Here is a 215379-nt window from a genome sequence, read left to right as displayed (position 1 = left end):
TCAAGTAGTCAAAGAGAAATGCCTCAAGGTCGCCATAGACTACGTGGTCAAAAACCTGATGGGCGAGCTGCAGTTCTCTGCTGGTTATCTTAATGCCCCCCATGCTGGCGGAGCCCATGAAAGCAGGCCCGCCGAGGATTTTCTCTCCTTTGAACTGAGTGAGAAACCTTGCTACCTCCTCCACGCTCCCGGGGACTGCGGACAGGTACTTTCCAGGAGTGTGGAGACCGCCGATGTAAACTATGATGTCGGCTTTTTCTAGGATTTCTCTCGTTTTGGGAAAGTTCGGCGTCTTGTTTCGTGTCGCTATTCCCCGCTCACCCAAGAATGTGGCACGCAGGTCGTCTATGGTGAGGTAGAAAATCGACGCATCTTTTCTAGCTTTTTTTATAGCGCCGTAGGCATACCTGGGATATATACCGAGGTAAGGGGGAACTCCCAAGCCAGCTGGTTCGTCGGTGTAGCCGTCTATAATAGCGACTATCATGTACTCGAGTCGGAGAGAGGTTTTAAAAAAGCTTGGGTGTTGTAAAGAGTGTGAGGGGGTATGGGCGAGCGAACTTATGACCACTTGAAGAAAGCAGTTGAAGACCTTCAGAGACTAAGCCCTCAAGAACTTCTGTCGTACTGGATACAGAATGAACTGAAACTGGCGGAGACCTGCAGGTCTCTCTCAAACTATGCGAAAGAAGTCAGATGGGGGAATGATGCTTCAAACCTCTGCGAGCGGCTCGCCGAGTTGAGCGTTGAGACGGCCGAGAAGCTGATGGCAGAATACCGGAAACGGTTTGGAACTTCTGAGCTTTCCCCCACCAATGTTGAGCCAATAGAACTCCTCTTATCCTTGAAAGATCTGAAGAGAACTCTGAAAACTGGCAGAATTGAGGACGTTATAAAAACGCTTCTTGAGACGCAAAGGGTGATGCACGAGATTTATTCATCCCTGACATCAAAAACTTCCGATGAGGATCTTTCAGAACTCTTCAGCGCCCTATCGGAGCTGTCCCGCAGGAGGTATTCAACGCTCAAGGAGATGCTGGAGAGGACTCAATGACCCCTTCCTTCTTCAAAAACTCCTCTATCTCAAGGACGTCTTCGGGGGACAGCTGAAAGACTCTTCTCTCTGAATGGGGAACCCTTGAGAGAACCTGCCTCAGCTCCCTGGCTTTATCCTTCGAGAGTCCAAGCATATGGGCAGACTTTTTCAGGGCCGCGGAAACAGTACTTCTTCTGTGCTGGAAGAGAGCTTTTACGAGGTTTTCATTGAGATCAATCCTCTCCTCTGGAGGCTTTGGCTCAAGCACAACGACAGCAGAATCAACCTTGGGTCTCGGCCAAAAGGCCCCTTTTCCAATACGCTCAACGAGTTCTGCCCTCGCCTTCGCCCTGACCATCAGGGAGAGGCGAGAATAGTTCTTATCCCCTGGCTTGGCGACCATTCTCTCGGCAAACTCAAGCTGGAATATCAAGACCGCACGCTCAAACTCGCGGCTCAGAAGTTTAAACGTCACCGGGGAGGATATCTGGTACGGAAGGTTTGAGACCATCTTGTTGAACTCCGGCCACTCTACCTTGAGTGCGTCCCCCTCTATTATCTCAACGTTTGGCCAGTCGTATTCCCTTCTCAGTATCTCCACAATCCTGCGGTCTTTTTCAATCGCGTACACTTTCCCGGCCCTTTTACTGAGCGGATCTGTGAGAACACCCAGGCCAGGTCCGATTTCCAGAACGATGTCTTTCTCTCCCACTTCTGCCCGTTCGATGTTGCGCTCTATTATGTCGGGAACTATCAGAAAGTTCTGCCCAAGGTCTCGGTTTGGGTGGAGGTTGTACTTATAAATAATTGAGAAGAGGCGGTCTCTCATACGCGGAATAGCCTCCTGTGGCCGACAAACAGCTTGTACCTGTCCTTGTCCTGGAGTTCATCAACGATCCTCTTTGCTATCATTTTCACGGGATCGGGAAGCCCCTTAACCCTCTGCTTCAGATCCTCAAAGCTCTTGAAGGGCTCTCTCTGCCTCTCCTCTATTATCTCCCACATGTGCTTTTTCCCGATTCCGGGCAGGAGTTCGAGGCTGTGGAGCCTGTTGGTTATCGGCGGTGCCATGTTGAAAAACTGGACAAACCTCTCTTCGTTGTTTTTCACGATTTCCTCAACAACGTACGGAAGCTCGGCCTTAGCAGTGTCGGTAAGCTCATCGTAGGAAATCCTCTTGTTTATAAGCAGGATTTTATCCCTGTTTCCCTTTCCAATAAAGACCCTCTCGTAGAGCATGAGGTCAGTCTTTGGAGTGACTTCAAGGAGCGTAAAGGCCTTCTCACCAATAACCTGGGCAACCGGCTTTCCGGTCCTTCTCCCGCTGGCAATGTCAATGTACCCGTCCGGAAGGTAGTCTAACACATAGGCGTATTCCTCATACTCATTGTGGTGCCTCTTTTTACCCACACTCTCCCTATAGGAGTGTCTCCTGTACCTATCCATAGTCTCTCCCCCAGAAGTTATTCACCTACCAGTTTTTATACTTTCCTCAAGGGAAAAGAAAAGAAGTCAGTCGAGGGGCCGGTATTCGTCAATAACCTTGATAATCTCCTCGGCCTCCTCGGGAGTCGGCATGTACTCCTCCTTCGCGAAGATGACGCGGATGTCGAGGTAGTCCTCTGGTAGGATGTCAACGAGCTTTGCGGCTATTCTCTCGTCTATCCAGTCAAAGAGGCCCATAAGCTTCTCCTTAAGTTCCCTCGCCTGCTCGGGCTTCAGCTTTGCGAAGCGCTCGGCGTGCTCAAGGCTAACCCTGGCCTCGTAGAACATCGGCTCCTCAGGGTTTTCGGCAAGGCCTTCGGCATGCCTTCTCTCGAGGAGCTCCTTAGCCTCTGCTATGGTAATGTAGTGCTCCTCGAGCTTCTTCCTGCCTATCATAGTCATCCCTTCTGGGGCCTGAGGTGGACGGGGTGTATGAAGAAGGTCTTGACCTTACCGCCGTCGGTTATCTGGACGATGTAGGCGTCTCCGCGCTTGCCGACGACGGTTCCAGTCCTTCCGTGGAACCTCGGGTCGGGCATGCCCTTGTGGTAGCTCGGCTCGATGACGATGTGAACCTTCTGCCCGACCTCGAACTCCTGGAGGAACCTGGTAAGTGGGGGAAGGCCCCTTCTCCTCGGGTGCTTGCTGAGCTTGCCCCTCGTCTTCCTCCTGAAGCTGTGCGCCTTCTTAACCATTTCAATCACCTCACAGGTGTCTTTAATCACTCAATCCAGCAACTCCCACAGGGAGAGTCCAGTCTTTTCACGAGTTTCCCGGGGTCGCTCTTTTCGCACCAGTTTACCAACTAACCTAACCCGGGAATCAGTATTGCCTCTGGTGAAGCGTTTATAAATTTTTCACCACTCAAGAAGGGTCTCCAGAACTGTCCTCATCAAGGACGTTTAGAACATCAAGCCTCTCACACCACGCTGGCTTGCCGAGAAGGTCGCTGACGCTCGGCTTCGTCCTTCCTTTGTCCCCGGAGATGAGCTCCTTGATGTAGAGGCCGCCGTCGGTGATGAGCCTCAGCTCGAAATGTTTCTCATCGATCCATCTTGCCTCAGCGTGGTGGACTTTCCTCACCCTAACCTTGTCGGCCCTCGCCTTCCTGACCCTCCAGGGCGTTCTCTGGTGAATCTCAAGCCCGGTGAGCTTTTTGGCTATTTCCTCCGCTTCTTCGGGAGTAACACCTTCCTCCACAAGCACAAGGGCAAGGTACTCCTTCCTGTGTGGTGTCGAGAGGACTCTCTCAGCTTCGTCTGGGGTGGTGAACCTTAGGTTCAGCACTTCAACCTTTCCGCTTGCGTTGATCTCCCTTGCTATCTCTTCAAGGTTAATCTTTCTCCTCTTAGGGCGCTTTATCTCCAGGATGAAGGGCCTTCCGTTGCCGAGCATCCTAACGTCAACGTCCTCTCTTCCGGCCCCTTTAAAGACGCACTTTCCTCCGGTTGCCTTGGAAAACGGGCGGCAGATTATTGATGCGACGCTCTCTTCGAAGTCCGGGTGCGGTGTCTGGGGTATTCCACGAAGGAGCTTTCTATAACGACCGTATATGTAGAGGGGGTTTATCTGGAGCTCAATTTTGCCGGAGTAAGGCTCGACTATGAAGACAACGTCAGGACTTTTTGACGTGTCCTTTCCGGTTGCCCTCCCAAAGGCCTTTCCGAGCTCGCGGTTGAACTCGCGGTTTATCGGCTCGGCGGTTTCTATTCCGAACTCATCCCACATTGCCTTCTCTTTCTCCTTGACCTCATCAGGAAACCTCGAGCCGACGAGAAAAGTATCAAATTCAACCCCTCTCGCTGCTTCCTTCATCTTTTCAACAAGCTCAGGAATCTTTTCAAAAACATTGTTGCACAGCTCACATTCCTTGGGCTCTTCCACCGGTGGGAGACCATCTTTAGCCCGCTCCATGTTGAGAACGAACCTTATAGCCTTTCCTCTCTTTTCGTTTGTTCCTTTTCCGAGCTTTGCGAAGAGCCTGCCGAGGCAGTGGTCGCAGAGCTGATGCCTCTCAAGCACTTCACTGGCCTTCTCGACTATCATGCTCCCACCCTAAAGCTTTTTATCTCCAGCTTCAAACTACCCCCATGCCGACTCGGAGGGAGAGGATAATAAGCCTTTTGGAGGAGCGGGATTACTCCCCCAGCGAGCTGGCAAGAGCGCTTGATCTCCGCGGGAAGGGATCAGTGAAGATAATCCTCGAAGATCTGAAGGTAATCCAGAAAATTCTCAAGAGAGATGGGAAAGTTCTTCTGATAAAGCCTGCAGAGTGCAGAAACTGCGGCTTCGTCTTCAAGCCCGAGATAAAAGTCCCCTCCAGGTGCCCACGCTGTAAGTCCGAGTGGATAGAAGAGCCGAGGTTTAAAATAGAGAGCAAGTAAGGCCTGTCTTCCAAGTTAGGCTTTTCTGTGGAATGCAGTCCACGATTATTACCGTATCTTTTCCTGCTTTTTCCTCCCAGTAAACTCGCGGGATATTATGGCGAGGAAAACTGAAATTCCTTCCACAACGAGCGCACCTGTTATTGCAACAAAAGTTATGCCAAATGCGTTCTCAGCTGTAATGAGACCCATTGCGCCAACAATGGCGAGTCCTGTTATTGCACCACCGAAGTACTCTGGACCCGAAATAAAAGCATCCAGAAGTGATAATGGTCGGAAAAAGTATGTCGGGAGTGATGAAACCGCCACAACCAGGAGAAGGGCGCTTCCGGGAATATCCTTATTCCAATAGCTCAAGGCCGCTACCAGAAACACCGCTCCAATGCCTGAGATGTAGGATATCGGAGCCGACAAGAAGTCCTTGGATACCTTAGTCTCAAAAAGAGTTCCAACGACGATCATCCCGATTAGTATGGTCGTAAGGGATATCCTGGGCGATACTGATTCTTGATACTGAGTGACAATGATAACGAACGAAACCAGAGTCCCCATTCCTGAGCCCGTTATGAACCTCTGAACCCTCTTAGTGTTCATCATTTACTCCCCCACTCCAGCTAGTATGGCCCCTTGAAAGCCTGTCCGCAATTCTCAGCGGTAGCGGATAGCCATTTTTGTTTAAAGTCTTAACTACTTCAACCGCCGAGGGCAGGTCAATGAGGTGTCCAACACTGACGTAGGCCTTACCCACCTTCACCCATGAACCCTCTGGAGTGCCCCTCAACAACCGCTTTGAAATTCCAATCGTCGGAATTCCCAGAACAAGGCCGATGTGCGAGGCCAACCCATATCCCCTTGGATGGGCCCTCCCGTGTCCTTCCACGAGGAGTACGTCTGGTCTCTCCTTCCCGAGGGCAATGAGAACCGGCCTTGTCTCCCGGAGGAAAAAGAAAGTTGGGATGTACGGAAAGCTCACATCAACTTCAACAACCCTTTGTTTCAGCAGTTCGCAGTCTGGAAAAGAGCAGAGGACGAAGGCAGCTCTTGCTCTTTCATCTCGATAAGAGACGTCAACTGCCCCTACGGTTTTAATCTTCGAGACTTCCAGCGGCCTTTCAACTATCCTTTCGGCCAACTTCCTCTGAACTTCCTCCAGCTTTTTGAAGAGTCCCTCACTCATCCCCAACCGCCGCTTTCAGCTTCTCTTCAAGCCTTTTGTTCAGCTTGGCCCTCGTGAGGTCCTCAAGGGTTCTCTCCAGAATGTGCCGCGCCTGATCCTGCTTCGTCCTGATGTTTACGAGGCCTTTGGGGTACTCAAGCGTCATAAGCTCGCCGTACAGCTCCTCCATGAAGCGGTAAACTTCTTCAGCTTCCTCAACCTTGCCATCGATGAGCAGGAGCAGGAAGTGCCTTCTCAGTTCGCCTACGAAATCTCCAAGGCCCAGGAGATAGTCAGCCTCTGGAACACCTAGATCCCAGGGGGATGGGAACTCCCTTCCTTCCCTGTAGGCCAGGAGAAGGGTCGCCTCGACGAATTCCTGGTGGGCGCTCTGGACGTAGCCGGAGTAGTACAGCATCGGGTAAGGCTTGAGACTCTCCCTGATCATCTCCACGAGCTGCTGGGCACTTTTGAGCCTCTGCCTTGCAGTCTCAAGGTCGTTTCTGTGGATGGCCTTCACGGCATCGCCGCTCAGCCTGACAACCTCTCGCGTTAGCCTTAGAGCCTCTTCCCTTGCGGAATCAGCCTCGTCTAAGGTTCTCCTTATGCCATCAATTATCTCTTTCAGCTCCATATGACCACCACTTTGTGTACGCGAAACTCCTTAAAAGTCAATTCACAAGCGTTTTATAGTGTTTGATAAACTTTGGCAGGGGATGGGAATGAAGAGAAAGGTCGATGAATTCATGGAAAGGCACGGCCTCGGTGTGGGGGACCTCGTCAGGGTCGTCAAGAGGGAAGGAGACGAGAGGATAACCTTCGAGGGCCTTGTTATGCCGCCCTACGAGCTTTCTCCAGGAGAGACACTCACAATTAAGCTCGACAACGGCTACAACATCGGCATCCTGATAGACGCGATAGAAAGCATCGAAATCCTTGAGAAGGCGAAGGAAGCCCCCAAGATGGAGTTCAGGGAAGTCCTGCCGAGGAAAGAGGGCCTCCCAAGCGTTACCATTTTAGGAACGGGTGGAACAATAGCAAGCAGGATAGACTACAAGACCGGCGCGGTTCACGCCGCCTTTACTGCCGAGGAGCTGGCGAAGGCAGTCCCGGAGATCTTCGATATAGCCAACATAACGCCAAAGCTCCTTTTCAATATAATGAGCGAGGACATGAAGCCCGAGTACTGGAAAAAGATCGCCCACGAGGCCGCGAAGGCTCTCAACTCCGATGAGGACGGAGTCGTCATTGCCCACGGAACGGACACTATGGGCTATACTGCAGCTGCACTCAGCTTCATGCTGAGGAACCTCACAAAGCCCGTAGTTCTCGTGGGCTCCCAGAGGAGTTCCGACAGGCCGAGCAGCGATGCGGCGATGAACCTCATCTGCGCCACGAGGATGGCAGTTAGTGACGCTGCTGAGGTTATGGTGGTCATGCATGGAGAGACCAGCGACACCTACTGCCTCGCCCACCGTGGAACCAAGGTCAGGAAGATGCACACGAGCAGGAGAGACACATTCAGGAGTATCAACGACGTTCCTATTGCCAAGGTCTGGCCAGACGGAAAGATCGAGTACCTAAGGGACGACTACAGGAAGAGGGGCGAGGGTGAGGTAGAGGTTGACGACAAATTCGAGGAGAAGGTTGCGATACTCAAGATCTATCCAGGTGTAACCAGCGAGCTCCTTGAGTTCCTTGTTGATAGGGGCTACAAGGGAATCGTCATCGAGGGAACAGGCCTCGGCCACACGCCAAACGACATGATACCCGCAATTGAGAGGGCCGTTGAGAACAGTGTGGCGGTATGCATGACGAGCCAGTGCCTCTACGGGAGGGTGAACCTCAACGTCTACTCAACTGGAAGGAGGCTCCTAAAGGCTGGCGTTATACCGTGTGAGGACATGCTTCCGGAAACTGCCTACGTCAAGCTTGGCTGGGTTCTCGGGCATACGGACGATCTCAAAGAAGTTAGGAGAATGATGCTGACCAACTACGCCGGCGAGATAACGCCCTACACGAGGTTTGACACATTCCTGAGGTGATGAGGTTGGGTATTAAGGCCGTTTACCGGAACGGGGTGTTCAAGCCTCTTGAAAAGGTGGAACTACCTGAGGGCATCGAGGTAGAGGTAGTGATAAGAAAAGCCGGCCCGATTTTGAAGAAGTACTCGGGAGTCCTGAAGAAGAGCGAGTACGACTGGGAGGCAGAGTACTATGAGTACATCGAAGAGAGAGCGCGTGGTGATTGACAGCAACATCTGGGTGGAAGTCCTGAGCGGGAACAGCGACGTCATTGAACTTCTTGACAGAGTCAGCGAGGATTTCACCCTATGCATAACGCCAACCATCTATTCAGAGGTCTCTTTCGTGATAATCGGTCACTACTTTACATCAAAAACTGGGAAGAAAGGTGTCTACGCCCTGAAAAAAGAGCTGAAAAAGAACCCAGAACTTTATGAGATCGTCGAAAAATTTGATGAACTTCTCTATGAGCTTTCAGAAGCTGGCCTACTTGAATTCCTGGGGGAGAATGAAGAAGTCATCAGAAGGAGCAGAAAGCTCAGAAGGGAGTACAGGCTCCTACCTAACGATGCTATGATTCTTGCTGTCTGTGATGTTTATGGAATATCCAAAATTGTGACCCTTGATGATGACTTTTTGAGAACTCACCTGGAGGTGTTGAGATGACAGACAAGTTCAACTACGAGGAGCTCGGCCTCAAGGTCGGTCTTGAGATACACAGACAGCTCGACACCAAGAAGCTGTTCTCACCCGTCCCGAGCGAGCTCAGCGACGAGGTTGACTTCACCTTTGAAAGAAGATTGAGGCCCACGATGAGCGAGCTGGGGGAGATTGACCCTGCTGCTCTGGAAGAGTTCAAGAAGGGCAGGAAGTACATCTACGAGGGCAATTATAAGCTTACCGACCTCGTTTACATGGACGAGGAGCCGCCGAGGGGGCCCGACAGGGAGGCCCTTGAGGTTGCACTCCAGATAGGCTACCTCCTCAACGCCAAGCCCGTTGATGAGGTTCACTTCATGAGGAAGATAGTCATAGATGGTTCCAACGTCTCCGGCTTCCAGAGGACGGCGATAGTTGCCGTGAACGGGAAGGTAGATACCCCCTGGGGAAGCGTTGGAATCCCTACAGTGTGCCTTGAGGAGGATGCCTGCCGTATCGTCGAGAGGAAGGAGAAAGAGGTAATCTACCGCATCGACCGCCTTGGAATCCCGCTGGTCGAGATAAGCACAACCCCGGACATACACCACCCAGAGCAGGCTAAGGTTGTTGCCAAGTATATAGGAGACGCCCTAAGGGCCACGAGAAAGGTCAAGCGCGGTCTCGGAACCATCAGGCAGGACCTCAACGTCTCGATCAGGGGTGGCGCAAGGGTCGAGATAAAGGGTGTCCAGGAGCTTGACATGATACCGCTCATCATAGAGAGGGAAGTCGAGAGGCAGCTGAACCTGATCAGGATAAGGGACGAGCTGAAGAGGAGGGGCGTTAAGCCTGAGGACATCAAGGAGGAGTTCTACGACGTGACGGAGATCTTCCAGAACACCGGCTCGAAGATAATCGCGCGGACGATAAAAAGCGGCGGGAAAGTCTTAGCTGTAAAGCTCCCCAAGTTCCGCGGGTTAATCGGGAAAGAGATTCAGCCTGGAAGAAGGCTCGGAACGGAGATGGCCGACAGGGCCAAGAAGTACGTGAGGGGCATCTTCCACATCGATGAATTACCTAATTATGGAATTACAGAATTAGAGGTTAATGCGGTTATTGAAAAACTTGGTCTCGGAGAGGAGGACGCGTTCGTTCTCGTCGCGGCCGAGGAAGAGACAGCCAAGAACGCGCTCCGCGAAGTCATCAAGAGGGCGAGGGAAGCCATCGAAGGCGTTCCTGAGGAGACGAGAAGGGCCTTACCAGACGGCAATACACAATATATGCGCCCGCTTCCAGGAAAGGCCAGAATGTACCCAGAAACTGACATACCCTCTATATTCCTGCCGCCGGAGGAGAAAGAGAGAATAAGGGCCAACCTGCCCGAGCTCCCGCAGGAGAGGGTAGAGCGCTACGTCAAGGAGTACAAGATAGACAGGAGCTTAGCCGAGACCCTTGTAAACGACGAAAGGGATGAGCTCTTCGAGGAGCTGGTGGAGAAGGGAGTTAAACCCTCCCTGGCGGCTTCAATACTCGTCGTCGTCCTTAAGGGCCTCAAGAAGGAAGTCCCGATCGAAAACATTACCGACGGGCACATCATGGAGGCCTTCCAGCTCTACCTCGAAGGGAAGATAGCCAAGGAGGCCTTTGAGGAGATATTCAAGGAGCTGGCACTTCACCCGGAGAAGACTGCAAAGCAGGTGGCTGAAGAGAAGGGGCTGACGCTCCTCAGCGAGGAAGAGGTCGAGAGGATAATCGACGAAGTTATCCAGCAGAACATCGAGGTGATCAAGGCCAAGGGCATGGGTGCTATGGGCATGATAATGGGAAGGGCAATGGCGAAGCTCCGCGGAAGGGCGGACGGAAAGCTCGTCAGCTCCCTCGTCAGAAAGAAGATCCAGGAAATATCGGGCTGAAGTTTTTAAGTCCTTTTTCTCCTATCATCTTTTGTGAGTGAAAATGAAAGCCAGGTTCACTGTCTTCTACTGCATAACGGACGACCAGCCACGAGGTCTCGACATAAAGGGCTACCTCAAACTTTTCGAACCTGACGCCCAGACTCTTACCGATGCTCTCCTTCAGGTCGCTCAGACTTCAGAGGTAATAACCGTTCTGAAGGCTAATTCAGGCGATTATTCAGTTGTTTACGTGGTTCCTGGTAAGATCGATGGACTCCCGTGCAGAGAAGCCTACGAGTTCCTGGTTCAGAGGGAGAAAGGTCTGGGAAAGGTCGCTGAAGATATAGTTGGTGGGGATTCAAGAAAATCTGTCCTGGGAGGTGCTTTGGTTCTGGTGGGAATAGCCGTTCTGTTCTACGTCGGCTACTACTATCACGCACTCTCCGAGATAAACAACCTGCTCCTCTTCATCGGCGTTTTCCTCAGCGTTTTTGGTAGTATCTTGAAGGGATACCAGAAGAAGAGGGTCAGAGCATCGGCTCCTCGTCACAGATCGGAGTGAGGGAAACTGCTCATCATCCCCGTTTAAGCCTCCACTGAGAAGTTTTTAGGTTTAGCTTTTTCGTTTGGGACACAATGCTTTTAAAATCCCGAGTAGTATTCAGCTTGATGGAGTCAGTGAAAAATCTCGTATAGGCCTTTCCCTGTGGAAGCCCAAAAAATACGTGATGTACGCGCAGATTATGTGTGATGTTCTTTCAACCTGTGCCTCAAAGCTTGAGGCGATTTTCAAAGCGGCTGGAGTTGAGTTCGTGGGGCTCCTTGAACCCGACCCCGAAACTCTCGCCTCTTATTCGGACAGGCTCTACTCGGGAAAAACAATTGAAATAATCGAACTAATCGATGGACTGAGCAGGATGTTTTACCTGGCCTCCCTCCAGACCCCGATTAAGCCCGGTGGGGAACTTGAACCTGAGTTTACCCTCTTCTTCAATGTGAATAGCAGGGAAGCCCTTCAAGTCCTTCTCAGGGTGATCGGGAAGAAGAGAATCCGCGGAAAGAGATACAGACATCGTTCTGGGATAAACTTCGCAATAAGCTTCCTGGGCAGTCTCCTTTTTTCATCCCTCCTTAACACTAAGAACTACTTTCTCCAGTCCATCCTCCTTCTTGCTCTCACTCTTCTGATATATCTTGCAATTGACTACCCCCTTCGCGCTCCTCTACTTCAGAGGCATTGAGGTACTCTCCCACGATCCCTTTGAAAAGAAGAGCGTTAAAATAGTTAAAATTGTGAGGACAAAGACAAACCAAGAAGAGAAAACCTAACGTCCAAGCTCCTTATGGGCCTTTGCCAGGTGCTTCGCCGCTATCGCCGCCAGCAGGGAAAGCTCGCCAGCGAGGACTGCTCCAGCGACTATCTCCGCGAACTTCTTGGCGTTCGTTCCCGGTGGGTCTCCACCTCCGGCAACGCCCATAATCGAGAGAGCCTCCCTCTGCGTGGGGACTCTTGTACCTCCGCCAACTGTCCCAATCTCAAGGCTCGGCATGGTGATGCTGATGTAGAGGTCGCCCTCTGGCGTTACTTCGGCGAGGGTTATCCCGTGTGAGCCTTCTGTTATCTGGGCCTCGTCTTGACCTGTGGCGAGGAATATCGCGCCGACGATGTTTCCGAAGTGGGCGTTGAAACCGTACGAGCCGGCCTGCGCTGAACCAACGAGGTTCTTGCGGTAGTTCACCTCGGCTATGAGTTCAGGCGTTGTCTTCAGCTTCTCCTCGACGATCTTCCGAGGAATCACGGCCTCGGCAATGACGGTCTTGCCCCTCCCGTTGATGAAGTTCATCGCGTTGGGCTTCTTGTCAACGCAGAGGTTGCCGGAGAGTGCAAGATACTTCACGTCGGGGAATTCCTCCTCGATGACCTTCATTATCTCCTCGCTCGCTATCGTGACCATGTTCATTCCCATTGCATCGCCGGTCTCGAACTCAAAGCGTAAATAGAGGTTGTTGCCCACGATGAATGGCCTAACACCCCTCAGCTTCCCGTGCCTGGTGACCTTTGAGACCGCCTTCTCCTGGAGGTAGTCAAGGTTGTTCTTCACCCACTCAGCAACTTCTCTAGCCCTCCTCGCGTCGGGACACTTGAGGAGTGGCGCGCGCGTCATCTTGTCGTCTATTAGGGTTGTCTTAACGCCTCCCGCAGCGGTCAAGGCAGAACAGCCGCGGTTCACGCTCGCAACGAGTGCGCCCTCAGTTGTGGCGAGAGGAATGTAAAACTCTCCTTTCGCGTACTCGCCGTTGATTTTAAGCGGCCCAGCAACGCCCATGGGTATCTGGACGACGCCGATCATGTTCTCAATGTTCTTTCCTATGACCTGGTTGGGATCTATTGAGTAGTGCCCGATGTTCTCAAGCTTTATTCCGAGCTTTTTCTCAAGGGCTTTTCTTCTTATTTCAGTCGCGAGCTTTTTATCGCCGTTCGTGTACTTCTCGACCTGGTGGAGCTTAATTTCACCGCTTGCTACCTTCTCAACAAGCTCTTCAAAGTTCATTTCAACACCCCCAAGTTATTCGCCAAAAATCCATTCCTCAAGAACATCACCAATCTCCCTAAAGGCTATTGCCGCATCACTGTTTGGCATGTATTTAACTATCGGAATACCAGCGTTTACAGATGCGGGAACATTGGGATCAAAAGGTACCCACCCCAACACGGGAACATCGAGGTCAGTTTCAATGGCGTTTATAATCTCATCAACCACATCCTCACTTTCACGGACTTTGTTGAGAACTACCCCAATGTTGAGGTTGTACCTCTCTCCCAACGCCTTGAGCTTTTCAATCTCATTTTTGACCATGACTTCGAAGGAGTATATCGGAGAACGCTCTATTTCCACCACTATGATCTGGTAATTGGCCAGCTGAAAAGTCGGGAGCGTATCAAAGGGCACCCCCGTTGGGGAGTCCACGAAGACCACTCCAAACTTGTAACGGACTTTGTCTATAACATCCACGAGCTTCCTTGGAGATATTCCCAAAACATCCTGAAGCTGGGTGCTTCCGGGCATTACATATACGCCGGTCTCTCTGTGCTTGTATATTGCCCATTCCGGGTCTATATCAGGATTCTTCATAAGGGTGTGCACGGAGTACTTCACAGCATCCAGGCCAAAATGGAAACCCAAGTTTGGTAAATAAAGGTCTCCGTCAATCGCCAGAACACGGTACTCTTTCATGGCGAGGTGTGAACTTAGGTTTGCCGTTGTCGTTGTTTTTCCAGCCCCACCTCGTCCTGTCACGACGATCACTGCCATCTCTATCCCTCTAGCCATTAGTGTGCAGTTTGGGGGATATAAGGTTTCCGATTTTCTCTCTGGATAATCCTCGGAATTTTACACACATATGTCCCCTGAAGAATAACCTTGAACGCATGAACACAAAAGGTTTATATCCCAAGCTGTTTAGACTGTGATTGTAAGGTTAAGGAGATGATCGCTATGGCCGAGAAAATGCAGGCTATTATGAAAACTAAGCCGGCGTACGGCGCCGAACTTGTGGAAGTTGACGTTCCAAAGCCCGGGCCGGGAGAAGTCCTCATCAAGGTTCTCGCAACGAGCATCTGCGGTACAGACCTCCATATCTACGAGTGGAACGAGTGGGCGCAGAGCAGGATAAAGCCGCCCCAGATAATGGGTCACGAGGTTGCCGGAGAGGTCGTCGAGGTCGGTCCCGGCGTTGAGGATCTCCAGGTTGGAGATTACATCAGCGTTGAAACTCATATCGTCTGTGGCAAGTGCTACGCGTGCAAGCACAACCGCTATCACGTCTGCCAGAACACCAAGATATTCGGAGTTGATATGGACGGTGTCTTCGCCCACTACGCGATAGTCCCGGCCAAGAACGCCTGGAAGAACCCGAAGGACATGCCGCCGGAGTACGCGGCCCTTCAGGAGCCGCTCGGAAACGCCGTCGATACCGTTCTCGCAGGCCCGATTGCTGGAAGGAGCACCCTCATAACAGGTGCTGGACCGCTCGGTCTTCTCGGCATAGCAGTTGCCAAGGCAAGCGGCGCTTATCCGGTCATCGTCAGCGAGCCGAGCGAGTACAGGAGGAAGCTCGCCAAGAAGGTCGGTGCTGACTACGTCGTTAACCCCTTCGAGGAAGACCCCGTTAAGTTCGTTATGGACATAACCGACGGAGCGGGCGTTGAAGTTTTCCTCGAGTTCAGTGGTGCACCGAAGGCCCTTGAGCAGGGTCTCAAGGCAGTAACACCCGGAGGACGCGTCTCACTCCTCGGCCTCTTCCCGAGGGAGGTCACGATAGACTTCAACAACCTCATGATCTTCAAGGCCCTTGAAGTCCACGGCATAACCGGAAGGCACCTCTGGGAAACCTGGTACACCGTCTCAAGCCTTATCCAGAGCGGCAAGCTGAACCTCGACCCGATAATCACCCACAAGTACAAGGGCTTCGAGGAGTTCGAGGAAGCCTTCGAGCTTATGCGCGCTGGAAAGACTGGAAAGGTCGTCTTCTTCCCGCACAAGGGATGAGTGGCTTGATATTCTTCTTTTCAATTTTTCAGAAAGGGTTTAAATACTGAGATGCTAACTTCCCACGGTGAGAGTATGGAGATAGTAATCCCTGACGACATAATCACTGCCATGAAGCTCCCGCGTGGAGAAGTTGAGAGGGAACTGAGAGTTGACCTTGCTGTTATTCTCTACCAAAGGGGCATTCTCCCGCTTGGAAAAGCCGCCAAGCTCGCTGGAATGACAAAGAGGGAGTTCCTTGAGGAACTGGCCAAGAGAAAGGTTCCAAGGCACTACACAGAGAGGGAACTAGAGGAGGACGTTGCCTTTGCCCGTGGTGAGTGACTCAACGCCCTTAATCCATCTGGCAAAGGTAGGCAGGCTTGAACTTCTTCGGGAGTTCTTTGGAGAAATAATTATCCCTGAGGCCGTCTATAGAGAGTGCGTCCTTGAAGGAGGAGACTCAGAAGACGCCCTGGCCATTAAAAACGCAAAGTGGATCAAAGTCGAGAAGATACCGGACGAGAAGCTGAAGCGTGCATTAATGCTTGAACTGGATGAGGGGGAGAGCGAGGCGATTGTTCTTGCCATCGAAAGGAACGCTGAGCTGATTCTGATCGACGACTACGATGGACGGGAAGTTGCGAGGGCTTTGGGGCTTAAGGTTGTTGGAACCATTGGTATTCTCCTTAGGGCGAAGCTCCAGGGAAAAATCGAGAGCCTGAGGAAAGAACTCGAAAGGCTGAAAGCCACCGGATTCTGGTTAAGTGAGGAGTTTTATGAAAGAATTTTGAAAGAGGCGGGAGAGCTTTAGAGTTTAACGGCTATCTCGGCGTTTCCCTTCTCTGTAACTTGGAGAAGGAGAAGGGCTTTCCTCAGCTCATTGTAGCGGCTGTGGGCGATGAATATCATTATGAAGTTGGCAAGGTTGCCGAGTCCGACAGCGGAGATCCCAAGAAACCCTCCAATGAAGAACGTTACTGCGAAACAGAACCCACCCAATAGTGCCCACGTTTCTATTGAGGTATTGCGTGCATCTTTTGCAAGTTCCATGGCTTCTTTGATTGCATCTTCACCAGAATAATGAGTAACTATGTACTCTGCGCCTTCTATTTTGTGGTAACTGTCTATCGCTATCCAGAGGAGCAGTCCTGCTAGCATCAATCCTATCCCGTCTGGGTTAACTTGGCCTCCGTGGCCAGTAAAGAACAAAACAAAAAGCCCAACACAAGAAAAGCTGCTCCCACGTAGTCTCCCGTTTTATTATCGAATCGATTTGGATAGTAGTAGGCCATTTCCCTCCTACTGGAGGGTATAATACTGGGGAATAGAATATGGACGAATTTGTCAGGTTTCTTCCAGCACTTCCCAACCGCAATTCTCTTAAGTTCTCCCTCTCACTCACACGGGGAGGTGGCAGTATGGAGTTAAGCTACCAAGAAAAGCTCACACTCATTAAGCTCGCGGAGCTCAAGAGGGCTAAGGTTGATGAGCTCGTTAAAGAGAGCGGTCTCGAACAGGTCGCTGTGATGCGCGCCCTTCTCGGCCTTCAGGCGAAGGGACTCGCGAAGCTCCATGAGAAGAGCGAAAGGGTTGTCAAACTCACCGAGACCGGAAAGAAGTACGCTCAAATCGGCCTTCCTGAGTGGAGGGCTTTGAAGGTTCTCCGAGAGGGGAGAAAGGCAACACTCGACGACCTCAAAGACGTTCTCAGCGAGGACGAGCTGAAGCCCATCGTTGGTCTTCTCAGGAGGGAAGGCTGGGCAAACGTGAGGAAGGAAGAAGGAAAGCTCGTCCTTGAGATAACCGAGAAGGGAAGAGAAGCTTCGGAAAGGCCTATTGATAAAGCCTTAAAGCTCCTCGCCGAGAGAGGCGAAGTTCCGGTTAAGGAAATCGAAAAGCTCGTACCGGTAAAAGAACTGAAGAGAAGAAAGATCGGCGAAGAAGACATCATCACCGAGAGAGTAGCCGAGATAACCGAGAAGGGAGGGGAGCTCGTTAAGAAGGGCCTTGAGCTCAAGAAAGAGGTCTCAGTTCTCACGCCAGAACTCATAAAGTCCGGCAAGTGGAGGGAAGTGGAGTTCAGGAAGTTCGACATAAAAGCCCCCGTGAGGAGGATTTATCCTGGCAAGAAGCAGCCCTACAGGGCCTTCCTCGACAAGATAAGGAGAAGGCTCATAGAGATGGGATTCATCGAGATGACCGTTGACAGCCTCATAGAGACCCAGTTCTGGAACTTCGACGCGCTCTTCCAGCCGCAGAACCACCCGGCGAGGGAGTGGACAGACACCTACCAGCTCAAGTACCCGAAGATCGGCTCCCTGCCGGACGAGGAGCTTGTCGCAAGGGTTAAAGCTGCTCACGAGCACGGCGGCGATACCGGCTCTAGAGGCTGGGGTTACGTCTGGTCGCCGGAGAGGGCGATGCTCCTGATGCCCCGCGCCCATGGAACCGCACTCGACGCCAGACAGCTCGCGAAGGGCGTTGAGATACCGGGCAAGTACTTCACAATACAGCGCGTTTTCAGGCCCGATGTCCTCGACAGAACTCACCTCATAGAGTTCAACCAGATAGACGGTTTCGTCGTCGGTGAAGACCTCAACTTCAGACATCTCCTCGGAATACTCAAGCGCTTCGCCGTTGAAATAGCCGGAGCGAAGAAAGTCAAGTTCCTTCCAGACTACTACCCGTTCACCGAGCCGAGCGTCCAGATGAGCGCCTACCACCCTGAGCTCGGCTGGGTAGAGTTTGGAGGCGCTGGAATATTCAGGGAGGAGATGACGAAGGCCCTAGGCATAGACGTTCCAGTTATAGCATGGGGAATAGGTATCGACAGGTTAGCTATGTTCAAGCTCGGAATAGACGACATCCGTTACCTCTTCAGCTACGACCTGCGCTGGTTGAGGGAAGCGAGGCTGGTGTGGTGAGGGATTGAGTTATGAGTGAGGAGATAATTGTGAAGTACGACCCAAACGTTGACATCCTGTACATCCAGCTCTCACCAAAGAAGCCCGTGGACGCTGACATGAAAGGAGACGTTGTTATGGACCTCGACGAGAACGGTGAGGTCGTGGGTATAGAGATATGGCGCGCGAGAGAGCTCGTTCTCCCAGAGTTCCTCAAGTTCATTGAAAGGGTTAAAGAAGAAGGAAAGGCCGTTGAAAGCCAGGGGTGATGGCCGTGCCCAAAATCGTTGTTCAGATTCCGGAAGGTGTGAGAAAGGAATTTGTGGAGCTCCAAGTTAAGCGGGCGATTGAAGCTGAGAGGGCGAGGATAGAGTTCATTGAAGACATCGCGCGGAGGCTTGGGATAGACGAGAAGGACATTGAGGCAATAGAGAAAGCGAGGGATGAGGCTTGGCAGGAGTTCAAGAAAGAATTAGGGCTGGAGTGATCGTGGATACCAACGTCATAATCTCAGCCCTCATTCCCAAAAACTCGAAGCTGAGAGAGTTCTTGCTCACGACTGAAATACCTCTACATGCCCCAGATTACATGCTAAAGGAGCTTGAGAAATACTGGGGTATCATCGAGAAAAAAGCTAAAAAGAGGGGAATAACTGAGCCCGAGCTAGCTCACTTCAGGGAAGAGCTCCTGGGAAGGATTATCTTTCACCCGCTTTCTGAGTACCGTGGTTTTATAAACGAGGCCTACAGAATATGCAGGGAGTTTGACGAAAAGGATACTCCTTTCGTTGCACTCGCACTCTCGCTAAGGCTTCCGATAATAACCAACGATAAGGATTTGCTCGCCCACGCTGGCGAATATGAGGCAATTCCTCTGAACGATGTGCTGAGGTGATGCTCATGCCGAAGTTCGACGTTTCAAAGCGCGACCTTGAGAGGCTCGTCGGGAAAGAGTTCAGCGTCGAGGAGTGGGAAGACCTCTTCCTCTATGCCAAATGTGAATTAGACGACGTCTGGGAGGAGAACGGTGAAATCTACTTTAAGGCCGACTCAAAGGACACCAACAGGCCCGACCTCTGGAGTGCCGAGGGCATAGCGAGGCAGGTGCGCTTCGCCCTGGGCTTCCAGAAGGGCCTGCCGAAGTACGAGGTCGAGAAGAGCGACGTCGTCGTTTACGTTGATGAGAAGCTGAAGGACATCAGGCCCTACGGTGTCTATGCAATCGTTGAGGGCCTGAACATCGATGAAGAGGCCCTGAGGCAGATGATCAACCTGCAGGAGAAGGTCGCGCTCACCTTCGGAAGGAGGAGAAGGGAGGTAGCGATAGGCATCTTCGACTTCGACAAGGTCAAGCCGCCGATATACTACCGCGCCGCTGAGAAGACCGAGAAGTTCGTTCCCCTCGGCTACGACGAGGAGATGACGCTTGAGGAAATCCTTGAGAAGCACGAGAAGGGAAGGGAATACGGACACCTGATAAAGGACAAGCCCTACTATCCTCTCCTCGTGGACAGTGAGGGCAAAGTCCTCTCGATGCCGCCGGTAATCAACTCCGAGACAACTGGAAGGGTGACAACCGAGACCAAAAACGTCTTCGTTGATATAACCGGCTGGGACTTGAATAAAGTCATGCTTGCCCTCAACGTCGTCGTCACAGCTCTCGCTGAGCGCGGCGGAAAGATAAAGAGCGTGAAAGTAGTTTATCCAGACTTCGAGATAGAGACTCCAGACCTAACGCCGAAGGAGTTCGAGGTCGAGCTCGACTACATCAGAAAATTAGCCGGCCTTGAGCTGAGCGATGAGGAAATCAAGGAGCTCCTTGAGAGGATGATGTACGAAGTGGAGCTTGAGGACGGGAAGGCAAAGCTCCGCTATCCGGCCTTCCGCGACGACATAATGCACGCGAGGGACGTTCTTGAGGATGTCCTTATCGCCTACGGCTACAATGAGATTGAACCCGAGGAGCCGAAGCTGGCAGTCCAGGGAAGGGGCGACAAGTTCATCGAGTTCGAGGACGCCGTTAGGGAGCTCATGGTCGGCTTTGGCTTACAGGAGGTCATGACGTTCAACCTGACGAACAGGGAGGCCCAGTACGACAGGATGAATCTCCCCTGCGGGGAGCACCAGGAGGAGTGCCGGGACTACTTCAACCACCCGCCCGCTGAGCTCGTGGAAATAGAGAACCCGATAAGCCCGAAGTGGTCAGCTTTGAGGAACTGGCTCATTCCGAGTTTGCTCGACTTCCTGAGCCAGAACACCCACGAGGAGTATCCTCAAAAGTTGTTCGAGGTCGGAAAGGCTACGCTCATAGACGAGAGCAGGGAGACTAAGACGGTCAGCGAGAGCAAGCTGGCAGTGGCTTTAGCTCATCCGCGCGTGACCTTCACAGAGGCAAAAGAAATCCTCGAGGGCGTTATGCGTCACCTCGGCTTCGAGTACGAGCTTGAAGAGGCAGAACACCCGAGCTTCATTCCGGGCAGAGTTGGTAAGATCATTGTTAACGGGGAGACGATAGGAGTTATAGGGGAGATACACCCGGCCGTCTTAGAGAACTGGGGAATTGAGATGCCCGTTGCGGCCTTCGAGCTGTTCCTTGCTCCGCTCTACACGGAGCCCTATCTATGATTTCTCCCTTTCCAAACTTTTCTCGAAGATGGCCTTCATTATCTCAAAGTTCTCAAGGTTTGTAATTATCTCGATATCCCTCACCATTTTCATCGCCGGTTCTACCTGTATGGCAGTATTTATCAACTTTTTCCAGATGTTTCTGTCATTCATTCCAGATTGAAGTTTACAAATATCAAGTTCTCTGCCAGGGTGTCAAGGAAAACCATTTTATACCGTTCCCGAAAAGTGGATGCCATGAAGCTCGCACTGAGGGTGGCCTACGACGGGAGCGCCTTCTACGGCTTCCAGCGCCAGCCAGGCGTAAGAACCGTTGAGGGAGAGATAATAAAAGTCCTTCAGAAGCTTGGGATAATTGAGAGTCCTGAAAAAAACGACTTCAAGGGGGCTTCGAGAACCGACAGAGGGGTATCCGCGTTCTTCAATGTGGTCTCCTTCGTTCCATCGGAGAGGCCAGACCTCGCCCGCCCGGAAGTCCTCAACCACCATTTAAGCGACGTCTGGGTTCTCGGGATTGCCGAGGTTCCCGACGATTTTCACCCGCGCTTCTGGGCAAAGTTCAAGACATATCGCTACTACCTAGTGAACGAGGGCTTCGACCTCAGTGCCATGAGAGAGTGTGCGAGCCTTTTCGTTGGGAGGCACGACTTTTCGGCCTTTGCAAAGCTCGAACCAGGCAGAGACCCAATAAGAGAAGTCGAGAGAGTTGAGGTCATCGAGAGGCAGGGCTACCTTGTGATTGAAGTCCAGGGAAAAAGCTTCCTGTGGGAGATGGTGCGGAGAATTGTAAATGCCCTCCGCTTCTGCGGGCTAGGCCTTCTCGAAGCTGAGGAAGTTGAAAGGATGCTTGCTGGAGAGTACAGGAAGAAGATACCGCCGGCGCCGCCTGAGGGGCTGGTACTGTGGCACATAGAGTACCCGGGGATCGGGTTCGAAGGTGATGAAAAGGGCATCAAAAAGGCCAGGAGAGACATTTTTGAGCGCTATTCAAGAGCCTTAACTAGAGCGGCGCTTTTTGGGGACTTTCTCCTCGAATATTGACTCCATTCCCTTGTCGTAGTACTTCCCATAGTACTGCTTGAGGGCCTTTTGGCGCTCTATGAAGTGCGTGTAGAGGAGTGGGTCGTCGTCCTCGATGTCAACTATAAGGGCTTTCATTCCCTTCTTCGGCCTCAGTGCACGCCCTATCGTCTGAATCGTCATTATGTCGCTCTTTCCGCCGCCGGCGAGTATTATGGCAGAGATCTCCGGTATGTCAACGCCTTCCTTTAGGAGGGTCGAGATTAATACTGGAATTTCGCCGCTCTTGAACGCTTCCAGTATCTCCCAGCGGTTCGGGCTTTGCGAGCTGAGGAATTCGGCTTTAATACCTTCTTTCTCCAGCATCTCCTTCAGAATCTTTCCGTGCTCAATTCTCCTGACGTCTATGAGAACTCTGTGCCCCTTCCTGGCAAGCTCGATGGCCTTCTTCACTATCGCCCTGTTCCTCTCGTCGTTGTTCATTATCATGTCCTCGTAAAGCTCCTTGTAGCGTTCGCTGAAGGAGGGCATCTTTGATTCGTAGGTTATTATCTCGAACTTCGGCTTTGCCAAAAAGCCCTCCCTTATGAGGTCTTCAGCCCTGACCTCGTAGATTATCGGCCCAACTACCGCCTCAATCTTGATCTCCTCCCCCCTAACGCGCCTCCATGGAGTTGCCGAGAGACCGAAGCGGTAGACCTGGGGAAGGCTTATGCCGAGCTGGTAGAACTTTTCAGCTGCTGAAGTCCTGTGGCATTCATCGAAGAGGACTATCGCATAGTCCCTCCGGAGTTTATCAACTCCCCTCGAAAGGAGGGTCTGTATCATGGCAACCGTAACGGGCCCCTCTTCCCACTTGTTGTCCCCCACGATGCCAGCCTTTATTCCGAGAACCTCCTCAATTCTCTCCGCCCACTGGTAGAGGAGCTCCTTGGTGTGGACGACTATAAGAGCGGAGAGGTCAAGCTCATGGATTATCCTGAGGCCGACTATCGTCTTTCCACTCCCAACCGGGAGGGCGAGAACGCCCATTTTCTCCTTTAGTGCCTTCTTGACTGCCCTCCCCTGGTAGCGCCTCATCTGGAACTTCTCGTTCCAGGTGGAGTTGAGCTTTTCGCCGCGTATCTGCCTCTCGTCCTTTACCCTAACGCGGTAGCCCTTGCTGTTGAGGAATTTCTTCACCCGGGGCAGAAGCCCGACGGGAAACGTCTTCTCGTAGGGGTCGTAGAGGCTCTCGGGCTTCTCCCACTTCCCGTAGTCCTTCTTGTAGGTGAGCAGGTCGTAGATTTTGAAGTAGACGCTCGGGTCGGCTTTCTCTATGTACACCAGTGCTGAGCCATCTGGGATTCTCAGGACAACCATGGGCATGGCCAATCGCCGAAAGTTTAGAAAAAGGATTTATAGACCTTTTGGAAGTTGGTATGGTGATAGCATGCTGAGGGAGATACTCTCACGGTTTGAAGACCTTGTTGTTATCAGAGAACCGGTAAAGAAAGAGCTGGAGATAACCCGCTACCTCCTAAAATACCCTGACAGGCCGGTTCTGTTTGAAGACGTGGAAGGCTGGAAGGTTGCCGGAAACATCTGGAGCACCCGCGAGAGGATAGCCACTTACCTCAACACCACGAGGGAGGAATTAATCCACCTGATAGCGGAGGCAATGGAAAACCCAAGGCAGTACAAAGAGGTTAAAGAGGCACCTTTTCTCAAGAACTCGACGAAGGACTTCTCCCTCAAGAAGCTCCCGATTCCAAAGTACTACCCAAGGGACGGCGGTCAGTACTTCACCTCGGCGATGGTCATAGCGAAGGATGACAACGGCTTTGTCAACGTGTCCTTCCACAGGATGATGGTGCGTGACGAGAAAACCGCCGCCATAAGGCTCGTTCCGAGGCACCTCTACTCGATGTGGAAGGAGAAGGCCGAGAGGGGAGAAGACCTCGACGTTAGGATAGTGGTTGGCAACCCAGTACACCTTCTTCTGGCAGGGTCCGTGAGCACCGCCTATGGGGTTAGCGAGCTGGAGATAGCATCGGCCATGAGTGAGATTGCCTTTGAAAAGCCGCTCGAAGTCATAGAACTTGGCGGGATTCCAGTCCCTGTAGAGAGCGAGTTCGTCTTTGAGGCCAGAATAACGCCAGAACTCGTCGATGAAGGGCCATTCGTTGATATAACAGGGACGTACGACATAGTCAGGAGGCAGCCGCTGGTAGTGTTTGAGAAGATGTACCACGTGGATGATCCCATCTTCCACGCCCTACTCTCCGGTGGGTATGAGCACTACATGCTGATGGGCCTTCCAAAAGAGCCGCAGATATACGCGAGCGTGAAGAGGGTCGTGCCGAAGGTTCACGGGGTCAGGCTGACCGAGGGCGGGGCAATGTGGCTCCACGCCGTCGTTTCGATAACCAAACAGCACGACGGTGACGGCAAGAACGCAATTTTAGCGGCCTTCGCCGGCCACCCGAGCCTGAAGAGGGTTATAGTGGTCGATGAAGACATAAACATCTACGACGACAGGGAAGTCGAGTGGGCGGTCGCTACCCGCTTCCAGCCGGACAGGGATCTGGTGATTGTCCCGAACGCGAGGGGAAGCTCACTCGACCCCTCAGCGGAGAAGGGACTTACGGCGAAGTGGGGAATTGACGCGACGAAGCCTCTGGGCAGAAAAGAAGAGTTTGAGAGGGCGAGGGTGTGATCACTCCCCCATTTCCCTAATCTTCCTGACTTTTCCACCCTTTATTTCGATGTAGCCGAGCTTCTTGAGGAGTTTCAGTGTCTCTTCTATGGCCTCCTTGGAGTAGTTTATCACAAGAGTCCCCTTGGGCGTTGGTATCGCCATTGGAGCGGCCCTCATGAAGCTCTTGATGAGCTCTTCCTCAGGGATCTTTCCGTCCTTTAGAACCCTCAGGATTTCTTCCGCGAGGATGCCCCTGCTTATGAGGGCAAAGTAAGCCTTGAGGAGAACATCCTCCGGGAAGTACCTGCCCGCTATCGAGCCGATTTTGTTGATCCTGGCTATGTCCAGCTCCAAGAACTCGAATTCATACTCGGGAAGGAGGTCTGTAAACACAAACTGCTTGGCTACCTTTTCAGCCTCTTCAGGATTGTGGACGATGTTGAAGGGGAACTTAAACTCGAACCTTATGGAAGATGGATCAGTGCCTTCCCTGAGCTTAACGATCCTTCCGTCATAGTTAAGCACTCCAGCCCTGTGGAGCTGGTCGAGGATATCTCCTACCCACGCTCCCTCCATTAGGAGCTTTTCGGCGTCTTCCCCAACTTTAAGGTGCTCAAGTATGTGGCTCACACTTTCCCTAAACGATATGAAGCCCTCTCGCAGAGCGTCTCTATCAACTCCCTCAATACTTTCAATTGCCTTTTCGATCTCGTCAAGGGTGCCCGTGAGCATGTAGCCGATAAAACCGTCGTAGCCGAGCCGCTCCCTGACCTCAAACTTTATCCCTTCCTTCCGCAGTTCGGCGGCGAGGGAATCCCTGATGTGCTTACCTCTAACGATCAGTCTCATGATACCACCCCTCAGCCTGGGGAAGGGGCACTTATAGGCTTTGTGGAGAACACGAAAGGTGAACTACCCCGTCCTTTCGGGCGGGGCTTCCTGCTTCATAAGGAAGACTTGCCCCGTGATGACGGCCTCATAAGGCACGACACGGGGTAGAGGTCTTCCCTCCACAGGCAATCCGGGTCGTCCCAACCCTTCATCCAAACCCCTCTTCAATATGTTGAGGGAAGCGTTCAAGTCCCTATCCATCACCAGCCCACACTTCGAACGGCGAAAAACCCTCTCCGGGAGAGGCAATTCCTCCACAACGAATCCACAACGGGAGCAAGTCCTTGAAGTGTAGGCTGGCTCGACGAAAACAACTCTCCGACCAGCTCTCTCAGCCTTGTCGGAGAGTATCCTAATGAAAGCACCGAGAGAAGAATCGAGCAAACGACGGTTGAGACTTTTATTACCGTTCCCAACCATATTCTTTGGTTTTAGGTTTTCCACGACAATAATGTCGTAATTCCTAACGTAGTAAAGAGCGAGTTTATGGAGAAAATCATTTCGCTGGTTCGTTAGCTTCTCGTAAGCCTTAGCTAATTTTATTCTCTCCCTCTCCCAGTTCTTCGAACCTTTTTGCTTCCTTGAGAGCCTTCTCTGTATCTTCTTAATCCTCTCGAGGGATTTCTCAAGGAACAGAGGGTTTTCAAAAGCGTTGCCGTCGCTATCAACGACGAAATGAGCGACTCCCAAATCAATTCCAACTGCCCTACCTGTTTTGGGTAGCGGTTCTGGTTCTTCCTCAGCCTGAAAAATAGCATACCACTTCCCAGTCTTCGTCCGTTTAATTATTACGCCCTTGATTTTACCTTTGATTCTCCTATGGAGCTTTATGGGGACTTCCCCAACCTTAGAGAGACGTAGTCTCTTCCTCTCCTCGTCAAGCTTGAAACCGCTTTGGTTGTAGTTCAGCGTCTTCCAGCTATTCGGTGAGGTCTTGTATCTAAGCCTCCCAACTTTATGTCCGTTCTTTTTTAGAGCCTTCAGAACGGTCAAGTTGTTCCAGAGCTGGTGGTTTACCATTTGGAGAACTTTGGAGTAAACCTCCTTGAGTTCGGGATTTTCCTTCTTTAATTCAACGATTAGCCTTTGGGTGTCGGTTCTCCTGAGAGAGGGGTTTTCCCGTATTGCCCTCAATAACTCATTGTAGAGCCAGCGACAGACTTCCATATGTTGGAGCATCTTTTCCTGCTGTGCCTTTGAGGGATAAATTCTGAATTTGTAGGAACGCATCAACTCTTCTCACCTTGGCTCTCAACGTAGGCTTTGAGAACGTCGAGGGTCACCTGCCCAGAGGTTGCGAGGAAGTATGAGGGTGACCAAAAGGTGTTTCTCCAGAGTTTTTCTTTCACTTCCGGGAAGTTCCTGCGTATTTCCCGTGAGGTAATTGTCTTTAGGGTGTTGATGTATTTTGGTATGTTGAGGGTGGGTTTTGCCTTGAAGAGGATGTGAACGTGGTCTTGGTCTGTCTCTATGGCGAGAACTTCTACCTCGTGGGTCTCTGATATTTCGTGGATTTTCTGTTTGAGGAAGTCTATTATCCTATCGTTGGTGAAGACTTTTCTGCGGTGTTTTACGACTAAAATGAGGTGGTAATAGAGTGAATAGACTGAATGTGCTCCTTTATCGAGTTTGTATTTCATAGTTATCACAAATTTTGTGTAACTATGAGAGTATTTGAGGGTTTCGGGCTTTCATCCCCTCCCTCTCGGAAGGGGACTTCTCGCCCGAATATGTTAAAAAGCCCAAGTCATGTGCAGGATTGGGGGAGAAACCATGAGTGAGAAACAGTACTTGCTTGACAAAACACTCGAGCGCTGGAAGGGACAGAGGGTTGCTGTAGGGATTGGAAGCGAGATCAGTTTTTCGGGAATTCTTGAGGACTTCGATGAGGAGGTGATACTGCTCAAGAACGTCACTGACTACGCAGGCAATAAAGCGAGGGAGCTTATCGTGAAGATAGACGATATGAACTGGATAACACTCCTGTGAGGTGCCTGCGATGAGAGTGGTGGCGTTCGTGGGCTACAAGAAGAGCGGGAAGACGACCACAGTAGAGGCCGTCGCCAGAGTCCTCAAAGAGAGAGGTTACAGAGTAGCGATAGCGAAGAGCATGCATGCGGAGTTCGATAGAGAGGGCACTGACACTTGGCGGTTTTCCCGAGTGGCCGACGCCGTTCTGGTGAGAGCGGAGGACACGGATGCCCTTCTCTTCAAAGCTAAGGACATAAACGCGCTCTTCTCAATGGTCAGCGCTGATTTTCTGCTCCTTGAGGGATTCAAGTCGGTGGAGCACGTTCCAAGGGTGGTTTGTGCAAGAACGCCGGAGGAAGTCGAAGAACTTGACGGGGGACTTGCCATAGCGGTTAGCGGAGTTGTTGCATCAAGGGGGATAACCGAAATCAACGGCCTCCCAGTTATCGATGCCACCAGAGAGCCAGAAAAACTCGCAGACCTAGTGGAAGAGAAGGCCTTCATACTCCCTAACATTGATTGCGGCCTCTGCGGCTTCCGCTGTGCTGAGATGGCGAGGATGATAGTGAAAGGCGAGAAGACCACAAAGGACTGCGTTGTTCTCAGCCAGAAGCCGAAAGTCGTCATTAAAATAGACGGGCAGGTTCTCCCCATGAAGGACTGGGTTCAGGAGCTCGTGGAGAAGACGATAAAGGGCATGCTCTCTGCGATGAAAGGGTACCGTGAAGGAAAGAAGATTGAAATAATAGTGCGGAGTGATTGATTGAGGGCCCTACCCTATTGTTAACACTTTTAATAGTTAGAGAAATGCATCCCCATGCACTCTTCTTTCCAAATGTAAAGATTACTCTCCTCTTTGATGCTTTTTTGTGTTCGTCTCTTGGCTAAATTAAACTATTTTTGGAAAAATTTTCAAGAAAAAACCGAAGAATCATGGAATTTTTGTGATTTACAGCCGCGTAAAAGTTTACAACCGTAAAGTATATAACCGTGCTCCAAGATAAAAATGTTCTGAGATGCACTTTAGCATATCTGGATGACCATAAATGGAGAATGAGGTGAAGAAAATGAAGATGAAAGCTCTCGGTCTCGTTGCCCTTTTGGTCTTTGCTCTTGTGGCCAGCGGTTGCATTGGTAGCGGTGGAAACGGAAGTAAGACTTCCGAGGAGATAACAATCTACACCGGAGGAACAAGCGGTGTCTACTTCCCGCTCGGCTCAAAGTACGCTGAAATACTCAACAAGAACGGCATAAAAGCCAAAGCAGTCACGAGCGGTGCCAGCGTTACCAACGCCAAGGCCATCGGCGAAGGGAAGGCCCAGGCCGCCATACTGCAGAACGATATAGCTTACTACGCCTACAACGGCCTCTACATGTTCGAGGGACAGCCCGTTAAGAACATACGCGGTGTCGCGGCCCTCTATCCTGAGACGGTTCAGTTCGTCGTCAGGGCCGACAGCGACATCAAGAGTCTCCAAGACCTCAAGGGCAAGAAGGTCGCCATAGGTGCTGCCGGAAGCGGCACTGCAGTTGCAGCCGAGCAGATACTCAAGGCCGCTGGCGTCTGGGACAGCATCCAGAAGGTCAACCAGAAGTTCAGCGAAGCCGCTCAGAGCCTTAAGGTCGGCCAGATCGATGCCGCTGTTATCGTTTCAGGTGCCCCAACCCCTGCCGTTAACCAGATAGCCGTCCAGACCCCAGTTAGAATCCTCCCGATTCCAGATGACATCCTCAACAAGCTCCACGACCAGGGATACATATTCTACGTCAGGCAGGTTCTCCCGAAGGATACCTACAACGGCATGACCGAGGACACTCCGACCGTTGCCGTTAAGGCTATCCTCGCGGTCAGTGCGGATCTGTCAGAGGACACTGTCTACCAAATGACCAAGATACTCTTCGACCCAGCCAACCTCGAGGAACTCCACAAGGTCCACGCCAAGACCAAGTACATAAGCCTTGACACTGCCCTTGACGGTATGAGCATCCCGCTCCACCCTGGAGCCATTAAGTTCTACGAGGAGAAGGGCATAACGGTCCCGGACAAGCTCAAGCCGTGATGGGTGAGGTATTTGAGGAAGTCCTTTCTTTTTCTGGCATTTTTCCTGATTTTACTGGTATCATCTGTTGCTGAAAGAGGTGTTCTCGTGATAACGGATGGGAAGGAGGAGATGGTGTATCCCCTCGGTGAACACGAAATAACGATTGAATACATCCACAGCGTGGAGCGGAGCGAGGTTGTGGAGACGCTGAAGGTAAACAGCAGCGGCATCTATGCAATAGGTATGAAGTGGAAGGACTTCGGTGCCGGCCTTCCAGAGGACTTCCAGGAGTGGAACGGAAGCTGGTACGAGAAGCGGATCAACATCTACCTCGGAAAGAGCCTTGACTACTGGTTCATCCCGCTCAACCGGGCAAACATAACGGTTGACGGTCTTCCGGCATTCGCTCCACGTTCCGATACACTGATTGAGTTTCGAGTCGAATCATGTCCCCTACTGCTGATCAAGATTGGGAGGTGCTGATAATGGGTGAAGAGCCACCACAGTTTGAGAAGGCCAAGGAGGTCGTTATTGAAAGGGTTAGAACCCTTCCCCCGATGCTTGATAACGTCGTTAAAGCGGCCGCAATCCTGATAGGTATCTACGAAATACTGTTCATCTTCAACTTCAACTACACTCTCTACGACATGTTCCAGAAGATGGGGATAAAGATCGGAATCCTGCAGGCGACATTCCAGACCAAGCAGGGCGAGGCCTTCGTCCTGGCCATGATACTGATAATCACCTATCTCCTCTATCCGATAAGACGGCAGGAAAAGTATCTTCAGAAAGTCCAGTGGTACGATTATATTTTGGCTATACTCGGGGCAATCTCCGCGTTGTATCTCTTTGCAGTCTATCAGAGGTACGCCGAGTTCGCCGAGGTCTACACCACCGACGTTATCTTTGGAATCCTCGCCATAATCCTCGTCCTTGAGGCAACGAGGAGGGTTCTTGGATGGGTTCTTCCCGCGGTCGTTGTCGTGTTCCTTATCTACGGCATCCAGAACATAGGCTTTGACTGGATACGCTTTACCCAGCAGCTCTACTTCGATGAGGGAATCTTCGGCATTCCATTCTTCGTCATGACGATATACGTCTTCGCCTTCGTCTTCTTCGGCGCGTTCCTGCTGAAGATCGGCATAAGCGACTACATAACGGAATTCATGATAACCCTCTTTGGTTCAAGACCTGGAGGACCGGCAAAGGCCGCCGTCATCTCCAGCGGCCTGATGGGAACAGTGAGCGGCTCAAGCGTCGCCAACGTCCTGACCACGGGAACCTTCACAATACCGCTGATGAAGAAGGCAGGCTATCCTCCGGAAATAGCCGGTGCCGTTGAGCCGGTAGCATCAACGGGCGGTCAGCTTATGCCGCCTATCATGGGTGCAGCAGCATTCATCATGGCGGAGTTCCTCGGCGTCCCCTACAACAAGCTCATCATAGCCGCAGTCATTCCAGCGCTCGTTTACTACGCGGGCGTTTACCTCTTCATTGACCTTGAGACAAAGAGGCTGGGCCTCAAGGGAATGCCGAGGGAAAGCTTCTCCGGCCTTGACTACTTCATAAGGAAGCTCTACATCCTCCTGCCAATAGTCGTCATCACCGTCGCCTTAGTCTGGGGTATTCCGCCGCACATCTCGGCAATTTCATCCCTCGGAGTAGCCATCTGGGTCGCGTGGATTTCCAAGGACAACATAAAGGGCCACGAGGGGCTCTACGTTGCTGTTGTCCTGCTTGCCACCGCTCTGATGTTCACAGGCAAGGCCATGGCCACTCCAGTCGCCGGAATCTCGCTCCTAATCCTCCTCGGACTTGCTGCAGTAGGCTTCATAAGCGACAAGGTCGAGTTCAACGAGAAGTTCTACATAACGGCCCTCTTCCTGCTCTTCATAGCCCTGACCAAGTACATCGGCATGACCAAGGAGCAGATACTCCTCCTCAGCGGTGTCTTTGGAATAATATTCTCCCTTATAATCGGCTGGTACTCGAAGAGCGAAGACGGAAGGGCCATGTACAGGGCAACCTACGAGTCCATGATAGACGCTGGAAAGACGAGCACGAGCGTCATGTTGGCGGCGGCGAGCGCAGGCCTTATACAGGGTGTCCTCACGATGACCGGCCTCGTCACGAGTCTCGGCTACCGTCTCGTTGACCTAACCGCTGGAAACCTCTGGCTCCTGCTGATGCTCACGATGGTCTTCAGCCTCATCCTCGGAATGGGCGTCCCGACGACGGCCAACTACATCATAACATCTTTAGTTGCGGCTCCTGCAATATTCAACGCCGTTCAGGGCCTCCACCCATATTCAGACCCGGTTCCGGGATTCGCAACCCCGATAGCCCTGCTGGCGGCACACTTCTTTGTCTTCTACTTTGGAATCCTCGCTGATGTTACGCCGCCGGTTGCCTTGGCAAGCTACGCCGGTTCGGCCTTAGCCGGCGGAGACTTCTGGAAGACGGCGATGAACGCGGTCAAGTACGCCCTCGCCGGATACATCGGGCCGTACATCTACTTCACGCACCCCGAGATGTTCATCATAACAGTCAAGCACTGGACCACGATGACCGCCCTTCAGGTGCTCTACGACCTCAGTGCAACGCTGCTCGTGATGTACCTGCTCGCAATAGCGCTGACCGGCTGGTTCGGAAAGCATCTGAGAAAAGAGATCAGGGGGCTTGCAGGGATACTCGGCATTATCTCGGCAACCCTCAACCCAGTGATAGTCGGGATTAGTTTTGTTTTCGTTATTGCCCTGAGACTGCTTGGAGAGAAATTGTCTTCTTGACCTTCTCTTTGTCTTTTCGACAGCTGTCGGTGGGTTAGATTTATAAACCTTTGACAGCCTGACAATAGATGCGGTGGTAGTATGAAGTGGGAGCTCACGCTCTACGGCGGGGAACATCACGGGAAAACCCTTGTCGTCGAGGCGGAAAATGTTGAGGAAGCCAGGAGGATCGCCCTCCAGGAAGCAAGGCGGAAGGAAGCACTCACCTACGAGCTTGCAAAGATTGAGTGACGTATTCTTGCGCTAACCTTCTCCCATTCTTATTCCCGTTATTTTCTCAAGCTTCACTAGGGTTAAAAGGGTATGTCTTCTTTGCTTCTATGGTGGTGAGAAAGTGATAGTGCGCACGCCTAGGAGGCTCCACCTCGGCCTCATAGACCCTACGGGCAGCCTCGGAAGACGGTTTGGGAGTATTGGGGTAGCAATCGATGGAGGCTACGAGGTAAGGGTTCTCCCCTCTGAAAAGATGGAAATCAAAGCTCAGGGAGAGGATATCGAGACGATCGAGAAAACTTTAGGGAGAATGAACGCCGCTTTTGGGACTGGGGTGAACTATCTCGTTGAAGTCAGGCGTGGAATTCCAAGGCACGTTGGTCTCGGTTCCACTACCCAGCTCAGCCTGGCCGTTGGAACTGCAGTGGCGAGGCTCAACGGAATTCATGTCTCGATAGGGGAACTTGCTAGAGCCCTTGGAAGGGGCAAGAACAGCGGCGCTGGAATATACACCTTCGCCTACGGCGGATTTGTGCTGGATGGCGGTGTCAGGAACTCCGTCCCGCCGCTGGTACTCCGCGAGGACTTTCCGGAAGAGTGGGCGTTTCTCCTGGTAATTCCGGAGCTTAAGCGCGGCCCAGACGAGGAGGAGGAAAAGCCCGCGATGGAGTCAAGCTTTGGCGACGTTGAAGCGGCCAGGGAGATAAGCCACAGGATTCTGCTCGGTCTTCTACCGACCCTCAAAGAGCGCAATATAAAGGCCTTTGGAGAGCATCTGAGTGCCATACAGAAGCTCGTGGGCAGGCACTTTGCAGGATTCCAGGGCGGAGAGTTCAGGGAGGACATCTCTCTGATAGTGAAGTTTCTCAACGAAAAGACGTATGGAGCGGGCCAGAGCAGCTGGGGACCTACTGTTTACGGCCTGATCCTGAAGTCGGAATTCCAGAGTGCCAGCAGCGAGGTTTTCGACTACCTGAAGGATCAGGGGATAAAGGCCAAGATTGAACTGGGAATTCCAAGGAACACTGGGGCAGAGATCGTTGAGGAGAACGCCTTCCTGATCAGGATTATAAAAAGCGTCGCCGGTGGTCAGTGATGAGCCTGGAGCGTTTTGTAAAAATAAAGTACCAGACGAACGAGGAAAAAGCCGACAAACTTGTAGAAGGTCTTAAAGAGCTGGGTATCGAGTGCGCGAGGATCATAGAGGAAAAGGTAGACCTCCAGTTCGACGCCCTCAGACACCTCCGCGAAAATCTGAACGACGATGAGACCTTCATCAAGCTGGTAATAGCCAACTCCATAGTCAGCTACCAGCTGAGCGGGAAGGGAGAGGACTGGTGGTGGGAGTTCTCAAAGTATTTCTCCCAAAATCCTCCAGAGAAGAGCATAGTTGAGGCATGCTCAAAGTTTCTACCCTCATCAAGAACCAACCGCCGGCTCGTCGCCGGAAAGATCAAGAGGTTGGAAAAGCTCGAGCCGTTTCTAAACTCGCTGACGCTCCAAGAACTTAGGAGGTACTACTTTGAGAATATGATGGGACTGCGGAACGACATTGCAGAAGCCCTGGGATCTCCAAAAACCGCAAAGACCGTGGTTTTCGCCGTCAAGATGTTTGGCTACGCGGGTAGAATAGCCTTCGGGGAGTTTGTCCCGTATCCAATGGAGATAGACATTCCCGAGGACGTCAGAATAAAAGCCTACACCGAAAGGATAACTAACGAGCCGCCGGTGAGCTTCTGGAGAAGGGTCGCCGAAGAAACGGGAATTCCACCGCTCCATATAGACTCAATCCTGTGGCCAGTGCTTGGGGGGAAGCGGGAAGTAATGGAACGGCTGAAGAAGGTCTGCGAGAAGTGGGAGTTAGTTCTTGAGCTCGGATCCCTCTGATTTTCCTTTTTAAACTGCCCTCTGTGGAATGTTGCGGAGACCGATAGTCTTTTATATTACTGCCTTTAGTTCTATTTGGTTAAAACTTCATGGGTGATAAGCGATGCACTGGGGGCTGAAGCTTGAATTTATCAAAAGCATGAGAACGAAGAAGGTCTGGGTTCTGCTCGGCATAATGATGCTTCTCTACGTGCCGGGGTTCTACCTAGAAAAAATGAACGGAAATACGCCTCAAACCGTTGGTGAGGCAGTAAACATGCTCGTCAGCAACATCGAGGATCTGGCAGGGTTCTTCCTTGGAATACTCGCGCTCCTCCTTGGTGCCACCGCAATAAACTCCGACCTTGAGAACGGGACGATAAGGGTAGCCCTCAGCAAACCAGTGAGGAGAATAGGCTACCTTGGGGGCAAGTTCCTAGCCCATGTTGTTGTGCTCCTCGCGGCGCTCCTCCTGATGACGGTGATAGGTATAATCGGCCTCGCCTGGATGGGGGCACCGTTCGGCCAAAAGCTCGTCACCGAGTCAATGCTCCTGAACTTTCTTCTTCTGCTCGCGATGATCCAGCTCGTTGCACTGGGCTACATCCTCTCCACGATGATAAAATCTTCAGGAACGGCCCTTGGAGCAGCTCTGGCGCTGTTCTTCATACTCTTCATGCTCATACCGAGCATCGTCTCGTTCATGGCAATCAAAGACTACGTCTTCGACGAGAACGTGAACTACGATGAGGTCGCGGAGAGGGTGGACGAGTACACTACAAAGTACCTGTTCTATTCACCGCTCTCCCAGATGGGGGTGATTCTCGGTGACGTGTACGAGGACGGCAATTACGTAGGCATTGCCCACGCCATAGGTAAGAACCCGGTAAACTTCGGTTTGATAGTCGGTATGACCATCGTGTACTTTGGAGGGGCCTTTCTGAGGTTTGCCAGGATGGATTTGAGGTGATGGTTTGTGATGAGGGTTGAGAATCTCGTCAAATTCTACAAGGACGTTAAGGCCCTCAACGGCCTCAACCTAGAAGTAAAACCAGGCCAAATCTACGGCTTCCTAGGCCCAAACGGAGCAGGAAAAAGCACGACAATCCTGAGCACCCTCGGCCTAATCTTCCCACAACAAGGCCGCATACAACTCTTCGACCTAGAAGTCTTCAGGGATGGAAAATTCGACGAGAACAAACTCGTCCAAGCAAAGAAGAGAATCGGCTACATGCCCGAACACGCAACCCTCTGGGACTTCCTCACACCAGTCCAAACCCTCGACATAATCGCGGATGCATTCAAAATACCAAAAACCGAGAAGGAGAAAAGAATCAAAGAACTCCTAGACTTAGTAGGCCTAAGCGAGGCTAAGAACAGGAAGGTGGGCAAATTCTCGAAGGGCATGAGACAGAGGCTCCTCCTAGCCCAGGCACTCATCAACGACCCAGACCTCTTAATCCTCGACGAGCCAATGAGCGGTCTAGATCCAAAGGGCATCGCCGAGTTCAAGGACATTATCAGGGAGCAGAGAAAAGCCGGAAAAACGGTCTTCTTCTCAAGCCACATCCTGGCCCACGTTGAGGAAATCTGCGATACCGTTGGAGTCATCGTGAAGGGAAAACTCATCAGGGAAGGAAGCTTGGAGGAGATTAAGCGCGAGTTCCTTGAGAAAGCGGGCTACACGATAATTCTGGAGACGAGCAAGCCCGTCGACTGGAGCAGTGCTCCCTGGCGCGCTTCACCCCTCGGCGAGAACAAGTACAGGATTGTGGCCGAGAGAGACATTAGAGAAGAACTCCACGACTACGTTGCAAAACAAGGAGCAAAAATACTCACCCTACAAATCAAAGAACCCACCCTCGAAGAAATATTCCTAAAAATGGTAAAAGAGTGAAGAGAGGATTCTCCTCACTCTTTCTTTTCTGGAGCTTTCGCTATTATCCTTGCGTCAACGACAACTGCTCCCTTGCCCTTCTCGTAGACGAAGACAGGGTTGAGGTCCATCTCCTTGATGTAGTCCCTGAGCTCATCAACGAGCTGAGACACTTTAAGGAGCATGTCCACGATGGCGTCTATGTCGGCTGGCTCTTCACCGCGCGCTCCGGCCAGAATCGGGTAGCCCTTGATCTCTGCTATCATCTTCCTTGCGTCCTTCTCGGTTATTGGGATTATCCTGAAGGTCACGTCCTTGAGTACCTCGACGAAGATGCCACCGAGGCCGAACATTATCGCGTGGCCGAACTGCGGGTCTTCTGTGACACCGATGATAATCTCCCTTCCTGGCCTGAGCATCGGCGCTATGAGGACACCGAGAATCTCGGCATCGGGGCGGTACTTCCTCGCGTTCTCGTGAATCTCCTCCCACTTCTGCTTCAGCTCTTCGGGAGACTTTATGTTGAGTATGACGACCTTGGCGTCGCTCTTGTGGAGTATCTGAGGCGACATGAGCTTCATGGCGACAGGATATCCAATCTCTTCGGCGTACTCCAGTGCTTCATCAAGGGTCTTGGCAAGCTTTTCGTTTGGGACGGGCAGACTATAGGCCTTTAAGACCTGCTTGGCCTCGTACTCAACGAGCGCAGTCCTTCCAGACTTCAAAACGCTCTCAATAACCTTAAGGGCCTCTTCTTTGGCGCTCATAACATCATTCCCCCTTAACCTTGCGGAGGTATTCAGCATACCTCACGAGACCTGCCATGGCACGGACTCCCCTCTCGGGGGTCGGGTAAACGGGGACGCCCTTCTCCTCAAGCATCCTTGCGTAGCGGTCGGTCTTCCTTCCGCCCATAGCAACTGCCACTATCGGCTTGTCCGTCTTCTTCTGGTAGTCAGCGAGTATCTCGATGATCTTCTCCTCCTCAAGGAGCGGCACCTGGAAGAGGACGATGATGACTATCGCATCGACGTTCGGATCCTTCGTGAAGGCTTCAATAGCTATTCTGTACCTCTCGGCATCGGTGTCGCCCACGACATCGGTCGGGTTGCCAGCTACCGCGTGCGGCGGGAAGTTCTCCTCGAGAAACTTTATCGTCTCCTCGCTCAGCTCCGCCATCTTGAGGCCGAACCTGGCAACTGCGTCGCTCGCCATAACTCCAGCTCCACCGCCGTCGGTGATTATGCCTATCCTGTCGCCCTTCGGGAGCTTGTGGAGTAGTGCGGCGAAGGCCTTAGCAAGGTCGAACATGTGTTCGAAGTCCTCGGCGCGGATTATTCCAGTCTGCTTGAAGACCGCGTCGTAGATGGTGTCGGCTCCAGCGAGCGAGCCTGTGTGAGAAGATGCAGCTTTAGCTCCGTACTCCGTTCTTCCGCTCTTCAAGGCGATTACGGGCTTAACCTTGGTGATCTTCTTTGCCGCCTCCATGAACTTCCTTCCGTCCTTGACGCCCTCGATGTAGAAGGTAACGACCTTTATCTCGTCGTCGTGGATGAAGTACTCCATGAGATCTGCATCGTCCACGTCGAGCTTGTTGCCGTAGCTGACCATCTTACCGATGCCTATGCCAGCCATAGCAGCCCAGTCGAGCATAGCAGCTGCGAATGCACCGCTCTGGCTAACGAAGGCTATTGGCCCGCTCTTCGGCCTGTCCATCTTCTCTTCCGGCAAGAAGACGGTATCAACGCCGGTATCTGGAACGTAAACGCCGACACAGTTGGGGCCGATGACCCTTATCCCGTTTGCCCTCGCTATCTCAAGTATCTCCTGCTCCATTCTCTTGCCTTCTTCTCCAAGCTCACCGAAGCCGCCGGTGATGATGACGACCGCCTTAATGCCCTTCTCAGCTACCTCCCTCATCGTTGCCGGCACGAACTTGGCCGGAATCGAGATAACGGCCAGATCAGTGTCATCGGGGAGCTCTTTAACGCTGTGGTAAACCTTGTAGCCCTCTATCTCGTCGAGCTTGGGGTTAACGGGGTAGATGTTGCCCTTGAAAATCCCGCGCTCCTTGTTCATTCTGAAGTTCTCAAAAATAACGTTTCCGACCTTTCCCTTCTTGTCGGTTGCACCGATGATTGCGACCGCCTTCGGGTCAAAGAAGGGCCTGAGTTCTTCGACGATTTTCTCTGACATGCCTATCCCTCCTGAGAAAGCAACTTTCGAGTAAAAATTCCACGAGAATGTATAAAAATGTTGCGCAGAGAAAAATTCGAGCGCTGATGGATTTAAAGGTTCACCAGTGGACCGATTTTATAAAATGGGGGCCGCTCTTTTTTCTTTTTAAGTAGGGGGTCTTTATGATTTAGCCACTCCAAGGTCCCAGGTGTGATCGGGGATACCCTAAGTCTAACATAAACAACGCGTACAACGACTTAGATATCCCCTCTTTCCCTCACCTTTCTCCTCACGTTGGGGTCGCGGTCGGCTATGATCTTCAGCGCCTCCTCGAAGCTCATCCAGTCGGGAACTTCTTCGTTGAGGTATATCCCGGTCCTACCAATGCTGTCCCTCCTCGTAAGGACGTGAACCCTCTCGGTAACGATATCCACGCTCACTCCAAGTATTTTGGCGACTTCTGGCTCTCTTCCCATGACTTCCCTCTCTATGTGTCCCTTCTCCGTTGGGAGTATTAGGATGAGCTTTTTGTTAACTCCTGGGACTCTCTCCTTCGTTTTGACACCCCAGATGTCGATTGCCCCGCCCCAGCGGTAGAACTCAAGCTCCCTGTCCGTTGGTTCAAGCAGAGGAAATGTAACGCTAGTCTCCTCATCTATCTCGATGACGCCCTTTATCAGGTGCCATGGTGTTGCCATAACGATTTTTCTCCTCCGTACAAGGCCTTCGAGGGCCAGCTCGATGAGGTAGCTCGGAACCCGAATTGGAATGAAGATGTCTATGTCGCTGTCCTTTCTGACGTCTCCCCTAGCGACGCTTCCATAGAGGACGGGATCAAAGTCCTTCAGCCTCTCCATAATCTTTAGGGCATTCTCACGCTTTTCCCACAGGTAGCGCCAGCGTTTTGGGGAGTACACAACTTCCCTCTCGTCCCAGATTTTCACAACCTTCTCCCTGGGCATCGATTCGTTCTCTGTCGTTTTCCTTTAATAAGATAACCGATACCGTTTTATAGTACAGAACTAAGCCCACCCTGGTGAACAAAGATGCCGGTGGTTGCACACAACCTCACGAAGGTTGAGGTAGAAAAACTCTCAGGAAGCATACCCACGGGTCAGATTCAGGTAAACTTGAGCCCAAAAATAGAAGATCTCAGGCTGGGAGAGGTAAGAACCCCAACTGGAAAGATAAACGGTGTTGAAGTGGTGTTCAGCTTTGAAGTGACTTATCAGCCCGAGATTGCGAGGGCTGTCATCAAGGGACTTCTGCTGTACCTTCCCCCGAAGAAGGAAATGATTGACGAAATCCTGAACCTCTGGGAAGAGGAGAAAAAGGTAAACTCAGTGCTCTTTGTGGAAGTTACCAACTTCCTTACCAGCGAACTTTCGCCGCTCCTGATGATCATCTCCAAGGAGATGAGACTCCCATACCACATTCCGCTTCCGAGGGCACAGCTGAGGACTCAGTAATAGCCCTCCGCCTCTAAAATCTTTTTGTTCACTTCCTCAAGCTGTGAGTTCTTTTCAAGGATCTTGACCAAGAGCTCATAAGCCTGGGCGGGCCTTTTCCTGGACACGTAGAACTCGGCAATCTCAACGATGTCGAGGAGGTCGTAGAGCCTCTGATTTGCGATGTAGGTCTTTAGCAGGGCCAGCCGTATCCTGATCTTCTGTTCAATGTTCGAGCTGATGTTGAGGGCCTCTTTATAGTGTTTAACTGCATCATCGAACTTGTTTATTCCGATTAATGCCTCGGCGAGCTCAATGAGCTTTTCCTGCGTCGCTTTATCGTCTCCTGCGGCGCGATAGGAACTCACTATTTGATAGAGCATCCTAACGGCGTTTATCCCAACGAGCTTTGCTCTGCCCGTGTTCTCACAGAGCATATATGCATACTGGGCCTTGACGAGGTTCGTTGCTGTCCCGTCAAGATCACCCTCGGAGTATGAAAGCTTGCTGGCCTTTTCATAGTTTTTAGCGGCCGTTTCCATAATCTCAAGGTAGTGAGAGTCGTGACCGAATATCGCCCTGACGTACTTAGCGAGCACGTAGAACGCGTCAGCGGCAGCCGAAAGGTTCTTACTTTCAACGAGATTCTCGGTGATTTCACCGTAGATATCGAGGAGTTTTCCAGCGATACGCTTTATGTCCGTCTCGCTACCCACTATCTTGTAGTAGTGAAACGCAGACTCGTAAACCCTGGCAGCAGTTTTGAGATCACCAGAGCTTTCAAAAGAATTCCCAAGCTCCTCGTAGATGTTCCCAAACCTAGTGCCGTACTTTGTCATGAACCTCGAGTCCCCCGTGACTGCAAAGACCTCAAGGACGTTCAGGGTGTATTGGTCAAGGGCATCCAGGTCAACATCGGGCTTTGATATCTCCTCCTCGACCAAGTTTATATAAAGTGACGCCGCTTTAAGAAGGTAAGGCCTGGCCTTCTCGGGGGAAGCCTTTCTAGTCAGATACCTCCCGATGTACCTGAACAGCCTCGCAGCATCCTCGTAGTTCTTTCTCTCTTCATACCTCTGGGCAGCTCTTAGTATTAACTTCAATCCCTCTTTAACCCTGCCGCTATCAACGTATTTAAACCCAATCTCCTCAATCTCCTCGGGGGATGTTGTTTCGGGCAAATCCAACTCTCTCACCCCATATCGTTACATTGGTGACCATACAGGTACTAAGGAAATGTTCACAGACCAATATTTAAGCGTTGCCTATGCTTTAACGATGTTATAGCCGGCCGCCTTCCTCAGGCGGTTCATTACTGCAAGCCCCACTCCTACCTCCTCAACCCCTTCGGCTATTATCACGTCCACGCCGCGCTTGTCAAGCTCTCTGAGGGCCTTGAAGAGATTTCTGGCGACTTCTTCTAAGGTTTTCCCGAGGAAGTAGAACTCGTCCGCCTCCACTTCAAAAGTCGCCATCACACCAACGCGGTGGCCCTTTTTCCTGTACTCATCCACCAGCTCCTGGATTTTTCTTCTCCTGTTCTCAGGAGTTCCCTCAACAACTATCACCATTGCGTTTGGGGCGTAGTGCTTGTACTTCATTCCGGGAGCCTTCGCGAGGTCTATCTTCTTTCCCTTGACCGCGGGGTGTATCCTGATGGGCCCGATAACTTTCTCCAGCTCCTCCAGCGGGATACCCCCTGGTCTCAGGAGAACTGGGGGCTCCTCGGTGAGGTCAACGACCGTCGATTCAACACCGACCCACGTCTCGCCGCCGTCTATTATCCCCTCGATCTTCCCATAGAAGTCGTCAATCACGTGCTCGGCCGAAGTTGGGCTGGGCTTCCCGCTTATGTTGGCCGAGGGGGCGGCCAGTGGGGTGCTCGCCCTTATAAGAGCGAGCGCTATCGGGTGGGAGGGCATCCTTACGGCGACAGTATCGAGGCCGCCGGTCGTGACCAGGGGCACTTCCTCACGCTTTGGAAGAACGAGTGTGAGCGGTCCAGGCCAGAACTTCTCCGCGAGGAGCTTTGCCTTCTCGGGCACTTCTCTGGCGACTTTCTCAAGGTCATCGAGGCTGGCTATGTGGATTATCAGAGGATTGTCCGCGGGTCTTCCTTTGGCCTCGAATATCCTCCTGACGGCCCCCTCGTTCAGGGCGTCGGCCCCAAGGCCGTAAACGGTCTCGGTCGGAAACGCCACGAGTTTCCCCTCAAGGATGAGCCTCGCGGCTACCTTTATCTTCTTCTCATCCAGGCCGTCTCGCATGTTGATAACTATCGTCACGTCCCTCACCCCATCGTATTTGAGAAAACCGAGAGTTCTGAGCGATAATTCTGAACGCCCTCTCGACTTCTGGTGAGAAAAGTGGTTAAAAAGCTATCCCACGAGGGACGAGTACACCCGTTCAACTTCCTCCGTAACTTTTTCCCAGGAGTACTTCACGGCAACGCGTTTTCCCGTTGAACCCATTTTTCTGGCGGTCTTCGGACTTTCCAGGAGCGCTCTAACTTCGTCCACGAGGTCATCAAAGCTGGTGAACGTCAGGCCGTTCTTCCCCTCTCTGATAAGCTCTGGAATTGCGCTGACCCGCCTTCCAATCGCAGGAACGCCGAGGGAGTTGGCCTCAAGGATGACAAGACCGAACCCTTCCCTCTTGGAAGGGAGAACCAGCAGAATGCTCCTGCTTAAAATCTCCTCAACATCCGTGCGATAGCCGAGGAAATGGACGTTCGGCGGAGCTTTCGCCTCAAGCTTTTTCCTGAGGGGGCCGTCACCAACCACGAGAAACTCTGTGTTGGGAAAGAACTTAGCGAGCTCTACAAACGTTTCGGGGGACTTGTAGTCTCGGAGGGCACCGATGAAGGTCACGTACTCCCGCTTTCCTCCCTCGGACCCTTCAAACTCGGGAAGTCCATTGGGTATGACCTTGACGTTTTCCGCGCCAAGGGTTTTAGCGAGTCTCGCCAGGTGGTGGCTGACCGCTATAACGACATCAGCTCTTTTCAGGCTTCTCGTGACGTAGAACCTGCCCAGGGGCGATTTGGGGGTGTTCTCAAGGTCGCTTCCGTGAGCTGTGATGACAAAGGGCAGGCCCATCTTCTCCTTGGCCAGCGCGCCGGAGAAGGAAGTCGTTCCTGCGAAGTGGCAGTGGACAACATCAAAACCGAACTCTCTGTGGAGTTGAGCTATCTTCCTAGCGCCCGCGAAGGCGAAGGTGCTTCCCCTCAGACCGTAAAACGGCGGAACCCTGAGCTGATGGACAAACTCCCTCTCGAACTCCCTGACCTTAACGGGGCCGTATGTGAGCACATGGACTTCATGGCGCTTTCTAAGTTCCCTTACGAGGTTGTCGAGATGCCTCGCAACACCGCCACCGTGGGGAGGGTAGTGTCCGACCATTAGGATTCTCATGGAGGAAAGTTAAAGGTGAAGTTAAAAAGCGTTTGGGAACGTCTCCCTGAAGAGTTTCTCCGCGAACTCTCTGAGCGTTAGGCCCTCTTCTCTGGCTATCTTCTCAAGGAGCTTCTGCGCCCTGCTGCCGTACTGCGCGGCCCTCTTCTCCCTCTCCGCTATCCACTCGGGGATTCCGAGACGCAGGGCGAGTTTCCTGAGGATGACTTTTCTGGTTCCATCCACTATCTTAGCTTCGAGCGGCAGTTTAAGGGCAAAGCTCACCACAGGAAGGGCGAGGAAGGGATACCTTCCCTCAACTCCGTTCAGCATTGCTATCTTGTCGTCCCTCGCGAGGTTCCTCTCGGAGATGAGGGCTATGTCCTCCTCCATAAGCTCGGGCCTTTCAAGGTACTTTGCGTAGCCTCCGAAGAGCTCGTCCGCTCCCTGCCCGCTGAGGAGGACGCGCGTACCGTCTGAAGAAGCTAGACCAGAGGCAAAGTAAAGCGGCAGTCCAATTGCGAGGTTCATCGGGTTGGGCTCTTCGATGGCGTACATTACTCTTTTCACGGCATCTCTGACATCCTCGACTTCAAAAGTTCTCTCCCTCAGCGCCCAGCCAAAGTGGTCGGCCACTTTCCTGGCCCACTCTATGTCGGGACTGTCCTCAGTTCCAGCCGTGTACAGGATCACGTCAGAGTACTGCGAAGCCAGGTAAGCGACCAGAGTGCTGTCCAGGCCGCCGGAAAACAGAACTCCCGTTTTTCCACTGACCCTGTTCTTCACTGCATATCTAAGAAGTTTTCCAACGCCGCCAACCGGGTCTTTCCTTTCGCATTTTGCTTTGGATTTTAGGTTCTCAAGGGAGAACAGCCTGGCCCGCCTCACCCCGTTCTTTTCAAGGACGACGAGCTCCCCCGGCTGGACGGGTTCAACTTCCCTCTCGCCCACCGCCCAGAGGACTTTCTTCTCGCTTGCAAACAGGCCGTTACGTGAGAAGTAAAGCGGCCTGATTCCCAGAGGATCTCTAAACAGGTAGATGCGCTCTCCATCTGAGAAGGCAACGGCGTAGTCCCCCTCAAGCATCCAGAAGAGTTTTTTAACTATCTCGGGATAGCTCAGATGTTCTTCCCTCAAAAACTCGATAAGCCTGAGTACAACCTCGCTGTCAACGTCGCTCTCAAAAGAAACGCCTCTCCTCTCCAGGTATTCTCTCAGCGCCGCATGGTTGTATATCTCACCGTTGTGGACAAGGGCTAGATCGTTTATGAATGGTTGAGTGAAGCTCTTTGAACCAGTCATGGCCAGCCTGCACTGGAGGAGACCGATTCTCCCGTCAGGAATCTCGGTCAGCTTTGAAAAGTCATCAGATTTGAGGACTCCCCCATCGGTCCAGACCCCAAAACTTTCAGGGCCCCTGTGCTTTCCTGCTATCGCCATTTTGATGAGCTTTTCTCTGAGATTCTCCCCCATTCCGCCAGCAATGAGGCACATGAGCATCACCCAGGGCATTTAAAAACCAGAAGAGATAAGCCTTCCCATTTTCCACGTGAAAAAGTGTTCTGGCTGGTTTCTTCCCCTTGAACAACCGTTCAGGTCAGATCGCCGCAGGTGCAGTAGTGCTCATAGGCAACAGTTTCAAGATCCTCGAATCCCTCACCGGTTTTTGCCGAGAGATAGAGAACCCTCGTGGGAGGGGCAAGCTCCGGAAGAGAGGAGCACAGCTTGTAAGCCAGAAGCCCCTGGGTGGAGGGTTCAAGCTTCAGCCTCACCGTGAGGTATTCTATGTCGTCGAGGTACTTCCGTATCCCTTCGATGTCTTCAACTGTATCCACCTTATTCAGGGCTGGCACCGTCGTTATCCCCAGCCTGAGGTCTATCATCAGGCCGAAGAACACCGCAAAGCAGAAGTCGGAGGGCTTCCTAAGCACTTCAGGTGAGAAAAGATAAATCCCCAGGGCATCTGGGAAGGCCTCCATAAGCTCAACCCCAAACTCGTGGAAGAGGAAAGTCTCCATCTGGCCTGGGGTGTCTATCAGAACGTAGTCGGACTCCTTGTCAAGTTCCCTGATCTTCTCGGCGTATTCCCCCGTGTATTCGGCAAGAATGTCGTAGCTCTTCACTATAGCCCCGTTCGGTCCGAGGCCTTCGTCCATAAGGCTCCACGCGGTTACCTTCTCTCTGACGTCAAGATCGGGGGTGTATGGAAGTTTTCTAACCCCCGTGTCCAGATTAACATAGGCTACCCTATACCCGTTTTCGGAGAGGTATTTTCCAAACTCCCCCGTTAAGGTCGTCTTTCCGCTCCCGGCTGTGCCTATGAAAGCCAGTATCATCCCATCACCCTTGCCTTGAAGCCAGCTATCCTGCTTACCTCCTCCGCCAGTGCCATAAACGCCTTGGCACCCTCCGAGTCGGGAGCGTATTCAACTACGGGAACTCCTTCCAGTGTGGCTTCCCTAACCTTAGGGTCTTCGGGGATAACCACAAGCAGGGGAACCTCCATAACTTCCTCGGCCGCATCGGGCGGTATGTCGTTTTCGCTCCTTCCATAGCGGTTGAGGACAAATCCGAGGACTGCTAACCCTGCCTTTCTGAGGACTATACCCACCTTCATCGTATCTGTTATACAGGATATCTCTGGGTTCGTAACAAGGATCACCTCTTCGCCGCTCATCATGGCGTTCATCGCGTCCATCTGAAGGCCCGCTGGACAGTCGATCAGCACGAAGTCATACTCCGATTTCAGCGGCTTTATCGTTGAGGGGAGCCTCCTCGGGTCTGCCTTAAGGACGTGCTCCCAGTCAACCGCCGCCGGAATCAGATCAACGTTCTCATAGCTGGTTGAGTAAATAGCATCTTTGATGTCTGCTTCGCCTGCGAGAACGTCGTGTATCGTGGTTTCAGCGTCGTCTATCCCCATGACGAGGCTGAGGTTTGCCATTGTAAGGTCAGCATCAACGGCGAGGACTTTGTAGCCCATCTTTCCGAGGGCCACCGAAAGGTTGGAGGTGGTGGTTGTCTTGCCAGTCCCACCCTTACCGCTGGCTATCGAGATTAAATGACCCATGAGCGTCACCCCAATGTTTTTGTTTTTCTCCCCTTATGAACTTTAGGGCACGCTAACCTTTATGAAGCCTACGCTTCACTCTGGGTAGGTGAGAAAAATGAGAGTGCTTGTTCCGGATACGAGCGTCATAGTTGACGGCAGGCTCACGCAGTTCCTGTCAACGCTGGGCGAGAAGGTCAAGGTCGTTGTTCCAGAGGCCGTCGTGGCTGAGATAGAGCACCAGGCCAACGAGGGAAAGGCGATAGGCCACGTTGGTCTTGAGGAGCTGAAGAAGCTCCGCGAAATGGCAGATAAGGGCGAGATACTCCTCGAGTTCTACGGCGAGAGGCCCGACCTCTGGCAGATAAGACGCGCCAAGGCGGGAGAGATAGACAACATGGTCAGGGAGGTAGCCCAGACCCTCAGCGCGACCCTCGTAACCGGCGACCAGGTTCAGAGGGACATAGCGATAGCCAAGGGCATAGACGTGATTTACCTTACCACCAAGAAGGAAGTCAGGCACCGCCTTGAGGATTTCTTTGATGACACAACCATGAGTGTCCACCTGAAGGCCGGGATAAGGCCGCTCGCGAAGAAGGGACGGCCCGGCGAGTGGAGGCTCGTCCCAGTTAGAGACGAACCGCTCACCGATGTGGAGCTTGAGGAGATAGCTGATGACATCGTCGAGAGGGCAAAGCGCGACCCGGAGAGCTTCATCGAGCTTGATGAACCCGGAGCAACTGTGGTTCAGCTGAGGAACTACCGTATAGTCATAGCCAAGCCGCCGTTCTCGGACAGGATAGAAATAACCGCGGTCAGACCGATAACCAAGCTCTCAATAGAGGACTACGAGCTGAGCGAGAGGCTTTTGGAGAGGCTCAGGGACAAGGCCGCCGGAATACTCATAGCCGGCGCCCCCGGTGAGGGTAAGACGACCTTCGCCCAGGCCCTCGCAGAGTGGTACGCGAGCATGGGCAAGATCGTCAAGACCATGGAGAAGCCCAGGGATCTGCAGGTCAGCGAGGAGATAACGCAGTACACGGCACTGAAGGGGAGCATGGAGCTTACTGGCGATATACTCCTCCTCGTGAGGCCGGACTACACGATATTCGACGAGATGAGGAAGACCAGCGACTTCAAGATATACTCCGACCTCAGACTCGCCGGAGTTGGAATGATAGGCGTCGTCCACGCCACGAAGCCGATCGATGCAATCCAGCGCTTCATCGGAAGGGTCGAGCTCGGAATGATACCGCAGATAGTCGATACGGTGATTTTCATCAAGGCCGGAAGGGTCGCCAAGGTTCTAACCTTAGAATACCTGGTCAAGGTGCCGAGCGGAATGAAGGAGGAGGACTTAGCCAGGCCGGTGATAGAGGTTCGCGACTTCGAGACTGGCGAGCTTGAGTACGAGATATACACCTACGGCGAGGAGGTAAGCGTCGTTCCCGTGAAGAAGGAGGAGAAGGCCCCTGCACTCAGGCTCGCAGAGAAGAGACTCAAGCAGGAGATAAAGAAGTTCCTGCCCGATGTCAACGCCGAGGTCGAGATAGTCAGCCCCCACAAGGCGGTGATCTACGCCGACGAGTTCGATATTCCAGCGATAATCGGCAAGAAGGGGAAGCGCATCACGGAACTTGAAAAGAGAATAGGCATAAGCATAGACGTCAAGAGCTTTGCCGAGAGGGAAGAACTCAAGCCGAAGGAGAGGATTCCCGTCGAAGTCGAGGAGAAAAAGAAGACGATAGTCCTCAGAGTATCGCCGGAGTATGCCAAAAAGCCGCTCAAGTTCTACGGCGGCGAGCAGTACGTCTTTACCGCGACTCCAAGCAGGAAGGGCCTCGTCAAGGTCAGCAAGAGCACGCCGATAGGAAAGGAGCTGAAGAGGCTCCTCGATGCGGGGATACCGATATGGGCATCCACTTAGGCTCGGTTGCGAGGGTAGTCATCACCGGTCAGCTAGCGAAATTGTCGTCATTGCCCTTTCAACTTTTTCTCTTCAGCTTAAAACGTTCCCGGTGGTGAAAATGCTAGTGCTTGCGTCGGCCTCACTGAGGAGGAGAGAGATACTTTCGAGGTTCATAAGGGAGTTCCAGATAATCCCAAGCAGTGCCACCGAGGAGTGCTCAATAGCAGATCCGAGAGAGCACGCCCTTGAGCTCGCTCGTAGAAAGGCGAGGGAAGTTTACGAGAGGCTTGGCAAGAAGGCGACTGTGATAGGGGCAGACACCGTCGTCAGCATAGGCGGGAAAATACTCGGAAAGCCTGGAAACGAGGAAGAGGCCTTCAGGATGCTCAGGACCCTGAGCGGGAGGATGCACCTGGTAACTACGGGCTACTGCATCATCCACCGCGGAGAGGAGCACTGCGGTGCGGTAGTTACGGAAGTGAAGTTCAGGGAGCTGGACGATGACCTTATCTGGGCCTATATCAGGACGGGGGAGCCGATGGACAAGGCAGGGGCCTATGGAATCCAGGGAAAGGGCGGACTATTCGTGGAGTGGATACGGGGGGACTACTACAACGTCGTGGGCTTTCCCATCGAGATAATCTGGAAGCTCAGAGAGCTGGGTTTTGACGTTCTATCACGCTAAAAGGGCTTTGATTTTGTGGAGCTCCATTTTTCTTATTTTGCTTTGGGATCAAACTCGCAATGAACCTTTTGAAATCTTTAGTAACGTTTGGTTATTATCGAACAAAAGGTTATAAATCATCTAGGTTTTTGTGACGAAATTTTTTCGGAATTCTGAATAAGGTCATTTTAGGGCTTTTTTCGTACTTCCTCCCAATGCAGATGCAATATTTTTGGCAAAAACTTCCTTAAAACTGGTCAATTTCTTCTTAAAGCTCTAAAAATGCCCGGGAAGTTCTCTGAACATTGTTGTGCATGCTCTTAGCGGAAGAGTGAGAAGCCGTTTCTGGTTGAAAAATCCGCTCACAATCCGTGAATCAGAGGCGTTTAAGGGCTTTTTAGAGCACCCTTTGCGGAAAAGCTTATAAGATTGGAGCGTTCTTAGTAGTCTATAGGGCAAAAGAGAGAAAAAACCGCCCTGTTGCAATAAGACTCTAGGAGAATTGAAATACTAAGATCAGTCCTGGTATCATGAGAAAGAAGATTGTTGCAATAAGACTCTAGGAGAATTGAAATAATATTCACCCACTTGCTCATTCCTCCTCCCTCCTTGTTGCAATAAGACTCTAGGAGAATTGAAATAACATCTTCATCGTTACCAACGTTCTCTGCGATGCCGAGGTTGCAATAAGACTCTAGGAGAATTGAAATAAGACTCATAGAACTCAAGAGCATCCTCACGAGAAAGAGTTGCAATAAGACTCTAGGAGAATTGAAATTTGAAGGAGCTAAGGGCGAGATATTCAGTGAGGTAGAAGTTGCAATAAGACTCTAGGAGAATTGAAATTGGAAACATCATTTCCGCGATAATAGGGGCATAACTAAGTTGCAATAAGACTCTAGGAGAATTGAAATTCTAATCTCGTTAGTCAACTCAGAACGCTTAACCCCTGTTGCAATAAGACTCTAGGAGAATTGAAATTAGGAGGTCGAGGTCAGCCAGATGAGCACGGCGTCCATGTTGCAATAAGACTCTAGGAGAATTGAAATGCTATGAGGTAACCGACGTACAGGGCGGCCGCACCGCCCACAGTTGCAATAAGACTCTAGGAGAATTGAAATAAGACTCATAGAACTCAAGAGCATCCTCACGAGAAAGAGTTGCAATAAGACTCTAGGAGAATTGAAATTTGAAGGAGCTAAGGGCGAGATATTCAGTGAGGTAGAAGTTGCAATAAGACTCTAGGAGAATTGAAATTGGAAACATCATTTCCGCGATAATAGGGGCATAACTAAGTTGCAATAAGACTCTAGGAGAATTGAAATTCTAATCTCGTTAGTCAACTCAGAACGCTTAACCCCTGTTGCAATAAGACTCTAGGAGAATTGAAATTAGGAGGTCGAGGTCAGCCAGATGAGCACGGCGTCCATGTTGCAATAAGACTCTAGGAGAATTGAAATGCTATGAGGTAACCGACGTACAGGGCGGCCGCACCGCCCACAGTTGCAATAAGACTCTAGGAGAATTGAAATATAATATGGGAAATCAGTATCAAAGAGTCCGAGCGTGCTGGTTGCAATAAGACTCTAGGAGAATTGAAATACGTCGAGGTTATGATAGAGTCTGGTGTATAATGGGGTTGCAATAAGACTCTAGGAGAATTGAAATATCGAACGCGCCAGCATCTTTTAGCTTTCGGGATTGGTCAATGGTTGCAATAAGACTCTAGGAGAATTGAAATCGAACTTGTCCTCAAGGTTGAAGTCGTCGAGGAGGTTTGTTGCAATAAGACTCTAGGAGAATTGAAATACAAAGAACAACAGGCCCCAAAGAGGAAACGGAAATACCCGTGTTGCAATAAGACTCTAGGAGAATTGAAAGGTTTTGTCTTCCTGATATCTCTTAAGCTTAAGGTACAAGTTGCAATAAGACTCTAGGAGAATTGAAAGTAAACTCGGCTTGAAGCTTCTCGTACTCGTCATGGAGCCACGTTGCAATAAGACTCTAGGAGAATTGAAAGCGTAACCCTCTCTTGATTGTGGTGGTTTGGAGCTGGAGGGTTGCAATAAGACTCTAGGAGAATTGAAAGCTTAAACTTATAAGTCGCGTGCGGCCCGACCAGGCGGTTGCAATAAGACTCTAGGAGAATTGAAAGTACATCATCACGGGAATGCTGGCGGGCATCGTGGGCACTGTTGCAATAAGACTCTAGGAGAATTGAAAGGTTGAGTTTGACCAGGACGACGTAAGGGCTGTGCTCAGGTTGCAATAAGACTCTAGGAGAATTGAAAGCCAACCTTGTAAATATACCACTCCACTTTGCCCGTTGCAATAAGACTCTAGGAGAATTGAAAGCCTGCCGAGGAAGCTCCACGAGGCGATGCTTGTCGCGGTTGCAATAAGACTCTAGGAGAATTGAAAGTCGCTGTCGTGCTGAGCAACGGTCACTTCCCCGGCTCGGTTGCAATAAGACTCTAGGAGAATTGAAAGAAGGGTGCAGTGGCCTTCTGGCTCAAATGGGACGGCACGTTGCAATAAGACTCTAGGAGAATTGAAAGAAGTTGGTGGTATAGTGTGGTTAGGTCTTCAGGTTTCAGTTGCAATAAGACTCTAGGAGAATTGAAAGTGAAGGAAGGCGAGGGTCTCAGTGTGCTCATTGAAGTTGCAATAAGACTCTAGGAGAATTGAAAGGGGAGGAAAGGCTCCAAATGAACTTATCAAGGTAATCGGCTATGGTTGCAATAAGACTCTAGGAGAATTGAAACGATACGCCCGAAGTAGGCGAGATTATTACCCGCGCGTGTTGCAATAAGACTCTAAGAGAATTGAAACGATACTGTAACGTTGAAAACAGCACCCTCAATTGTCGTGTTGCAATAAGACTCTAAGAGAATTGAAACTTCTCGGCTGAGAAAACGACAAAATCACGAATATTACACAAGTTGCAATAAGACTCTAGGAGAATTGAAAGAACTCCCTCTAGGGTTCATCCAGCCAGTCTGGAAGTCGTTGAAATAGGACTCCAAGAGAATCAAAAAATCCCAAAACAGAAGAAGAGGAAGGCCTCAGAACAGCCACTGGTTCTCGATACACTCGTCGCACGGCGGCTTCTCGCCGGCGATGGCCTTGAACTTCTTGTAGATACACTCCGGCAGGCCGAGCGGGCAGTGGTCAGGATACTGACCCGGCCTGACCTTCGTCGGATCGAGCTTGACCTTTATGTAGGCCTCGTACTCCTCGACCTTCTTCCAGGGAAGTACCTTAGCGCCGTAGATTACGAGGTCATCTGCTATCCTTGCGTAGTCGCCAACGACGGCGTTCTCTTTGATGATTACGTTCTTACCAACGACAACACCCTCGCCGAGGATGGTGTCCTTCAGCTCGGCGCGCTCCTTGATGATGTCGCTGCCAATGAGTATCGAGCGCTTAAGGTATGCCTTGTCCTCCACGATTGTGTTTGGGCCGATGTAGGTGTAGGCCTTTATCTTGACGCCGTGGCCGATCTTCGCTCCCTCATCGATGTAGACCGGTCCCTGAATCTCAACGTCGTCCGGAACTTCAGCGCCCTCCTTGATGGTAATGTAGCCGTTGTCCTTCGCTATCTCGTCCATGGCTATCTGGTGGGCGTAGAAGAGGTCGTCGGGTGTTCCGAGATCGACCCAGTAGGCATCTCTGGGCATCCTGTAGGCGTAAACTTCGCCCCTGGCCACGAACTTCGGCAGGACTTCCCTCTCGAAGTAGACCTCCTTGCCCTTCGGAATCTCCTCGAGGACTTTCTTGTTCACGACGTAGATTCCGGCATCCACGAGGTTCGTCTTCGGCCTGTGGGGCTTCTCCTCGAAGTGTGTGACCTTGCCGTTCTCGTCGGTTTCAACGACACCGAAGCGCTCCGGGTCGTAGACCTTGGTCACCGCGACCGTTATCAGCCCGTCGTTGTTCTTGTGGGCCTCTATCAGCTCCCTGAAGTTGAAGTTGGTGAACACGTCACCGTAGATGACCAGGAAGTCGTCGCTCACGTACTCTTCAACGTTCTTGAGCGCGCCACCGGTCTCAAGGGGCATCGGGTCGTTAACGAAGCGAATGTCCTTTGGATAGTCGGCCATCTTCTCGTCTATGAACTCCCTAATCTCGCCGCGCATGTAGTGGACTGAGAGGATGACCTCGTCGATCTCGGGTATCTTCTCAATGTTCTCGAGGAGGTACTGGAGGTTCGGCTTTCCAAGGACTGGAACCATCGGCTTCGGTCTCGTTGAGGAAATTGGCCTGAGGCGGGTTCCAAAACCACCCGCAAGAATAACCGCCTTCATGAGCATCACCAGTATAAACTTATGGAGGGAGCTTATATATTTTACGGCCGTAAAATATATCCCTCCCAGTGAACAATAGCCTCCTACCTCTCCAGAGAGAAGGCCTTCTCAGTCAGTTTGAACGCCTTTGCTCCAGTGGGTCTCAAACACGAACCGTAGCAGACCTTCTTCAAAGGACAGGTCTCGCAGGCCTTTGAACCGAACTCCACTTTTTCAACGTACCCGAGGCTTTCAAGAATTTTTATTATGTCCTCAACCTCTTTAGATGAGAGTCCAAGCTTTTCGGCGATTTCGCGCTCGTTGGTGACGCCAGCTTTTATCAGCTCCAGAACATCCTCAAGCTTTCCCATGTGATCACCTCACTAAACTACAACTCCAAAAACTGAAAATAAAGGTCAGGAGAGGCCCAGGGCAATGCCCACGTGCCATATCAGAATGCCCACGATGGAAGCAACCGCTATCATGTAGGCTGTTGTGAACAGCGCCCACTTCCAGTTGCTCTCGGCCCTTATGGCACCTATAGTGGCTATGCACGGTATATAGAGCGTCGTGACGACCGCAAGTACATAAGCCTGAAGCGGAGTCATGGCGTTCTTTATAGCCTCCGTAGTTCCATATATGACACCGTAGGTAGATATGACGTTTTCTTTGGCTATGATGCCGAAGAGCAGGCTCACAGCTGCTTTCCAGTCAAGGCCCATCAGCCTCATGTATGGCTCGAAGAGGTAGCCAAGCGTTTCAGCGTAGCTCTTCCCGCTTCCTATCGGAACCGGGTAGTTGCTGAGGTACCAGATGAAGATCGAACCTAGGAGTATCACTGTTCCTGCTTTCTTCACGAACTCCTTGCTCCTCTCCCAGGAGTGGATAACAACTAACCTCCAGCTTGGGATGAGGTACTCTGGAAGCTCGATGACGAAGGGGCTTTCCTCGCCTTTAACGACGAAGCGGCCTACGAGCCACGCCGAGAGCAGGGCAACGAGTATAGCTATCAGATAGACGCTCAGGGCAACTAGGGCATGGTTGGAGCTAAAGAAAGTCCCGGCTAGGAAGCTTATGACGCTAAGACGGGCCGAACAAGGGATGAACGGGTTCACGAACATTGCAACCAGCCTGTCCCTTTCATCCTCAAGGGTTCTGGTCGCCATCACCGCAGGAACGTTGCAGCCGAGGCCGAGGATGAGAGGAATAACGGCCTTTCCAGGGAGGCCGAACTTCCTCATGATGCTCTCCATCAGAACCGCTACCCTGGCCATGTATCCAACGTCTTCCAGTACAGACAGGGCGAAGAACAGGAGAAAGACCAGCGGGAAGAAGCTGAGTACCGACCCAACGCCGCCGATTACGCCGTCAACTACCAGGCCCCTGAGGGTCTCGTTCGCGATGTGGGGTGCAAGCCACTCGCCAAACGAGGCAAAGAGGCCGTCAAGCCACTCCTGGAGGGGCAAACCAAGGGCAAAGACGAACTTAAAGACCCCGTAGAAAACTATGGCAAGTGCTATGAAGCCGTAAACTGGGTGTATCAAAATCCTGTCGAGCTGGTCCGTCAGGCTCTCTCCTTCCCTGCCCGCGTAGCTCATGAACTCGTGGGTGAGCCTGTCTATGAACTCGTACTTCTGGCTGGCTATTATGAGATCCATCGCCCTGCCGTAGCGCGCCTCAGCTTCACCTATGTGGGTCATTATCTCCTTCAGCTTCTCCTCGCCGATGTGCCTGAGGACGAGCTTCATAACTTCATCATCACGCTGGAGGAGCTTTATTGCCAGCCAGCGAAGAGGATAGCGCTTTTCAAGTTCCGTTCCCTTCAGACAACCGATTATGTGCTCTATCTCCCTCTCCACTTCTGGATCGTATCTTGGAACAACAGGGTTAGTTTTTACCATCCCGTTGGCCATCTCGTATATTTTCTCCTTCAGTTCCTCGACGCCTATGCCTTCCTTGGCACTCATCGCTACGACAGGAACTCCGAGAGCTTTTGACATCTTTAAGGGGTCTATCCTTACCCCTTTTTTCTCCGCCAGGTCGATCTTGTTTAGCGCTATTACCACGTTCTTCAGGCCCATCTCAAAGATTTCCATGGTTAGAAGGAGATTCCTCAGGAGAGAGGTCGCATCAACAACGTTCACAACAACGTCGGGGTTCCCGTTGAGGAGGAAGTTCCTCGCAACCAGCTCGTCGATTGAGTGGGCAGTCAGGGAATACGTTCCTGGCAGGTCAACCACGAGAAACTTCTCACCCTTGTACTCGAAAACGCCCTCCTTCTTCTCGACCGTAACGCCGGGCCAGTTGCCAACGTGCTGCCTCATCCCCGTTAGGCTGTTAAAAACCGTTGTTTTGCCAACGTTGGGGTTTCCGGCGAGAGCAACGACCTTCATTGCCATTTTAACCACCCGAAGGATTCTAAAGCTTCCTCACAATGATTCGTGAGGCCATTCCTCTCCCAATAGCAAATCGAGTGCCGCTAACGCTTATGATTAGCGGGCCAGGGTTGTAGACTTCGATGACCTGAACGACCGCACCGGGGGTTATCCCCATTCCTAGCAGTCTGTTTCTGAATCCTGGACCCCCCTGGAGGTTAACGACAATCCCCCTCTCCCCAGGCTTTAGAGAATTCAATGGAACGATCATGAGCATCACCGTTAGGTTTTCCTAATCCAACTTCAAGTCTCTCGATGTCCTTAAAAGCCTTTGGTGAGCCTAACAAAACTCAGCGGTTCGAAGAGAAGCGGAAGGGGGTTCAAAAAGTGCACTATTCCATGTAAAGGACATACTTATGAAAAATATGAAATACAAAGTTTTATGTAGTTTGGGGTCGTAGCTAATCCGTAATAATCCGCATAGGGCGGAAAGGAGGTGTTGGTTATGGAAGAAGCCCCAACGGGAGCACCGCAAAAGAGGACTTCCCTCGGCCTCGATGAGAACATCGAGGGACTGCTCGCATACCTGCTTGGTTTTGTTACGGGAATAATACTCCTGCTCCTTGAGAAGGAAAGCGATTTCGTCCGTTTCCACGCTATGCAGTCAACGATAATCTTTCTCCCGCTGTGGATTGCCATAAAGATCTTCTCGTACATACCTCTCCTGGGCTGGATTATCGCAGATCTCCTAGGTTTAATAGGCCTTGTTGTTTGGATTGTTGGTATGGTCAAGGCCTACCAGGGAGAGCGCTACAAGTTCCCAATTGCGGGAGACCTCGCTGAGCAGTGGCTCGGCAAGGTGAACGTCTGAAGGTTTTTAATGCCCTTTTCAAACTTTCTTTATGCTCGCGGAAGTCATCGAGGAAACAAGAAAGTTCGCCGAGAAAAAAGGCCTTTTCGAAAAACGGATTCTTATGCTGTTCTCTGGGGGAAAGGACAGTTCTCTCGCTCTTTACATTCTAAAAGAAGCGGGCCTCGACGTCTCGGCCTTGACCTTCTTCCACCGCTGGAGCTGGAGAGAAACCCTCAACTGGGCGATGAGGTTCACCAAAAATCTCGGCGTCGAGCACTATCTTGTGGACATAACAGAGGGACTTCTCCGCGAGGCCGTTGGCAGGAAAGGGCCAGTCTGCATCAACTGTAAGAAGGTGATGCTCTGGAACGCCAAGTGGTTCGCCCTCAACAGCGGCTTCGACGTTTTAGCCAAAGGGGACAACGCGAACGACAAGATAATCGGTGCGCTCCTCGACCAGTGCGAAGGGGACATACGGCTCTGCGAGATTCCGAGGATGGGTATCCCCTTCTTCCGCCCCCTGATAAAGTACCCCGCCGAGATCGTTGAAGAGCTCGCCGAAGAGGCAGGAATAAGACCCTACCGCATGTACGAGCACGCGAGGAGGAGGCAGTGGAGGGAGGGCTGCCCTCTCCAGTACATAGACAAGGAGGAAATAGTAACCCCCCAACTCATGGACTTGGCCTACAGGGTGAACTACGAGGTGAGCAAGGTAGCGAGGAGAAGGAGGGTAAGGGTTAGCGTCCGCGTCCCGAGCTTTGAGATAATGTGCTGGGACTGCGACGAGGAGACGCTGGAAGAGGTTAAGTCGATAATCAGACGCTTTGGAGGGAAAGCCAATGCTCCCGCAGGGAAAGCTGAGAAATGACATCCTTCGCGAGGTCGTCTTTCCCAACCTCGGAGTGGAGGATAGTAAGGTAGTCTACGGGCCTAGGGAGGGCTTTGACTCTGCTGTTCTTGAATACGACGATGACCACTATCTCGTGATCGCCACCGACCCAACGCTCGGCGTTCCGGAGGAGACCTTCGGCTTCTTTACTTACCACTTTGCTTCAAGTGATGTGGCGGTTTTCGGGGCAAGGCCGAGGTGGCTCATCGTTGACCTCCTCTTTCCCGAAGGAACTTCGCGGGAATTTGTGGAAGCAACGATGAAAGACCTTAACGCCGAATGCCACAAGTACGGATCAGCGATAGTTGGTGGCCACACTGGTGTTTATCCGAGCATCTCAGAGCCAACGGCGACAACAACTGCCATGGGCATAGTCAGGAAGGGCGAACTGAAGCTCCCCCTCGCCAAGCCTGGAGATAGAATAGTCGTAACAGCTAAGGTCGGTCTCGAATTCGCTGTTTCAGCAGCCTATTTCAGGGCCGATGAACTCTCAAAAGTTCTGACAAAAAAAGAACTCATGAGGCTCAAGCGCTCATTCTACTTTGAAACGGCTGTTCCCGACGCCCTTATAGCTAAACCCTTCGTGAGGGGCATGCACGACGCCACAGAAGGCGGCCTAACGGCCCTCCACGAGATAGCGGACAACTCGGGAGTTGGCTTTAGGGTGTATTCCGAGAGACTCCCCATTGACCCGCTGGTGAGGAAGGTGCTCGACTTCTACGACCTCGAACCATGGAGCGTCTCCTCAACCGGGACGTTGATAGCGATAACACCTCCAGAAAACGTTAATTCCCTAATTACAGAATTATTTAAAAATGGAATTCTGGCATTCGAGCTGGGGGAGTTCACGGAAGAGATGGACAGGGTTCTGGTTGAAGAGGGCAAAGAGAGACCTTTCCCGGAGTTCACAGAGGATCCATACGTGGGGCTGTATGGAAAGGGCTAAAAATGATCGCATCAAAAGTTCCAATATGCGAGACATCATAAGGAAAGCCATCGTAGAAACTGCAGAGGAGCTTGGAGTCGAAGTCAAAGAAATAATCCTCTTCGGATCAAGGGCCAGAGGGGATTTCAGGAAAGACTCCGACTGGGATGTGCTGGTAGTAACTAAGGAAAGGATTCCAAGACACGTTGAACTTGAGCTGTATAAGTTGGTTCATAGGAAACTGCTGTTTAATGGCATAAAGGCTGACATTCTCATAATATCCAAGGATGAGCTTGAGAAAGTAAAGGATAATAAGGCTTACGTCTATTATTACGCCCTCAAGGAGGGAATCAAGGTTTGAGCTACAAGGAGTGGCTGAAGAAGGCTGAAAAGGATCTGATCCTCTCTCGCCTCAGCTTATCCGAAGGCATCTATGATTATGCCGCCTTCCACGCCCAACAATGTGCCGAAAAAGCGCTGAAAGCGTTTCTAGTGTGGAGTAGTAAGCCCATTAAGAAAACACATGACATTGGAGAGTTAATAATACTGTGTTCCCAAATTGACGGGGAGTTTATGGAACTATTCGAACTAGACGTTGATCTTTTAACAGCTTATGCGGTGGAAGCGAGGTATCCCACACTACACGAGCCAGATAGAGAAGAAGCCGAAAGGGCAATAGAACTAGCCGAGATTGCCCTCAGCTTCGTAAAATCAAAGATTACTTCACCCTGAACCTCAGTAGCGCCGCAAGTCCGCCGAGGGCCTTCAGCTTCTCTCCACCTTCGTGCTCCGAGCTGACTACAACGACCTCTCCGCGGGAGTACCTCACCGCGTCCATCAGCTCCTCGACCTTCTCCCTGAGTTCCCCCTTGAGGAGCTCGTCAAGGACTAACAGGGTCTCAACCGCGCCGTAGTTCACTGCCTCCTCGACCTCCTTAAGGCCGTAGGCAACCAGCCCGTTGTTCCTGGCGATGTTCTCAAGGACTTTCTCAACCAGCTGAACTTCCTTGGCGACGCGGTTTTCCTGATAGACCCTGTCAACAACCCCGCGCTTTATGACCTCGTAGATGCCCGTCCTTCCAGTGACGCTGGTGTCCTCGATTACGACTTTCTTGGCCAGCTCCGGATACTTCTCCTTCAGGAACTTGTAGAAGTCCTCCTTGACGAAGCCAGGGCCAGCAACTATTGCCTTCTCGACGTTCTCGCGCCTCATTACCTCTTCCATAGTCTTGGCTACATCATGGAAGAACTTCATCTCCTCGCTCTCCCTGTCGGTGTTGTATCTCTTCCCGCCAAGGTTGTGACGTATGCTGTTTAGTATCTCAACCCCGTACTCCCTGACAAGGGCCATATCCGCCTCGCCATCGTCAATAACCACTATCATCACGCGGGCCCTCTTGGAAGCCGCAACAGCCTCCTTAAGCCTCTCAATGTGGTGCTCCTTCCACCGCGGCTTCTGGATGGTCACGACGGTTCCCTGCTCTATCGCTATCGTGTGGTACTTGCCGAGCGGGACGTCTTCCCTGCTGGCGTAGACTATTGGCCCGGTAACGCGTACCTGGTTGGCAAACTTGTGGAAGTTTATCTTTTCCGCCTGGACTCCGAGGAAAACCGGTATGACCTCGACCTTCTCCGCCCTTAAGGAATCGGCTCTCTGGGCCTGCTTCCTGAGGGTTTTGGCGTAGACGATGTCGCCGGGATCTATTATGTGGTAAAGGTGCCAGAGGTCGTCAAGGGTCTCGGCCTTCACTTTCACCTTGCCTTCCTTGGGCTTCTCCTCGAGTATCTGCATTTTATCACCCCCGAAGAACATCTTCCAGTCTTATTCCATTCTTTTTGGCATCATCTAGAAGTTGATAGAGCTCTTTAAGCTCCTCTTCGCTCACCGTGAAATACCCTGAAAAGTTCATCTTCTTTAGTTCATTATTGTGTTCCCTCTTCATTTCTCACTCCCAGAGAGGATACTCCTCCCACATAAAAGGTTTTAGCAGAGAAAAGAAGAAATCAAATAAGCTCCCTCTCCGTCTTCGTGAGCCTCTCGGCGCCGTTTTCCGTGATGACGATGGTGTCTTCTATCCTGACGCCGCCGAACTTCGGGAGGTAGATGCCGGGCTCGACTGTTATCACCATTCCGGGCTTAAGAACGGTCTCGTCGTACTGGCTTACTCCAGGCCACTCGTGAATCTCAAGGCCGACGCCGTGGCCTGTCGAGTGAATGAATTTGTCGCCGTAGCCGTACTCCTCTATCACGTCCCTAACAATAGTGTCGAGCTCTTTAGCTGTTATCCCGGGCCTCGCCTCTTCGACGCCCTTCTTCTGTGCCTCGAGGACTATCTCGTAGATTTCCCTCTGCTTCTCGTTCGGCGAGCCGACTACAACGGTTCTCGTCATGTCGGAATGGTAGTGGTTGAAGAGCGCTCCCTCGTCAATGACGACGAGCTCTCCCCTCTCAATCCTCTTGTCGCTCGCTACTCCGTGCGGAAGCGCCGAGCGCCACCCGCTTGCTATTATCGTGTCGAATGCTGTCTTTTCAGCCCCCTCCATCTTCATAACGTACTCCATCTTGGCCGCGACTTCCCTCTCTCTCACTCCCTCACGCACCTCTTCTATGGCGACGAGCATGGCCTTGTCCGCTATCTGACAGGCCCGCTTTATGACCTCAATCTCCTCTGGAGTCTTAACCATTCTGAGCTCCTTGATGACGTCGTCAACGACGGCAAACTCCTCAACGCCAGCCTTTTCCTTAAGGCTCTGGACACTGGAGTAGCTCGTCCTCCCCTCGATGCCCAGTTTCTTGAGGTTGAAGGCCTTCAGTCTCTCGTAAAGCTCCGCTCCCCTCTTGAAGTACTCAACCGGAACTCTTGAGCTCTCCCTAGCCTCTTCATACTCGAGCTGTGGAACGAGGAAGAGCTCTTCATCGGCGGTAACCACGAGGTAGCCGCCGAGAACCGGGGCGGAACCGGTGAAGTAGAACAGGTTTGGCTTGTGGGTTATCAGAACGCCGTCCAGCTCCTTCTCCGCTATGAACTCCTTCAGCCTTTCGATCCTCATCTCAACCACCGGGGTTAGTCTTCATCGAAGGATAAAACGGTTTCGGAAGGGATATAAACTCCGGCGCTTATTACTGGTCAGGTGTCGGGAGTGACGGTTTACCTCTTTGACTTCGACGGAACCCTCGTGGACAGCACCGGTGCAGTCGAAAAGGCCCTTCGAATAGCCATTGAGAAGACGATACCAGCGGTCATAGAGAGCGACCTCTACGATGAGTACTACAAGGCCCTCTTCCTTTTCATAAAGGGCAAGCTGACATACCAGCACCTCGGCGTCATCCACGAGCTTGTAGCCCAGGGCACGATACACGAGTACTATCGTCAGATGCCCAAGTACATCAAGGATTTTCCCCACGCGAGGAGGGTCATCAGAACTCTAAGAAAGCGCGGGAGAACGGTTATCAGCTTCTCCGGCGAGCACACCTACCCAGGAGGTAAGGTGATATTCCTCAAGAGGACGAAGTGGTACGATGAGTTCGACGAGGTGATAACCTTCAAGAGCACGAAAGACATGCTGACGAAATTCGAGACTCTCAGAGAGCTCTATCCAGACGAGCCGTTTGTCTGGGTGGACGACAGCCCCAGCAGGTTTACGTACATCCTCGATGAAAACACCCTGTTAGTGCAGAAGGCCTCACCACACAAGAGCGACGTTGCCCTGCTCTTCGAGAGGCAGAACTTTCTGAAAATAAAGTCCCTCATCGAGGTCTTGGAGATAGACGATGGCCTCTCGGAGTTTCTGTGAGACTCGAAATTTTTAAAAACTGCCCGCTCAACCTATGAACGGCACCACACCCTGGCCAGAGGCTGAGGGGGTGGTGGTCGTGAGGAAGGCCGTTGTTCTGTCCTACGTCGGGTCCCACGAGCACAGGGATCCAAACAGGGTGATTCTCAAGCCGCTCGACGTCAACGACAGGGGCAGCGCGGCGAGGCTCATCGGCAGGAAGGTCGTCTGGAGAACTCCAACCGGAAGGAAGCTCATCGGAAAGATAGTCAGAACTCACGGCACCCGCGGCGAGGTTAAGGCGGTCTTCAAGCCCGGCCTTCCAGGTCAGGCCCTCGGAGACTACGTTGAAATCCTCTGACGCAACCCCTTTAAGGCCTCTACCTTTTCTTTATCCGGTGAGAGAATGGAGCTTGTAGAGGTAAAGGAAGGTCTCGCGAGGATCCTCGTACCGAAGGCCGAGAGGATATACGATGCGCCTGTCTTCTACAATCCCGTAATGTCCCTCAACAGGGACATCAGCGTTCTCGCGGTTAAAGTTCTCGGGCCGAAGAGGGTTTTGGATGCACTCTCCGCAACGGGGATCAGGGGCATACGCTACGCCCTCGAGACTTCAGCGGAAGAGGTGTGGCTCAACGACATCAGCGAGGAAGCTTACGGGCTTATGAAGAAGAACGCGAGCCTCAACATCGATGGGGAGCTCTACGAAGAGGGCGACCGCTCGTATCTCTGGGGGGAAAAGCTCGTCGTTATAAACAAGGGCGACGCCAACAGGCTGATGGCCGAGAACTTCAGGTACTTTGACTTCCTCGACCTAGATCCCTTCGGCTCTCCCGTCGAGTTCCTTGACACCGCCCTCAGGAGCGTAAGGCGGAACGGCGTTCTTGCGGTAACTGCTACAGACACGGGAGTGCTCTGCGGCGCCTACAGGAACGCCTGCCTCAGGAAGTACCTTGCAGAACCTATCCGCGGCCCGCTCTGCCACGAAGCCGGGCTTAGAATACTCATCGGGACAGTCGTCAGGTACGCGGCGAAGTACGACTTGGGGGTCGAAGTCCTGTTAGGTTATCACCGCGACCACTACTTCAGGGCCTTCCTAAAACTTAAGAGCGGGGCGAAGAAAGCCGACAAAAGCCTCTCCCAGCTTGGCTTCCTTTGGGCCAACAAAAGTGGAAGGTTTGAGTACAGAAGGGGCTTTTTACCGGACAAACCCGGAGCAAGCGGCCCCCTCTGGCTCGGCCCGCTGAAGGATGAAAGTTTCGTCGAGGAGCTTCTTGAATCTGCCAGAGACCACCCGCTCGCCCACAAGAAGACGCTGCCGTTCCTCCAGCTCATCTCGGAAGAGCTCGACGTTCCCTTCCACTACGACACGCACACCCTAGCTAGAGCCTGCTCCCTGACCCCACCGAAGCTTGATGTCATAATCCAGCGCCTTAGAGAACTTGGCCACAGCGCCACGAAGACCCACTTTTCCCCGACCTCTGTGAAAACGGACGCTCCTTTCGGAGTGGTTGTTGAGGTGATGAAGGATGTCCAGACTGATTGAGCTAGCTGAGAAGTTCTACAGGGACGAGTACACGGATTCAGTCCTCTACTCCAGGCTGGCCAAGGCCGAAAAGGACGAGAGGATCAAAGCGGAGTTCCAGAGGCTTGCCCAGATAGAGTCTGAGCATGCTAGTTTTTGGTACGAGTTCCTCAAGAGAAGGGGTGTAAAACCAGAAAAACCGAAGATAGGGCGCTTCCACTTCACATCGGTTTTCGTCCTCAGAAGAGTGCTCGGTGCTGGGGCTGTGACTTCTCTCCTTGAGATGGGAGAGAGGGACGCGGTAAAGAAGTACTACAGATTTCTAACAGAATACTCCTCAGAAATGAGCGAAGATGAAAGGGAGAGGCTCAAGAGTGTCATCCTGGACGAGCTTGAGCACGAGAAGTTCTTCAGGGAAGAGGAGAAGACCTTCCACACCGAGAACATCCGCGACCTGGTTTTGGGCATGAACGACGGCCTCGTCGAGATTCTGGGTGCCGTGACCGGGCTTTCGGCTGTCTATCCCAACAGGCCTGAACTCGTCGGCATAAGCGGCCTAATCGTTGGGGTCGCTGGAGCGCTCTCGATGGGAATAGGTGCCTTCATCTCCGTCCGCTCCCAGAGACAGGTCAACGAGGCCCTCAGGGAGAAGATGGAAGTCCTATTCAGGGTCTCCCCAGAGAGGGCCAGGGAAGAGATAATGGAAAGGCTAATGGAAGGGGGCCTGCCGAAGGAAATCGCAGAAAAAACCGCCGAGGAACTTGCCCAGAAGGGGGATGCTGTGATAAGCCTTCTTCTCGGGGAGAGCGATGAGAACGAAGTCCGCTCGGCCCTCTATACGGGTCTCTCTTATCTGCTCGGAGTGGCGTTTCCAGTAACGCCCTACTTCCTGGCGTCGAGCTCTTTAACCGCACTTCCGTTCTCAATTCTGCTCGCAGGCAGCGTCCTCGGCGTCGTTGGTACGATGGTGGCACTACTATCGGGAATCTCGGTCAGAAAGAAGGCCCTGGAGATGGTTTCAACCGGCCTCGGGGCGGCGTTCCTGAGCTACCTCTTCGGAAGGCTGATGGAAGCAGTCTTTCACGTCTCGGCCCTTTAGAGATAGGTGACCTCAACGCCGAGCTTTTCCGCCGTTTTTCCCTGTTTTTCATCGCTTGTAGCGAGCTTTCCGTATTTTAATGCCTGGGCTATGTAGAGGGCGTCGTACACCGTTATTCTTCCCTCACACGCTATCTCCCGTGCTTGAGGCAGGTATTCGAGAGGGTTTTCAAGAAATAAAACGCTTCTCATAAGGTCTAAGGCCTGGCTCCTTCTTTCAAACTCTTCCCGATCTATGCGGGAGTACAGCACATGGTGCTTCCACAGGGCGTTTGACACTTCAATCAACGCGTATTCCAGGGATGTAAGGTCGTTTCCTCTTATGAACTCCTCGATTCTCTCCCATCCAGGTTCCAAAAGGATGTACCTGGCGAGAGACGATGCGTCAATTACTATCACGGTCATCCCTCACGTACTTTCTTGCAGTCCCTTCATCCGCAGGGGTTCCACCAGAAAGGAGCCTGTGAATCTCGTCAAGTTTTTTCTGTTTTTCTGCCCTATGGACCCTCTCTTCAATGAACTTCCGTATCTCCTCGCTCCAGTTGATATCAAGCTCCTTCATCTTTGCCTTGAGCTCGTCGGGGATGCGCACGCTTATCACTGCCATACGACCACCGTTTACACTTTTGTAATACAGCAATATAAACATTTTGGGGAAGAGCCAGAAAAGAAAACAGTTCAGACCTTAACGTACTTCCACCTGCCCTTCTTGAATATCCACCAGTACATGGCCGCGCTCGTGAACGTCTCGAGGGTCATCGCGAGCCAGGCCGCTATGACGCCCATTCCCTCTATCACGAAAGGCCCTATCACAAGGCCAAACCCGAAGACATAGGAGGGAAGTATCCTGAACAGGAGCTTGCTGATTGCCGTGACGTACATCGGGCTCTTTGTGTCGCCGGCTCCCCTCAAAGCTCCGCTGAGGACAAAGACCCATCCAAGGGGGACTTCGCTTATCCCGACGATGAGGAGGTAGATGCTCGCCAGGTGAAGTACCTCATGATAGTGGGGGTCGCTTGAGGAAAGGAAGGGCATGACGAGGTAGCGCGGGAACGCTATGAGGATAATCGCCATCACGCCCATGAAGACGCTAACCATCTTCAGGGCCTCGTAAACCGTCCTTTCAGCCTCTTCCGGCTTTCCAGCACCGAGGTTCTGGCCGACGAGGGTTGAAGCCGCAACGTTGAAACCGAAAGCGGGCATATAGGCGATGCTTTCGACCCTGAGGCCTATCTGGTGGGCGGCGAGCGCTATGTCTCCAAACCGGGTGACTATGCTCATGTAGAGGAAGTTGTAGAAGCTGAAGAGGCCGCGCTCCACCAGCGTGGGGATGCCTATCCTGAGTATTCTGATGACCATCTCCGGGTGGAAGCTCCAGCTCGGCCTGAACTTGAGGACGAGCTTCCCACTCAGGAGAAGGTACAGACCAATCAGAAATGAAGACGTGATTCCAATCCCAGAGGCCCAAGCAGCTCCCACGGCACCCATCCTTGGAAAGCCGAGCTTACCATAGATCAGGAGGTAGTCAAAAGTGGCATTGACGACGTTCATGAAGATACCGAGCTTCATGGGAGTCTTCGTATCCCCCGCTCCCCTTAGAGCCGAAAAGAGAGTAAAACCGACGAACCTGATGGGATAGAACAAGAACACGACCTTAAGGTAAGCGTAGGCCGTTCTGAGGAGTTCTCCCTTGGCGCCCATAACCCAGAGAACCTCGTCTCCGAAAAACCACCCGAAGAGCATAACGGGGATTCCGAGGAGGAAAGCAAGGTAGAGACTCTGCTCCAGAACCAGCTCCGCTTGGGAATAGTCCTTAGCACCAACAAAGCGGGCTATCAAGGCAAGGGTTCCAACAGAAACTGCCATCATTATGGGGAACATGAACCAGCTTACCTGTCCGCCGAGGCCAACGGCCGCTATCGCCAGCGCGCTGACGTGGCCGACCATCAGAGTATCCACTAGGTTGAGGAGTGTCTGGGAGATGTTGCCCACTATAGCAGGCCACGCCAGTGCCCATATTTTTCGCTGGGTCTCGTTGCGGAACATTAAGACGCGCCTCTAAACGAACAGAGAAACGTTTAGTTAATAAGGGTTGCGGTAGTGTTGCAGAACTACGTAAGTAGGTCAGAGAAAAGAAAAAGGTTCAGTAAGAGAGGTTCCTCTTCTTCCTCCACTTGTGGGACCAGCTGTACTTCCTCATTCTCCTGCTCCTGCCGAATCCGCAGGCGGCACAGTAGCCCTTCTTGACGTTGAAGGCCCTCCTACCGCAGCGCCTGCACCTTATGTGGGTTGGAGTACGGTTCCTCTTGCCCTTTGGCTCAGTGCCCGCTCCCATGCTATCACCCCGCTAAGCTCTCACTCAAGCTCGACAGGGGAGATGGCCAGAACGTTGTCTCCCCTTATAACGATTTTACCGTACTTCTTAACGACCTCGCCGTCCTGGATGAGCTCGGCATCGGCGAGGACAACGTTAAGGTGGATGTCGTAACCGATGAGCTTACCCCTGAACTCGTTCCCCCTCTTCAGGAGCACGAGGACGTCCTTGTCAAGGGACTTGTGGATAACATCGAGTGGTCTTTCCGCCATTTTCACGCACCTCCAAATAATCAAAGCTCATAGCCTTAACGAGGGAAACGGTTTATAACTCTTTCCGTTCTCCTGGCCCTTCTCAACATTAAACCTGGAGTTCTTGCCCCCAGAGGAAAAGGGCTATAAATTGTATCACTTAAAGTGATTAAGGTGAAAGCATGAAAAAAGGTGGGCTGCTGCTCATTCTCCTGCTTCTGGCCTCAATCGCCAGCGGATGTATCTCGGAGAGCAACGAAAATCAAACTGCAACGGCTTCGACCGTTCCACCGACTTCAGTGACACCCTCACAGTCTTCCACTCCCACAACCTCGACCTCGACGTACGGCCCTTCCGAAAGAACGGAGCTTAAACTTCCTTCGGTTAACTACACTCTCATCTACGTCGGCATAGAGAAAGGCTGTCCCTCCGGAAGAGTCCCGGCGAAGTTCACGTACAACCCCGGAAACAAGACCGTAAAGTCTGTCAGCCTCCGCGGGAGCTTCAACAACTGGGGAGAGTGGCCGATGGAGCTGAAGAACGGCACGTGGGAGACGACCGTCTGTCTCCGCCCTGGAAGGTATGAGTATAAGTACTTCATCAACGGCCAGTGGGTCAAGGACATGTCCGACGACGGGACGGGAAGGCCCTACGACCCCGATGCAGACGCCTATGCCCCCGATGGCTACGGGGGAAAGAACGCCGTGAGGGTAGTTGAGGGCCGCGAAGCGTTCTACGTGGAGTTCGATCCAAGAGACCCAGCCTACCTCAGCATCGCGGACAAAAGAACCGTGGTCAGGTTCGAGGCTAAGAGAGACACCGTCGAGTCTGCTGTTCTAGTAACGGAACACGGGAACTACACTATGAAGCTCCAGGTCTGGTGGGACTCCGGCGAAACCTGGCGCGCCGAGATGCCGGTTGAACCCGCTGATTATTACATTCTCATAACTTCCTCTGACGGCGAGAAGTTTGCCGTCCTGAACACAAGCGAAAGCCCGTTCTTCCGCTTTGACGGTATTGACAGGTTCCCCCAGCTGGAGTGGGTGAGCAACGGGATAACCTACCAGATATTCCCCGACAGGTTCAACAACGGAAACAGGAGCAACGATGCCCTAGCTTTGGACCACGACGAGCTAATTCTGAACCAGGTCAATCCGGGACAGCCAATCCTCTCCAACTGGAGCGACCCGATAACGCCCCTCCACTGCTGCCACCAGTACTTCGGCGGCGACATAAAGGGAATAACGGAGAAGCTCGACTACCTTCAGAGCCTAGGTGTTACTATAATCTACCTCAACCCGATTTTTCTCTCGGGAAGCGCCCACGGCTACGACACCTACGACTACTACCGGCTCGACCCCAAGTTCGGGACCGAGGGGGAGCTGAGAGAGTTCCTCGATGAGGCACACAGGCGGGGAATGAGGGTAATCTTCGATTTCGTGCCCAACCACTGCGGCATAGGGAATCCGGCCTTCCTCGACGTCTGGGAGAAGGGCAACGAAAGCCCATACTGGGACTGGTTCTTCGTCAAGAAGTGGCCCTTCAAGCTCGGCGATGGGAGCGCCTACGTCGGCTGGTGGGGCTTTGGGAGCCTTCCGAAGCTCAACACTGCCAACCAGGAGGTCAGGGAGTACCTGATAGGAGCGGCCCTCCACTGGATAGAGTTCGGCTTTGACGGCATTAGGGTGGATGTGCCGAACGAAGTCCTCGACCCGGGGACGTTCTTCCCGGAGCTGAGAAAGGCAGTTAAGGAGAAAAAGCCCGACGCGTACCTCGTCGGCGAGATATGGACGCTCTCCCCGGAGTGGGTGAAGGGAGACCGCTTCGACTCGCTCATGAACTACGCCCTCGGGAGGGACATCCTTCTGAACTACGCTAAGGGCATGCTCAGCGGAGAAAGTGCAATGAAAATGATGGGACGTTACTACGCTTCCTACGGCGAGAACGTAGTTGCGATGGGCTTCAACCTCGTTGATTCGCACGACACTTCGAGGGTTCTCACTGACCTCGGTGGTGGCAAACTGGGAGACACACCGTCAAACGAGTCAATTCAGAGGCTCAAGCTCCTCTCAACGCTCCTCTATGCCCTGCCCGGAACTCCCGTCACCTTCCAGGGGGACGAGAGGGGACTGCTCGGAGACAAGGGACACTACGATGAGCAACGCTATCCGATACAGTGGGATACTGTGAACGAGGACGTCCTGAACCACTACAGGGCACTGGCGGAGCTCAGAAAAAGAGTTCCCGCATTGAGGAGCAGCGCAATGAGGTTCTACACCGCGAAGGACGGTGTTATGGCCTTCTTCAGGGGGCACAACGATGAGGTTCTCGTCGTTGCCAACAGCTGGAAGAAGCCAGCCCTACTGGAGCTTCCCGAGGGGGAGTGGAAAGTAATCTGGCCTGAGGATTTCAGCCCGGAACTGCTTCGCGGCACAGTTGAAGTGCCAGCCATAGGGATAATCATCCTTGAGCGGGGCTGACCCCCCTTCCGTTAATTTGTTTGGCACGCTGACAATGAGCATCCCAAAAGCTTTTTATGAAATGTCCTTACTCCAGTTTCAGGTGGTGAGTGATGGGAGAGAAGCCCGACAAGTACGAGATTCTCCAGGATTTGATGAGGAGGAGAGGTTTTGCCTGGGGGAGCTTTGAAATCTACGGTGGCTCACGCGGATTCTATGACTATGGCCCGCTCGGTGCGACGATAAAGAGGAAGATAGAGAGAAAGATCAGAGAGGCCTTCCAGAGGGAAGGCTTTTTTGAGCTTGAAACGCCGGACATAACGCCAGAGAAAGTGTTCATAGCGAGCGGCCACGTCGAGAAGTTCGTTGACCCTCTGGTAGAGTGCAAGAAGTGCGGTGCCCGCTTCAGGGCAGACCACCTGGTTGAGGAGGCCCTGGGCATAGACACCGAGGGAATGAGCGCTGAGCACCTCACCCAGCTAATCCGTGAGCACGACATCCGCTGTCCTGAGTGCGGCGGCGAGCTTTCAGATGTGTGGTACTTCAACCTCATGTTCGAGACGAGGATAGGCCCCTACGGTGACCAGAAGGGCTACCTGAGGCCCGAGACAGCACAGGGCATCTTCGTGAACTTCAGGAGGCTAAACGCCTTCGCGAGGAACAAACTGCCCTTCGGAGTTTTCCAGATAGGCAAAGCCTACCGCAACGAGATTTCACCGAGGCAGGGTATGTTAAGGCTCAGGGAGTTCACGCAGGCCGAAGCTGAGATATTCTTCAACCCCAACGAGACAGAGCATCCGCACTTCGACGAGGTTAAGGACGAAAAGCTGAGGCTCTACCCGATAGAGCACCAGCTCAAGAAACTCGGCATGATCGAAATAACGGCGGAAGAAGCCGTAAAGAAGGGCTACATAATGAACACCCTCTTCGCCTACTACATGGTCATGGTCAAGAGGGTTCTCCTCGACATCGGCATCCCCGAGGACAAAATCCGCTTCAGGCAGCAGCTCCCCGAGGAGAGGGCGCACTATTCAAGGGACACCTGGGACGCTGAAATCCACAGCGAGCGCTTTGGCTGGGTTGAATGCGTTGGAATAGCGAACAGGGGCGACTACGACCTGAGCAGGCACATGCGCGAGAGCGGCGCCGACTTAACTGTCCTTATCCACTACGACGAGCCGAAGATCGTGAAGAAGCTTGAGGTAAGCCTCAACATGAAGAGGGTCGGACCGAAGCTGAAGAAGGACGCCAAGAGGATAAACGAGCTGATCAGGGGCTGGGACGAGGAGAAGAAGCGCGAGCTGGTGGAGCTCCTTGAAAAAGAAGGGAAAGTCACGATCGAGGGCTACGAGCTTGAGAAGGACGACTTCATAATCAGGGAGATCGAGGAGAAGATAACCGGCGAGAAGATAGTTCCACACGTCCTCGAGCCAAGCTTTGGTATAGACAGGCCCTTCTACCTGCTCCTTGAGAACAGCCTCGTCATAGAGGAGGACAGGACTTACCTGAAGATAAAGAAGGACATGGCGCCGATCGAGGTGGCGGTTTTACCGCTCGTTGCCAAAGAGCCGCTAAAGAGCATTGCCTACGATATCTTCAGGACGCTCCAGAAGGAGGGCTTCATAGTCGTCTACGACGAGAAGGACACCGTTGGGAGGAGGTACATGCGCTACGACGAGATTGGTACTCCCTACTGTGTAACCGTCGACAACCAAACGCCCGAGGACGGGACCGTGACGATCAGGGACCGCGACACGAGGGAGCAGGTGAGGGTGAAGATCGAAGAACTGCCAAAGAAGCTGAGGGAGTTAATCTTTGAAAGCTGAGCTTTTCCTTTGCTTATTTTACTATGAAGACACCTGTGGTGATTTTATGCTCAAGTACATTGGATATCTTGGAGTTGGCATAGTCATAGGCATCCTCGCGGCAATGTTCGGCCTCGGAGGGGGCTTCCTGATAGTTCCCACCCTCAACTTCCTCGGCGTTGAGATACACCACGCGGTGGGAACTTCCAGCGCTGCAGTCGTGTTTACTTCCCTGAGCTCTGCGATAGCCTACCACAGGCAGAGGAGGATACACTACAAGGCGGGCCTCCTGCTGGCTTCAACGGCTGTTATCGGCGCTTACATCGGAGCCTGGGCCACGAGCTACATAAGCGCCGCCCAGCTCAAGGTGATATTCGGCGTTGTCCTCTTCCTCGTGGCCATAAGGCTCTACCGCAAGAAGAGCAGAGAGCCACATGAGGTTGACCTTAAGGAAGTTAAGCTCGACTACAAGGTGGTTCCGATCGGCGGCTTTATAGCGGGAGTTGCGAGCGGCCTCCTTGGAATCGGCGGCGGGGCAATAAACGTGCCCTTCCTCACCTACATGGGACTTCCCATCCACTACGCGGTCGCGACTTCGAGCTTCGCCATAGTCTTCACGGCCACGTCTGGAGCGATAAAGCACTACATGCTCGGCAACGTCGAGGTTGAGTGGCTCGTTCTCCTCGTCCCGGGCCTGATAATCGGCGCCCAGCTCGGGGCGAAGATTGCCAAGAGGACTAAGGCATCCCAGCTTACGAAGGCATTTGCCGTTGTGATGGCCTTTCTGGCGATAAGGATGATCCTCAAGGGACTGGGCTATCCCGTTCCTTGAGCCTTTTCCCTTGTCTTCTGCTTATAGAGGGCAATTGACAGGAAAATCACCACAGTGAGGAGAATGTACCACACAACGATGAGGGGCCTGTCGTAGGGGTACGGTCCTCCCGCCAGGATTTCAGGGAGGGCCCTGGGGAAGAGCATCAGGCTGAGGAATAAACCGGGGAAGCCGGCTATTATGAAAGTTGAAAACCCGCATCGGTAGCCCATCTGGCCACAGATCCCACTCTGGGCGGTGAGGCCTACTAGAATTGTGATAATCCAGACGAAAACCAGTGAAACAAGGCTTTTCAGGGATATCGACCCCTTCCTCCATTCGTAAACCCCGTAGAGGATGACGAAGATCAGGGCAGAGCCCGCACAGCTCATCCAAGTGGCGAGGTCTTTGGAGAACCCATAGGGGGCATCCCAGTTGGCGAAGGCCACAGCTCCTGGCATCGTTAGGACAAAAGAGAACACTGCTATAAGCCAGAGCTTCAGAGTCTCACTCCTCATCATGCCCACTATCTATCCTTTGAGGGAAAGTATAAATCCTTTTCCAGCGGCAAACTTTAAAACTCCCCTCCGAACTACGACCATGCTCTACGTGGAGATACTCGGAAACCTGCCCGAAATGGCACGGGACGAAGTGAAAGCGATGCTCGAACTCGGCGGTGGGGAGATTATCGGTCAGGATTACCTCTTCCTCAAGGTCGATGCGGGTGAGAAAGCCTTCCCGTTTCTCGACAGGCTTGGATTAGCCCACGAGTACGGTCTTCTCCTCGTCGAGGCGGATTCCGTTGAAGAACTCCTCCAGAAGGCCGGAGAAGTGGAGTGGCCGATAAAGGGGGCTTTCAAAGTTGATACTGAGACCATGGCCAACTGCAGGCACGATGTTCTTGACCTTCCCAGAAAGCTGGGAGCTGTCATCCACGCCCAGGGCTTCCGCGTGAACCTCTCAAAGCCCGACACCGTTGTTAGGGTCTACTGCGGCGAGAGGCTCTACGCTGGAATAAGGCTGAGGTACTTCGACCCGAAGGACTTCGAAAAGAGAAAGGCCCACCACAGGCCCTTCTTCAGGCCGATATCGCTCCACCCAAGGGTCTCAAGGGCGCTCGTGAACCTGACGAAGGCGACGCGGGAAATTCTAGACCCATTCATGGGGGCCGGCGGAATACTTATCGAGGCCGGTCTGCTGGGCCTGAGAGTCTACGGCGTGGACATAAGGCCTGAGATGGTTGAAGGCGCTGAAACCAACCTCAAGCACTACGGGGTGAGGGACTACACGCTCAAGCTCGGCGACGCGACGAGGCTGGAGGATCTGTTCCCCGACAAGAAGTTCGAGGCGGTAGCGACCGACCCGCCCTACGGCACCGCCGCGACACTCGCCGGGAGAAAGAGGGACGAGCTTTACAGGAAAGCCCTGAGGAGCATCTACAACGTACTTGAGGACGGGGGAAGGCTGGCGATAGCTTTTCCGACTGACTTCAACGGGAAGGCGGAGGCCGAAGCGGTGGGGTTCAGAACCCTCGGAAGGTACTACCAGAGGGTTCACAAGAGCCTTGAGCGGTACTTCTATGTGTTTGAGAAATGAATCATCAACTATAACAGCATAAGCAGATGTCTAACTCTGGCTGGGGACTATGGTCAACTCACGCAGTATTGAAACTCGTTGAACGAAATGTATGGCATGAAGCGGTAGTGGGCTATCTTAAAACTCTTTTTAACCTCTGGAGTTTATGTTCAAAAATTTAATAATGCTCTCGATATTAAGAGTACCCCAAATCTTCAGATAATTGCGCTTGTGATAACACCCGCTAAAGATATGCTTTAACAAAGATTTATAGGTGAAGAAATATTTTAGAATCGTCAATTTTGGATAATACTTATAAAGGTTAACATACCTATTCCCTTGGGTGTCAATCGTTCCCCAAAGTAGTTGACACCCGGATGCGTCTTTAGACCACGGCGTATAGACTCTAGGGGGGATAACCAATGGGGTGTGGAATATTGAAGGTGACTAGAATACTGGTTTGGCTGGGGGTGCTATTAGGTATAGTGCCCATAACCCTCCTTCTTGGGGTTGGATCTCCAGTGGTGGGTCTTGGGCTCTTGGTGATAGTGGTGCTATTAACGTACTTCCTTATAACGCACCCCCTTGCAGAGGCAGAAAGACTGTTTGCAGAGGGTAAGAGCAAGGAAGCCAAGGGTAAGCTGACGATACCGCTTATTATCTCTTTTATAACCGGAAACATCCTCGGATTCATCTTGATCCTAGTGGGCCTTTTGACATGTGGATGACCAGTTTGTTTTCTTCTTTTTACAATCTCTTCCTTAAAAGGTCTTAAAAGGTGTGGATTCAGTAACGCCTAAAACGGCATGAGTGCTGAACGGGTGAAGTTCTTCAGTGAAGATTTATACGAGTGCTTAGGTTTCTTTGACATTGAGGTGTACTATAACGGAGAAATCTCGAAAAGTTTTTAATATCGATTTTTTATCAAACATCATGAGAGGATTAATACCACTCCTCTTTGGAATTTTGCTTGTTTCACCTATCGCCCTGGCCAGCAATGTTACGGTCTCATTTCATGCCCCCCAGGATACGTGCTCGACGACGCGACTGTTCATTACAACGCCTCCTGCACCGGTTGGGTGGTGGGAGTTTTCGACGACGGCATCTCACTTCAAAGCTTTGCCCTTTGTATCAACCGGAGTGGAGAATTCAGACTCTCCAGCTACGTATTCCCCCGCGAAAAGAACCCCAAGCCCTATCTAAACACAACCTGCCCAATCAACGTCTCCGTTACCCCTCAGTATCAGCCAGATATTTTTCCGATACGATTAGGGGAGAGTACCGTAGGTATCTGCTCACGAAGGTTTGGTTTAGAAACCTTGGAAGCGGCACCTTTAGAATAAACGTTCCCTGGGAACTCATAGCCATCTACCTTGAAAGCGATACTATATATGAAAACGGGACGTATGTCCCAAAACTCCCGCTGGATGTTGAGGTATCTTGGAAAGGTGAAGAAATCGACAGGACACCCGCTCTGGCAGAACCTCCCGCTTCTTACTGGATTGACATCAGCGAGGAGAAACCCTCTGGGGAAGTTTTCGTAAAAGTAAGTGGGGAGCGAGCTAAATTCATAACCAAGGTTTATGGATACGTTATCATTCCATACCAATCGTATTATCCAGCAATAGGTGGGTTTCCCTTTATATTTCCCCAGCACGATGGTTATCGCATTAGTATATACTCCTATTTTGGAAACGTCGAAGTTGAGGGGGAGTTTCTCTGGAATGGGAGCAATTTCACCCTTTTTAAGTTTACTACCTCAAAGGGCGAGACTAAGGAGCTTTACGTTAAAGATGGTCGTGTATGCTATGGAAAATGGACCAGGAGAGCGTGCGGTAGGTATTCACTACCAAGGGGAGCACTAAAACTGACTGTGGGCTTTAATAGAGGGTCTCTGTGGGTCTGGAACGATGGAACTGTGTATTTTAAAACAAAGCTTGACTCACTGGGCATAAAGTCTATGGAATTCCTCGGTGGAATTCCAAGTGAAGACATCTACGCGGTCAGCGTTTATGCCACGGACAGGGTTTACGAAGAGAAGGATAGTCCTTTGGGTAGGGTATCCTTAGCACTAAGCTTCATTGCGGTTGTACTCTCGCTGGCCGCACTCCTGAGGTCAAGAAAAAAAGGCTGAAAACGTAGGTACACGGCCAGTCGATTTGAGTGCGGGAAATCTAAAACTCAGAAAGCTCCAAACTCATTCCTCAAGCCAGATTTCGAGCCTCTGCTTGCCCCTTCCGAGGCTGGAGCGCTTGAGCTTCTTGAGGTGGCCTATCTCCTTTATGTCCCTCACGTGCGTCCCGCCGCAGGGGATGACTTCGAAGTCCCTTATCTGGGTCAGCCTGGTTTCTCCTTCCCACCATATCTTCATCTCGCCGCCTTCGTCAACGTAGCGGTTGAAGAGCTCGATTATCTTCTCCTTGTACTGGTTCACGTTCTCCGGGTACTCTATGTCGTAGCGGCCCTTCTCATAGCTCATCCCGCTCCCGTAGGGCTTCCACTTCCCCTTTCCAAGGACTTCGTTGAGCACGTGGTCGAGCAGGTGCATCGCGCTGTGTATCCTCATCAGCTTGTAGCGGTAGTCCCAGTCGATTTTGAGCTCGACCTCATCCCCAACCTTGAACATCTCTGGTTCAGCAACGACGTGCCAGACGTTGCCCTCCTCATCTTTGTAAACATCGAGAACCTCAACGCCGTTTATCGTGCCCCGGTCGTGGGGCTGACCGCCGCCGGTCGGGTAGAATATCGTCTGGTCGAGAAGGAGAGCGTTGTCCCTTACTTCCAGAACCTTTGCCTTGGCTTCCTTCAAGTAGGCGTCCTCGTAGTAGAGCTTCCTCGTGGCCATTCTCATCACCAGAGGAAAATAAGCTGTCGCCATTTAAATGGGTATCGAAATTGAAGAAAAGGAAAGCTAAAGGAAAAGCTTTTACTTCCTTCTCCTGAGGAGAAGAGGCACGACGGCAAGGCCTACGAGGAACGCCGGACCGCAGGTACTGCCCGTCTTTTCTTCTACGTTGTACTTGACTTCAACTCTCTCAGGGACTTTCTCCATCATGGCAAAGTAGTCCCTGGCCAGCATACCATACCTTACGTAAGCGCTGCTTTCAAGAACTACCTCTTTGTCGCCGACCTTTGTGACCTTCATAGTTATCTGGCTTCCGTTGGCCTCAACATGTATGTCATCCGGAATCTGTGTGAACTTCGAGCCTTCAGGCAGTATAATTCTGATCGTTGTAGTCTGGTTGATCCCATCCGTCAGCCTTCCTTTGACCGAGACATCGCGGAGCCCGAGGGAAGGGTCGTGGACGTAGGTGTTGTTGTTGGCCTTGGTGTAGTTAGCCAGTACCCAGTGGAAGCGCAGCCGTAGGGGTGCTGTGGAGTTTACGTTCTCGAATTTTATGCTCCAGTCTTTCACACTTATCCCCTGTTGCTGGAAGGCAAGGAGGTTGTTCTGGTAAATTGACTGTATGATTGCATCTTCTCCCTGGTACATAACCATGAGTTTGAGATAGTTCACGTAGTCTTCTGGGGCTATGTATTCCATCAGGGTATCGATCACTGTTTCTTCTTTGCCGATCGTAATATTGGTCTCAGTCTTTGAGCTCCATACTGAATAGTTCCCTTCCTGGCCGGGTCTTCCGCGATACTGGATGATAAACGGCTGAAAGTCGCTGTAAAGCTTCTGGAGGTCATCTTTTGTTATGTTCTCATCGAAGTGCATACGCGCGTCCACGATTATCTCGTTCCCGTGAACATCAACGTTTATCGACACGTAGCTCTTACCCGATTCCCTCGAATAGTCCGACGGAATGCTCACGATCTCGGCGTCCTCCGGGAGCACTATCGAGTAGTGGTCTTCAAAGTCGAACGTCCTGTTTAGAGATGTGAGGTCAACCTGTGAGATCTGGAGGGTACGAAGAACATCAAGCTCTATTTCCCAGATCCCATCGTAGGAGTAGTATTTTGCAAAGTCGAGTACCTTCCCCGTAATTTCTGTGATTAGAGGCCCATCAGAATCATACCCTTTAACGGTGCCCGAGGCGTTTGCCAGGTTCATTCCAAGCTGCGAGAAGAGCTGAACCCTCTGGTTAACAAGCATTTCAGTGGCGTTCTCCAGACCCACCTTTAAGATACCCTCTTTGGTACTGTTCAGCATGTCTGAGGGTCCATAGAGGGTCGTTATGAACTTTAAATCTGCTGAACCGTCCCAGTGGACAGTGTACTTCTGCTCAACCTTCTCGGAATACGCATCGGCGCCAAAGCTCGGCACGGCAATTGCTCCGAACGCCAAAACAATCAATAACAAAACACCAACTTTCTTCATTAGAATTTCCCCCATTAACTCACTCCTAGTAGGGACTCAGGGAGGTTTTTAACCTTTTTCATCGGTTGAAGCTCTGCCGATTACCAGCGTGAGATTAAGATTCTAACGTGTATTCACTTGATTTTAACCCACACAAATACAAGCGGTGAATGTCCAAGACATCAAAAGTAAGAATAGGGGTAATGAAAATAGGGGCCATCAAGAGATCCACTTGCTCTCGTCCAGCTCTTTCTCGGTTTTGGCAACGATAACAGTCCCAGCCAGGTCGCCGGTGACGTTGACCATCGTCCTCCCCATGTCGAGGATCGCGTCAATGCCGAGTATCATGGCGTAGGCAAGCGCCACCGGACTTCCGGGCGTAAGGTCGAGGCCGACGCTCTGGAGGACCATTGCGAGCATTATTGCACCAGCACCGGGAACACCGGCGGTTCCTATTGAGGCCAGAACTGCCGTTAGGACGACGACGAGCTGCTGACCGAGGGTGAGCGGATGGCCGATAGCGTTGGCGACAAAGAGAACCGTGACACCCTGGTAGAGGGCAGTACCGTCCATGTTTATCGTCGCACCGAGCGGCAGGGTGAATGAGAATATTCCCTTGTCAACGCCCATCTCTTCCTCGGCAACACGCATTGTAACAGGGAGGGTTCCGCTTGAGCTCCTGGTGACGAAGGCGGTGATCATAGCATCCTTCGCCTTCCTGATGAACTTGATCGGGTCAATGCCGAAGACCTTCAAGAGAATGAAGTAGGTGATGACTATCTGAAGGAAGAGGCCGGTATATACAGCTCCAACGACCTTCGCCAGCGGCCCGACGACCCTGACGCCCTGCTCGGCCATGACGTAGGCTATGAGGGCGAAGACACCTATCGGTGCGTACTGCATGACGCCGCCGACTATGAGGTACATAGCCTCGGCAAGGCCATCGAAGACCCTCAGGAGGGTCTCGGCCGACTTTCTGACCCTCTCCTCGTTCCTGTTCATGAGGTAGGTTATCGCTATTCCGAGGATTATCGCGAAGAATATCACGGGGAGCACTTCACCCTTGGCGAGCGAGGCAAACGGGTTCGTTGGAACTATGTTGAGTAGAGTCTGAACGAGGGAGGGAGGCTGAGCTTCTATGGCCTTCCCGGTACCGCTCCCGAGGTTGACGTTGGCACCGACGTTGAAGACCCTGCCAACGATGAGACCGAAGAAAACTGCCATGGCGGAGGTAGCGAGGTAATAGACGACGATCTTGACGCCGACGCGGCCGAGACGAGCAGGGCTTATACTTGCCGCACCGACTACGAGCGACGCTAGAACTATCGGCATCACTAGCATCTTCAGCAATCTGACGAAGAGGTCACCGAAGGGCTTGATATAGGTCTTAACGGCCCCCGCATAGCCGAAATGTCCCGCTATCAGGCCAAAGACTGCACCGAGAACCAGACCCCAGAGAATTTTCCACAGAACGGGATAGTCGAGATACCGCCTCAGGAGGCTTTTTCCCATCTTTTCACCCCCTTATTGGCTGGCTTATTGCCAGCATAATCCAGTTAAAAAAGGAAGTTTATTAGGGTTGTCCCTGGAAAATTGTCAAAAAGTCAAAACTTATCGGTTAATTCTAACTGACACATCACCATACACTACTTTAACTGTCTGTCCATCAACGTCCAGAATAAGGGAGCCGTCATCTGATATGGTGATTACCCTGCCAACGAGGTCATTGCCATCGAGCAGGACTCTTACTTCCTTCCCGATTAGCATCGTTCTCCCGCGAACTTCTTCAACAACTAAAGGCGGGTTTTCAAGAAATGTCTTATACCAGCGGCCGAGATACTCAAGCAGCCTTTCCAAGACTTCCCCAATGTCAACGGGTTCCCCCAGGGCTTCCATCATGGAGGTTGCAGTCTCCTTTAGACCATCTGGGATTTCATTGTTCACATTGAGACCTACCCCCATGATCACGAAACCACCTTTCACTTCCGTTAGGACTCCAGAAATTTTCCTGTTCCCGACCCAGACGTCGTTGGGCCACTTTATCCATGCATCAATGTCGAAGTCCCTCAGTGTGTCCGATACTGCCAGTGCACCCACGAATACGAGCCTAGGGTCGATCCTGGGAGGCTTCAGGATGACGCTCATCCACAGGCCGCCCTCGGGAGAAGCCCAGGCTCTACCCTTCCTTCCCCTCCCGGAGGTCTGCCTCTTTGCAACTACGACTGTTCCTTCAGAGACATCGGGAATGAGCTTCTTCGCGTACTCGTTGGTCGAGTCTACCTCATCAAGGCGAATGACGTTCCACTCCATAAGCCCTCCCGAGATTAAAACTCGGGAAAGAGTTTAAACTGTTTTGGAGAAACCTATGCGGGGTGTCTGAAATGGTGTTGCATGTCTCCCCAGATGGCTTCAGTTTTGATGACGACACAGGAAATCTCATTATAGTTGGCTCCAGAACTTCCAGGAAGAAGGCCGTCAGGTTTATTGCACTAGTGAAAACAAGACCTGTAAAGGATGTTCTCCCGGTGTACCTCAAGGCCATACTTGAAAAGTTCAGGGAAAGCCCCACCGAATACTGGGACGAGGAAACTGCTCTCGATGTTTTGAAGTCAAGGGGGCTTAAAGTTCATTCCTTAGAGGTTGAGCGTGAGAGGCAGAGTGTGAGGGTAGAGTTTCAAGCAGAGGGACTCATCGAAAACAATCTTGGGACAATATCTCCGGAGAAAGTTAAATACGTTGAAAAGCTAATGAGGGATTTCCTCTGGTCGATTATTGACGACCTGACTGCATCTGACCTGTGGGCACCCATAGCAATCAACGAAGACCTTGATGAGATTGGTGAGGGATTTCTAATGGGGCCCGAGGAAGAGGAGACGGATGAGCAGGTCTTTTCAAGTCTTGAGTTCTGGTGGGAAGAGTACTGGGGAGACAATGGAAAACCTTAAATCCTCCCTTTGTATATCACTCCTGGTGATTAGTATGGACGCATACCAGAGCGTTGGGATTAGGAGGAGGCTTAAGAGGTTCTTCCGCAGGGACGGAAGGGCTCTGATATTCGCCATGGACCACGGCTTCGAACACGGGCCGACCGATTTTGAGCCCGTCTGGGAGCACGTTAACCCGAGGATCATCATTAGGAAGGTCGTCAGGGCTGGAGTTGACGGAGTCATGATGCTCCCCGGCATCGTCAGGATGGCCGGCGACGAGCTCAAGCCGGACACGGGGCTTATGATAAAGCTCACGAGCAAGACCGAGCTAAGGCCAAAGGAGGAGCAGCTCCTTCAGAGCCAGCTCGGTTACGTTGAAGACGCGATAAAGCTCGGCGCCGATGCGATAGCGGCAACCGTCTACTGGGGCTCACCACAGGAAGACGTTATGATGCGCCAGTTCGCGGAGATAGCGAGCTACGCCCATGACTTGGGCTTCCCTGTTGTCCAGTTTGCCTATCCGCGCGGGCCCTACATCAACGAGAAGTACGGCAAGAAGGAGGACTACCGCGTCGTTATGTACGGTGCAAGGGCCGCGGCTGAGACCGGGGCCGACATGATAAAGACATACTGGACGGGATCAAAGGAGACCTTCGCCAAGGTTGTTGATGCAGCGGCTGGCGTTCCAGTTCTCCTCAGCGGGGGAGCAAAGACCGAGAACCCCGTGGACTTCCTCAAGGTCGTCTGGGACGTTATAGAGGCCGGAGGAGCGGGAGCAGTCGTCGGAAGGAACATCTTCCAGCGCGAGAATCCAGAGCCGATGATAAAGGCCCTCATAAGGGTCATCCACAGGAATGAGGACCCAGAGGAGGCCGCTAAGGCCGAGGGGCTTATTTGACTCATTTCCACTTTTTCGTTTCGGATAGAGATGCTTTTCAATGAAACTGGAACTCTGGTGCTCGTTTATGTTCTCCAACTTTTAGAAACGGCATTGGAGTACTCTTTTGTTCGTTTAATGCCTAAAATTGTATCGTCAAAAGCCGACAACATTAAAAACCGTGTTGGGAACTATAAACAGGGTGAGGAGAATGGGAAGGGTCGAGATAATAGATACGACGTTTAGAGACGCTCATCAGTCACTAATAGCGACGCGCCTTCGAACAGAGGACATGCTCCCCATAGCTGAGAAGATGGACAGAATCGGCTTCTACTCCATGGAGGTCTGGGGAGGGGCAACCTTTGACGTCTGCATCCGCTACCTGAGAGAAGATCCCTGGGAGAGACTCCGCATTCTAAGGGAGTACATAAAGAAGACGAAGCTACAGATGCTCCTCCGTGGCCAGAACCTCGTTGGCTACCGTCACTACCCGGACGATGTTGTCGAAAAGTTCGTCGAGCTCGCACATAAGAACGGAATAGATATCTTCCGCGTCTTCGATGCTCTCAACGATATCAGGAATATGGAGGTGGCGATAAAAAAGGCTAAAGAAGTCGGTGCTGAGGTTCAGGGGGCAATAGCCTACACAACGGGTAAAGTGTTCACACTCGAATACTACATGAAGAAGGTCGAGGAACTTTTAGCCCTTGACGTGGATGTAATAACGATCAAGGACATGGCAGGTCTGCTGACACCTTGGAAAGCCTACGAGCTCGTCAGCGAGATAAAGGAGACATACGGTGTTCCCGTCAATGTGCACACCCACTCCACTACGGGAATGGCCGTTGCCACCTATCTCAAGGCCGTGGAAGCGGGAGCTGACTTCATAGACACCGCAATAAGCCCACTTGCCTTCGGCACTGCACAGCCCGGGATTCAGACGATATGGCACGCCCTCCCCGAGGCAGTTGGTTCTCATCTTGACCGCGAGCTAATCCACGAGATCTCACGCTACCTCAAGAAGCTCCTGGAGGAGAAGTACTGGGGACTGCTCCACAAGGAGGCATTGATGGTCAACCCATACGTTCTCAAGTACCAGGTTCCGGGGGGAATGTTCTCCAACCTCATAAGCCAGCTCAAGGAGATGAACGCCCTGGACAAGCTCGACGAGGTCCTTGAGGAGATACCCCGCGTGAGGGAAGACCTCGGCTGGCCGCCGCTCGTCACCCCCACCAGCCAGATAGTCGGCACTCAGGCCGTTTTGAACGTCCTCTTTGGAAGGTACGAAAGGGTAACCCAGCAGGTCAAGGACTACGTGAAGGGCCTCTACGGAAGGCCGCCAGCGGAGATAAACCCCGAAATCAAGAAGAAAATCCTGGGCGACGAAGAGCCCATAACGGTCAGGCCGGCTGACCTTCTTGAACCTATGCTTGAAAAGTGCAGGAAGGAGCTTGAAGAGAGGGGGTACAGCCCGACTGAGGAAGACCTTCTGACCTACTGCCTCTTTCCGCAGGTAGCGCTGGAGTTCTTTGAGGCGAGGAAAGAGGGAAGGAAGGCCCCAGAGGTGCCGCCTACCGCCCAGAAGTTCAAGCTCTACGTGGACGGCGTTGAGTTCGAGGTGGGAATTGAAGGAGTCGATTTAAGCGCGCTCAGATACCTGCCCCAGATAGCAACTGCTGGGATAACTACTCCTGCAACACAAACGATTTCTGCCCCAAGTGCCCCCACCGCTCCTTCACCTGTTTTTCCCAAACCTGCCTCGCCAACCCCTACTCCAGCTCTGGCGGCACCATCACCAGTCACCGCCGCTGGTGAGGGTGTCGTCACCGCCCCAATGCCGGGCAAAATCCTGAGAATCCTCGTGAAGGAGGGCGAGCAGGTTAAGACCGGACAGGGACTGCTCATTCTCGAGGCAATGAAGATGGAGAACGAGATTCCAGCACCGAAGGACGGTGTTGTAAAGAAAATCCTCGTCAAAGAAGGCGACACCGTAAACACCGGCGACCCACTAATAGAAATAGAATAACCCCCGGTTGCTCCTTTTCCTTTTTATTCCCTTGAAAAGTTCTGATCACCTCATCCAGAAGGGCTACTATAGGCTCAGGCTGGACATCGAGAACGCTGAGCTACTGCAGAGGGAGGCTCAAAGAAAGCCCGTTCTCCTCTTGACCTTTCCCCTTCTTCGCGGCGCAACCCTTTTATGGGTTAAACTTCAAGTTATACTTGGTGATACCGGTGGTTAGTATCCGCCTGAAGGTCGGCCCAAAGGGCCAGATAGTAATTCCCAAAGTCTTCAGGGAGGCCTACGGAATTAAGGAGGGCGGGGAGGTTATAGTGGAACCGAAGGAAGATGGACTTGTTATCAGGAGAGTGCCGGACACGGAAGAACTCCTTAAAAAGCTCAGGGAGTACCACAAAAAGAGGAAAGGCGCGAAACCAGCTAAACTTGGGGAACTCAAAGGAGTGAGCCTTGAAGACGAGTTCGACGAGGTCTGGGGGATTGAGGAATGAGGCTGCTCATTGACACCAACCTTTTTGTCTATTTAAACGCCAACATAGACGATGAACTCGCCGAGAGGCTCGATCGCTTCTATGCAGAGCTGGTTAGAGAGAATGAAGCTTACACGAACGTCCTTGTTTTGGACGAGCTCATTCACGTTTCTAAACGAAAATACGGGGTGAGCTATCCTGAGACGATATCGTTCATAGAAGACGTTGTACTGCCTGCCGTTAGGGTGCTTCCCATCACCTTTGAGGATTACCTCACGGCCAAAGAAATAATTCTCAAGTACCACCTTCGCCCTTCAGATGCCCTCCACGCCGCGACGATTCAGAACAACGGCCTTCAGGCTATTGTGAGTGAGGATGAGGATTTTGATAAACTTCCCATTAAGAGGCTCTGGCTGGAGGTGTAATCATGGAAATCTACAAAGCCAAGTTCGGAAATCCTGAGAGGGGTTGGGTAGTCTTGGTTCATGGCCTTGGAGAGCACAGCGGGAGGTACGGAAAGCTCATCTCGATGCTCAACGAGGCTGGCTTTGCCGTCTATACCTTTGACTGGCCAGGACACGGGAAGAGCCCTGGAAAGAGGGGGCACACCAGCGTCGAAGAGGCTATGGAAATAATTGATTCCATAATTAAAGAATTAGGTGAAAAGCCCTTCCTCTTCGGACACAGTCTCGGAGGTTTGACCGTCATCCGCTATGCCGAGACCAGGCCGGATAAGATACGCGGGGTCGTCGCGTCCTCCCCGGCCCTGGCCAAAAGCCCCAAAACACCGGGCTTTATGGTTGCCCTCGCCAAGGTTCTGGGAAGAATAGCCCCCGGTCTGACACTCTCCAACGGCATTGACCCAAACCTCCTTTCAAGGAATCCGGATGCGGTGAAGCGCTACATCGAAGACCCGTTAGTCCACGACAGAATCTCAACAAAGCTCGGAATGAGCATCTTCAAGAACATGGAGCTAGCTCACAGGGAAGCGGACAGAATTGAAGTACCCATTCTCCTGCTTGTGGGCACAGGTGACGTTATAACACCCCCCGAAGGCTCAAGGAAGCTCTTCGAGGAGCTCAAGGTGAAGGACAAGGAAATCAGGGAGTTCGAGGGTGCTTACCACGAGATATTTGAGGATCCCGAATGGGGCGAGGAGTTCCACAAGACGATCGTGGAGTGGCTTATAAAGCATTCAGAGAAGGCTTGAGAATGAAAGTCAATAGGGAACGCCTTTTCCATATTTCCATTTTGATTCCCCTCCTAACACTTCCCTGGCTAGGCACCACCTGGCTAATTTTCACTGTTCTGGGGTTTGTTCACAAATTCAGAGAAAAAATCTGGGCCGCTTACGAACGCCATAGCGGAGATTTCGGCACATATCTGGTCGTTGGCATGGCTTCAGCCTATCTTGTTGAGGTTCTTGCCATAATTGACAACCTCAAACTTTCCCCTGAGGAAAGGATACTCCTCAACCCGGATCCACTGACAGACCTGTACCTCGCTTTCGCCTACTACTTCCCCTTCGTTCTCTATTGGGGACTGGCCATTCGAAGGTACGACTACAGCTGGAAAGATGTGTTCTGGATAGGGGCGCCACTGGTATACTTATGGAGCAGATGGGGGCGGTCTTTCTCTCTTTCAACCCGGTTGCATGGCTCTACGTTCTGCTGGTTTATGGTTCCTACAAGGCCATTCCAGTTCTCGTGACGGAGAAATGCTTGAGACAAAGGGAGAGAAAACACATCAAGGTATGGAAAAAACTCGTTCTCGGTGCACTGATAGAGTTCCTGGCATTCGTCTCGGCAGGAGGGTTGCTGTGGATTTTTGAAATTGCTCTGTAGGGTAAAGTTAGCGTTTATCATAACCCTTTTATCGAGCAAGGTGGAAGAATCCTGTTGGGAGACTCGCTTTGAGGTTGATATATGCACTCTCGGGTGGCCTCTATGCTCGTCGATACTTTTCCCAGGTTCCTTAAGGAGTGGAACGGGACCGTAGACAGCTGGCTCCGGTATATTCGGGGATACCCTGAGCTATTTGGGAAGGTAAAGTGGGACTATGAGCGCTATGGAATGGACTGGAAGGGGTTTACGAAGTTACTTTTAAAACGAAACATGGAGGAGCTCATCCTTGCCCACGAAAAGCTGCTTGAAGTTCTCCCAAGGATGGAAACAAAGATTGAGGAGCTTTTTGGAATCAAACCGAAGGACTACAACGTGGTTCTCTACATGGGCATTGAAAACGGGGCCGGATGGGTGACCGAATTCCTTGGAAAACCCCCGATTCTCTTCGGTCTGGAGGCAATAGCCAAGCTTAAGTGGTACAGCAAACTTGAGGGATTAGTTGTCCACGAGTTTGGGCACCTGGTTCACTGGCTTTTAAGGGGAGAGAACATAGAGCGGCTTGAGGATGAGCAGATGTTCCTGCTGTATACAGAGGGGTTCGCCCAACGGATTGAGGACATAATCATCGGAAGGCCCTGGCACCTAGAGGAGGAGGGATGGTTCGAGTGGTGTGAAGAAAACGAGGGACTCCTGAAGGCCGAATTCTTGAGAAGGATACAGGAAAAAGAACCCCTGAACCCGTTTTTCGGCTCGTGGTATACCCTCTTTGGGAAGCGGTTCTTAGGCTACTACATTGGCTATAAGTTCGTCTGCTGGCTTGAAAACGACTATTCCCTTGAAGAAATTTCAAAGCTTAAAAGAGAAGAGATCAAAGGTAAGATCCTGGAGTTTCTCCCCTAAATGTTCTCCCTTCGGTCAATGACGTGCTCCAGCTCCGGTCCCGTCTTTATCAGTCCAACTGGAACGCCTACCCTTTCTTCGATTTCCTCAACGAACTCCTTCGCCCTCTTCGGAAGTTTATCGTAGTCAGTGACACCGAAGGCTTCCCCGTCGTACTTGTCGAGCATCGTGAGGGCAAGCATCGTCGCGCCGTTTATTCTCGCGGAGTAGCGGGCGAACTCGAAGTCAAACCAGCCCACCCTCCTCCTTCTCCCAGTGACAGTACCATATTCGACGAGCCCAAGCCTTTCAGCCTCTTCCTGAGGCATCTCAGTTGGAAACGGCCCTGCACCGACCCTCGTTGGGAAGCTCTTGAAGACGACGATGACATCGTCAACCCTCGTCGGGCCAATTCCAACGTCGCTCGCAATGGCAGAGGCCGTCGTGTCTTTGGAAGTGACGTATGGATAAGTTCCGTAGTAGAGGCTTAGGCCGAAGCCCTGCGTTCCCTCAATGAGAACGAGCTTTCCATCGTCAAGGGCATCGTTCACTTCAGCAGCAACGTCCGTTAGATACGGCTCAAGCTCCTTGATGTCCTTTGCTAGCTTTGCCCTTCTCATAACTCTGTCGGCGTTTGCTGGCCCGCAACCGCTCCCGGTGGTTCCAATCTCCTCGTGCAGGTGGTGGTTGCTTCTATCCAGCTGTTTGTGCTTCTCCTCGATTATGGCACAGCGGTAATCTATCCCAACCCGCTCCCCGACGTTAAAGTCCTTCAGGTGTTCGAGCTCGTGGAAAAAGACTTCTGGATCAACGAGAACGCCAGCCCCGACGAGAAGTCTCGCCTTGGTCTGCATAAAGCCAGTTGGGAGCTGTCTCACCGCATACTTCTTGCCGTTGATGAAAACGCTGTGGCCGGCATTAGTTCCAACGCCGCCGCGTGCTATGACTTCGGGCTCATCTTTGAGGGCCAGATAGGCTATAACAGAGCCCTTGCCCTCATCTCCCCATTGACCTCCAACGACGATGTAGCTCGGCATGGCTCTTACCCATGTCTAAGTCAATAAGGGGTTTATAATGCTTTCCATGTTGACATTTATTCGTTAATAACGCCTCGAAAGTATTAAATCTCTTTACGCGGATTTTTATATGGTGATGCCTACGGCCTGCCTGGAGATAAACCCCGAGCGGAGGAGCGTTATCGTGAGAACAGAGGACGGTAAAAAGCTTGGAGAATTGGACCTCGATGATCTGGCTGAGATCGTGGAATTCCGGTACGCTACCCCCTGGAACGTTACAAAGGACTCCCTTGAGAAGGTGGCGCTCGTTCTAGAAGACCTTGCGTATCTGGCGCGGAGCAGCAGAGAGCTCCCAGAAAAGGAAGTTCTCATCGACATGTTGAAGAAAAGAAAGTATTAAAAGGGCCAGCTGCCTTAAAGCTGAAGGGTCTCACCATGATCAAAAATAAGTTAGTTGTCGTCACTGGGGGAGCGGGCTTTATAGGCTCTCATATAGCCTGGGAGCTTATCAAGGACAACGATGTGGTAATCATCGACAATCTATACACTGGAAAAGAAGAAAACGTTCCACCAGGGGCGAAGCTCGTCAAAGCCGATATAAGAGACTACGAGGCAATAGCCGAGCTGATAAGCAACGCCGACTACGTTTTTCATGAGGCCGCCCAGGTGAGCGTCGTCGAGAGCATCAGGGATCCGGTTTTTACTGAGGAGGTCAACGTCCTCGGAACGCTCAACATTATTAAAGCACTTCTCGAAGGGCATGGGAAGTTGATCTTCGCTTCTTCCGCAGCTGTTTATGGAGACAACCCTAACCTCCCACTAAAGGAGACTGAGAGACCTAGACCACTCTCCCCCTACGGGGTGACCAAAGCAACCGCCGAGGAGTACCTCCGCGTCTTCCACGAGCTTTACGGCCTGCCAGTTGTTTCTCTCCGCTACTTCAACGTCTTTGGACCGAGGCAGAGCACCAACCAGTACGCGGGAGTGATAAGCATCTTCATCAACCGCGCGCTGAAGGGTGAACCCCTCGTTATCTTCGGCGACGGAAAGCAGACGAGGGACTTCATCTACGTCAAGGACGTGGTTAAGGCTAACCTTCTGGTAGCCGAGAGCAGAAAAGCTAACGGAAGGGTTTTCAACGTCGCGACAGGGAGAGAGACCACGATCCTTGAACTCGCTATGAAGATTATAGAAATCACCGGAACGACTAGCTCGGTAGTCTTTGATAAACCGAGGCCTGGTGACATAAGACACAGCAGGGCCGACATAAGCGAGATTAGAAAGCTGGGCTTTGAGCCAGAGTGGTCTCTTGAAGAAGGACTGAAAAAAACAGTAGAATGGTACGCCAAAAATAATCCTTAGGGGCAATTCCTTCACTTTTTAACGCTGAAGCCCATCGCCTGCTTCTGCTGGATTTCCTGAGCCTGCCTGGCCAGCTCTCCCAGCTGGGCTTCGAGCTTCTTAAGGGCCTCCTGTGTCTTTGCTATCGCCTCTTCGTACTCATTTATGCGCTTTTCGAGGTACTCAATAGAGTCATCAAGGCTCTTCTGGACGGCATAGCCAGCACCTACGCTGACTATCGCGTTCTTGGCGTCAACGATCTTGCCCTTGAGGAACGATCCAGCCCCTATGGGAACAAGGATCTCGACCTCACCCTCCTCATTCTTAAGGCCTTCGAGGGTTTCCTTGACCGCCTGGAACTCGTTCTTCCCCAGAGTCAGAAGCTCAAGGTTCTGGGCGAGCAGTTGAGCCTGAGCCTGGAGGAGCTGGTACTGGTACGCGAGTTCTTCAAGCTTCTTGGTGTCTTCCGCCATTTCAACCACCGGAGTAAGTCCGGGGCGGTGCTTTTAAGATTTTAGCTTAAACTAGCAACTCAAATCGCATGACAGAGAGCAGTCTAAAATGGCTCCCGTCAACCATCTACTCATGACATTGTTTCCCATCTCATTATTACTGACTGATGTTGATAGGAATCATTCCTCTCGTTCAGAGACCATATTTTTGCCATAGCAAAGACAATCGAGCTTAAATCCTTCAGAAAGCAAAAGATATGCTGTTAATCAGCGCAGCAAAGTTTATAAACCCTTTAGCTCCACATCTGACGCCCCTCGTAGGAGGGGAGGTGGTCGGTATGTACTACCCACCCAGGAAGAAGGTCCAGCCCAAGAAGGTTGAGGAAGAAGAGGAAGAGGACTTCGAGCCCCTCGAAGCAGTCGAAGAAGCCTACGAGAACTGGGACGAAGAAGAGTTTGACGAGGACTGGGAAGAAGAGGAAGAGTGGGACGAGGACTGGGAGGACGAAGAAGACTGGGATGAGGACTGGGAAGAAGACGAGGATGACTACTGAATTCTCCCTCCCTTTTTGAGGTGCTCCCATGAAGGGCCGGCCGGTAAAGAGACAGAAGACCACCCTCAAGACCCTCGAAAAGCGCCGTCAGATGCGGCACCGGCCGGACCCTGGCAGATGGTTCTATTCTTTTATCCCGTTTAAGGTGGCCACAGGAGGGGCCGCGCCGCTGATTCCGCTTCTCACCATGAACGTCGGAGGGGGCCCTGCTGAGGTCGGCGTTGTAAACGCCGTCGGAAGCACGTTTTCAATGATGGGAGGCCTCTTCTGGGGAAAGCTCAGCGACAGGCTCAACAGGAGAAAGGCATTCCTGCTTCTTGGATTTCTCGGGACTGCAATAATGACCATGAGCTTTGCCCTCGCCCGCACAGTCCACCAGGTTATTGCCATAAACGCGGCCTACACGTTCTTCATAGCCACTACCATACCCATTCCAATCCTCATAATAACAAAGGCTTTCCGCCTTGAGGACTGGGACTACGCGATAGGGAAGTTCAATGAGATCGGCGGCTGGGCCTGGTTCTCGGTTTAATAGTAGGACTGCTCTTGACACCCCTGTTCGGGATTAGGGGAACTTTCATTGCCCTTGGAGTCATAGGGCTTCTCTCGTTTCCATGGGGCAAAAAGACAATACGGGAAGTCCCACTTCACATCGATAGAAAAATCCTTGGCGTTTACGCTGGCTACGTCGTTGAGAAGTTCAGGTACCTTCCGAACATGATAACTCACCTGCCAAGATTCTCGACGAAGGGGTTTGGGAGGCTCTACTTCTCCTCCTTCCTGTTCTGGGTGGGGGCAATGCTCTACTTCACCCAGTTCCCGGTTCTCCTTAAGTCGAGGGGCTTCGGTGCCACTCACCTCTACCTCATGAGCATAGGGAACTCCACCATATCGGCCTTCATGTACACGCGGGTCGGTCTGAAACTCAAAAAGAGCGGGGGCTACCTCGCCCTCATTCGTGGGCTTTCAGTTAGGGCATTTGCTTTCTCGCTCCTTGCGGTATCCACGCTAATTGAGGGCTAAGTTTTTGCGCTCCTTGCCTTCATCTCGTATTTCCTGGCAGGCTACACCTGGGCATACATAGGGATCTCAACAACCTCGATAATCTCCCGTTACGCCCCACCCAAGGAGAGGGGCGCTCTGATAGGAACTTACAACATGATAAGTTCCCTGGGTGCAATAGCGGGGAACTTCCTCAGCGGTTTTCTGACGGAAGGGCTCGGTTTTACCGTGAATTTCACGGTTGCAACTGCCCTCCTCCTGGTTTCAATACTTCCGCTCCTCGGCGAGAACGTTAAAAGTAGAAAATCCAACTAACTCCGGTGATGACTATGTTCTGGCTCAAGACGAGGATAATTGAGGGGGAGGGCTCACTTGAGAGCCTCAAGGACGAGGCCAAGGGTCACGAGCGGGTTCTCATACTGGCATCTGGTTCCATGAAGAGGAACGGCTTTCTAAGCGAGGCCGAGGACTACGTTAGGGAAGCCGGAGCAGAGGTTTTCTCGATAGCAGGCCTTCCCTCAGAACCGAGTGTCGAGGTCATTGAGGAGTTCCTGCCGAAGGTTAGAGAGTTTGGGCCAGATCTTCTCGTTGCCATGGGCGGCGGTAGCGTTATCGACACGACCAAAGCCCTCAAGGTCTTCTACGACGCTCCCGAGCTCGTCTTCGAGGAGATAGCCTTCATAGACCGTTTCTCAAGGCCGAAGCCCGTTCCAAAACTAAAAACTCCCCTCATCGCGATTCCCTCAACGAGCGGAGCTGGAAGCGAGGTTTCCGCGGCCAGTGTCCTGAAGAAGAACGGGATAAAGTACAACATCGTTACCCCAGAGATAGCGCCTGAGGTAGCTATTCTCGACCCGAGGCTCCCGAGGACTATGCCAAGGGAAGTTGCGAGGAATTCTGGCCTGGATGTCCTCGTCCACGGTATAGAGGCTTACACGACGAAAGTCGCCGGGCCCTTCAGCGATGCAATGGCAATCAGGGCGATAAAGACCGTCTTCGAGTGGCTTCCGAAGTCGGTTGAAGGTGACCCCGAGGCGAGGGCAAGAATGCACTACGCGGCAACGATGGCAGGGATAGCCTTTCTCAATGCCAGGCTTGGTTTGGCCCACGCGATGAGCCACAAGGCGGCATGGGTAGGTCCCCATGGCTTACTCAACGCGATATTCATACCCTACGTGATGGAGTTCAACGCCGAGAGGAGTGAGTATGCGAGGAAGCGCTATGCTGAGATAGCGCGCGAACTTGGGTTGAAGAGTGCGGAAGAGCTGATAAAAGCCGTCAGAGAGCTCAACGAGCGCCTTGGAGTTCCAAAGCTAAGCGAGCTGGTTGACGAAGAGACTTTTGTTGAAAGGGTTGAGGAGATGGCTGAGAAGGCCTACCGCGACGGGCTGATAGCGTTCAACCCCGTTGAACCAAAGCCAGAGGAGATAAGAGAGCTTTATCTGAAGGCTTTCTACGGGAAATGAAGGGAACAAAATAAAAGACGAACAAAGCGCTACTCAACTACTACTTCCTTTTCTCCCCCCTCCTCCACCTCGCGTATCTTTCCGCCCTTCATGACCTCAACGATGGCAAATGCCAGCAGGGCCAGGAGGAGATAAACCACCGACGCTCCCCCAAAGAGCACTTCGTAGGCCTTCTCCGTCGGGATCTTGATCTGAACGAAGGCCGGTGCTCCAGGCGGGTGGAAGAGAACGTAGTAGGTGCTCATTACCGTTCCAGCTATTGCCGGCCCCCAGGTCGAGCCGAAGTTCCTGAAGAGGCTGTTGGAGCCGGTGGCGACACCCATCATTCTCGGCGGCACTGAGAAGACCAGCACGTTGATGAGGGATATGTTCATGAGGTTTATGCCTATTCCAACGATGGTCATCATCGTCACGAACTGCCAGAGAGACATCTTCGTTGCGTAGAGGGACATTACCGCGAGGGCACCGCTCCCGATGAGGGCACCGGCTATCGCTATCGGCTTCGCCCCGATCTTCGGCATGAACTTTCCGGCGAGCGGAGCAACGATGAGCATGACTAAGGCCATCGGGGTCATAAGGAGGCCGCTCTGGAGTATTGTCTTTCCGAAGCCGTAGGGTTCCGGCATCTGGAGGAGGTAGGTGTTCGCCTGGCTCATCATTGAGAGGCCAAAGGCCGCTAACATTATGCCCATGTTGGCTATGGCTGGGTTCCTTGAGGAGATTATCTTGAGTGGTAACAAGGGGTTTTCCACTCTCCTCTCCCAGAGGACGAGGAGTACCGCGCCAATTACACCAACTCCAAAGAGTATTAAGGTTTCCTTCGCAGTCCAGCCGACGTTTGGTGCCCTTGTGACTGCCACGAGCATTGGCACCACGAAGAGAGTAAGGAGAACCGCTCCAACCCAGTCAACCTTTCCAGGATTTACATAGCGGCTCTCCCTGAGTATTTTCCAGGCGAGGAAGAACATCAGCACGGCGAAGGGAGCCGCCGAGTGGTAGGTCCACCTCCACCCCCAGTTCTGGGTGACCCACGCGCCGAGGGGGAGCGCTATGACCATACCAACCGCGAACATGGCGCTTATCATTCCCTGAACCTGCGGCACCATGCTCGGCGGAAACTCCTCACGGACGAGGGAGAATGCCAGCGGGAAGATCGCCATTCCAAAGCCCTGGATTGCCCTCGTAACGAGAAGCCACTGAAAGCTTGGAGCAAAGCCGTTGAGAATGACGCCGAGAGTGTAAAAGCCGAGCGCTATGAGGAACATCTTCTTTTTCCCGTACATATCGCCGAGCTTTCCGAAGAGGGCAACGCTGACGGTTCCAACGAGGAGGTAAATGGTCAGAACCCAGCTGACGTCGTTGGGGTTTATCGCGAACTCCTTCTGGATCGTTGGCAGAGCTGGCGTCAGCATCGCCTCGGTGTACATGACGAGGAGCGGGAGAAGAACGACAACGAACATCGCCTTCTTTGCATAGGATAAGTCGTAGGTCTCACCCTTCTCGACTACCTGCATTTTCACCACCGACCTATCGAACGATATATCACTTATAAAGCTAGCGGTGGTCTCCAGTAAGGGTTATAACAGGGAGAGGCAATGTTTTACTGAGGGTGTGGAGGATGGAGAAAATAGTCCACGGCGTTTATCGCTCGGGTGAGATTATCTTACTTGACGAGACAGAGCTTCATGAGGGCGAGATTATTAAGGTAAAGCTTGTTGGGAGGAAAGAACTCGTGAATAAGCTTGCAGGCGTGCTAGGGAAGGGAAAGCCAGAGGACATCGAAAGATACCTTGAGGAGATGTACTATGAGGGTTCTCCTTGACACGAACGTTCTCTACAACTTTCTCTTTGAGACGCCCCTCACGGAAAGCTCTAAAAGTCTTCTGTCTGAGCCTTACGAATTCTACGTTAGCACTCTGATTCTTAACGAGCTATCTTACTCAGTCATCCGGAGAAAGGCGGAAACAGCCTTTGAAATACATTCATACAGAAAACTCAAGGAGTTTCTCAACAAGAACGGTTACAAACCTTTTCAAAGAGAGTTACGGCTCATGGAATCTGCAATAGAAGGACTTGGGATAATCAAGGTTAATGACTCACAGAACTGGGAGCTTATACGAGAACTCATGTTTAGGTATTCTCTCCTTCCGAGTGACGCCACCATTTTGGCAACCGCCATCGAAAACGGGATTGAAGCCCTCGCCACTTTCGATAGGGACTACAGCAAAGTTCAAGAACTCAAAATCATTCCTTAAACCATGCACCCCCTCCTCAAGAAGGTCATCAAAGAACGCTTTGGGAAGCTCAACCGACTTCAGCAGGACGCTTTCCGCGAAGTTAGTTCGGGGAAGAGCGTTCTGATCATAGCTCCCACCGGTTCCGGAAAGACCGAAGCCGCTGTTCTGCCCGTCTTCAATGAAATCCTTGAGGATGGGTTGAAGCCGATTTCCGCTCTCTACATAGCCCCTCTGAAGGCCCTCAACAGGGATCTCCTTGAGAGGCTTGAATGGTGGGGGAAGAAGCTCGGAATAACCGTTGAGGTGCGCCACGGGGACACCTCGGCTTATAGGAAGGCAAAACAGACGAAGAACCCTCCTCAGATGCTCATCATAACTCCAGAGACGCTCGGCGTGATTTTGACAGTTAAATCTCTCCGAAAGCACCTGGTGAATGTCAAGTTCGTCATCGTGGACGAGATTGCTGAGCTTGTAGATAACAAGCGTGGCGCCCAGCTCCTCCTCGGTCTTGAGAGGCTCGCTGAAATAGCAGATTTCAGAAGAATTGGGATGACGGCGACGGTGGGCAACGAGGACGAAGTAAGGGAGTGGCTAAAGGCTGATACCATAGTCAAGCCAAACTGGAAGAAGGCATACCGCTTTCACGTGCTCTATCCAAAGCCCGAAGAAAAAGATGAAGAGCTCGCCAGGGAACTCAGCGTTTCCCCCGACATCGCGGCGCGCCTCAGGGTTCTGTGGGAGATCGTCGAGAGGCACGGAAAGGCGCTGATATTCACCAACACTCGCCAGTTCGCTGAAATCCTCGCCCACAGGCTAAAGGCCTGGGGGAAACCCGTAGAAGTCCATCACGGTTCCCTTTCTAGGGAAGCTAGGATAAACGCCGAGAGAGCCTTGAAAGAGGGGAGAATAAAGGCACTTGTTTGCACGTCCTCGATGGAGCTTGGAATAGACATCGGTGACGTTGACGTCGTGATTCAATACATGAGCCCGAGGCAGGTGAACAGGCTCGTCCAGAGAGCCGGAAGGGCGAAGCACAGGATAGGTGAGGTCAGCGAAGCCTACATCATAACGACGAACGTTGAGGACTACATCCAGAGCCTCATAATAGCCAAGCACGCCCTTGAGGGCCGGTTTGAACCTGTTGAGCCTATCGGCGGGCTGGACGTTCTGGCTCACTTCGTCGTCGGTCTGCTTGTGGAATACAAGCGACTTCCAAGGGAGAGGCCCTATGAGATAGCGAGAAGGGCCTACGTTTACAGAGATTTGAGCTGGGAGGACTACCTCGATACGCTCAAGGTGCTCGAAGACGCCCGGATAATAGGCTACGACGAAGAGACCAACCAGCTCTACCTCAGGAGAGGGGCCTTCCAGTACTACTACGAGAACCTCTCAACGATACCGGACGAGGTCTCATGGAGGGTCATAGATGCCAAAAGCGGACATATCGTCGGGAGACTCGATGAGAGCTTCGTGATGGACCTCGAAGAGGGCATGGAGTTTGTGATGGGCGGGAAGAGCTGGATAGTTCTCAAAATAGACGACGAGGCTAAAATCATCAAGGCGCGCGAGAGCCCGAGCATCGAGAGCGCAATACCGAGCTGGGAGGGGGAGATGATACCCGTTCCCTTCAGCGTTGCCTTCGCCGTCGGCAGGCTGAAGAGGGAGCTGGCCTTCGACTTCAGGAACGCGCTGTCACCCCTTGAGGGTGTTGAGTTCAGCGAGGAGGATCTGAAAAGGGCGTTTGAGGAGATAAAGGATGAGCCGTTCTCGACAGATAGAGACATCTTCGTGGAGAGCACTCCAAAGGCTCTAATCATCCACGCCGATTTTGGCAACAGGGCGAACGAGGCGATAGGCAGGATCGTTCACTCACTCTTAATCCTCCGCTACGGCAGGGTGTTCTCGGTCAGGGCGCAGGCCCACGCGGTAGTCTTCAAGACACCGTTCCAGCTGAATCCCGATGAGGTCAAGCGCTACCTATACCAGGATCCAGAGAGCGTTGAGTTCATCGTGGCTAGGTCTCTGAGGGACTCCCATGCCTACCGCTGGAGAATGTTAAACGTCGCGAAGCGTTTCGGGGCGCTGAGAAGGGACGCGAAGATAAGAAGGGTCGAGCGGCTCTTTGAGGGAACGGTCATAGAGAGGGAGACTTTGAACGAGCTCTACCACGACAAGGTTGACGTGAAGACGGCCGAGCTGGTCATGGAGATGCTTAAAGCCGGGAGCCTCAGGGTCAAAACCGCCCTCAGGAAAGAGCCCTCAACGCTAGCGAGACTAAATATGACCGTTGGCGGGGAGTTCCTTCTGAGCGGAATCCTTGAGAGGGACGAAGTCCTTGAGCTGTTCAGGAAGAGGCTCCTCGACCATGAGGTCGTCTTGGTGTGTACCAACTGTGGCTGGCATTCGAAGACTAAGGTTGCCCGCTTGAGGAGTATCAAAGAGAGGGAATGCCCGCGCTGTGGCTCGAAGATGCTGGCCGTTGCTCACCCGATAGATGCGGAAGAGTTCATCCCGGTTCTCGACAAGGTCAGGCACGGAAGGCCGCTTGAGAAGAAGGAGGAACGGGTTTACAGGAAGCTGTTGAAGGCCGCTGACCTTGTTGATTCCTACGGCTTCGATGCCGTTCTGGCCCTTGCCAGCTACGGAACCGGGCCGGACACAGCCGCAAGGATTCTGAGCCAGTACAAAGGGGAGGCCCTGCTGGTTGCACTGATGGAGCGCGAGAGAGATTTCATCAGGACGAGGCGGTTCTGGGTCGATAAGAAGGATAACAGCAACGAGAATAAGGATAAGAGCTAAAAAGACTCTCTGACAATGTCACGATCCGTTATTAGTGAGCGTCATCATTTTCAGATTTAAAAGTTCGTCTTGTGATAATGCGGCCAATTGAGTACCGTTTTTACAACAGCCCCATAAGAGAATCAAATGTAAAACTAAGTTATACACAATGGCCAAAAATGTGGAATGATGTGTTCTATATTCAGATGTATACCTTTGGTTCGAAGTAAACTTTATAAATAATGAGGGAAACTCCCAATGTACTGAACACCGGGGAATGCCGGTGGTGAAAGTGGCATTAGTATTGAGAAGAAAAACATCTAATCAGGGCCCCGTTGTAGACTATCGGGAGCTCGACAGGTTGCTTGCTCAAGGGGGCTACAAAAAGCTCCTCATAACGAGGCAACCAATCATAAACAGCGCCCCCAGTGACGTGGTGCCGATCTGGGTAAGCAAAGCAGAGCACCCCAAGGCCGTGAAGCCTACCGACCTCCATATACTCGAGAGTATCATCTGGAGAGAACTCCAAAATGGCACCAAGTCAGTAATTCTGGACGCTCTTGAGTATCTCATGATCGAAAACGGTGTAGAAAGGGCGCTTAGATTCGTCGGAAAGCTGAGGGACATGGCAATCTTAACGGGAGCTACGTTCTACGTCACGGTCAGTGAGGGGATTGACGAAAAAACCCGAGCCATGCTCCGTAGAATAGTTGAGTGAAGTTTATATACCGTCGGCTCTTCTCCAAGATTTAGGTGTGGATGATGCCTTACATTGAGAAAATTGAAATGAAAGGTTTCAAATCTTATGGTAACAAAAAGGTTGTAGTGCCGCTTGCGAGGGGTTTTACAGCTATAGTAGGAGCAAACGGTTCTGGAAAGAGCAACATCGGAGATGCCGTTCTGTTTGTCCTCGGAGGACTTTCTGCGAAGGCCATGAGGGCCAGCAGGATAAGCGACCTCATTTTCGCGGGTTCGAAAGGAGAACCTCCAGCCAAATACGCCGAGGTTGCCATGTATTTTAACAACGAGGACAGGGGCTTTCCGATAGATGAAGACGAAGTCGTGATAAAAAGGCGCGTCTATCCCGACGGAAGGAGTACGTACTGGCTCAATGGGAAGAGAGCAACGAGGAGTGAAATAATAGACCTCCTCAGCGCTGCCATGATTTCTCCTGAGGGCTACAACCTCGTCCTTCAGGGTGACATAACGAAATTCATTAAAATGTCTCCAATCGAGAGAAGGCTCATCATAGACGAAATTTCTGGAATAGCTGAATACGATGCCAAAAAGGAGAAGGCCCTAAAGGAGCTGAAGCAGACGGAGGAAAACCTCGCGAGGGTTGACCTCCTGATAAGAGAGGTAAAGGCCCAGCTCGACAAGCTTGAAAAAGAGCGCAACGACGCCCTCCGCTACCTCGACCTTAAGGAGAAGCTGGAAAAAGCGAGGGTTACGCTCCTTCTGGCTGAGATAAAAAGGCTTGAAAAGTTCATTGAGGAAGGTGGATCGCGGGAGGAAGAAATTGAGGGGCAGATCAAGTATCTTGAAGACAGGTTGAAGGAGATAGCAAAAGAAATAGTCGCGAAGGAGAAGGAACTCGCCGAAATAGAGCGCCAGCTTGAGGAGAAGAGCGGCGACGGCATTCTCGAGATAACCAGGAAGATAAGCGAGGTCAAGTCCAAGATAGAGGTCGCGAAGAGGAACATAGAGAACGCGCAGAAGGAAATAGAGGAGAGCCAGGCAAGGCTTAGAAAATCCAAAGAGGAGCTGAAGCACGTCTCTGAAGAGATTGAGAAGAGCAAGGGAGCGATAAAGCGCTGGGGGAAGAGAAGAGAACAGCTCCTCGTTCAGATAAAGGAGAGGGAAACCGTCAGAAACGAGCTTGTCATCAAGCTTGGAGAGATAGACAAGCGCTTCTCCGAGGCCAGGGAGGAGTTCGATAAGGTAGTCGCGGAGCTTGAAGAGGCCAAAAAGGCGCTCTACATGAAAGAGAGTGAAATATCCAAGTTTGAGGAAGAGATCAGCAGGGCCAAAGCCAGGATAACCCAGTTCAACGCTAGGAGGAACCTTCTGAAGGAGAAAATAGCGGAGGCAAAGGCTTCTCTCGAAGCCAAGAGGTCGGAGCTGTCCCAGGTAGAGGGTAAAATCTCCAAAGTGGAATCAAGGCACAGAAAAGCCGAGAAGGAGCTCGAAGAAAAAACAAGGGAGCTTCAGAAGGTGGAGAGTGAGCTGGCCAAAGCGAGAGAGGAACTGATCAAGGCAGAGGCCCAGAGAGAAGTCAGGGGCAACAGGGCCGTTGAGTTCCTGAAGTCCCAGAGGATAGAGGGCCTGTATGGCACTCTTGGAGAGCTGATAAGCGTTCCAAAGAGCGAGTATGCTTTAGCTGTTGAAGTCGCACTCGGCGGCAACTACGACAATGTTGTGGTAGAGGACGATAGGGTCGCCGAGAAGGCAATAAAGCTCCTCAAGGAGAAAAAGCTCGGAAGGCTGACGTTTTTGCCACTCAACAAGATAAAACCGCGCTCCATGAGGGAGAAGCCGAAGCTTGGCATTCCAGCTATGGACGTCGTCTCCTACGACCCGCGCTTCAGGAATGCAGTTGCCTACGCCCTCGGGGATACCCTCATCGTGAACGACATGGACGAGGCGAGGGAAGTAGGAATCGGGAAGGTCAGGATGGTCACACTCGGTGGGGAACTTCTCGAGCGGAGCGGAGCGATAACTGGAGGTCACTACAAGCCGAGGGGTAAGCTTGGGGTTAACGTTGACGAGATAAGGAAGAGGGTCGAGGCCCTTGAAGGAAGGAAAGAGGCGCTGGAAGCCCAGGTGAACGCCCTGAAGGTAGAGGTTAAGGGGCTTGAGAACGAGCTTTTCGAGCTCCGCATGAAGAAGAGCGAGCTTTCAAAGGACGTTCAGGTCATCCAGAAGGAGCTCGACTCCTATCTAACCGAAGACCGCTCCCTCAAGGAAGAGATTGAAGAAAACGAGCGCCTCATCTCGGAGCTTGAGAAGAGGATAGAGGAATCGAAGGGCGAGATGGCAAAGCTCAGGGGAAGAATAGAGAGACTTGAGAAAAAGAGAGAGAAGATAAAGAAAGCCCTTGAGAACCCGGAGGCGAGGGAGCTGAACTCAAAGATCAGAGAAGTTGAAGCGGAGATATCCAAACTCAAGGAGGAGCTGAGCAGGGTTGAAAGCAAGCTCGAAAGCCTCGACTCGAGAATAAACGAAGAGCTCCTCCCGAGGAAGGCCGACCTCGAGGAGGAGATAGAGGGCCTTATCAACAAGATAAACGCCCTGAACGCCTACATCGAAGAGAATAAAAACGCCATAACAGAGCTTGAGAAAGAGCTTGAAGAGCTGAAGACGGCCGAAGAGAACGTTAAGGACGAGCTCAAGGAGCTCCGCGACAGGAGAGAGCAGATAAGAGTGGAGATAGCGGAGCTTAGAAAGGAGAAGGACGAGCTTACTTCAAAGCTCCAGGAGCTTAGGATAGAGGCTAATACGCTCAAGGTCAGGCTGGCTCAGGTCGAGACGACCCTTCAGGAGAAGAGGGCCGAGCTCAAGCACTTTGATCCTTCACTAGTTCGCTCGATAAAGGAAATCCCGCTTGAAGTTGAGAAGCTCAGGCAGGATATTGAGAAGATGGAGGAGGAAATACGCTCGCTTGAGCCGGTTAACATGAAGGCCATCGAGGACTTTGAAGTGGTTGAGCGCAGATATCTTGAGCTGAGTAGCAAGCGCGAGCAGGTTCTGGCCGAGAAGGAGAGCATAGAGGAGTTCATACAGGAAATCGAAGGGCAGAAGAGGCAGGTCTTCCTCCAGACCCTCAATGCAATAGCCAAGAACTTCTCGGAGCTCTTCGCCAAGCTCTCACCGGGAGGAGAAGCGAAGCTCATCCTCGAAAACCCCGAAGACCCTTTCTCAGGAGGACTTGAGATAGAGGCAAAGCCGGCAGGAAAAGACGTCAAGAGGATAGAGGCCATGAGCGGCGGTGAGAAGGCCATAATAGCGCTCGCCTTCGTCTTTGCCATCCAGCGCTACAAGCCGGCTCCCTTCTACCTGCTCGACGAGATTGATGCCCACCTCGACGATGCAAACGTCAAGCGCGTCGCCGACCTCATCAAGGAAGCCTCCCAGAACAGCCAGTTTATTGTCATAACCCACAGGGACGTCATGATGGCGCAGGCGGACAGGATAATAGGCGTCAGCATGAGGAATGGCGTCTCAAAGGTGGTCTCCCTCAGCCTCGAAAAGGCCAGAAAGATACTGGAGGAGATAAGGAAAAAAGACGAGGCCGAGCACAGAGAGATGTTCGGCCGGCTGGAGGCGTGACATATGGAATCAAGATTCGAGCCAGAGATAACGCCTGTTGATATCCTCCTCCAGCTCGTCCAGATGGGGAAAGTTGATCCCTGGAACATTGACATAGTTGACCTAACTGAAAAGTACATAGAGCGCCTTAGGGAGATGAAGGAACTTGACCTGCGTATCTCAGCGAGGGCAATTCTGGCGGCTTCCATCCTCGTCAGGATGAAGAGCGAGGCCCTTCTGTACTCCGACGAAGAGCAGGATAAGGGGGAGGAAGAAAAGGAGCGCATCCGCGTGGATGTTGAGCCGCTGGCACCGCCCTTGAGAAGGGCAGAGCGCTACTACACCTTCGAAGACCTCATCGAGGCCTTAATGGATGCCCTCGAAGAAGCCGAGAGAAGAAAGCCGAGGAAGAGGAAGCGCGAGGAAGTTGAGGAAGAAATCTTTGTCGTTGATGACTTCCGCGTTGACATTGAGAAGCACGTGAACAGGCTGTACGAGATAGTCAGAAAACTCTACGGCGAGACCAGAGAGCCCATACGCTTCTGGGACCTCGTCTTTGATCCACAGCCGAAAATAATAGCCAGGACTTTCCTCTATCTGCTTTTCCTATCAAACATGGGGAAGGTAGACCTCCTCCAGGAGGAGCCCTTTGGAGAAATCCTGGTCGTCCCGCTGGAGGAAAACTCCTAACTCCTCTCCTCCCTTTTTGCTGGGCGGAGGGTAATAACCAGGAATGGAGGCTCGCTCCCAACGTAGAAGCTTTTCTTTTCCCTGTTCAGGTAGAAGCAGTACTCACCATCGGGGACTGTCTCAATAAACTTTTCGGGCCTGGTAACCTTCGCAACCCGCCCATCAAAATACACGCACTCGTAGGAGTCCATTATGCCCCTAACCCGCTCAAGAATCTCGCTCTTTTGAAGCCTCTCACAGTCTAAGCGAGTGCACACGAGTGCCTTCCTCCCATCTGTAAATATCGTGATTTTCTCATTAACATCGATCCGCTTGGAGCGATCCAGAAAAACCCACAGCTCGGAGTACATCCTTTCGAGCCTGCCTCTCTTCGCGAGCCTCTTCTTCAGCCTCTCCTTTGCGTGATAGGTGAGCAGCATGGCGGAATGTATCCTTAGCGAATTTAAAAGTTGTTTGTTATGTACCTACATGTGTAGATATCTATGTAGGTTGTGACTTCACAAAAAAGTATTTAAAAGATGGCACTTAGAGGAGCATGATGTGAAAATGAAGTGGAGAAGAGAAAAAGCCTATGGGGCAGCTTTTTTAGTGTTCTCACTCCTCGACGCGCTTACCACCTGGGTTGGAGTTCAAAGGGGCTTTTCCGAGGCAAATCCAATAGTTGCGAGCAGGCTTTCCGATCCAGCGCTGTTCTTCGGGAGCTTTGCGCTGTTCACAACTCTTGGACTTCTGGTGATATTCGCGTCAAGCTACATGAGCCGTTTTTCTAGAGCATTTGGATACTTCCCGCCACTGTTTATCCTGATGAGGGCACTGCCTGTCTTCAACAACGCATACCTTCTCGCAGGAAGGAACTCTGTGTTCCTATCGCTTCCAGCAGGCTTTCTAATCCTGCCGCTCGCCAAGAACTCAGGAAAGCTTTTATCCTCTCCCACCAAGAGTGGATTATGCAGTACCTCAGACGAGACCTCATAGAGCCCCGCGTTTACCAGGAGGTCATTTACGCCAGGTGTAAAGAGGCCAACTGCCTCGTTGTCCTGCCTACTGGGTTAGGAAAGACGCTCATAGCCATGCTCATAGCAGACTACCGCCTCTCAAAGTACGGCGGAAAGGTTCTCATGCTCGCCCCTACGAAACCGCTCGCTGTCCAGCACGCCGAGAGCTTCAAAAAACTGTTCAACATCCCGCTCGAGAAGATAAACGTCCTGACTGGTGAGCTGTCCCCAAAGCAGAGGGCCGAAGTTTGGAAGAACAGCGTCGTAATAACCGCAACGCCCCAGACGGTCGAGAATGATATTTTAACTGGCAGAATATCTCTCGAAGATGTTGTTCTACTTGTCTTTGATGAGGCCCATCGAGCAGTCGGGAACTACTCCTACGTTTTCATAGCTAAGGAGTACCTGAAGACCGCAAAACACCCGCTCGTTCTTGGCCTTACTGCCTCTCCTGGAAGCGACGAGGAGAAAATAAGGGAAATAGTGAGAAATCTTGGGATAGAGAGGATAGAGATTCGGACCGAAAGCTCACCGGACGTTAAACCTTATGTCCAAAAAATAGCCTTCGAGTGGGTTAAGGTCGACCTGCCGGGCATCTACAAGGAAGTCCGTTCCATCCTCCGCGAGATGCTGAAGGAGAGCCTCAAGCCCCTCGCCCAGTTTAAGCTGGTCTCGACGTATTCCCCAGACATCTCAAAGAAGGAAGTCCTCCAGGCCGGCTCGAAGATCAACCAGGAGGTAGCGAGGGGGAACTACGAGCTCGGAAGGCTGAGGATGCACCAGGCGAAGGCGGTTAAGCTCCTGCACGCGCTTGAACTTCTTGAAACCCAGGGGCTAACTGCCCTAAGGGCCTACCTGAAAAAACTCAGAGAAGACAAGAGGACGAAGTCGAGCAAGGAGCTGATGGAAGACCCGCGCATGAGGAAAGTAATCTACCTACTCGTCCAGGCGAAGGAATCTGGGTTAGACCACCCCAAGATGGAGAAGCTGAAGGAGCTCGTTAAAGAGCAGCTCGGGAAAAAGCCGAGCTCCAAGATAATAGTCTTCACGAACTACCGCGACACCGGAAAGAAAATCGTTGAGGAACTGCGCTCTATGGGGATCACTGCTGAGAGGTTCATCGGGCAGGCGAGCAGGAAGGACGACAGGGGAATGAGCCAGAGGGAGCAGAAGGAAGTCCTCGACCGCTTCTCAAGGGGGGAGTTCAACGTCCTCGTGGCTACAAGCGTCGGGGAGGAGGGATTGGACGTTCCCGAAGTTGACCTAGTGGTGTTTTATGAGCCTGTTCCCTCAGCAATAAGGAGCATCCAGAGGCGCGGAAGAACCGGAAGACACAGGCCGGGAAGAGTTGTCATTCTCATGGCTAAGGGGACGAGGGATGAAGCCTACTACTGGGCTTCCCGAAGAAAGGAGAAGGGGATGTTCGATGCGATAAAGAAAATCGCGAGGGAGCTTGAGAAGTTGCAGAGGGCCAGGATAAAAGCCCAAGGGGAGGAAGGTAAAATACACGCGGGTGTTGAAAAGTCGAAGGGGAGTGTCGATGTGTCCAAGGGGAAGATTGCCCCGCTGGATGCTTTCCTGAAGCCTAAAAAGGTCGAAAATACCGAAATTAGAGAGAGCAAAGCGGTCGGGAAAGCCGCTCCCCAGGCATCGGAAGAAAAATCAGCCGAAAAGCCGAAAGAAACGACCGAAGAGCTTCCGATAAAGCCCATCTTTGTGAGAAAGCCGAAGGGCATAGTGGTCTACGTCGATTCCCGCGAGCTGAGGAGCGGTGTTCCGAAGCACCTCAGGGAGCTGGGCGCCGAGGTCGAGGTGAGAACCCTCGACGTTGCAGACTACGTTGTGAGCGAAGAGGTGGGCATAGAGCGGAAGAGCGCCAACGACTTCATCCAGTCGATAATTGACGGGAGGCTCTTTGACCAGGTTGAGAGGCTGAAGAGGGCCTACGAGAAGCCGGTAATCATCATTGAGGGGGAGCTGTACGGCATAAGGAACGTCCACCCCAACGCAATACGGGGAGCGATAGCGGCGGTGACCCTTGACTGGGGAGTTCCAATATTGTTCTCATCAGGGCCGGAAGAGACCGCCCAGTTTATCTACCTCATGGCAAAGCGCGAGCAGGAGGAGAGGAAGAAGGAAGTCCGGTTGAGGAGCGAGAAGAAGGCGCTGACTCTAGCGGAGAGGCAGAGGCTCATAGTCGAGGGCCTTCCAAACGTCTCGGCAACGCTGGCTAAGAGGCTTTTAAAGCACTTTGGCAACGTCGAGAGGATCTTCACGGCAACGGAGGAGGAGCTGAAGGAAGTTGAAGGAATAGGGCCAAAGAAAGCCAGGGAGATAAGGAGGGTCATCACGGCACCCTACGTTGAGGAAGAAGAGGATAAGGCTTAAGTTTTCAAAATTGTAGTGAAGACTGCCCCCGGGAAACCGCGGGGGATGAGCGCCTCGGCGAGCCGTGATTCCCCTTCGCTCCCCGGGGGCACACTTCAGCCGAACACGGCCCTAACGCCAGTTGCGGCAAATATCAGGAGTTCTATCATCTTGTAGGCCTCTTCCACGCTGTTTGTCTCAAATTCGACAGTCTTGCCGTCTATTCTTCTGACCAAGGGGCAAAGCTCGGCTGCGTCGGCAAAGCCGCTGTTCAGGAAGCGCACCCCTACTTTAACGGGCTTTTCCACGCTCAGGGGCTTTATAGCTCCTTCTTTCCAGCGCTTTACAGCCTCTTTTGTGCCTTTTATGAGGAGCTTCTTTATTGCTTCCATTGAGGGGCTGATCGCGGAGTACCTTGAGAAGCTCTCCTTGAGGGGAACACCAACGGTCTCCGGAAGTGCATCTCTCACGTCACCTTCAATCAATGCCCTGTCGCCAGCAACTAGGATGACGGGAACACCCCACTCTCCGAGCAGGTAAGCGTTCAGAAGGGTCTCGCTGACGGGTCTCCCGTTCACGGTTATCCAGTCTATTGTGGAGCCACTGTAGGTGTGGTCAAAAGTCGCCCTCCCAACGCCACTCCTGGCATGGTAGCCAAGAAAGATTGCCACGTCACTTCCCTTACCTCCAGCAACCATGCTGAGGGGTCTAGGAAAACCCCTAACGAGCTTCACAAAGCCGGGCATCTCCTCGGGGATGATATTCACCATGGGGCCGTGACTGTCGGCGACAATGACTTCCTCAAAGCCAAGCTCGTGGAGTGTCATTGCTGTGATCTTAACAACATCTGTCGCTATTTTTCTGGCCTCGCCATAGAGCGCCTTCTTTACGCTCAGGTGTTCGGGACTGACGACGTGGGGCAGGCCCTCAAGGTCGAGGGATATGAAAGCCCTCATCGACACCACCTTTTTTCTGCAGGGATTGGGACAATAAATCCCTTTTGATCGAGAGATAACTATCAGGAATATCCCGCGGGCAACCCAACAACTGCCGCTTATGAAAAAGGTTTTATATGCCTTCCTTCATAAAATAGAGTGGTGATACGTATGCAAATCGTCGAAATAGACATAAAGCTCCCCTACAAGGAGAGGGGGGCCATACTGTCGAAGATCGTTTCCAAGTTTGGCGGCAGGATAAGGGACATACACTTCCACCCGCCCGATCCAAAGGGCATCGGAGAAGTTAGAGTTGAGCTGGAAGTAGAAAACGGAAAGAGCATAATCTCAGAGCTTAAGAGGCTCCTGAAAGGTGGTAGATTCTCCTTCAGGATACTCAGCGAGGCTTGATTTCTGCCTTTCTTATCTCTCCGGTTCAAGTTTTCGAGTTCCGGATTTTTGCCACTAAGCTCAACGGCAGCAGTGACAGCAACGCCAGAACTCCAACTCCACATATACCCTCATTCTTGGACGTTGATGAACTACTGCTTTCAGTTTTCTTTGTCGTGGAGCTGGAGTAATCAGTGTAATTCGTCTCCCTGGGAGTGGAAGTTGTAGAAGATTCAGAAGATTCCACAGTCCAGTTCTCGTGAACCGCCGGACAGGAACAGCAGTGAACGTCCCGGTATTTGACGGGAGCAGGAATAACCGTTACCCCCTCCTCGGACACGTGAATCAGCGGGAGTTCTCTAAGGGTGTTGTTCTCGTAGAGGTATATTGAAACGTTCATCGGTCTCGGAGGGTATTTTTTGGTAAGGTACGGGGGGCTAAATATGAATCTATAATCTCCGCTGTGAAACGTGTAGTTATCCTCCACCCACATGCTCCCGTTGAAATAGGCTATCCCTCTCCCAGGAGGCACGATCAAAAGTCCATCCCCCATGGTTATCGCACAGGAGTCGTTGACCGGCTGAAGTCTTGACTTTAACTCTTCCTCCAAGGGGATTCTGTACTTTGACGAAACGACGATCCAGTCACCCTCAATTTTCAGGGGCAGACACTTCCGGTTCCTGAGAGTGAAGAAATCAAACGGTAGCAAGTTATGCAACCAGGCATCGTAAGGGCTGAACTTGTCCTCAAGGCTCAAGTTCTTCTCGTTCCCAACGGCCACCAGCTTAACGGATTCATCCACCCTGTACAGGCTTCTGTTTCCTATGGGATACTCGTAAATCAGAACGTAAGGCATTGAAATGTTAAGATCCCCCTGCTGGGGCACTTCTCCAATCTTCTGGATTGCACCGTTGCAGTAGCGGATTACCGTTAAATGATCAGCGCAGGGAGGATGCTTCATTGGAAAACTCGTGTTGGTGGAGGCTGGAAGGAAAAGATACAGCCAGCCCTTATAAAAAGCCAGGGGTGGCAGCTCGAACCCCGAAAAAGCCATGTAATCAACGTAGTAGGCACCGCTCTCATTGACATAGAAGATGAAATAAGTCCAAAGGTCAATGGGCATGAGAGTTACGGGGTCGTACTCTGTAGTGAGACCGGCTTCTTCGTAATAATCGTATTCGACTCCCACAAGGGCTCCTTTGGAGTCAGCGTAGATCACGAAGGGCTGGAGCGAAATCCCCCAGGGATAGTTGGAGTACTCCTGGGCGGATACATTCTGGAGGGACAAGACAAGAAGAAGGAAAATGGAAAGCGCTCCAGCTGGCTTTAGCTTAGACATAATCGCACACCCCGTTCAGGTATTCCAGGGCTTCCACCCTTACATCATAATAATAGGCCCTTCTTGGAGGCTTTCCTAGAACCTGGACGTAGTCGCAGGCCCTCTGGCGGTACACAGGGTTGTTGAGGACTGCCCCATCGCATTCAAACTCGTAATAGATGTTGTCAACGCCTCTGTAATTGCGGAGGTTCTCTTTGGCATCGTCAACATACATCTTCCACTGTTTTAGTGTGTCACTGTTGGCTGGGAGAAGCTCTCCCTTGTAGTAATTGGGTTGTAGAAACACCCAATCGAAGTAGTATGCGGCGTGGTGGTTGTATGAATCTTTTTTAAATACCCTCCTCCCTTCTATTTCTGATTTAGTAGTATAATGCATGTAAGGTATCCATATGAACTCAAAGCCGGCTTCGTGTATCCTGTTGGCCAGTTCAGAGATCACGGTCTCCCAGGAAGCTCCCACTGCTTTGGCCTCGAACATCATTGGGCACTCGTAATTCCAGTAGAACCCTCTGAGGTTGTAGTCTGAGGAGATTACGAACACATCAATCCATCGCTTCCAGTAGTCCGGTCCCCTTGGAGTGTCCGATCTGTACTTGTAGTAGGGTATCTCAACGTAGTAAGGCATGGTCACGTTCTCGCTCAGAAATTCCGAGAGGGTGTATGCATCTTCTCCGGGGTCACCGGTGTAGATCATGGACTTACCCTCTATGCCCCAACCGGTATCGAGGATAACAAGGCTGTCAATCCCCACTTCCCTCAGCTTCTCCTGCACGGTGCTCATGGTGGTGTCTCCGTGATACTTCATGAGGCTCCTGAAGTCTCTTCCATCCCACTTAAGGTACCACAATCCAAACGTTCTCCCGTATCCCATTTTACAACCTCCAGATGGTCTTCAGAATTACATACACAAATTGAACTTATAACGTTTTCTATTCTGATTTTGCATACACTTCTAAATAGTAAGCAAAACTTGAAAATGCCAAGGGAAGAAAAGGGCTATCCCTTAACGCCCCTGTTCAGCTCTTCCAGCTTTTCTCTGGCTTTTTCAACGGAGCCTGCCTTCTCTATTGCGGTCCCCGTGACAATAATATCGGCTCCAGCCTTTACGGCAGCCCTCGCCTGCTCCTCCGTTCTGATACCGCCGCCCACTATCAGTGGAACATCAATAACGCGCTTCACAAGGCCTATCATCTCGGGCGGAACTGGCTGAGGTGCACCGCTTCCCGCTTCGAGGTAGACGAGTCTCATCCCGAGGTACTGGCCGGCTAAAGCGTAGGCTGCTGCTATTTTCGGCTTGTGCCTTGGGATGGGCTTTGCGTCCCCGACCCAGCCCACGGTTTCTCCCGGCTCAATGATCAGATAGGCCATCGGGATCGGCTCTATGCCGTATCGCTTGACCTGAAAAGCTCCCAGCGCCTGGGCTCCCGTTATGAAGAACGGGTTCCGCGAGTTGAGAAGGCTCATGAAGAAAATCGCATCGGCGTACTTACTTATCCCGCCGTGTGAACCCGGAAACAGAATTACGGGAAGGTTCGAGCTTTCCTTTATGGCCCTAACAACGCTGTCGAGGACTTCCCCCTCGGCCCCAGTTGAGCCGCCAACCATTATTGCATCAACGCCAACTTCTTCGCTCATACTCGCCAGCTCTCCTGCAAGTTCGGGGGAAACGTCGTCTGGATCGAGGAGAACGAAGTGGAGCTTTTCCCTTTCCAGCTTCTCGTGGATGTAGGTTTCGACTTTTCCAAGCTTGAGCATACTTACACCCCCATAAACTTTCTGATGTCATCTTCACCCGTGGATTCGTCAATTAAGAGACAGTGCACGCCAAGACTATCAGCATGGGCACACATAGGTTTATCACGGGTTATTAGAGAGGTTATTAGAGAGTATCCCCTCTCAAGGGCAAGGGCCAGGAAATAAGTATCAAATCCAGAGGGAGCCTCGGCAGACGCTATGGTCTTAGCGGTGTCAGATAATTTCTCTTCACCAATAATCTCAAAGGAGTTCTCAACGGCATTCCCAAGTCTCATTGCGAATTTTTGGTCGCCGCTTAGTCTTTTGGCAACACTAATAACTTCCACAACAGCAACTCTGGGGACTGCGACTTTCTTGTCCTTAGAAAGGGCCAGCACAAGGCGGCACTTATCAAGAATTCCCCTTCTCTGCTTCAATTGAGGATGATTCGAATTGTAAAAAAAGGCTCCTATAATGACGTTTGTATCAATAACGAACCCTCTTTCTCCCTCTAACATCGTCCAGCACTTCCTCGATATCTGTGTTAACGGGAATTCCCTCAACACTCTCCATTAAGTCCCAAATTGTTTCTCCAACAATAACTTTAACCTTGGCTCCCTTGGGGAGATTAACTTTCTTGAGGGGCCTAAACTTCTCCCCATCATAGACGGCCTCGATAACTGTCCCCATAGGTTTCCACCTTATTCCAATATTTCCTCGGCACTTTTAACGGTTTTCCAGCTGAGGCCAAGTCTGGTAAGAACTCCGACTAGGATTTTGTCAGGCTCCTCTTCGAAGCGGTAGAGGTTTGTGCTAACTCTGACGTCTCCAGCTCCGAAGCCTTCCACCGGCTCTCCAAACTTCGAGACCTCCAGCGAAAGCCTCTCCTCAAGTCTTTCTTCGCTCGGAATTAGATAGGCTCTCAAAAGTTCCGCCTCTTTGAGGAGGTAGTCAATGTGCCAGTGGAGCTTCTTGTCCTCTCTGAAGTGCCTTTCCACCCTCTTTTCGAGCGAGTTCATAGCGGAGCCGACGTAGACGTAGTAGCCCGCCTTTAAGGGAAACTCCCTGGCTTTAGTGCGGATGACTTTGTCGTTCTCCAGGAGGATTACGAGAAAGTAGGAACCCTTCATAGGTGGCAGTTTGCTGCAGGGTTTATAAAGAGTTCCACCGAGTCCTAAACAAAGGTGTTGATCATGGTCGAAGACAAAAAAAGAGAGGTCAAAAAGCGCCCCGTTGATGAGTTCGCGTGGCAGGAATACGACGTTGAGGAGTTTAAAAGAACTTTTCCAGCCCTTGCGAGAGAGCTTGAGGAGGAACCTGGCCTGAGCATAGACGCCTACAGGACTTCCGAGGAGGAAGCCCTCGAAGAGGAAGAGCTTGAACTCCAGGACTTCTCCGGCTACAACCCGACGATAATCGACTTCCTGAGGCGGTGCGAAACCGACGATGAGGCCCTGGAGATAATCAACTGGATGGAGGAAAGAGGCGAGATAACCCACGAGATGGCGAAGGAGCTTAGGATAGTCCTGGCCAAAAAGGGAGTAAGGGCCTTCGGGCCGAAAAAGGAGTGGGGCTGGTACGAGAGACACGGCAGGCATTGAGATATCTTGTTCTTCCTGATTTTCTATGGGATTGTCAGCGCCCGCAACCCTTTAAAAGGCATTTTCCCAGTCCCGCCCGGTGGTGAGAATGACTAGGATAGCGGTCATCGATTACGACAAGTGCAATCCGGATAAGTGCGGTCACTTCCTCTGTGAGAGGGTCTGCCCCGTGAACAGGATGGGAGGAGAGGCGATAATCATAGACGAGGAGAACTACAGGCCAATAATTCAGGAGGCGAGCTGTACGGGCTGTGGAATCTGCGTCCACAAGTGCCCGTTCAACGCGATAACGATAGTGAACCTACCGGAGGAGCTTGAGGAAGGCTGCGTCCACCGCTACGGAATAAACGCCTTCGTTCTCTACCGTCTGCCCGTCGTCAAGGAGGGTATGGTCGTCGGTGTCCTCGGTCCAAACGGAACCGGTAAGACTACCGCTGTTAAGATACTCTCGGGCCAGCTCATCCCGAACCTCTGCGGAAACAACGATAACTGGGACAACGTCATAAAGGCATTCCGCGGCAACGAGCTCCAGAACTACTTCGAGAAGCTCAAGAAGGGTGAGATAAGGCCAATAGTCAAGCCGCAGTACGTTGACCTCATTCCAAAGGCCGTGAAGGGCAAAGTTAGAGACCTGCTCAAGAAGGCTGACGAGACAGGAAAGTTCGAGGAAGTCGTCAAGGAGCTTGAGCTTGAGAACATCCTGGATAGGGAAATCCAGCAGCTGTCAGGCGGTGAGCTTCAGAGGGTTGCGATAGCAGCGGCCCTTCTCAGGAATGCCCACTTCTACTTCTTCGACGAGCCCTCAAGCTACCTCGACATAAGGCAGAGGCTCAGGATAGCGAAAACCATCAGGAGGCTCGCCGAGAGTGGAAAGAACGTTCTCACAGTCGAGCACGATTTAGCCCTGCTCGACTACATGAGCGACATAATCCACGTCGTCTACGGTAAACCGGGAGCCTACGGTATCTTCTCCCAGCCCAAATCAACGAGAAACGGAATAAATGAGTTCCTTAGGGGCTACCTGAGGGACGAGAACGTCCGCTTCAGGCCCTTCGAGATAACTTTCACCAAGACGGGTGAGAGAAAGGCCCAGGAGGGCGAGATACTCGTCCAGTACCCGAGGCTCGTGAAGGACTACGGCTCCTTCAGGCTTGAGGTTGAGGGTGGAGAGCTCTACGTTGGAGAAGTTGTTGGTATCGTCGGGCCGAACGGTATCGGAAAGACGACCTTCGTGAAGATGCTCGCCGGAGTTGAGAAACCCACAGAGGGAGAAGTTGACTGGTCGCTCACCGTCAGCTACAAGCCCCAGTACATTAAGACGGACTACGAGGGAACTGTCTTCGACCTTCTGAGCAAGATAGACGCCTCGAAGCTCATGAGCAACTTCTACAAGACCGAACTGCTCAACCCGCTCGGTATTCCCGACCTCTACGACAGACAGGTCAACGAGCTCTCCGGTGGCGAGTTGCAGAGAGTGGCCATAACCGCCTGCCTGATCAGGGATGCCGACATTTACCTCATCGACGAGCCTTCAGCCCATCTCGACGTCGAGCAGAGGCTGGCAGTATCAAAGGCAATCCGCTCACTCATGGCCAAGAACGAGAAAACAGCGCTGATAGTCGAGCACGACGTCATGATGGTGGACTACCTCAGCGACCGCCTCATAGTCTTCGAGGGAGAGCCAGGAAAGTACGGAAGGGCCCTCCCGCCGATGGGCATGAGGGAGGGAATGAACCGCTTTTTAGCTAACATCGGGATAACCTTCAGGCGCGACCCCGACACTGGAAGACCGAGAGCCAACAAAGAAGGCTCCGTGAAGGACAGGGAGCAGAAGGAGATTGGCGAGTACTACTACCTCTCAGCCTGAATTCACTCTTTTCCTGCCTTTTATTATCTCCCTCTTGCGAAACATATAAATTTCCCCAGACGTTCCCCAGAAGGGGATGAAAAATGCTTCCACCAGGAAAACTACCTCCCGATGCTCTTGAGAGGCTTTTTACCAAACTCGGCGCGAGCGACCCCCGGGTTCTGCTCGGCCCGGGTAAAGGAATAGATTTTGGGGCGGTTGACTTTGGTGAGAAAGTTCTGGTAGCATCAACCGATCCAATAACCGGGGCAGTCGAGGACATCGGCTTCTACGCGGTTCATGTCAACGCCAATGACGTCGCCGTTGCGGGAGCGAGGCCAAAGTGGTTTTTAATCACGATACTCCTGCCCGAAGGGTCTGACGAGAGACTCCCGGAGAGGATAATGGACGAGATTGACAGAGAGGCAAAGAAGCTCGGTGTAGCGATTATCGGGGGCCACACCGAAGTAACCCCTGGTCTGGATAGGCCAATAGTCATCGGAACAATGCTCGGTGAGGTTGAGAGGGAAAAGCTTGTCAGGCCCGATGGGGCAAAGCCTGGGGACGCGATAGTCATGACGAAGTGGGCCGGGCTGGAGGGGACTTCAATAATAGCGCGCGAGAAGAGGGAAGAGCTGACCGGGGTATTTGGGAAGGACCTAGTTGAGAGGGCGGCCTCGCTTATAGACTACATCAGCGTCGTTCCTGAGGCGATCCTGGCGGCGGACTTTGGTGTCAACGCCATGCACGACCCGACGGAGGGAGGGATAGCCAACGGCCTCTACGAGATGGCGGATTCAGCCGGTTTGGGATTCAGGGTTTTTCCCGACAAAATTCCTATACGGGATGAGACGAAGGTTATCTGCAGGTACTACAGCCTGAACCCACTAGCTCTCGTCGGTTCTGGTTCCCTCCTTATAGCGGTGAGCAGGGACCGTGCAAAGGCCCTCGTTGAGATACTCCTTTCGAGGGGGATAAACGCGGCCATCATCGGTGAGTTCCTAGCGGAGGAGAAAAGGGTCGCAGTCGTGAACGGAGAAGAAAGGCCCTTCCCGAGACCAGAAACAGACGAACTGTGGAAAATTTTCGAGGAGTAGCTACCTTATCTCAACTTCCACCTCTTTTACTTCCCCGTTTTCAAGTGTCCAGGCACGAAACTCTCCTGAAGGAGTCACTATGAGCCAGGCGTTTCTCCACAGGTTCATGCCCCTGAGGTCTTTTTCTGAGGGGATTGGCGGGCACTTAAGGTGGGAGTGAAAGACTCCAACGATTTCAAGCCCCTTCTTTTCAGCCTCATCCAGAACATCTGCAATTTCAAGGGGATCTATCTCAAACTCCACCGGCGAGTTGAGCCTGTTTTGGGTCTTCCTAGCTTCTTCCACGATTAGGAAATTCCCTGCTTTTCTGCCGAGGAGGAAGCCGCAAACTTCTATGGGGCTTTTCTTGGAAAGTTCAATGATCCTCTGGACGTCTTTTTGATTCATAACGAGCTTCATAGCTCCACCGCCAGCTTGAGGCCTTCGTCCTCCTCGATCCCCCTGAGAATTGTGAGTATCTTCTCCTCGGGAATCTCTGTACTGCTCAGGAACTTTTTCACCTTTTTGATTTCTTCGGCCTTTCTCCCCTCTGAGCGGGCCTCAAGGTAGTCTAAAACAGCCAGAAGGACGCCTTTAAGCGTTCTATCTCCAAGAGGGACGGGCTTCCATCCGTTTTCATAAATGTAAAGGGCCTTCACAACTTCCCCGCCGCTTAAGGCAGAAACGGGCAATAAAGCCGGCCCCCTCGCCTGCAGGTAGCGGAGGAGGGAATCTCCCGAAAAACCCTCTGAGACAAGCGTGCTGTACGCTGCCTCCAGGGCTTTCAAGAGGGTCGCCAGCTTCTCCACTTTTGGCAGGTTCTCCTTTGAGAGCATGGAGAGCTTGAGAACGGCCCTCTCCAGGGGTTCCTCCTCAAGGTTCACGACGAAGAGAACCCTGTCTTTCAGCGAAGTTCCCTCAGCGAAGGCCTTCAGGACTATCCAGACTGCTCCGTTGCTCAGTATTCCGTATTTAACGCCCCTGCTGAAGCAATACCTTGCAAGCTGTCTCAGTGGTTCGTCCCGCTTCAGAATGTTAACGCCGAGGTTTTTAGCCTCAAGGAACGCAACCGTCTCACCGTTCAGAAAGAGCGCATAATCCGCTCTCCCGTCCTCGGTTCTCTCTTCCGGTCGAACTTCCTCAGGGTTGTTCCACTCCCAGCCGAGGGCCGTCATTATCTCCCCGATGAGGTGCTGTTTGACGGCCTCCTCATTTTTCTCATAGAGGGAGCGGTGTTTGCCAATGCGGGACATTACAGTAAGCACTGCACTCTCAAGCCCTAGCATCATAGCCCAGGCTCGTTTCATGACCTAAAAGCTTTTGTGGTCTAATGCCGTAAAATATACGGTGAGTGAGAATATGTGCAGGATACTCTTTGCCCGCGGTATTGGACAGGAAGTTGCACCCCTTTTTGATGCCCTAATAAAATCCGCACAAAACGACCCGTACCGGGAGAAGAGGAACAAGAAGACCCAGCACCCCGACGGCTGGGGGTACGTCCTTCTGAGGGAAGAAAACGCTACCCACTACAGATCGGTTTTACCAATATTCAACGATCCCAATGCTGAGAACCTGCTTAATTCCCTCACGGAAGAGGATTCCCAAGTCGTGCTGATGGCACACGCCCGGGCCGCTTCGCAGGGTGGAAAGACCCTCTTCAACGTTCAGCCGTTCCAGTTCTCCACAAGACACGGTTTCTCCTTCTGGTTCATGCACAACGGCGATCTGGACAAAGAAGCGCTCATCTGGAAAGCGGGGTTTAAGGGAGAAGAGCTAGTCAATGCCTCTGACAGCTACGTATTCGCGGCGTATCTCTCCAAAACCATAGACAATATCACACTCGAAGAGATTTCCAGGAGGTTCGTACTTGGGCTGGAAACTACCAGAACCACTCTGAACACGGGAACACTGTTTTTACTGCCCGATGGAAGCTGGAGCGCGTTTATAACTGCCTACATGGTGAACAAGTATACAAACAGCCTCGATGACTGGAACTATGCCAGGCTCATAGAGCTCAAAGCCAATGACCTGTACGCAGTGGCTTCGTCCACGCTGGAGCTGTACCACGAAGCCCGGTGGAAGACACTCAACAACGGGACTGCGATTTCAATAAGCGGGGATAAAATCGAACGCTTCTCCCTGGGTGATGCCTGTGGACCTTAGGGCGCCCATACGGGTGTATATGACTAAAAAGCTGATTGGAGTGAAGCCCGACGACACGGTGAAGAGGGCAGGGGAGGTAATGGTCGAGTTCGACATAGGCTCCCTCGTGGTCGTTGATGAAAACGGCGACGTCGTGGGCTTCCTGACAAAGGGAGACATCATAAGGCGGATGGTCATTCCCGGCCTGCCAAACACCACTCCCGTGAAGGAGATAATGACGAAAGACCTCGTAACCGTGCCCTCAACGGCCCCGCTGGGGGAAGTCCTCGATCTGCTCTCAAAGAAGGGCATCAAGCACGTCCTCGTGGAGGAGGAAGGAAAAATAGTGGGCATATTCTCGATAAGCGACCTCCTTGAGGCGAGCAGGAGAAGGCTTGAAACGGCCATAGCCGCGGAGTGATGGGTATGATACGGATAGCCCACATAAGCGACACCCACATCACCAACGAGGGAGCATTCAAGGGCTACGCCTTCGACCTCATCGTCGAGGAGATAAACAGGGGCAACTTCGACTTCGTCATCCACACAGGGGACATCACCAACCAGGGCCTCCGCGAGGAGTACGAACAGGCAGCCTACCAGCTCAAGAAAATCCAAAAGCCGCTCGTTGTTCTGCCGGGCAACCACGACGTTAGGAACGTCGGGTACAAGCTCTTTGAGGACTTCATAGGACCTCTCAACGGCGTCTATGAGTTCAGGGACGGCGTCGTTATCTGGGTGGACTCGACTATTCCAGATCTGAGCGATGGAAGGATAGGCGGCCACAAGTTCCGCTGGCTTAAGGAGAGACTTGAGGAGTATTCCGACAGGAGGTTCAAGATCGTCGCTGCCCACCACCACCTCGTCCCGCTCCCGGACACCGGAAGGGAGAGAAACGTCCTGTTCAACGCGGGAGATGTTTTAGACCTCCTCTTAAGGCACGGGGTTACGCTCTACACCTGCGGCCACAAGCACGTGCCAAACGTCTACCACGTTGAAGACCTCGTAATAGACAACGCGGGATGTACCTCATGCAAAAAGACCAGGAAGGGAGACGTTAACAGCTACAATATAATAGAGCTCTACGACGACGGCAGGGTCAGGGTGACCATAAGGCGCGTCACGGGGGATGAGATCACAAAGGAGCACAAGCCCGTAAAGCCCAAGATATTCGTGCCTTCGGGAAGGAGGCTTTTCAGAATAGTCCAGATGAGTGAGAGCAACGTCTCCGACAGGGTTTACTTCAGGAGAAAGACCCTTGAGAACGTCGTCAGGATGATCAACGAGAGGCTCAGGCCTGACCTGGTGGTGCACAACGGCGACATGGTGGATGCGGGGATTGAAAGGTACTATGAGAGGGCCTACGAGTACTACAAGCTCGTTAAGCCGCAGAAAATCCTCGTTCCAGGCCACAACGACATAACTTACCTAGGACACGAGCTCTTCCAGGAGTACTTTGGAGAGCCAGAAGTCCTTGAACTTGGGGACATCGTCATAATTCCCGTCCTCAGCGCGCAGTATGAGACACCGATAGGTGTCGTCGGAAGGATGGGTCAGAAGAAGCTCAGGAACACGCTCAGAGAATACGAAGGCAAGTTCAGAATAGTGGTCATGCACCACAACGTGGTTCCAGTACCGAAGAGCAGGGAGATAGGCTTCCTGGAGGATGCTGGGGACGTTTTGAAGGTTCTGACCGACGAGGGAACGGAGCTGGTCCTTACAGGCCACGGCGGGAACGCCTTCGGGGTGAAGATAGAGAACACTCCAATAGTCAATGCCGGTTCAGTCAGCTGGGAGCTCCACAGGAACCCGTTTGGAAACAGCTTTAACCTCGTGGACATCTACACTGATATGGTGGTCGTCTGGGAGGTTCAGTCCACCTGGGGCAGCAGGAAGCTGCTTGGGATATGGAAGAGGAAGAAGCACTAAACTCCCATCTCTTCCAGCTTTTTCATCATGTCCGCAAGAATCGTGGAAACGGTGCTTTCCAGTTCCACGTTCTCAATAACAGGGATTCCATATTCCCTTGCCCGCTCAACAAGGTAATCCTGGATGCGCATTATCCTGTCCACGTGTTTAACGTACTTCTCTGCATCCCTCTGGGAGTATCGAGCGCGCTCGTAGAAGTGGGCTATGAGGTAGTCTTTCTTGGGCACCGCGATTACGTACATGAACTCGTCTTCTCTCGGCTCGACGAAGCCAGGGACTACATGGATGCCCTCTATTAAGGTGTTTAACCCTTCCCTCCTAGCCCTCTCAAGGACGGCCTTTATTCCAACTGAAACGTGCTTAACCTGGGTCTCAAAGCCATAGATGAGCGGGTCAGAGTTCTTGGGAGCTTTTACTACCCTCTCGGCAAGGAATGAAGAGACGTGGATATCTGGAAGAAGCTCCTTGGCTATTATCTTTCTCATAACCTCTCTTATCGTATCGGTTCCGATTATGCTCCGTATTCCAAGCCTGAAGGCCAGCTCGGTCGCTATCGTGGACTTTCCAACTCCAGTCGCTCCACCTAGGAGGACGGTTAGCCTGACCTTTCTCCTCCTCAGCTCGCGCCAGAATAGGTATCTCTTTGCTTCTTCCCTAAGTCCTTTTTCTAGGAGCTTCTGGTACGTTAGCTCCCTTATTTCCTCGGTTGTTACCGACTTCTTCCCCTTCCATTCGAGCTCTTTCTGGACTTCAGTCGCGATGGCGTAGGCTATGCCCACGTCTATCCCAGCGAGCGTTATGGAGCGGGTGAGTATTCCCCTTGAAAACGGGAGCCTTATCTTCCTCTCGCTGTCGGTCACTATGATCATGCTCTCCTCCCCAGAACTCTTTTTCCAAGCTCTAGAACTGATTTTCTCAGGTCTTTGCCGTCTATATTTACTGGTTCGTTGTCAAGGTAGATAACCTCGATGCCCCTCTCCAGCGCCCACTTTGTAACCACATCAACGGCCGCCGCCTTAAGCTCCACCGCCACGGCATCGATACCTCTAAACTTCTCCAGGTCTTCTCTCAGCTTCGGCCTGTTCGAAAGGTTCCCTGAAGTTGCAACGACCTCTGCTCCAAGCCCCTCAAGGTGCTCCTTGGCCTTGGGTAGAGCGCTCTGAGATGTCATTACGAGGCCGAGTTTTTTGCCCGAGACGTTGCCCAGCGGCCTCGGGCGGAACGCCGTGAAGTGAAGGTCGGCTTTCGGGTTTATTTCCTCCACGATTTTTCTGATTTCGGCTCTCTTCTCAGGGTTTATCTCGTCCGACATTGTGACGATTACCAGATCTGCGAGAGCTATTCTAAACGGCCCGAAGTAGCCCCGCAGGAAATCCGTTTTCTGCCTTCCGCCGATGATTAGTATGTATGCATCAGTCCTATAAGCTGGAAACGTTGCCCCGCTTCCCTCGAGGATTATGAGGTTATGGGGGAGGCTCTCAGCGAGCTCAACACCTCTGTCCACAACGTCAAAAAAGGGAAAGCCCGCCATTCCACCGCCACATCTTCGGCAACCGATGGTCGTCACCCTTGAAGTCAGGGCGTCCTCAAAGTGATCCGAAGCAGCGTGCTTACCCTCTTTGGCCACCTTGAGAAGGAACTGGGGGGTTATCTCAATTTTCTCGCCCTCTATGAGTTCAGGCTCTTCAGGCCCACCTCTGCCCATTGTCACGACCACCGGGCGTGCAACCTCCTTAAGGGTTCTCGCCACAAAACCGCTGACTGCTGTTTTCCCAACCCTCTTTCCAGTACCGATGATTGATATACTCGGCTTTTTGGTCTTCTTTAGCGGCTTTGGAGTGAACGTAAAATCGGCTCCCCTGTAGGTAACTCCCAGGAGCATGCAGAGGGAGGCTATCCTAAACCGGTCTTCGTACGTTAGGACGGGTTCGTCGCTTAAGTCAACGACCTCTTTGACGTCGTTTTCAAGGACTGCCCTCTTTAGCGCATCGAGATAGTTGGGGGAATGATAGAGGGGAACGCCAATCTTATCCTCAAGGGCCTTTAAACTCCCTATCTTCTCAGTTCCCCCTAAGAAAACCGCACAGCAGACATCCCCGAGCTTATGAATTGCCCATTTGGTAACATCCGGGTAGTGTTCGCCGTCTATGAGCACAACCCTCATCCGCTCACCGGGATAAGTACTCCCTAATCTGATTTAATCTTTTCTGGGGGCTCAGAAGAGGAAGAGTTATAAAGGTCAAAGGTGCACAGTTATCGGCCTCAAAGGCCAATAAGGAGGTGTTAGCCATGGCTGAGATGCTTGTTAAGTCCAAGGTTAAGGAGTTCGTCAAGAGCGTCGACCCCGAGATGAGGGTCAGCCCGGAGTTCTACGACGCCCTTGAGGCAGAGGTCAAGGCCCTCGTCGAGAAGGCCATCAAGAGGGCCCAGGCCGAGGGTAGGAAGACCCTCTACGCCAGGCACGTTTGAATTTTCTGCTATCTTTCAGTTTTTCCTTACCCGATTTTAGCTTTTGAAAGCCTTGAATGATTCTGTTGTCATCAGCTTGGATCTTGATAAGTGCCCGTGTGCATCTCACTATTTTCTCGCGATAAGTTGCTGTCATAAACCGATAAATTTTTATATACCTATCGCGCTAGTTGAGTACAGAAAATTGTACTACAAAACTCTGTACCCGGTGGTAGCATGGACGATTTGAGAACCCAGCTGGAAGAGCTGAAAAAAAGGCTGGAGGTGCTTGAGGAGAGCATTGATCCCGTTGACGAGCTAATGCTCTCTATAAAGGCTCGCCTCAAAAAACGACTTGAGGGAGGGGCCCTACCTGGGATAGACGAGGAAAAGGCCGCGAAAACCCTCAAGGCCCTCGCTAACCCCGACAGGATAAGGATACTAAAAATGCTGGCGGAGGGGCCAATGGGCTTCAAGGAGATCAAGGAGACCCTGGGAGTCGAGAGTCCAACCGTTTCTCACCACCTCAAGCTCCTCGTGAAGACTGGAATGGTGAAGAAGGGGGAGAAGTACGAGCTTTCGTCTAACGGGCGTTTGTTTTTGCGCCTGCTTGAGATCATCACGGTACTTGAGGAGGTGGAGGAATGATGTACGGATTTGGCTTTGGTGAAGAGAGAAGCTTAAGGTTTAGGATCGCAGAATACATGAAGGCCCTCGCAGCGCTCCTGATAATCGTCTGGCTCTTCAAGGGGCCGCTGAAGCTTGAGGCCTACAACGACTACATGGTGTACGCGATAATCGCGCTCATCTTCGCCTTTGAGCTCCTGAGCGTCGGCAAGTGGTTCGGGGTAACGATAAGCGGAATTGTCTTTGCGCTAGCCAAGGGTGCTTTCTGGACGAGCGTCTTCCTGTTCTTCGGGAAGTGGCTCGGACTTTCGGAGACGTTTACTGGCGAGAACGCCACGATAACAGCGGGCACGATGTTTGCCTACGCGGTCGTTCTAACAATAGCGGGTCTCCTCTTATCCAAGTTCGACGAGAGAAGGATTGATTGGAAGGTTGAGAAGAAGGCCTACGAGTTCAGCGGTGCCTCCTTTGGGGAGGTTAAGCTCCAGGGGATCGGCAAGGCCTATCCCGTGAAGTTCGGGAGGAAACTTGTGGGTTGGGTCATTGACGGAGACCTAACGGTGGAAGCGGAAACCCCAATAGGAAAGGTCACAAGAAAGCTCCTCTCTCCCGTTGCAGTCTGGACGTCTGATAAGATCGTCGGAAAGAAGACTTCCCCTGATCCTGGCTTCGTCAAGAGGGCGAACGAGCTCATCAACCCGGAGGGGCTCTACCGCGACAAGAACAAGGCGAGCGTCGTTGACCTCGGAGTGGTGAAGGTCTACGAGGGCAACGGCTTCGAGTACGTGAAGGTGCCCTTTGTGGAAGTCATCAGCACTCCAGCGGGGGAGGAAGTGAAAATAGGCCCCATGAGGTTGCGCGACGGCCGTGTGTGGAAGCCAAAGGGGGAGATGCTCACCATCAGGGAGCTTACCAACGGCTTCCAGCTCACCAGAGTTGGTGGCAGGCTGGCCATCCAGACGGAGGAGTACACGATAGAGGTTTCAGGTGACAGGGTGACCTACAGGAGCGGCGATGAAGTGCTGAGCCTCGGCGAGACCGTTTCCCTCCGCTCGGGCGATATCTCCGTAACGGTGGGAAGGGGAAGGGCCAAGCTGAGGATAGAGGACGTTGTAATCTCGGCCCGCGACGGGACGGTGAGAATCCGCGTTGGGGGCAAGACCCACACGATTGAGAGCAGAGAGGCCTGCAACCTCGTCCTGAGGAAGGCGAAGGAGATAGTGGAGGAGCAGGGCGTTGAGATGGTGGAGGGCCTCGGCATAGACAGGGCCAAACTCAACGCGCGCGTTAAGGAGCTCATAGACGAGCTCATGAGGTATCTGGGGTGATGGGCTTGGAACCTGGCCCGGAGAGAAGGGAAGAAGAATACACGGGGGGCGAGAGGCCCCTCTTTGACTTTGTTTCGGAGGGGTGGCTGTGAGTTCGAGGGCGGAAAGCACTCCTTAAGGCTTGTGGCCCAAAAGGGAGGAGTTGTTAGGATAAGAATGTGTGAAGGTGATGGCCATGATCTTTGAAAACGTGAAGATGGTTGAGATATCCGCCGTGAACGGAAAGGCGGAGATCGAGGGCTGGGAGAACGACCACGCAGAGGTAAGCTACACCCTACACGGCGAAGCCGAGGTGGAAGTCGAGCAGAGGGGAGAGAAGCTCATCATCAGGGAAGAGCCAAAGAAGAGGTTCTTCAACCTTCTCGGAAAGAGCGGCTGGGCCGAGATTGCCGTAAAGGTGCCGAGGAAAGCCACCGTGAAAGCCTCCAGCGTTAACGGTGAGATAAGGGCAAGGAACGTCTCCTTCGAGAAGGTTTCAACGGTGAACGGCAGGATAGAGCTTGAAAACTGTGAGGCGGGGGAAATAAGCAACGTGAACGGGAGGGTGAGGGCACATCTGAGTCTTGCAAAATTCCTGAAGGCGAGCAGTGTCAACGGCCCGATCGAGCTTGAGATAGAGGAACTTGAGGGAGACGCGAAAATAAGCAATGTAAACGGGAGCATTGCTCTTGCCCTCTCGGACTTCTGCGATGCGAGGATAAAGGCGAGCCGCGTGAACGGATCTATAACCTTCGAGGGAATTGACCCCGAGAACCCGGTCATCGGTACGGGCGAGTTCGAGGTCAAGGTCAGCACGGTAAACGGGAACATCGTTGTGAGGAGGATTTAGGTTTCTTTTTTGCTCACCTCTGCGCGGAAGGTAGAAGGGGAGTGAGCAGGCAAGAGATGCTGGATAAGTCGGAGAGAGGGAGGAGAGACCATGAGATTTAACAGGAACTTCTGGCTCTTCGCGGTGGGACGCTTTGTTTCCCAGCTCGGCTGGGCGGTGCAGGATGTAGCTTTGCCGCTCTACGTTCTGGACAAGACCCACAGCGGGAGCATGATGACGGCGTTCATCTTAGCTGAGATGATTCCCGCTCTGATAGTCATGCCCTTTGCGGGGGTTGTGGGCGACCGCTACAACCGAAAGAAGTTGATGGTCTGGTTCGATATCGCGAGGGGAATTCTCCTCTTCGGCGTTCTGGCATTCAACCTGCTGGAACTGCACCAGTTGATAGTCGTTCAGGTCATAATGGCCGTCATGGGCACGTTCTTTGGCTCGGCAACGAGTGCGATGTTTCCCGACTTGGTAGAGCCTGACGAGCTTGAGAGAGCAAACTCGATAACTGCATCGATGAACATTTTGGCAAGGCTAATTGGCCCCGCCCTCGGCGGCTTCATCTATGCAATGGGTGGAATTAGACTGGCCATTCTCATAAACGCGATCAGCTTCTTCGGCTCGGGTCTGTTTGAAATCCTCATAAAGTATGAGTGGAAGACGAGGGAGCTTGAGAGTTTCTCCCAGGTAGTTGAGGATCTGAAGGAGGGAATCTCCTACCTGCTCTCAAACAGGTATCTGAGAACTCTCATGTTCTTTGCCCTGTTCATGATAGCCTTTGGACAGCCCTTTGGGGCCGTTCTCATGCCCTACTCCTTCAGAGAGGTTCTGAAGTTCTCAAGCTACCAGTTCGGCCTCCTGGAAAGTGCTTTCATGCTCGGCGCCCTCGCCGGGAACATGCTGGTTGGCATAAAATTCGGCAGAAAAGCCGGGAGATACCTCTTCCACGCCCTCCTCCTGGATGGAGTCATGATACTCCTCTTCACGTGGGCAATAAGTCCGCTATCCTCCCTAAACAAGACGGGAGCGTTTCTCTTCCTGGCAACGATAAACGTCCTCTGGGGGGCAATAGAGGCCTTTTTCAACGTCCCGCTGAACGCCAAGATCCAGCGTGCAGTTCCCAGCGAACTCAGGGGGAGGGTGTTCTCGGCCATGGCGGTTATGATGCACGCTTCCGGCCCCCTCGGCCTGATGGGAGTTGGGCCACTCCTCGACAGGTTTCCGGCCTGGAAAGTTGCCCTCGGCCTCTGGACCGGGATGGGGATTGTAGTTGCCTATTTCTGGGCGAGGCACAGGGACGTCTTGCTGGCCGACGTGGGAGCTGGAGACGGAAAGGAGACGAATAGAAGCCAAGGGATTACTTGACCTCTTTTAGTTTTCCTTCCCTTTTCTCTATGGCCCTAGCCATTATGAAGAGAAGGTCACTGAGCCTGTTTAGATAGACGAGAGCATTTTGACCAAAGCCATAGTCGAGAACAAGCTTCGCCACTCTTCTCTCGGCCCTCCTCGCTATCGCCCTGCAGACGTCGAGCTTGGCGCTGGCTATTGTAGAGCCAGGCAGGACGAAGGACTTGAGCTGGACTTCTTCCTCATATCTGTGGATAAGCTCCTCGAGCCACTTCACATCTTCCTCTCCAACCTTCGCGTATTTGCGCTTGCTGGCGAGCTCAGCCATAAGGTCGTAGAGCTGAACCTGGATTCTTTCGAGGGTTTCTGCCATCTCTTCAGGGACGTAGTGCTTTGCTTCCCCGATAAAGCTGTCCAGCTCGTCTATCGTCCCGTTTGCTTCCATAATCGGCGAGAACTTTGCCACGCGGTCACCGGTGAAGAGACCCGTCAAACCCTTATCTCCGGTTTTTGTTGTTATAGACATTTTTTCAACACCGCATCATCATACGTTGCCACGCCTTTTAGAATTTACCTGTCGAATTGTTCCAAAAATTGACTGGAAAGGTAGGAAAAACTTATTTATACACTCCTGCCGTTTTTAACTCGGTGATCCACCAATGAAACGGTCTGCGCTAGTGTTGATAGTGCTGTTGCTCTTGAGTATAATCCCAGCGTGGGCGATTAAACCCGCTATGGCAGCGACTCCTTTTGTGACAATAGAGCAGATTCAGGGACACTCCTCCAGCTCTCCATATGTAGGTCAAAATGTTACGACGGCCGGAATCGTCACAGGAATCGCTCACTGGAAGTCACATGGCGATGACAGGTATGGCTTCTTCATCCAGAACGGAACCGGCCCATGGAAGGGAGTGTTTGTTTATACATACGATAAGTCTCCAACTTACGATAATGGTACACCGCTCAAAATCGGTGACCACGTTGAGGTAACCGGCAAAGTACAGGAGAGCTATGGGCGGACCCAGATAGGCTACGTCAAATCAATAGTTCCAACAGATATCCCACTCGAGACTCCAGAGCCGGCTGTGATAAAAACTGGAGACCTGACCGATGAATCAACCGCAGAGCAGTGGGAGAGTGTCTTAGTAAGGGTCGAGAACATCAACGTCACCACTACTACGGATAATTACGGAGAGTGGAAAGTTGACGACGGAAGCGGTTCGGCTATAGTAGATGATCTCATGTATAGTTACCAGGCAACAGAAGGCCAGAAACTAAAATACGTGACTGGTGTCGTTTACTTTTACAACAACTTCAAGATCGAGCCCAGGAGCGCCGACGACATCAAAGAGGTTATAACACCAATTCAGGAGATTCAGAGCAACACTATCAACGGGGGTAATTCAACATATCATGGACATATAGTAACAACATACGGTGTCGTCACCGCAGTAACTGAAAATGGCACATTCATTCAGAATGGTACAGGCCCCTGGAGTGGAATCTATGTATATATAACTGCTTGGAATTATCTTGACTCAGATCACAAATACCCCGAATACTCCGATGATACCCCCGTTAGAGTTGGAGACCTAGTAAAAGTCACAGGACGCGTCGATGAGCAGCATGGTATGACCAGGATTAAAATATACTATGATAAAGATTCTCATTCTACAGTAGGTTCTTTAGAAAAGCTCGGAACCGCGGAAGTTCCTGACCCTGTTCTCCTTCCAACGGGCAACGTTTCCCAGGAGCAGTGGGAGAGCGTTCTGGTGAGGGTGGAAAACGCCATCGTGACCAACACCAGTTTGGGATACGGAGAGTGGGAAGCGGACGACGGAAGCGGGCCCGTTAGAATAGACGACATGATATACAAGTACGACCTACCGAAGGTGGGGGACGTTTTCAGGTACATCGTAGGAGTTGTGTACTATTCATATGGCGACTTCAAGATAGAGCCGAGAGACGCGGATGACATGGCTCTCGCGGTTCCAGAGATACTGAACCTCAACGTGAACCCGAAGTACGTTGATGAGAGCATGATAAACGTAACCGTCAGGAACAACTACGACCACGACGTTTCTGTAACCCTCAACCTGACGATCTCCGACGGCACGGCCGTGAGCAGGCAACTAACCCTCGGCCCGCAGAACACCAGCACCGTGAGCTACGAGTGGAACCCAGCCAAGCCAGGGAAGTACACAATCGAGGTGAAGCTGTACGACGATTCAGGCAGGTTGCTCGACTCCAAGAACACGACCGTTGAAGTTTCCTTTGGTTTCGGCATAGCCTCGTACAGCGTTCCGGAAGTCGTCCTGGTGGAGGAGCCGCAGATCCTAAACTTCACGATAGCCAGCAACTACTCCACCGCCAAAAAGGCCGCCTTCACTGTAACCATGAACGGTACCGTCATCTACCAGAACGACAGCCTGGAGGTTCCCGCCGGTGGTGAGATTAAGGTCGCTATCCCGTGGAGCGCCCCGAGATACGGCACCTACGAGATGCACGCCGTACTGAAGATGACGAACAGCCTGGGAGAGAACGTGACAGTTAAAGAGCTCACAAAGACCATCTTCGCCCAGTACAATGTCACCCCCGTGGCTACGGAGGAGATCATCCCAACTGAGGACGCTTACAGCTACTACTACAACGGTACAGAGTTCAGCTGGAAAGATTACCACCCGTACAATGAGAAGAGAGAGCTCGCGATTGGAAACTCCTCTAAATACTCCAAACAGAGAGCGTACTTCAAGTTCGAGATCCCAGAGCTCTCAGGGGATACCGAGATAATCTCAGCAGAATTTGAAGTCTACGTGCCCTATATCGGGGACTTGGATGTACCCATGGACGTTGGCGTTTACAACACGACCACGGATTGGAACGAGAGCAAAACGCCCTCCGAACCGCCCATTCCAGATGCTCTCCTTACCCACGGAGAACTCTCAAAGGGATGGGTTTCATGGAACATAACCGAGTTCGTCCGGAACAACACTGGAAAAACTGTTGCCCTACTCCTCAAACTGACGGACGAGAGCATAGACAACTACGCGTGGATTTACTCCAAGGAGAACCAAGACCTGAAGCCCCACCTCAAGATTACATACAGGATACCCCTGAATATCGAAGAAGTCGGAAACACGACGGTTGCGGTGGTAGGAAACGCTACCGTGGAGAAGAACGAGAGCTTCTTCGTCGTTGAGGTCGGCGGAAAGAACTACACCTTCAACGTCACCGCGGGGAACCTCATAGTTGACACCGAGAACATCAAACCAGACACCTCATCACTGGTGGCCTACTGGAAGGCCAAGATCTCTGGTGTTGAAACGAAAACGGGAGAATACCGCGTCAAGCAGAACCTCAAAGTCGAGAGACACGTCATCCAGACAAACGTAACAGTTCATCTGGCTATGGAAGACCCCTCCGTGGCCGTTCTCCTGGTACCCTGGATGGGTGACACCGTTAGGGAGGTAGTCGTCACCAAGGGCAGCCAGAACATCACCCTCGAAGAAAACGACACAACCGACGAGCTCGGATACTACTACATCACCTCAGATGCAGTCGTTGTGGTTCTTAAGAAGGACCCAACCGACGTCACCGTCGTTTTCGAGAGTTCCAGCACAGTTACAAAGACTCTAGCATCGGAAGTCTTCTACAGAATGGCACTGTTCTACACCTACTACCTCAGAAACCACAACGAAGAGCTCGAAGATGCCTACGCCCAGTTCCAGAACCTCACCAGCGAGCTAGAGGCTAGGGGAGTTGACCTGAAGAACGTACCCGTGGATGAGATAAACAGCAGAATGCAGGGATACCGTGAGAGCTTTGCCCGGCTGCCGGAAATCACCGATATAGTCTCCAACCAGGGAGGACTCGGAATAATCACGGCGTTCAGGGTTTCGAGGCAGGCTTTTGTCCTGTACAAGAGCTTGATGGATGAGCTGACCTACTGGAACAAAGTACTCTCAAACGCCCTCACTGCGGCTGAGAACAACCAGAGCGTTGTTATAATCCCAAGAAACGTCTCCGTACTGATAGACCTTTCCCACGACCAGTACTATGGCAGTAAGGTAGGGATAAACGGGCTGGTCAGCAGGATCACAAAGGAGTTCGGCTGGAACGTTGAGATGAACCACGAGCCAATCACGTACGACAAGCTGAAGAACTACAACGTTGTTATAATACTGAACCCAAAGATCGACTTATCCAGCGAGGAAATCGCCGCCCTTAGGAAGTACGTCGAAGAAGGTGGGGGGCTGATAATAGCGGGAGACTGGTACAAGTACGTGAACCCGAGCCTCAATGAGCTCCTGAGCGGCTACGGCATCACTCTCGAGAAGACTGAGCTCATGGACGACGACCACAACAGCGGAAAGCCATACTATCCGTACGTCGGAGCGTACAACAGGAACACTCCTATAACCAAGTTCATCCCAGATGGATGGATGACCTACTATCACGGCGACACTTTGACAGTAGAAGGAAACGCCGTATGGGTCATCAAGGCCTTTGAAACCTCCTACGCCGTTGACGCCGACGGAAACGTTGTGCACGAAAAGGGCAGCCAGCCCGTCGTCGCCGCGGCAGTCGAGGTCGGAAAGGGAAGGATCATCGTCTATGGCTCGAGCAGGGCCTTTAGCGACAGCTACTATGGCAAGTACATAGCCAGCAATTGGCCCTTCATAAAGGGCGCTCTGCTCTGGCTCGTTGGAGAGATTTGAGGTTTTTCTTTTCCTTATATTTCTCTTGGAGGAACGAGAATTCCAAGTTCCGTTATTATCCCCCTCACGTACTTCCAGGGAGTAACGTCAAAGAGAACGTTTCTAACCCTGTGGCCGTTCCTTGCATAGGGCCGTTCTACCAATTCAACGTCCCCGCTATTCAGCTCAGGATGGAACTTGAAGCTCTCCGCGGCGGCATAGAAAGGAACACCGTTGTCATAGCAGGCCAGAGCCAGAGGGTAGGTACCAGCTTTGTTTACGACTGCACCGTCGCGCGTTACGTTGTCGGCACCAACCAGCGCCAGCGTTGCCTCCTTCGAAAACAACCCGACTTGAGCGTCGGTTATCACCTCATAGCTGATGCCAAGGGCTGAAAGCTCGTTCGCAAGTGCCAGACCCTCAAAATCTGGGGCACTTTCAGTGAGGATAACTTTGAACGAGCGCCCCTTCCTCTTCGCGGAGGTGAACACTTCGAGAACCGCGGAGGAAAAGGAGTGGGTTATCACGATGTCCCCATTGTCAATCAGCTCACTTCCAATGTTGCCAATCTCTTTTTTTGCCTCATTTATAAGCCTCAAAAACTCCTCAGCCCGGGATTTTAGAAGACCAGGGTCATCGGTTATTGGAATGAACATAACAAGATTGTAAAGGGATGCCATCGTTGGGTTAACCTTGGGAAGTTCCTCCCTCATTTCTTGAAGGGCGTTCTTCAGCTCGTCCCCCTCAAGCAGATCAGCCAGAAGAAGGTACGCTTCTGCCCCTTTCTGCGCCATCCAGCTGGCGCCCCGAATTCTCTCAACCCTCATGTCCTCAAGAAGAGACCTTATTTCAGGAGGGAGCATGTAAATCCCTCAGAGTGCTGATTTGTCGGGGTAAACAACCATTCCATTTTCAGTTATTTCGTATGGACGTATAACGTTGTCAAAACCGCTTCCCCTGAACTTGGTTATTTTAAGCGCCCTTTCAAGCCGCCCTTCTTTCTGGAAGAGTTCAAGCTCTATTACTCCATTGACCAGGTACTCCTCGATGTCCGCTTGTTCCCCCTCTGCGGTAATTAGAACTGTTGTTCTAAGCCGCATCATGGTTTTGATAAATGAGAGAAACGCCTTCCTGTACTCGAGTTCATCCGAGGACGTGAACTTGAGCATGGTTATCGGATCCACAACAACCCTGGAATAGCGCTTTGTCTTAAACTGCTCTTTAATTGCATCGGTGAGCTTGTTGAGGTTCTTTGCAAATGACTCAAAAAAGTCCTCGACGAGGACGTAGTGCTCGGTGGTGGGAGTGGCATCTATCAGCGTGAAGTTCTCATTGTAAACGTCGAAGCCCATCCTGCTGAAGTCCTGCTTTATGTTCTCCCCCGGCTCCTCAAGGGTAATGTAGAGAACGCTTTCTCCATTGGAAATCCCGGCCATGGCAAAATGCATCGCAAGGGTTGTCTTGCCGGTTCCGGGAGCACCTTTTACCAAATACGTCCTGCCTGGAATCAATCCGCCATTGAGCATTATATCCAGCCCTGGTATCCCGGTGGATATCCTTGAAGTTATCATTGTATACTCCCACTGGAGTATTTAGTTAGCCAATTATAAGAACTTTTCGGAATTACTCCAATTACACAAGTCCGCCCTCGAACCAGCACTCACCACAGGATATACATAAATATGCATGTTAATAGCCAGGATTAATAACCCACCGTAATTCTTTTAACGCGAAGTCCTTATAAGGTGAGGGATTAACCGCGAGAGGTGGTTAAAATGGTCAGGTACATGGTTACATCTGCGTTGCCTTACGCTAACGGGCCGATTCACGCTGGACATCTAGCTGGAGCGTACCTGCCGGCTGACATCTTCGTGCGCTATCTCCGCCTAAAGGGCGAGGAAGTTCTCTTCATCTGCGGAACGGACGAACATGGAACGCCGATAACATTCCGCGCGCTCAAGGAAGGGAGAAGCCCGAGGGAGATCGTCGACGAGTTCCACGAGCACATAAAGACCACCTTCGAGAGGGCAAAGATAAGCTTCGACTTCTTCGGCAGAACGGAGCTTCCCGTCCACTACGGGCTGAGTCAGGAGTTCTTCCTCAAGGCCCTTGAGAACGGCCACCTCGTCAAAAAGGTCACCAAGCAGGCCTACTGCGAGCATGACAAGATGTTTCTCCCGGACAGGTACGTCATCGGCACCTGCCCCTACTGCGGCGCCGAAAACCAGAGGGGAGACCAGTGTGAGGTCTGCGGGCACCCGCTAACGCCCGAAATCCTCATCAACCCGCGCTGCAATATCTGTGGCAACCCAATAACCTTCAAGGATTCAGCGCACTACTACATCCGCATGCAGGACTTCGAGGAAAGGCTTAAGAAGTGGGTTGAAAGCCAGGAGCACTGGAAGCCCAATGTTAGAAACACCGTCCTCGGCTGGATAAACGAGGGGCTTGAGGAGAGAGCTATAACGCGCGACCTCGACTGGGGTATTCCCGTTCCTCTGGATGATGAGGACGTGAAGGGAAAGGTCCTCTACGTCTGGTTCGAGGCTCCGATAGGATACATCAGCATAACCATCGAGCACCTAAAGAGGGAAGGAAAGGAGAACGAGTGGAAGAAGTTCTGGCTCAACCTCGATGGTGAAACAAAGGTCATTCACTTCATCGGGAAGGACAACATCCCGTTCCACGCGATATTCTGGCCTGCCTTCCTAATGGCCTACGGCAAGTACAGAGATGAGGAAGTCGAGGCCGAGTGGAACCTGCCCTACGACATCCCCGCGAACGAGTACCTCAACCTTGAGGGCAAGAAGTTCTCAACGAGTAGGAACTGGGCGATATGGGTTCACGAGTTCCTCGACGTCTGGCCCGCTGACTACCTGAGGTACTACCTCACCGCCATAATGCCCGAGACGAGGGACAGCGACTTCTCCTTCGAGGACTTCAAGAAGAAGATCAACGAGGAGCTTGTGAACAACCTCGGTAACTTCGTTCACAGGGCTATGACCTTCGTTAACAGGTACTTTGACGGCGTCGTCCCGGAGAGAGGAGAGCTGAACGACCTCGACAGACAGGCCTTTGAGGAGATAGAGAAAGCCTTCAAGGAGACTGGAGAGCTAATCTCCAACTACCGCTTCAAAGACGCTTTAAAGAGGGTCATGGAGCTGGCCATATTCGGAAACCGCTACTTCGACTACCAGAAGCCGTGGAAGACCGCTAAGGAGAACCGCGAGAGGACGGCAACGACCGTCAACGTCTCGCTCCAGATCGTCAAGGCCCTTGGAATACTCCTCGAGCCGTTCCTGCCAGATGCCAGCGAGAAGATATGGCACCTCCTAAACCTCGAGGAAGTCAAGAAGTGGAGCTTTGAAGAGCTCCCAGCCGGGCACAGGGTAAGGAAGGCCTTCCCGATGTTCAGGAAGGTAACTGACGGGGAGATAATATACTTCATAGTGAACTACATCGGCAGGGGCAACCCGGACAGCGCGAAGATTCTCCTAAACAAGTACTACAAGCAGGAAGACGTCGTTAAGGTCACCCTTGAGCGCTTCGGAGAGAAGAGGAAGGACGAAGCTCTAGCGCTCCTTAAGTCAATCTACGGTGATGAGTTCAAGGGCGAAAAGCCCGAAAAGGCCGGTAAGGCCGAGAAAAAGGAGAAGGTTAAGGAGGGTAAAAAGATGGAGTACGTGAGTTTTGACGAGTTCGCCAAGCTGGACTTGAGGGTTGGAAAGATAATAGAGGTCAATGACCACCCGAACGCGGACAGGCTCTACGTTGTCAAGGTTGACCTTGGGGACGAGGTCAGGCAGCTCGTAGCCGGGCTTAAGAAGTATTACAAGCCCGAAGAACTTCTCAACCGCTACGTCGTCATCATAGCCAACCTCGAACCCAAGAAGCTCCGCGGCGTGGAGAGCCAGGGGATGCTGCTGGCAGCGGACGACGGCGAGCGCGTTGCCCTGCTCATGCCGGACAAAGAGGTAAAGCTCGGGGCAAGGATAAGGTAAAAAATCAGAGGGTCAGCTCGACCCAGTTTTCTCTTCCCTTTTTGTACACCCTTACGAGTCCCTGCTTCTCAAGCCGCTGGAACATCCTCCAGGCGGTTGTCTTTGGTATTCCAAGCTCGTTCCTGACGTCAGACTGTCTGGCCACGCCCCCGCGGTCGTAGATGTAGAGAAGGGCTTTCTTTTCTTCGTCGTTGAGGTTCATTGAGTCAAGCTTTTTCTCAAGCTCCTCTCTGTTTATTTTTTGTACTATGCTAGTGGTATCATCGCTGTTTTCATTGCCGCCTGTCTTGCCCTTGAAATACCACAGAGCCCCCACTACCACAGCTAACAGCACAACAAGGACACCTATCAATACTAGGCTCGAGCTACCACCTTTGCTGGAAGTTGTGGAGGATTCACTGACGCCTGCCGTAGTTGTGGAAGAAGTACTCGATTGACTTTGAGGCGTTGTCTGGGTGGATGTTGATGTTGACGTCTCTGTCTCGGTTGGAGGAGGTAAGATATAGGAGACGCTTATGTTTCCTGGGGGCATAACTAAATATTCGTCCGTTATTTCAACTGGGATCTCGCTCAGGTCAACTATAATCGCCCCCTCGGGGAGAACTATCTTAACCGGAACGTCCGAACTGAAAGCAACAGTCCAGACTTCCCCCGATTTCGAGGTAATGGACGCGGTATAGTAGGTTATGTTAGCAACTGTTGCACTGCCCATTATTTCAAGAGTGGATCCATTGACGTTGTAGAATAGGGGCTCACCGTTTTTGTCAAGAACCAGAAGGGCATCAACCTTATCGGAGAGGAGCGGGACAACGTTAACAACAGAATAGTTATCGAGGGCAACGAGTTCCTCGACCCTGACGTACCCGGTTGGGTCAACTGTTACTTCCAGCGAAACAACCTCCTGGGCCTTCACAAATGAGGAGATTAAAAATAGAAACACAAATAGGGCTACTGCCACTCTTTTCACCTTTTCATCCCTCCCGAAAAAGGTAGTAAAAAGGGATTATAGTCTTTACGGCCTTTCAGAGCTGTGGGCTTTGTCGTGTCCTCTGCCAGGGTTGGGGGTAATCGGTGGCTTCCACGGCAGGTTGCCCATTCTCATGTTCTTCATCAGTAGTATTCTAATTTCCATAAGTTTTCTGTTGATTTCGACGAGGAGCTCCTGGACTCTCTCACGATCGCCCCGTAGGGAGGCTTGTTCGAGTTCCCTTCTGAGTGCCTTTAGTTCCTGTATCTTTTCCGTCAAGTTTGCTATGACGTTCCTGTTCTCTCTTATCCTGGACATATTCTCGATAACAGCCTCGTTTATTCCCATCAGCTTAGGCATCAGCTCGTCGAGCGCTTTGAGCTGCCTGCCAACGGCCTTAACTGCCTGAACCTTGAAAGTCCGCGAAGTCACCAGGATTATCTGCCTGTGGAGTTCCGCTCTAGCCTGTACCAGTTCTGGAAAGTCCTCTTTTAGAAGGGTGAAGTTGCCACTCGTCAGGTCTTCTTCAACTTTCTCCACAAGGGTTTTAGTCAGGTTGTATGCCGAGACGAACTCGGGGGTAACGTTGGTGCGGTTCATTATCAGCTCGGCGTACTTAAGCTCCCTCACTGCCATCTCAAGCTGCACTCTCACGGCATTCTGGAGCTTCCACATCTCCATTCCAGGTGAAGTCTCTTTTTCCTCTTCCCCGGCAGCCGCACCTTGCTTCAGCGTCATTATGACCTCTTTATAGAGGTGCATGGCCTCAATGGCGTACCTGACCGTTTCAGTGTGATTTCCTGACCTGTAAGCTTCCCAGGCCTTTTCCCTGAGCTCGTTTGCCCTGTTGTAAACCGAGAGTGTCTCATTGCTCACGTTGGATGTGCTGATCCGTTGCGCAGTGTAGTTGGCGAGCCTGTCCACGACCTTCAGCAGGCCGAGAGTTGAGTTTGCTGCACTGTTGGTCTCATTGTTAACATCATCTCTGAGAACTTCACTCTCACCGCTGCTGGATGTTACACTGTCCGCCAGTACCACGGCGCCCGTTGATGCCAGCATGATCATAACCATAAAGAGGGCAACTACTTTCTCCTTCATATCCCATCACCATATTCAAGTGTGCCCCATAAGGTTATTAGGAATTCGGGAGAAACGAGGTGTTTAAACGTTTCCAAATGTTCCAGCCAGCGAAAACAAAGATCACAATGCTCATCAGACTTTTCCATGCTTTTCTAGTTCCCTAACAAGCAAAGCGACGTTGCAGATGCCTTCTAGTATGCTTCCAAAACCGGGGTTCTCACCGAACTGGGCGAAGAGGCTTCCGAAATTGGGGTGCCAGGCATCAACCTGCTTTCTGCCCTTGGCCGTAATGATGTAGATTACCCAGCCTTTATCTTCTAGCATCTCCACCAGTTTCCAGGCATTGGTCATGTCTTTCTCGTCCTTTACCTCAATCCCAAATTCCTCGCGGACTTTTTCAAACAGCTCGTTCATTTTACATCACCCCGCCTCAAACCACCAGAGTTTGTCTAAAGGAGCATTCTAACCGCCACTATCGCAAGTAGCGCGGCAAATCCTGCTCTCAGTGACCTTGGGTTGACCCTTGAAACGGTCTTTGCGCCAAGTCTCGCCCCCATAATCAGTCCCGGGGCCAAAAAGAGAACGATGTTGGGCTGAACATGACCCAGGCGCCAGTGTTCGAAAGTTCCGGCCAGGGCAGTGAAGAGCAGTGCGAGACTCGACGTTCCAACCGCATATTTGATCGGAATCCCGACAAGGGTGTGGAAGAGCGGGACGTTCAAGATACCCCCACTGACACCCAACAGTCCCGAAACCAGTCCCGAAACCAGCCCGACCAGGGGGACGTTCCTGTACTCTATTTTGCCCTTCTCCATTTCACAGTCTCCTTTCTTTGAGCGGAGCATTGCGACTGCGAGATACAAGAGAAGCACTCCAAAAACAACCCTCAAAAGTCGTTCAGGGAGATGTGAAGAAAGATAAGCGCCTAGGATAGCGGAGGGGATGGAAAACATCTCCTTGAGGAGAACGACTCGGTAAAGAACCCTTCCACTCCTAAGGTGAGTGTAAGCCGAGGCCAGAGCACTTATGGAGATGCAGGCCAGGCTCGTACCTATTGCCTTGTGGATTGGAACGCCGAGGATTACCAGGGAGGGCACCAGGAGGAAGCCCCCACCAACACCGAAAAGTCCAGCGACAAAGCCTATCACAAGCCCCAGGATCAAATAAGTAATCAAACCCACTTTTCTGTTACCCCCCGCGATATTTTAGCACTACAAACCCCCTGTAATCCATGACCTTAACGAAGCCCCTCCTGAGGTAGTACTCGTAGGCCTCAAGGTTGGGGAACGTTATGATGTACGGATCCTTTCCGAGGTTTTTAAGTCTCTCTATTGCGAAGCCCAAAAGCTTTGAACCGTAGCCCTTTCCCTTGTAATCAGGGTGAACCATAAAGAACTCAATGAGGCCCGTCTTTTCGTCCTTTATCTCCTCAGGTACCCACCATACGTCTTTGCCTTCAAGGTTGTAAACGAGGGCAACGGTTCCCGCGATCTTTCCATCGTTATCCCTGAGAACGTAGAGCTCGTCGAATTCCTTTCCGAGCCTGAACTCAAGGAATGGTTCATAAACCTTCTTAAAGCCATCAAAATCGTCGGGAGAAGGCTTATTTTCCACCCATTCAAGGGCCGGATAGGCCCCATTTGTTGACTGGTAAACCCTGAAGACGAACTTCAGGAGCTCGTCCTTGAGGGAGAGCGGGTTTTTGACCCTTTCAATTCTCATGGTATCACCTCTGCCATTTTCGCACTACTTTAAAAGAGGCTTTTGGTTCGAAGGGAAAGCTTAAATATTAGGAAAACCTAACTAATCTGGTGATAACCATGAACTATCTGGAGATAAAAGTGCTCGATGAGAACGGTGAGGGGAAGCCCCTGAAGGACTTCGTCCTCGGAAGGTGGACGGTTCTCTACTTCTACCCAAAGGACAACACTCCCGGCTGCACCACAGAGGCAGAGGAGTTCAGCGAGCTCATTGAAGAGTTTGAAAAGCTCGGCGTCCAAGTCATCGGTGTCTCCCGTGATTCCCCCGGGAGCCACAGGAAGTTTAGGGAGAAGCATAACCTCAAGGTCAAGCTCCTGAGCGACCCGAACGCGGAGCTACATAAGGCACTCGGAGCTTGGGGCAAGAAGAAGAGGTATGGGAAGGAGTACGAGGGGGCGATAAGGAGCACATTCATTCTAAATCCAGAAGGAGAGATCGTCTGGAAGAAAATAAACGTGAGGGCAAAAGGACACGCGGCCAAGGTTCTCGAAGAAGTCAAAAAGCTAATAGGGAGTGAGGAGTAAAGTAAGGTGGTGATATCATGAACGAGCTTGAAGCCCTAGCCCTGGCCCTTGAGGTCGAGAAGAACGAGCTTAAGTTCTACCTGAAGCTCGCAAGAAAAACAACCGATGAGAGGGCCAGAAAGATGTTCCTCTTTTTGGCGAAGGAAGAGGCCGAGCACTGGGACCTCTTTGAGGAGAAGTTCGTTGAGAGGCTCATTGAGAAGTGCGAACTCCCTCCTGTGGACAAAGAGCTCGCCCAAAAGCTGATCGTCGAGGAGCCCGAGACCCTCAGCGAGGTCGAGGCAGTGAAGATCGGCATGGAACAGGAGAAGCTCACCTGGGAGTTCTACGAGAAGGCCGCGAAGGAGGCCGAACACGAGAGCGTCAGGAGACTCTTTGAAGAGCTGGCCAAGGTGGAGAAGGGCCACTACGAGCTTCTGAAGGCCCAGTACGACTCTGTCATGCAGACGGGCATATGGATGGACTACCAGGACTTCAGCCTTGAGGTGGACTGATCTATCTTTCAACGAGCACGTTAACGAGCTTTACTTCTTTTCCCAGCTTCCTTTTTAGTGCCTCAATGATCTCGGGGTCGTTAACGTCGATGACCCTTTCATCCTCGATGATGTTTATGTGGGGTTCCGTGTTGATTTCAACTCTCGTTTCTCCCCCAACGGAGAACAGCTCAACAAGACCGAGTTCTTTAAGGGTTAGGATATTGGAATAAAGCGTTGAGAAGCTAACGGTCGGAAAATCCTCTCTAATTCTCTCAAGAAGGGTGTTAAGCGAGGGATGCTCGCTTCCAATCTCGTTTAAGACTTCAATCAGCTTCAACCTCTGGGGCGTCATCTTGTAGCCCTTCTTCCGAAGCATTTCAACGGCTTTTTCCTTCCACATGTTTGGGGGATATGCCCCTCCAGTTTATAAGCCTTCCTAATTAGAAATTATTTCTAAATAGAAAAGTTTATCTGGTGAAACCAATGTCAGAACACAACAGAAGGCTCGTCGAGAAGGCAGGCATAGATGTGGAGAAGCTTTTGGACATGCTTCTGAGGGCGGCCGCGGCGGAGTTTACAACATACTACTATTACACCGTCATGAGAAATCACGCGACCGGTCTTGAAGGAGAGACCATAAAGGAGATCGTTGAGGACGCTCGTCTTGAGGACAGAAACCACTTCGAGGCCCTCGTTCCAAGAATATACGAACTCGGCGGAGAACTTCCGAGAGACATCGTGAACTTCTCGAAGATGGCCTGGTGCTGCGATGCCTACCTTCCCGAGGAGCCGACGATTGAGAACGTCCTGAAGGTTCTTCTTGAGGCTGAGAGGTGCGCCGTTGGGGTTTATACAGAGATATGCAACTATACATTCGACAAAGACCCAAGAACCTACGACCTGGCTCTGGCGATCCTCCACGAGGAGATAGAGCACGAGGCATGGTTTGAGGAGCTTTTGACCGGGAAGCCGAGCGGCCACTTCAGGAGAAGCAAGCCCGGAGAAAGCCCCTACGTATCCAAGTTCTTGAGGTAAAGGGTTATTAAGTCTGAGCTCGATATTTGTGTGGTGGTACCATGCTCGCGAAATACCCATTTGAACTCCCGAAGGACAGGCCCCTAACCAAGACAGAGATAGCCCAGGCCCTCCGCTGGGCAATCGAGGCCGAACTCGACGCCATAAACATCTACGAACAGCTCGCCGCTGGAATTGAGGACGAGAAAATAAAGCATATCTTCCTCGATGTGGCAAACGAGGAGAAAGAGCACTTTGGGGAGTTCCTCGCGGCTCTCTTCGAGGTTGACGAGGAGCTGGCCAAGTACATGAAAGAGGGCTTCAAGGAAGTTGAGGAGGAGACCGGGATAAAGGTCAAGCTCTGACCCTGCCGGTTTCTCAACGTTTTTTGTTTTGATTTCATATTCTTGTTAAACACGCCTATGAGACTGAAAAGAAGGCCCCCTCCAGCTACACAGACGGTCTAGCCAAAATACGGGGCCAAGGACTCCGGTACACCAAGGTCGAGGAGATAGTCGGCAGGATAGCAATTGACACCATCATCCACAAGCACCTCATGGAGGCCATTCTAAACGCCCAGAAGGAGCTTGAGAAGCTTGCTGGTGAGGGCCCGCTGGAGGAGGTAAAAGACGTCGAGCTCTCCGTTGAACAGAAAGCACTCGTAAAGCGCTTCGCCGAGATGCACCTTGAGATAGAGAAGGACATGATACAGACTTACCAGAAGATGGCCGTGAAGATGACCCACCCGCCCTTCAAGAGCCTGGCTGAGGCCATAGTGGAAAACGAGAGAGAGCACCATAGGCTCCTGGCGGAGCTGATAGCTAAGTACAAGGAGTGAATTTAGCAGGACATTTATTTTTCTTTCAGCTCTTTGAGTATTTCAAACTCGCCCTTTAACCGCTCGTAGTGAGAACCTTCCACGGCCGCGAGGCTCAGGTAAATTTTTTTGAGCTCTTCCATTTTCTCTTCCTCTGCAAGGCGCTCGTATATCCTCTTCGCCAGCAGTTCGCTCTCCATTGCAAGCTGGAGCACTTCAAAAACGTCTTCAGCTCTCTCAAATTTCTCCAGGAGCGGTGCGACCTCGATAGGTGGAATGTCGGGCGGAATGGGCTCTTCCCCGTAATTCCGGAGGAACATCTTTCTTAGCGTGTCTCCGTGCTCTTTAGACTCCTTTGAGAGGCAGATGAATGTCTCAATGAGGGATTCCGAAAGGCCGAGTTCTCTTGCCCTCCGGGCCAGTTCTCTGTACATATCAGCCTCATCGTACTCCCCCTTGATCCAGTAGGCCAGAAGTGACTTCTCGTCCAGCTTTTTGAGTTCGTGCATTATTGACTCAAGGTCGTCGGGGCTAAAGGCTCCACCCCCCAATGCTACCACCTTTGGGAGTTTGTTTCTTCTGACTTTAACTTTTCCGTTTCCGTTCGAAGAACTGACTAACAATGCTTTAAGTAGGAACAAGCGTTAAATAACACAAACGCAAATTATTGGAGGTGATCAGTGATGTTTGACCTTGATAAGCCGCTCCCCTACGTGGGAGTAACCCCGATTCAGGTGATAACTGCGATAACAGTACTGATAGTGGGCTACATCGTGGCAAAGATCGTCGTCAGCATGTTCAAGAAGGGCCTGAAGAAGACAAAGCTCCCGGAGCTCGTCGTGGAGTTCCTTGGGAGGTTCCTCAGCGCACTCCTCTACGTGGCGGTGATACTGCTGGCCGTGAGGGCGCTGGGCATCGAAGTCGGTTCGGTGGTTCTTGGCCTGTCGGCGGTCATAGGCCTGATCTTGGGCTTCGGTATGCAGGACACGTTAACAAACTTAGCAGCCGGCGTCTGGATTGCAGCCCTCAGACCGATTGACATGGGTGAGGTCGTTGAGGTGGCTGGAAAGGTCGGTAAGGTCAACGCCGTCGGCATAATGAGCACTGAACTCTTAACTCCCGACAACGTGCTCATAACGATCCCCAACAAGCTCGTCTGGGGCAACGTAATAACCAACTACACCAGGATGCCAACTAGAAGGGTTGACGTCAACGTCGGCGTCGCCTACGGAACGAACCTCGACAAGGCCATTAAGATCGCCATGGACCTCATGCAGAACCACCCGAAGGTTCTCAAAGACCCGGCTCCGACGGTGGTTATAACTGAGCTCGCAGACTCGTCAATAAACCTCCAGCTCAGGGCGTGGGCTAAGACCGAAGACTACTGGGCCGTCAAGGGAGACCTCACCAAGGGCATCTACGAGGCCTACATGAAGGAGGGCATCGAGATACCGTTCCCGCAGATGGATGTCCACATCAAGGAGATGCCGAAGTAAAGCTTTAATTAGAGTTTTCTCTTTTTGTTTATTCAAAACTTCAACCTTGTCGAAGTTTTTAAAAGGGACATTCGTTTAAGAGCCACGAAACACAAAGAGAGCACCTCCAAAGAGGAGAAGAACGAGAAACCTCTCAGAAGAACTTCCCGAACATGTATTGCGGAATCGGGCACTGGACTATCCTTCTCGACCAGAGGCAGTCGGCACAGCTCGGCTCGTTGCCCCAGCAGTCTATATCGGTCGTCTTGACGAAGTCGCAAGCTTCCCTTAGGTCACAGTCGGTGCAGGAGGGGTACATGTAGTTCTTCATCGTGAAGCGGAACCATGTGTACTTCTCGCTCGTCCAGATGTCGGCTAAACTCTGCTCCCTGACGTTGCCGAAGGAGTAGGCGTTGACCTTCTTCTCCCTGCCGAAGATGTACTCCTTATAGGTGTGGAGGAAGCGGTAGCAGGGAGCAACCTCACCGTCCCACCTGACAACTGCGACGTTGTTCTCGTCGAAGTCGCACTGCCTTTCTGTCTTCAGTTCGAACTTTGGTAGCTTTATGTAGAGACCGTTGTGGGCGATCTTGTACAGCTCGTCCAGTATGGGCGTCATATCAACGCTCCCATCATAGACTATGTCATCGACCTGTTCCGGGGTGAGCGGGAGCAGGTTCGAGACGAGCATGGCATCGACCTTCATATCGAGCAGAAACTTAGCCATCTCAGGAAGCTGTTGGTAGTTCTCCTTTGTAACCACGACCTCGACGCCTATGCTCGGCCTATGGGTTCCGTACTCCTCGCGGTACCTGACGAGCTTTCGTATTTTGTCCGCTGTCACGGCGGACGTTATGTGACCGAGGGTTATGGCGTTCTGAGCCGTCGGAACCGTGTCCATCGAGAAGTAAATTAGGTCAACTCCGATCTTCGCGAACTCCCTCATCATTTCATCGGTGAGGAGTGTCCCGTTGGTGCTTATCCCAAGGGCGAAGCCGCGCCTCTTGACGTCCCTGACCATGTCCATAAAGCGTGGATGAACCGTTGGCTCACCAATGCCGCCGAAGTAAATCATTCTAAGCTCGGGGAAAGCCTCAGCGTCGTCGAGTATCTTCAGGAAGAGGTTCCAGTCCATATCTCCTTCAGTGTCTTCCCAGTACTGCTTGAAGCACATCTCACACTTCAGGTTGCAGCGGCTGGTGATCTCTACGTAGAGATACTTCATGTCGAGCTTCGGCTTAACTATGACCTTCCCGTCCCAGAGGGTAAAGGTGTACTCCTTGTTTGGAGCGAACTTTATCGCCACCTCAACCGCCTCCCGCCGGCGGGAATATGCTTACGGTGTCGTCTTCCTTCAAAGGAGTGTCGAGGCCCTGAAGGTGCTCGATGTTCTTTCCGTTGACGAGGATTATGTAGCCTTGTTCAAGCTCTTTCTTGAACCCCGGGAACATTCTGTCAAGTTCATTGAGAAGCTCTCTCACCGTCTTCGGGCCGCTTATTTCAAGCTTTCTCTTTCCAGTGAACTCGATGAGGGTCGCGAACAGCTTAACCAGCACGTGAACCACCTTAAAGCAAGTTCTTAACATAGGAACATAAAAGAGTTATTGGACAAAAATGTGAAAATGGAATCAGAGGAACTCGGCGATGCCGAGCTCTTCCGCTTTCTCCCTTGGGATCCTTCCGTCCTCTGTCCAGCCGCGCAGCTTGTAGTAGCGCGGCAGCATCTCCTTAAGCCTGACGACGTGGCCCTTGTTCGGCCCTTCGGGCATCGGCTCCTCAAGGAACCTCTTAGGCAGGGTCTCGTCCTTAGCAGGGTCTAGGCCTGCCTTGAGGTTGAATAGCCTTTCAGCGTTCCATATTCTCTCTCCAATCTTGAGGTAATCCTCAGTGGAGAAGTCCCAGCCGAGAGCGGCATTGAGCATGTCGCGGTAGTCGTCCGCTCCAAGGCCGAAGGTCGTAAAGAGACAGAGACCTGCGGCGTCAATGAGCGCACTGAGATCCTGGAAGAGGATGAGCATCTTCACCTTCTCGTCGCTTATGTCGTGCGGGTCCATCTTGTACGGGTAGCCGAGGATCTCGGGGCTTATCATGTAGTTCTTGATGTGGCAGCCGCCGCGGTTGTTGGTGGCATAGCCGAGACCGTGTCCCTCGGCTCCACGCGGGTCGTAGGCAGGAAGCTCAAGCTTCTTGACGCTCATTGAGAACTCCGGGTGGCCGTACATCTCAGCGAAGCGGTAGCTTCCCTCCGCCAGCTTGTCACCGAGATCCTTCCTGTAGGCTATCTTCTCTATGTAGTAGTGGAGAACCTCGGTGTTGCCCCACCTGAAGGGCGGAGCGTCCCCAAGCTCATCGTCCGTGAGGTAGCCCTTCTCGTAGAGCTCCATAGCCGCTGCAAGCGTTCCACCAGTCGAGATAGTGTCAAGACCGAACTCGTCGCACTGGTGGTTGGCCTCTATGATGCTCGCGAGGTCGTTTATGCCGAGGTTGGCACCGAGCGCCCAGATGCTCTCGTACTCAGGCCCCTCCGTCACGCCGAGGGTCGGGAGCTTGTTGACCCTACCACAACCGATCGGACAGGCGTAGCACGGCTGGTTCCTTATGAGGTACTTGGCAGTCATCGCCTCACCGCTCTGCTCATAGGCGTGCTCAAAGACACCGGTCTGGAAGTTTCTAGTTGGATAGAGGCCGTTCTCGTTGATTATGTTGACCAGAACAGCCGTACCGTACTTCGGAAGTCCGCCTCCAGCAACGGGGTCATTCCTAAGCTTGTTGATTTTCTCCCTCACAACCAGCATGAACTTCTGCTTGTCCGCTATTGGAACGCGCTTGCTTCCCTCAACGGCAATGGCCTTGAGCTTCTTGCTTCCCATAACGGCTCCAACGCCAGCCCTACCAGCGGCGCGGTGGCCGTCGTTCATAATAGCTGCGAACTTAACGAGGTTCTCACCTGCCGGACCGATGCTCGCTATGTGGAGCTTGTTGCTTCCAATCTCCTTCTTTATCGCAGCCTCAGTCTCGCTCACCACCTTGCCCCAGAGGTGGGAGGCATCGCGTATCTCAACGTGGTCATCCTTGATGTAGATGTAAACGGGCTTCTCGGACTGGCCCTCAACGACGATAGCATCCCAGCCAGCGAACTTAAGCTCCGCACCGAAGTATCCGCCAGAGTTCGCCATGGTTATGAAGCCCGTCTGCGGGCTCTTCGTAACGACGTTGTATCTGCCCCCAGTGGGGGCGCTCGTACCAGTTAGCGGGCCAGGGGTTATGATCAGCTTGTTCTCTGGCCCGAGCGGGTCTGCCTTCGGGTCCATCTCCTTCAGGAGGAGGTAGATGGCCAGACCCCTGCTCCCGAGCCACTTCTTGGCAAGCTCTTCACCGTACTCCTCAACTTTGACCTCTCCTGTGGAGAGGTTCACGCGCAGAAATCTTCCCCAGTTGCCGTACATAAAAACACCTCGGAACATATAAGTACATCGAAGTATATAAGAGTTTAGGAAAACACAATTTGATACTTTCTTGGATGATGTAAAACGGATTAGTTATCCAAATTGCCAAGAGCAAAAATTTAAACGAGCCCCTGTGTAACAGAACCATAATGACAGAGCTCTTCAACTCAAAACTCTGCGCCATATGCAAGGGCAGGAAGCTCCTCTGCGGGAGACCGACATGTCCGATACTAGAGCGGTTCAGGGTAGCCCAAAGCGTGGAGAAAAAACTCAACAAAAGACATCTCTTCGGCTCTTCTCCGCCGAGCATTTTCGTTGGGGAACATGGCTACCCAAAGGTCAGGATAGGGCCGCTTGTGCCGCCGATCGAGGGCAACACGAGCCATCTGGACAGCCCGCTCAAGTGGGAAAACAAAACGATAAAGGACATCCTCTACTACCGCTCCCTTCTGGTGATGGGGGAAACGAGGGCAGACGTCAGCGTCAGAAAGAGCGGAAGAGTTTTAGGCGAGATTCAAGAGCTGGCGATGAGCATAAGGCCAGTGGACAGCGAAGTTATCCTGAAAAGGAAGCCCGTCGTCAAGGTCGTTCCGAGCGAGTTCGCTCCGCCGCTCGGGCCGAGGGCAGAGCTCCTTGATTTTGAGCTAACGGAGAACCCAAAGATACCGCGCAGAACTGACTACGTTGTGGGTGACGAGCTAAAGGCCGAACAGGCCATAATGAGGCTCTACAACTGGGGCTTTGACGAGTACTACATCATAAGGCTCCTCTCCGCTGGACTGCTTGGGATTGACAGAAAGCTGGTTCCAACGAGATGGAGCATCACAGCAGTTCAGGACACGATCGGGAAGAACCTGAGAAGGGAAATCCTGGGCTATCCAGAGATCAACTCCTACGAGGTGTACTTCCACGAGTTCCTCGGGAACCGCTATGCGGTCCTTTTGATGCCCCAAAGCTACGCCTTTGAGCTCCTTGAGGTCTGGCTGAAGGGCTCGCTCTTCGGGAGTGCCGAACCCCAAGTCATCCACGACTACGAGGACTTCAGGGGAATCAAAGGTTATGCCAAGGAGACGACTGGAGCATACTACGCGGCCAGGCTTAGCGTTCTTGAACACCTGAGGAAGAGAAGGAGGCAGGCGAGGATAATCGTCTTCCGCGAGGTAACGCCTGCATACTACGCACCCGTCGGGGTGTGGCAGATAAGGGTAGGTGTCAAAAAAGCCCTTGAGAACCCAATTGGCAAGTTTGAGATACTCAACGAGGCCCTAGAGGCCGTGAGGAAGCTCCTCGAACACCCGCTTGAGAGGTACCTCCAGAGGAGCTACATCCTCGGCCACCTCGCGAAGCAGAAAACTTTAGACCAATGGCTGGGAAAGGTTTTAACGTGATCACCCAACCGGATGATGAGCCTTCCATCCCACCGATCGGTGAGGAGTGCACGTCAGTCTGACGGTGGTTTGTATGAAGAACGGGGATATTAAAGAGCTCAAAAGAATGGCCGAAGAAGTGAGAAAGCTGAGGGAAGAGCTTGAGAGACTCAGTAAGACCCTTGAAAAGATCGAGAAAGCACAGAAGGAGGAGGAAGAGTGAGGAAAAAGCTCACCCTCATAAGCCTCGACGGAAACGGAGTCTACAACCTCAAGCACATGCCCTTCCTAAGCGAGCTCGCCGAAAACGGGGAGTTTGCGGTCGTCGATTCAATATTCCCAACGCTGACAGATTTAGTCCACACGAGCGTCATGACCGGTGTATGGCCAAGGGATCACGGCGTCGTCGAGAACGGCTACTACGACAGGATAGCCGACAGGAAGGTGAACTTCTACGAATACGAGGTGGCTTTTAATCCCCATAAGGTCATCAAAGCCCCCACGATAGTTGACATCCTGAGGGGAAAAGGTGTTAGGACTGCGTCAGTTTCGGGCTACACGATGCCGCCCTTCAGTGGCACTGACGTTAGGATATTCCCGCCATTCTTCGCGAGCAACGAGATGTACAGGAAGCACGGGCGGGACTGGAGGAAGGACGTTTGGGTTCTCAACTCGGCGCTCTACCTCTACGAGGAGTGCAAACCGGACCTCCTGCTCGTTCACTTCGCCTCAATAGACGGAATGCAGCACGATCACGGGCCTCTAAGCGAGGGGGCGATGAAGGCCGTCGAGACGGTAGATACGGCCGTGAGAACCCTCTGGGAGAGGCTGAAAGATGAGTACGTCTTCATAATCTTCGCCGACCACGGGCAGGAAGAGGTGCACACGTGGGTGAACCTGAAGACATACCTTAAAGAGAGGGGGATTGACGTTCTGAGAGTCTCCTCTGGTGGAGGCGTCCACGTCTACCTCAAAGACCCCAATCAAAGCGAAGAAGCCTTCGAAGCCCTCAGACGGGCGCCTGGGGTCAAGGAAGTTTTCTTCAGGGAGGAGCTTCCGCACTTAGACAATCCAAACAGCGGCGAGCTCATAGTTTCGGCGAAGCCCGGCTACTGGTTTTGCTCTCACAGGATGTGCAGAGGGGTTAAAGGAGCGAGCCACTGGGTAAGAGGGATGCACGGTTCGATGAACAAGCCCGTGATGAAAGTTCCGCTCGTACTCTGGGGCTTTGAGAACGTTGAACTTGATGAACCGAGCCTTATGGACATTGCACCTACGGTTCTGAAGTTCTTTGGGATTGAGAAGCCGATGAATATGGTTGGGAAGAGTTTGATAAGATGAAATTAACCCAGTCTCGTACTTTTTGCTGTTAGACTTTTCGATCATTTTCCTGCTCAAAGCGTTAAGATGACGTAAGATGCCATAACAATTGCATTGTTGATGGTAAACTCCGACTAAGGGAGAAGGGTTATATATCGAGTGGGCCATAGGCTAAGTTGGAGGAAGCATTATGGACATTTCAGAAGAGATTGAGAAACATATCAAAATCGCAGAGGAAGAACTCTCCTCGGCATACCTCTTACTGGAAAACGGAAAGCTCAGAGATTCCATAAGCAGAGCATACTACTCAATGTTCCATGCTGCTAAAGCCCTACTTCTCCTGAAAGGAATTAACCCGCGGAAGCATTCTGGAGTTATCAGGATGTTTGGCCTTCACTTTGTTGATAGTGGTTTTATTGAAAGGACTTATGCAAAATACCTTACCTACGCATTCTCGCTCAGATCAAAAGCTGACTACGATGTCTATTACGAACCAACTCACGAGGAAGCGGAAAACGTAGTTGAGACCGCCGAACGTTTCTTGGAGAGAATTAAAAGTGTTCTGGAGGAGATCAAAAATGGACAAGAAAGCCCAGGCCCTTAACGAGTTTTTAAGGCGTTTAAAGGAACGATTTGGAAGCTCAATAGAGGAGGTCTTTCTATTCGGTTCCTATGCTAGGGGAGATTACGATGAGGAGAGCGACATTGATGTCCTGATAGTTGGGGAAATTGATTTTGACGAGGTGATTGAGCTGGTAACGGATGTGCTCCTCAGATACGGAGAACTAATAAGCCCAGTACTCCTCAAGCCGGATGAATTCAAAAAGAGAAACGACAGCTTTATAAAAACGGTAAAAGCCGAAGGTATACCTCTTGAGATTTAACCAGTTCCCCCTCCAATATCCAAGTACGGCCCCCTCTTCATCCTCCTGAGCTGGCGGAAGTAGGCATCTTCCTCAAGCCACTCCTCTATCAGTTCATCGAGCTTCATCGTGAGGGATGTCGGCGTTGTCGTCGCGTAGATAACTCCCCTAAAGCCGAGGGACTTCATCTTTCCCAGCGCTTCCTTGACTTCGTCGTTGCTTAAATCGTGCATGAGGAAGAACTTCCTCTCGTGCCAGTTCCCACTTCCTTTGAGCGAGTCCGCTTTCTCCACTATCTCCTTAAGAACCCAATCGCGGCAGTAGCTCGGTATCTCGTAGACGGGGACACCGTTAAAGGTCTCTCTGATTAGGTTTACCTCATCCTCAGAGAACCCTATCAGGAATATCATCTTACCACCAGTGGGACTCAGTTTTGAGACTTAAAAAGCGTTTGGAAATGCTAAAGCCACTCTATCCTCACCTTGTCCTCGACGGCCTTGAACTCCTCATCGCCCGTTACCAACGTGGCGTTAAGATCTATAGCCGTTGCAACGGCGAATGCATCGGCGTAGCTGAACCTGTGGAAGGCTTTTATTCTACCTGCAATGAGCGAGAGCCTTTCATCAACGGGAACGAAGAGTATGGGCATCCTCTTCAGGTTTGCAACTATAAAGTCCGCAGTGTTGAGGTCTTTCCTTCTGGCTATTATGTAGTAGACCTCGCCAAGATTGACGACGTTCATATAGAGCTCCAGCTTACCGTTCTCAGCTTCTTTGAACATGTCCCTGATCTTCTCTGCACCCCTTTCGTGAAGAAGATAGGCAAGGACAGCGTAGCTGTCGAGCACTACTCTCTCCATTTTCTGGCCTCCAGTTCCCGTTCCTCCTCCCTCACTTCCCTCATGACATCCTTGAGGGGCTTGTCAAACTTTAGAATCCCCATAAGGTCAACGTTCTTTTTCACGGGCACTATAACAATCTCATCGCCAAAGTCTAGCACCTCAACCTCGTCTCCCGGGTTGATGCCCAGCTTCTCGCGGATGGATTTGGGTAAAACTATCTGGCCCTTTGAGGAAACTTTTACAGTAACCATCTTACTTTCACCAGAATAGTTTTACCTCTGGGCCATAAAAACATTTCCCAGAGCGATAGGCTAGATGTAGAAAAGGCACAAACAAGGGGAGAATAGAAAGCCTCCAGCCCTCAGCGTGAGGACTGGGCGATCCTCTCGATCTCTTCCTTCTTGCTGTAGGCGAAGCTCTTCGGGTCCCTGTTGGCGGCAGCGATGATTTCCTCGGCGAGGGCCTGGGCGTAGGTGGTCTTGTTCCTGTAGCACTTTATGCTGGCGCCAAGGGCGATGTTCTTGAGGGCTATGTCGAGCCTCCTGAGCGGGGAGACGTCAACGGACATGTGGTAGCGGATTCCACCGAAGGCGATGGTTGTAGTGTCCTCCCTCGGGGCGGAGTTCTCGATGGCCTTGACGAGAACCTGGATCGGGTTCTGCTTGGTTCTCCTCTCGATGATCATGAAGGCCTCCTTGACGACCTCGTAGGCCTTCATCTTCTTGCTCATTATCGAGCGGTGCTCACGCCTCATGAAGTGACCGCCGGCCTTGTAGTGGCTGGCACCGCTCCTCATGACCTTGTTGATCAGGCGCTCAACGATGTGGACGTTGGCCTTTCCAAAGGGCTTCTTGGCGTACCTTCCGTGGCTGTGGGGGAGAATCCTGGCGTCAAGGTTGATGTAGGGCTTGAGTGATGGATCTTCGACGGTAACGTCCTCAACGCTCCACCTGCCCATGACCTTGACTTCCTTCGGGATGAAGAACCTCTCGGTAAGCGGCTTGGCCATTCACTTCACCTCCTCGGCTTCTCCTTCCTTCCCTTGACGAGCTCCTTGAGGGAGACCCTGTTGACCTTGACGACCTTGTACCTGATTCCCGGAATATCACCCATGGAACCACCCTTTGGACCACCGATGCCCTCTATGATGACCTCGTCGTGCTCATCGATGTGGTTGATAGCACCGTCACCCGGGGTGAAGGCGGTAACGACCTTACCGTTCTTAATGAGCTGAACCCTAACTGCCTTACGCATAGCCGAGTTGGGCTGCTTAGCCTCGACTGCTATCTTCTCAAGGACGATACCCCTAGCCTGCGGAGCACCTTCGAGCGGATCGCTCTTCTCCTTAAGGCGGAGGACTCTCCTCTTGTAGCGGATGTCGCTCCAGCGGAACTTCTTTCTCTTAAGTTTGAGCTTCCTTCCAGCGAACTCTCCATACGGGGCCTTCTTACCAGCCATGATCATCACCTCAGATTATCACGACATCCTCAATGCCGTGGTGTCTCTCCATCAACTCCTTAACGAGGTTGATGTTCTGGCCGCCCCTTCCTATGGCCCTCGGCTTGTCGCGCGGGCCGACATCGAGGAGGGCGACCTTCTTACCATCCCTCTTTTCGGTGATGTGGACCTTTTTAACCTTAACTCCAAGGCTCTTATAAATGTTCCTCAGGAACTCTTCGGGGTTCTCGGAGTGCTCGATGAGCTCTATCTCCTTCCCGAGCATGCCCTGGACTCTCTTGACGTTGGCTCCCTTCTTCCCGAGGGCGAGGCCCATCTCACCCTTCTTGATGACGTATATGAGCCTGTTCCTGTTCGTGTCTATGAGGCAGTCGAGCACTGTGGCTCCCGTCATGCTCTCGAAGAGTGCTATGTACTTGATCTGATCAGTGTTGAGCTTGAGTGGCATCACTCCTTACCCCCAGCGAGGGCGAGTATCTTGCTCTCGCCCGGATCGATCACAGCGAGGGCCGAAACGGTGTGAGGCCTACCGAGGAGAGTTCCGAGCTCGACGCTCGTGCCCTCGAACTCGTAAACCGGAATTCCGCTGAGCTTGGCGTAGTAGTAGATGTCCTCCTTGATGTCCGGCCTGGCGTTTCTTGCCACTATTATCAGCTTGGCCCCACCGACCTTTGCCAAGTGGATGGACTTCTTGGCACCCATAACTATCTTCCCAGTGTCCTGGACTTTCCTCAGTTCGAAAGCGAAGTCAACCATTCACTACACCTCCCTACTCCCTTTTCGGTCTCAGGGGGAGACTCATGGCCAGCTTGACGATTCCCGTACCAACTGGCACGGGCTGGCCTATGAGGACGTTCTCAACCACACCGTTGAGAGGATCCACCTCTCCCCTCTCAGCCGCGGCAAACAGGTGCTGGGTGGTTATCTCGAAGGCGGCCCTGGCAAGGACGCTCGCCTTCTCACCAACTATACCGTGCCTACCGATTGGTCTTATGACGCCGTCGAGCGTCATCATATCGGCGACGAGCATGATGTGCCTGACATCAACCTCGAGACCCTGCTCGCGCATCGTGCTGACGATTTCGTCTATGATGGCGTTTCTGGCAGCCTCAATGCCGAGCACTTCTGCGATCTCCCAGATATTGTTGGTCCTCGTCCTCGTTGGGTCAACGCCCGGAACCTTGAGGACCTGCTTGAAGTTCGAGCCCTCGGTGTATATCACGTACTCGTCGCCTTCCTTCCTTATGATGGTCTTCCCAACGCCAGAGAGACCCTTAAGGCGGTGCTTTTTAACCTTTTCGGCAATCTTTCTCAGGTCGGAGAGCTTCGTTACCTTCTTGGGCCTCACGATGAGGGTGTAACCCTCAGCCTCAAACTCAGCGCTCTTGAATGAGCCAGTGAGCTTCCTTACAACCTTCTCCATGTCGAGGCCGGCCTTCTCCAGCCTCTCGGGGTCGATCTCGACCACGTACTCCATGTTGAGTATGTCTATCGTCTCCTCCCTGGCCAGGTTCTCAAGGGTCGTTCCCTCAATCCTCCTGGCGACCTCAAGGGCCTTGTCCCTGTCGTAGCGGTGCTCCTCGTCAAGGTAAACGGTCATGATCGGCGTTGAAGGGTTCTTTCTGGCATCAACAATCTCGATGATTCTCGGGAGACCGAGGGTAACGTTGATCTCAGCGACACCCGCGTAGTGGAAGGTGTTGAGGGTCATCTGGGTCGAAGGCTCACCTATGGACTGGGCCGCCACCGTTCCGACGGCCTCTCCTGGTTCTATGAGGGCTTTCTGGTATTCCCTGACTGTCTCGTCTATTATCGCCTGAATCTCGTCCTTCTTGAGCTTGTACTTCTCGTTATACTCGATAAGCTTAGCGTAGAGCTCTTCCTTGATGTTGTCCGGGAGCTCTGCCTTGCTGACCATGCTCTTGATGGTCTTCTCTGCGACCATTTCACTCACCTCCTCCCCTCATCTTAAGCAGGGTTCTCACGATGACCCTATCAACATCAACGGTCTTGCCCTGCCAGCTCTTCATCGGGTCAACGCCGTCCTCACCGTACTTAAACTGAACGATGATTCCCGTTGGGTCCCTCACCGTTCCGTCGTAGTCCACCTTGAGGTCCTGGAGGGCGTTTATGAGCCTCCTCTGCATGTAACCGCTCTGGGCAGTTCTAACTGCAGTATCAACGAGACCTTCCCTACCACCCATGGCGTGGAAGAAGTACTCCTGCGGTGTTAGACCGCTCTTATATGAGTTCGTGACGAATCCCCTTGCCCTAGCACCGAGGTCACCTGGCTTGAAGTGAGTGAGAACTCTTCCGCGGTAGCCGCGGTAGAGACGCTTTCCACGAATGGACTGCTGACCGAGCATTGCCGCCATCTGGGTAATGTTGAGTATCTTACCCCTAGCTCCGGTCTTGGCCATGATAACCGCGTGGTTATTCATACCGAGGTAGCGCTCGGCGACCTTACCGGCGTTGTCACGGGCCTCGGCGAGGACTGCCATAATCTTGCTCTCAAGGGTCTCCTCAAGGGTTTTACCTGGCAGAGGCTCAAGCTCTCCCCTCTTGTAGGCCTCTATGAGTCTTTGGACCTTCTCCTCCGCCTCGCGGATAATCTCGTGTATCCTGTCTATTGCTTCCTGCGGAAGGTCTTCGTCGTCAATTGCAGTGGTGAAGCCCTTGTGGGTGATTACCCAGATGGTCAGCTTGGTAACCTGGTCGAGGAACTGCCTGGCCCTCTCGACGCCGTACTCCCTGACTATGATGTCGAGGAGCTTTCCATCCTCCCTTCCGTAGGCCTTCTTGTCTACCGCTCCGCTCAGGAGCTTTCCGTTCTGAATGTAGACGAAACCGTCGTAGGCGAGCTTTCTCACTTCCTCCGGGTCGGGGATGAGCTTCTCCTCGATGAGTTTTTCAAGGGCCTCACACCTTTCAGGCTCGTCGCAGAGCTTGTTCCTGTACCAGATCGTCAGGTCGTCCGGAAGGAGGAGAGAGAATATCGTCTTTCCGCTCCAGAGCGGCTCACCGTTCTCGTACTTGTCAGGTTCGGGCAGTTCGTTAACGTCCATGCCCGCGAACATGAGCATCTGCTCGACCTCATAGCGGGTGAAGTAGGCGCCCTCCCTGGTGAGGAGGTAGCCTCCAGAGATGTGGTCCTGAATTCCCGCGATGAGCGGACCACCGTACCTCGGGGAAATGATGTGGTTCTGAACTTCCATGAGTATCTTGGCCTCTGCCTGCGCCTCCTCAGTCTGCGGGACGTGGAGGTTCATCTCGTCACCGTCGAAGTCAGCGTTGTACGGCGGACAGACTGGCAGGTTGAGGCGGAAGGTCCTGTATGGCATTACCCTGACGCGGTGGGCCATGATGGACATCCTGTGGAGCGATGGCTGACGGTTGAAGAGGACAACGTCACCGTCCTCAAGGTGTCTCTCAACGGTCCAACCGATGTCGAGCTTCTCCGCTATAAGCTCGCGGTTGCTCTCCATCAGGCGAATTCTCCTTCCCTCAGGATCAATAACGTAGTTGGCACCAGGATACTTCTCGGGCCCGTTGAGAACCCTCTGCTTGAGCTTTTCGTAGTTGAACTCGGTGACCTTCTCGGGGACGGTGAGCTCCATGGCGACCGCGAGCGGGACGCCGACCTCGTTGATGCTTATCATCGGGTCGGGACTGATGACTGTACGGGCGGAGAAGTTGACACGCTTACCGCTGAGGTTTCCACGGAAGCGACCCTCCTTACCCTTGAGACGCTGGGCGAGGGTCTTAAGCGGCCTTCCGCTCTTGTGCTTCGCAGGTGGAACGCCAGAGGTCTCGTTGTTGATGTAGGTAGTGACGTGGTACTGGAGGAGGTCCCAGAGGTCTTCGATAATCAGCTGCGGTGCTCCTGCCTCGATGTTGGACTTGAGGCGGTTGTTGATACGGATGATGTCGACGAGCTTGTGGGTGAGGTCGTCCTCGGCGCGGATGCCGCTTTCGAGCGTGATTGAGGGCCTCATAGTAACGGGCGGGACTGGAAGGACGGTGAGAACCATCCATTCGGGCCTGGACTTCTCGGGGTGGAGTCCGAGGAGAGGCAGGTCCTTGTCGGGTATCTTCTCGAGCCTATCGCGGACCTCGCTCGGCATCATCCTGTGCTTGTACTCGTTGCCCTCCTCGTCCTTCCTGAGCTCCCAGTAGATAGTCGGCCTCTCGAACTTGATGGGGAACTGCGGTGCTCCACAGTGCGGGCAGACCATTCTCTCCTTGGCCTTCTTGTGAATCTCCTTGATGAGCTTGTCAACGGCCCCTTTCCTGTCGCCCATTACCTCGAACTTCTGCATGTACTCCTCTATCTCCTCGTCGGTGAGCTTTATCCTTCCGCACTCGCGGCACGTGCTCTCCAGGACGCGATGGATGGTCTTGGCAAAGCCGACGTGAATAACCGGTCTTGCGAGCTCAATGTGGCCGAAGTGACCCGGACACTCACCTGCCCTTGCTCCACATGTCTCACAGCGGAGACCGGGGTCTATGACACCGAGCCTCTTGTCCATCAGTCCGCCTTCTATTGGGTAACCGTCATCGTCGTAGGTATCCGGAACGGTTATCTCGGCGGCACTCATCTTTCTGATTTCCTGAGGTGAGAGGATACCGAACTCAATACTCCCGATGACCTTTTTCATCGACTGCATGGCTCTCACACCCTATCCTTCAGCCTGAGGGACGGCCTAATAACCATCGCCTTCAGCTCATCCAGCAACAGTTTGAAGGCGTAGCTCATCTCGACCTTGCTTATCCTCTCGTCCTCACCACAGACAGGGCAGTAGACTTTTCCTCTGCGCTTGTCCTCTAGTGCGAGGTGTCCACAGCTCTCACAGACCCAGACCTCTGTCTTGTCGCTTTCCTCAAGAAGACGCTCGATGAGCAGCATGGCAGCGCCGTGGCCGATGAGGACGTCACGCTCCATCTCACCGAACCTGAGACCGCCTTCCCTGGCCCTTCCCTCTGTCGGCTGCTTGGTGAGAACCTGAACCGGACCGCGTGAGCGCGCGTGCATCTTGTCCGCTACCATGTGGTGGAGCCTCTGGTAGTAGATGACGCCGATGAAGATGTCCGCCTCAAGTCTTCTTCCGGTTATGCCGTCGTACATAATTTCTCTTCCGCTGTGCTTGAAGCCGAGCTCCTCAAGTTCCTTCCTGAGCTTCTCCTCAGGCTCTCCGATGAAGGCAGTACCGTCAACGCGCCTGCCCGTTAGTGAAGCTACCTTTCCACCTATGGCCTCAATCAGCTGTCCGACGGTCATACGGCTCGGGATACCGTGCGGGTTGACGATGAGGTCTGGAACGATTCCGCTCTCGGTCCAGGGCATGTCCTCCTGCGGGACGATGAGACCTATGACACCCTTCTGACCGTGCCTTGATGCGAACTTGTCACCCAGCTCCGGGATGCGGAGGTCTCTCACGGTGACCTTGACCAGCTTCGTTCCGTCGCCGGTCTCGGTGACTATGACCTTGTCAACCACACCCTTCTCGCTCGGCCTGACGGTGACGCTCGTTTCTCTCCTTCCCTGGAGAACCATTGAGCCGAGGCTGCTCTGCTCCTCAATGAACCTCGGCGGGGAAGTCCTTCCAACGAGGACGTCCTTACCCTCGACCTTTGACTCGGGGAAGATGAGACCGTCCTCGTCGAGGTGGCGGTAGTACTTCTCGCCGAGATATCCCTGGATGTTCGGTGACGGAACCTCGAAGTTGTCCTTCTGACCACCGAGATAGCGCTTTTCTTCGGCCTCGTAGGTTCTGAAGAAGGTTGACCTCGCCAGTCCGCGCTCTATCGAGGCCTTGTTAATGATGACGGCATCCTCCATGTTGTATCCGTGGTAGCTGAGGACAGCCACCACGAAGTTCTGACCAGCGGGCCTGTCCTCGAATCCAACGGCCTTCATTATCCTCGAGTTGACGAGCGGAACCTGCGGGTAGTGCATGAGGTGACCGCGGGTATCAACTCTGATCCTGAAGTTGGCCCAGCCGAGACCGAGGCTCTGCTTGGCCATACCTGCTCCGTAGGTGTTACGCGGGGCGGCGTTGTGCTCTGGATACGGGACGAGTGAAGCGGGGATACCGAGGATGGCAGCGGGCATGAGCTCGAGGTGGGTGTGCTCCTCAGTCACTTCCCACGGCCACGTTGCCACGTAGGCGTTCTCCTCTTCCTCCGCATCCAAGTACTCGATGACGCCCATTCTGATGAGGTCGCTCCAGGTAAGGGTGCCGTTCTTTATGCCCTCAACGTGCTCCCTCGTGAGCTTTGGCTTTCCGTTCTCGACGACGATGAGAGGCCTCCTCACCCTACCGTCATCGCTGTTTATGTAGACTTCCTTGACTTCCTCGTCCTCGTAGAGGGCAACGTTGATGACGTCGCTTATCTTTCCAGCCCTTCTATCGGCCCTTATCCTCTCAACAAGCTTTCTGCCGTCTTCAACAGTTCCAATAAGGACACCGTTAAGGTAAACGCGATACAGGCCAGGAGCGGGCCTTCTCTCCTCTATGGGGACTACGCCCATCTTCATTAGGTATTCCCTAACTTCCCTCTCGGGAATTCCTGTGGTTATCTGGGACATGAGGGCAAGGTTCTTAACGAGACCACAGTTCGGACCTTCTGGAGTCTCTGTCGGACAGATTCTACCCCAGTGGGTTCCGTGAAGGTCACGGGCCTCGAAGTGTGGCTGATCCCTGCTGAGCGGGGAGGTAACGCGCCTGAGGTGTGAGAGGGTTGACATGTAGTTGGTCCTGTCGAGGAGCTGGCTGACACCCGTCCTTCCGCCCGGCCAGGAGCCGGTAGCCAATGCGTGTTCAATCCTCTCGCTCAGGACGTCGGGCCTTATGGAGTTCCTGACAAAGCGCTGGATGTTCTCAAAGGTGTACCTCTCGCCCTTCCTCTGGTAGGTCTTGGTCATCTGGTACTGCATGTCCTTGACGAGCTGACCAAAGGCGACGCGGAAGAGGTCTTTGAGGAGGTCTCCAGCCAGCTTGAGCCTCTTGTTGGCGTAGTGGTCCTTATCGTCTTCACCGCGGAGACCAAGTGAAAGTTCGAGAACCTTGAGGGCCATCATGCCGAGATAGTAGGCTTTGGCGCGCCTGTTTTCGGGATCAACACCCATATGGGGGAGAAGGTTGTTGTCTATGATGTGCTCGGCCCTCCTGAGCCTGTACTCCTTGGGTTGTCCTGGGAGGGCGAGCCTGCCGATGTAGTCGAGGGCCTCCTCCTGGGTGCTTATGTCGCTCGCGTCCTCGAGGTTGTCAAAGAGTACCTGCTGTATCCTCGGGTCGTCGCTGACTGCCTCGACTATCTCCTTATCTGTGAGGAGACCGAGGGCGCGCATCACATAGACGAACTTGACAGGCTTTGGAACGTTGGGTATCGTAACGTAGAGAATGCCGTCCTTCTTTCTTTCAACGGTAATGAGCGCTCTGTAACCGTGTCTGTACGAGAAGACCTTGGCAACAACCTTGTTCTGCCTCTCATCCCTCTCAACGAGGGTCTTGTTCGGGGCGAGGTCTTCAATAGAAACTATAACCCTCTCAGAACCGTTGATGATGAAGTATCCTCCAGGGTCCTTCGGGTCCTCGCCGAGCTTGATGAGTTCCTCGTCGCTCAGGCCGTAGAGCCTGCAGGCCTTGGACTTGAGCATTATCGGGAGCTCTCCAATCCTGACCTCGACGGGCTCCTGCTCAATCCCGTTCACGACGGGTATCATCTCAAGGTAGAGCGGGGCGGAATATGTCAAGTTCCTTATCCTGGCGTCCATCGGGTAGAGGGGTCTCCTCTGGCCCTGGGCCTCCTGGAACTCGGGCTGTCCTATGCGGATCTTCCCGAACTTGACCTTGAAGTTCGGTATGTCTGGAACGACTTCCCCGAACTCGTTTACAACATCCTGAAGGCCGTGATCGATGAAAGCGTTGTACGAGTCAAGATGCTGCCTGACGAATCCCTTCTCCTTCCAGTAGGACTCCATAACAAGCCAGAGCTCATCAGGAGTTAGAGTGGGCTCGGTTACGGTAACTCCCCTGCTCATAACGTCTCACCCCAAAATCAGTCCTCCACAACAAGGCGGTAGTAGTAATAATAGCCCGCCGTGGGACTCTTTCTTTTGATCTCAATAACGTCGCCAGGCTTTGCGCCGAGAGCAACGACGGCAGGATCAGAGGCCTTTATCTGCGGGAGCTGGGATATCCTTATCCTGTACTTCTTGAGAAGCTCCTCTTTCTCCTCTTCGCTGAGGATTCTATGCTCGGGAACTAACACGTGATCGAATATGTTAAACTCTTTTTTCGCCGCCACCGAGAATTGCCCCCTTAACGTTTTTTACAGAACGATTCACTACCCCCCACCTGAGACTTCCTATATATAAGCTTTTCGAGTGGTATCTGGATGAAAGAGGTTTATATCGGTTGCGCAAAGTTTAAGAACCCTTGTAAGGCCGTTTTGAGTCCCATGATGGACTAAAGTGTACATAAGGGAAGATATAAAGGGAAGAAATCACTCGAGGGCAGCGAGGAGCTTCTCAAGGAACATCTTCTCGGGATAAGCTCCCTCAAACTGAACCTTGTCCTCGCCGTCCACCTGAATGACTATCTTCGGGACGGCCATGACGCTGTACTGGTCGGCCCACTCGGGGTACTCTATCGCCTCGACCATGTCCCCGAGTATCTTGCCCTTTCCGGCAAGGGTGTTCTCGATGGCGAACTTGTGGGCCATCCTAACTGCGAGCGGGCAGTACGGGCAGGTCGGAGTAACGAAGACGAGTATCCTGACGTCCTTATCAACACCGTGGATTGCCTCCTTGGTGTCCGGAGCGAGGTCGGTTGTGCCGTTGCTGACGTCAACGATGTCCTCAAGGAAAGCGCCAAACTCGTGGCCTGCTGGAAGGCCGAAGAAGCGAACGCCCATGTCCTTGCCGTCCTGGGTTATGGTAGTGGCGGGAGCGCGGTCGATCCTGTACTGCTCGGCCAGCTTCTTGCCCTCCTCAGTGTCGAAGTCAACGACCTCGTAGCTCAGCTTGTCGGTGAGCTCGGAAAGCTCCTGGACGAGCTGCTTGAGCTGGTCGCAGTACTGGCAGTGCTCCTTCCCGACGAATACTATGAGCTTGACCGGGTTAGTCATCTTTGAGAAGAACTCCTCCTTAATTACCTTCTTGTCAGCATCGCTAATGAGTCCCATACCAAACACCTCCATCTAAAGGTTTATAACCAGCCGTGTGAAACCATCTTCAGCCTGGAATCCCCAGGTTTGCAACCTAAGGTTGAATGTTCACTATATAAACCTTACGTCACAGATTTGGGCAGGTGTTGGCCATGTCTGAACCAGACATCTTTTACATACTGGGGAACAAGGTGAGGAGAGATTTACTAAGCCACCTCACCTGTACTGAGTGCTACTTCAGCTTTCTCAGCAATAAGATGAGCGTTTCCTCGACGGCAGTCGCAAAGCACCTTAAAATCATGGAGCGCGAAGGGATTTTGAAGTCCTACGAAAAAGAAGGCCCGTTTCTCGGACCAGCGAGGAAGTACTATAACATCGATATAGCCAAAACTTACGTCGCCACAATAACGCCAAACATCTTCTGGTACCGCGGCCTTGACCTCGGTGACGAGAGGAGTGGAGAAGTGGAAATAAATCTCGACCTTCTGAAGGAGAATCCCGAGAGCCTTCTTGAGATGGTAGAGCTGTTTATGAGGGTAACCAAAGAGCTTGAGAAAGTTCTTGAAGCCCTTAGGGCTATCGAAAGCAGAAGGGACGAACTCATGAAAACGATAAAGGACACTTACCTTAATGAGATCGGCGACATGACCCAGCTGGCGATTCTCCACTACGTTCTTCTGAATGGAAGGGCGACGGTAGATGAGCTCTCCGACAGGCTCAACCTGAAAGAGAGGGAAGTCCTGCAGAAGGCCGAAGAGCTGGACAGATTCGTACCGTTAAGAATAAAAGACGGCGTAATTGAGATTGATGAGGAGAGGCTGAAGGCGAAGCTGGGCGGTGAAACCGATGCCGGAGAAGATTAAAGTGGTCGTGAACGAGGATAGATGCTATCTCTGCGGCGGTTGTGCCGGTGTCTGCCCGACACTCGCGATAGAGGTGCACTCAACAGGCTGGGAGTTCCTTCAAGACAAGTGCATAAGCTGCAGGATATGCATCAACGCCTGCCCCGTTGGAGCCCTGAGCGCTGAACCCCTGGAGGTGAGCGAATGACCTGGAAGTACGACGTCGTTGTGGTCGGTTCTGGTATCGCTGGCCCCATAGTTGCGAGAAACGTCGCTAAAGCTGGTTTCTCCGTTCTTCTCATCGATAAGAAGTGGGCTATAGGCACTCCAAAGCAGTGCGCCGAGGGAATAAGCATCAAGGTCTTCGACAAGTACGACATCCCCTACGACAAGCGCTTCATCAACCGCGAGATTTACGGTGCTAAGCTCTACTCCCCGAGCGGCTACGAGCTCGAAATGCGCTACAAGGAAGTCAGCGGAGTGATCCTTGAGAGAAAGGTCTTCGACAAGATGCTGGCTTATTACGCGGCTAAAGCAGGTGCAGAGGTTCTCGCGAGGACCGAGGCGCTCGATGTCATAAAGAAGGACGGCAAGGTTGTTGGAATCAAAGCCAAGCACGAGGATGAGCCCGTTGAGATTTACGCCGATATAATAGTTGCCGCCGACGGCGTTGAGAGCACCATAGCGAGGAAAGCCGGAATAAACACCTATGCTCCACCTCACGAGTTTGACTCATCATACGAGTACGAGATGCTCATAGAGGGCTTTGACCCCGACCTAATCCACCTCTGGTTCGGCAACGAGGTTGCTCCCAGGGGCTACGTCTGGGTCTTCCCGAAGGACGAGGACAGGGCCAACGTCGGCATTGGCATCAACTCGGACAATCCAAAGACAGCCAAATACTACCTCGACAAGTGGCTCAAGGAGAACAACATTCCCGCCAAGAAGCTCCTTGAGATAAACGTCGGAGTCGTCCCCGTTGGCGGCTTCGTCAAGGAGCTCGCCAAGGACAACGTTGTTGTTGTGGGAGATGCAGCGAGGCAGGTAAACCCGATGCACGGCGGCGGAATGGCCGAGGCGATGGAGGCTGGGACGATAGCTAGCAAGTGGATTGTCAAGGCCCTCGAAGAGGAGAACCTCTCACTCCTCCAGAACTACACCAAGGAGTGGTGGGAGACCGACGGAAAGAGGCTCGAAAAGGTTCTCAAGGTCAGGCGCGTTACGGAGAAGCTCACGGATGAGGACCTCGACCTCTTCATACAGATCCTCAGCGGTGCAGATGCCGAGAAGATAGCCAGCGGAGATTACGCCGAGGTCATCAAGGCCCTATTGAAGCACCCGAAGGTTCTGATGAGCAAGAGGAGGCTCAGCCTCCTCAAGGAGCTTCTTTAACCAGTCTGAATCCCTTCTTCTTTTCCTTTGAGAACACTATTATTTCAACCGGCTCCCCCATCGTGAGCCTTCCCCAGGGAGCGTCCAGGTGTTTCTTGTTTTTGAAGCGATAGTAAAGCCCAACATCGCCCGAACTCACCACTTCGAAGTTCTCAACGTCCCCAATGGATGTAATCTCCTCACAGAGACCATCCCTACAGGACAGTTTAGAGGGTTCAAGTCCAAGCTCCATCTCAAGGTATAAAAGTCTAGATAGGGCCTCGATTGTCGGAGGATTCATCCCGTAGATCCTCCTAACGGCTTTCAAGAGGAGTGGAAACTTCCAGTCATCCTTTGACATTCCGTAGCCAAGCTCCCTAAGGGGATCGCGCGGAAAAACACCGTGAAGGGCATTACGCAGCTTGATTATCCTGTTCACCCACACCTGCATCTCCTTTGGGCTTCCGAGCATTGAAAGCCGTCTGTCAAGTGAAAAGCCGCGCTCGACATCCAAATTTTTCAGAGTACCTAACTGAAGATCAAGATCAGGGTTGCTCACTAAGAGGCCGTTCTTCTTCAGCAGGGAATACCCTTCGCGAAAGATCTTGTAGGATTCCTCAACGACGTCGTCCATGTTTAATGCGAAAGCGTAGAGACTGGCATCTCCGAGTCCAAGAACGAAGAGTGACTGGATGTCCAGTAGGAAGGCTAGTGTAACGTTGTTCTCGGAAACCCGGGTTTTAAGTTCATTTAGAACACTCTTAGAGTTTTCCAGCAACGTTCTGGCAGTACGTTCCTCATCTAGCATGTTTGTAAGTAGCGCTTCTCCAGATAAACGTTTTCCCTTTGAGGCCACAAAGGTTTAATGTCCAAGATTCCAAAAGTAAAGAGGTGGTACCATGCACGGAGCACTCGGTCTTGGATTGCTGGCAATCGGGATAGCGGGTTTAATAGCCCTACTCATCGCACTGGTCATAGCGGGCTTCGTTCTGTACCTCGGTGCAGAGCTAGCAGGGATCAAAAAAGCGAGCCTTGGGAAGTCAATAGTGGCCGTCGTTGGCGGTGGAATCCTGGCAGGGATCCTGTTCATAATCCCAGTGCTCGGTTGGATACTTGGGATAATAGCCTACATCTGGGTGATAAAGGTCGTGTTTGACACGGATTGGCTCAGGGCTACACTGGCTTTCTTAATGGCCATAATAATCGAAGTCATAGTGCTGTGGCTCTTCAAGCTCCTCCTCGGAATCTCCTTGCTGGCGGCGCTTTAGTTCATTTCTTTTTCCAGTCCTTGCAGTTCATATCGAGGCATATCTCGTACTCCCTGCCCTTCTCACGTATCTTAACGACTGGTGCACCGTTGCAGCAGGTCTTTCCAGTCGGAATAACCTGCCCGCGCTGGAGGATTGGATATGTGACATCACACTTTGGCCAGTTGGAACAGCCGACGAACCTCTTCCCAGTCTTTCTGTTGTAGCGGATGACCAGATCGCCGCCGCACTTTGGGCACTTGCCCACGACGAGGGGCTTCCTCTCGGCTTTTGGAGTAGTTCCCTCCCCAGCCTTGCCGTCAGATTTTTCTTCGTCGTTGGCATCTTTAACCGCCCCCGTTTTCTTTGCGGCCTCTTTGCTCGTAGTTACACCGGTTCCAGTGCTCTCGAGGAGCATTTTACCGATATCCAGCTCCTTTTCCTTGAAGACCTGGAGTATCTTTATCAGCTGCTCCTTGCTCTCCTCGATGACCTGGTCTTTGTCCGCTTTTCCCGCCATTATCTCCTCCATCTTCTCCTCAAAGGCACGGGTAAGCTCGACGCTGACTATATCCGGTACGTTCTTTTCGAGAGCCTCAACGACCCTCATGCCGAGCGGCGTCACCTTGATCTTCTTCTTGCCCTCGATGTAGCCTCTGCTGTAAAGGGTCTCGAGAATTTGAGCGCGGGTGGCCTTTGTGCCTATGCCAAGGTCTTCCATCTTCTTTATGACCGCCGCTGGAGAATATCTTGCTGGAGGCTTTGTCTTCTTTTTCTCGCGCTTTATCTGGATGACCTTTACGGGTTCACCCTCCTTAAAGGCCGGGAGGATAACATCGTCGAACTTGACGTACTTTCCATAGACCTTCAGCCAGCCCTCTTTGAGAGTCCTTGCACCGCTCAAGATGAAGCGGTGGTTGTTGGAGTTTATTACCACCTTCATGGTCTCCCTTACGGCTGGCTCCATGAATAGCGCCAGGAAGCGTCTCACTATGAGGTCGTAGAGGTTCCCCTCGTCCTTGGTCAGCTCGCCGGGCTTCGGGAGCTCGCCCGTTGGGTATATGGCCGGATGGGCTGGGTCGTCCTTCTTGCCCTCAACCGGCTTGAGACTTTCCTTACCCAAAAGCTCGTGGGCGAAGGGCTTGTATTCCGGAAGCTTGGCTAAATTCTGGATTATCGATCGGAAGTTCAGGTTCTTGGGGAGCTTTTGGGAGGAAGTTCTTGGATAAGAGCAGTTGTGAACCACAACGCCGTTGGCAATGAAGTTGTGATATTGATCAACTACGAGGTCGTACACCTTACCGCGGTAGTGGAATTTCTCAATGGATCTTATACCAAGAACGTACACATCGCCCATTGCTATTCTGCGCAGATCAGTGTCCGTGAGATAGTCCACTATCCGCTGGAGCTTGTCGAGGCTTATTCCTCTGCCGTGTGCGGTTTGGTTAGACATATCGAACTTTTTCCAAAGAACGTTGCTGGATTTTATCTTTCCTTCCCAGCTTTTGACGTTAAGAACGCTGTAGTGGTGCGAGTACGCTTTTCTTTTCCTAATGGCAACTTCCTTTACGTGTTCCAAATCCTTTCTTTTGATCCGGAGGTGATTTTTCATCACTTCATAGAACCTCCAAGCATCGCGGGAGTATACCTTAAGCTCGTAGGCCATGAAGTTCCCGTTTCTGTCTTTCTTTTCCCACAGATACGTTCCGACCCCAAGAAGCTGCCACATCTGTTTAACAGTATATATGGCCATGCGGTTTTTGGACGTGAGAACTATCTGCGGAGAATGAGATTTCTTCCCACCGGTTGGTTTCGTTCCTATGTGGCCGTCTGCATCGTAATAACCGGCCAGAAACGCCGCCATCCACTCTGGCTTAGCCATTATCTCTCCTGGGATCCTGAAGATTTCGGTCTTATTGCCATATGGACAACCGAGCAATTCGAAAAGCCTCGTTAGCGACTTGCTACGAAGGATTATCATCTTGTACTTTTCGTCAAAGGCAAAAGGAACTTGAAGAGAGTTCGCTATCTCTTTAACAGCCTTCACGGTGTCCTCAGTTCTGTCCTTTGCTGGTATCGTTATCGCTCCCTTCTTTGCGAGATGACCGTCTCCCGCCACGAGTCCAAAGAGGTACCAGAACTCCTCGCTGAATTCAAAGGAAATAGGGGTCAGTGATGTGCTGTAGGAGAATCCCCTAAATACTTCCCTCAGCTCTTCGATGGATACAACACCCTCCTCCAGCAGGAACCTAACTATCGGAACGGGCATCTTGCCCCTCAGGTATTTGTAATAGGTCGGCTCCCTAATCCTGAAGCGCCACAGAATCTCAGTTTTTAAACCGGCGTCTTTTATTCTGTTCCTCAGGACGCCGCCAAATTCTGGGTCATAGAGGATGTAATCCTTCATTGAAGTGGCATTTTCAAGAAGGAAGCCCAAGAGCGTCGGAGATTCGGTTCTTGGGGAGTACTCGCTTCTGTTTATAAAAAGAACGACCTGATCATTCTCTCTCAGTTCTTCTGCCGGGACAAAGATCAACTGGTCATCCCGGTATACCAGGACGGGATGATCCGCCGTGAGGTATAGCTCCGTCCTGTCACTTAAGGTAACCTTGTACATCGGCTCATCCGCATCCCTTTCAAGGAGTCTGTATCTGGCCCTTGAGAGTTTTAGGTCAAAGTCAAGCGCAAAGACCTCTCCTTTCTCTGGAAGCTCCTTTATTCTCTTAACCCCCTGGGGAGTTGGTATTAGTGAATCTGGATGCAGGCAATAACCCTTTTCGTACAGCTTCTGCGCGATGTCTAGAGTCTTCTTCGGGGAATAGCCGAACGCAGAGTAGGCCTCCCTCTGGAGGGTTCCGAGATCGAAGGGAACGGGCGGGTTCCTGTTCTGCTGTTTTACTTCAACTTTCTCGACGAAAGCTGGCCCCTTCTTGGCTTCTTCCACTATCTTCTTGGCCTCTTCCTCGTCCCACACCTTCTCCTTTTCATAGACCGCTGTATACTGTCCCCCGTTCTTTTCGAGGAGCATCTTGATGACCCAGTAGGGCTTCGGCTCAAAGTTCTGTATCTCCTTCTCCCTCTCGACGAGGAACTTTAAGGTCGGGCCCTGAACCCTTCCGGTCGAGAGAACCATCCACTTTCCGCTCGCGCGCTTTATGGCGGAAGTTAAAGCCCTCGAAAGGTTAACGCCCCAGTACCAGTCGAGGACGTGGCGGGCTATTCCAGCATCGGCCATCCCGAAGTTTATCGTCGGCTCCATGTTGTACCAGGCCTTGAGGAGGTCCTTTTTGGTTAGGGCAGAGAACTTCATGCGCTTCGCCTTTGATGGATCAACGCCGCAGGCGTACTTCAGGGCTGTGTAGCCTATCACTTCACCCTCAGTATCATAATCACAGGCAACGACGAACTCATCTGCCTGCTTCGCGAGGGTTGCAAGGGCTTTAATGTAGTCCTTAGCGTAGCTCTTCCCCTTTTCAGCAACATAGACGGGGACCCATTCGATATCGAAAACCGGGTAACCGTAGGTCTTGGTTTTTGGAGCAAGGGAGAAAAGGTGTCCCACGGCCGGGGCCACTATAACCTTCTTTCCGTCCCGCGTGAACTCGTAATAGCTAACCTTGCCAATTGTCTTTCTCACGGGCTTTCCTTCAGCTAAAGCATAGGCTATCTTCCTAGCGACGTTGGGCTTCTCGGCTATGATGAGCGTGACCATAGGCCTCTCCGGGAGTTAGCCGTGAGGTATAAAAATTCTCCGAATGATTTATAACCCTGCACCATAGATGATGAACGATGGCGATGATCAGCGTCGGGGGAGTTGGAGTACTCTTCGAGGGGGAGCTTGACGACGGTTTTGAGGACGGCTTTCGGACAACCTTTGCCAGGCGCTATCTTCCGGATGTTCTGCGTGGTGATGCACGCCCAAACGTAATCATCGAACGCTTCAAGGGCGAGAAGTTCAGGGTCTTCAGTTCTCTCTACGATGTCAATTCAAGGGACTACTACAAGCTCGAATCCGCCGTCCCGCAGGCGTACAAAAACGAGGCCCCCGTGTTCTTCCTCCTCCAGGCAACGGCGAGGGCTGGGGCGAGAAAGGGGAGAATTTTCATCACGGATTCTGTCAGTGTTATAAACGAAAACGGAAAAGCCGTTCTCTTTGTTGGGTATCCCCACACCGGAAAGAGCACGATTTCCGCCCTGGCCCTTTCCGAAGGCCTCCCAGTCCTGAGCACAGAAAACACCGTTGTGGACGTAAGGGACGGGAGGATTTTCGTCATAGGAGGCACCGACGTCCTAGTGTACGACCCGAAGATAGAGGAGATCTATGGGATAAAGGTGGAATACCAGGACACCACGAGGAGCGGATACAGGATTGTGGACATATCGAGCTCCGAGAGGAGGATTGCACTGAGAAGGGGCGTGGAAATCGAGAAGATAATCGTCCTTCACGCGGCTTTTGGCGGTGGGGACGCGAGCTTTTCTCCAGTGAGGGGCAGGAAGATCAAAAAGACCCTCTGGTACTTCTCAACTTCCCTCCTCAAGGGAATGGACTACTACGAGCCGGCCCCGCTCTACATGCCGATGAGCGACGAGATAAACTCGAACCTGAACAGGCTCCTCGACCTAGCCGTTGAAAGCTACTCGGGGGCGATGTTCGAGGCCTTTGGAAACCACAGGGACGTTTTCAGGAGGACGCTCCTCTTCTACTAGAGAAACCCTTTTATTCCGAGGTTCAAAGCCAGAACCGGTGGTGAGAGATGATAAGGGTCAAAGTCCTTGGAAGGGGAATAGAAAAGGAGATGGAGTGGCAGAAGGGGGTTACTGTCGCTGACGTGCTCAGGGCTGTGGGCTTCAACACCGAGAGCGCCATAGCGAGGGTAAACGGAAGGGTTGCCCTGGAGGAAGAAAAGGTAGAGGACGGTGCTTACGTCGAGGTAATCCCCGTCGTCTCTGGCGGATGAAAAAGGGAAGGGAGAAATCACTCCGCCAGCCTCTTTCTCATGAACTCTTCGAACCTGTCCATTGCCTTCTCCAGTATCTCAACCGGCGGCAGGAAAACTATGCGGAAGTGCCAGTTTCCGGCCCTTCCAAAGCCCGAACCGTGGACGAAGAGGACGTGGGCCTCGTGGAGGACATCGAGGACGAACTCCTTGTCACTCTTCCACTTGGAGCGCTCGTCAATGCGTGGGAAGATGTAGAAGGCTCCCTGCGGCTTCTGGGTGCTAACTCCTGGTATCTCCGTCAGGCGCTTGTAGATGTAGTCCCTCCTCTCCTTGAGCTTCTTCATGTACTCTTCCAAGTAGTCCATCGGGCCAGTTAGACCCGCTATGGCCGCGAACTGGGCCGGAGTGCTCGGGCATATCCTTATGCGCATGAGCTTGTCAACGGCCTCCCTGACCTCGGCAAGCTTGTTTTCAGGGTCAACGTAGTAGAAGTAGCCCAGGCGCCAGCCAGTGGCGAAGTAGACCTTGGAGAGGCCGTTCATAACTATAACCGGGACGTCCTTTGTGAGCGAGCCGGGTGAGACGTGCTCCCCCTCGTAGGTCATGAGGTCGTAAATCTCGTCGCTGATGACGGGTATGTCGTACTCGCCGGCCAGATCAAGGATTTCTTTCACGGTCTTCTTCTCGTATAGCGCTCCGGTTGGGTTGTTAGGGTTGATAACGGCTATCGCTTTAGTCCTCTCGTTTATGCGCTTCCTCATGTCGTCAATGTCCGGCTGCCACCCGTTCTCCTCAATTGTATCGTACTCGTTGGGAATTCCGCCGTAGAACTTGACGAGGCCGGTGTAAGGCGGATAGCTTGGGCTTGGAACGAGGATGTTGTCTCCAGGGTCGAGAAGCGCGCCAAAGAGGAGCTGAAGTGCCTCGGTGACGGCAGTTGTGACGCGGACGTCATCGGGGGTGATGTCCACGCCGTTCTTCCTCTTCTCGCGCTGGACGACGGCCTCCCTCATCTCGGGGAGACCTTCACTCGGCCCGTAGTAGTTGTGACCCTCTTTTATGGCCCTACAGTAAGCCTCCTGCATGTGTTCCGGCGGCTGGAAGTCGTACTTCCCGGGGTCGCCTATGTTAAGTCTGATTACCTCGATGCCCTTTTTCTCAAGCTCCCTCGCCGGGAGGACGACATCCCTTATGGCGTACTCAACGCCCATAGCCCTTTCGGAAGGTTTGATCATGTGAATCACCACCCACCATTAAGACGTCCATCATAAAAACCTTGGCACGATTTTGGGTACTCTGGAATCGAACGTTTTTCAGGAAGGGTTTTAAAGTGTGGGCTGGACTTTCCATGGGCAATGACGAGTAGCAAGCATTCTGAACCCGGAGATGATGACGTGAACACCCTCCGAGCCCTTCGATAATTTTATTAATGGCAGTCAGTTTTTCAAGACCATGAACATCTTCGTATTTCTGCTTGGAGGTCTGTTAATTGGCTACATCCTGAGGAGAACAGGAAAAAGGGTGAAAGTTGACACGGCCATAAGCGTTGCTCTCCTCCTGATGATATTCTTCCTGGGAGTAAAAACTGGAACCGTTAAAGTCAGTGCCCTGTGGCTCCTCGTTTCTTCCATCGTATTCGCGGTTCTAACGATTCTCGGAAGTTTGGTGCTGGCTCTGGGGGTGAGAACTTGAGGTTTCTCTACCTTGTGCTCGGTTCTCTCATCCTCGGGCTGCTCGTCGGACATTTCTTCAGTCCGGATTTTGGAAACGCCTACGAGGTTATGCTCGATCTCCTTATACTCCTCATAGGAGTCGATCTGGGGATGAGCCTCAACGCAGAGGAGCTGAAAAAACTCGGAAAGAAGTCCCTCCTCCTGCCGACGGAGACACTTTTTGGATCTCTCCTTGGTGGGGCTGTTGGAGCGTTGGTGCTTGGAATAGACCTGAAGTGGGGACTCGCAATAGGTGCAGGGTGCGGGTGGTACTCAATAACCGGCCCGCTGATAGCCCAGTACTCGGCAATCTACGGTGCTATCGGGTTTTTGGGCAACCTGTTGAGGGAAATCCTGACGATAATCCTGTACCCTGTTGTCATAAAGTGGGTATCTCCAGAGAAGGCCGTTGTCATGGGCGGGGCAACGACCATGGACACAACCCTGCCGATAATAACAAAATTCGGGGGAAGGGAAACAGCCTTAGTTGCCTTCGTCCACGGCTTCATCCTTACGGCGGTGGTTCCGTTCGTGGTGTCGTTTATCCTGAGCCTCTGAAGCTCATTTCTCCTCCGAATACCTCTTCAACAGCCCGTCAACAACAACTTTGTGCTGCTCCTCGTTCTTCCTCGCGCTCTCCGCAAAGGCCTGTACGACCGGGTGAACCGCGTTCTGCTCAAGGATTCTGTAGTTCTCACTCATTTTCTCGCAGAGGGCCCTGAGCTTTTCTAGCTTGTTCCTTATCTCCCTGAGCTTCTCGGGTGGAAGCGCCACGTTATTTGGAAGGTTCTTGAGCAGCTCTTCGAGGGCGTCCTCAGGCGGGATTCTGCTTCCAAGGAGCCCGTAGGGGGCAACCTGAACAGCCGGAATTCCCGGTATCAGGACGAGACCGCTGGACACCTGGTTCCCCGGGGCAGTTTCGGGCGTCTCGGGCACGTCAACGTACCCGAACTCTTCGATCAGCTCTATGGCCTCTTTGTACGCCTTCTCGAGTGCCTCCGCGAGCCTCCTGTGGAGAATGGTGTCAACGGTCATCCTCAGAAGGAGGACTCTGAGGTCAGCGTACTCTGGACTCTTCAGGGTTTTGAGAAGGGCCTTGTATTCCTTTTCGGCCTTCTTTTCGACTTCTTTCACGTTTGTGACTGCCTCGGCGAGCTTCATGGTCTCACCTCCTTCGGCTCTCCAGGAGGTTTTAATAACATTTTGTATTTAAACTTTTCCCCGCGGAAAAACTTTTTTAAAGCCTTTCCCATACCGATGCCTGCAGGCGATCATGCCTCATGGCTCGGGGGTATCCGAAGACAAGTAGGAACCCACCGGGCCTCTCTCGGAGGTGAGAGGAATGAAGTACCCGAAGCAGATAAGGACGTACTGCCCGTTTTGTAAGAGACACACCATTCACAAGGTCGAGAAGGTCAAGAAGAGGCCGAGGAGCGAGCTGAGCGCGGGCCAGAGGAGGTTCAGGAGAAAGCTCAAGGGTTACACAGGTTTCCCGAGGCCGAACCCGGCTGGAAGGGAGAAGCCGGTCAAGAAGCTCGACCTCAGGTTCCGCTGCACCGTCTGCGGAAAGGCCCACACCAGGGGACAGGGCTTCCGTGTGAAGAAGTTCGAACTGGTGGAGGTGTGATGCGATGGCCCTCCCGAAGAACCTCATCCCGATGCCGAGGAGCAGGTTCCTCCGCGTTAAGTGCATTGACTGCGGCAACGAGCAGATAGTCTTCAGCCACCCGGCCACTCCCGTCAGGTGCCTGGTCTGCGGTGCCACCCTCGTCGAGCCGACCGGCGGAAAGGGCATCATCAAGGCCAAGGTTCTCGAGGTTCTTGAGTGATTCCTTTCCTTTTCACCAAACTTTTAAAACCTCTTCTCGTTAATCTTCTCGGAGAGAAAACTTTGAGGTGATTGAAATGCCAAGGAAGGCTAAAGAGTACCCAGAGGAAGGAGAGTTTGTGGTTGCAACCGTTAAGAACATTCACCCTTACGGAGCCTTTCTCACGCTTGACGAGTACCCTGGAAAGGAGGGCTTCATGCACATAAGCGAGGTCGCTCCCACATGGGTCAAGAACATAAGGGACTACCTCAAAGAGGGACAGAAGATAGTCGCCAAGGTCATCCGCGTTGACCCCGAGAAAGGACACATCGACCTGAGCCTAAAGAGGGTTAACCAGCAGCAGAGGAAGGCGAAGCTTCAGGAGTACAAGAGGGCTCAGAAGGCAGAGAACCTGCTCAAAATGGCTGCCGAAAAGCTCGGAAAGGACTTTGAAACGGCCTGGAGAGAGGTCTGGGTCCCGCTTGAGGAAGAGTACGGCGAGGTTTATGCTGCCTTTGAGGACGCGGCCCAGAACGGTATGGACGTCCTCAAGGGACTCATCAGCGACGAGTGGATTGAGGCTCTAAAGCCGATAATCGAGGCCTACGTCGAGATTCCGACGGTCACGATAGATGCGGAGTTTGAGATAACCGTTCCGAAGCCCAACGGCATCGAGATAATCAAGGAGGCGCTCATAAAGGCCCGCGACAGGGCAAACCAGGAGAAGGACATCGAGGTCAAGTTCTCCTACCAGGGCGCCCCGAGGTACAGGATCGACATCACCGCTCCAGACTACTACAAGGCCGAGGAGGTTCTGGAAGACATAGCCGAGGAGATCCTCCGCGTCATCAAGGAAGCGGGCGGAGAGGCGACGCTGATAAGGAAGGAGAAGAGGATTAAGAAAGTTAAGAAGAGGGGTTCCTGATGCACTTCAGGATAAGGAAGTGCCCCAACTGCGGGAGGTACACGCTGAAGGAAGTCTGCCCGGTCTGTGGAAGCGAGACCAAGGTAGCTCATCCCCCACGCTTCTCGCCGGAAGACCCGTACGGCGAGTACAGGCGGAGGCTCAAGCGTGAACTCCTCGGTATTGGTAGGAGGTCTTGAAGATGAAGGAAACGATGATTTACCTGCTTGAGAGGCCCCAGCTTAGAGATCCAGTCTTCATAGAGGGCCTTCCCGGGATAGGCCTCGTTGGAAAGCTCGCGGCTGACCACCTCATCCAGGAGCTTGAAGCAGTCAAGTTCGCCGAGCTATACTCACCCCACTTCATGCACCAGGTTCTCATCAAGAAGGGCTCGATAGTCGAGCTGATGAAGAACGAGTTCTACTACTGGGTTAACCCCGACGAGGACGGCAGAGACCTCATCATAATAACCGGCGACCAGCAGGTTCCACCAACAGACAGCCCCGGGCACTATGAGGTCGTTGGAAAGATGCTCGACCTCGTTCAGGAGCTCGGCGTCAGGGAAATAATAACCATGGGCGGCTACCAGGTGCCTGAGCTCCAGGGCGAACCGAGGGTTCTGGCGGCGGTAACTCATGAAGAGCTCGTCGAGTACTACAAGAAGAAGCTTGAGGGCTGTTCGGTCGAGGTCATCTGGAGAGAAGACGAAGGTGGAGCTATTGTTGGTGCCGCGGGTCTTCTCCTCGGCATGGGCAAGCTCCGCTCGATGTACGGGGTAAGCCTCCTCGGTGAGAGCCTCGGCTACATCGTCGATCCGAAGGCCGCCAAGGCAGTCCTGAGCGCAGTAACCAAGATACTCGGCATCGAGGTTGACATGACCGCCCTCGAAGAGCGCGCCAAGGAGACGGAGGAGATACTCCAGAAAGTTCAGGAGATGCAGAGGGCGATGCTGGAGCAGGGAATGCCCCAGTCAACGCAGGAAGAGGAGGACAGGGGCTACCTCTGAACTCCGCCTCTTCTGTTTTCCCAAATTCTTGCTTTTTCCTTGGTGTTTACACCAGTTTCAAACCTTTGGTTGGTAATACGCGGTTTTAAAAACGCTTTTATTTGATGCTACTTTTTTTGATAATGATAGCACGATTAGAATAGGAGGTGTCCCAGTTGCACATTCCTGACGGACTGTTAAGCACGCCCGTGATAGTGGTGACGTACGCGATAACGATACTGGCTGTTGCGTACTCTTCCAGAAAGCTGAAGGAAATGCCAGAAGAGAAAATCCCGCTCCTCGGGCTCTTCGCGGCTGGAATATTCGCGGCGCAGATGGTTAACTTCCCGATAATCGGCGGGGTCAGCGGACATCTGCTCGGTGCAACGCTGGTGGCGGTTCTCCTCGGCCCCTACGCGGCAGTGATTGTCATGACATCAGTCCTCCTCATCCAGACTCTCCTCTTCGGCGACGGCGGAATAACCGCGATAGGTGCCAACATCCTCAACATGGGACTCATCGGGGCCTTCATCGGCTACTGGGTTTACAGCAGGCTCAAGAGCATCCACGAGGGCTTTGCGATGGGACTCGCCGCCTGGCTCTCCGTTGTGCTCGGTGCGGCGCTGGCGTCGGTCGAAATAGGCCTCAGCCACAGCCTGCCCTTCACAAAGGTTCTCTCCCTGATGGTCGGCTACCACGCCCTCATCGGAATTGGTGAGGCAGCCCTCACCACCCTGATAGTTTACAGTGTCAGGGCGAGGCTTCCCGAGATAGAGGGGGTGCCGGCATGAGGGCAGTTGTGAAGGGTCTCCTGATAATAGCCGTCGTGCTGGCCATTGTCTTGCCCCTGGCATCAAGCAATCCCGACGGCCTTGAGGCGACGATGGAGAAGGTCAGACTCGAAGAAAAGCCTGTTTATGAGGCACCGCTTGACTACGGCGAAACGTGGGGGCAGAGCTTCGCGATGGGACTCCTCGGAATAGCCCTAACCTTTGGAGTGGCCTACACGCTGAGCAGAGCCCTGAAGGGTGTCTGAGGTGTACCTGCCCTTTATTTTTCTCTACGCTTTTGGGGTCGTGACGAGGAAGAGCCTGGGCGAGTTAGTCTACTTCTTCCTGCTTTTCGCGGCGGTCGTCGTAGCATTCCGCCCGGAGAAAAGCACCCTCAAAAAGCTCACTTTCCTCCTCGGCTTTGAGGGATTTCTTTTCCTTCTCGCGCTCTTCAATCCTGGAGAGGCCATTTTTAGCACTCCATTTGGGGATGTGACGAGAGAGGGAGTGAGCTTGTTCTTCCTCCTTCTGGGGAAGGCCTTCCTCTCGGCTGGTACAGCTCTGATCGTCGTTGAATCGGCGGGTTTTACGAGGATTCTAGCCGAAATGGAGGCCCTGAGGGTTCCAAGGGTTCTCATCCTCACACTCGCCTTCACCTACCGCTACATTGACCTCTTCGTTGAGGAAACTACCAGGATGAAGCGGGCCCTCGATTCCAGAGCCTTCGGTGTGGGAAGGGCCGAATACTACAGGAAGCTCGCTTCCCTCTTTGGAGAGGTCTTCGTGAGGGCCTACCTGAGGAGTGGAAGGGTTTACAGGGCGATGCTCGCGAGGGGCTTTGGAGAGTTTCCGGTTTTTGAGGAGCCGAGGCCAACACCCGGAACGGTCGTCCTGATGGCACTCGCCGCAGGGGGACTGATACTGTGATTGATATCAAAGGCCTTCACTTCTCATACGGCGGGAGAGAAGTCCTGAGGGATGTGAACCTGAGGATCAAGAAAGGCGAAGCCTTTGGCCTCCTTGGGCCGAACGGGGCAGGGAAGAGCACCCTCATCCTGCACCTCAACGGACTGCTAAAGCCGAAGAAGGGTGAAGTGATTATAAACGGGATTAACCCTGCTAAAAAGCCCAGGGAAGCGAGAAAGACCGTTGGACTCGTCTTCCAGGATCCAAACGACCAGCTCTTCTCTCCGACAGTGTTCGAGGACGTTGCCTTCGGCCCATACAACCTCGGCCTGAGGGGCGAAGAACTCAGAAAGCGTGTTGAATGGGCTCTCGCAAGGGTTGGGATGCTCGACTACATTGACAGGGAAACGAAGGCGCTGAGCTTCGGCGAAAAGAAGAGGATAGCTATAGCGACGGTTTTGGCTATGGAGCCTGAAGTAATCGTCTTTGACGAGCCCTTCGCGAACCTCGACTTTAGGGGCAAGAAGGCAGTCAGGGAGATCATACTTGGGCTGAAACGGGAGGGGAAGACAGTCATCCTCGCAAGCCACGAGGCAGAATACCTCTTCCTCTGCGACAGGATAGCGCTGATGGACGGGGGTAAAATCGTGAAAGTTGGTTCTCCTGAAGAAGTGCTCGGAAACCCTGAACTTCTTAGGGGGCACAACCTCGACGTGCCGCCGCTCGTGGAGCTTTTCCTGAGGCTCGGCCTGAAGGTTCCGCGGAGCGTGGAAGAAGGGGTTAAGCTGCTGAAAATGTGGAAGGTCTCCGACTTGGATTGACATTTTGCTGTGAACCAACTCCTTTCTTATCCTTATTAATAGCCAAAAACTTTAAAAATACTTTTGACTTTAATTATTTTGGTGACTTTTAATGAGAAGGATTTTAAAAATGCTTAGCGTACTAATACTGACAGCACTCCTGATAGGAACAACTGTATCAGCGGAATGGGTGCCACCTGAAGGAGGAATGAGAATAATATTGACTGACGAGAACGGAAAGATGCTGAGGGGCTTTTCAGGAGACTACGAAATCCAGGTTCAAATTGACGTTGCCACGCCCTCCGGCATTAAGACCCTCGGCCACTACCGGATCAAGCGCTCTGGGTTCTGGAAGTTCGACACGACGAGGAGTGTCTTGAAAGTTGAGGACATCCGGAAGTTCCTATCGAGCATAAGCGAGGAGAAGCGCTACGGAATCAGGGTCTCGGTATGGGTGATAGACAGAGAAAACGGCCAGCTCTACAGGGGGATCGGCTCGGACTTCCTCTCGGCGGAAGACCTGAGGGGAGCTACCAAGAGGGTATCGGTTGAGCTCCTCGAAAAAGAACCTCTCCCAAAACCTGCTCGCGAAAGGTGGTACTACTACGAGTGGAGGCCCGCAGATGACTCCTGGGAAGCAGAAGAATACGTAAAGGTTCCCATCCTCATCATTGACAACAGGAACGGAAAGGGGGAGCTCCAGGGGTCCGTGTCTCTGGAAGCATCGTACAAGACGGAGTTCTCAGCGACCATCGCCTACGGGATTGACCTTGAGAAAAAGTTCAGAAGTGGAGACCCAGTAAATGTGCTATCATCTTCAGTAGACATATACGGAAAGAGGTGGGTTCCTGTTGAGGGCAACTATTACTTTGGAGATATAGTAGACGTTCCCAAGGGAAGGATGGGTTATATCTACATCTGGGCCAAACCCTACTACAGACACGAAAAGGAGTACCTCTGCGAGGGAGCAAAATGCAGTGAAACCGGTAGGGAGAGGATAGACGTCGGTATCTACGATGTGAAAGCTAGTAAGGGAGTTCATGGATACATAATAGATGGCGGTGCATCTATTGGAAGTCCCGGTTTCGACTGGACATTCTTCAAATTTACCAAGGAGGGCATATTACATCCACTCGAGGAGAACAAAGGAATAACTCTGAAATACCTTTTGAAGGGCACCAGTGGGGACTGCGGCGTCAAATTTGGTATAGGAATTCCTGTAGGAGCCATTGCCGTTGCGTTCGGAGCACCAGCTCCCGTCGCGGGCCTCACAGCTTCACTCCAGTACGAGAATGCAGGAAGCATCTCCATAGATGGCACAATAAAAGAAAATGGGCCTACAATAACGATCAACGCCACAAAAAGCTCCCAGAAGTACAAGTTCAAGACGGGATGGTTCAGCTCATGCTCAGCGGAAATTCCGATGGGATTCTACATAAAGAGCGGCTGAAAGCTTTTAATTTTCTTTTTTTTTTTGCTGGCGGAAGGAAAAATATAGAGGATGGGAGCTTCAGCCCTTAAGCGCTTCTTCAAGCAACTTAATCCCAAGCTCAAGGTACTCCCTTGCCTTTTCCTCGCTCTTGGCCTCGCTGAAGATTCTGATTATCGGCTCGGTTCCGCTTGCCCTCACGAGAACCCAGCCGTCGTCGAAGATTATCTTAGTCCCGTCGGTGGTGTCTATCTTGTAGCCCTTCTCCTTGGCGAGTTCGGCCACTTTGGCAACTATAGCCTTCCTGTCACCCTCAACGTGCCTCTTCGTCTTGAACTGGTAGTACTTCGGCAGCTCGTCTATCAGCTCGCTGAACTTCTTGCCGCTTTTGGCGAATATCTCAACTATCTTAGCTGTGGTCATCGCCCCGTCTCTGCCGAGCACGAAGTCAGGGAAGATAACGCCGCCGTTCTCCTCGCCGCCTATGGTGCCGTTGTTTTCGAGAAGAGCCCTGGCAACGATTAAATCACCCACCTTCGTTCTCATAACTTTGGCTCCGTTCCTCTTCGCTATGTCGTCGAGGAGGTTGGAAGTCGCTATCGTGGTGACAAGAAGACCACCGCCCTTCTCCCTAAGGACTGCGTCGGCAACGAGTGCAAAGGTCTTATCACCCTGGATGAATCTTCCGTTCTCGTCGATGAAAACCGCCCTGTCGGCGTCCCCATCCTGGGCAACGCCGAAGTCAGCTCCAAGAGCTTTAACGATCTCCATGAAACCCTTGAGGTTCTCCTCGTTCGGTTCGGGATTCCTGGCAGGGAAGTGGCCGTCTGGATGAGCGTTGACAGAAACAACCTTACAGCCGAGCTCGCGGAGCAAATAAGGCAAGGTCAGGCTTCCAGCACCGTTTGAGGTGTCAACGACGACGAAGGGTCTCCTCTTCCTTATCGCCTCCACATCTACCCTGTTCTTTATCGCCTCGACGTAGGGCTTGATTATGTCCTCCTTCCTCAGCTCACCAATCTCGTCCCATTTAGCCCTGTGGAAGTCCTCACTGAAGAACAGCTCCTCAACGATTGCTTCCCTTTCCTTCTTCAGGCCCATGCCGTTTGGTTCAAGGAGCTTTATGCCGTTGTACTCGGGCGGGTTGTGGGAGGCGGTTATAACCGCTCCACCGTCGGCATTGAAGTGATTGGTGGCCCACTGGATTGCAGGGGTTGGAGCTATCCCAACGTCTATGACGTCGCAACCGGTACTCAAAAGTCCGCTGATGAGGGCGTCCTTGAGCATCTCACCGCTCACCCTCGTATCCCTGCCGACAACGACGAGCGGCCTTTCTCTACCTTCCCTCTTAAGGAGTGTTCCAAAGGCCATGCCGATTTTAAGGGCGAACTCTGGGGTTATCTCCTCGTTCGCTATCCCCCTAACGCCAAACGTTCCAAAGAGCTTTCCCATTGCAACCACCCCTATCACTGAGAGTGATAAATAAATTAAAAGGTTAATCCCTTCCAAAGTCGTCGACGAAGCGGACTATATCGTCCTCGCCAAGGTATTCCCCAATCTGAGTCTCTATAACCTCTAGAACGACCTTTCCAGGGTTTTCAAGGCGGTGTTTGACTCCAGCTGGGATAAAGGTGCTCTCGCCGGGGCGGAGGAGAAGCTCCCTATCACCGACGATTACTTTGGCAGTTCCCCTAACGACGACCCAGTGCTCGCTCCTGTGGTAGTGCATCTGAAGGGAAAGCTTCTTGCCCGGCAGAACCGTTAGGCGCTTTATCTTGTAGCGGTCGCCCTCTTCAAGAACCGTGTAGCTTCCCCAAGGCCTGTAGGCGGTTCTATGCACGATAGCCCTCTCGTCGTTCATCTCTCTGAGTGCCTTGTAGATCTCTTTGACCTTCTGCGTCTCCCCCCTGTGGGCGACGAGAAGGGCATCGCCAGTGTCTATAATAACAAGGTCGCTGACGCCGACCGTTGCGGTGAGCCTCTCAGTCATTATCAGATTGTTCTTCGAGTTCACGCCGATGTGGTAGCCCTTCTTACCACGAATTTGGACTGCGTTTCCAGCATCGTCCTTTTCAAGGACTTCGTAAATCGCGTCGAAGCTTCCAAGGTCGCTCCACTTAACGTTGAGCGGCACGACCGCTGCCTTCTCAGTCTTCTCCATTACACCGTAGTCTATGCTTATCTCTGGGGCTTTCTCGTAAGCCTTCTCTATGCTCGAACTGGATTCAAATGCCTCCAAGACTTCAGGCGCGTGCTTTTCCACCTCCTCAAGGAAGAGGGACGTCGAGAACGCGAACATGCCGCTGTTCCAGTAGTATCCACTTTCCACGTACCTCTTGGCAGTTTCGAGGTCTGGCTTCTCCTTGAACTCGTCAACCCTATAGCCGAGGAACCTTCCGCCTTCTTCGATTCTCTCGCCGGGCTTTATGTAGCCGTAGCCCGTGTGGGGTCTGTTGGGCTTTATTCCAAACGTCACCAGGAACTTATCAGCAAGCCTCTCAGCGTTCTCGAAGGCTCTTTCGTAGGCTTCACCTGTCTCTATCAGGTGGTCGCTCGGAAGAACGGCAACCTTTGAAGGTCCAAACTTCTCCTCAATCTTAAGAACCGCCCAGACTATAGCGGGGAGGGTGTTTTTACCGATGGGTTCAAGCAGAATGTTGTCCGCGGGCAACTCTATCCCAATCTCCCTGAGGTCGTCCATAACCCTGAAGCGGTAGTCCTTGTTGGTCACAACGAATATCTCCGATGGCTTTGAGAAAAGCAGTGCCCTCTCAACTGTTTTTTGGAAGAGGCTCTCATCGTCGAGGAAGCGGACGAACTGCTTCGGCATCAGCTCCCTGCTGAGCGGCCAGAGCCTCGTCCCCTTCCCACCCGCGAGGAGTACAGTCTTCATGATTCCCACCGGAGCAAGTTGACAGCACTTCTTATAACTCTTAAGGATAAAGAAAGGGGTTAACGAAGAGCGAACTCGCCCACAAATGCCGAGCTTGAGATGGTGTCCCCTATTCCAACGGTGCTCTTCGGCTTGGCGACGATCTTCGTCGGAATGAATGCAAGCTGGTAGCCGTTAACCTCCGCAATACCGTTCTCCATGCCGTACTCTTTAGTGAGGGCCTCTTCAACGCCCTTTGCCTTCTCGTTCACAGGGACGTCCATCGCCTTCACGACGTCGTCTATGTTCCTGACGTCGCCCAGTTTGGCCTTCGCAGCCGCCGCTAAGGCCGCGAACAGGAGAGCGTCCCTCACGAACTCGCCGCGGTAGTCGGTTAAAGCCAGGTAGTATCCGTAGGTGTGGAAGTGTATCCTCCTTACTCCCGTCTTCTCGGCGAGCTTAAGCATAGCCTCCGTGACCGCTATCGGGTCAACAGGGTCATGGGCAAGGAGCTTTTCAGCGAGGGTCTTTTCACCCATCACGTCCATTATCGAGGCCAGCTCGACCTCGTTCAGGCCAACGCTCCAGAACTTGCCGAGAACTCCAAGGATTTCCTTTCTCACGGTCTCGTCGGGAGTGAAGGCGAACTCGAGGTGGGCGGGAATGCCCTTCCCCTCGAGGACGTCAAGGTGCTCCTTTATCGTCTCGAAGGGCTCGCGGTAGTTCCCTTCAGTTAGGGCCTGAAGTCCGCTTATTATCGCCAGCTCGGTCTTTTCAGCTATCTCCCCAAAATGCTCCTCAAACTCTGGCCTTATAACAACGTTGGTGTTGTAGTCGTCGGCAGAGCCTATGAATCTGTTCTCCCTCGGCGCCTCGAAGTCAAAAACTCTGAACCCGCGGGGGAACTCGTAGATGTAGTGGATGCAGTTCTCCTCGTCGGCCTTAAACTCCTTCGGGTGGACGAGTTTAAGCTTCCCGCCCTCAACCTTCGGCACGTAAATCGGCCCATCCTTGAAGAGTTCTGCCTGAAGGCGTGAGAGCTGTGGAACGTGGGCTATGACAGGGACACCGTAAACACCACCGAGGAGGTTCGCCATTATCCCCACCTGGCCGCCCATCCTCAGCTCGTCCCAGCCCCAGCGCTTCATGTAAAAGCGCGTTGAACAGCTCTCAACGAAGAGCTCAGCAGCTTTGCCCCTCCTGATGCTCCAGAGAATTGAGCCTAGAAGTTGAGGAACGCTCTCTATCCTCTTGGGGAGCTTCTCTGAATAAGGAAGGACTTCTTCTCTGCCAGCTGCTCCGATCCTCCTCTCAAGGTCTTCGCTCTTGAGGTACTTTATTGCGTCGATGTTGGTGTTGTACGCCAGAAGTACGTTTCCAACCTTGCCTATGTTGTCGCGAATCCTCTCAAATGCAGAAGCGTAAAGCCCATCCCAGTCCACATGTATCACCAAGAGTGAAAAAAGAGATAGGACTAATAAGGGTTTCGGGCTACTCCTTCCAGCGTGGGTTGTCGACGACCTTGACTTCCCCGTCTTCCTCAATGACTATCTTCGAGAAGCCCTTCTCCTTAATCGAGCCGTAGTCGTGGCCGGCGTCAGCCGGGTATATCGCAAGGAAGATGAAGGGCTCGTTTCCGGTGTTCACAGTCCTGTGCGCCCAGTAGGGCGGGACGTAGACCACGGTTCCGGGCCCCATCGGAATCCATTCCGCTTCGCCTTCAGGCGTCTGGAGGAGCATTCCTCCCTTCCCTTTGATGCCGTAGTATATCTCGGCCCTGTCGGGCTTGGCGTGGAAGTGGCCCTTTGTGAAGAAGAACTCCTTACCGACCTTACCCGGATAAAGAACCGTGGTGGCGAAGTTGAGGTCGCCCTCCTTCTCCTCCTGCTCTATTGCGTAGACCTCATAGACAACCGGGTCTTCCTTGAGGAGCTCGTTGTAGGCCTCTTCATCAAGGAAATAGCCCTTGAGGTCGCTGAGCCTCCTGACGAGCTTTTTAGCGCCGGGAATCACTCCGGTCTCAAGGTCAATATCAAGACCAATAGGGCGCTTGTACTCCATGGTATCACCGTTAAAAAAAGGGAGTGTGGGTATTTAACCTTTAGCCTCTTTATCACCCTGAGTGATATCACTCTGCAGGCCTGACCTCGATCTTCTTGCCGATGACGAGCTCGGCGGCCTTCACAGCGGCACCGCCGCTCCCGACGGCAATCCTGACTTTATCAGCGGGAACGTAGACAACTATCTTGTCGTCGGCCTCTTCGATCCTGATTATCTCCACGTTGAGCATCTTCTCAAGCCTCTCCTTCATGGCTGGCCCTCCAAAGGTTCTTGACGTTTCAGAATATAAAAGTAACGGGTTCAGTCTTTCCTCTGTTCAGAATGCGTTCTATCCCGGGCTTGTGTCCCAGACCCACCACCGCCACAACCTTCGGACGTTTTACTCCCCCAGCGAGCAGTGAATCGACTATCATCATAAGGTTTCTGGCCATTACCTCGTTCCTCTCCTCCACCAGGACGCGGTAAAGGTACGGATACCTCCTCCTGAACTCCAGCATCATCCAGCGGTATTCCTCAAAAGGGTCGCCGATGTCAACGGCCTTGATGGGAAGGAAGACCCCCAGGGATTCCAGCGCCATGAGGAGCTTTTCCCTCGCTGGTGCGCGGGATATCTTGGCGAGAATAAGACCTATGTCCTCGTCTATGAGGTAGAGAGGTACTCCAATGGCGCGGGCGGCCTCTATCGCTGCCGTCATCTCCTCACCCGGAGCCATTCCGAACGTCTCACCGAGCTTCTCCTCGACCTTGGCGAGGACGTAGTTTATCACGCCCTTTCTTCCGAGCCTGAGGGAGTCAGAGAGGGTCATTTCTATTTTCTGCTGCATTCCGATAAATCGAGCCCTGTCAAGTTCAACGGCAACGGCGTGCGGTCTCTCCTTCAATATTGTTCTGAAGACCTCGTCCCTGCTCTTTGGCGAAACGTGCATCGTCCCTATTATTTTGACATAACGTAGGTAGTTCATTCTCTCTCCTCCAGAAGGTTTCTAAGCTCCCACGTGCCCGATTTGAAAGTTATGACATCGAAGTCTCTCGGGACTACTGCCCTAACTCCAAGGCTTTCGCATATCTTGAGGGCTTCTTCGAGGTATTCTCCATAACTGTAGCGGAAGGCCCTGTGGAACAGTGCAAGTATCTTCACCTTAGCCCTTCTTGCAGTGTCGCAGGCCTCTTCGACGGTTGAGTGGTAGCTGTCTCCCCTGTCTCCAGGGTTCAGGTAAGTCGCCTCATGGATGAGCAGGTCTGCTCTCTCGGAAAAGAGTTTCACTCTCTCACAGGGCTCCGTGTCGCCGGTGTAAACAATCTTTAAACCTTTCCTTCTTGGCCCTGTCACGTCTTCAAGCCGGATTATCCTGCCGTTCCACTCTATTTTGCCCTCCCTCTCAAGCTTTCCAAGTATCGGGCCCTCCTCAAGCCCGTACTCCCTCAGTTTCTCCTTCAGGAACTTCCCCCTTCTGTCCCTTTCCTTGAAGACGTAGCCGAGGGCAGGAATACCGTGCTCAACCTTGAAGCTCCATATCTCGTAGTCTCCGAACTTCAGCCTCGTCTCTCCAAGCTCGTGGACGTGGATATCAAAGCCCGGCCTGAAAAAGCCGCTGTTCAGAAGGTTCTGGACAAACTGGAAGGTGTACTTCGGCCCGTAGATGTGGAGGGGCTTCTGCCTGTCCCACAGGTTCATGGTCTGGATCAGCGCGGGAATTCCTAGGTAGTGGTCGCCGTGGAAGTGGGTTATGAAGATTTTATCAACCTTCATCGGGCTGAGCTTTGCCGTGTTCATCTGTCTTATCGTACCTTCTCCGGCGTCGAAGAGGATTATCTCGCCCTTGTAGCGGAGAGCTATGGCTGGGACGTTCCTTTCGCGCGTCGGCATTATGCCGCCGGTACCGAGGAAGAAGACTTCAAGCATGGTCTATAGTTTCAGCCAGGGGTTAAAAACCTAAGCCAAAGCGTTAAATATTCTGAGGGCTAACCAGATATGGTGAAAAACATGGAAGAGCTGATGAAAGCCATCCAGGAGAAAAACTGTGGGGAACTCAAGAGGGTTCTCTACTACAGGGTGGACGACCTGAGCGATGAACAGCTCAAAGAAGTCCTTGAAAAGGCCGAGGAGATCGCCAAGGAGTGCAACGACTGGGAGCTCTACAAGCTGGTGCTCTACTACTACCACGAGATACTGGGAATCGACAAGATAAGCGAGTTCGAGAAGCTTGCAAAGGAGAAGGATGAATTCGAGCTTAAATTCCACCTTGCCGACCTGTACTACCTCATAGGAGAGCTTGAAAAGAGCCTGGAGCTGTTCAGGGGGCTTCTTGAGGAAGAGGTTGCCAAGGGTAACGTTGAGCACGCTGCAAGGATATACTACAGCATGGCCATGATACACGAGGAGATTCAGGAGTATGAGAAGGCCCTGGAACTCATCGAGAAGGCAGAGGAACTGTACGAGAAGATGGGGGACGAAAGGGAGCTTCTAAGGCTCAGAATATACAAGGGCTACGTAACCTTCGAGGCCGGGGACACGTACAGGGGCAAAGCCATAATCGCAGGTGTCCTGCCGAAGATACTCGAAGACAGAGAGCTCCTCGTTGAGGCTCACCTGAGCTTTGAGGAAATATTTGAAGAGTACGAAGATTATGAGGCGGCACTCCAAGAGTGCCTGTACGCCCTGGTCTATGGCAGGGGTACTGACTACGAAGACATAGCCTTCGGGGCGCTTATGGACGTTCTGTGGCAGCTCTTCCTCGACGACGACTTCGAGACGGTTTACCTGAACATGGACACCTTTATAGAGGCGTTCCCTGAGTGGAGGGACTTCTTCGAGGCAGTCAAGGCTCTGGCACTCTTTAAGGACGGCAAGATCGAAGATGAGGAAGTTAAGAAGGCCATCGAGAAAGTGAAAGACCCACGCCTCCTCGAGATGCTCGAACTGCTCGGGGAAGCCGAGCTCTGATGTTCCATTTTTGCCACTTAATTTTTATACTCAACTTCTTTTTGGTCCTGCGGGAAGCTCTTAAAAAACTACAGAGTAGTGAGGGGCATGAAGATTCAAGGAAAGATTTGGGACTTAAGCGAGGATGGGCTGGGCATACTGAGGCGGGAAGAGAAACCCCTCTACGTTCCATTTGCATATCCTTATGATTTTGTAAAGGCCAGAAGAGTAAAACGCCGCTTTGGAAGGAGAATTGTTACGGATTTTGAACTCCTCGATCCTTCCCCACTCCGCCAGCGCCCGAGGTGCAGACACTTCGGATTCTGCGGGGGATGCCTCTGGCAGGGGTTGAAGTACAAGGAGCAGTTGCGGCTCAAAGTCGAGCTTTTTGAAAAGATCACTGGGATAAGTGCCGATATAAAGGGCTCTCCAAAAGTTTGGGGCTTCAGAAACGTTAGCAACTTCATCGTTTCAACGACAGGCATTGGACTTAAAAAGTATGGAAATCCTTTCGACGTGGAAGATCTCTTTGAGTGTCCCGTTTTCTCAGAAAAAACGCTAGATTATCTACGTGCTCTGAGAAGCTTTCTCGCCGAGACTGGCTTGAAGCCCTGGGATTTGAAGAGAAAAACTGGAGACGTTCACTACCTCCAGGTGAAGGAGGGAAAGTTCACGGGAGAGATAATGGTAAACTTGATATCCCACTCCCCTCCTTCCCCCAACACGACGGAGGCGTTCTTAGGATACTTCTCATTCGCAGATTCTCTATACTGGAGCGTCAAGACCGATAAGAGAGACGACCCAAGGGGTGAGCCCCAACTAATTGGCGGATCGCCTTACATCCACGAGAGAATTGGGGAAGTCACGTACCTTATTCATCCCAACAGCTTCTTCCAGACCAACAGCTACGCCCTTCCGCTCCTCATTAAGGCCGTCGAGAATTTTGCCTCCGGAGAGAGGATTTTAGACCTGTACGCTGGAGTTGGGACGTTTGGAGTGTGGCTGGCAAAGAAAGGATTCCAGGTTGAAGGCATTGAACTCAACCCGTTCGCCGTTGAGATAGCCAATAAGAACGCCGAGATTAACAATGTTGATGCAACCTTCAAAGTTGGGAGGGCGGAGGAGACCCCGATAGGGAAGTACGACACGGTGGTCGTTGATCCCCCGAGAAAGGGGCTAAAGGAGGTAGCGGAAACCCTCGCGAGAAGTGAGATAGGAAAAGTCGTCTACGTCTCCTGCAACCCGAAGGCCTTCAAGCTAGACTATGAGAACCACCTGAAGAAGGCATACACCATAGAGGATGCCGTGCTGATAGATATGTTTCCCCACACGCCACATGTTGAAGCCGTGATAAGCTTAAAAAGGAAGCATTAATGTTCCGCTCTAACTCGGCTTTTTCCTAATATCTTGTGCTCGTCGTTGCCCAATGGAGTCATTTCCCAAGGGAAAGCTCCCTAGCCTTTACGACTATTGCAGTCTCAGACAGCTCAACTTCGCCCCGGGTTGTTATCAGCGCCCCATCGTAGGTCGTCATGGTAAGCTTGACCTTCTTGAATCCTCCCGTTTCACCGACTATGACAAAGGGCCTCTCCTTCAGCTCCAGAAACTTCCTAAATGTTTCGGGTTCGACGAAGACCAGAACGCCACCAGCTATGACGCGGTTTGCATCAACGGCCATCCCACAGCCCATAGACCTCACCCAAACTGAATAGTATCTCTACCCACAGATTAGCCTTTTGGTAAGAAAGTTTTATTTACTTCGGTTCTAATTCACCACTGGTGGGAGAAGTGGAGAAAACTGGATATGTATCCCTCAACCGAGAGTGGCGGGCTAAAATGGACGAGCTCAGAGCAAGAGCAAGAGCGAACCTTGATGACGTCCTCCAACGGGCTTTTGGCTCCATAAAGTCCGAGAAGTCCTGGCGCGAGCTGGAGGCTGAGCTCTATGAGGAGCTTTCTAGTTGATAGTAATGTGTTCATTGAAGCCCTTAAAGGCAATACTACCGCAGAAAACCTCCTCACGAAGCTGTTTCACTCAAACTGGCGGGTTTTCATAAACGACGTTGTTTTCAGCGAGGTTTTTTACCATTATCTCCGCATTAAGGTCGGCCCTTACTGGAAGGCCAAAAAGAAACCCGAACTCGTTAAATCTGCCGTGCAGGAGTTTGAGGAGGTTGTTCTACCTCTCCTTGCAATACCCGACTTTCTTGAGGTTAATTATGATGTAGCCACTATTGCCGTTAGGCTGTCTTCTGAGTACGGTCTGCTGCCTAACGATGCTCTTCTGCTTGCCACTGCAGAATACTACGGAATAGAGGCCTTAGTATCTCTTGATTCAGATTTCTCAGATGCTTGTAACAGAGAAGGCATATTACTAGTGTCATATCTAAATGAGCTGGAGGTGCAGCCATGAAATCCCGCGTCGTCGAGCGCTTCAAGTTTGAGGCAGCCCATGCGGTCATCATAGATGGTCAAGCAGAGGAGATACATGGTCATACCTTCCGGCTGGAGGTCGCCGTTGAAGGCCCGCTTAAGAACGGCTATGTAATGGACTTTCTGGAGCTTCGGAGAATTGTGGAGAACATAATAAAGGAACTCGACCACAAAAACCTCAACTCCCTCTTTAAGAACCCGACAACAGAGAACATCGCCCTCTGGATAGCAGAAGAGATTCAGGAGAAACTTCCTGGAGGAGTGCAGCTCAAGCGCATAGTCCTCTGGGAGGGCGACGAGAACGGAGTCGAGTTTGAGTTCTAAACCTCATTGGCTTTTACTTCTTTAACGCTTTCAACCATTGCAATACTGTTTTTGGAGCCGTTTAAGTTTATTTTTCCTGGAATTAGCGACTTGACTGGAACTGCCTTCTCCCTTTCTTCGGTAGGCGTCCAGCTTATTAAGTCCCCTTCCTCCACCTCAAGGGTTCTTATCAGCCCAACGGGGCCTTCGATTATGTACTGGGCGGCTTTCTTCGGAGTGTAGAGACGCCACTTCTTTGCAGTCTTAAAGTCCACTACTCTCCTGGAGGAGTCAAGCCAGATAACGTCGATGTCGCTCAGCATGAAAAACATGTGGATTGAAGCGTTTGCCCGCGTTTCAGCTGGGAGGACGAAAACCAGTGCATGGTTAACGTTTTTGACCAGCATAAGCCCCCTAAACCGTTTGAAGAAGGTATCCGCAAGCTTGACTCTTCCGTGCCATGCTTTCCCCTTAGTCTCGTTGATTATCATGATGATGCGTTCAAGACCATCTTTAATAAGCCTTACCAAAAAACTTTTAAATACCAAAAGTTATTTTAACAATGGGTAAGAAAAAGTTTGAGGGGGTGATGGGAATGGCCGAGGAGAAGAAGACCAGAACCCTTGAGCAGATTCAGGACGAGATTAGGAGCTACCTTGGCGAGATTGAGTACCTCAGGAGCCAGGTCGGCGTTATTGACGCTACCATAACTGACCTCAGGACGGTTGACGCGACCCTAGCATACCTCAAGGAGAAGGGCAAGGGCAAAGAAATCTACATCCCACTCGGAAGCGGTGTGGCAATCAGGGGTAAGATCGAGAATCCGGACGATGTCATCATGGACGTTGGGGCGGGAATACTCGTTGGGGCAACCGTTGACGAGGCCAGGGAAAACATCGAGAAGAGAATCAAGGCCCTCATGGACCTCCGCCTGGCCCTGCTGAGGAAGATTGAGGAGGACACCAGGAAGGTTAACGAGCTCCTCAAGGAGCTCCAGGAGATGCAGCCTGAGAAGAAGGAGTGACTTCCCACCACCCCTTTTTTGTTTGGAGGTGGTTTCTATGGAGGCCGTTAGGGCCTACGAACTTCAGCTAGAGCTCCAGCAGATAAGAACCCTCAGGCAGAGTCTTGAGCTGAAAATGAAGGAACTTGAATACGCCGAAGGAATAATAACTTCTCTAAAATCCGAGAGGAGAATCTACAGAGCCTTCAGCGACCTTCTGGTTGAGATAACCAAGGATGAAGCCATAGAGCACATCGAGAGGAGCAGGCTCGTCTACAAGAGAGAGATAGAGAAGCTCAAGAAAAGGGAGAAGGAAATAATGGAAGAGCTGTCAAAACTCAAAGCTCCCCTCTCTTAGCCTTCTCTCCGAGTTCAAACCCTTTGTGAAGGGCCCTCAGGTTGATCTGCTCCGTCCCCTTTGGAACGGCATCGAGGACGGCCTTTTCTATCGCTTCCCTGCTCACTATCTCAGTCCAGGCCGTCAGGACGCCAAGGGTGAGGATGTTCATCGTCAGGCTCAGGCCGGTGGTCTCCTCCGCTATCTCAGTAAGCGGGAGCGCCAAAACATCGAGATTCTTCTCGAACTCAAGGTCCCTGTGCGGGACGAGGTCTTTCTCTACGATGACCTTTGCACCCTCTTTGACGGTGTGGAGGTACTTGGTGTAGGCCTCCTGGGAGAAGAAGACCGCGTAGTCGGGGCTGAGGGTCTTGGGGTAGTCTATCGGCTCGTCGCTGATGACCACCTCAGCCTTACTCGCACCACCCCTTGATTCTGGTCCATAAGCCTGGGTCTGGACGGCGTAGAGACCTTCATAAACAGCTGCTGCCCTTCCGAGGATAACGCTCGCGAGGATGACACCCTGACCACCGAAACCGCTGAATAGGACTTCCTTCCTCATTCTTCCCACCCCATCATCTTCTTGGCCCTCTTTATGTACTCACGGTACTCCCTAACGAGCCCCGGCCTGTCCCTGTCGGCGAACTCGCCAATGACTATCTTGCCCTCAAGCTCCTCTGGGGACATTTTCTTGGCCTTTGCCAGCGGGACGGTTATCTTCTGGTACCAGCGGATGAGCTCCGGGGCGGTCTTCATCCTGTTCCTTCTTCCGAAGCTGATCGGACATGGCGAGAGGAACTCCACGAGCGTGAAGCCTTCCTTCTGGAGCGCCTTCTTTATGCTGTTTATGCCCTGGAGGTAGTTGAAGACCGTCCACCTGGCCACGTAGTTGGCCCCGGCAGAAACCGCGAGCTGGGCTATGTCAAACGGGTTCTCGAACTGGCCGTAGGGAGCGGTCGTCCCCTTGAGACCCTTGAGTGCCGTCGGGGCAACCTGGCCGCCAGTCATTCCGTAGGTGAAGTTGTTGATGAGGATAACGGTGACGTCGAGGTTCCTCCTTATGGCGTGGATGAGGTGGTTTCCGCCGATAGCTGCTGCGTCTCCGTCTCCCATGAAGGCTATTATCTTGAGGTCCGGGTTGGTCAGCTTTATTCCCGTTGCGAACGCTAAAGCCCTTCCGTGAGTCGTGTGAAGGCCATCGAAGTTAACAAACCCCGGAACGCGGGAGGAACAGCCAATACCGCTCACCCATACTACCTCGTCCTGGTTCAGGCCAAGGTCGTCTATTGCCCTGAGCGTGAACTGGAGGACCGAGCCTATACCACAGCCCGGACAGAATATCGTCGGGAGCATGTCCTTTCTCAGATATTTCTCGCGTATCTCGTAAGCGGACTTCAGGTACATCATCCCACCACCCTCTCGACTATCTCCATTGGAGTATGAACCTCGCCGCCTATCTTGCTTATCAGCTCAACCTCGGCCTTTCCGTTCGCTCCTTCCTTGACGAGGTGATAGAGCTGCCCCATGTTCATCTCTGGAACGAAGATTTTCTTCACCTGCTCGGCCAGCTCCTCCATCATGTCGAAGTCGAAGGGCCATATCGTGTTGAGCTTGAGCAGTCCGGCCTTGATGCCCTTCTCGCGGAGGATTTTGACGGCCCTGATGGCGGATCGGGAGACGATACCTGTAGAGACTATCGCAACATCCGCATCGTCGAGCTCAAACTTTTCATAACTGATTATGTCGTGCTTGTTGTTCTCTATCTTGCCGATGATCCTCTTTATGAGCCTCTCGTGGACTTCCGCATCAACGGTCTTCGGCCTTCCGCGCTCGTCGTGGGTCAGTCCCGTGACGTACGTCCGGTAGCCCTTTCCGAAGATCGGCATCGGCGGAATTCCATCGCCGTGTGGATCGCCGAAGGGAAGCTTTGCTTCTTCCTCGTTCTGCGGGAGTTTGCGGTAAACGAGTTCGATATCGTCCGGGTTCGGGATGTAAACGCGCTCCCTCATGTGGGCCACTTCCGCGTCGGTGAGAAGAACAACCGGAGTCCTGTACTTCTCGGCTAGGTTGAATGCCCTTATCGTGAAGTCGAAGGCCTCCTGGACGGTAGATGGAGAAAGCACTATGAGGGTGTGGTCGCCGTGGGTGCCCCAGATCGACTGCATTATGTCGCCCTGGGCGGCAAGCGTTGGCTGACCCGTGCTCGGTCCACCCCTCTGGACGTCTACGACCACAATTGGAGTCTCGGTCATCACAGCGTAGCCAATGTTCTCCTGCATGAGTGAGAACCCCGGCCCGGAAGTAGCTGTCATCGCCTTCGCTCCGGCCCAGGAGGCTCCGATGATGGCCGCTATGCTCGCTATCTCGTCCTCCATCTGTATGCTCACGCCGTCAACGAGCGGCATGTAGAGGGCCATCGCCTCGAATATCTCGCTGGCGGGTGTTATCGGGTAGCCAGCGTAGAAGCGGCATCCGGCTAAGATGGCCGCCCTCGCTATGGCCTCATCGCCTTGGATAAAGTCAGCCTTTCCAACGGGAAACGGGTATCTCATTTCAATCCCTCCTCATAACCTGCCCTGAAGGCGCGGAGGTTTATCTCCTCGGTTCCCTTCGGGACGCGCCTCCTTATGGCCTCTTCAACGTTTTCCTTTTTCACAACGCCTGTCTTCGCAACAAGGTAACCTAAGGCCACCATGTTGACTGTCAGAGCAAGTCCCGTCGTTTCCTCGGCAAGTCTCGTGAACGGAGCACCCACGTAGTCCCTGTCGGGCTTAACGAGGTCGGTGTCAATGATGAGGAGGCCGCCCTCTTTGAGAGAGTCCTTAACGGTGTCGTAGCCGAGCTGGTGAAGGGCAACCAGGACATCCGCCTCGGTGACCATCACGTCGTAGATGGGTTCTTTAGAGATTATCACGTCCGCTATCGAGTGGCCGCCCCTGCTGGCCGAGCTGTAGTCCTGCGTCTGAAGGACGTTGAGGCCCTCAATAGCTGCCGCTTCACCGAGGATGACACCGGCCAGGACGACGCCCTGGCCACCTATACCAGCGAGTCTAATCTGCATCGTTCTTACCCTCCAGATAAGATTTTGTGAAAGCCAAAAACTCCTCAGCATACCTCAAAACTTCTCTCGCGTCCCTTTCAGTGTACTCGACGAAAGCATCGTAATCGGCAGTGTGGCGCATGTTGAGGGCTTTTGAGTAGCCCGTGTAAAGCCTCGCGGGCATTTCCCCGGTCTTCACGAACTCTTTTCCGAGCTGGGCATGAACTCCAGCGTGGCTCTTCGGCGTTATGCCCTTGGAGAGGAGAAGCGCCCTCGCGCAGTAGAACATAACGTAGTAGGCGCTTGAGATGGCGAAGGCGTAGTGGCCCCTCTCAAAAAGCTCCCTTGAAGCAGCGAGCCTCTCTTCGGCTTTTCTGAGGAGCGCCCTGATCTCATCCGCGTTCATACTGCGATTCCCTCCGTTTTTGCCGTGTTGTAGAGGCTGTCCTTCTTGGAAGTGTGGGGCACTATCATGACCGAGATCCCGAGCTCGAGGGTGAGCTCCGCACTCAGCTTTCCTATCTCGTCCCAGTCCTCAGCCTTTATCTCATCTTTGAGGACGAGAAGAACGTCGAGGTCGCTGTCTTCTCTGTGGTCCCCTCTAACCCTTGAACCGAAGATGATTACTTCCTCAACCCTGTCACCAAAGGCCTCCCTCAGCCTTCTGCCGATGGCCTCAAACTCCATCATCTTCACCCTTAAGCCCAAAGTGCTCTTGAACTTCATCTATCAGCTTGTTGAGCTCGCTAACGAACTCCGGCCTCTCCCTGTTCACGAACTCCCCGATGACGAACTTGCCCTCAAGTTCTTCTGGCGACATCTTCTTCGCCTTGCTTATGGGAACTGAATTCTTGAGGAACCAGCGGAGCATCTCGGCGGGTTCCTTCATCCTGTTCCTCCTTCCGAACTGGACGGGACACTGGGAGACAACTTCAACGAGCGAGAATCCTTTAACCTGGAGGGCCTTCTTTATACTCTCAATGAGCTGGTAAACGTGGGCCGTTGTCCAGCGGGCGACGTAGGAGGCCCCAGCGGCAGCCACCGTCTCGCTTATCTGAAGCGGGTGTTCTATGTTGCGGTAGGGAGTTGTCGTCGTCTTTGCACCGAAGGGCGTAGTTGGGGCAACCTGGCCGCCAGTCATTCCGTATATCATATTGTTAACTAAGATGACCGTTATGTCGATGTTCCTCCTCGCGGCGTGGATGAGGTGGTTCCCGCCTATGCTGGCCAGATCACCGTCTCCACTTATTACGACGACCTTCTTGTCGGGAAGTCCGACCTTAACGCCGGTTGCAAAGGCTATGGCCCTTCCGTGAGTAGTGTGAAGAGTATCGGCGAGGAAATACGGTGAGGCTATCCAGGCGGAACAGCCGATACCGCTGACAACAACTAGGTCTTTCGGGTCTATCCTGAGCTGGTCAACGGCGTTTGCGAAGGCGTTGAGGACGGTTCCACCCCCACAGCCGGGGCAGAGGGCAGTGGGAAGGGCCTCCTTTCTCAAGTATTTGACCATAGGATAGCGTGAGTAGATTTCCTTCGCCATCAGGCAACACCCCTAATCTCGCGGAGAATTTCCTTAACTGTGAGCGGAACGCCGCCGATCTTGTTCACGCCCTTGAGGAGAACGTCGTCGTTGACATACCTCTGAACCTCCAGTATCATCTGGCCGAGGTTCATCTCAGGGACGAGTACGGCCCGGGCTTTCTTTCCGAGCTCCCTCATCCTCTCCCCCGGGAACGGGTGGACTGTCTTGGGTACGAATAGCCCGGCTTTGATGCCCTCTTCCCTAGCTTTTAGAACTGCCCCGAGGGCTGGCCTTGCCGTTACGCCCCAGCTGACGACGAGAATTTCCGCGTCGTCCGTGAAGTGTTCCTCGTATTTTTCATAGACGTGCCTGTTCTGCTCGATTTTCCTGTGAAGTCTCCTCACGAGCCTGTCGTGGACTTCGGGGGTGTAGACATCACGAAGGCCATTCTCCTTGTGCGTTGAACCCGTGACGTGGGTGAAGTAGCCGTGGCCGAAGAGGGGCATCGGCGGAACGCCGTCGCCGTGCGGGTCTCCAAAGGGAAGCTTGGCCTCTTCTTCATTCTGCGGAAGCTTGCGGTAGGTAATTTCGACCTCTTCCACATCGGGTATCTTGACGAGCTCCCTTGTGTGAGCGAGAACACCGTCGAAGAGCATAACGACTGGAGTCCTGAGCCTCTCGGCTATGTTGAACGCCCTGATTGTCTCCCAGAAAGCATCCTGCCCGCTCGTCGGTGAGACCGCCACAATCGGGTGGTCGCCGTGGGTCCCCCATCTCGCCTGGAAGAAGTCCCCCTGCGCTCCCTTGGTGGCCTGGCCGGTTGATGGGCCGCTCCTCTGGACATCAACGAGAACTAATGGTGTTTCAGTCATGACCGCGTATCCAAGGTTCTCCTGCATGAGCGAGAAACCTGGGCCTGCGGTTGCCGTCATGACCTTGAGGCCCGTCCAGGATGCACCGACCATCGCCGCTATGCTCCCTATCTCATCCTCCATCTGGAGATAGTAGCCACCGAGCTTTGGAAGCTCCCTCGCCATCGTCTCGGCTATTTCGCTTGAGGGGGTTATTGGGTAGCCAGCGTAGAAGCGGCAACCGGCGAAGATAGCTCCGTAGGCAACGGCCTCGTTGCCCTGCATGAAGTAGTTGCCGGGTTTGTAGAGCTTCTTGATGAGCCTGATCTGTTCAGGCTCGTCGCCGCGGATTATCATCCCTCACCACCTTACCGCTATTGCGAAGTCCGGGCAGAGCAACTCACAGAGCTTGCACTTGACGCACTTTTCAGCGTGAACAGGGACTGGGTAGTGGACTCCCTTTTCGCTCAGCTCCTTGCTCCATTCAAAGACCTTTCTCGGGCACATCTCGACGCAGATTCCACATCCCTTGCACAGAAAAGTATCGATGTCGATCTCAACTATGCCCTCAGCCTTGCCGATAACGAGGTATCCTTCCTTTTCAACGGTCGTCTTGGTTTCGACATCTGCCATAATCATCACCCGCAATCTGCTAACCCCGTTTACGTTTGTCAACATTTAAAGCTTTCGTGAGAGAACATTAATGTCCACAAAAGATGTACTGGTTGGGTTTATACACCCCACGAAAAAGCAAGAGGACATGGAGCAGAAAAGAGAAGAAAATTCATCACGTCAATAACAATCGCAGGCACATAGGTTCAAAGTTCCTCATGGGCCCACGGTATTTTGAATCGATAAGAGTTGTAAATAATTACTAAATATCATAATCATGAAATGGAAAATCTTATATCTACTCACAACTTATTATATTACAGTAGTACATTGTGACCCAACTGAGTAAATCCACATGGTTAATTCCAAAGTGGAGGTGAGCAAATGAAGCCCCGCTCTCTCCTTTATCTCTTCCTCTTCCCCGCATGGGAGTTCCTACTCATGATTTTGCTCCCTTCAGAATACTACGTCGGAGCTTCTTGCCTCCAGATTCGTCCTCATCCGATCTGTGCCTTCCACTTTAGTCCATCAGCAACTTTCGTTCTCCTCGTAACGGCGCCGTTCCTAATCTCAATTATCCTTGGCCTCTGGAAGGAATGGGGTGAACTTGTAGCATTTGGAATCCCTTCGCTTGCCGTTGTACTGGTAACGCTCCTTCTCTTAGACCTCTTCGAAAAGTCATGGATTCCCCCGGCTGGGGCCGGAATAACCTCTGCGGTCTTGTATAGTGTTCCAGGCATGGGTATAAGACTGAATTACTCTACAAAAAGAGTGGAGAGACTGGTATGGGCAACCACATCATTCATAGTTTCGTTTATCATTTGTGTTATGGTATGGGGTGGAACATCTGTGGCGGTGTGAAGTAGGATACAGCACCAATATAAGTCCTAATACCGATGAAAAAGAGGGATCATTTTACGATAGACAACCATAATGTTTTTAAGAAAGATGCCGTACTCACAACATACGGAGGAGAGTTCAATGAGAGGACCCCATGTTGCCTTCATATTGCTGGTTGTTATATGGGCACTGATTGCTGTGGAAGTCTCCCAACCTTCTGAGAAAATCCATTGTTTCTCCAAGGTGCCGGTGAACGTGAGCGGCATCAAACCTCCTATTGTCAGCGGTCCGGGCTTCCCTCCAGAGGCAGGGTTTAAGGGAATAACCCTCGACGAGGTTGTAAATGGAAGTCCGAGGCACGTACTCGTCGGCTTCTTCAACTTCAAGCCCTTAAACTGGACCGAAAAAAAGCCGAAGTGCTACTTTAAGAGGCTGGAGGGCTTTTCAGAGAACTGGATCGGCTTTGTTCTGCCAGGAGCTTCCACAGAGAGCATCACACTCTCCAGTAAGGTTTATTTAGCCCTCTATGTATATCCCAAGGAGACCTCCGTCGTGATCTCGAAGATTGAGTATGCGGAGAATCCTGAGGATTCAAAAATAGTGGAAGCTTTTCGCCTCGAATACCCCAAGAACCCCGAGGAGTACGTTGCGGAGTACCTAGACTCTCTCGAAAAAGCCGGCTACACCAAAGTTAGAGAGCTCAAGAAGGGAGCGATCTTTGAGAGAGATGACGATACCCTGCTCGCTCTGGAAATTGAAGACGATGCTAACTTCTACTTAATACTAGTGAAGGGGAGTCATGAGGACGTTTTAAGAGTTGCGGAAATCCTGAGTGAGGGGTGATGGATTCCCATGAAGTTCCGAGATTTCCTCATACATCTTTCCATTCTCGGTTTGGCTACCGTTTGGGAGATTTTTCTTGCCTACCAGCGCTGGCTGGAGAAATACTACATCAGAGGCGAGAGTATTAAGCTCTGGGACAGGATCTTTACGTGCCATATATGGTACTCGCCAACTCCAATCTTCGTCATTCTCGTCCTCCTCCCGGCAATAGCCCTCCTCGTATTGTATGTTTATATTAGGAGCCCTATTCTCAAAAAATCGGGTTTGTCAATAGGAGCGCCAATACTCACAGTGGTGCTGATGCCCATTTTTTCTGATGAGACTACTAAATGGCTGTGGGGGGTCCTCATCGTCTCCATCCTGAGCGGCATTGTTCTCGGAGAGGGAAAGCTGGAGAAAGTCCTATTGGCAGTCCAGGGCTTCTTCCCAGCGTTGATGGTTCTCATGATCATAAGCACAGGACTTCACGTCACGTGTTGAGTTTTGAAACAGAGAAAGAGAAGACCAAACATGTCCTGAGAGCTTCACCACGTAACCAGCTGCCAGTCGAGGAGACCGTTCTCGACTATGTACTCCCATCTATCTCTGCATTCGGGCTTCAGGTTCTCTATGTACTTCAAGTCCTGCGTGGCTGAAAACTTCTTTATGGCCTTTCCAATGACTCTGTCGTAGTCGGTGAGGCAGTTGTGAGGTCCGCGCTTCGAGCCTGCACCAACGGGATCGCTCAGGATTCTCTTGTTGGGAAACTTCCTCTTTGCCCAGATGAGAACCTCCACCGCGCTCCAGAGCCACGGCGGGCGGTATTCCTTCTTCTCCCAGAGCCTCTCGTAGAGCGTCCCCTTCTGGATGTCTGTTATGTTGATGGAAAAGGTGTCCGTGTAAGGCTCGGCCTTGATTATGCTCTCTTTAGCGTCCTCTATCCCATCGCGCTCGGAGAGAAAAATCGGCTTGAGTAGAAGGTATGTTTTGACTTTAGCGCCGGCCTTGTGGGTTATCTCTGCTGCTTTCACAAAGTCGGCAAAGGTGTTCCCCTTGTTTATGGAAACGTCAGCCACGTCGTCGTTGGCCGTCTCAAGACCGATGGCAACTTCAAAATGTTTATCCGGGACTATCTCGGCAAGCTCTTTAACGGCTTCATACCTAACAAGCTCGCTCCTGCTCTCGATGACGATCTCCTCGACGTTATCCATCTCCGCAAGGATTTCGAAGATTTTTCTCCTCGTTTCAGGCTTAAGCTCACCGTTGTCGAGGAATGAACCCGAGGTAAACATTCTAACCGCGAACGGCCCCTCCGTTCCCTCTATCTTCTCGAGGGCCTCCTTCACGTAGTTCACTATCGCTTCCTGAGTCCACTTTACCTTAGGCGCGGCAGTTGGATAGGAGCACATGTAGCACGCCTGACCTATACGGTAGCGGTAGCATCCTATCGTAGGCAGGATTATGAAGAGCGCCGTCCCCGGCTTTCCGGCCACGTTGTCCTCGCTCGTCCAGTAAGTCATTCTCTCACCTGAGGCGGGCTTGGAACCAGGGTTTTTAAATGTGAGGGCTAATAGATGTCCTTCTCAATGACAACGTACGCACTCACGAACCTTCCGGACACTCCTGCGGCATGGGCTTCCGACTCAGCGCCTTTTATGGCCTCCTTAACTGCTTCAACTATCTGAACGTCCGAGAGCGACTTCGACGTTCTGTTGATTCCCAACGCGAGGCTGTAGTTGCCACCGCTGCCGGTTACCTTAACCCAGTTCAGAGTTATCCCCTTAATGCCGGAAAGCTTGGATACCAAGCTCCTTTCCAAAAGACCCGTTGATTCGCTCTTTTCTTCTTTCTTTGTCAGCTCCAAAAACTCCTCTGAAAGTCCCGCCTCCTGAAGGATCTTCTCCACTTCCTTCTGCAGTTTATCCATGTCAACCTTTACTGAACCCTTGGTTGCGGAGAGCGGAACTTCCAAGACCCTTCCGCCCCTGAAGTTCACTTTCCTGCGTTGGAACCTTACGAGCGGGAGCTTCTTTACTCTCTGAATACCCAGCTCGGAGATTGAAACCGTAGTCCTGAATCCAAGTTCCCTCTCGATGTGCTCCTTGAGGGAGTCCGCAATGACTTCAGGCCCAATCTCACCAAGGGAGTACCCTTCAACGGCAACTCTAAGGACTAGCAGGTTCGTCCCAGTAAAGCCCTGTCTTACACGCCCCTTTCCATGAACCACGCTTAGGGCCACGGATTTTTTCTGGAAGAGATGCTTAACTGCTTCTATTACACCATTCTCGATTGGAAGAGCAAACTCTGGGGGAACCTCAAGGTTGATATCCAGCTGAACTATCCTGGGGGCTTCGGAAAGAGTGTCCTGGGACTGGGTTTCACTCTGAGCATCGCCTGGCTGAGTATCGTTTGGAAGTTTCAGGTCTCCGTGTAGAAAGTCGAGGGCCTCTAGTTTGTCTAGGGAGTAGATCGAGACGTTTCTAATTACCTCGGGCAACTCGAAATTGGCCGGTACTGGCTGTCTGTTCGAGAACAGCACGGGTTTTATATTCTCAGAGACAACAAGAATGAATCCACTAGCACTATTAACATAACTTAAAAGTTCATTTTTAGTCATCAGTGGTCTTGATTTCAGTAGCTCCACGTATATCACCCTCAGTGAACATTACCAAGTGGGAGTATAAAAATGTTGCTTTTCTCTTTCTACCATTGGGCAAGACTAAAAAGGACAAAGATCAGATACTCAACCATGCGAATCCTCGTAACAAACGACGACGGGATATATTCAAACGGCATTCGTGCTGCTGTAAAAGCGCTCTCAAGTCTTGGAGAAGTCTATGTGGTTGCCCCGCTCTTCCAGAGAAGCGCCAGTGGAAGGGCCATGACTCTCCACAGGCCCATAAGAGCAAGGCTCGTAGACGTTCCTGGGGCAAAGGTTGCCTACGGGATAGACGGAACTCCCACGGACAGCGTTATATTTGCCCTGGCCAGGTTTGGGGACTTTGATTTAGCTGTCAGCGGCATAAACCTTGGCGAGAACCTCAGCACCGAGATAACGGTTTCAGGGACTGCATCGGCAGCTATCGAAGCGGCAACCCATGAGGTTCCAAGTATAGCTATAAGCCTTGAGGTAGACTGGAAAAAGACCCTCGGGGAAGGAGAGGGCATTGACTTCTCAGTCGCTTCACAGTTCCTTAAAAGGATAACAAGGGCAGTACTTGAGAAGGGTCTCCCAGAGGGAGTCGACATGCTTAACGTCAACGTACCAAGCAACGCAACTCCAGAGACGGAAATTGCAATAACCCGCCTAGCAAGGAAGCGCTACTGTCCAACGATTGAAGAAAGGGTAGATCCCAGAGGGCATCCCTACTACTGGATAGTTGGACAGAAGAGGGAAGAGTTTGAGCCCGGAACCGACGCTTACGCTCTTAAGATCGAGAGAAAGGTCAGCGTAACACCGATAAACATTGATATGACTGCCAGGGTGAATTTCGAGGAAGTAAGAAAGGTGCTGTTTGCACAACCGTGAACGTTGCCAACATATGGGGGGCCCGATGGGGTTAATATGGAGCATGGTCAGAGCGGCCAAAAAACTTAAAAACCCTCCCTGGCTCATATAAGCTGGGCGTCGAATGCCGCGGTAGCCTAGCCTGGTAGGGCGCCGGCCTGCTAAGCCGGTGGGCGGTGCCCACCGGGGTTCAAATCCCCGCCGCGGCGCCAGCTTACTTTCTTCGGGTTCAATGCCGGGATAGCCTAGAGGCGAGGCGAGGGACTGCAGATCCCTTTCACCCGGGTTCAAATCCCGGTCCCGGCTCCAATCTTCTTCATAACCTTTTCCCACAGGAAAACGATATAAGGTTCAGGATACAAATCGTTAGGGTGGTCTAATGTCAATAGTACCGAGACAGAAGAAAGAGCTCACACCCCTTGAGAACACCGCACTCAAGTGGATGAACTTCGCCTTCGACCTAGTTGTGATAGTCCTAGCCCTCCTTACGATGGCATACGTTCTCTACGCCATCTACGATCTGGCTGAAATCATGCTCCAGGGATTTGACATTGAAGAAACCCTTCATGAGTTCCTGCTCGTGATCATACTCCTAGAGCTGTTTGAACTCCTAACCCTCTATATAAAGGAGCACCACGTAAGTATGCGCCGCGTTGCAGAACTTGGCGTCGTGGCACTGGTTAGGAAACTCGTTATTACCATAGATTACAAAGCTTTGGGCTGGGAACTGCTGATCGGAATGGCCGCCCTCATCTTCGTCTTGGGCTGGATATACGTTCAGGAAAGGCGGAGAATTTCCGAGGAGGAAAAGTTCATCATCGAGCGCGGACTGAACACGCAATAACTGCAACTCCCAACATTAAAATCACCGATCTGGCTAATACGATCCATATTCCCGAGCCCACATCTCGTACTTTTTGATTAATGCAGGCGTAATTGGACTCTTTATTCTCCGCAATCCGTATCTAAAATCTTCCATCTCAATTGGGCGTACAGTGAGCTCCTTCCCTACTAGAGATGGGATAAGCTGAGGCTCCGAAAGTTCGGGGTTCATGTCACTCAGCATTTTGGTTATGGCCAGTCTGGCAAGGTTTGCGAGATCCCTTCCCGAGTATCTCCGTCTCACGGCTTCCTTAGCTACGGCTCTCAGATTAGCCTTAACCCTGAAGCCGGATAAATGTATCCTCAGTATTTCAACCGCGGAACTTTCGTCGGGGAGCGGTACGTATACCCTAAGAGGAAACCTGGAAAGGATGGCATCATCAAGATCCCACGGCCGATTCGTTGCCGCGAGGGTAACAACACGCTCATTGGTGTCTGAACGCTTAAAACCGTCAATCTCAACGAGAAAAGTCGAAAGAACCCTTCTGGCAGCATCCTCGAGGGAGGAGCGCTTCATGGCCAGCGCATCGAACTCATCTATAAAGACTATGCTAGGACTTTTCTCCCTGGCGAGCTGGTAAAGGGAGGCAACAAGCTTGGACGACTCTCCGAAATATTTACTCAGAACGTCGCTGACCTTAACGTTCAGAAACGTCGCCCCGAGGCTTCCCGCCACTGCACTCGCCAGAAGGCTTTTGCCAGTGCCGGGTGGCCCGAACAAGAGAATACCCTTCCAGGGTTCGAACTTCCCAGGAACCCTGGCGAGGTGAAGACCTATAGTCCTCGATAGTACTTTTTTTGCTTCCCATAGCCCACCTACATCGTCCCAGGCAACCCTCGATGTCTGCACAACGTTGGGCAGATTAACGGACTTTCTCTGGGAATATCTATGGCCGTTCTCCAGCTCCCCCGCTCTTTTCTCCCATTGCTTGGCCATCTCCAGGTAGTAGTCGGAGAACTCCAGGTTTAGAGAAGCGAGTTCTCGGAACAAGCCGGCGCATTTAATAGCAAGTACCCTTGCCCTTGAAAATTCTCCCCTCTCCACAGCGTCCCAATACGCTCTCTCGTATTTTGAAATTAATATCTCATGGGATCTCTGCATCTTATTCTGATTCTCGCGGCTTCTTATAGGAGTTTTGTGTAGGTGGTTATGTATGTGGTATCACCCAAAAACCTTTTTTATAGGTAGACCCTTCTCAGTTGAGGTGGAGAAGATGCTTGACATAAAGCTCATCCGCGAAAACCCAGAGATAGTAAAGAGGGATTTGATAAAGCGCGGTGAAACCGAAAAGCTGAAGTGGATAGATGAAATCCTCGAACTCGACAAGAAGTGGCGCGAGAACCTGAAGAAGATCAACCAGCTCAGGAAGGAGCGCAACCAGCTGGCGGTGCAGATAGGCAAGAGGAAGAAGGCCGGAGAGCCGATAGACGACCTCCTGAAGAGGAGCAACGAGATAGTGAAGCAGATAGAGGAGCTGGAGAAGGAGAACGAGGAGCTGAAGAAGAAGATCGACTACTACCTCTGGCGCTTGCCCAACATCACCCACGAGAGCGTCCCCGTTGGTGAGAGCGACGAGGACAACGTCCCGATAAGGTTCTGGGGCAAGGCCAAGGTCTGGGAGGGCTTCCTCGAAACCTTCAAGGAGCAGAGCCTTGGGAAGATGGAATACGAGGTTCTCAGCTGGAGACCGAGGCTCCACGTTGACATGCTCGAACTCCTCCGCGGTGCTGACCTCGAGAGGGCCGCTAAGGTGAGCGGTGCCAGGTTCTACTACCTCCTCAACGAGCTCGTTATCCTTGACCTTGCCTTGATACGCTTCGCTCTGGATAAGCTCATCGAGAAGGGCTTTACTCCAGTAATCCCCCCATACATGGTTAGGCGTTTCGTTGAAGAAGGTGCAACCACCTTCGATGACTTCGAAGACGTTATCTACAAGGTCGAGGGTGAGGACCTTTACCTCATCCCGACCGCTGAGCACCCGCTCGCTGGCATGCACGCCAACGAAATCCTTGACGGAAAGGACTTACCGCTCCTCTACGTCGGTGTAAGCCCATGCTTCAGGAAGGAGGCAGGAACTGCAGGAAAGGACACGAAGGGAATCTTCCGCGTACATCAGTTCCACAAGGTCGAGCAGTTCGTTTATTCAAGGCCGGAGGAGAGCTGGGAGTGGCATGAAAGGATCATTGCCAACGCCGAGGAGATATTCCAGGCACTTGAGATTCCCTACCGCGTCGTGAACATTTGTACTGGAGATCTAGGCTACGTAGCAGCCAAGAAGTACGACATAGAGGCCTGGATGGCCGGCCAGGGCAAGTTCAGGGAAGTGGTAAGCGCGAGCAACTGTACCGACTGGCAGGCGAGGAGGCTTAACATCCGCTTCCGCGACAAGACCCACGAGAAGCCCAGGTTCGTCCACACGCTCAACTCAACTGCCATAGCAACCTCAAGAGCCATCGTTGCTATCCTCGAAAACCACCAGACGGAAGAAGGTGTAGTAAAGCTCCCGAAGGCCCTCTGGAAGTACACTGGCTTCAAGGAGATACTGCCAGCACACATGAAAGAGAAATGTTGTCAAGACTGAGGGGTATCTCTTTCTATTCTTCTCTTGAAGATTAAAGAAGAGACCAAAGGAAAACCTCAATATCATCTCCTTGTGGGCTTTCTAGCATTCCCTTTGATATCCTCGTCAGTTACAAGGCCCTTCGCGTAGGGGCAGAGCTCTTTCAGCGGACATTCTTCGCACTTGGGGTTTATCGGCCGGCAGATACTCCTTCCGTGGTCAACCATGGCGTGGTTGACGTATATCCACTTCTCCTTCGGGATGAGTGCAGTTAGGTACTCCTCGACCTTTTCAGGGGCAACCCTCGGCGGTGCCAGGCCCAACCTTTTGCTTATCCTGTTAACATGCGTATCCACTGGGATAGCCTGTTTTCCAAAGCCGTATGCCAGAACGATGTTCGCACACTTCCTCCCGATTCCCGGGAGCTTCATAAGCTCGTGAATGTCATCCGGGACTTTTCCCCCGTACTCCTCAAGGATTATCTTGGAGGCCTTAACTATCCACTCGCCCTTCGTCTTCCAGAGGCCAACTCCCTGCTTTCTTAGAAACTCCTGCATCTCCTCGACGGGGGTGTTCGCTATTGTCTCAATGTCCTTATACTTCTTAAACAGCTCTTCCCAGACGCGGTAGGTTACCTCATCGCGCATCCTCTGGGAGATTATGCAGTGGACGAGCGTTCGGTAGGGGTCGCCGATGAGGAGCTTCTCCCTCGGGTGGGTCTTCATGAGGATTTCAACTATCTTCTCGGCCCGCTCTTTCTTTTCCTCCCAGCTCTCCTCGAAGGTGAAGCCCTCAAGGCTCAATGACCGTGACTTTGCTTCCATGGACTACCACCACCTTCCCTTCTGCCACCCTAACTTCTTTCAGTTCCTCGAACTCCCTGCTATAAATCTTTTGCCCGCTCCAGTTGTAGATTCGAACTTCATTTTTGAGGACGATGACGAGACCTTTTGGGTAGGGGAGCATCTCCCGAACTTCTTCATCGAATTCGAGAGTTATCTCCTTCACCTCGCTTCTCGTTATCTCGATTCGGGTGTTTTTCGAGACCTTCATCGGGCTTGGATCGGCGAGGACAACTTTGAAGGCCAAAGGCTTCCCGAGGAGGTCTATCTCAACCGTCTCGCCAGTTTTTACTTCTCTGCCCACTAATTTCGAACGGATAATCTCCTCAAAGCCTGCCGGGAGCTCGGCGTCGAAGAGGGGTTTGAGTACTATCTTCATAGTCCCCACCTAACCGTGAGTGAGGGCGGAGGGTAATAAGCGTTCCTAAGAAAGCTTTATAAACCCGACATATCAAACGATATATCGGTGAAAGAAATGGAGAAGCCGAAGTTCAGGGGACACCTCAAACTCCTCGTTTTGAAACTCCTTGAGGAAGGTCCGCTCCACGGGTACGGCGTAATGGCGGAGCTTGAGAAGAGGTACGGCATGCCCCAGCCGAGCCCTGGGGCTATATACCCCATCCTAGCCTCCCTGAAGAGGTCAGGCCTCATTGAGGTCGCAGGTGAGGGAAAAAGGGAGAAGAAGCTCTACCGCATAACCGAGAAGGGAAAGGAATACCTCAGAGAGCACGAGTACGAGGTGAATGAAGTCCTTGAGATGGCCGAGCGCTTTAGGGAGTTCGCCCGTCTCGGCGGCAGGGAGCTGGCGGAGGTTCTCAAAGAGACATTCAACTCGATCAACGAATTGGGTGAAGAGCAGAAGAGGGCCCTCGCGAAGGAATTTGCAGAGTTCACGAAGAGGGTTAGGTTAATTCTTTTGGGTGAGATAAAGGAGGGAACGGAATGAGCGAAGCAGTAGTTGTTGAGAACCTCGTTAAGAAGTACGGGGACTTTGAGGCCGTTAAAGGGGTCTCCTTTAAGGTTAAGAGGGGAGAGATATTCGCCTTCCTCGGGCCGAACGGGGCAGGGAAAACAACCACCGTGCACGTCCTCACGACGCTTTTGAGGCCGACCTCGGGAAGGGCGATCGTCGCTGGCCACGACGTGGTTGAGGAGCCGATGGAGGTGAGGAAGAGGATAGGCATAGTCTTTCAGGATCCGAGCCTCGACAGGGAGCTTACCGCGTGGGAGAACATGTACATCCACGGGAGAATATACGGGCTGAAGGGGAGCGAACTGAGGGAGAAGATAGAGCGCCTCCTCAAGTTCGTCGAGCTCTGGGAGTTCAAGGACAAACCAGTCAAGACCTTCAGCGGCGGGATGCAGAGGAGGCTTGAGATAGCGCGCTCTCTCCTCCACGAGCCCGAGGTTCTCTTCCTTGATGAACCCACGATAGGCCTCGATCCGCAGACGAGGGCGCACATCTGGGACTACATAAGGACGATGAAGGAGGAGCACAATATGACGATTTTCCTCACGACTCACTACATGGACGAGGCGGAGATGTTAGCGGACAGGATAGCCATCATAGACCACGGAAAGATAATTGCCGAGGGCACCGCGGAGAAGCTCAAAAAGCTCGTCGGAAACGACGTGATCTATTTTAAACTCGACGCTCCCGAAGAGCTCAAGTGCCTCGAAAGTGGCTTCATCAGGGGCTGTAAGGTTCTTCCCGACGGCAGGGTGGCGCTTGAGGTGGAAAACGCTGCCGAAGCGCTCCCGGGACTCTTCGAGCTCGCAAATGAGAGGGGCATCAGAATCCTCGAGGTCACCTACCACAGACCCACGCTCAACGACGTCTTCCTCCACCTGACTGGCAGGGAGATAAGGGACGAAGGGCCGGAGAACCCGATGGCTTCCTTCGTGAGAATGAGGATGAGGAGGAGGTGAGAGGATGGAGGCACTAACCACAATGGCCTACAGGCAGCTCAAGAGGTTCAGCAGGGCGAGGTCGAGGGTAATCGGGATGATAATCAACCCGCTCATCTGGCTCGTCTTCTTCGGCCTCGGGTGGAGCAAGGTCTTCGACAACCCCATGACGAAGATGATCTTTGGGGGAGTGGACTACTTAACGTTCCTCGCGCCAGGTATCTTTGCCATGACGGTCTTCAACATGAGCTTCATAGCAGGAGTAAGCGTTATCTGGGACAAGCAGTTCGGCTTTCTCAAGGAAGTCCTTGTTGCTCCCGCATCGAGGAGGGGGAGCATCCTGGGGAGGATAATCGGTGACTCACTCGTGACGCTCGCTCAGGGAACGATAATCCTCACCCTCACCTACCCGCTCGCGGAGAGCCTCAAGCTGAGCGGATTCCTTCCGGCCCTCGGAGTCGGCTTCCTGCTCTCGATGGCCTTCTCGGGCTTTGGCGTCAGCCTGGCTTTGAAGATGGAGAGCATGGAGGGCTTCCAGATGGTGATGATGGTCCTCATGCTCCCGCTGACCTTCCTGAGCGGCGCGATATACCCAATAGACACCATGCCAGGCTGGATGAAGGCCTTAGCTTACATCAACCCGTTAACTTACGCCGTTGACGGCGCGAGGCACTTCCTCGTGGGGGCCAACGTTGCCAAGTTCTCGCTCGCCGTTGATTTAGGTGTTCTGACCGTCCTGGCGGCCCTCCTGGTGGGGCTGGCCATGGTTGAGTTCGAGAGGGCAACGATAGGTTGAAGGGGAGGGCTCCCTCATTCTTTTACCCTGTCTTTGAACCTTTCGTAGCTTATCTTCAGCGCCTTCAGGACGGGGAGTTCCTCTCCCGCGAAGAAGCTCAGCATGGCCCCACCGCCCGTTGATATATGGCTTATTCCAGTGATGTTGTACCTGTAGATGCTTGCTATTGAATGGCCACCGCCCACCACCGAGAAGGCGGGGCTTTCGCCGATGGCCCTGAAAACACCGACCGTACCAACCGCAAATTCTTCCCTCTCAAAGACGCCCATCGGGCCGTTAGCCACTATTATCTTTGCACCTATCAGTATCTCGCGGTACTTCTCCACGGTCCTTGAGCCTATGTCAAGGATGGGATACTGGTCAAACAGCCTCTTTTCGCCGCCCAGGAGATCAACCTCAAGGCGCTCGCCTTTGTAATCAATGGCAAAGTCCACAGGCGTTCTGACATAGGGATAGAACTCGTCGAGTATATTCTCCGCCCAGTCGACAAGTTCAAGGAGGCCTTTCCTGTGAAGGAACTCTATGTTGGCATCCCCGAGGTCAAAGCCCTTAGCGAGCGTGAATATCTGCCCGACGAGACCACCAGTGAGGATGAGATCCGCTTTCCCCTTCCGCAGGACGTTCTCGGCAACGCGGAGGGAGTCATCTACCTTTGCACCGCCCAGGACGTAAACTCTCGGCCTCTCCTCGCTCTCGTAAGCTTTGCTCAGTGCATCAACCTCCGTCTCCATAAGCTTCCCCATTATCATCGGCCTCAGACGGGCGAAGCCGACGAGGGAGGGCTGACTCCTGTGAGCCGTTGCAAAGGCATCGTTAACGACGTAGTCTATCAACGGCGCAAGCTTTCTCACGAAGAACGTCTTTTCGCACTCCTCAATTGACCTGTTGAATACTTCTTCAGCTGAGAAGCGGAGGTTTTCGAGAATTATAGCCTCCCCTGGCTTCAGGGAGCTTATTCTCTCCCTGGCGTATTTCCCAAAGATGTCCTCGACGTATTCAACTTCCTGGCCGAGAAGTCTGCTCAGGATTTGGGCGTGCTCCTCGGTGGTTATGTAGTCCCCCTTGTAGGGTCTGCTCTGGTGGGTCGATATCACGAGTTTCGCCCCGTTGTCGAGGAGGTGTTGAATCGTTGGTAAAACCGCCCGAAAGCGGGCGTCGCTCGTTATCCGTCCTTTTTCAACGGGGGAGTTAAGGTCAGCCCTCAGAAAAACGGTCTTTCCCTCGTAGGTGAAATCTGTGATTCTGAACATCACATCACCGAGAAAGTGTTAAATAGAGGTTTTAATAAAAGTTTATTTGAACACTCTTGGTGGTTACAATCCAGAGTACATGAGGACGGTGAGAGGATGCCTTGGACTCAGGACATCGTGAGGATGCTGTCCCGCGAGGATATCATTGAGTACTTAGCAGAAGTCCTTGATAAGATGGGATTCAGAAACCATGAGAAGGTTGCAGATCGGAGCAGGTGGGGTGTTGACATAGTAGCGGTAAGGGATGATCCGTTGGCGGGCACCGAAAAGCTTCTGATAAAGGTTCATACCGGATCGCTGGCATCTTCTAAAGAAGTTAGCGTTTTTGGCGATCTTATTGACAGATACAAAGCCGATAGAGGGATTCTTATATCTCCCCTGGGATTTACAAAGGACGCGAGAACAGTTGTTGCTAAAGAGTATAGGGCGAGGATTATACTCTGGGACGCCGAAAAGCTCGCGAAAACGTTTTCCAACTACGGGATCAAAGTTCCCGAAATCAAACCCCAAGAATCCGAGGAAAAAGCGGAAGAAACTCCCCTCACCAAGTTTGAGCTGGACGCGCCTCTCCTGTTTGAGTTTTCGCCAGAAGGGGTCCTCAAAGCCATAGCCAGGGAAGCCAGCAGAAAATATCCCATAAAGCCCGAGGACATAAAGATCTCCTTCCTCAAAGTGTATCTCTCGACGGCATACATAATTTCCTGGTCAGCGAGAGAGGGGGAGAGCGAAGAAAAGGGAAAAGCCCTGGTGTTCTCGGAAGAAAAAATAGTTTCCCAAGCTCAGTCAGACCCCAAACTGGCTACGCCCGTTAAAAAAGCCCTTCTAAACGACAGGTCTGAGATATACGCAACTGAGAGAGAAATTGAATCCTCCCTCAGTCCCAGCGAATCCGTTCTTGTGCTTAAGAACACCCTTTCGGAGAAGCTCGGCGTTCCAGAGAGCAACATAACGATCCACAAGAGGAAAAAGGTGTACGTGCCCACAAAAGCGGAGGCCGAGCTGAAGGTGGGTGCCAACAGGGCGAGGGCTGTGGTAGATCTGAATACCAACGAAGTCAAGCTTGATGTGTCCGAATTGCCCGACGAGTACTTCCTGCAGACAGTAACAAAAATCCTCGGGGAGAAAATCGGCGAGGAGCCCCTGGAGTCAAAGATTGAAAGGAACAACGGGAAGGTGAAGGTTTTTGGCAAAACCGAGCGCTTCAACTTCGAGTTCAAGTTCAACGGGTATACCGGTGCCGTGGTATATGAAGAATCCCTTATCACCGACGAGGCCCTCAGGGAGCTCATAAGCAACAAGTATCCAGCCGGAACCATTTTGGACATCGAGAAGGGCAAGAAGGTTGCGATTGTTGAGGTTGGCCTCAAAGAGGGCATAGTAATCCTCGAAGTCAACCTTGAGAACGGAGAGTTGAAAGAGATTACCACGCTTCCTTCGCCGGAGGAGGCCTTCAAAAAGGCAAAGCCGATAATAGAGAACAACTTCCCAGTGAAGAACCTGAAGCTGGTCTCCAGCAGAGTCCTCGAACACAAGTTCCTAGAGATAACCATGGAAGGAGAAGGTGGAAAGGCAACCGCAAAAATAGACGGGGATACAAAGGACGTCCTTGACTACTTCGTCGAGATTACACCTCAGAAGGCAGAAGAGCTTGTGCTCGCCAAATATCCAGGCTACAGAACACTTGGCGTATCAGAATCGGACGAGGTTTACACGGTAGAAATAGAAAACGACAAGCATAAAGTTACCGTGAAGGTAACCAAGGACGGGAAGATCCTCGAAGAGGCAGACAGGGTTCTAAAAAAAGAAGTCGCCGAGAAAATAGCGGAGGAGAAAGTTAAGGACATAGACGAAACCGCAGAGATAAAGGGGATAAAGCTAGACGGAGATTGGGTCGTTGAGTTCCAGGGAGGCAGCAAGGTCGGAAAGCTCGTACTCGACAGAAAAACGGGTGAGGTAAAGGAAGAAGACGTCAGGTTTACGGAGCTGGCGCTTGAAGAGGCTTTCCACGAACACCTGAAGAAGCTTTACGGAGAGACCGAGTTGAAGACGGAGAGGCTCACGCACTACAAGGAGGAAGGGTACATCCACATAAAGGTCGCAGGAAAGAACAGCCTTTACTATGCGAGAATAGACACGAAAACCGGAAAAATACTGAGCGAGGACAGAGCGCCAATAAAGGGAATAACTGCAAAGCTGAAGCAGCTCCAGCTGGAAAGCAAGTACAAGTGATTAGGCCATCAGCATATTCTCTATCATTTTTATTGCTTCCACTATCTTCCTCTCAGGCTTCTCCTCGTTCTTCGGTATCTCAAGGTTTATGACGAGCCTCTCTTCCTTGCTGTCCTCGAAGTCGTAGATTTCAAGCTCCTCGACCTCAACGTCCTCGAAGATGCTCTCCAGTTCGGGGCTAAGCACCTTTTTGTCGTTGCCGTAAACCTCAACGCGGACTATATCGTCAGTCGTTGAGGCCACAACAACTATCTCGTAGGGGCCAACCTTCTTGGTGAAGCGGAAAGCGTTCCCATAGCCCTCAACATCTTCCTTAAACCCGAGCTGAAGCATCGTGCTCCTTATGGCTTCGGTCTTGCTCTTTATCCTGTTTAAAACTCTCTCACGGAGCTTGTAGCTCTCCTCAAGGGCCTTCTTTATACCCTCACCCGCTTTCTCAACCGGGCCTTCCCATATGCCGATGATCTTGATACCTGAAGAAGTCGGCTTAAGCTCAATCTTAAGGGAATCAACGTCAAAGTCTCGCAGGTCGTCTATCTTAAGCTCGCCGAGGGTGAGTATATCAAACTCAATCCTCACGACGTTTCCAAAGGCTTTACCTTTGAACTTCACCCCCATCACCAAGAGCGGCTTGAAGCGTCGGTTTAAAAACCTTCTGTGTGATGAGGGCGAAAAATTTTCACAAATGTGGTGGCCTGCAAAAGTCGTAGAAATTGAGGGAGAAAAAGAAAGCCTTCAGAATATCAGCGGAGCCCTGTACTCGCCCCAGACTTCCCTAAGGACGTCGGTGACCTCACCGAGCGTGGCAAGGTGTCTGTGGGCCTCGATGATGTAGGGCATGAGGTTCTCGTCTTCGGTTTCGGCTGCCTTCCTGAGCTTGTCGAGGGACTCCTCAACTTTCTTGCTGTCCCTCGTTGAGCGGAGCTTCTTGAGCCTCTCGATCTGCTTGTCCCTGATGCTCGGGTCGACTTTGAGTATCTCAACATCCAGCGGCTCGTCAACGACGAACTCGTTCACACCGACTATGATGCGCTTCTTCTCCTCGACTTCCTTCTGGTACTTGTAGGCTGAGTCAGCTATCTCCTTCTGGATGTAGCCGCGCTCGATTGCCCTCATCATGCCGCCCATCTTCTGGATCTTCTCGATGTACTTGAGGGCCTCCTCGTAGATGTGGTCTGTGAGCCACTCGATGTAGTAGGCGCCTCCAAGCGGGTCAACGGTGTCAACGACGCCGCTCTCGTAGGCTATTATCTGCTGGGTTCTCAGGGCTATCCTCACGCTCTTCTCGGTCGGGAGTGAGAGCGCCTCGTCGTATGAATTGGTGTGCAGACTCTGTGTACCGCCGAGAACGGCCGCGAGGGCCTGAATCGCAACACGGACTATGTTGTTCTCGGGCTGCTGGGCGGTGAGGGTTGAGCCGGCCGTCTGGGTGTGGAAGCGGAGCATCATTGAGCGCGGGTTCTTCGCGTGGAACCACTCCTTCATGATGTATGCCCAGAGCCTTCTGGCAGCTCTGAACTTGGCTATCTCTTCCAAGAAGTTGTTGTGGGCGTTGAAGAAGAAGCTCAGCCTCGGGGCGAACTTGTCAACGTCCATGCCCCTCTCAATGACGGCCTTTACGTACTCTATACCGTCGGCGAGGGTGAAGGCAACCTCCTGGACGGCGTTTGCTCCGGCTTCTCTGATGTGGTAGCCGCTTATCGAAATTGAATTCCACTTCGGCACGTTCTCAGCACAGTACATGATGATGTCCGTGGTGAGCCTCATGCTCGGCTGGGGCGGGAAGATGTAGGTGCCCCTCGCTATGTACTCCTTCAGGATGTCGTTCTGGACTGTTCCTCTCAGAACGTTCTGCGGGACGCCCTGCTTTTCAGCCACGAGGATGTACATGGCCAGAAGGTTGGCCGCGGTGGCGTTGATTGTCATGCTCGTTGAGACCTTATCGAGCGGGATTCCATCGAAGAGTATCTCCATGTCCCAGAGGGAGTCTATAGCTACACCGACCTTTCCGACCTCGCCCTCGGCCATCGGGTGGTCGCTGTCGTAACCCATCTGGGTGGGTAAATCAAAGGCGACGCTCAAACCAGTCTGTCCCTGGCTGAGGAGGTATTTGTACCTTTTGTTGCTCTCCTCGGCCGTTCCAAAGCCGGCATACTGCCTCATCGTCCAGAAGCGACCGCGGTACATGGTGGCGTAAACGCCGCGGGTGAAGGGGTACTCACCGGGGAAGCCGAGCTTCTCAAGGTAGTCCCAGTCCTCGCCGAGGTCAGCGGGAGTGTAGAGGCGCTTTATCTCGAAGCCGTCATCGGTCATGAACTTCTCTTTTCTCTCGGGAGCCTTCTCGAGGAACTTCTTAACGGTGGTCTCGTTCCAGCGCTCCTCTTCCTCGCGGATCTTCTTGAGCTTTTCCTTATCGAACGTCATTCCTGATCACCTGACCCTAATTGGGCACCGGAGTATAAAAACCTTTTACATAGCTCAAGTTTCACCTTGCTATTGGATAAATTGTCCATCAGCCGAGGCGCCGTTCGAGAGCAATGACCACCACCAACAGGAGGACCAGGAGAGCCACTGTTAGCTCGCCGGAGTACTTCCCAATGCCGCTCACTGAAACGGGCACTTCCTTCGCTGTCATAGTTAGAGAAACGTTCCCTGTGCCAATTATTGATATAGCCACGAAATCCTCGTATGGCCTTAGAGGAACTTCTCCCGACACATGCTCCCCTTTACCTCTGAAAGCCCCCTTGAAATCAGCGGAGAGCGGGTCAAAGTCTTCCCTCTCCCTGTTGAGGGTGAAGTAATAGACCCTAACCTCGACCGGCCGATCAGCGTTAACATCAAGGGCAAGCTTCTTCCCGCGGAGCGATGTAGCGTTTAGGATGAACGTCTTAATTCCCTCCCCAAACTGCTTTGGAAGGAGCTCAAAGCTGATGTTCTCGGGCTTCCTGAGGTAATCTGCAACCAGCAGGACGGCGTCGAACCTGTCGCCCTCGAGCATAAGCATGAAATCAGACTCGTTGAACACTACAAAATCTGGCCTTCCCTTCCCCTGGCTTGAGGAGTGCAGAATCTCCCCACTCGAAGAGAGAACGTGAAGG

The 215379-nt window shown here is 52.3% G+C and carries 243 protein-coding genes, 2 tRNA genes and 1 CRISPR repeat array (2 of these 246 running past the window's edge); of the genes, 132 read left to right on the top strand and 113 right to left on the bottom strand.

Features of this window, described 5'->3' with window-relative positions; all coding sequences use genetic code 11:
* Window positions 1–487: the 5' end (the start) of a radical SAM protein gene (locus ACZ5TN_RS01545; RefSeq protein WP_464916939.1), read on the bottom strand. The gene continues 1259 nt to the left of window position 1, outside the view; only the first 487 of its 1746 coding nucleotides appear in the window; it begins with the start codon at window positions 485–487; its stop codon lies off the left edge, out of view.
* Window positions 488–547: 60 nt separating this feature from the next.
* Here ACZ5TN_RS01545 and ACZ5TN_RS01540 point away from each other — a divergent pair, with 60 nt between their 5' ends.
* Window positions 548–1054 (top strand): ferritin family protein, encoded by a 507-nt coding sequence (locus tag ACZ5TN_RS01540; protein ID WP_464916938.1) that lies wholly within the window; start codon window positions 548–550, stop codon window positions 1052–1054.
* Here ACZ5TN_RS01540 and rsmA read toward each other — a convergent pair.
* The 5 genes from rsmA to ACZ5TN_RS01515 form a co-directional block, all read right to left on the bottom strand.
* Window positions 1026–1865, bottom strand: a complete 840-nt coding sequence (rsmA, locus tag ACZ5TN_RS01535) for a 16S rRNA (adenine(1518)-N(6)/adenine(1519)-N(6))-dimethyltransferase RsmA (RefSeq protein ID WP_464916937.1) — start codon at window positions 1863–1865, stop codon at window positions 1026–1028. The two genes, ACZ5TN_RS01540 and rsmA, sit on opposite strands and share 29 nt — an antisense overlap.
* Window positions 1862–2482 carry a DUF655 domain-containing protein gene (locus ACZ5TN_RS01530; protein WP_011249851.1) on the bottom strand — a complete coding sequence of 207 codons (621 nt, stop codon included), beginning with the start codon at window positions 2480–2482 and terminating at the stop codon, window positions 1862–1864. Before ACZ5TN_RS01530 ends, rsmA begins: the two co-directional genes overlap by 4 nt.
* Before the next feature lie 66 nt (window positions 2483–2548).
* Window positions 2549–2917 (bottom strand): RNA polymerase Rpb4 family protein, encoded by a 369-nt coding sequence (locus ACZ5TN_RS01525; protein ID WP_464916936.1) that lies wholly within the window; start codon window positions 2915–2917, stop codon window positions 2549–2551.
* A 2-nt stretch (window positions 2918–2919) separates the two neighbouring features.
* Complete coding sequence (locus ACZ5TN_RS01520; RefSeq protein ID WP_011249853.1) at window positions 2920–3216, bottom strand: 50S ribosomal protein L21e; 297 nt, start codon at window positions 3214–3216, stop codon at window positions 2920–2922.
* A gap of 169 nt (window positions 3217–3385) precedes the next feature.
* Window positions 3386–4567: a tRNA pseudouridine(54/55) synthase Pus10 gene (locus tag ACZ5TN_RS01515; RefSeq protein ID WP_464916935.1), complete on the bottom strand. Its 1182-nt coding sequence runs from the start codon at window positions 4565–4567 to the stop codon at window positions 3386–3388.
* Between the two features lie 44 nt (window positions 4568–4611).
* Here ACZ5TN_RS01515 and ACZ5TN_RS01510 point away from each other — a divergent pair, with 44 nt between their 5' ends.
* A complete protein-coding gene (locus ACZ5TN_RS01510; protein ID WP_464916934.1) occupies window positions 4612–4905 on the top strand; it encodes a transcriptional regulator in 294 nt (97 codons plus the stop codon).
* 48 nt (window positions 4906–4953) lie between these two features.
* On the opposite strand, the gene ACZ5TN_RS01505 is transcribed toward ACZ5TN_RS01510, so the two are convergent.
* Genes ACZ5TN_RS01505 through ACZ5TN_RS01495 form a run of 3 tightly spaced genes read right to left on the bottom strand, consistent with a single transcriptional unit; the run spans window position 4954 to window position 6695 of the window.
* Window positions 4954–5499, bottom strand: a complete 546-nt coding sequence (locus ACZ5TN_RS01505; protein WP_143598676.1) for a hypothetical protein — start codon at window positions 5497–5499, stop codon at window positions 4954–4956.
* On the bottom strand, window positions 5489–6082 hold the full coding sequence (locus ACZ5TN_RS01500) for an endonuclease V (RefSeq protein ID WP_011249857.1): 594 nt from the start codon (window positions 6080–6082) through the stop codon (window positions 5489–5491). Before ACZ5TN_RS01500 ends, ACZ5TN_RS01505 begins: the two co-directional genes overlap by 11 nt.
* Window positions 6075–6695, bottom strand: a complete 621-nt coding sequence (locus tag ACZ5TN_RS01495) for a translin family protein (RefSeq protein ID WP_011249858.1) — start codon at window positions 6693–6695, stop codon at window positions 6075–6077. Before ACZ5TN_RS01495 ends, ACZ5TN_RS01500 begins: the two co-directional genes overlap by 8 nt.
* 88 nt (window positions 6696–6783) lie before the next feature.
* On the opposite strand from ACZ5TN_RS01495, the gene gatD reads away from it, so the two are divergent.
* The 6 genes from gatD to ACZ5TN_RS01465 all read left to right on the top strand — a co-directional run bounded on the left by gatD (window position 6784) and on the right by ACZ5TN_RS01465 (window position 11860).
* Complete coding sequence (gene gatD, locus ACZ5TN_RS01490; protein WP_464917446.1) at window positions 6784–8106, top strand: Glu-tRNA(Gln) amidotransferase subunit GatD; 1323 nt, start codon at window positions 6784–6786, stop codon at window positions 8104–8106.
* Window positions 8106–8312 (top strand): antitoxin family protein, encoded by a 207-nt coding sequence (locus ACZ5TN_RS01485; RefSeq protein ID WP_011249860.1) that lies wholly within the window; start codon window positions 8106–8108, stop codon window positions 8310–8312. The genes gatD and ACZ5TN_RS01485 overlap by 1 nt, the downstream gene beginning before the upstream one ends.
* Window positions 8278–8751 carry a type II toxin-antitoxin system VapC family toxin gene (locus ACZ5TN_RS01480; RefSeq protein WP_464916933.1) on the top strand — a complete coding sequence of 158 codons (474 nt, stop codon included), beginning with the start codon at window positions 8278–8280 and terminating at the stop codon, window positions 8749–8751. The genes ACZ5TN_RS01485 and ACZ5TN_RS01480 overlap by 35 nt, the downstream gene beginning before the upstream one ends.
* Window positions 8748–10637, top strand: a complete 1890-nt coding sequence (gene gatE, locus ACZ5TN_RS01475; RefSeq protein WP_464916932.1) for a Glu-tRNA(Gln) amidotransferase subunit GatE — start codon at window positions 8748–8750, stop codon at window positions 10635–10637. The genes ACZ5TN_RS01480 and gatE overlap by 4 nt, the downstream gene beginning before the upstream one ends.
* A gap of 37 nt (window positions 10638–10674) precedes the next feature.
* Window positions 10675–11181: a hypothetical protein gene (locus ACZ5TN_RS01470; RefSeq protein ID WP_464916931.1), complete on the top strand. Its 507-nt coding sequence runs from the start codon at window positions 10675–10677 to the stop codon at window positions 11179–11181.
* 181 nt (window positions 11182–11362) lie between these two features.
* Window positions 11363–11860, top strand: a complete 498-nt coding sequence (locus ACZ5TN_RS01465; protein ID WP_464916930.1) for a hypothetical protein — start codon at window positions 11363–11365, stop codon at window positions 11858–11860.
* An 84-nt stretch (window positions 11861–11944) separates the two neighbouring features.
* Here the strand turns inward: ACZ5TN_RS01465 and hmgA are convergent, their stop codons facing one another.
* Both hmgA and ACZ5TN_RS01455 read right to left on the bottom strand, forming a co-directional pair.
* Window positions 11945–13171, bottom strand: a complete 1227-nt coding sequence (hmgA, locus tag ACZ5TN_RS01460) for a hydroxymethylglutaryl-CoA reductase (NADPH) (protein ID WP_011249865.1) — start codon at window positions 13169–13171, stop codon at window positions 11945–11947.
* Window positions 13172–13186: 15 nt separating this feature from the next.
* A complete protein-coding gene (locus ACZ5TN_RS01455; protein ID WP_011249866.1) occupies window positions 13187–13933 on the bottom strand; it encodes a MinD/ParA family ATP-binding protein in 747 nt (248 codons plus the stop codon).
* A gap of 183 nt (window positions 13934–14116) precedes the next feature.
* On the opposite strand from ACZ5TN_RS01455, the gene tdh reads away from it, so the two are divergent.
* The 3 genes from tdh to ACZ5TN_RS01440 all read left to right on the top strand — a co-directional run bounded on the left by tdh (window position 14117) and on the right by ACZ5TN_RS01440 (window position 15962).
* Window positions 14117–15169 (top strand): L-threonine 3-dehydrogenase, encoded by a 1053-nt coding sequence (gene tdh, locus ACZ5TN_RS01450; RefSeq protein WP_464917445.1) that lies wholly within the window; start codon window positions 14117–14119, stop codon window positions 15167–15169.
* A gap of 75 nt (window positions 15170–15244) precedes the next feature.
* On the top strand, window positions 15245–15493 hold the full coding sequence (locus ACZ5TN_RS01445; RefSeq protein WP_054839738.1) for a UPF0175 family protein: 249 nt from the start codon (window positions 15245–15247) through the stop codon (window positions 15491–15493).
* The gene (locus ACZ5TN_RS01440) at window positions 15486–15962 is read left to right on the top strand and encodes a PIN domain-containing protein (RefSeq protein WP_464916929.1); all 477 of its coding nucleotides are present in this window, start codon (window positions 15486–15488) and stop codon (window positions 15960–15962) included. Before ACZ5TN_RS01445 ends, ACZ5TN_RS01440 begins: the two co-directional genes overlap by 8 nt.
* Here ACZ5TN_RS01440 and ACZ5TN_RS01435 read toward each other — a convergent pair.
* Window positions 15959–16309 carry a hypothetical protein gene (locus ACZ5TN_RS01435; RefSeq protein ID WP_367884250.1) on the bottom strand — a complete coding sequence of 117 codons (351 nt, stop codon included), beginning with the start codon at window positions 16307–16309 and terminating at the stop codon, window positions 15959–15961. The genes ACZ5TN_RS01440 and ACZ5TN_RS01435 overlap by 4 nt on opposite strands.
* A 260-nt stretch (window positions 16310–16569) precedes the next feature.
* Between ACZ5TN_RS01435 and pheS the strand changes: the two genes are divergently transcribed.
* From pheS to truA, 6 genes are all read left to right on the top strand, one after another.
* Window positions 16570–18075 (top strand): phenylalanine--tRNA ligase subunit alpha, encoded by a 1506-nt coding sequence (pheS, locus tag ACZ5TN_RS01430; RefSeq protein WP_464916928.1) that lies wholly within the window; start codon window positions 16570–16572, stop codon window positions 18073–18075.
* An 11-nt stretch (window positions 18076–18086) separates the two neighbouring features.
* Complete coding sequence (locus tag ACZ5TN_RS01425) at window positions 18087–18323, top strand: DUF2283 domain-containing protein (protein ID WP_011249873.1); 237 nt, start codon at window positions 18087–18089, stop codon at window positions 18321–18323.
* Window positions 18323–18541 carry a hypothetical protein gene (locus tag ACZ5TN_RS01420; protein WP_011249874.1) on the top strand — a complete coding sequence of 73 codons (219 nt, stop codon included), beginning with the start codon at window positions 18323–18325 and terminating at the stop codon, window positions 18539–18541. The genes ACZ5TN_RS01425 and ACZ5TN_RS01420 overlap by 1 nt, the downstream gene beginning before the upstream one ends.
* A 2-nt stretch (window positions 18542–18543) precedes the next feature.
* Window positions 18544–18948: a putative toxin-antitoxin system toxin component, PIN family gene (locus tag ACZ5TN_RS01415; RefSeq protein ID WP_464916927.1), complete on the top strand. Its 405-nt coding sequence runs from the start codon at window positions 18544–18546 to the stop codon at window positions 18946–18948.
* Between the two features lie 5 nt (window positions 18949–18953).
* Window positions 18954–20678 carry a phenylalanine--tRNA ligase subunit beta gene (pheT, locus tag ACZ5TN_RS01410; protein ID WP_464917444.1) on the top strand — a complete coding sequence of 575 codons (1725 nt, stop codon included), beginning with the start codon at window positions 18954–18956 and terminating at the stop codon, window positions 20676–20678.
* A gap of 237 nt (window positions 20679–20915) precedes the next feature.
* Window positions 20916–21719 (top strand): tRNA pseudouridine(38-40) synthase TruA, encoded by an 804-nt coding sequence (gene truA, locus ACZ5TN_RS01405; protein ID WP_464916926.1) that lies wholly within the window; start codon window positions 20916–20918, stop codon window positions 21717–21719.
* Here the strand turns inward: truA and ACZ5TN_RS01400 are convergent.
* Window positions 21675–23060 (bottom strand): DEAD/DEAH box helicase, encoded by a 1386-nt coding sequence (locus ACZ5TN_RS01400; RefSeq protein ID WP_464917443.1) that lies wholly within the window; start codon window positions 23058–23060, stop codon window positions 21675–21677. The two genes, truA and ACZ5TN_RS01400, sit on opposite strands and share 45 nt — an antisense overlap.
* Window positions 23061–23130: 70 nt before the next feature.
* Between ACZ5TN_RS01400 and ACZ5TN_RS01395 the strand changes: the two genes are divergently transcribed.
* Window positions 23131–24396, top strand: coding sequence for a UbiD family decarboxylase (locus ACZ5TN_RS01395; protein ID WP_464916925.1), 1266 nt, complete (start codon window positions 23131–23133; stop codon window positions 24394–24396).
* Here ACZ5TN_RS01395 and ACZ5TN_RS01390 read toward each other — a convergent pair whose 3' ends face one another.
* The 3 genes from ACZ5TN_RS01390 to tnpA form a co-directional block, all read right to left on the bottom strand.
* Window positions 24397–25227, bottom strand: a complete 831-nt coding sequence (locus ACZ5TN_RS01390; protein WP_464916924.1) for a hypothetical protein — start codon at window positions 25225–25227, stop codon at window positions 24397–24399.
* Between the two features lie 63 nt (window positions 25228–25290).
* Window positions 25291–26448 (bottom strand): RNA-guided endonuclease InsQ/TnpB family protein, encoded by a 1158-nt coding sequence (locus tag ACZ5TN_RS01385; protein WP_464917442.1) that lies wholly within the window; start codon window positions 26446–26448, stop codon window positions 25291–25293.
* 50 nt (window positions 26449–26498) lie between these two features.
* Window positions 26499–26909 (bottom strand): IS200/IS605 family transposase, encoded by a 411-nt coding sequence (gene tnpA / locus ACZ5TN_RS01380; RefSeq protein WP_464917441.1) that lies wholly within the window; start codon window positions 26907–26909, stop codon window positions 26499–26501.
* A gap of 133 nt (window positions 26910–27042) precedes the next feature.
* Between tnpA and ACZ5TN_RS01375 the strand changes: the two genes are divergently transcribed.
* From ACZ5TN_RS01375 to ACZ5TN_RS01330, 10 genes are all read left to right on the top strand, one after another.
* The gene (locus tag ACZ5TN_RS01375) at window positions 27043–27258 is read left to right on the top strand and encodes an LSm family protein (protein ID WP_011249884.1); all 216 of its coding nucleotides are present in this window, start codon (window positions 27043–27045) and stop codon (window positions 27256–27258) included.
* A gap of 10 nt (window positions 27259–27268) precedes the next feature.
* Window positions 27269–28003, top strand: a complete 735-nt coding sequence (mobB, locus tag ACZ5TN_RS01370; protein ID WP_464916923.1) for a molybdopterin-guanine dinucleotide biosynthesis protein B — start codon at window positions 27269–27271, stop codon at window positions 28001–28003.
* 304 nt (window positions 28004–28307) lie between these two features.
* Window positions 28308–29300: a TAXI family TRAP transporter solute-binding subunit gene (locus tag ACZ5TN_RS01365; RefSeq protein ID WP_048053693.1), complete on the top strand. Its 993-nt coding sequence runs from the start codon at window positions 28308–28310 to the stop codon at window positions 29298–29300.
* Between the two features lie 87 nt (window positions 29301–29387).
* Window positions 29388–29765, top strand: coding sequence for a DUF1850 domain-containing protein (locus ACZ5TN_RS01360; RefSeq protein WP_232500618.1), 378 nt, complete (start codon window positions 29388–29390; stop codon window positions 29763–29765).
* Between the two features lie 2 nt (window positions 29766–29767).
* Window positions 29768–32071: a TRAP transporter permease gene (locus ACZ5TN_RS01355; RefSeq protein WP_011249888.1), complete on the top strand. Its 2304-nt coding sequence runs from the start codon at window positions 29768–29770 to the stop codon at window positions 32069–32071.
* A gap of 81 nt (window positions 32072–32152) precedes the next feature.
* Window positions 32153–32302, top strand: a complete 150-nt coding sequence (locus tag ACZ5TN_RS01350; protein ID WP_011249889.1) for a hypothetical protein — start codon at window positions 32153–32155, stop codon at window positions 32300–32302.
* 103 nt (window positions 32303–32405) lie between these two features.
* Window positions 32406–33380 carry a beta-ribofuranosylaminobenzene 5'-phosphate synthase family protein gene (locus ACZ5TN_RS01345; RefSeq protein ID WP_011249890.1) on the top strand — a complete coding sequence of 325 codons (975 nt, stop codon included), beginning with the start codon at window positions 32406–32408 and terminating at the stop codon, window positions 33378–33380.
* Window positions 33380–34171, top strand: coding sequence for an N-glycosylase/DNA lyase (locus ACZ5TN_RS01340; RefSeq protein WP_011249891.1), 792 nt, complete (start codon window positions 33380–33382; stop codon window positions 34169–34171). The genes ACZ5TN_RS01345 and ACZ5TN_RS01340 overlap by 1 nt, the downstream gene beginning before the upstream one ends.
* A 103-nt stretch (window positions 34172–34274) precedes the next feature.
* On the top strand, window positions 34275–35120 hold the full coding sequence (locus ACZ5TN_RS01335) for an ABC transporter permease subunit (RefSeq protein WP_011249892.1): 846 nt from the start codon (window positions 34275–34277) through the stop codon (window positions 35118–35120).
* A 6-nt stretch (window positions 35121–35126) separates the two neighbouring features.
* A complete protein-coding gene (locus ACZ5TN_RS01330) occupies window positions 35127–36047 on the top strand; it encodes an ABC transporter ATP-binding protein (protein ID WP_011249893.1) in 921 nt (306 codons plus the stop codon).
* A gap of 14 nt (window positions 36048–36061) precedes the next feature.
* Here ACZ5TN_RS01330 and ACZ5TN_RS01325 read toward each other — a convergent pair whose 3' ends face one another.
* From ACZ5TN_RS01325 to ACZ5TN_RS01315, 3 genes are all read right to left on the bottom strand, one after another.
* Window positions 36062–36793, bottom strand: coding sequence for an acetate--CoA ligase family protein (locus ACZ5TN_RS01325; RefSeq protein ID WP_011249894.1), 732 nt, complete (start codon window positions 36791–36793; stop codon window positions 36062–36064).
* Between the two features lie 4 nt (window positions 36794–36797).
* Complete coding sequence (locus ACZ5TN_RS01320) at window positions 36798–38222, bottom strand: acetate--CoA ligase family protein (RefSeq protein WP_011249895.1); 1425 nt, start codon at window positions 38220–38222, stop codon at window positions 36798–36800.
* A 239-nt stretch (window positions 38223–38461) separates the two neighbouring features.
* On the bottom strand, window positions 38462–39166 hold the full coding sequence (locus tag ACZ5TN_RS01315) for a nucleotidyltransferase domain-containing protein (RefSeq protein WP_011249896.1): 705 nt from the start codon (window positions 39164–39166) through the stop codon (window positions 38462–38464).
* An 84-nt stretch (window positions 39167–39250) separates the two neighbouring features.
* Here ACZ5TN_RS01315 and ACZ5TN_RS01310 point away from each other — a divergent pair, with 84 nt between their 5' ends.
* Window positions 39251–39673 (top strand): hypothetical protein, encoded by a 423-nt coding sequence (locus tag ACZ5TN_RS01310; RefSeq protein ID WP_011249897.1) that lies wholly within the window; start codon window positions 39251–39253, stop codon window positions 39671–39673.
* On the opposite strand, the gene ACZ5TN_RS01305 is transcribed toward ACZ5TN_RS01310, so the two are convergent.
* The 6 genes from ACZ5TN_RS01305 to minD form a co-directional block, all read right to left on the bottom strand.
* On the bottom strand, window positions 39667–40848 hold the full coding sequence (locus ACZ5TN_RS01305) for a hypothetical protein (protein WP_011249898.1): 1182 nt from the start codon (window positions 40846–40848) through the stop codon (window positions 39667–39669). The genes ACZ5TN_RS01310 and ACZ5TN_RS01305 overlap by 7 nt on opposite strands.
* A 69-nt stretch (window positions 40849–40917) precedes the next feature.
* Complete coding sequence (locus ACZ5TN_RS01300) at window positions 40918–41937, bottom strand: L-threonylcarbamoyladenylate synthase (RefSeq protein ID WP_464916922.1); 1020 nt, start codon at window positions 41935–41937, stop codon at window positions 40918–40920.
* A 93-nt stretch (window positions 41938–42030) separates the two neighbouring features.
* Window positions 42031–43065 (bottom strand): glycosyltransferase family 4 protein, encoded by a 1035-nt coding sequence (locus tag ACZ5TN_RS01295; RefSeq protein ID WP_464916921.1) that lies wholly within the window; start codon window positions 43063–43065, stop codon window positions 42031–42033.
* A gap of 21 nt (window positions 43066–43086) precedes the next feature.
* Window positions 43087–44538, bottom strand: coding sequence for an asparagine synthase (glutamine-hydrolyzing) (asnB, locus tag ACZ5TN_RS01290; RefSeq protein ID WP_464917440.1), 1452 nt, complete (start codon window positions 44536–44538; stop codon window positions 43087–43089).
* A 98-nt stretch (window positions 44539–44636) separates the two neighbouring features.
* Window positions 44637–45380: an ATP/GTP-binding protein gene (locus tag ACZ5TN_RS01285; RefSeq protein ID WP_464916920.1), complete on the bottom strand. Its 744-nt coding sequence runs from the start codon at window positions 45378–45380 to the stop codon at window positions 44637–44639.
* Window positions 45377–46114, bottom strand: coding sequence for a cell division ATPase MinD (minD, locus tag ACZ5TN_RS01280; protein ID WP_011249903.1), 738 nt, complete (start codon window positions 46112–46114; stop codon window positions 45377–45379). The genes ACZ5TN_RS01285 and minD overlap by 4 nt, the downstream gene beginning before the upstream one ends.
* Window positions 46115–46211: 97 nt before the next feature.
* On the opposite strand from minD, the gene ACZ5TN_RS01275 reads away from it, so the two are divergent.
* Window positions 46212–48020 carry a PINc/VapC family ATPase gene (locus ACZ5TN_RS01275; RefSeq protein ID WP_464917439.1) on the top strand — a complete coding sequence of 603 codons (1809 nt, stop codon included), beginning with the start codon at window positions 46212–46214 and terminating at the stop codon, window positions 48018–48020.
* 100 nt (window positions 48021–48120) lie between these two features.
* A complete protein-coding gene (locus ACZ5TN_RS01270) occupies window positions 48121–48687 on the top strand; it encodes a Maf-like protein (protein ID WP_464917438.1) in 567 nt (188 codons plus the stop codon).
* A gap of 458 nt (window positions 48688–49145) precedes the next feature.
* Window positions 49146–51637: a CRISPR direct-repeat array (repeat unit 30 nt; unit sequence GTTGCAATAAGACTCTAGGAGAATTGAAAG).
* A 94-nt stretch (window positions 51638–51731) separates the two neighbouring features.
* On the opposite strand, the gene ACZ5TN_RS01265 is transcribed toward ACZ5TN_RS01270, so the two are convergent.
* From ACZ5TN_RS01265 to ACZ5TN_RS01250, 4 genes are all read right to left on the bottom strand, one after another.
* Window positions 51732–52973 (bottom strand): sugar phosphate nucleotidyltransferase, encoded by a 1242-nt coding sequence (locus ACZ5TN_RS01265; protein ID WP_464917437.1) that lies wholly within the window; start codon window positions 52971–52973, stop codon window positions 51732–51734.
* 83 nt (window positions 52974–53056) lie between these two features.
* On the bottom strand, window positions 53057–53323 hold the full coding sequence (locus tag ACZ5TN_RS01260) for a winged helix-turn-helix transcriptional regulator (protein ID WP_054840598.1): 267 nt from the start codon (window positions 53321–53323) through the stop codon (window positions 53057–53059).
* Window positions 53324–53368: 45 nt separating this feature from the next.
* Window positions 53369–55351 (bottom strand): ferrous iron transport protein B, encoded by a 1983-nt coding sequence (feoB, locus tag ACZ5TN_RS01255; protein ID WP_464916919.1) that lies wholly within the window; start codon window positions 55349–55351, stop codon window positions 53369–53371.
* 19 nt (window positions 55352–55370) lie between these two features.
* Window positions 55371–55604 carry a FeoA family protein gene (locus tag ACZ5TN_RS01250; RefSeq protein ID WP_011249909.1) on the bottom strand — a complete coding sequence of 78 codons (234 nt, stop codon included), beginning with the start codon at window positions 55602–55604 and terminating at the stop codon, window positions 55371–55373.
* A 228-nt stretch (window positions 55605–55832) separates the two neighbouring features.
* Between ACZ5TN_RS01250 and ACZ5TN_RS01245 the strand changes: the two genes are divergently transcribed.
* From ACZ5TN_RS01245 to ACZ5TN_RS01225, 5 genes are read left to right on the top strand one after another with little or no spacing between them, the layout of a single operon-like run.
* On the top strand, window positions 55833–56198 hold the full coding sequence (locus tag ACZ5TN_RS01245; protein WP_464917436.1) for a DUF4870 domain-containing protein: 366 nt from the start codon (window positions 55833–55835) through the stop codon (window positions 56196–56198).
* 31 nt (window positions 56199–56229) lie between these two features.
* A complete protein-coding gene (locus tag ACZ5TN_RS01240; protein ID WP_464916918.1) occupies window positions 56230–57048 on the top strand; it encodes a DUF7411 family protein in 819 nt (272 codons plus the stop codon).
* Entirely contained in the window at window positions 57020–58015 is a 996-nt protein-coding gene (locus ACZ5TN_RS01235) for an AIR synthase family protein (protein ID WP_464916917.1), read from the top strand. Before ACZ5TN_RS01240 ends, ACZ5TN_RS01235 begins: the two co-directional genes overlap by 29 nt.
* Window positions 58016–58040: 25 nt before the next feature.
* Entirely contained in the window at window positions 58041–58355 is a 315-nt protein-coding gene (locus ACZ5TN_RS01230) for a nucleotidyltransferase domain-containing protein (RefSeq protein WP_011249913.1), read from the top strand.
* Complete coding sequence (locus ACZ5TN_RS01225; protein ID WP_011249914.1) at window positions 58352–58726, top strand: HEPN domain-containing protein; 375 nt, start codon at window positions 58352–58354, stop codon at window positions 58724–58726. The genes ACZ5TN_RS01230 and ACZ5TN_RS01225 overlap by 4 nt, the downstream gene beginning before the upstream one ends.
* On the opposite strand, the gene ACZ5TN_RS01220 is transcribed toward ACZ5TN_RS01225, so the two are convergent.
* From ACZ5TN_RS01220 to pepQ, 3 genes are all read right to left on the bottom strand, one after another.
* Window positions 58713–59786, bottom strand: a complete 1074-nt coding sequence (locus ACZ5TN_RS01220) for an mRNA surveillance protein pelota (protein ID WP_464916916.1) — start codon at window positions 59784–59786, stop codon at window positions 58713–58715. The genes ACZ5TN_RS01225 and ACZ5TN_RS01220 overlap by 14 nt on opposite strands.
* Window positions 59787–59790: 4 nt before the next feature.
* Window positions 59791–59937 carry a hypothetical protein gene (locus ACZ5TN_RS01215; RefSeq protein ID WP_464916915.1) on the bottom strand — a complete coding sequence of 49 codons (147 nt, stop codon included), beginning with the start codon at window positions 59935–59937 and terminating at the stop codon, window positions 59791–59793.
* Between the two features lie 61 nt (window positions 59938–59998).
* The gene (gene pepQ, locus ACZ5TN_RS01210) at window positions 59999–61045 is read right to left on the bottom strand and encodes a Xaa-Pro dipeptidase PepQ (RefSeq protein ID WP_464917435.1); all 1047 of its coding nucleotides are present in this window, start codon (window positions 61043–61045) and stop codon (window positions 59999–60001) included.
* A 90-nt stretch (window positions 61046–61135) separates the two neighbouring features.
* Between pepQ and ACZ5TN_RS01205 the strand changes: the two genes are divergently transcribed.
* From ACZ5TN_RS01205 to ACZ5TN_RS01190, 4 genes are all read left to right on the top strand, one after another.
* A complete protein-coding gene (locus tag ACZ5TN_RS01205; RefSeq protein ID WP_011249919.1) occupies window positions 61136–61789 on the top strand; it encodes an HAD family hydrolase in 654 nt (217 codons plus the stop codon).
* A gap of 79 nt (window positions 61790–61868) precedes the next feature.
* Window positions 61869–62129 (top strand): 50S ribosomal protein L35ae, encoded by a 261-nt coding sequence (locus ACZ5TN_RS01200; protein ID WP_464917434.1) that lies wholly within the window; start codon window positions 61869–61871, stop codon window positions 62127–62129.
* Between the two features lie 45 nt (window positions 62130–62174).
* On the top strand, window positions 62175–63314 hold the full coding sequence (locus ACZ5TN_RS01195) for a tRNA (guanine(10)-N(2))-dimethyltransferase (protein WP_464916914.1): 1140 nt from the start codon (window positions 62175–62177) through the stop codon (window positions 63312–63314).
* Window positions 63298–64392, top strand: a complete 1095-nt coding sequence (locus tag ACZ5TN_RS01190; protein ID WP_464916913.1) for a VIT1/CCC1 transporter family protein — start codon at window positions 63298–63300, stop codon at window positions 64390–64392. Before ACZ5TN_RS01195 ends, ACZ5TN_RS01190 begins: the two co-directional genes overlap by 17 nt.
* Here the strand turns inward: ACZ5TN_RS01190 and ACZ5TN_RS01185 are convergent.
* The 5 genes from ACZ5TN_RS01185 to ACZ5TN_RS01165 form a co-directional block, all read right to left on the bottom strand.
* Window positions 64389–64796 carry a type II toxin-antitoxin system VapC family toxin gene (locus tag ACZ5TN_RS01185; protein WP_173254061.1) on the bottom strand — a complete coding sequence of 136 codons (408 nt, stop codon included), beginning with the start codon at window positions 64794–64796 and terminating at the stop codon, window positions 64389–64391. The two genes, ACZ5TN_RS01190 and ACZ5TN_RS01185, sit on opposite strands and share 4 nt — an antisense overlap.
* Window positions 64777–64998 carry a type II toxin-antitoxin system VapB family antitoxin gene (vapB, locus tag ACZ5TN_RS01180; protein ID WP_464916912.1) on the bottom strand — a complete coding sequence of 74 codons (222 nt, stop codon included), beginning with the start codon at window positions 64996–64998 and terminating at the stop codon, window positions 64777–64779. The genes ACZ5TN_RS01185 and vapB overlap by 20 nt, the downstream gene beginning before the upstream one ends.
* A gap of 71 nt (window positions 64999–65069) precedes the next feature.
* Window positions 65070–66437, bottom strand: a complete 1368-nt coding sequence (locus ACZ5TN_RS01175) for an MATE family efflux transporter (RefSeq protein WP_464916911.1) — start codon at window positions 66435–66437, stop codon at window positions 65070–65072.
* A 97-nt stretch (window positions 66438–66534) separates the two neighbouring features.
* A complete protein-coding gene (locus ACZ5TN_RS01170) occupies window positions 66535–66726 on the bottom strand; it encodes a 50S ribosomal protein L37e (protein ID WP_054840593.1) in 192 nt (63 codons plus the stop codon).
* Window positions 66727–66746: 20 nt separating this feature from the next.
* The gene (locus ACZ5TN_RS01165; protein ID WP_062386341.1) at window positions 66747–66977 is read right to left on the bottom strand and encodes an LSm family protein; all 231 of its coding nucleotides are present in this window, start codon (window positions 66975–66977) and stop codon (window positions 66747–66749) included.
* Between the two features lie 161 nt (window positions 66978–67138).
* On the opposite strand from ACZ5TN_RS01165, the gene ACZ5TN_RS01160 reads away from it, so the two are divergent.
* The 3 genes from ACZ5TN_RS01160 (at window position 67139) to ACZ5TN_RS01150 (ending at window position 72052) form a co-directional block, all read left to right on the top strand.
* On the top strand, window positions 67139–69436 hold the full coding sequence (locus ACZ5TN_RS01160; RefSeq protein ID WP_464916910.1) for an alpha-amylase family glycosyl hydrolase: 2298 nt from the start codon (window positions 67139–67141) through the stop codon (window positions 69434–69436).
* 92 nt (window positions 69437–69528) lie between these two features.
* Entirely contained in the window at window positions 69529–71241 is a 1713-nt protein-coding gene (gene glyS, locus ACZ5TN_RS01155) for a glycine--tRNA ligase (RefSeq protein ID WP_464916909.1), read from the top strand.
* 46 nt (window positions 71242–71287) lie between these two features.
* A complete protein-coding gene (locus ACZ5TN_RS01150) occupies window positions 71288–72052 on the top strand; it encodes a sulfite exporter TauE/SafE family protein (protein ID WP_464916908.1) in 765 nt (254 codons plus the stop codon).
* Here the strand turns inward: ACZ5TN_RS01150 and ACZ5TN_RS01145 are convergent.
* Window positions 72037–72558: a hypothetical protein gene (locus ACZ5TN_RS01145; protein ID WP_464916907.1), complete on the bottom strand. Its 522-nt coding sequence runs from the start codon at window positions 72556–72558 to the stop codon at window positions 72037–72039. The genes ACZ5TN_RS01150 and ACZ5TN_RS01145 overlap by 16 nt on opposite strands.
* 73 nt (window positions 72559–72631) lie before the next feature.
* On the opposite strand from ACZ5TN_RS01145, the gene ACZ5TN_RS01140 reads away from it, so the two are divergent.
* The 3 genes from ACZ5TN_RS01140 (at window position 72632) to ACZ5TN_RS01130 (ending at window position 75740) form a co-directional block, all read left to right on the top strand.
* Window positions 72632–73627 carry a TIGR01177 family methyltransferase gene (locus ACZ5TN_RS01140; protein ID WP_011249932.1) on the top strand — a complete coding sequence of 332 codons (996 nt, stop codon included), beginning with the start codon at window positions 72632–72634 and terminating at the stop codon, window positions 73625–73627.
* Between the two features lie 416 nt (window positions 73628–74043).
* Window positions 74044–74334 (top strand): hypothetical protein, encoded by a 291-nt coding sequence (locus ACZ5TN_RS01135; protein WP_143598681.1) that lies wholly within the window; start codon window positions 74044–74046, stop codon window positions 74332–74334.
* A gap of 398 nt (window positions 74335–74732) precedes the next feature.
* Window positions 74733–75740 carry a hypothetical protein gene (locus ACZ5TN_RS01130; RefSeq protein WP_048053697.1) on the top strand — a complete coding sequence of 336 codons (1008 nt, stop codon included), beginning with the start codon at window positions 74733–74735 and terminating at the stop codon, window positions 75738–75740.
* Window positions 75741–75803: 63 nt separating this feature from the next.
* On the opposite strand, the gene ACZ5TN_RS01125 is transcribed toward ACZ5TN_RS01130, so the two are convergent.
* From ACZ5TN_RS01125 to ACZ5TN_RS01110, 4 genes are all read right to left on the bottom strand, one after another.
* Window positions 75804–76451 (bottom strand): alanyl-tRNA editing protein, encoded by a 648-nt coding sequence (locus tag ACZ5TN_RS01125; RefSeq protein ID WP_011249935.1) that lies wholly within the window; start codon window positions 76449–76451, stop codon window positions 75804–75806.
* Window positions 76452–76532: 81 nt separating this feature from the next.
* Complete coding sequence (locus ACZ5TN_RS01120) at window positions 76533–77930, bottom strand: CGP-CTERM sorting domain-containing protein (RefSeq protein WP_464916906.1); 1398 nt, start codon at window positions 77928–77930, stop codon at window positions 76533–76535.
* Window positions 77931–78128: 198 nt separating this feature from the next.
* Entirely contained in the window at window positions 78129–79421 is a 1293-nt protein-coding gene (locus ACZ5TN_RS01115; RefSeq protein WP_464916905.1) for a dicarboxylate/amino acid:cation symporter, read from the bottom strand.
* A gap of 99 nt (window positions 79422–79520) precedes the next feature.
* Window positions 79521–80219 (bottom strand): biotin--[acetyl-CoA-carboxylase] ligase, encoded by a 699-nt coding sequence (locus tag ACZ5TN_RS01110; protein WP_464916904.1) that lies wholly within the window; start codon window positions 80217–80219, stop codon window positions 79521–79523.
* Window positions 80220–80281: 62 nt separating this feature from the next.
* On the opposite strand from ACZ5TN_RS01110, the gene ACZ5TN_RS01105 reads away from it, so the two are divergent.
* The 9 genes from ACZ5TN_RS01105 to ACZ5TN_RS01065 all read left to right on the top strand — a co-directional run bounded on the left by ACZ5TN_RS01105 (window position 80282) and on the right by ACZ5TN_RS01065 (window position 86947).
* A complete protein-coding gene (locus ACZ5TN_RS01105; protein WP_464916903.1) occupies window positions 80282–80854 on the top strand; it encodes a hypothetical protein in 573 nt (190 codons plus the stop codon).
* Window positions 80855–80888: 34 nt separating this feature from the next.
* Window positions 80889–81734, top strand: a complete 846-nt coding sequence (fba, locus tag ACZ5TN_RS01100) for a class I fructose-bisphosphate aldolase (protein ID WP_464917433.1) — start codon at window positions 80889–80891, stop codon at window positions 81732–81734.
* A 190-nt stretch (window positions 81735–81924) separates the two neighbouring features.
* Complete coding sequence (gene oadA / locus ACZ5TN_RS01095; protein WP_464917432.1) at window positions 81925–83739, top strand: sodium-extruding oxaloacetate decarboxylase subunit alpha; 1815 nt, start codon at window positions 81925–81927, stop codon at window positions 83737–83739.
* Window positions 83740–83948: 209 nt separating this feature from the next.
* On the top strand, window positions 83949–84224 hold the full coding sequence (locus ACZ5TN_RS01090) for an AbrB/MazE/SpoVT family DNA-binding domain-containing protein (RefSeq protein ID WP_464917431.1): 276 nt from the start codon (window positions 83949–83951) through the stop codon (window positions 84222–84224).
* Window positions 84221–84628, top strand: a complete 408-nt coding sequence (locus tag ACZ5TN_RS01085) for a type II toxin-antitoxin system VapC family toxin (RefSeq protein WP_011249949.1) — start codon at window positions 84221–84223, stop codon at window positions 84626–84628. The genes ACZ5TN_RS01090 and ACZ5TN_RS01085 overlap by 4 nt, the downstream gene beginning before the upstream one ends.
* Window positions 84629–84630: 2 nt before the next feature.
* Entirely contained in the window at window positions 84631–85413 is a 783-nt protein-coding gene (locus ACZ5TN_RS01080) for an alpha/beta hydrolase (protein ID WP_011249950.1), read from the top strand.
* Window positions 85414–85415: 2 nt separating this feature from the next.
* Window positions 85416–85913 (top strand): hypothetical protein, encoded by a 498-nt coding sequence (locus tag ACZ5TN_RS01075; RefSeq protein ID WP_464916902.1) that lies wholly within the window; start codon window positions 85416–85418, stop codon window positions 85911–85913.
* Between the two features lie 11 nt (window positions 85914–85924).
* Window positions 85925–86047 carry a hypothetical protein gene (locus tag ACZ5TN_RS01070; protein ID WP_464916901.1) on the top strand — a complete coding sequence of 41 codons (123 nt, stop codon included), beginning with the start codon at window positions 85925–85927 and terminating at the stop codon, window positions 86045–86047.
* A gap of 102 nt (window positions 86048–86149) precedes the next feature.
* Window positions 86150–86947, top strand: coding sequence for a hypothetical protein (locus ACZ5TN_RS01065; protein ID WP_464916900.1), 798 nt, complete (start codon window positions 86150–86152; stop codon window positions 86945–86947).
* Here the strand turns inward: ACZ5TN_RS01065 and ACZ5TN_RS01060 are convergent.
* Window positions 86944–87963 (bottom strand): adenylosuccinate synthetase, encoded by a 1020-nt coding sequence (locus tag ACZ5TN_RS01060; protein ID WP_464916899.1) that lies wholly within the window; start codon window positions 87961–87963, stop codon window positions 86944–86946. The genes ACZ5TN_RS01065 and ACZ5TN_RS01060 overlap by 4 nt on opposite strands.
* Before the next feature lie 115 nt (window positions 87964–88078).
* Between ACZ5TN_RS01060 and ACZ5TN_RS01055 the strand changes: the two genes are divergently transcribed.
* Together ACZ5TN_RS01055 and ACZ5TN_RS01050 are read left to right on the top strand one after the other, a co-directional pair.
* Window positions 88079–88342: a hypothetical protein gene (locus ACZ5TN_RS01055; RefSeq protein WP_464916898.1), complete on the top strand. Its 264-nt coding sequence runs from the start codon at window positions 88079–88081 to the stop codon at window positions 88340–88342.
* A gap of 35 nt (window positions 88343–88377) precedes the next feature.
* Window positions 88378–89304 carry an SDR family oxidoreductase gene (locus ACZ5TN_RS01050; RefSeq protein ID WP_011249955.1) on the top strand — a complete coding sequence of 309 codons (927 nt, stop codon included), beginning with the start codon at window positions 88378–88380 and terminating at the stop codon, window positions 89302–89304.
* 11 nt (window positions 89305–89315) lie between these two features.
* Here ACZ5TN_RS01050 and pfdA (ACZ5TN_RS01045) read toward each other — a convergent pair whose 3' ends face one another.
* On the bottom strand, window positions 89316–89756 hold the full coding sequence (gene pfdA / locus ACZ5TN_RS01045; RefSeq protein WP_464917430.1) for a prefoldin subunit alpha: 441 nt from the start codon (window positions 89754–89756) through the stop codon (window positions 89316–89318).
* A 317-nt stretch (window positions 89757–90073) separates the two neighbouring features.
* Between pfdA (ACZ5TN_RS01045) and ACZ5TN_RS01040 the strand changes: the two genes are divergently transcribed.
* Genes ACZ5TN_RS01040 through ACZ5TN_RS01020 form a run of 5 tightly spaced genes read left to right on the top strand, consistent with a single transcriptional unit; the run spans window position 90074 to window position 92757 of the window.
* Window positions 90074–90289, top strand: coding sequence for a hypothetical protein (locus ACZ5TN_RS01040; protein WP_464916897.1), 216 nt, complete (start codon window positions 90074–90076; stop codon window positions 90287–90289).
* Window positions 90290–90317: 28 nt separating this feature from the next.
* Window positions 90318–90821 carry an MFS transporter gene (locus tag ACZ5TN_RS01035; protein ID WP_464916896.1) on the top strand — a complete coding sequence of 168 codons (504 nt, stop codon included), beginning with the start codon at window positions 90318–90320 and terminating at the stop codon, window positions 90819–90821.
* A 14-nt stretch (window positions 90822–90835) separates the two neighbouring features.
* On the top strand, window positions 90836–91312 hold the full coding sequence (locus ACZ5TN_RS01030) for a hypothetical protein (RefSeq protein ID WP_464916895.1): 477 nt from the start codon (window positions 90836–90838) through the stop codon (window positions 91310–91312).
* 21 nt (window positions 91313–91333) lie between these two features.
* Window positions 91334–91606: an MFS transporter gene (locus ACZ5TN_RS01025; RefSeq protein ID WP_464917429.1), complete on the top strand. Its 273-nt coding sequence runs from the start codon at window positions 91334–91336 to the stop codon at window positions 91604–91606.
* A gap of 14 nt (window positions 91607–91620) precedes the next feature.
* Entirely contained in the window at window positions 91621–92757 is a 1137-nt protein-coding gene (locus ACZ5TN_RS01020) for an iron-containing alcohol dehydrogenase (RefSeq protein ID WP_464917428.1), read from the top strand.
* Between the two features lie 29 nt (window positions 92758–92786).
* On the opposite strand, the gene ACZ5TN_RS01015 is transcribed toward ACZ5TN_RS01020, so the two are convergent.
* Window positions 92787–94271 carry an MFS transporter gene (locus ACZ5TN_RS01015; protein ID WP_464917427.1) on the bottom strand — a complete coding sequence of 495 codons (1485 nt, stop codon included), beginning with the start codon at window positions 94269–94271 and terminating at the stop codon, window positions 92787–92789.
* 104 nt (window positions 94272–94375) lie between these two features.
* Here ACZ5TN_RS01015 and ACZ5TN_RS01010 point away from each other — a divergent pair, with 104 nt between their 5' ends.
* From ACZ5TN_RS01010 to ACZ5TN_RS00985, 6 genes are all read left to right on the top strand, one after another.
* The gene (locus ACZ5TN_RS01010; protein WP_054840007.1) at window positions 94376–94579 is read left to right on the top strand and encodes an antitoxin family protein; all 204 of its coding nucleotides are present in this window, start codon (window positions 94376–94378) and stop codon (window positions 94577–94579) included.
* Window positions 94563–95012 carry a PIN domain-containing protein gene (locus ACZ5TN_RS01005; RefSeq protein WP_011249965.1) on the top strand — a complete coding sequence of 150 codons (450 nt, stop codon included), beginning with the start codon at window positions 94563–94565 and terminating at the stop codon, window positions 95010–95012. Before ACZ5TN_RS01010 ends, ACZ5TN_RS01005 begins: the two co-directional genes overlap by 17 nt.
* A 3-nt stretch (window positions 95013–95015) precedes the next feature.
* Window positions 95016–97793 carry a DEAD/DEAH box helicase gene (locus ACZ5TN_RS01000; RefSeq protein ID WP_464916894.1) on the top strand — a complete coding sequence of 926 codons (2778 nt, stop codon included), beginning with the start codon at window positions 95016–95018 and terminating at the stop codon, window positions 97791–97793.
* 271 nt (window positions 97794–98064) lie between these two features.
* Window positions 98065–98490: a DUF835 domain-containing protein gene (locus tag ACZ5TN_RS00995; protein ID WP_011249967.1), complete on the top strand. Its 426-nt coding sequence runs from the start codon at window positions 98065–98067 to the stop codon at window positions 98488–98490.
* Between the two features lie 44 nt (window positions 98491–98534).
* Window positions 98535–102101: a chromosome segregation protein SMC gene (gene smc, locus ACZ5TN_RS00990; protein ID WP_464916893.1), complete on the top strand. Its 3567-nt coding sequence runs from the start codon at window positions 98535–98537 to the stop codon at window positions 102099–102101.
* Between the two features lie 3 nt (window positions 102102–102104).
* Window positions 102105–102770, top strand: a complete 666-nt coding sequence (locus tag ACZ5TN_RS00985) for a segregation/condensation protein A (protein ID WP_464916892.1) — start codon at window positions 102105–102107, stop codon at window positions 102768–102770.
* Here the strand turns inward: ACZ5TN_RS00985 and ACZ5TN_RS00980 are convergent.
* Window positions 102767–103189, bottom strand: coding sequence for a hypothetical protein (locus ACZ5TN_RS00980; RefSeq protein WP_464916891.1), 423 nt, complete (start codon window positions 103187–103189; stop codon window positions 102767–102769). The two genes, ACZ5TN_RS00985 and ACZ5TN_RS00980, sit on opposite strands and share 4 nt — an antisense overlap.
* Window positions 103190–103316: 127 nt before the next feature.
* Between ACZ5TN_RS00980 and ACZ5TN_RS00975 the strand changes: the two genes are divergently transcribed.
* Both ACZ5TN_RS00975 and ACZ5TN_RS00970 read left to right on the top strand, forming a co-directional pair.
* Window positions 103317–103745, top strand: coding sequence for a DUF5658 family protein (locus ACZ5TN_RS00975; RefSeq protein ID WP_464917426.1), 429 nt, complete (start codon window positions 103317–103319; stop codon window positions 103743–103745).
* On the top strand, window positions 103718–106153 hold the full coding sequence (locus tag ACZ5TN_RS00970) for a DEAD/DEAH box helicase (protein ID WP_464916890.1): 2436 nt from the start codon (window positions 103718–103720) through the stop codon (window positions 106151–106153). The genes ACZ5TN_RS00975 and ACZ5TN_RS00970 overlap by 28 nt, the downstream gene beginning before the upstream one ends.
* Before the next feature lie 95 nt (window positions 106154–106248).
* Here the strand turns inward: ACZ5TN_RS00970 and ACZ5TN_RS00965 are convergent, their stop codons facing one another.
* A complete protein-coding gene (locus ACZ5TN_RS00965; RefSeq protein WP_464916889.1) occupies window positions 106249–107088 on the bottom strand; it encodes a M55 family metallopeptidase in 840 nt (279 codons plus the stop codon).
* A 150-nt stretch (window positions 107089–107238) separates the two neighbouring features.
* Between ACZ5TN_RS00965 and ACZ5TN_RS00960 the strand changes: the two genes are divergently transcribed.
* Window positions 107239–107478 (top strand): hypothetical protein, encoded by a 240-nt coding sequence (locus ACZ5TN_RS00960; RefSeq protein ID WP_464917425.1) that lies wholly within the window; start codon window positions 107239–107241, stop codon window positions 107476–107478.
* 25 nt (window positions 107479–107503) lie between these two features.
* On the opposite strand, the gene ACZ5TN_RS00955 is transcribed toward ACZ5TN_RS00960, so the two are convergent.
* The 6 genes from ACZ5TN_RS00955 to ACZ5TN_RS00930 all read right to left on the bottom strand — a co-directional run bounded on the left by ACZ5TN_RS00955 (window position 107504) and on the right by ACZ5TN_RS00930 (window position 111660).
* Entirely contained in the window at window positions 107504–108796 is a 1293-nt protein-coding gene (locus ACZ5TN_RS00955) for a hypothetical protein (RefSeq protein WP_464916888.1), read from the bottom strand.
* The gene (locus ACZ5TN_RS00950) at window positions 108789–109667 is read right to left on the bottom strand and encodes a hypothetical protein (protein ID WP_464916887.1); all 879 of its coding nucleotides are present in this window, start codon (window positions 109665–109667) and stop codon (window positions 108789–108791) included. The genes ACZ5TN_RS00955 and ACZ5TN_RS00950 overlap by 8 nt, the downstream gene beginning before the upstream one ends.
* A gap of 125 nt (window positions 109668–109792) precedes the next feature.
* Window positions 109793–110551, bottom strand: coding sequence for a phosphoglycerol geranylgeranyltransferase (locus ACZ5TN_RS00945; protein WP_011249977.1), 759 nt, complete (start codon window positions 110549–110551; stop codon window positions 109793–109795).
* 2 nt (window positions 110552–110553) lie between these two features.
* Window positions 110554–111048, bottom strand: coding sequence for a type II toxin-antitoxin system VapC family toxin (locus ACZ5TN_RS00940; RefSeq protein ID WP_464916886.1), 495 nt, complete (start codon window positions 111046–111048; stop codon window positions 110554–110556).
* Window positions 111017–111220, bottom strand: a complete 204-nt coding sequence (locus ACZ5TN_RS00935; RefSeq protein WP_011249979.1) for an antitoxin family protein — start codon at window positions 111218–111220, stop codon at window positions 111017–111019. The genes ACZ5TN_RS00940 and ACZ5TN_RS00935 overlap by 32 nt, the downstream gene beginning before the upstream one ends.
* Window positions 111221–111231: 11 nt before the next feature.
* On the bottom strand, window positions 111232–111660 hold the full coding sequence (locus ACZ5TN_RS00930) for a GIY-YIG nuclease family protein (RefSeq protein WP_011249980.1): 429 nt from the start codon (window positions 111658–111660) through the stop codon (window positions 111232–111234).
* Between the two features lie 63 nt (window positions 111661–111723).
* Between ACZ5TN_RS00930 and ACZ5TN_RS00925 the strand changes: the two genes are divergently transcribed.
* The 3 genes from ACZ5TN_RS00925 to ACZ5TN_RS00915 all read left to right on the top strand — a co-directional run bounded on the left by ACZ5TN_RS00925 (window position 111724) and on the right by ACZ5TN_RS00915 (window position 115074).
* Complete coding sequence (locus ACZ5TN_RS00925; RefSeq protein WP_464916885.1) at window positions 111724–112131, top strand: DUF2095 family protein; 408 nt, start codon at window positions 111724–111726, stop codon at window positions 112129–112131.
* 88 nt (window positions 112132–112219) lie between these two features.
* Window positions 112220–113998, top strand: a complete 1779-nt coding sequence (locus ACZ5TN_RS00920) for a ribosome biogenesis/translation initiation ATPase RLI (RefSeq protein ID WP_464917424.1) — start codon at window positions 112220–112222, stop codon at window positions 113996–113998.
* An 83-nt stretch (window positions 113999–114081) separates the two neighbouring features.
* Window positions 114082–115074, top strand: a complete 993-nt coding sequence (locus tag ACZ5TN_RS00915; RefSeq protein WP_464916884.1) for an AIR synthase family protein — start codon at window positions 114082–114084, stop codon at window positions 115072–115074.
* On the opposite strand, the gene ACZ5TN_RS00910 is transcribed toward ACZ5TN_RS00915, so the two are convergent.
* Both ACZ5TN_RS00910 and ACZ5TN_RS00905 read right to left on the bottom strand, forming a co-directional pair.
* Complete coding sequence (locus ACZ5TN_RS00910; RefSeq protein ID WP_464916883.1) at window positions 115075–115473, bottom strand: M67 family metallopeptidase; 399 nt, start codon at window positions 115471–115473, stop codon at window positions 115075–115077.
* The gene (locus ACZ5TN_RS00905; protein WP_464916882.1) at window positions 115470–116339 is read right to left on the bottom strand and encodes a type I restriction endonuclease; all 870 of its coding nucleotides are present in this window, start codon (window positions 116337–116339) and stop codon (window positions 115470–115472) included. Before ACZ5TN_RS00905 ends, ACZ5TN_RS00910 begins: the two co-directional genes overlap by 4 nt.
* Window positions 116340–116400: 61 nt before the next feature.
* Here ACZ5TN_RS00905 and ACZ5TN_RS00900 point away from each other — a divergent pair, with 61 nt between their 5' ends.
* The 3 genes from ACZ5TN_RS00900 to ACZ5TN_RS00890 are packed head-to-tail and all read left to right on the top strand — an operon-like array spanning window position 116401 to window position 119124.
* On the top strand, window positions 116401–117216 hold the full coding sequence (locus ACZ5TN_RS00900; protein WP_464916881.1) for a class II glutamine amidotransferase: 816 nt from the start codon (window positions 116401–116403) through the stop codon (window positions 117214–117216).
* Window positions 117206–117616 carry a CBS domain-containing protein gene (locus ACZ5TN_RS00895; RefSeq protein WP_011249987.1) on the top strand — a complete coding sequence of 137 codons (411 nt, stop codon included), beginning with the start codon at window positions 117206–117208 and terminating at the stop codon, window positions 117614–117616. The genes ACZ5TN_RS00900 and ACZ5TN_RS00895 overlap by 11 nt, the downstream gene beginning before the upstream one ends.
* A gap of 5 nt (window positions 117617–117621) precedes the next feature.
* On the top strand, window positions 117622–119124 hold the full coding sequence (locus tag ACZ5TN_RS00890; protein ID WP_464916880.1) for a metallophosphoesterase family protein: 1503 nt from the start codon (window positions 117622–117624) through the stop codon (window positions 119122–119124).
* On the opposite strand, the gene ACZ5TN_RS00885 is transcribed toward ACZ5TN_RS00890, so the two are convergent.
* Window positions 119121–119993 (bottom strand): 2-phosphoglycerate kinase, encoded by an 873-nt coding sequence (locus tag ACZ5TN_RS00885; protein WP_464916879.1) that lies wholly within the window; start codon window positions 119991–119993, stop codon window positions 119121–119123. The genes ACZ5TN_RS00890 and ACZ5TN_RS00885 overlap by 4 nt on opposite strands.
* The gene (locus ACZ5TN_RS00880; RefSeq protein WP_464916878.1) at window positions 119990–121288 is read right to left on the bottom strand and encodes a 2,3-diphosphoglycerate synthetase; all 1299 of its coding nucleotides are present in this window, start codon (window positions 121286–121288) and stop codon (window positions 119990–119992) included. The genes ACZ5TN_RS00885 and ACZ5TN_RS00880 overlap by 4 nt, the downstream gene beginning before the upstream one ends.
* Window positions 121289–121413: 125 nt before the next feature.
* Between ACZ5TN_RS00880 and ACZ5TN_RS00875 the strand changes: the two genes are divergently transcribed.
* The 5 genes from ACZ5TN_RS00875 to ACZ5TN_RS00855 all read left to right on the top strand — a co-directional run bounded on the left by ACZ5TN_RS00875 (window position 121414) and on the right by ACZ5TN_RS00855 (window position 125709).
* Window positions 121414–121593: a hypothetical protein gene (locus ACZ5TN_RS00875; protein ID WP_011249991.1), complete on the top strand. Its 180-nt coding sequence runs from the start codon at window positions 121414–121416 to the stop codon at window positions 121591–121593.
* A gap of 216 nt (window positions 121594–121809) precedes the next feature.
* Entirely contained in the window at window positions 121810–122220 is a 411-nt protein-coding gene (locus tag ACZ5TN_RS00870; protein ID WP_464916877.1) for an ArsR/SmtB family transcription factor, read from the top strand.
* Complete coding sequence (locus ACZ5TN_RS00865; RefSeq protein WP_464917423.1) at window positions 122220–123527, top strand: hypothetical protein; 1308 nt, start codon at window positions 122220–122222, stop codon at window positions 123525–123527. Before ACZ5TN_RS00870 ends, ACZ5TN_RS00865 begins: the two co-directional genes overlap by 1 nt.
* 169 nt (window positions 123528–123696) lie before the next feature.
* A complete protein-coding gene (locus ACZ5TN_RS00860) occupies window positions 123697–124356 on the top strand; it encodes a DUF4097 family beta strand repeat-containing protein (protein WP_464916876.1) in 660 nt (219 codons plus the stop codon).
* Between the two features lie 90 nt (window positions 124357–124446).
* Window positions 124447–125709 (top strand): MFS transporter, encoded by a 1263-nt coding sequence (locus ACZ5TN_RS00855; protein WP_464916875.1) that lies wholly within the window; start codon window positions 124447–124449, stop codon window positions 125707–125709.
* Here the strand turns inward: ACZ5TN_RS00855 and ACZ5TN_RS00850 are convergent.
* A complete protein-coding gene (locus tag ACZ5TN_RS00850) occupies window positions 125702–126217 on the bottom strand; it encodes a cob(I)yrinic acid a,c-diamide adenosyltransferase (RefSeq protein WP_464916874.1) in 516 nt (171 codons plus the stop codon). The two genes, ACZ5TN_RS00855 and ACZ5TN_RS00850, sit on opposite strands and share 8 nt — an antisense overlap.
* A 133-nt stretch (window positions 126218–126350) precedes the next feature.
* Between ACZ5TN_RS00850 and ACZ5TN_RS00845 the strand changes: the two genes are divergently transcribed.
* Window positions 126351–130409, top strand: a complete 4059-nt coding sequence (locus ACZ5TN_RS00845; protein WP_464916873.1) for a DUF4350 domain-containing protein — start codon at window positions 126351–126353, stop codon at window positions 130407–130409.
* A 14-nt stretch (window positions 130410–130423) separates the two neighbouring features.
* On the opposite strand, the gene ACZ5TN_RS00840 is transcribed toward ACZ5TN_RS00845, so the two are convergent.
* Window positions 130424–131251, bottom strand: coding sequence for a translation initiation factor eIF-2B alpha/beta/delta subunit family protein (locus ACZ5TN_RS00840; protein WP_464916872.1), 828 nt, complete (start codon window positions 131249–131251; stop codon window positions 130424–130426).
* 9 nt (window positions 131252–131260) lie between these two features.
* Window positions 131261–131959 carry an RAD55 family ATPase gene (locus tag ACZ5TN_RS00835; RefSeq protein ID WP_464916871.1) on the bottom strand — a complete coding sequence of 233 codons (699 nt, stop codon included), beginning with the start codon at window positions 131957–131959 and terminating at the stop codon, window positions 131261–131263.
* 204 nt (window positions 131960–132163) lie between these two features.
* Here ACZ5TN_RS00835 and metG point away from each other — a divergent pair, with 204 nt between their 5' ends.
* Window positions 132164–134389: a methionine--tRNA ligase gene (gene metG / locus ACZ5TN_RS00830; RefSeq protein WP_464916870.1), complete on the top strand. Its 2226-nt coding sequence runs from the start codon at window positions 132164–132166 to the stop codon at window positions 134387–134389.
* Between the two features lie 4 nt (window positions 134390–134393).
* Here metG and ACZ5TN_RS00825 read toward each other — a convergent pair whose 3' ends face one another.
* From ACZ5TN_RS00825 to ACZ5TN_RS00805, 5 genes are all read right to left on the bottom strand, one after another.
* Window positions 134394–135347, bottom strand: a complete 954-nt coding sequence (locus ACZ5TN_RS00825; RefSeq protein WP_048053703.1) for a helix-turn-helix transcriptional regulator — start codon at window positions 135345–135347, stop codon at window positions 134394–134396.
* A gap of 54 nt (window positions 135348–135401) precedes the next feature.
* The gene (locus ACZ5TN_RS00820) at window positions 135402–136454 is read right to left on the bottom strand and encodes a hypothetical protein (protein WP_464916869.1); all 1053 of its coding nucleotides are present in this window, start codon (window positions 136452–136454) and stop codon (window positions 135402–135404) included.
* A 114-nt stretch (window positions 136455–136568) separates the two neighbouring features.
* The gene (locus ACZ5TN_RS00815) at window positions 136569–136850 is read right to left on the bottom strand and encodes a hypothetical protein (protein WP_011250003.1); all 282 of its coding nucleotides are present in this window, start codon (window positions 136848–136850) and stop codon (window positions 136569–136571) included.
* A 35-nt stretch (window positions 136851–136885) separates the two neighbouring features.
* Window positions 136886–137617 (bottom strand): sulfite exporter TauE/SafE family protein, encoded by a 732-nt coding sequence (locus tag ACZ5TN_RS00810; protein WP_011250004.1) that lies wholly within the window; start codon window positions 137615–137617, stop codon window positions 136886–136888.
* Window positions 137618–137624: 7 nt separating this feature from the next.
* Window positions 137625–138158, bottom strand: coding sequence for a GNAT family N-acetyltransferase (locus ACZ5TN_RS00805; protein ID WP_011250005.1), 534 nt, complete (start codon window positions 138156–138158; stop codon window positions 137625–137627).
* Between the two features lie 98 nt (window positions 138159–138256).
* Between ACZ5TN_RS00805 and ACZ5TN_RS00800 the strand changes: the two genes are divergently transcribed.
* Both ACZ5TN_RS00800 and ACZ5TN_RS00795 read left to right on the top strand, forming a co-directional pair.
* The gene (locus tag ACZ5TN_RS00800) at window positions 138257–138721 is read left to right on the top strand and encodes a peroxiredoxin (RefSeq protein WP_464917422.1); all 465 of its coding nucleotides are present in this window, start codon (window positions 138257–138259) and stop codon (window positions 138719–138721) included.
* A 17-nt stretch (window positions 138722–138738) separates the two neighbouring features.
* The gene (locus tag ACZ5TN_RS00795; protein ID WP_011250007.1) at window positions 138739–139215 is read left to right on the top strand and encodes a ferritin-like domain-containing protein; all 477 of its coding nucleotides are present in this window, start codon (window positions 138739–138741) and stop codon (window positions 139213–139215) included.
* A gap of 1 nt (window position 139216) precedes the next feature.
* Here ACZ5TN_RS00795 and ACZ5TN_RS00790 read toward each other — a convergent pair whose 3' ends face one another.
* Complete coding sequence (locus ACZ5TN_RS00790) at window positions 139217–139597, bottom strand: Fur family transcriptional regulator (protein ID WP_464916868.1); 381 nt, start codon at window positions 139595–139597, stop codon at window positions 139217–139219.
* 83 nt (window positions 139598–139680) lie between these two features.
* Here ACZ5TN_RS00790 and dps point away from each other — a divergent pair, with 83 nt between their 5' ends.
* The 3 genes from dps (at window position 139681) to ACZ5TN_RS00775 (ending at window position 141049) form a co-directional block, all read left to right on the top strand.
* A complete protein-coding gene (dps, locus tag ACZ5TN_RS00785; protein WP_011250010.1) occupies window positions 139681–140232 on the top strand; it encodes a DNA protection during starvation protein in 552 nt (183 codons plus the stop codon).
* A 41-nt stretch (window positions 140233–140273) separates the two neighbouring features.
* Window positions 140274–140576 (top strand): ferritin family protein, encoded by a 303-nt coding sequence (locus ACZ5TN_RS00780; protein WP_464916867.1) that lies wholly within the window; start codon window positions 140274–140276, stop codon window positions 140574–140576.
* Window positions 140577–140767: 191 nt separating this feature from the next.
* Window positions 140768–141049, top strand: coding sequence for a hypothetical protein (locus ACZ5TN_RS00775; protein WP_464916866.1), 282 nt, complete (start codon window positions 140768–140770; stop codon window positions 141047–141049).
* Window positions 141050–141063: 14 nt separating this feature from the next.
* Here the strand turns inward: ACZ5TN_RS00775 and ACZ5TN_RS00770 are convergent, their stop codons facing one another.
* The gene (locus ACZ5TN_RS00770; protein ID WP_464916865.1) at window positions 141064–141588 is read right to left on the bottom strand and encodes a ferritin-like domain-containing protein; all 525 of its coding nucleotides are present in this window, start codon (window positions 141586–141588) and stop codon (window positions 141064–141066) included.
* Window positions 141589–141711: 123 nt separating this feature from the next.
* Here ACZ5TN_RS00770 and ACZ5TN_RS00765 point away from each other — a divergent pair, with 123 nt between their 5' ends.
* Window positions 141712–142524, top strand: coding sequence for a mechanosensitive ion channel family protein (locus ACZ5TN_RS00765; protein WP_464916864.1), 813 nt, complete (start codon window positions 141712–141714; stop codon window positions 142522–142524).
* A 133-nt stretch (window positions 142525–142657) separates the two neighbouring features.
* Here ACZ5TN_RS00765 and ACZ5TN_RS00760 read toward each other — a convergent pair whose 3' ends face one another.
* From ACZ5TN_RS00760 to aor, 3 genes are all read right to left on the bottom strand, one after another.
* The gene (locus ACZ5TN_RS00760) at window positions 142658–143728 is read right to left on the bottom strand and encodes a tungsten cofactor oxidoreductase radical SAM maturase (protein ID WP_464917421.1); all 1071 of its coding nucleotides are present in this window, start codon (window positions 143726–143728) and stop codon (window positions 142658–142660) included.
* Between the two features lie 82 nt (window positions 143729–143810).
* Window positions 143811–144059, bottom strand: a complete 249-nt coding sequence (locus ACZ5TN_RS00755; RefSeq protein ID WP_011250016.1) for a MoaD/ThiS family protein — start codon at window positions 144057–144059, stop codon at window positions 143811–143813.
* A 72-nt stretch (window positions 144060–144131) separates the two neighbouring features.
* Window positions 144132–145949, bottom strand: a complete 1818-nt coding sequence (aor, locus tag ACZ5TN_RS00750) for an aldehyde ferredoxin oxidoreductase (RefSeq protein ID WP_011250017.1) — start codon at window positions 145947–145949, stop codon at window positions 144132–144134.
* Window positions 145950–146098: 149 nt separating this feature from the next.
* Between aor and ACZ5TN_RS00745 the strand changes: the two genes are divergently transcribed.
* From ACZ5TN_RS00745 to ACZ5TN_RS00725, 5 genes are all read left to right on the top strand, one after another.
* On the top strand, window positions 146099–147337 hold the full coding sequence (locus ACZ5TN_RS00745; RefSeq protein ID WP_464916863.1) for an Nre family DNA repair protein: 1239 nt from the start codon (window positions 146099–146101) through the stop codon (window positions 147335–147337).
* 73 nt (window positions 147338–147410) lie between these two features.
* Window positions 147411–147539: a hypothetical protein gene (locus tag ACZ5TN_RS00740; RefSeq protein ID WP_367884475.1), complete on the top strand. Its 129-nt coding sequence runs from the start codon at window positions 147411–147413 to the stop codon at window positions 147537–147539.
* Window positions 147536–148657: an alkaline phosphatase family protein gene (locus tag ACZ5TN_RS00735; protein WP_464916862.1), complete on the top strand. Its 1122-nt coding sequence runs from the start codon at window positions 147536–147538 to the stop codon at window positions 148655–148657. Before ACZ5TN_RS00740 ends, ACZ5TN_RS00735 begins: the two co-directional genes overlap by 4 nt.
* 169 nt (window positions 148658–148826) lie before the next feature.
* Window positions 148827–149240, top strand: coding sequence for a HEPN domain-containing protein (locus ACZ5TN_RS00730; protein ID WP_054840031.1), 414 nt, complete (start codon window positions 148827–148829; stop codon window positions 149238–149240).
* Entirely contained in the window at window positions 149215–149520 is a 306-nt protein-coding gene (locus ACZ5TN_RS00725; RefSeq protein WP_464916861.1) for a nucleotidyltransferase domain-containing protein, read from the top strand. The genes ACZ5TN_RS00730 and ACZ5TN_RS00725 overlap by 26 nt, the downstream gene beginning before the upstream one ends.
* Here the strand turns inward: ACZ5TN_RS00725 and ACZ5TN_RS00720 are convergent.
* The 12 genes from ACZ5TN_RS00720 to pdo form a co-directional block, all read right to left on the bottom strand.
* Entirely contained in the window at window positions 149517–149909 is a 393-nt protein-coding gene (locus ACZ5TN_RS00720; protein ID WP_464916860.1) for a DUF3783 domain-containing protein, read from the bottom strand. The genes ACZ5TN_RS00725 and ACZ5TN_RS00720 overlap by 4 nt on opposite strands.
* A gap of 50 nt (window positions 149910–149959) precedes the next feature.
* A complete protein-coding gene (locus ACZ5TN_RS00715; RefSeq protein ID WP_464916859.1) occupies window positions 149960–150358 on the bottom strand; it encodes a PIN domain-containing protein in 399 nt (132 codons plus the stop codon).
* Window positions 150346–150591 carry an AbrB/MazE/SpoVT family DNA-binding domain-containing protein gene (locus ACZ5TN_RS00710; RefSeq protein WP_464916858.1) on the bottom strand — a complete coding sequence of 82 codons (246 nt, stop codon included), beginning with the start codon at window positions 150589–150591 and terminating at the stop codon, window positions 150346–150348. The genes ACZ5TN_RS00715 and ACZ5TN_RS00710 overlap by 13 nt, the downstream gene beginning before the upstream one ends.
* 110 nt (window positions 150592–150701) lie before the next feature.
* Window positions 150702–151349, bottom strand: a complete 648-nt coding sequence (gene rpsG / locus ACZ5TN_RS00705) for a 30S ribosomal protein S7 (RefSeq protein ID WP_464916857.1) — start codon at window positions 151347–151349, stop codon at window positions 150702–150704.
* A 5-nt stretch (window positions 151350–151354) separates the two neighbouring features.
* Entirely contained in the window at window positions 151355–151798 is a 444-nt protein-coding gene (locus tag ACZ5TN_RS00700; RefSeq protein WP_011250029.1) for a 30S ribosomal protein S12, read from the bottom strand.
* Window positions 151799–151808: 10 nt separating this feature from the next.
* On the bottom strand, window positions 151809–152246 hold the full coding sequence (locus ACZ5TN_RS00695; RefSeq protein ID WP_011250030.1) for a NusA-like transcription termination signal-binding factor: 438 nt from the start codon (window positions 152244–152246) through the stop codon (window positions 151809–151811).
* Window positions 152246–152554, bottom strand: a complete 309-nt coding sequence (locus tag ACZ5TN_RS00690) for a 50S ribosomal protein L30e (protein WP_011250031.1) — start codon at window positions 152552–152554, stop codon at window positions 152246–152248. Before ACZ5TN_RS00690 ends, ACZ5TN_RS00695 begins: the two co-directional genes overlap by 1 nt.
* A 13-nt stretch (window positions 152555–152567) precedes the next feature.
* The gene (gene rpoA2, locus ACZ5TN_RS00685) at window positions 152568–153743 is read right to left on the bottom strand and encodes a DNA-directed RNA polymerase subunit A'' (protein ID WP_464917420.1); all 1176 of its coding nucleotides are present in this window, start codon (window positions 153741–153743) and stop codon (window positions 152568–152570) included.
* 1 nt (window position 153744) lies between these two features.
* The gene (locus ACZ5TN_RS00680) at window positions 153745–156465 is read right to left on the bottom strand and encodes a DNA-directed RNA polymerase subunit A' (protein ID WP_011250033.1); all 2721 of its coding nucleotides are present in this window, start codon (window positions 156463–156465) and stop codon (window positions 153745–153747) included.
* A 5-nt stretch (window positions 156466–156470) separates the two neighbouring features.
* Window positions 156471–159842 carry a DNA-directed RNA polymerase subunit B gene (locus tag ACZ5TN_RS00675; RefSeq protein ID WP_011250034.1) on the bottom strand — a complete coding sequence of 1124 codons (3372 nt, stop codon included), beginning with the start codon at window positions 159840–159842 and terminating at the stop codon, window positions 156471–156473.
* A 17-nt stretch (window positions 159843–159859) separates the two neighbouring features.
* The gene (locus ACZ5TN_RS00670) at window positions 159860–160108 is read right to left on the bottom strand and encodes a DNA-directed RNA polymerase subunit H (protein WP_011250035.1); all 249 of its coding nucleotides are present in this window, start codon (window positions 160106–160108) and stop codon (window positions 159860–159862) included.
* Window positions 160109–160306: 198 nt separating this feature from the next.
* A complete protein-coding gene (pdo, locus tag ACZ5TN_RS00665) occupies window positions 160307–160987 on the bottom strand; it encodes a protein disulfide oxidoreductase (RefSeq protein WP_464916856.1) in 681 nt (226 codons plus the stop codon).
* Between the two features lie 134 nt (window positions 160988–161121).
* Between pdo and surR the strand changes: the two genes are divergently transcribed.
* Genes surR through ACZ5TN_RS00650 form a run of 3 tightly spaced genes read left to right on the top strand, consistent with a single transcriptional unit; the run spans window position 161122 to window position 163203 of the window.
* Window positions 161122–161832, top strand: a complete 711-nt coding sequence (gene surR, locus ACZ5TN_RS00660; RefSeq protein ID WP_011250037.1) for a sulfur metabolism transcriptional regulator SurR — start codon at window positions 161122–161124, stop codon at window positions 161830–161832.
* Window positions 161816–162019 carry a DUF362 domain-containing protein gene (locus tag ACZ5TN_RS00655; RefSeq protein ID WP_464916855.1) on the top strand — a complete coding sequence of 68 codons (204 nt, stop codon included), beginning with the start codon at window positions 161816–161818 and terminating at the stop codon, window positions 162017–162019. Before surR ends, ACZ5TN_RS00655 begins: the two co-directional genes overlap by 17 nt.
* On the top strand, window positions 162016–163203 hold the full coding sequence (locus ACZ5TN_RS00650) for a geranylgeranyl reductase family protein (protein WP_464916854.1): 1188 nt from the start codon (window positions 162016–162018) through the stop codon (window positions 163201–163203). Before ACZ5TN_RS00655 ends, ACZ5TN_RS00650 begins: the two co-directional genes overlap by 4 nt.
* On the opposite strand, the gene ACZ5TN_RS00645 is transcribed toward ACZ5TN_RS00650, so the two are convergent.
* On the bottom strand, window positions 163187–163990 hold the full coding sequence (locus ACZ5TN_RS00645; protein ID WP_464916853.1) for a hypothetical protein: 804 nt from the start codon (window positions 163988–163990) through the stop codon (window positions 163187–163189). The two genes, ACZ5TN_RS00650 and ACZ5TN_RS00645, sit on opposite strands and share 17 nt — an antisense overlap.
* A gap of 91 nt (window positions 163991–164081) precedes the next feature.
* Between ACZ5TN_RS00645 and ACZ5TN_RS00640 the strand changes: the two genes are divergently transcribed.
* Window positions 164082–164450, top strand: a complete 369-nt coding sequence (locus ACZ5TN_RS00640) for a hypothetical protein (protein WP_464916852.1) — start codon at window positions 164082–164084, stop codon at window positions 164448–164450.
* A 1-nt stretch (window position 164451) separates the two neighbouring features.
* Here ACZ5TN_RS00640 and topA read toward each other — a convergent pair whose 3' ends face one another.
* Window positions 164452–168141 (bottom strand): DNA topoisomerase I, encoded by a 3690-nt coding sequence (topA, locus tag ACZ5TN_RS00635; RefSeq protein ID WP_464916851.1) that lies wholly within the window; start codon window positions 168139–168141, stop codon window positions 164452–164454.
* Between the two features lie 83 nt (window positions 168142–168224).
* On the opposite strand from topA, the gene ACZ5TN_RS00630 reads away from it, so the two are divergent.
* Window positions 168225–169136, top strand: a complete 912-nt coding sequence (locus ACZ5TN_RS00630; RefSeq protein WP_464917419.1) for a hypothetical protein — start codon at window positions 168225–168227, stop codon at window positions 169134–169136.
* Between the two features lie 47 nt (window positions 169137–169183).
* Window positions 169184–169387, top strand: coding sequence for a MoaD/ThiS family protein (locus ACZ5TN_RS00625; RefSeq protein ID WP_464916850.1), 204 nt, complete (start codon window positions 169184–169186; stop codon window positions 169385–169387).
* A gap of 17 nt (window positions 169388–169404) precedes the next feature.
* Here the strand turns inward: ACZ5TN_RS00625 and ACZ5TN_RS00620 are convergent, their stop codons facing one another.
* Window positions 169405–170604 (bottom strand): aminotransferase class I/II-fold pyridoxal phosphate-dependent enzyme, encoded by a 1200-nt coding sequence (locus tag ACZ5TN_RS00620; RefSeq protein WP_464917418.1) that lies wholly within the window; start codon window positions 170602–170604, stop codon window positions 169405–169407.
* A 217-nt stretch (window positions 170605–170821) separates the two neighbouring features.
* Between ACZ5TN_RS00620 and ACZ5TN_RS00615 the strand changes: the two genes are divergently transcribed.
* The gene (locus ACZ5TN_RS00615) at window positions 170822–171061 is read left to right on the top strand and encodes a hypothetical protein (protein ID WP_054840044.1); all 240 of its coding nucleotides are present in this window, start codon (window positions 170822–170824) and stop codon (window positions 171059–171061) included.
* Window positions 171058–171639, top strand: coding sequence for a LysO family transporter (locus ACZ5TN_RS00610; protein WP_464916849.1), 582 nt, complete (start codon window positions 171058–171060; stop codon window positions 171637–171639). The genes ACZ5TN_RS00615 and ACZ5TN_RS00610 overlap by 4 nt, the downstream gene beginning before the upstream one ends.
* A 3-nt stretch (window positions 171640–171642) precedes the next feature.
* Here ACZ5TN_RS00610 and ACZ5TN_RS00605 read toward each other — a convergent pair whose 3' ends face one another.
* Entirely contained in the window at window positions 171643–172242 is a 600-nt protein-coding gene (locus tag ACZ5TN_RS00605; RefSeq protein WP_464916848.1) for a hypothetical protein, read from the bottom strand.
* 181 nt (window positions 172243–172423) lie between these two features.
* Between ACZ5TN_RS00605 and ACZ5TN_RS00600 the strand changes: the two genes are divergently transcribed.
* The 10 genes from ACZ5TN_RS00600 (at window position 172424) to ACZ5TN_RS00555 (ending at window position 178704) form a co-directional block, all read left to right on the top strand.
* The gene (locus ACZ5TN_RS00600; protein ID WP_011250049.1) at window positions 172424–172708 is read left to right on the top strand and encodes a 50S ribosomal protein L44e; all 285 of its coding nucleotides are present in this window, start codon (window positions 172424–172426) and stop codon (window positions 172706–172708) included.
* Between the two features lie 4 nt (window positions 172709–172712).
* Window positions 172713–172910 (top strand): 30S ribosomal protein S27e, encoded by a 198-nt coding sequence (locus tag ACZ5TN_RS00595; protein WP_011250050.1) that lies wholly within the window; start codon window positions 172713–172715, stop codon window positions 172908–172910.
* 76 nt (window positions 172911–172986) lie between these two features.
* Window positions 172987–173814: a translation initiation factor IF-2 subunit alpha gene (locus ACZ5TN_RS00590; RefSeq protein WP_011250051.1), complete on the top strand. Its 828-nt coding sequence runs from the start codon at window positions 172987–172989 to the stop codon at window positions 173812–173814.
* Window positions 173814–173993, top strand: coding sequence for an RNA-protein complex protein Nop10 (locus tag ACZ5TN_RS00585; RefSeq protein WP_011250052.1), 180 nt, complete (start codon window positions 173814–173816; stop codon window positions 173991–173993). Before ACZ5TN_RS00590 ends, ACZ5TN_RS00585 begins: the two co-directional genes overlap by 1 nt.
* Before the next feature lie 2 nt (window positions 173994–173995).
* On the top strand, window positions 173996–174799 hold the full coding sequence (locus tag ACZ5TN_RS00580) for a proteasome assembly chaperone family protein (RefSeq protein WP_011250053.1): 804 nt from the start codon (window positions 173996–173998) through the stop codon (window positions 174797–174799).
* 155 nt (window positions 174800–174954) lie between these two features.
* The gene (locus ACZ5TN_RS00575) at window positions 174955–175569 is read left to right on the top strand and encodes an energy-coupling factor ABC transporter permease (protein WP_464916847.1); all 615 of its coding nucleotides are present in this window, start codon (window positions 174955–174957) and stop codon (window positions 175567–175569) included.
* Window positions 175566–175814: a PDGLE domain-containing protein gene (locus ACZ5TN_RS00570; RefSeq protein ID WP_464916846.1), complete on the top strand. Its 249-nt coding sequence runs from the start codon at window positions 175566–175568 to the stop codon at window positions 175812–175814. The genes ACZ5TN_RS00575 and ACZ5TN_RS00570 overlap by 4 nt, the downstream gene beginning before the upstream one ends.
* Before the next feature lies 1 nt (window position 175815).
* Window positions 175816–176475 (top strand): energy-coupling factor transporter transmembrane component T family protein, encoded by a 660-nt coding sequence (locus ACZ5TN_RS00565; RefSeq protein ID WP_464916845.1) that lies wholly within the window; start codon window positions 175816–175818, stop codon window positions 176473–176475.
* Entirely contained in the window at window positions 176472–177275 is an 804-nt protein-coding gene (locus ACZ5TN_RS00560) for an energy-coupling factor ABC transporter ATP-binding protein (RefSeq protein WP_464916844.1), read from the top strand. The genes ACZ5TN_RS00565 and ACZ5TN_RS00560 overlap by 4 nt, the downstream gene beginning before the upstream one ends.
* 109 nt (window positions 177276–177384) lie before the next feature.
* Window positions 177385–178704 carry a hypothetical protein gene (locus ACZ5TN_RS00555; protein WP_464916843.1) on the top strand — a complete coding sequence of 440 codons (1320 nt, stop codon included), beginning with the start codon at window positions 177385–177387 and terminating at the stop codon, window positions 178702–178704.
* Window positions 178705–178764: 60 nt separating this feature from the next.
* On the opposite strand, the gene glmM is transcribed toward ACZ5TN_RS00555, so the two are convergent.
* The 7 genes from glmM to ACZ5TN_RS00520 all read right to left on the bottom strand — a co-directional run bounded on the left by glmM (window position 178765) and on the right by ACZ5TN_RS00520 (window position 185519).
* Window positions 178765–180135, bottom strand: coding sequence for a phosphoglucosamine mutase (glmM, locus tag ACZ5TN_RS00550; protein ID WP_464917417.1), 1371 nt, complete (start codon window positions 180133–180135; stop codon window positions 178765–178767).
* Window positions 180136–180178: 43 nt separating this feature from the next.
* Window positions 180179–181576, bottom strand: a complete 1398-nt coding sequence (locus tag ACZ5TN_RS00545; protein ID WP_464917416.1) for a mannose-1-phosphate guanylyltransferase/mannose-6-phosphate isomerase — start codon at window positions 181574–181576, stop codon at window positions 180179–180181.
* Window positions 181577–181635: 59 nt separating this feature from the next.
* Window positions 181636–182997, bottom strand: coding sequence for an ADP-specific glucokinase (locus ACZ5TN_RS00540; protein ID WP_464917415.1), 1362 nt, complete (start codon window positions 182995–182997; stop codon window positions 181636–181638).
* Window positions 182998–183046: 49 nt separating this feature from the next.
* Window positions 183047–183616 carry a glucose-6-phosphate isomerase gene (gene pgiA / locus ACZ5TN_RS00535; protein ID WP_011250062.1) on the bottom strand — a complete coding sequence of 190 codons (570 nt, stop codon included), beginning with the start codon at window positions 183614–183616 and terminating at the stop codon, window positions 183047–183049.
* Window positions 183617–183683: 67 nt separating this feature from the next.
* Window positions 183684–183866, bottom strand: a complete 183-nt coding sequence (locus ACZ5TN_RS00530) for a KH domain-containing protein (protein WP_011250063.1) — start codon at window positions 183864–183866, stop codon at window positions 183684–183686.
* 28 nt (window positions 183867–183894) lie between these two features.
* Complete coding sequence (locus tag ACZ5TN_RS00525; RefSeq protein ID WP_464916842.1) at window positions 183895–184578, bottom strand: TraB domain-containing protein; 684 nt, start codon at window positions 184576–184578, stop codon at window positions 183895–183897.
* The gene (locus ACZ5TN_RS00520) at window positions 184575–185519 is read right to left on the bottom strand and encodes a ribonuclease Z (protein ID WP_464916841.1); all 945 of its coding nucleotides are present in this window, start codon (window positions 185517–185519) and stop codon (window positions 184575–184577) included. Before ACZ5TN_RS00520 ends, ACZ5TN_RS00525 begins: the two co-directional genes overlap by 4 nt.
* Window positions 185520–185600: 81 nt before the next feature.
* Here ACZ5TN_RS00520 and ACZ5TN_RS00515 point away from each other — a divergent pair, with 81 nt between their 5' ends.
* Together ACZ5TN_RS00515 and rlmD are read left to right on the top strand one after the other, a co-directional pair.
* Complete coding sequence (locus ACZ5TN_RS00515) at window positions 185601–186560, top strand: hypothetical protein (protein ID WP_464917414.1); 960 nt, start codon at window positions 185601–185603, stop codon at window positions 186558–186560.
* Between the two features lie 87 nt (window positions 186561–186647).
* Window positions 186648–187913, top strand: coding sequence for a 23S rRNA (uracil(1939)-C(5))-methyltransferase RlmD (gene rlmD / locus ACZ5TN_RS00510; protein WP_464916840.1), 1266 nt, complete (start codon window positions 186648–186650; stop codon window positions 187911–187913).
* A gap of 58 nt (window positions 187914–187971) precedes the next feature.
* Here the strand turns inward: rlmD and ACZ5TN_RS00505 are convergent, their stop codons facing one another.
* Window positions 187972–188229, bottom strand: a complete 258-nt coding sequence (locus tag ACZ5TN_RS00505; protein WP_464916839.1) for a hypothetical protein — start codon at window positions 188227–188229, stop codon at window positions 187972–187974.
* A gap of 89 nt (window positions 188230–188318) precedes the next feature.
* On the opposite strand from ACZ5TN_RS00505, the gene ACZ5TN_RS00500 reads away from it, so the two are divergent.
* From ACZ5TN_RS00500 to ACZ5TN_RS00490, 3 genes are read left to right on the top strand one after another with little or no spacing between them, the layout of a single operon-like run.
* Window positions 188319–188504 carry a hypothetical protein gene (locus tag ACZ5TN_RS00500; protein WP_367884482.1) on the top strand — a complete coding sequence of 62 codons (186 nt, stop codon included), beginning with the start codon at window positions 188319–188321 and terminating at the stop codon, window positions 188502–188504.
* A 7-nt stretch (window positions 188505–188511) separates the two neighbouring features.
* Window positions 188512–188952, top strand: coding sequence for a type II toxin-antitoxin system VapC family toxin (locus tag ACZ5TN_RS00495; RefSeq protein WP_464916838.1), 441 nt, complete (start codon window positions 188512–188514; stop codon window positions 188950–188952).
* Window positions 188949–189296, top strand: coding sequence for a 6-pyruvoyl trahydropterin synthase family protein (locus tag ACZ5TN_RS00490; protein ID WP_011250070.1), 348 nt, complete (start codon window positions 188949–188951; stop codon window positions 189294–189296). Before ACZ5TN_RS00495 ends, ACZ5TN_RS00490 begins: the two co-directional genes overlap by 4 nt.
* On the opposite strand, the gene ACZ5TN_RS00485 is transcribed toward ACZ5TN_RS00490, so the two are convergent.
* Window positions 189293–189766, bottom strand: a complete 474-nt coding sequence (locus ACZ5TN_RS00485) for a DUF192 domain-containing protein (RefSeq protein WP_464916837.1) — start codon at window positions 189764–189766, stop codon at window positions 189293–189295. The two genes, ACZ5TN_RS00490 and ACZ5TN_RS00485, sit on opposite strands and share 4 nt — an antisense overlap.
* 98 nt (window positions 189767–189864) lie before the next feature.
* Between ACZ5TN_RS00485 and pfdA (ACZ5TN_RS00480) the strand changes: the two genes are divergently transcribed.
* Both pfdA (ACZ5TN_RS00480) and ACZ5TN_RS00475 read left to right on the top strand, forming a co-directional pair.
* On the top strand, window positions 189865–190299 hold the full coding sequence (pfdA, locus tag ACZ5TN_RS00480; RefSeq protein WP_464916836.1) for a prefoldin subunit alpha: 435 nt from the start codon (window positions 189865–189867) through the stop codon (window positions 190297–190299).
* Between the two features lie 37 nt (window positions 190300–190336).
* Window positions 190337–190636 carry a prefoldin subunit gene (locus tag ACZ5TN_RS00475; protein WP_054840052.1) on the top strand — a complete coding sequence of 100 codons (300 nt, stop codon included), beginning with the start codon at window positions 190337–190339 and terminating at the stop codon, window positions 190634–190636.
* Here the strand turns inward: ACZ5TN_RS00475 and ACZ5TN_RS00470 are convergent.
* Genes ACZ5TN_RS00470 through ACZ5TN_RS00430 form a run of 9 tightly spaced genes read right to left on the bottom strand, consistent with a single transcriptional unit; the run spans window position 190617 to window position 196664 of the window.
* On the bottom strand, window positions 190617–191177 hold the full coding sequence (locus ACZ5TN_RS00470) for a 2-oxoacid:ferredoxin oxidoreductase subunit gamma (RefSeq protein ID WP_464916835.1): 561 nt from the start codon (window positions 191175–191177) through the stop codon (window positions 190617–190619). The two genes, ACZ5TN_RS00475 and ACZ5TN_RS00470, sit on opposite strands and share 20 nt — an antisense overlap.
* Window positions 191174–192019 carry a 2-oxoacid:ferredoxin oxidoreductase subunit beta gene (locus tag ACZ5TN_RS00465; RefSeq protein ID WP_464917413.1) on the bottom strand — a complete coding sequence of 282 codons (846 nt, stop codon included), beginning with the start codon at window positions 192017–192019 and terminating at the stop codon, window positions 191174–191176. Before ACZ5TN_RS00465 ends, ACZ5TN_RS00470 begins: the two co-directional genes overlap by 4 nt.
* The gene (locus ACZ5TN_RS00460; protein WP_011250076.1) at window positions 192019–193167 is read right to left on the bottom strand and encodes a 2-oxoacid:acceptor oxidoreductase subunit alpha; all 1149 of its coding nucleotides are present in this window, start codon (window positions 193165–193167) and stop codon (window positions 192019–192021) included. The genes ACZ5TN_RS00465 and ACZ5TN_RS00460 overlap by 1 nt, the downstream gene beginning before the upstream one ends.
* The gene (locus ACZ5TN_RS00455; protein ID WP_464916834.1) at window positions 193164–193676 is read right to left on the bottom strand and encodes a 2-oxoacid:ferredoxin oxidoreductase subunit gamma; all 513 of its coding nucleotides are present in this window, start codon (window positions 193674–193676) and stop codon (window positions 193164–193166) included. The genes ACZ5TN_RS00460 and ACZ5TN_RS00455 overlap by 4 nt, the downstream gene beginning before the upstream one ends.
* Window positions 193666–194061 (bottom strand): HEPN domain-containing protein, encoded by a 396-nt coding sequence (locus ACZ5TN_RS00450; RefSeq protein ID WP_011250078.1) that lies wholly within the window; start codon window positions 194059–194061, stop codon window positions 193666–193668. The genes ACZ5TN_RS00455 and ACZ5TN_RS00450 overlap by 11 nt, the downstream gene beginning before the upstream one ends.
* On the bottom strand, window positions 194058–194342 hold the full coding sequence (locus ACZ5TN_RS00445) for a nucleotidyltransferase family protein (RefSeq protein ID WP_464916833.1): 285 nt from the start codon (window positions 194340–194342) through the stop codon (window positions 194058–194060). Before ACZ5TN_RS00445 ends, ACZ5TN_RS00450 begins: the two co-directional genes overlap by 4 nt.
* The gene (locus ACZ5TN_RS00440) at window positions 194332–195198 is read right to left on the bottom strand and encodes a 2-oxoacid:ferredoxin oxidoreductase subunit beta (protein ID WP_464916832.1); all 867 of its coding nucleotides are present in this window, start codon (window positions 195196–195198) and stop codon (window positions 194332–194334) included. The genes ACZ5TN_RS00445 and ACZ5TN_RS00440 overlap by 11 nt, the downstream gene beginning before the upstream one ends.
* Window positions 195198–196388 carry a 2-oxoacid:acceptor oxidoreductase subunit alpha gene (locus ACZ5TN_RS00435; protein WP_464916831.1) on the bottom strand — a complete coding sequence of 397 codons (1191 nt, stop codon included), beginning with the start codon at window positions 196386–196388 and terminating at the stop codon, window positions 195198–195200. The genes ACZ5TN_RS00440 and ACZ5TN_RS00435 overlap by 1 nt, the downstream gene beginning before the upstream one ends.
* A 3-nt stretch (window positions 196389–196391) precedes the next feature.
* The gene (locus tag ACZ5TN_RS00430) at window positions 196392–196664 is read right to left on the bottom strand and encodes a 2-oxoglutarate ferredoxin oxidoreductase subunit delta (protein ID WP_054840512.1); all 273 of its coding nucleotides are present in this window, start codon (window positions 196662–196664) and stop codon (window positions 196392–196394) included.
* A gap of 363 nt (window positions 196665–197027) precedes the next feature.
* Here ACZ5TN_RS00430 and ACZ5TN_RS00425 point away from each other — a divergent pair, with 363 nt between their 5' ends.
* The 3 genes from ACZ5TN_RS00425 (at window position 197028) to ACZ5TN_RS00415 (ending at window position 198806) form a co-directional block, all read left to right on the top strand.
* Window positions 197028–197504, top strand: coding sequence for a hypothetical protein (locus ACZ5TN_RS00425; protein ID WP_011250083.1), 477 nt, complete (start codon window positions 197028–197030; stop codon window positions 197502–197504).
* A gap of 120 nt (window positions 197505–197624) precedes the next feature.
* The gene (locus ACZ5TN_RS00420) at window positions 197625–198326 is read left to right on the top strand and encodes a hypothetical protein (RefSeq protein WP_011250084.1); all 702 of its coding nucleotides are present in this window, start codon (window positions 197625–197627) and stop codon (window positions 198324–198326) included.
* A gap of 9 nt (window positions 198327–198335) precedes the next feature.
* Window positions 198336–198806 carry a hypothetical protein gene (locus tag ACZ5TN_RS00415; protein ID WP_464916830.1) on the top strand — a complete coding sequence of 157 codons (471 nt, stop codon included), beginning with the start codon at window positions 198336–198338 and terminating at the stop codon, window positions 198804–198806.
* Window positions 198807–198850: 44 nt separating this feature from the next.
* Here ACZ5TN_RS00415 and ACZ5TN_RS00410 read toward each other — a convergent pair whose 3' ends face one another.
* The gene (locus ACZ5TN_RS00410; RefSeq protein WP_054840517.1) at window positions 198851–199825 is read right to left on the bottom strand and encodes an archaeosine biosynthesis radical SAM protein RaSEA; all 975 of its coding nucleotides are present in this window, start codon (window positions 199823–199825) and stop codon (window positions 198851–198853) included.
* A gap of 47 nt (window positions 199826–199872) precedes the next feature.
* Window positions 199873–200958 carry a hypothetical protein gene (locus ACZ5TN_RS00405; protein ID WP_464916829.1) on the bottom strand — a complete coding sequence of 362 codons (1086 nt, stop codon included), beginning with the start codon at window positions 200956–200958 and terminating at the stop codon, window positions 199873–199875.
* A gap of 96 nt (window positions 200959–201054) precedes the next feature.
* On the opposite strand from ACZ5TN_RS00405, the gene surE reads away from it, so the two are divergent.
* The 4 genes from surE (at window position 201055) to ACZ5TN_RS00385 (ending at window position 202657) form a co-directional block, all read left to right on the top strand.
* Window positions 201055–201834 carry a 5'/3'-nucleotidase SurE gene (gene surE, locus ACZ5TN_RS00400; RefSeq protein ID WP_464916828.1) on the top strand — a complete coding sequence of 260 codons (780 nt, stop codon included), beginning with the start codon at window positions 201055–201057 and terminating at the stop codon, window positions 201832–201834.
* Between the two features lie 105 nt (window positions 201835–201939).
* Window positions 201940–202025 (top strand) — tRNA-Ser (locus ACZ5TN_RS00395).
* Between the two features lie 22 nt (window positions 202026–202047).
* Window positions 202048–202122, top strand: a tRNA-Cys gene (locus ACZ5TN_RS00390).
* 70 nt (window positions 202123–202192) lie between these two features.
* Entirely contained in the window at window positions 202193–202657 is a 465-nt protein-coding gene (locus ACZ5TN_RS00385) for a phosphate-starvation-inducible PsiE family protein (protein ID WP_011250089.1), read from the top strand.
* Window positions 202658–202690: 33 nt separating this feature from the next.
* Here the strand turns inward: ACZ5TN_RS00385 and ACZ5TN_RS00380 are convergent, their stop codons facing one another.
* Window positions 202691–203797 (bottom strand): ATP-binding protein, encoded by a 1107-nt coding sequence (locus ACZ5TN_RS00380; RefSeq protein WP_464916827.1) that lies wholly within the window; start codon window positions 203795–203797, stop codon window positions 202691–202693.
* 112 nt (window positions 203798–203909) lie between these two features.
* Between ACZ5TN_RS00380 and serS the strand changes: the two genes are divergently transcribed.
* Window positions 203910–205277, top strand: a complete 1368-nt coding sequence (gene serS / locus ACZ5TN_RS00375) for a serine--tRNA ligase (protein WP_011250091.1) — start codon at window positions 203910–203912, stop codon at window positions 205275–205277.
* A 62-nt stretch (window positions 205278–205339) separates the two neighbouring features.
* Here the strand turns inward: serS and ACZ5TN_RS00370 are convergent, their stop codons facing one another.
* Complete coding sequence (locus ACZ5TN_RS00370) at window positions 205340–206080, bottom strand: endonuclease III domain-containing protein (RefSeq protein ID WP_464916826.1); 741 nt, start codon at window positions 206078–206080, stop codon at window positions 205340–205342.
* Window positions 206049–206477, bottom strand: a complete 429-nt coding sequence (locus ACZ5TN_RS00365) for a DUF6849 domain-containing protein (protein ID WP_464917412.1) — start codon at window positions 206475–206477, stop codon at window positions 206049–206051. Before ACZ5TN_RS00365 ends, ACZ5TN_RS00370 begins: the two co-directional genes overlap by 32 nt.
* Before the next feature lie 96 nt (window positions 206478–206573).
* On the opposite strand from ACZ5TN_RS00365, the gene ACZ5TN_RS00360 reads away from it, so the two are divergent.
* From ACZ5TN_RS00360 to ACZ5TN_RS00350, 3 genes are read left to right on the top strand one after another with little or no spacing between them, the layout of a single operon-like run.
* Window positions 206574–207044, top strand: coding sequence for a PadR family transcriptional regulator (locus tag ACZ5TN_RS00360; protein WP_464917411.1), 471 nt, complete (start codon window positions 206574–206576; stop codon window positions 207042–207044).
* Window positions 207041–208027 carry an ATP-binding cassette domain-containing protein gene (locus tag ACZ5TN_RS00355; protein ID WP_464916825.1) on the top strand — a complete coding sequence of 329 codons (987 nt, stop codon included), beginning with the start codon at window positions 207041–207043 and terminating at the stop codon, window positions 208025–208027. Before ACZ5TN_RS00360 ends, ACZ5TN_RS00355 begins: the two co-directional genes overlap by 4 nt.
* 4 nt (window positions 208028–208031) lie before the next feature.
* Window positions 208032–208802, top strand: a complete 771-nt coding sequence (locus ACZ5TN_RS00350) for an ABC transporter permease (RefSeq protein WP_011250096.1) — start codon at window positions 208032–208034, stop codon at window positions 208800–208802.
* A gap of 14 nt (window positions 208803–208816) precedes the next feature.
* Here ACZ5TN_RS00350 and ACZ5TN_RS00345 read toward each other — a convergent pair whose 3' ends face one another.
* Entirely contained in the window at window positions 208817–210052 is a 1236-nt protein-coding gene (locus ACZ5TN_RS00345) for a phosphoglycerate kinase (RefSeq protein ID WP_464916824.1), read from the bottom strand.
* 96 nt (window positions 210053–210148) lie between these two features.
* Here ACZ5TN_RS00345 and ACZ5TN_RS00340 point away from each other — a divergent pair, with 96 nt between their 5' ends.
* Window positions 210149–212281 (top strand): restriction endonuclease, encoded by a 2133-nt coding sequence (locus ACZ5TN_RS00340; RefSeq protein ID WP_464916823.1) that lies wholly within the window; start codon window positions 210149–210151, stop codon window positions 212279–212281.
* On the opposite strand, the gene ACZ5TN_RS00335 is transcribed toward ACZ5TN_RS00340, so the two are convergent.
* The 3 genes from ACZ5TN_RS00335 to ACZ5TN_RS00325 all read right to left on the bottom strand — a co-directional run.
* A complete protein-coding gene (locus tag ACZ5TN_RS00335; RefSeq protein ID WP_011250099.1) occupies window positions 212282–212893 on the bottom strand; it encodes a hypothetical protein in 612 nt (203 codons plus the stop codon).
* A 123-nt stretch (window positions 212894–213016) separates the two neighbouring features.
* Entirely contained in the window at window positions 213017–214705 is a 1689-nt protein-coding gene (locus tag ACZ5TN_RS00330) for an acyl-CoA mutase large subunit family protein (RefSeq protein ID WP_011250100.1), read from the bottom strand.
* Window positions 214706–214793: 88 nt separating this feature from the next.
* Window positions 214794–215379 carry the 3' portion of a COG1470 family protein gene (locus ACZ5TN_RS00325; protein ID WP_464916822.1) on the bottom strand. 1628 nt of this gene lie beyond the right edge of the window, so the window shows 586 of its 2214 coding nt (coding positions 1629–2214); its start codon lies beyond the right edge, outside the window — the gene reads right to left on this strand; its stop codon occupies window positions 214794–214796.

The sequence above is a fragment of the Thermococcus sp. JCM 11816 genome (genome assembly GCF_055396515.1).
The sequence above is the reverse complement of the archived record's forward strand: the minus strand, read 5'-3'. Positions and strand labels throughout refer to the sequence as shown.

What these genes read in the sequence shown, in the direction of transcription:
- ACZ5TN_RS01350 (WP_011249889.1), top strand. Translation starts at nt 32,153, where the DNA reads ATGAAGTGGGAGCTCACGCTCTACGGCGGGGAACATCACGGGAAAACC.
- ACZ5TN_RS00930 (WP_011249980.1), bottom strand. Translation starts at nt 111,660, where the DNA reads ATGAAGGGTTCCTACTTTCTCGTAATCCTCCTGGAGAACGACAAAGTC.
- fba (WP_464917433.1), top strand. Translation starts at nt 80,889, where the DNA reads ATGGACGCATACCAGAGCGTTGGGATTAGGAGGAGGCTTAAGAGGTTC.
- ACZ5TN_RS01035 (WP_464916896.1), top strand. Translation starts at nt 90,318, where the DNA reads ATGAAGGGCCGGCCGGTAAAGAGACAGAAGACCACCCTCAAGACCCTC.
- ACZ5TN_RS00515 (WP_464917414.1), top strand. Translation starts at nt 185,601, where the DNA reads ATGGAAGAGCTGATGAAAGCCATCCAGGAGAAAAACTGTGGGGAACTC.
- ACZ5TN_RS00645 (WP_464916853.1), bottom strand. Translation starts at nt 163,990, where the DNA reads ATGCTAGATGAGGAACGTACTGCCAGAACGTTGCTGGAAAACTCTAAG.
- ACZ5TN_RS00385 (WP_011250089.1), top strand. Translation starts at nt 202,193, where the DNA reads ATGTCAATAGTACCGAGACAGAAGAAAGAGCTCACACCCCTTGAGAAC.
- ACZ5TN_RS01480 (WP_464916933.1), top strand. Translation starts at nt 8,278, where the DNA reads ATGAGTACATCGAAGAGAGAGCGCGTGGTGATTGACAGCAACATCTGG.
- ACZ5TN_RS00630 (WP_464917419.1), top strand. Translation starts at nt 168,225, where the DNA reads ATGATCAGCGTCGGGGGAGTTGGAGTACTCTTCGAGGGGGAGCTTGAC.
- ACZ5TN_RS00975 (WP_464917426.1), top strand. Translation starts at nt 103,317, where the DNA reads ATGAAGTGGAGAAGAGAAAAAGCCTATGGGGCAGCTTTTTTAGTGTTC.
- ACZ5TN_RS01295 (WP_464916921.1), bottom strand. Translation starts at nt 43,065, where the DNA reads ATGAGAATCCTAATGGTCGGACACTACCCTCCCCACGGTGGCGGTGTT.
- ACZ5TN_RS00980 (WP_464916891.1), bottom strand. Translation starts at nt 103,189, where the DNA reads ATGCTGCTCACCTATCACGCAAAGGAGAGGCTGAAGAAGAGGCTCGCG.
- ACZ5TN_RS00905 (WP_464916882.1), bottom strand. Translation starts at nt 116,339, where the DNA reads ATGCTAGGGCTTGAGAGTGCAGTGCTTACTGTAATGTCCCGCATTGGC.
- ACZ5TN_RS01385 (WP_464917442.1), bottom strand. Translation starts at nt 26,448, where the DNA reads ATGCTCCAACATATGGAAGTCTGTCGCTGGCTCTACAATGAGTTATTG.
- ACZ5TN_RS01420 (WP_011249874.1), top strand. Translation starts at nt 18,323, where the DNA reads ATGGCCGTGCCCAAAATCGTTGTTCAGATTCCGGAAGGTGTGAGAAAG.
- ACZ5TN_RS00350 (WP_011250096.1), top strand. Translation starts at nt 208,032, where the DNA reads ATGGAGGCACTAACCACAATGGCCTACAGGCAGCTCAAGAGGTTCAGC.
- ACZ5TN_RS01220 (WP_464916916.1), bottom strand. Translation starts at nt 59,786, where the DNA reads ATGCAGATACTCGAGGAGAAGCCCAAGGAAGGCAAGGTGAAAGTGAAG.
- ACZ5TN_RS01125 (WP_011249935.1), bottom strand. Translation starts at nt 76,451, where the DNA reads ATGGCCACGAGGAAGCTCTACTACGAGGACGCCTACTTGAAGGAAGCC.
- ACZ5TN_RS00330 (WP_011250100.1), bottom strand. Translation starts at nt 214,705, where the DNA reads ATGACGTTCGATAAGGAAAAGCTCAAGAAGATCCGCGAGGAAGAGGAG.
- ACZ5TN_RS00815 (WP_011250003.1), bottom strand. Translation starts at nt 136,850, where the DNA reads ATGAACGAGCTGTTTGAAAAAGTCCGCGAGGAATTTGGGATTGAGGTA.
- ACZ5TN_RS00590 (WP_011250051.1), top strand. Translation starts at nt 172,987, where the DNA reads ATGCCAAGGAAGGCTAAAGAGTACCCAGAGGAAGGAGAGTTTGTGGTT.
- ACZ5TN_RS01060 (WP_464916899.1), bottom strand. Translation starts at nt 87,963, where the DNA reads ATGCCGAGCTACATCGTCGTTGGAGGTCAATGGGGAGATGAGGGCAAG.
- tnpA (WP_464917441.1), bottom strand. Translation starts at nt 26,909, where the DNA reads ATGAAATACAAACTCGATAAAGGAGCACATTCAGTCTATTCACTCTAT.
- hmgA (WP_011249865.1), bottom strand. Translation starts at nt 13,171, where the DNA reads ATGAACTTTGAAGAGCTTGTTGAGAAGGTAGCAAGCGGTGAAATTAAG.
- gatE (WP_464916932.1), top strand. Translation starts at nt 8,748, where the DNA reads ATGACAGACAAGTTCAACTACGAGGAGCTCGGCCTCAAGGTCGGTCTT.
- ACZ5TN_RS01265 (WP_464917437.1), bottom strand. Translation starts at nt 52,973, where the DNA reads ATGAAGGCGGTTATTCTTGCGGGTGGTTTTGGAACCCGCCTCAGGCCA.
- ACZ5TN_RS00680 (WP_011250033.1), bottom strand. Translation starts at nt 156,465, where the DNA reads ATGCAGTCGATGAAAAAGGTCATCGGGAGTATTGAGTTCGGTATCCTC.
- ACZ5TN_RS01160 (WP_464916910.1), top strand. Translation starts at nt 67,139, where the DNA reads ATGAAAAAAGGTGGGCTGCTGCTCATTCTCCTGCTTCTGGCCTCAATC.
- ACZ5TN_RS01165 (WP_062386341.1), bottom strand. Translation starts at nt 66,977, where the DNA reads ATGGCGGAAAGACCACTCGATGTTATCCACAAGTCCCTTGACAAGGAC.
- ACZ5TN_RS00745 (WP_464916863.1), top strand. Translation starts at nt 146,099, where the DNA reads ATGACAGAGCTCTTCAACTCAAAACTCTGCGCCATATGCAAGGGCAGG.
- ACZ5TN_RS00740 (WP_367884475.1), top strand. Translation starts at nt 147,411, where the DNA reads ATGAAGAACGGGGATATTAAAGAGCTCAAAAGAATGGCCGAAGAAGTG.
- pdo (WP_464916856.1), bottom strand. Translation starts at nt 160,987, where the DNA reads ATGGGACTCATTAGCGATGCTGACAAGAAGGTAATTAAGGAGGAGTTC.
- ACZ5TN_RS00505 (WP_464916839.1), bottom strand. Translation starts at nt 188,229, where the DNA reads ATGGGCTGTGGGATGGCCGTTGATGCAAACCGCGTCATAGCTGGTGGC.
- aor (WP_011250017.1), bottom strand. Translation starts at nt 145,949, where the DNA reads ATGTACGGCAACTGGGGAAGATTTCTGCGCGTGAACCTCTCCACAGGA.
- ACZ5TN_RS01335 (WP_011249892.1), top strand. Translation starts at nt 34,275, where the DNA reads ATGCACTGGGGGCTGAAGCTTGAATTTATCAAAAGCATGAGAACGAAG.
- ACZ5TN_RS00460 (WP_011250076.1), bottom strand. Translation starts at nt 193,167, where the DNA reads ATGAGATACCCGTTTCCCGTTGGAAAGGCTGACTTTATCCAAGGCGAT.
- ACZ5TN_RS00475 (WP_054840052.1), top strand. Translation starts at nt 190,337, where the DNA reads ATGGAGGCCGTTAGGGCCTACGAACTTCAGCTAGAGCTCCAGCAGATA.
- ACZ5TN_RS01050 (WP_011249955.1), top strand. Translation starts at nt 88,378, where the DNA reads ATGATCAAAAATAAGTTAGTTGTCGTCACTGGGGGAGCGGGCTTTATA.
- ACZ5TN_RS00875 (WP_011249991.1), top strand. Translation starts at nt 121,414, where the DNA reads ATGGCTGAGATGCTTGTTAAGTCCAAGGTTAAGGAGTTCGTCAAGAGC.
- ACZ5TN_RS00960 (WP_464917425.1), top strand. Translation starts at nt 107,239, where the DNA reads ATGCAAATCGTCGAAATAGACATAAAGCTCCCCTACAAGGAGAGGGGG.
- rsmA (WP_464916937.1), bottom strand. Translation starts at nt 1,865, where the DNA reads ATGAGAGACCGCCTCTTCTCAATTATTTATAAGTACAACCTCCACCCA.
- ACZ5TN_RS01085 (WP_011249949.1), top strand. Translation starts at nt 84,221, where the DNA reads ATGAGGCTGCTCATTGACACCAACCTTTTTGTCTATTTAAACGCCAAC.
- vapB (WP_464916912.1), bottom strand. Translation starts at nt 64,998, where the DNA reads ATGGCAGTGATAAGCGTGCGCATCCCCGACGAGCTCAAGGCAAAGATG.
- ACZ5TN_RS00870 (WP_464916877.1), top strand. Translation starts at nt 121,810, where the DNA reads ATGGACGATTTGAGAACCCAGCTGGAAGAGCTGAAAAAAAGGCTGGAG.
- ACZ5TN_RS00435 (WP_464916831.1), bottom strand. Translation starts at nt 196,388, where the DNA reads ATGATAATCCGCGGCGACGAGCCTGAACAGATCAGGCTCATCAAGAAG.
- ACZ5TN_RS00370 (WP_464916826.1), bottom strand. Translation starts at nt 206,080, where the DNA reads ATGGAAGCAAAGTCACGGTCATTGAGCCTTGAGGGCTTCACCTTCGAG.
- ACZ5TN_RS01465 (WP_464916930.1), top strand. Translation starts at nt 11,363, where the DNA reads ATGTGTGATGTTCTTTCAACCTGTGCCTCAAAGCTTGAGGCGATTTTC.
- ACZ5TN_RS00820 (WP_464916869.1), bottom strand. Translation starts at nt 136,454, where the DNA reads ATGAAGGAGAAAGTAGTTGCCCTCTTTATGGTTATGATCATGCTGGCA.
- rlmD (WP_464916840.1), top strand. Translation starts at nt 186,648, where the DNA reads ATGAAGATTCAAGGAAAGATTTGGGACTTAAGCGAGGATGGGCTGGGC.
- ACZ5TN_RS00715 (WP_464916859.1), bottom strand. Translation starts at nt 150,358, where the DNA reads ATGGAGAGAGTAGTGCTCGACAGCTACGCTGTCCTTGCCTATCTTCTT.
- ACZ5TN_RS00380 (WP_464916827.1), bottom strand. Translation starts at nt 203,797, where the DNA reads ATGCAGAGATCCCATGAGATATTAATTTCAAAATACGAGAGAGCGTAT.
- pfdA (WP_464916836.1), top strand. Translation starts at nt 189,865, where the DNA reads ATGGGAATGGCCGAGGAGAAGAAGACCAGAACCCTTGAGCAGATTCAG.
- ACZ5TN_RS01250 (WP_011249909.1), bottom strand. Translation starts at nt 55,604, where the DNA reads ATGCTCATGATCGTTCCATTGAATTCTCTAAAGCCTGGGGAGAGGGGG.
- ACZ5TN_RS00530 (WP_011250063.1), bottom strand. Translation starts at nt 183,866, where the DNA reads ATGAAGGAGAGGCTTGAGAAGATGCTCAACGTGGAGATAATCAGGATC.
- ACZ5TN_RS00945 (WP_011249977.1), bottom strand. Translation starts at nt 110,551, where the DNA reads ATGCTCAAGCTTGGAAAAGTCGAAACCTACATCCACGAGAAGCTGGAA.
- ACZ5TN_RS01525 (WP_464916936.1), bottom strand. Translation starts at nt 2,917, where the DNA reads ATGATAGGCAGGAAGAAGCTCGAGGAGCACTACATTACCATAGCAGAG.
- ACZ5TN_RS00840 (WP_464916872.1), bottom strand. Translation starts at nt 131,251, where the DNA reads ATGCTCCCTCCTGAAATAAGGTCTCTTCTTGAGGACATGAGGGTTGAG.
- feoB (WP_464916919.1), bottom strand. Translation starts at nt 55,351, where the DNA reads ATGGCAATGAAGGTCGTTGCTCTCGCCGGAAACCCCAACGTTGGCAAA.
- ACZ5TN_RS00700 (WP_011250029.1), bottom strand. Translation starts at nt 151,798, where the DNA reads ATGGCTGGTAAGAAGGCCCCGTATGGAGAGTTCGCTGGAAGGAAGCTC.
- ACZ5TN_RS00800 (WP_464917422.1), top strand. Translation starts at nt 138,257, where the DNA reads ATGAACTATCTGGAGATAAAAGTGCTCGATGAGAACGGTGAGGGGAAG.
- ACZ5TN_RS01150 (WP_464916908.1), top strand. Translation starts at nt 71,288, where the DNA reads ATGCTCAAGTACATTGGATATCTTGGAGTTGGCATAGTCATAGGCATC.
- ACZ5TN_RS01520 (WP_011249853.1), bottom strand. Translation starts at nt 3,216, where the DNA reads ATGGTTAAGAAGGCGCACAGCTTCAGGAGGAAGACGAGGGGCAAGCTC.
- ACZ5TN_RS00465 (WP_464917413.1), bottom strand. Translation starts at nt 192,019, where the DNA reads ATGTACCTGAAGTCCGCTTACGAGATACGCGAGAAATATCTGAGAAAG.
- ACZ5TN_RS01435 (WP_367884250.1), bottom strand. Translation starts at nt 16,309, where the DNA reads ATGCTAGCAGGACTGCTCCTCTGGATAGCGATAGACAGTTACCACAAA.
- ACZ5TN_RS00570 (WP_464916846.1), top strand. Translation starts at nt 175,566, where the DNA reads ATGAGGGCAGTTGTGAAGGGTCTCCTGATAATAGCCGTCGTGCTGGCC.
- ACZ5TN_RS01355 (WP_011249888.1), top strand. Translation starts at nt 29,768, where the DNA reads ATGGGTGAAGAGCCACCACAGTTTGAGAAGGCCAAGGAGGTCGTTATT.
- ACZ5TN_RS01185 (WP_173254061.1), bottom strand. Translation starts at nt 64,796, where the DNA reads ATGACCGTGATAGTAATTGACGCATCGTCTCTCGCCAGGTACATCCTT.
- ACZ5TN_RS00545 (WP_464917416.1), bottom strand. Translation starts at nt 181,576, where the DNA reads ATGAAGACTGTACTCCTCGCGGGTGGGAAGGGGACGAGGCTCTGGCCG.
- surR (WP_011250037.1), top strand. Translation starts at nt 161,122, where the DNA reads ATGTCTGAACCAGACATCTTTTACATACTGGGGAACAAGGTGAGGAGA.
- ACZ5TN_RS01000 (WP_464916894.1), top strand. Translation starts at nt 95,016, where the DNA reads ATGCACCCCCTCCTCAAGAAGGTCATCAAAGAACGCTTTGGGAAGCTC.
- ACZ5TN_RS00970 (WP_464916890.1), top strand. Translation starts at nt 103,718, where the DNA reads ATGCAGTACCTCAGACGAGACCTCATAGAGCCCCGCGTTTACCAGGAG.
- rpsG (WP_464916857.1), bottom strand. Translation starts at nt 151,349, where the DNA reads ATGGCCAAGCCGCTTACCGAGAGGTTCTTCATCCCGAAGGAAGTCAAG.
- ACZ5TN_RS01515 (WP_464916935.1), bottom strand. Translation starts at nt 4,567, where the DNA reads ATGATAGTCGAGAAGGCCAGTGAAGTGCTTGAGAGGCATCAGCTCTGC.
- ACZ5TN_RS00425 (WP_011250083.1), top strand. Translation starts at nt 197,028, where the DNA reads ATGAAGCCCCGCTCTCTCCTTTATCTCTTCCTCTTCCCCGCATGGGAG.
- ACZ5TN_RS00915 (WP_464916884.1), top strand. Translation starts at nt 114,082, where the DNA reads ATGCTTCCACCAGGAAAACTACCTCCCGATGCTCTTGAGAGGCTTTTT.
- ACZ5TN_RS00765 (WP_464916864.1), top strand. Translation starts at nt 141,712, where the DNA reads ATGTTTGACCTTGATAAGCCGCTCCCCTACGTGGGAGTAACCCCGATT.
- ACZ5TN_RS00445 (WP_464916833.1), bottom strand. Translation starts at nt 194,342, where the DNA reads ATGGAGTTTGAGGCCATCGGCAGAAGGCTGAGGGAGGCCTTTGGTGAC.
- ACZ5TN_RS01310 (WP_011249897.1), top strand. Translation starts at nt 39,251, where the DNA reads ATGCCGGTGGTTGCACACAACCTCACGAAGGTTGAGGTAGAAAAACTC.
- ACZ5TN_RS00780 (WP_464916867.1), top strand. Translation starts at nt 140,274, where the DNA reads ATGCTCGCGAAATACCCATTTGAACTCCCGAAGGACAGGCCCCTAACC.
- ACZ5TN_RS00655 (WP_464916855.1), top strand. Translation starts at nt 161,816, where the DNA reads ATGCCGGAGAAGATTAAAGTGGTCGTGAACGAGGATAGATGCTATCTC.
- ACZ5TN_RS00835 (WP_464916871.1), bottom strand. Translation starts at nt 131,959, where the DNA reads ATGATAACTTCAAGGATATCCACCGGGATACCAGGGCTGGATATAATG.
- metG (WP_464916870.1), top strand. Translation starts at nt 132,164, where the DNA reads ATGGTCAGGTACATGGTTACATCTGCGTTGCCTTACGCTAACGGGCCG.
- ACZ5TN_RS00880 (WP_464916878.1), bottom strand. Translation starts at nt 121,288, where the DNA reads ATGAGGGTTGTGCTCATAGACGGCGAACACTACCCGGATGTTACCAAA.
- ACZ5TN_RS00920 (WP_464917424.1), top strand. Translation starts at nt 112,220, where the DNA reads ATGACTAGGATAGCGGTCATCGATTACGACAAGTGCAATCCGGATAAG.
- ACZ5TN_RS01170 (WP_054840593.1), bottom strand. Translation starts at nt 66,726, where the DNA reads ATGGGAGCGGGCACTGAGCCAAAGGGCAAGAGGAACCGTACTCCAACC.
- gatD (WP_464917446.1), top strand. Translation starts at nt 6,784, where the DNA reads ATGAAGAGAAAGGTCGATGAATTCATGGAAAGGCACGGCCTCGGTGTG.
- ACZ5TN_RS00450 (WP_011250078.1), bottom strand. Translation starts at nt 194,061, where the DNA reads ATGAACGCGGATGAGATCAGGGCGCTCCTCAGAAAAGCCGAAGAGAGG.
- ACZ5TN_RS00410 (WP_054840517.1), bottom strand. Translation starts at nt 199,825, where the DNA reads ATGACTTACTGGACGAGCGAGGACAACGTGGCCGGAAAGCCGGGGACG.
- ACZ5TN_RS00365 (WP_464917412.1), bottom strand. Translation starts at nt 206,477, where the DNA reads ATGAAGATAGTACTCAAACCCCTCTTCGACGCCGAGCTCCCGGCAGGC.
- asnB (WP_464917440.1), bottom strand. Translation starts at nt 44,538, where the DNA reads ATGTGCCTCATTGCTGGCGGAATGGGGGAGAATCTCAGAGAAAAGCTC.
- minD (WP_011249903.1), bottom strand. Translation starts at nt 46,114, where the DNA reads ATGGGTCATTTAATCTCGATAGCCAGCGGTAAGGGTGGGACTGGCAAG.
- ACZ5TN_RS01020 (WP_464917428.1), top strand. Translation starts at nt 91,621, where the DNA reads ATGTTCTGGCTCAAGACGAGGATAATTGAGGGGGAGGGCTCACTTGAG.
- ACZ5TN_RS00725 (WP_464916861.1), top strand. Translation starts at nt 149,215, where the DNA reads ATGGACAAGAAAGCCCAGGCCCTTAACGAGTTTTTAAGGCGTTTAAAG.
- ACZ5TN_RS00615 (WP_054840044.1), top strand. Translation starts at nt 170,822, where the DNA reads ATGAACATCTTCGTATTTCTGCTTGGAGGTCTGTTAATTGGCTACATC.
- ACZ5TN_RS00805 (WP_011250005.1), bottom strand. Translation starts at nt 138,158, where the DNA reads ATGAGAATTGAAAGGGTCAAAAACCCGCTCTCCCTCAAGGACGAGCTC.
- ACZ5TN_RS01215 (WP_464916915.1), bottom strand. Translation starts at nt 59,937, where the DNA reads ATGAAGAGGGAACACAATAATGAACTAAAGAAGATGAACTTTTCAGGG.
- ACZ5TN_RS00860 (WP_464916876.1), top strand. Translation starts at nt 123,697, where the DNA reads ATGGCCATGATCTTTGAAAACGTGAAGATGGTTGAGATATCCGCCGTG.
- ACZ5TN_RS01260 (WP_054840598.1), bottom strand. Translation starts at nt 53,323, where the DNA reads ATGGGAAAGCTTGAGGATGTTCTGGAGCTGATAAAAGCTGGCGTCACC.
- ACZ5TN_RS00455 (WP_464916834.1), bottom strand. Translation starts at nt 193,676, where the DNA reads ATGCAGATTAGACTCGCTGGTATAGGTGGCCAGGGCGTCGTCCTGGCC.
- ACZ5TN_RS01040 (WP_464916897.1), top strand. Translation starts at nt 90,074, where the DNA reads ATGTACTACCCACCCAGGAAGAAGGTCCAGCCCAAGAAGGTTGAGGAA.
- ACZ5TN_RS01005 (WP_011249965.1), top strand. Translation starts at nt 94,563, where the DNA reads ATGAGGGTTCTCCTTGACACGAACGTTCTCTACAACTTTCTCTTTGAG.
- ACZ5TN_RS00340 (WP_464916823.1), top strand. Translation starts at nt 210,149, where the DNA reads ATGCCTTGGACTCAGGACATCGTGAGGATGCTGTCCCGCGAGGATATC.
- ACZ5TN_RS00795 (WP_011250007.1), top strand. Translation starts at nt 138,739, where the DNA reads ATGAACGAGCTTGAAGCCCTAGCCCTGGCCCTTGAGGTCGAGAAGAAC.
- ACZ5TN_RS00485 (WP_464916837.1), bottom strand. Translation starts at nt 189,766, where the DNA reads ATGATAATCAACGAGACTAAGGGGAAAGCATGGCACGGAAGAGTCAAG.
- ACZ5TN_RS01080 (WP_011249950.1), top strand. Translation starts at nt 84,631, where the DNA reads ATGGAAATCTACAAAGCCAAGTTCGGAAATCCTGAGAGGGGTTGGGTA.
- ACZ5TN_RS00855 (WP_464916875.1), top strand. Translation starts at nt 124,447, where the DNA reads ATGAGATTTAACAGGAACTTCTGGCTCTTCGCGGTGGGACGCTTTGTT.
- ACZ5TN_RS00885 (WP_464916879.1), bottom strand. Translation starts at nt 119,993, where the DNA reads ATGATCATAGTGACCGACAGCGAGAGGAAGATAAGGCTCCCGTTTTCA.
- ACZ5TN_RS01140 (WP_011249932.1), top strand. Translation starts at nt 72,632, where the DNA reads ATGCTCTACGTGGAGATACTCGGAAACCTGCCCGAAATGGCACGGGAC.
- ACZ5TN_RS01230 (WP_011249913.1), top strand. Translation starts at nt 58,041, where the DNA reads ATGCGAGACATCATAAGGAAAGCCATCGTAGAAACTGCAGAGGAGCTT.
- ACZ5TN_RS01075 (WP_464916902.1), top strand. Translation starts at nt 85,416, where the DNA reads ATGAAAGTCAATAGGGAACGCCTTTTCCATATTTCCATTTTGATTCCC.
- ACZ5TN_RS00965 (WP_464916889.1), bottom strand. Translation starts at nt 107,088, where the DNA reads ATGAGGGCTTTCATATCCCTCGACCTTGAGGGCCTGCCCCACGTCGTC.
- ACZ5TN_RS01425 (WP_011249873.1), top strand. Translation starts at nt 18,087, where the DNA reads ATGAGTGAGGAGATAATTGTGAAGTACGACCCAAACGTTGACATCCTG.
- ACZ5TN_RS00520 (WP_464916841.1), bottom strand. Translation starts at nt 185,519, where the DNA reads ATGCTTGAAGTCTTCTTCCTCGGTACCGGCGGCATAATGCCGACGCGC.
- ACZ5TN_RS00620 (WP_464917418.1), bottom strand. Translation starts at nt 170,604, where the DNA reads ATGATCAAACCTTCCGAAAGGGCTATGGGCGTTGAGTACGCCATAAGG.
- pheT (WP_464917444.1), top strand. Translation starts at nt 18,954, where the DNA reads ATGCCGAAGTTCGACGTTTCAAAGCGCGACCTTGAGAGGCTCGTCGGG.
- ACZ5TN_RS00415 (WP_464916830.1), top strand. Translation starts at nt 198,336, where the DNA reads ATGAAGTTCCGAGATTTCCTCATACATCTTTCCATTCTCGGTTTGGCT.
- ACZ5TN_RS00430 (WP_054840512.1), bottom strand. Translation starts at nt 196,664, where the DNA reads ATGGCAGATGTCGAAACCAAGACGACCGTTGAAAAGGAAGGATACCTC.
- ACZ5TN_RS01485 (WP_011249860.1), top strand. Translation starts at nt 8,106, where the DNA reads ATGAGGTTGGGTATTAAGGCCGTTTACCGGAACGGGGTGTTCAAGCCT.
- dps (WP_011250010.1), top strand. Translation starts at nt 139,681, where the DNA reads ATGTCAGAACACAACAGAAGGCTCGTCGAGAAGGCAGGCATAGATGTG.
- smc (WP_464916893.1), top strand. Translation starts at nt 98,535, where the DNA reads ATGCCTTACATTGAGAAAATTGAAATGAAAGGTTTCAAATCTTATGGT.
- ACZ5TN_RS01285 (WP_464916920.1), bottom strand. Translation starts at nt 45,380, where the DNA reads ATGATACTGGCTTTCATAGGCACAGCCGGGAGCGGAAAGACGACCTTA.
- ACZ5TN_RS00955 (WP_464916888.1), bottom strand. Translation starts at nt 108,796, where the DNA reads ATGTCTAAGCTAAAGCCAGCTGGAGCGCTTTCCATTTTCCTTCTTCTT.
- ACZ5TN_RS00580 (WP_011250053.1), top strand. Translation starts at nt 173,996, where the DNA reads ATGAAGGAAACGATGATTTACCTGCTTGAGAGGCCCCAGCTTAGAGAT.
- ACZ5TN_RS00360 (WP_464917411.1), top strand. Translation starts at nt 206,574, where the DNA reads ATGGAGAAGCCGAAGTTCAGGGGACACCTCAAACTCCTCGTTTTGAAA.
- ACZ5TN_RS01055 (WP_464916898.1), top strand. Translation starts at nt 88,079, where the DNA reads ATGCCTACGGCCTGCCTGGAGATAAACCCCGAGCGGAGGAGCGTTATC.
- ACZ5TN_RS00845 (WP_464916873.1), top strand. Translation starts at nt 126,351, where the DNA reads ATGAAACGGTCTGCGCTAGTGTTGATAGTGCTGTTGCTCTTGAGTATA.
- ACZ5TN_RS01505 (WP_143598676.1), bottom strand. Translation starts at nt 5,499, where the DNA reads ATGAACACTAAGAGGGTTCAGAGGTTCATAACGGGCTCAGGAATGGGG.
- ACZ5TN_RS00675 (WP_011250034.1), bottom strand. Translation starts at nt 159,842, where the DNA reads ATGAGCAGGGGAGTTACCGTAACCGAGCCCACTCTAACTCCTGATGAG.
- oadA (WP_464917432.1), top strand. Translation starts at nt 81,925, where the DNA reads ATGGGAAGGGTCGAGATAATAGATACGACGTTTAGAGACGCTCATCAG.
- ACZ5TN_RS00595 (WP_011250050.1), top strand. Translation starts at nt 172,713, where the DNA reads ATGGCCCTCCCGAAGAACCTCATCCCGATGCCGAGGAGCAGGTTCCTC.
- ACZ5TN_RS00720 (WP_464916860.1), bottom strand. Translation starts at nt 149,909, where the DNA reads ATGATATTCCTGATAGGGTTCTCTGAGGATGAGGTAAACCTAATCAGA.
- ACZ5TN_RS01325 (WP_011249894.1), bottom strand. Translation starts at nt 36,793, where the DNA reads ATGAGCGCCAAAGAAGAGGCCCTTAAGGTTATTGAGAGCGTTTTGAAG.
- ACZ5TN_RS00890 (WP_464916880.1), top strand. Translation starts at nt 117,622, where the DNA reads ATGATACGGATAGCCCACATAAGCGACACCCACATCACCAACGAGGGA.
- ACZ5TN_RS01390 (WP_464916924.1), bottom strand. Translation starts at nt 25,227, where the DNA reads ATGAGACTGATCGTTAGAGGTAAGCACATCAGGGATTCCCTCGCCGCC.
- ACZ5TN_RS01530 (WP_011249851.1), bottom strand. Translation starts at nt 2,482, where the DNA reads ATGGATAGGTACAGGAGACACTCCTATAGGGAGAGTGTGGGTAAAAAG.
- ACZ5TN_RS00950 (WP_464916887.1), bottom strand. Translation starts at nt 109,667, where the DNA reads ATGGGATACGGGAGAACGTTTGGATTGTGGTACCTTAAGTGGGATGGA.
- tdh (WP_464917445.1), top strand. Translation starts at nt 14,117, where the DNA reads ATGGCCGAGAAAATGCAGGCTATTATGAAAACTAAGCCGGCGTACGGC.
- ACZ5TN_RS00470 (WP_464916835.1), bottom strand. Translation starts at nt 191,177, where the DNA reads ATGAGGAAGGAAGTCCTATTCAGCGGTTTCGGTGGTCAGGGTGTCATC.
- ACZ5TN_RS01015 (WP_464917427.1), bottom strand. Translation starts at nt 94,271, where the DNA reads ATGCAGGTAGTCGAGAAGGGTGAGACCTACGACTTATCCTATGCAAAG.
- ACZ5TN_RS01375 (WP_011249884.1), top strand. Translation starts at nt 27,043, where the DNA reads ATGAGTGAGAAACAGTACTTGCTTGACAAAACACTCGAGCGCTGGAAG.
- glmM (WP_464917417.1), bottom strand. Translation starts at nt 180,135, where the DNA reads ATGGGAAAGCTCTTTGGAACGTTTGGCGTTAGGGGGATAGCGAACGAG.
- ACZ5TN_RS01400 (WP_464917443.1), bottom strand. Translation starts at nt 23,060, where the DNA reads ATGGTTGTCCTGAGAATCCCAGATGGCTCAGCACTGGTGTACATAGAG.
- ACZ5TN_RS00355 (WP_464916825.1), top strand. Translation starts at nt 207,041, where the DNA reads ATGAGCGAAGCAGTAGTTGTTGAGAACCTCGTTAAGAAGTACGGGGAC.
- ACZ5TN_RS00690 (WP_011250031.1), bottom strand. Translation starts at nt 152,554, where the DNA reads ATGGTTGACTTCGCTTTCGAACTGAGGAAAGTCCAGGACACTGGGAAG.
- ACZ5TN_RS01065 (WP_464916900.1), top strand. Translation starts at nt 86,150, where the DNA reads ATGCTCGTCGATACTTTTCCCAGGTTCCTTAAGGAGTGGAACGGGACC.
- rpoA2 (WP_464917420.1), bottom strand. Translation starts at nt 153,743, where the DNA reads ATGGTCGCAGAGAAGACCATCAAGAGCATGGTCAGCAAGGCAGAGCTC.
- ACZ5TN_RS01510 (WP_464916934.1), top strand. Translation starts at nt 4,612, where the DNA reads ATGCCGACTCGGAGGGAGAGGATAATAAGCCTTTTGGAGGAGCGGGAT.
- pgiA (WP_011250062.1), bottom strand. Translation starts at nt 183,616, where the DNA reads ATGGAGTACAAGCGCCCTATTGGTCTTGATATTGACCTTGAGACCGGA.
- ACZ5TN_RS01365 (WP_048053693.1), top strand. Translation starts at nt 28,308, where the DNA reads ATGAAGATGAAAGCTCTCGGTCTCGTTGCCCTTTTGGTCTTTGCTCTT.
- ACZ5TN_RS00940 (WP_464916886.1), bottom strand. Translation starts at nt 111,048, where the DNA reads ATGTTAGAGGGAGAAAGAGGGTTCGTTATTGATACAAACGTCATTATA.
- ACZ5TN_RS00850 (WP_464916874.1), bottom strand. Translation starts at nt 126,217, where the DNA reads ATGTCTATAACAACAAAAACCGGAGATAAGGGTTTGACGGGTCTCTTC.
- ACZ5TN_RS01275 (WP_464917439.1), top strand. Translation starts at nt 46,212, where the DNA reads ATGAGAGTGCTTGTTCCGGATACGAGCGTCATAGTTGACGGCAGGCTC.
- ACZ5TN_RS01315 (WP_011249896.1), bottom strand. Translation starts at nt 39,166, where the DNA reads ATGCCCAGGGAGAAGGTTGTGAAAATCTGGGACGAGAGGGAAGTTGTG.
- ACZ5TN_RS00985 (WP_464916892.1), top strand. Translation starts at nt 102,105, where the DNA reads ATGGAATCAAGATTCGAGCCAGAGATAACGCCTGTTGATATCCTCCTC.
- ACZ5TN_RS00760 (WP_464917421.1), bottom strand. Translation starts at nt 143,728, where the DNA reads ATGAAGTATCTCTACGTAGAGATCACCAGCCGCTGCAACCTGAAGTGT.
- ACZ5TN_RS00910 (WP_464916883.1), bottom strand. Translation starts at nt 115,473, where the DNA reads ATGAAGCTCGTTATGAATCAAAAAGACGTCCAGAGGATCATTGAACTT.
- ACZ5TN_RS01110 (WP_464916904.1), bottom strand. Translation starts at nt 80,219, where the DNA reads ATGGAGTGGAACGTCATTCGCCTTGATGAGGTAGACTCGACCAACGAG.
- mobB (WP_464916923.1), top strand. Translation starts at nt 27,269, where the DNA reads ATGAGAGTGGTGGCGTTCGTGGGCTACAAGAAGAGCGGGAAGACGACC.
- ACZ5TN_RS01340 (WP_011249891.1), top strand. Translation starts at nt 33,380, where the DNA reads ATGAGCCTGGAGCGTTTTGTAAAAATAAAGTACCAGACGAACGAGGAA.
- ACZ5TN_RS00625 (WP_464916850.1), top strand. Translation starts at nt 169,184, where the DNA reads ATGATAAGGGTCAAAGTCCTTGGAAGGGGAATAGAAAAGGAGATGGAG.
- ACZ5TN_RS00585 (WP_011250052.1), top strand. Translation starts at nt 173,814, where the DNA reads ATGCACTTCAGGATAAGGAAGTGCCCCAACTGCGGGAGGTACACGCTG.
- ACZ5TN_RS01120 (WP_464916906.1), bottom strand. Translation starts at nt 77,930, where the DNA reads ATGAAGAAAGTTGGTGTTTTGTTATTGATTGTTTTGGCGTTCGGAGCA.
- pepQ (WP_464917435.1), bottom strand. Translation starts at nt 61,045, where the DNA reads ATGAGGATCGAAAGGCTGAAGGAGTTCATAGCGGAGAAGGAGCTGGAC.
- truA (WP_464916926.1), top strand. Translation starts at nt 20,916, where the DNA reads ATGAAGCTCGCACTGAGGGTGGCCTACGACGGGAGCGCCTTCTACGGC.
- ACZ5TN_RS01010 (WP_054840007.1), top strand. Translation starts at nt 94,376, where the DNA reads ATGGAGAAAATAGTCCACGGCGTTTATCGCTCGGGTGAGATTATCTTA.
- ACZ5TN_RS01320 (WP_011249895.1), bottom strand. Translation starts at nt 38,222, where the DNA reads ATGTCAGAGAAAATCGTCGAAGAACTCAGGCCCTTCTTTGACCCGAAG.
- ACZ5TN_RS01540 (WP_464916938.1), top strand. Translation starts at nt 548, where the DNA reads ATGGGCGAGCGAACTTATGACCACTTGAAGAAAGCAGTTGAAGACCTT.
- ACZ5TN_RS01240 (WP_464916918.1), top strand. Translation starts at nt 56,230, where the DNA reads ATGCTCGCGGAAGTCATCGAGGAAACAAGAAAGTTCGCCGAGAAAAAA.
- ACZ5TN_RS00925 (WP_464916885.1), top strand. Translation starts at nt 111,724, where the DNA reads ATGGTCGAAGACAAAAAAAGAGAGGTCAAAAAGCGCCCCGTTGATGAG.
- ACZ5TN_RS00525 (WP_464916842.1), bottom strand. Translation starts at nt 184,578, where the DNA reads ATGAACTACCTACGTTATGTCAAAATAATAGGGACGATGCACGTTTCG.
- ACZ5TN_RS00865 (WP_464917423.1), top strand. Translation starts at nt 122,220, where the DNA reads ATGTACGGATTTGGCTTTGGTGAAGAGAGAAGCTTAAGGTTTAGGATC.
- ACZ5TN_RS01270 (WP_464917438.1), top strand. Translation starts at nt 48,121, where the DNA reads ATGCTAGTGCTTGCGTCGGCCTCACTGAGGAGGAGAGAGATACTTTCG.
- glyS (WP_464916909.1), top strand. Translation starts at nt 69,529, where the DNA reads ATGGGAGAGAAGCCCGACAAGTACGAGATTCTCCAGGATTTGATGAGG.
- ACZ5TN_RS01455 (WP_011249866.1), bottom strand. Translation starts at nt 13,933, where the DNA reads ATGGCAGTGATCGTCGTGACAGGACGAGGTGGGGCTGGAAAAACAACG.
- pfdA (WP_464917430.1), bottom strand. Translation starts at nt 89,756, where the DNA reads ATGGCGGAAGACACCAAGAAGCTTGAAGAACTCGCGTACCAGTACCAG.
- ACZ5TN_RS01115 (WP_464916905.1), bottom strand. Translation starts at nt 79,421, where the DNA reads ATGGGAAAAAGCCTCCTGAGGCGGTATCTCGACTATCCCGTTCTGTGG.
- ACZ5TN_RS01500 (WP_011249857.1), bottom strand. Translation starts at nt 6,082, where the DNA reads ATGAGTGAGGGACTCTTCAAAAAGCTGGAGGAAGTTCAGAGGAAGTTG.
- ACZ5TN_RS00555 (WP_464916843.1), top strand. Translation starts at nt 177,385, where the DNA reads ATGCTTAGCGTACTAATACTGACAGCACTCCTGATAGGAACAACTGTA.
- ACZ5TN_RS00420 (WP_011250084.1), top strand. Translation starts at nt 197,625, where the DNA reads ATGAGAGGACCCCATGTTGCCTTCATATTGCTGGTTGTTATATGGGCA.
- surE (WP_464916828.1), top strand. Translation starts at nt 201,055, where the DNA reads ATGCGAATCCTCGTAACAAACGACGACGGGATATATTCAAACGGCATT.
- ACZ5TN_RS00640 (WP_464916852.1), top strand. Translation starts at nt 164,082, where the DNA reads ATGCACGGAGCACTCGGTCTTGGATTGCTGGCAATCGGGATAGCGGGT.
- ACZ5TN_RS00650 (WP_464916854.1), top strand. Translation starts at nt 162,016, where the DNA reads ATGACCTGGAAGTACGACGTCGTTGTGGTCGGTTCTGGTATCGCTGGC.
- ACZ5TN_RS01235 (WP_464916917.1), top strand. Translation starts at nt 57,020, where the DNA reads ATGCTCCCGCAGGGAAAGCTGAGAAATGACATCCTTCGCGAGGTCGTC.
- ACZ5TN_RS00600 (WP_011250049.1), top strand. Translation starts at nt 172,424, where the DNA reads ATGAAGTACCCGAAGCAGATAAGGACGTACTGCCCGTTTTGTAAGAGA.
- ACZ5TN_RS01190 (WP_464916913.1), top strand. Translation starts at nt 63,298, where the DNA reads ATGTCCAGACTGATTGAGCTAGCTGAGAAGTTCTACAGGGACGAGTAC.
- ACZ5TN_RS00710 (WP_464916858.1), bottom strand. Translation starts at nt 150,591, where the DNA reads ATGGTTACTGTAAAAGTTTCCTCAAAGGGCCAGATAGTTTTACCCAAA.
- ACZ5TN_RS01175 (WP_464916911.1), bottom strand. Translation starts at nt 66,437, where the DNA reads ATGTTCCGCAACGAGACCCAGCGAAAAATATGGGCACTGGCGTGGCCT.
- ACZ5TN_RS01445 (WP_054839738.1), top strand. Translation starts at nt 15,245, where the DNA reads ATGGAGATAGTAATCCCTGACGACATAATCACTGCCATGAAGCTCCCG.
- ACZ5TN_RS00730 (WP_054840031.1), top strand. Translation starts at nt 148,827, where the DNA reads ATGGACATTTCAGAAGAGATTGAGAAACATATCAAAATCGCAGAGGAA.
- ACZ5TN_RS00790 (WP_464916868.1), bottom strand. Translation starts at nt 139,597, where the DNA reads ATGTGGAAGGAAAAAGCCGTTGAAATGCTTCGGAAGAAGGGCTACAAG.
- ACZ5TN_RS00490 (WP_011250070.1), top strand. Translation starts at nt 188,949, where the DNA reads ATGAAATCCCGCGTCGTCGAGCGCTTCAAGTTTGAGGCAGCCCATGCG.
- ACZ5TN_RS00775 (WP_464916866.1), top strand. Translation starts at nt 140,768, where the DNA reads ATGGAGGCCATTCTAAACGCCCAGAAGGAGCTTGAGAAGCTTGCTGGT.
- ACZ5TN_RS00605 (WP_464916848.1), bottom strand. Translation starts at nt 172,242, where the DNA reads ATGAAGCTCGCCGAGGCAGTCACAAACGTGAAAGAAGTCGAAAAGAAG.
- ACZ5TN_RS00695 (WP_011250030.1), bottom strand. Translation starts at nt 152,246, where the DNA reads ATGCCACTCAAGCTCAACACTGATCAGATCAAGTACATAGCACTCTTC.
- ACZ5TN_RS01495 (WP_011249858.1), bottom strand. Translation starts at nt 6,695, where the DNA reads ATGGAGCTGAAAGAGATAATTGATGGCATAAGGAGAACCTTAGACGAG.
- serS (WP_011250091.1), top strand. Translation starts at nt 203,910, where the DNA reads ATGCTTGACATAAAGCTCATCCGCGAAAACCCAGAGATAGTAAAGAGG.
- ACZ5TN_RS00935 (WP_011249979.1), bottom strand. Translation starts at nt 111,220, where the DNA reads ATGGGGACAGTTATCGAGGCCGTCTATGATGGGGAGAAGTTTAGGCCC.
- pheS (WP_464916928.1), top strand. Translation starts at nt 16,570, where the DNA reads ATGGAGTTAAGCTACCAAGAAAAGCTCACACTCATTAAGCTCGCGGAG.
- ACZ5TN_RS00440 (WP_464916832.1), bottom strand. Translation starts at nt 195,198, where the DNA reads ATGGCGAAGGAAATCTACTCACGCTATCCTATGGTCAAATACTTGAGA.
- topA (WP_464916851.1), bottom strand. Translation starts at nt 168,141, where the DNA reads ATGGTCACGCTCATCATAGCCGAGAAGCCCAACGTCGCTAGGAAGATA.
- ACZ5TN_RS01195 (WP_464916914.1), top strand. Translation starts at nt 62,175, where the DNA reads ATGGAGCTTGTAGAGGTAAAGGAAGGTCTCGCGAGGATCCTCGTACCG.
- ACZ5TN_RS01245 (WP_464917436.1), top strand. Translation starts at nt 55,833, where the DNA reads ATGGAAGAAGCCCCAACGGGAGCACCGCAAAAGAGGACTTCCCTCGGC.
- ACZ5TN_RS01395 (WP_464916925.1), top strand. Translation starts at nt 23,131, where the DNA reads ATGCTGAGGGAGATACTCTCACGGTTTGAAGACCTTGTTGTTATCAGA.
- ACZ5TN_RS00345 (WP_464916824.1), bottom strand. Translation starts at nt 210,052, where the DNA reads ATGTTCAGAATCACAGATTTCACCTACGAGGGAAAGACCGTTTTTCTG.